Source organism: Pseudooceanicola sp., assembly GCF_041987405.1.
Classification (GTDB): domain Bacteria; phylum Pseudomonadota; class Alphaproteobacteria; order Rhodobacterales; family Rhodobacteraceae; genus Pseudooceanicola.
In genome coordinates this window covers 108,775-331,002 of sequence record NZ_JBHIWR010000002.1, presented here as the reverse complement: position 1 = coordinate 331,002, position 222,228 = coordinate 108,775, and the positions used below count along the sequence as shown (strand labels likewise).

The window sequence follows — 222,228 nt, the reverse complement described above, 5'->3', positions numbered from 1 at the left end:
CGAAGATCGGGATGACGATCTGCTATGACCTGCGGTTTCCCAAGCTCTACCGCACGCTGGCCCATGCCGGTGCGACCATCCTGACGGTTCCCGCGGCGTTTTCGCCGGTGACCGGTGCCGCCCATTGGGAACCGATCCTGCGGTCCCGCGCGATCGAGACCGGCTGTTTCGTCATAGCGCCCGCGCAATGCGGCACCCATGCGGCGGTGAAGGGCAAGGCGCGCAGCACCCATGGGCATTCGCTGGTCGTGGCGCCCTGGGGCGAGGTGCTGCTGGATGCGGGGACGGAGCCGGGGGTCTATCTTGTCGATATCGACCTCGGCGCGGTGGAGGAGGCGCGACGCCGTGTCCCCTCGCTCAGCCATGACCGGGAGTTCACGCTGGACGTATGACTGACCCGACCAACGCCCTTGCCATTGCGCTCTTCAGCGAAATTCTCACGGCCGATCAACTGGTTCGCAACCGTCTGTCCAGGGTGATGCCCAAGGGGATGGAGATTTCGCATTTCTCCGTGCTCAACCATCTGGCGCATGTGGCGGAGGAGCGGACCCCGGCGCAGCTGGCGCAGGCGTTCCACGTGACGCGCGGGGCGATGACCAACACGCTGTCGCGGCTGGAATGGGCGGGATATGTGCATATCCGCCCGGACTGGGACGATGCGCGGCGCAAGCTGGTGGGGATCTCCAAGGCCGGTCGTCTGGCCCGGGACACGACGCTGGAAGCGATTTCCCCGATGGTGGAGGAGCTGATCGGCGATCTCGGCCCGGACAAGGTGCGCGCCGTGCTGCCGATCCTGCGTGAATTGCGCGGCAAGCTGGAGTAGGTCTTACCTGACGGCCTGAATGGCGATCGCGCCCAGATAGATCAGGATCAGCGTCAGGGAATCGACCCCCATCCTTGCGGGTCCATGCCGTTCCCGCACGATCAGCCCGGCGAGCAGGGCGGTCGTCATCATAATGCCGGTCGCGATCCAGAAGTAATCCTCGCCGGTGGCGGCGTGGTAGAGGCTGCCGTCCCGATAGGCCGCGTCGGACAGCGTCAGGAAGAGCGTGTCGAACATGTTGCCGCCGATGATGCCGCCGACGGCCAGCTGGAGCGCCCCGCGACGCACGGCGGCGAGGGTTGTCACCAGTTCCGGCAGGGAGGTCGCCACCGCCGTCATCAGCGCCCCGACCAGCGAAGCGGACAGGCCGATCTGGTCGATCAGGGCCGAGCCGCTTTGCGCGATGAGCCAGCCGGCGAACCCCATAACCGCCATGAGGGCGGCAAATTCCGCCCCGATCCGCAGGGTGGACTGGCGCTTTGTCTCCTGCTCTTCCTCCTCCGGCGTGTCGGCGCGGGTGTCGGAGGTTTCGACCGGGCGCCACATCGGCGTTTGTCGTACCTGCCGCGACACCGCCATGCCGCCGAGATAGACAAGCGGGATGGCATAAGACACCGGATGCATGGCCCAGAGCGTCACCTCCGGCGCCGTCAGCGCAACGAGGGGCAGCGAGAGCAGGGCGATCAGGAGGACGCCCTGGATCAGGTTCGTCGCCTCCGCCGCCGCATGTTCAAGGTTGGCGCGGCGGAAACTCATGTCCGCGATGGCCAGGAAGGCGGTCTGCGCCGCGATGCCGCCGATGGAGTTCGAAAAGGCGAGGGAGGCCCGGCCGTCCAGCGCCGCCGTGACCGACACGACCGTGCCCGATAGGGAGGTGGCCGCACCCAGGATCAACGCCCCGACCAATGCCTCGCCCAGGCCGGTACGGTCGGCCAGCGTGTCGGCCCGGCCGGTCATCATCACGCCGCAGATGGCGATGACTGTCGCACAGCCGAGGAAAAGCGCCAGGACAGCGGGAACGGAGAGCGCCGCGATCATCCCCGGTCGCCGCCCTGCCGTGGCCGGGAGGTCCGCGCAGGTTTAGGCGGGGCGCAGCGCGGCAGTGACATAGTTCACCGAAAGATCCCGGTCGGACAGGCGCCATTGCCAGGAGACCGGGTTGAAGACAAAACCCTTGCGATCCACCGGGTCCAGCCCGGCATGACGCATCAGATCGAACAGCTCATCTGGGGTGATGAACTTTTTCCAGTCATGGGTGCCGCGCGGCAGCCAGCGCATGATGACCTCCGCCCCGACGATGGCCATGGCAAAGCTCTTGGGATTGCGGTTGATGGTGGAGCAAATGTGCAGCCCGCCGGGTTTCAGCAGATCGTAGCAGGCGGTGAGATAGGAGAGCGGATCGGCCACATGTTCCACCACCTCCATGTTGAGCACGACATCGAACCGTTCACCCGCGGCCGCCAGATCCTCGGCCGTGGTGTGGCGATAGTCGATCTCCAGCCCGGATTGTTCGGCATGGATGCGGGCGACGGGGATATTCCCCGCAGCGGCATCGGCACCGATCACCGTTGCGCCAAGCCGCGCCATGGGTTCGCACAGCAGCCCGCCGCCGCACCCGATGTCCAGCAGGCGCAGCCCTTCGAAGGGGCGATCCGTCTTGAGGTCACGCCCGAACTCCGCCGCGATCTGGCTGGTGATGTAATCCAGCCGACAGGGGTTGAGCATATGCAGCGGCTTGAACTTGCCGTCCGGGTTCCACCAATCGGCGGCCATGGCTTCGAACTTGGCCACCTCGGCGGGGTCGATCGTGCCCTGGGCGGTTGATTGCATTTCCGGCTCCCTGAGGTCATGCTGCGTTTCGTTCTATATAGGGCAGGTAATGGACAAGTCCTCGGGCCAAAAGAGCGCAGTGTCGTATCTCTATCCGCCGATCGACCCTTTCGATCAGCGGATGATGGACGTGGGCGATGGCCATACGATCTATCTCGAACAATGCGGCAACCCTGATGGGGTGCCTGTGGTGGTTCTGCATGGCGGGCCCGGTGGCGGCTGCAGCCCGGCGATGCGGCGCTATTTCGACCCCAACCATTATCGCGTGATCCTCTTCGATCAGCGCGGCTGTGGCCGGTCGCGGCCCCATGCCAGTGTCACTGACAACACCACCTGGCACCTTGTCGCGGACATTGAAAAGATCCGGGCGGAGCTGGGGATCGACAGCTGGATCGTCTTTGGCGGAAGCTGGGGCGCGACCCTGTCGCTGATCTATGCCCAGACCCATCCAGAACATGTGCGCAACATCATCCTGCGCGGCGTCTTCCTGATGACCCGGTCGGAACTGGACTGGTTCTACCAGGGCGGGGCGGGGCGGTTCTGGCCCGAGGCCTGGGCCCGGTTCCAGGACCCGATCCCGGAGGAGGAGCGGGGCGACATGATCGCCGCCTATCACCGGCGGCTTTTCTCCGGCAATCTGCGGGAGGAAGTGAAATATGCCCGCGTCTGGTCGGCCTGGGAAAACGCTTTGGCGACGATCGGCTCCTCCGGCCACGGGGGCGAGGCGCCGGGGGATTACGCACGGGCCTTCGCGCGGCTGGAGAATCACTATTTCACCCACAACGGCTGGCTGGATGCGGATCACCAGATCCTCGACCGGCTGGATCGGATCGCCCATATCCCGGGCGTGATCGTGCAGGGCCGCTACGACATGATCTGTCCGCCGCACATGGCCCATGAGCTGGCCTCGCGCTGGCCCAGGGCCGAGTTGCATATCGTTCGCGATGCGGGACACGCCCTGTCGGAGCCGGGGATTTCTGCCGAACTGGTCCGGGCGATGAACCGGATCGCCGCGGGCAGCTTCGACCAATGACCATGGGTGCGGCGGATGTGCCCGTGCCCTACATGCAGCGCACGCGCGACTGGTATCTCGCCCTGGGTTTCGACAACCCCTATGTCTGGGCGCATCATGTGGACGTGCCCTTCGCCCGGCTGAAAAAGCCCGTATCAGAGACGAAACTGGCCCTGATCACCACCGCGGCGCCCTATCAGGCCGACAAGGGCGATCAGGGGCCGGGCGCGCCCTACAACGCGGCAGCGAAATTCTATTCGGTCTATTCCGGGGATGTGCGGACGGATCACGATCTGCGGATTTCCCATGTGGCAATCGATCGGGATCACACCACGATGGAGGATCCTGCCAGCTGGTTTCCCCTGTCTGCCCTGCGCGCGGTCGAAGGACGGCTGTTCGGCGCGCTGACTCCCCGGTTCCACGGGCTGCCCACCAACCGCTCGATCCGCCACACGATGGAGGTCGACGCGCCCGAGATCCTGCGCCGGTGTCAGGAGGACGGGGCGGAGGCCGCGCTGCTGGTGCCGAATTGTCCGGTCTGCCATCAGTCGGTCACGTTGATCGCCCGGCATCTGGAGGCCAATGGCATTCCCACGGTGATTATGGGCTGCGCCAAGGACATCGTGGAACATGTGGGCGCGCCGCGGTTCCTGTTTTCCGACTTCCCGCTCGGGAATTCCGCCGGAAAACCGCATGATCCGCAGTCCCAGGCCGAAACGCTGTCGCTGGCCCTGCGGGTTCTGGAGGGTGCGCCGGGTGGCCGGACAACCGTGCAGTCACCGCAGCGATGGTCGGACGATCCTTCGTGGAAACGCGACTACTCCAACCCCGCCACCCGCTCTGCCGACGAAATGGCCGCGCATCGCGCCAAGGCCCATGCGGATCGCGAGGTGGCGCGGAACATCCGAAACGCGACCTGACCTTCTTCTGGTTCCAAATGCTTTGGGGGAGCCGCTGACAGCGGCGGGGCAAAGCCCCTTTCAGACCGGCTTCTGTTTCAGCTTCTTCCACAGCCCATGGGCACGGCCGATCAGCTCTCCGTCCGCCATGACCTCGCCCTCCATGAACACCAGGCTGCGGGTTTCCCGGATTACCCGGGGGCGGATTTCGACAAAACGCCCGATCCGCGCGGCGTCGAGGAAATCGTAGTTGAAAGTCACCGTCGCCACCGGGTTGCCGCCGTGCCGCGCCCGGGCGACACGGCCGAGGCCACGGTCCGCCAGGGTCATCAGCATGCCGCCCTGGACGACACCGTTGAGGTTGCGGTGATGTTCGCCCGCGCGAAACCCGATCCACTGCGGATCCTCGCCGTTCTCGCGGTAGAAGATCGGGCCGACGTGGTGGATGAACCCCTCGTCCTCGACCGGGTGCCAGGAATTGTCGGGGGGAAGCAGGGGGTTGTCAGGGGTCACAGGTCGGTCCTTTCGCGTCGGGCGCTGATAGCATGCGTGCGCGGCAAGGGGGAGGGGTCAGAATGCGCTTGCGATTCGCCCCGGGCGGGCCTATATGCCCCTCAACAGCGGCGTGTTGAGGCTCTGGCCGAAACGCTCCACCGGATGCATCAACGGGCCGCGCGCCCGTTTTTTTGTGCCCGGAGATCCCGTCCGCATGGACCTTATCGCCAAAACCGCCATCGACCGCCGCCTGGCAGAGATCGTCGAACCCGTCATCACCGACATGGGGTTCGAACTGGTCCGCCTGCGGCTGATGGGTGGTCAGACCAAGACGTTGCAGATCATGGCCGAACGCCCCGGTGGCGGGATCGAGGTCGATGAATGTGCCGAGATTTCGACGGCCGTCAGCGCCGTGCTGGATGTCGAGGATCCGGTGTCGGATGCCTATACGCTGGAAGTGTCCTCGCCCGGGATCGACCGGCCGTTGACCCGGCTGAAGGATTTCGATGCCTATGAAGGCTACGAGGCCAAGGTGGAAACCTCGGAACTGATCGACGGGCGCAAACGCTTCAAGGGCGTTCTTGCGGGGGTCGAGGGGGACGAGGTGCTGATCAATATCAGCGAAGGCACCGTTGGGCTGCATTTCGACTGGCTGGCAGATGCCAAGCTGGTTCTCACCGACGAGCTTATCAAAGAGATGCTCAAGGCGCGGAAGGCCGAAGGCAATCTGGATGAAAGCCAGTTTGACGATATCGAGACAGAGACAGGTTCCGAGGAGGACTGAGAATGGCGATTACCTCTGCAAATCAGCTTGAGCTGCTGCAAACCGCCGAGGCCGTTGCGCGCGAAAAGATGATCGACCCGGGTCTCGTGGTCGAGGCGATGGAAGAATCGCTCGCCCGCGCGGCAAAGAGCCGCTACGGCGCCGAGATGGACATCCGCGTCTCCATCGACCGGAAGACCGGCCGCGCGACCTTTACCCGCGTCCGCACCGTGGTCGACGAGGAAGAGCTGGAGAACTACCAGGCCGAGATGACCGTGGAGCAGGCCAAGCAGTACATGGCCGATCCGCAGATCGGGGACACCTTTGTCGAGGAAGTGCCGCCGGTCGAACTGGGCCGCATCGCCGCGCAGAGCGCCAAGCAGGTGATCCTGCAGAAGGTCCGCGAAGCCGAGCGGGATCGTCAGTACGAGGAATTCAAGGACCGCGTCGGCACGATCATCAACGGTCAGGTCAAGCGCGAGGAATACGGCAACATCATCGTCGACGTGGGGGCCGGTGAGGCGATCCTGCGCCGGAACGAGAAGATCGGCCGCGAAAGCTATCGCCCGAACGACCGGATCCGCTGCTACGTCAAGGATGTGCGCCGCGAACAGCGCGGGCCGCAGATCTTCCTCAGCCGCACCGATCCGCAGTTCATGGCCGAGCTCTTCAAGATGGAAGTGCCGGAAATCTACGACGGCATCATCGAGATCAAGGCCGTGGCCCGTGACCCCGGATCGCGCGCGAAGATCGCCGTGATCTCCTACGATGGCTCGATCGACCCGGTCGGCGCCTGCGTGGGTATGCGCGGCAGCCGTGTGCAGGCGGTCGTGAACGAGCTTCAGGGCGAAAAGATCGACATCATCCCGTGGAACGAGGATCAGCCGACCTTCCTGGTGAACGCGCTGCAGCCGGCCGAAGTGTCGAAAGTGGTTCTGGACGAGGAAGCCGGGAAGATCGAGGTTGTCGTGCCCGAGGAACAGCTGTCGCTGGCCATTGGTCGCCGCGGTCAGAACGTGCGCTTGGCGTCGCAGCTGACCAACCTCGACATCGACATCATGACCGAGGAAGAAGAATCGGCCCGTCGCCAGAAGGAATTCGAAGAGCGCACCCAGCTCTTCATGGATACGCTGGACCTGGACGAATTCTTCGCTCAGCTGCTGGTCTCCGAAGGGTTCACCAACCTCGAAGAGGTGGCCTATGTCGAGATCGACGAACTGCTGGTCATCGACGGGGTGGACGAGGACACGGCGAACGAGCTGCAGGCCCGTGCGCGTGACGTGCTGGAAGCCCAGGCCAAGGCGGCGCTGGATCGTGCCCGTGAACTGGGTGCCGAGGACAGCCTTATTGATTTCGAAGGTCTGACACCCCAAATGGTGCAGGCACTGGCCGAAGATGGTGTGAAAACGCTGGAGGACTTTGCGACCTGTGCTGACTGGGAACTCGCCGGTGGCTGGACCACTGTCGACGGTGAGCGGGTCAAGGATGACGGTCTTCTCGAACCTTTCGACGTCTCGCTGGAAGAGGCGCAGCACATGGTCATGAACGCACGCGTCATGCTGGGCTGGGTCGATCCGGCGGAGCTGGAAGCCGAAGAGGCCTCTGAAGAGGTTGAGGTTCAGGCGGACGCCTGAACCGGAAAGGGCCCGCAATGACGCGAGGCGGCAAAGACAAGGACCGGTCCGACGGTCCCGAACGCAAGTGCATCGTCACTGGCGAGGTTCAGCCCGCGAGCGGTCTGATCCGTTTCGTTGTCGGGCCGGAGGATGTGATCGTCCCGGATGTGCTGGAAAAGCTTCCGGGGCGCGGTATGTGGGTTTCTGCGGACCGCAAGGTGCTGGACGAGGCGTCCAGGAAACACTTTGCAAGGGCCGCGCGCAAAGCGGTAACGGTGCCCGATGATCTGCTGACACAGGTCGAGACGGCGCTGGTCGGGCGGGTGACGAGCCTGCTGGCGATGGCGCGCAAGTCCGGGGATGCGGTTGCGGGATATGAAAAGGTGAAGGACTGGCTCGGCAAGGACTATGCCGATGTTCTGGTCCAGGCCAGTGACGGATCGGAACGCGGGAAGAACAAGCTTTCCACCCCTTACGGGGGCAAATTCATCGGCTGGCTGACGGCGGATGAGCTGGGCTTGGCCTTCGGACGGGAAACTGTCATACACGCCGCCTTAGGAACTGGCGGTCTGAGCAAAAGAGTTGTAGAGGAGGCCGCAAGGCTGAAAGGCCTGCGCGGCTGAAGGTGGCGGGAGGGTCCCGCCCGGAAGGATGAATGAGCCATATGAGCGATAGCGACGGAAAGAAAACCCTTGGTGTACGCGGCGGCGGTCCCCGGTCGGGGAACGTGAAGCAGAGCTTCAGCCACGGCCGTACCAAGAACGTCGTGGTGGAGACCAAGCGCAAGCGCGTGGTGGTGCCGAAACCCGGTGCCGCAGGCAAGGGCGGCGCTGGCGGTGCCACGGGGGGCGACCCCTCCAAGAGGCCCGCGGGGATCACCGATGCGGAAATGGATCGCCGCCTGAAGGCCGTCCAGGCCGCCAAGGCGCGCGAGGCGGAAGAAGCCGCGCAACGCGCTGCCGAGGAAAAGGCGCGCGAAGAAGAGCGTGAGCGCCGCCGCGAGGAAGCCGAACAAAAGGCCCGCGAGGAGCGCGAGCGCGAAGAGGCGCTGAAAGCCAAGGCCGAGGAAGAGGAACGCCAGAAGCGCGAGGCCGAAGAGGCCGCCAAGCGCGCAGCTGCGGCCCCCGCCCCGTCCGAAGAGCCGGCCAACCGTGCCGCCAAGGGCCCGTCCAGCCGCGGTGCCCCGGCCCGCCCCGAACGCACGACCCGCGAAGATGATCGCGGCGGGCGTGGCAAGGGCGCCCGCGACGATGGCCGCCGGTCCGGCAAGCTGACCCTGAACCAGGCGCTGTCGGGTGGCGAAGGTGGCCGCCAGAAATCCCTCGCCGCGATGAAGCGGAAGCAGGAACGCGCGCGCCAGAAAGCCATGGGCGGCCCCGTCCAGCGCGAGAAGGTCGTGCGCGACGTTCAGGTCCCCGAGGCGATTACCGTTGGCGAACTGGCCAACCGGATGGCCGAACGTGTGGCTGACGTCGTGAAGGCGCTGATGCAGAACGGCATGATGGTGACGCAGAACCAGACCATCGACGCCGACACCGCGGAACTGATCATCGAGGAATTCGGCCACCGGATCGTCCGCGTGTCGGATTCGGACGTGGAACAGGTCATCGAGCAGAAGGAAGATGCTGCCGAGGATCTGAAACCGCGCGCGCCGGTCGTGACCATCATGGGTCACGTCGACCACGGCAAGACCTCGCTTCTGGATGCGATCCGGAACGCCAAGGTCGTCGCGGGCGAGGCTGGCGGGATCACCCAGCACATCGGTGCCTACCAGGTGAAGACGGACGGCGGTCAGACGCTGACATTCCTCGATACGCCGGGCCACGCTGCGTTTACCTCCATGCGGTCGCGTGGGGCGCAGGTGACGGATATCGTCGTGCTGGTGGTTGCGGCGGATGACGCCGTGATGCCGCAGACGATCGAGGCGATCAACCACGCCAAGGCGGCCGAAGTGCCGATGATCGTGGCGATCAACAAGGTCGACAAGCCCGAGGCGAACCCGACCAAGGTCCGCACCGATCTGCTTCAGCACGAAGTGATCGTGGAGGAAATGTCGGGTGAGGTTCAGGACGTCGAAGTCTCTGCCCACACCGGTCAGGGTCTGGACGAACTGCTGGAGGCCATCGCGCTGCAGGCGGAACTTCTGGAGCTGAAAGCCAACCCCGACCGTGCCGCACAGGGTGCCGTCATCGAAGCACAGCTGGACGTGGGCCGTGGCCCCGTCGCCACCGTTCTGGTTCAGAACGGCACGCTGCGTCAGGGCGATATCTTTGTCGTGGGCGAGCAGTACGGTAAAGTCCGTGCGCTGGTGAACGACAAGGGCGAGCGCGTGAAAGAGGCCGGGCCGTCGGTGCCGGTCGAGGTGCTGGGTCTGAACGGCACGCCCGAGGCCGGTGACGTCCTCAACGTGACCGAGACCGAGGCGCAGGCCCGCGAGATCGCGGAATACCGTGCCCAGGTCGCCAAGGACAAACGTGCCGCTGCCGGTGCTGCGACGACGCTGGAACAGCTGATGCAGCGCGCGAAAGAGGACGAGAATGTCACCGAACTGCCGATCGTCGTGAAGGCGGACGTGCAGGGTTCGGCCGAAGCCATCGTTCAGGCGATGGAGAAGATCGGCAACGACGAGGTCCGCGTGCGGGTCCTGCACTCCGGTGTGGGCGCGATCACGGAATCGGACATCGGCCTGGCGGAAGCCTCCGGCGCGCCGGTCTTCGGCTTCAACGTCCGGGCCAATGCACCGGCGCGGAACGCGGCCAACCAGAAGGGCCTGGAGATCCGGTATTATTCGGTGATCTACGACCTGGTGGACGATGTGAAGGCGGCGGCCTCCGGCCTGTTGTCGGCCGAGATCCGCGAGAAGTTCATCGGTTATGCGACGATCAAGGAGGTCTTCAAGGTCTCCGGCGTCGGCAAGGTTGCCGGCTGTCTCGTCACCGAGGGCGTGGCCCGCCGGTCCGCCGGTGTGCGCCTGCTGCGCGACGACGTGGTGATCCACGAAGGCACTCTGAAGACGCTCAAGCGGTTCAAGGACGAGGTGGCGGAGGTCATTTCCGGCCAGGAATGCGGTATGGCCTTCGAGAACTACGAAGACATCCGTCCTGACGACGTGATCGAGATCTTCGAACGGGAAGAGGTCGAGCGGACGCTCTGACCTCAACCCAGACACAAAGAAAAACGCGCCTTCATTCGAGGGCGCGTTTTTTCTTTGGCGGGGGGTATTCGGCGCGGGCCTGCGGCAAGCAACAGAAAACGGACGGGACCCGGTGATCCCGTCCGTTATTCAGTGTGAACATCGTTGGTTCGCAGCCTCAGGCGGCTGCGGCACCGGATACCGGATGGCCACGGAAAATCTGATTACCGACGCGTACCTCGATACGGCCGTCAGAGGTTGTCCCGACATATGTGCCTTGCACAGAAACACAGGACCCAACTGTGATCGTTCTCAACATAGTCATATTCTCCCCACAAGAATTGTTTCCATTTTAGAGGAAACCAAGACATCGAGCTACTATAAGTTGTGCACATAGCGCGGGCATTGTGAAGGTTTTCTGAATCTTTTTTGAGCATATGGCAAATTTGCACGCCTCGATTCGCGCTGCATTGCAGAATTCAGCAGCGCAGCGAATCGGCCTGTGAGATTATAGCCAATCCCGCAAAATCGGGATCAGGGGAATGTCCGCCGGGGGCATCGGGTAATCCCTAAGGGCTTGCGGTCGCACCCATTTCAGCACCTGACCCTCTTTCGGTTGCGGCGTGCCCTGCCATTTGCGGCAGGCGAACAGCGGCATCAGCAGGTGAAAATCTTCATAACTGTGCGAGGCAAAGGTCAGCGGGGCGAGGCAGGAATTCCAGGTTTCGATGCCCAGTTCTTCGTGCAGCTCTCGAATCAACGCGTGTTCGGGCGTCTCGCCGGGTTCGACCTTTCCACCGGGAAATTCCCACAGGCCCGCCATGGACTTGCCTTCGGGACGTTGCGCCAGCAGCACACGACCGTCCACGTCGATCAGCGCGACGGCAGAGACGAGAATGACCCGTGTCACGACCGGTAGTCGGCGTTGATCGAGATGTAGCCATGCGTCAGGTCGCAGGTCCAGACGGTCGCGGTGCCCCCGCCAAGGCCCAGATCGACGCGGATGTCGATGGACTCGCCCTTCATATGGGCGGCGCAGGCCTCTTCGCTGTAGCCGGGTGCGCGCCAGCCCTTGTCGGCCACCAGTTCCTCGCCGAACCAGATCGACAGTTGGTCACGATCCGCAGCCGCACCGGATTTACCGACCGCCATGACGATGCGGCCCCAGTTGGCGTCTTCGCCCGCGATGGCGGTCTTGACGAGGGGGGAGTTCGCGATGGACATGGCGTGGGTCCGGGCATCCGCGTCGGATTTCGCGCCGGAGACGTGGATCTGGACGAATTTCGTCGCCCCTTCGCCGTCGCGCACGACCTGATGCGCCAAGTCCAGCATGACGCCGCGCAGGGCGTCGATGAACCCGGTGTTGCGTTCCGTGACCCGCACCCCGGAGGCGCCCGTCGCCGCGCAGAGCAGTGTGTCGGAGGTGGAGGTGTCGCTGTCAACGGTGATGCAGTTGAAGGTCAGATCCGCATTGGCGGAGACCATGGATTGCAGGACCTCGCGGTCGATTGCCGCGTCGGTGAAGATATAGACCAGCATGGTCGCCATATCAGGCGCGATCATGCCGGAGCCCTTGGCGATCCCGGCGATCTTCACCGTCTGCCCGTCGATCTGCACCTCGGCCGAGGCGCCCTTGGGGTAGGTGTCGGTGGTCATGATCGCCTTGGCCGCATCCGCGATCGTGTCGGGGGAGAGTCCGGAGGCCAGCTCCCCCATCTTGGCGGTGATACGGTCGGAGGGCAGCGGTTCGCCAATCACCCCGGTGGAGGAGGTGAAGACGCGGTTTTCCTCGATCCCGAGAGCCTGGGCGGCTGCGGTGGTGACATTGCGCGTCGCCGCGACCCCGTTGCGCCCGGTGAAGGCGTTCGCATTGCCGGAGTTGACGACGATGGCCGCCGCGCCGGTGTCCTCGCCGCCGATCTTCTGCTGGCAGTCCAGCACCGGTGCCGACCGGGTGGCCGACCGGGTGAACACCCCCGCGACCGCTGTTCCCTCGGCCAGACGAACCAACAGGACATCGGTTCGCCCGGCATATTTCACGCCGGCGGCGGCCGTCGCGAACTCTACGCCCTTGATGACAGGCAGGTCGGGAAAGGCCGCAGGGGCCAGCGGAGACAGAGGGGGGGTGCCACCCATGGGATCACTCCAGCAGGTCGATGTTGTTCAGCAGCGCCGGGTCGATGCCTTCGGAGGCGCTGGTATCGACATTCGCCTTTTCGACGAGCGCGTCAATATGTGCCTTCACAACGTCCTGTTCGACCTGGCGGCGCAGTTCATCGCGGACGGCGTCCAGGGCGGGGGCTTCTTTGATCCGGGTTTCTTCCAGCTTGATGACATGCCAGCCGAACTGGGTCTGAACCGGGGCAGAGATCGCGCCGGGCTCCAGCGTCATGACGGCCTGTTCGAATTCGGGCACCATCATGCCTTCGCTGAACCAGCCCAGTTCGCCGCCGTTCGGGCCGGAGGGGCCGGTGGATTTTTCCTGCGCCGTGGCGGCGAAATCCGCCCCGCCTTCCAGGTCGGTCACGATGGCCTTCGCCTCATCCTCGGTTTCGACAAGGATATGCGCGGCCTTGTATTCGGTTTCCTCTTCGGCGTTGGCGTAGGTGTCCTTGTAGGCCTGTTCGATGGCCTCTTCGGTCACGGCGGTTTCCAGAACCTTGCCGACTTCCTCCGCCGCGGTGAGCGAGCGTTTCTCGTTCTCCAGAGCCATCTTGACCCGGTTCGGCGTCTCACCCTCGTAGGCATCGGCCAGGGCGGTCTGTTGCACCAGCTGGTCCAGGATGCCCTGGAACAGGACGTTCGCGGGAACCTGCGCGTATTGCTGCGGCAGCGCCTGGCGGATCAGGATCATGTGGCCAAGGGTGATTTCCGTGCCGTCAACCGTCGCGACCACGGTGTCTGCGGTCGGGGTGTCATCGGCCAGGATCGGGGTTGCGGTACCGAGGGCGATGGCAAAAGCGGCCATGGCGGTGAATCGTTGCGTCATGTCTGGACCTTTGTTGGGCTGCGTCGGGACGCAGCGTTGACAGGGTAGGAGTGCCCCCTTACATCGCACTATGGCTTTGCGGGGCCCCCGCTTCGCGCCTGTTCTATGGGTTGCAATTCGGGGGTACAAGCACACCCGCCAACACATCGACGTCAATAGCGGAACGGATTGCATCATGCTGGGAATGGGGACACTCGCCAAAAAGGTGTTCGGCACGCCGAACGACCGGAAAATCAAGGCGACGCGGCCCGTCATCCAGAAGATCAACGATCTGGAGCCGGAATTCGAGAAGCTGACCGATGAGCAGCTGAAGGAAAAGACCGAGGAGCTGGCGACCCGGGCGATGAAGGGCGAAAGCCTGGATGACCTGCTGCCCGAAGCCTTCGCCAACTGCCGCGAGGCCGCGAAGCGCGCGCTCGGCCTGCGGGCCTTCGATGTGCAGCTGATGGGCGGGGTCTTCCTGCATCAGGGCAATATCTCGGAGATGAAGACGGGCGAGGGCAAGACGCTGGTCGCCACCTTCCCGGCCTATCTGAACGCGCTGACCGGCAAGGGCGTGCATATCGTCACGGTGAACGATTACCTCGCCAAGCGGGACGCCGAATGGATGTCGAACGTCTTTGGCGCGCTTGGCCTGACCACCGGCGTTGTCTATCCGCAGCAGCCCGAGGCCGAGAAGAAGGCGGCCTACGCCTGCGACGTGACCTATGCGACGAACAACGAGCTGGGTTTCGACTATCTGCGCGACAACATGAAATCCGAGCTGTCGGACATGTACCAGCGCAAGCACAATTTCGCGATCGTGGACGAGGTCGACAGCATCCTGATCGACGAGGCGCGGACGCCGCTGATCATCTCCGGTCCCGCGCAGGACCGCTCGGACCTCTACGTCGCCATCGACCGGATTATTCCGGACCTCACCGAAGAGCATTACACCAAGGACGAAAAGCAGCGTCAGGTGACCTTCACCGACGCCGGCAACGAATACCTTGAAGAACAGCTGCACCTGCGCGACCTGCTGCCCGACGGCCAGTCGCTGTATGATCCGGAGTCCACCACTGTCGTCCACCATGTGAACCAGGCGCTGCGGGCGCATGTGCTGTTCCAGAAGGACAAGGATTACATCGTCCGCGACGGCGAGGTCGTGCTGATCGACGAATTCACCGGCCGGATGATGGCCGGGCGTCGACTGTCCGAAGGGCTGCACCAGGCCATCGAGGCGAAAGAGGGCGTGAAGATCCAGCCGGAGAACGTGACCCTCGCCCAGGTGACCTTCCAGAACTACTTCCGCCTCTACGACAAGCTGGGCGGGATGACCGGCACGGCGACGACCGAGGCCGAGGAATTCATGGAAATCTACAAGCTGGGCGTGGTCGAGGTGCCGACCAACAAGCCGATTGCCCGTCAGGACGATGACGATGCCGTCTATCGGACCGTGCAGGAGAAATACGCCGCCATCGTGGAGGTGATCCGCGAGGCGCATGAAAAGGGCCAGCCGACGCTGGTCGGTACGACCTCCATCGAGAAGTCGGAGATCCTGTCCGATCTGCTGACCAAGGCGGGGCTTAAGCACAACGTTCTGAACGCGCGCCAGCATGAGCAGGAGGCGCAGATCGTCGCCGATGCGGGCAAGCTGGGCGCGATCACCATCGCGACGAACATGGCGGGCCGCGGGACGGACATCAAACTGGGCGGCAATGTCGAATTCAAGATCATGGAGGCCATCGCCGCCGATCCCGAAGCCGACCCCGAGGCGATCCGCGAGAAGATCGAAAAGGATCACGCCGCGGATGAGCAGGCCGTCAAGGAGGCCGGGGGCCTGTTCGTTCTGGCTACCGAACGCCACGAATCCCGCCGCATCGACAATCAGTTGCGCGGTCGGTCGGGCCGTCAGGGTGACCCGGGGCGGTCGGCCTTCTTCCTGTCGCTGGAAGACGACCTGATGCGCATCTTCGGGTCCGAGCGGCTGGACAAGGTTCTGTCGTCGCTCGGCATGAAGGAAGGCGAGGCGATCATTCACCCATGGGTGAACAAGTCGCTGGAACGCGCCCAGGCCAAGGTCGAGGGGCGCAACTTCGACATGCGCAAGCAGGTGCTGAAGTTCGACGATGTGATGAACGACCAGCGGAAACTGATCTTCAAGCAGCGCATGGAGATCATGGAGGCGCAGGACCTGTCGGAGATCGTCGCCGATATGCGCGGTCAGGTCATCGACGAGATCGTCGAACGCTACATCCCGCCGAAAACCTACGCCGATCAATGGGATGGCGAGGGGCTTTATGCTGCGGTGATCGAACATCTGAACATCGACGTGCCGATCATCGACTGGGTTGCCGAAGAAGGCGTCGATGACGAGGTGATCGCGGAGCGGCTGGAAGAGAAATCCGAAGAGTACATGGCCGAGAAGGCCGAGGCCTTCGGGCCGGAGGCGATGCGTTCGATCGAGAAGCAGGTGCTGCTGCAGACGATCGACAGCAAATGGCGCGAACATCTGCTGACGCTGGAACACCTTCGCTCTGTCGTCGGGTTCCGTGGTTATGCGCAGCGCGATCCGCTGAACGAATACAAGACCGAAGCCTTCCAGCTTTTCCAATCGATGCTGGACAGCCTGCGTGAGGAGGTCACCCAGACCCTGTCGCGCATCCGTCCGATGACCGAGGAAGAGCAGCGGCGGCAGTTGGAACTGTTGCAGCAGCAGGCCAATATCGCGCCGCCTGCCGCTACCCCGGCCCCCGCGGCCGAGCCCGCCCCTGCGGCTGGCCCCGAGGCTGGTACGGCGAAAGAGGGCTTTGACGAGAACGACCCGTCGACCTGGGGCAATCCCGGGCGCAACACGCCCTGTCCCTGCGGATCGGGCAAGAAGTTCAAACATTGCCACGGGGCCTATGTCTGACAAGGTTTCGGCAAAGGTCGGGTGAAAATCCGGCCTTTGCCACAAGAATGCCCCTTTCTCCGATCATAATTCGTTAACGAATTGGTCGGAGAGACTCATGATCAAAGTCAGCACACTTGCGATTGCGGGTGGGTCGGTGCTCATGGCTGTGGGCGCCGGCATCTACATGCAGATGAGCGGTAGCGGGTCCGAGACGGCCCAGATCGCCGCCCTGGGTCCCGTGCCCGGCGCGGTTGGCGACTCCATGACGCAGGAGGCAGTGGACCCCGGCCAGACCCCGCTAGATCTGGACCGGATCACGCTGACTTCCCTCGACCTGCCGCCGGTCGCGGCCCCGGCCTGGGTTGGCGAAGACCTGTCTTTCCTCGCGAGATCCGATTTGGACAATCCGGCTGCCCCGCCGGATCCGATGGCCCCGATGCTGGCTTCGATCGAGGAGGACGCCCTGATGATCGGCCCCGCTCCGGCCCCCGCGCCGGAGACGGATCAGGTGCTGGTGGTCGACAGCTGTACCGTCGATCTGACCGGTGAAAATCGCGCCGCCGCGATGGTCGCGTTGCGCCTGGTGGCGCCCTGTCAGCCTGACGCCCGGGTCACGTTCCGGCATGAGGGGATGATCTTCAGCGCCCTGACCGATGCGGAGGGCAAGGTCGAGGTGACCGTGCCCGCCCTGTCGATGATGGCGAGCTTTCTGGCCATGCTCGAGGATGGCAATGGCGCCGCGGTGGAGCTGGAGGTGGACACCCTCGGGTTCTACGACCGCTCTGTCGTGCAGTGGCAGGGCAACGCGGGGATCGAGCTTCACGCCTTTGAATACGGTGCCGCCTGGGAAGAGGACGGCCATGTCTGGTCCGGTGCCCCGCGTGACGCGGTCATCGCGGCGCGTGGCGAGGGCGGGTTCCTGACCCGGCTGGGCGATGCGACGCTTGAGGACGGGCACGTCGCGGAGGTCTATACCTTCCCCACGGGCACGGCGAAGACGGCTGGCGACATTTCGCTGAGTGTCGAGATAGAGGTGACGGACCTCAATTGCGGCCAGGCGCTGAAGGCCGATGTGATCGAAGTCACGGATGCCTTGCCGGGCAAACCTGCGGAGCTGACGCTGACCGTTCCGGGTTGTGACGCCGTTGGCGACTTTATCCAGTTGAAAAACCTCGTTCAGGACCTGAAGATCGCCGCCAGATAATTGGCGATTTCGAGGTCGGCATGGCGATTTTGCGTGCGGCGTTCTGCGCCGCACTCCTCTTTCTGACGGCAGCAGCGGCGGCGGCACAGGACGTCACCCTGTCGTCGCGGGATGGCAGCGTGGTCATCCGTGGCATGCTGCTGAGTTTCGACGGCGAATACTACCGGGTCGACACCGAGTATGGCGAGCTGACCGTGGATGGCTCCGGCGTCACCTGCGAGGGGCCCGCCTGCCCGAACCTCCAGGCCTATGTGGCCGAACTGGTCATCTCCGGTGCGGCAACGACCGGCGAGGTTCTGTTGCCCGCGCTGATCGAAGCCTTCGGGATGCGCCATGGCTATGCGGTGTCGCGCCAGCCGGTCACGCCGGGCGAGATCGTCTTTGTCCTGACCGAACGGGCGGGTCAGCAGGTGGCGGGGCGGTTCACCATCCGGTCGACCAATACGGACGAGGGCTTTGCCGATCTTCTGGCGAACGAGGCCGATATCGTCATGGCTCTGCGCGAGATCCGGCCGGGAGAGCTGCGCCGCGCCATCGAGGCGGGCATGGGTAACCTGCGGGCGGCGGGGCGGAACCGCGTTCTGGCACTGGATGCGCTGGTGCCTGTCGTGGCGCCGGGTAATCCTCTGGACGAACTGACGGTGCCGCAGCTGTCTGCCGTCTATGCCGGGGCGATCGACAACTGGCAGGCCCTTGGCGGGCCGGATGCGCCGATCGTGCCGCATCTGCTGACCCCCGGTGCGGGGCTGGGTCAGGCGGTGGAGGACCGGCTGCTGGTCCCGGTCGGGGCGGATCTGGCCGAGGGGGCGGTGCGGCATGAAACCGACCGTGCGCTGGTGCAGGCGGTGCTGGAGGACCCCTTTGCCATCGGGCTGACCACGGCGTCGGAAATCGGGATCACGAAACAGGTGGCGCTGAGCGGGGATTGCGGCTTTGCCCTGGGCGCCACACGGCGCAATGCCAAGACCGAGGATTACCCGCTGACCGCGCCTGTGTTCCTCTATATGCCCGCGCGGCGCATGCCCAAGCTGGTGCGGGAGTTTCTGGCCTATACGCGCACGCCGGGGGCGCAGATGGTTATCCGGCGCGCGGGTTTTGTCGATCAGCTGCCCGAAGAGGTGCCGATCGACGATCAGGGCGCGCGTTTTGCCAATGCCATAGCCCGCGCCGGGACGGAGGTGAGCCTGGGTGATCTGCAGCATATGGTGTCGGTCCTCACACCCTACCGGCGGCTGACGACCTCCTTCCGGTTCGAGGCAGGGTCGAGCCTGCTGGACGCGCAGTCGCGGTCGAATGTCGAACAGCTGGCGGCGGCCTTCGAGAGCGGGCTGTACGACGGGCGTGAGGTGATGTTCGTCGGGTTTTCCGACGGGGACGGCGCGGCGCGGGTCAACACGCAGATCGCGATGAAGCGGGCCAAGGCGGTGGAACGGGCGGTGATTGCGGCGGCCCGGGCGGCGGACATGGACCGGATCGCCCTGCGGGTGGAGGCCTTTGGCGAGGCGATGCCGATGGCCTGTGACGACAGCGCCTGGGGCCGTCAGGTGAACCGGCGGGTCGAGGTCTGGCTGCGCTAGCGGTCAGAGGGTCATCCGACCGGACAGATCGCGGGCGGTGGCGGTGACCAACTCGGCGCAGCGAGTGACCTTTTCAGGTGTCATCCGCGCGGCGAGCCCGGAGATGGAGAGGGCCGCCAGCGCCTCCCCGTCCGGATTCATGATAACGGCGGCGACACAGCGCAGGCCGATCACGTATTCCTCGTCGTCCAGGGCATAGCCCTGATCCCGGATTCGGGCGATTTCGGCATGAATCGTCTCTCTTTTCGTCAGGCTGTGCGCGGTCGCGGCGGTCAGCCCGTAGAGATCGATCAGGTGGTCGATCTGGTCGTCGCGCCAGGTGGCGACGATGGCCTTGCCCATACCGGAACAGAACACCGGCGTACGCCCGCCGGGCGAAGAGATGGCGCGCATGATCTCGCGGCTTTCGGCCTGGGCGATGGTGATGACATGGCCGTCCTCGATCACCCCCATGTTGGCCGTCTCGCGGGAGGCATCGCGCAGGCGGCGCAGCTGCGGAATGGCCGGAATGCGCAGGCTGCGCGCGGTGCCCCATGCGGCCCCGACGACATGGGCGCGGCGGCCGATGTGCCACCGGCCGGTGGTCGCGTCCGACAGGGCAAAGCCGCGCTGTTCCAGCGCGGTAAGCAGCCGGTGCGTGGTCGAAGGCGCCAGCGCGGCGGCGCGGGCCAGATCGGACAGGCGGCTGCCCTCGGGATCGGCTGCGATCAACTCCAGCAGGGTAAGAGCACGGTCTACGGATTGGACGGCGGTGGACATGGGCGACTCCTGTTCTTTCCACGATACGGAAAAGTTTCGATGGGGTCACGCCAGAGCGGGCTCTGTGGCGTAGTCTGGTGCCAAGAAAAGGAGTCGTGACATGACGCAATACGTCGACCGTGCCGGCCTTCAGGTGGCCGAAGTTCTTGCCGATCTGGTGGAAAACAAGGTTCTGCCGGGGCTGGATATCACCCCGGACGCCTTCTGGACCGGCTATGCAAGGATGCTGGCCGATCTGGTGCCGGAGAACCTGCGCCTGCTGAACAAGCGGGAGGACCTGCAGACGCAGATCGACAGCTGGCTGGAGGCGCGCAAGGGCCAGGATTGGGACGCCGACGCCTATCGCGCCTTTCTGGAGGAAATCGGCTATCTCGTGCCCGAGGGGCCGGATTTCAAGATCGGCACCGAAAATGTCGATCCCGAGATTGCCAGCGTGGCCGGGCCGCAGCTGGTCGTGCCGGTGATGAACGCGCGCTTTGCGCTGAACGCGGCGAATGCGCGTTGGGGGTCGCTCTATGATGCGCTTTACGGCACCGACGCGCTGCCCGGCGCGCCGGAGGGCAAGGGGTACGATCCCAAGCGCGGCGCGCAGGCGGTGGCCTGGGCGGCGGATTTCCTGGACGGGGCCGTGCCGCTGTCTGGTGCGTCGCACAAGGATGTGACGGCCTATCTGCGCGACGGCGGCAAGCTGCTGGCGATGGTCGGTGAGACCGCGCATGACCTTGCCGATCCCGCTGCCTTCGTCGGCTCGGTCGAGGAGGGCGATACGGCCTCCTTCATGCTGCGGCACAACGGGCTTCATATCGAACTGGTGATTGATCCGTCGCATCAGGTCGGGGCGGCCTCGCCCTCCGGTTTGCGCGATGTCGTGCTGGAATCGGCTCTGACTGCGATTCAGGACTGCGAGGATTCCGTCGCCGCCGTGGATGCGGCCGACAAGACGGAGGTCTATGCCAACTGGCTGGGCCTGATGACCGGTGATCTGTCGGAGACCTTCGAGAAGGGTGGCCAGCAGATGACCCGGCGGCTCAACCCCGACAAGGTGCTGACCGGGCCGGACGGGTCAGAGGTGACCCTGCCGGGCCGCGCGCTGCTGCTGGTGCGGAACGTGGGCCATCTGATGACCACCGATGCGGTGCTGTTCGACGGCGAGGAGACGCCGGAGGGAATGCTGGACGCGCTGGTCACCGTGGCCGCCGCCATGCATGATCTGAAAAAGACCGAAGGGCCGCGCAACTCCCGCGCCGGGTCGGTCTATGTGGTGAAGCCCAAGATGCACGGGCCGGAGGAAGTGGCCTTTGCCGACCGGCTTTTCTCCGATGTCGAAGAGGTGCTGGGCCTGCCGCAGAACACCGTCAAGCTGGGCGTCATGGACGAAGAGCGCCGCACCTCCGCCAACCTGCGCGAATGCATGCGGGCGGTGAAGGACCGGCTGGTCTTCATCAACACGGGCTTCCTCGACCGGACGGGGGATGAGATCCACACTTCCATGCGGCTTGGTCCCTTTGTGCCCAAGGGCGAGATGGCGGGCTCCGTCTGGCTCTCGGCCTATGAGAACGGGAACGTGGATGCGGGCTTGGCGCTTGGCCTGCGCGGCCGGGGGCAGATCGGCAAGGGCATGTGGGCCAAGCCCGACATGATGGCGGAGATGCTGGAGGCCAAGACCAACCATCCGATGGCCGGGGCGAATACCGCCTGGGTGCCTTCCCCGACCGCCGCCACGCTGCACGCCACGCATTACCATCAGATCAGTGTCGCGGACCGGCAGGATGAGCTGACCGGACGCGCGCGGGCCGCGCTGGACGATCTGCTGACGCCGCCGGTTCTGGGCGGGCGCAACCTGACCGAGGAGGAGGTGCGCCGCGATCTGGACAACAACTGCCAGGGCATCCTGGGCTATGTGGTGCGTTGGGTTGATCAGGGTGTCGGCTGTTCCAAGGTGCCGGACATCAACGACGTCGGCCTGATGGAGGATCGCGCGACGCTGCGGATTTCCTCGCAATACCTGGCGAACTGGCTGGCGCATGGTCTGATCACCGAGGAGGAGGTCGACGCGGCGCTGATGCGGATGGCGGCCAAGGTCGATGCGCAGAATGCGGGCGACCCGGCCTATATCTCGCTGGTCGACAATCCCGAGGGGCCGGCCTTTCAGGCGGCGCGGGATCTGATCTACAAGGGCGCAAAGCAACCTTCGGGCTATACAGAGCCGCTTTTGCATGCCTGGCGCCGCCGGGCCAAGGAGAACCAAGCATGATTACAGTGACGAGACTGGACCTGACCGACGCGCGTCTGATGATCGCCGCGGCGAAGGAGAAGGCGGCGGAGATCGGCGTGCCGATGTGCATCGCCATCACCGATGACGCGGGCAACCTGATCGCCTTCGAACGGATGGACGGGGGCAAGGTCACCTCGACCACCATCGCCATCGACAAAAGCTACACGGCCTCCGGAGCCAAGAAGGCGACGCATGAATATGGCGCGGCGAGCCAGCCGGGCAGCCCGGCCTACGGGATCTCCTCTGCCATCGGGGGCCGGTTGATGGTGGTCGGTGGCGGCCTGCCGGTCATGGTCGACGGGGCCTGTGTCGGGGGGATCGGTGTGTCTTCGGGCACGCCCGCGCAGGACATGGAGGTCGCGCAGGCGGGGCTGGATGCCTTGATGGCGACGCTCTGAATGCTGGCGCTGGATCATATCGTGGTGGCTGCGCCCTCCCTTGCGGAGGGGGTGGCCCATGTGCGGGATGCGACGGGGATCGACATGCCCAAGGGCGGTGAACACCCCCTGATGGGCACGCACAACCATCTGCTGCGCCTCGGCACGGATGAGTTTCTGGAGGTGATTGCCGTAAACCCCGGGGCGCCCTCGCCCTCCCGCCCGCGCTGGTTCGGGCTGGACCATCCGGTCCAGGCACCACGCCTGTCCCATTGGGTGCTGCGGTGCGACGATATGGCGGCGATGCGGCCCCAGATGCCAGAGCTGCTGGGCCCCGCGATCGAGGTGACGCGCGGCGACCTCAGCTGGCATCTGACGGTGCCGGAGGACGGCAGCCTGCCGATGGCGGGGGTGATGCCCAGCCTGCTGGAATGGCATGTCAGCCCGCTGCCGCCGACCCGGATGCAGGGGGCGGGGGTGGAGCTGCGCGCCCTCACCCTGTGCCATCCGGAGGTGCATCGGATCGAGGCGGCGCTGGCCCCGCATCTGCGGGATGATCGTATCCGATACGAGAGCGGTCCCGTGGCGCTTGTTGCCGAATTGTCGGCAGGGGGTCGCAACTTCACGTTGCGCTGAGGCTGAACCCTAGACAGTGACGCGAAAGCGATTCATCTTTCCGCCAGGGAAGAGGGATGAGCATGTCACAATCACGGGAATACGCAGGGCATCTACGCTTTGCCACCGAGGTGCTGTCGCGTGATGAGGCGCGCGGCACGATGCCGGTGCAGGAGGGGGTGATGAACCCCTTCGGAACAGTCCATGCCGGGGCGCTGATCTGGTTTGCGGATGTGGTGGCCACACGGCTGGCCTTGCAGGGGGCGGATGTGCAGAGCGGCGGGTCCGGCTTTCCCTTGGCGATCAGTATCACCGCGCAGCTCTTGTCCAACGTCACCTCCGGCACGCTGACAGCGCGGGCGCGCTATGTGAAGCGGGGCCGGACGATGCAGGTGGTGCGGACAGAGGTGACATCGCAGGACGGCAAGGTCCTGCTGGACCTCACGTCGAGCCATATCACCTCGCGTTAGGGCATTTTAGCGGCAGTTCCCGGGGTTTTCACCCGGGAAGAGACGACACCGGCTTGCGGAACCGGCGCAAAGCGGGCAGCAGATGCGGGCGTCGTCCTGCGGCGCGTTTCCTAACCCCTGATATCTGGCACCCCCATGAACACCTATTGCCTGACCGTAGCCTGCCCGACCTCCCGCGGGATTGTCGCGGCGATTGCGACCTTCCTCTCCGACAGGGGGTGCAATATCGTCGACAGCTCGCAGTTCGACGACCTGGAGACCGGGCAGTTCTTCATGCGGGTCAGCTTCCTGTCGGAGACGGGGGAGAGCCTGGAGGCGCTGGACGAGGGGTTCGCCAAGGTCGCCGAGGCGTTCGAGATGACCTTCGGCTTCCATGACGAGGCGGTGAAGATGAAGGTCGTTGTGATGGTCAGCCGTTTCGGCCATTGCCTGAACGATCTGCTCTACCGCTGGCGGATCGGGGCGCTGCCGATTGATATCGTCGCCGTCATCTCCAACCACATGGATTATCAGAAGGTGGTGGTGAACCACGATATCCCCTTCCACTGTATCCGCGTCACGCCGCAGAACAAGCCGCAGGCCGAGGCGCAGATCATGCAGGTGGTGGAGGATGCGGGCGCAGAGCTGATCGTGCTGGCGCGCTACATGCAGATCCTTAGCGACGAGATGTGCCAGAAGATGTCGGGCCGGATCATCAACATCCACCACTCCTTCCTGCCGTCCTTCAAGGGGGCGAACCCCTACAAACAGGCGTTCGAGCGTGGGGTGAAGCTGATCGGGGCGACCTCGCACTACGTGACGGCCGACCTCGACGAGGGGCCGATCATCGAACAGGACACGGTGCGCGTGACCCATGCGCAATCACCGGAGGATTATGTCTCGCTCGGCCGCGATGTGGAGGCCTCGGTTCTGGCGCGGGCGATCCATGCCCATGCGCATCGGCGGGTGTTCCTCAACGGCAACAAGACCGTCGTCTTCCACGCCTCGCCCGGGGCCTATGCGTCCGAGCGGATGGGCTGAACGCCGCATCGGCCCCGGACGATACCCGGGGCCGACTACGATCTGCGCGTTCTGACCGCCTCAGACCCGGGCGAGGACGATGTGGGACGCGTGCGGAAAGGCCATGCCGGCGCCATCGAAACATTCGTCCAGGGTTTCGACAAAGACGTCCACCGCCCGGTCGATCCGGTCGATCTGCAGGCCGGACATGATGCCTTCGGTCCCGATCGCCTGTGCCGCGAAGACGCGGGCGTCGGGGTGGCGCAGGAACAGGGTGAAGGGTTCTATTTCGATCTCCCGGAACCCGGCGGCGCGGAAGCAGCCGTACAGCTCTCCGGCGTCATGCATCGAACAGGTCTCGCGCACGGCATCCCCCGCTTCGGGGCCGCCGAGCGTATCCAGCGCCTTGGCCTGTGCGTTCAGCATCGGGTTCGCCTCTATCTCGCGCTGGACACAGACCAGAACGGTTCCGCCGGGGGCGAGTACACGCCGGACTTCTTTCAGGGCGGCGACACGATCCGGGAAGTACTGCAGTGCCTGCTGGCAGTAGATCCGGTCAAAGCTGTCGTCTTCGAAGGGCAGCTGTCCGGCATCGGCCTTCACCCATTCGATCCCCGGCGTCGTATCTGCCGAGGCATGGCGGGCGACGCTCAGCATCGCCTCACTGTGGTCCAGCGCCGCAAGGCGGGCCGGGCGATAGTTGCCGCGGGCCAGCTGGCGGGCCACCGCGCCGGTCCCGCAGGCCAGATCCAGGAGCCTGTCACCGACCCGGGGCGGTGCCTGGGCGATGAGGGCTTCGGCCCAGGGTTCGAAGATCACGGGGACCAGTACCGACTGGTATCGGTCCGCGAAACTCATCGGCATATCGTGTAAAGTCGGCATCTGTCATACTCCGCTCGCTGTTGATGCAGTCTTTGTTATTTGCTCTGACGTGCCCCCGGATCGCGCCAGTGACCAAGGATAGCTCCCGATGAATGGCCGGAATGTGGCAGGAATTGGCATCGGCAAATTGATGCCGTTCAGATACGTCTTTCGGGATTCAGAGGCGGATTTCAGCCGACAGGCACCTATTCCGAACGACAAACGGAAAAAGGGCCCGGCAACCGCCGGGCCCAGTGAAATCGAGGGGTAATCTTGGGTTCTGGTTGACCCGCCCTTGATCAGGCGGTTTCCGTGGCTTCAAGCGCGGTGGCCTCGACCGTGTCACCTTTGGTGATCTCGATCCGGCGCGGCTTGAGCGCCTCTGGAACCTCGCGCACGAGGTCGATGTTCAGCATCCCGTCCGCATGGGTCGCGCCGGTGACCTTCACATGATCGGCCAAGTGGAACCGGCGTTCGAAGGCGCGGGTTGCAATGCCGCGGTGCAGATAGGTGCGGTTTTCCTCTTCGGCCTTGCGGGCCGAAACGATCAGGGCGTGGTCCTTCACTTCGATCGCCAGGTCGTCATCGGAAAATCCGGCGACGGCGATGGTGATGCGATAGGCGTCCTGATCCAGTTTTTCGATGTTGTAGGGCGGGTAGGTCGGCGTGGCGCCGTCCGTGGTGAGGACCCGGTCCATCATGTCGGCCAGCTGGTCGAAGCCGACGGTTGCACGGTAGAGCGGGGCGAGATCAAAGTTACGCATGGTCATCCTCTTTGAGCGATAACGTTGGTGGTGCGCCTTCCCATCATGGGACAGGCAGTTGATATCAGGACCCGTCCTGGCGTCCTGACATCCCCGATCTGGGAAGCTTGGGGGGAATTTTCAAGAGGCGGGGATCAGCCCCCGGGGCGGACGAACTTTGCGCCGATATCGGACCGTGTTGTCCCCTGGGTGAGGACCGGGCGCTTGACCGTGACCCTGTTGGTGCGCGGCGCGGTCGGCAGGTCGTGACCGCCACCGTTTTCCAGCACTGCGATCAGGTCCTCGATCTGCGACAGATCGGTGCCGAGGGACACGCGCTGGCCATCGACCTCCGCCTTGGCGGAGACAACGGAGACGATGCGGGGAATGCCGCCCTGCATCGAAAAGACCGGCGCCCCGGAGGAACCGAAATCGACGTCGCAGGACATGATCAGCACGCCATCCTGTTTTGTGATCACGCCGCAGAGCTCCTGCAGGCTGGGCGCTTCGGCGCGGTCATGCGCGTAGGAGACCACGGCTAGCGGATCGCCCCCGCGCGGTTTGTCCGAGGTGGCGAAGGGGACGACGTTGGACATGCGTACAGGTCGGTAAAGCTCCAGCAGGGCGATGTCGTTGCGCACGCGGTCGGGCGTCACTGGGGCGCGGAAATCGTAGCTGTCGGGGATCACGGCGCGGCGGATATCGCGATAGGCGGAGGCCCGGCCATTGCGCCAACCCGCGAGGAACTCGATCCGGTTGGTGTCGAACCGGACGCCCTTTTGCTTGTCGAACAGGCAATGCGCGGCGGTCAGGACCAGGGTTTCGCTGATCAGCGCCCCCGTACAGAAGCCGCGCCCATCCAGATCGAGGCGACCGACGGCCTCCCACCCCTTGGTGTCATCCCCGGTGTCGAGGCGGCGCAGATCGGTTTCCTGCGCCAGCGCCGCGCGGGTGAGGGACAAGAGGAGAGTGAGGACCAGGGCGAGCCCCGGAATAACGCGATACAACATACCATCTACCCTGGATGTGATTTGCCACATGCTAGGGGTCGGTTGGGGCGAAAGTAGGGCGCGTCACGGGTTTTGCAGGGACGGTGGCTTCGGCCCCCCGGTGGCCCAGTCCAGCAGTTCGACGGTATGGACCACGGGCACCCCGGTGCCCGATCCGATCTGCATCATGCAGCCGATGTTGCCCGCGGCGATGACGTCGGGTTTCACGGCCTCCAGCGTCCGCACCTTGCGGTCCTTCAGCTTGCCGGAGATTTCGGGCTGCATCAGGTTGTAGGTCCCGGCGGAGCCGCAGCAGAGGTGGGGATCGGCGGGGGTGGCGACCTCGAACCCCGCGGCCTTGAGCAGATCCTTAGGCGTTTCGCGGATCTTCTGCCCGTGCTGCAGGGAGCAGGCGGAGTGGTAGCCGATACGCAGGGGTTCCGGCGCCTGGGCGGGCAGGTCGAGCTCGGCCAGCACCTCGGTGATGTCTTTGGCGATCTTCGATACGCGGGCGGCGTCTTCGGCCAGCGGGTCGGTGCGGAACATATGGCCGTAGTCCTTCACCGTCGTGCCGCAGCCGGAGGTGTTGATGACAATGGCATCCAGCCCCTCGCCGTCCATTTCGCGCGTCCAGGCGCGGATGTTGCGGGCGGCGGAGGTGTGGGCCAAGTCCTCCTTCCCCATGTGGTGGGTGAGGGAGCCGCAGCAGCCCTCTCCCTCGGGGATCACCACCTCGACCCCGTGGCGGGTCAGCAGCCGAATGGTCGCGTCGTTGATATCGGTGTTCAGCGCCTTTTGCGCACAGCCGGTCATCAGGGCGACGCGTTTGATCCGGGGTCCGCTGGCCGCGTGGGTCTGTGGATCGTCGTTGCGCGAGGGCGTGGGCAGGCGGCGCGGGGCCATGCCGATCATGGCGCGCAGACGGGGGTCGGGCATCAGCCGCGCGAAGGGGCGGGCGAGGCCGGCGGCAAACAGCGCGAGGCGAAAGCGCGTGGGATAGGGAATGATCCGGGCCAGGATCCAGCGCAGGGCCCGGTCATCCCATCTGCGTTTGTAGTGCTGGTCGATATAGGCGCGGGCATGATCGACAAGATGCATGTAATGCACACCGGAGGGGCAGGTCGTCATGCAGGCGAGGCACGACAGGCAGCGGTCGATATGCTGGACGGTCTTTTCGTCCGGCACGCGCTCGTTCTCCAGCATGTCCTTGATCAGATAGATGCGGCCACGGGGGCTGTCCAATTCGTCGCCCAGGACCTGATAGGTCGGGCAGGTGGCGGTGCAGAAGCCGCAATGCACACAGGCGCGCAGGATTTCATTGGCCCGGGCGGTGCCGGGGTCCTTCAACTGGTCCGGGGTGAATTCGGTACGCATCAGGTCAAGCCCATTGCTATCAGAAAGCCGATGACCGGCGCGGTGGTGGTGGCCGCGCCGAAAAGGGCGGGGGCGGGGGCCAGATCGGGCATCCGGCGGTCCATCATCTGGGTCAGCAGCGCCGCCAGGCCGATCCAGCCGACCCAGAGCATGCCGAGGGCCGTGTAGGTGCGCACGGAATGTTCCGCTGCATCGGTCGGCAGAAGGCGCAGCATGCCGATGCCCGCAATCGCCAGCAGGATGACACCCGGACCAAGCAGCGACAGGCCGGACCGGTCCGGGGCCCGGCGGATCAGCCCGGCGTAGAGGCCGAGGCCGATCAGCACCACGAGAACAAGTGAGAGGATCAGGATCATGCGGTAGGCCCCATAAGCCCGGGGTTGAGAATGCTCCGGGGGTCGAATTTCTGGCGCAGGCCCCGGGCGATCCGCTCCAGCGGTGCGCTTTGGGGCTGGAAGGTCGGGATCGTGGCGCGGATGGCGGGATTTGCCCGGATCAGGGTCGCATGGCCGCCGATTGTGGCGACCTCCTGCCGGATCAGGGCAGCCCCGGCATCACCGGTCTCCGGCGTCAGCAGCCAGAGCAGCCCGCCGCTCCAGTCCGCGATCGTGGTCAGATCCTGCCCGGCCTGACGCAGCCGGTCGCAAAGGTCCGCAGCCCCGGTCGGGCGGGTGGAGATGCGCCAGACCGCACCATCGCGCCCGGCAAAGGGGGTGACATCGCGCAGCTCGCGCCACAGTGCGGCGCTCTCCGGCCCCTCGGCGATCTCATCCGCGCCCAGCAGATCGGCCAGCTTGCCCGCCCTATATTTGACGCTGCCTGCCATCCCCTCGATCCGGATGCGCCGTTCGGAGGTCTTGCCGGTGGCATCGTCGGACAGCCAGGCTGCGCCGCTGACGTCAAAGGGGGTTGCCATGGCGCGGGTCAGGTCGGCGATGGCGTCCCCCTGGGTCTGGCCGCGCAGGATCAGGGTCGCCTCGGCCTCCGGTATGGCCTGAAGCTTGAGGCTGACCTCGGTCAGGACGCCAAGAGTGCCGCAGGCCCCGGACATCAGCTTCACTAGGTCATAGCCGGTCACGTTTTTCATCACGCGGCCGCCGTTCTTGACGACCTCGCCGCTGCCCGAGACGAAGCGGACGCCGAGCATGTGATCGCGCGCCGCGCCGACCTGAATGCGTCTGGGGCCGGAGATATTGGCGGCGGAAACTCCGCCGATTGTGGGCACTCCGTCCGTGCCGAGAAGGGGCCGGTGATCCATCGGTTCAAAGGCCAGCCGCTGGTCCTTTTCCGCAAGAATAGTCTCTATTTCCTCCACCGGCGTCCCGGCCCCGGCGACCAGCGTCAGCGCACCGGGTTCATAGAGGTGCACGCCGCTCAGCCCGGAGGTTTCCACCCTCTCGCCTTCTACGGCCAGCCCCCGTGTTCCCCCGCCCCGGATCGACAGCGGGCCCCCGGCGTCGCGGATCAGCTGGCTCAGTTCGGCCTCTGTCTTCGGCTGCACCATGATCAGCCCCGCCGCGCGTCGGTCGTGGCCAACGGAAAGACCTTGGCGGGGTTAAGCAGCCATTTCGGATCGAAGACATCCTTGACCGCCATCTGGGCCTCCAGATCTGCAGGGTCGTACTGGTGACTCATCAGATCGCGCTTCTCGACGCCGACGCCGTGTTCGCCGGTCAGGCAGCCGCCGACCTCGACGCAGAGCTTGAGGATCTCGGCACCCATGGCCTCGCAGGTTTCCAGCTGACCGTCGCCATTGGCGTTGAACAGGATCAGCGGGTGCAGGTTGCCGTCGCCGGCGTGAAAGACATTGGCGACCTTCAGACCGTATTCGTCGGACAGCTCTCCCATCCGTTTCAAAACGGCGGGCAGTTCGCTGATCGGGATGGTGCCGTCGAGGCACATGTAGTCGTTGATCTGCCCCATGGCCCCGAAGGCGGATTTGCGGCCCAGCCAGATGCGCGCGCTTTCGTCGGCCGATCCGCTTTCGCGGAGTTCCACCGGGTTGTGGCGTTCGGCGATTGCCGTGATCACGGCGAGCTGTTCGTCAATCTCGGCGGGACTGCCTTCGACCTCGACGATCAGAAGGGCCTCGCAATCGGGGTAACCGGCCCCGGCAAAGGCTTCTGTAGCCTCGATACAGGGTCGATCCATGAATTCAATGGCGACGGGCAGAACCCCCGCCTCGATGATGTCGCGGACGCAGGCGCCGGCCACCTCGTTGCTGTCGTAGCCGATGAGGACGGGCCGGGCCCCTTCGGGTTTGGGCAGGATACGCAGGGTCGCCTCGGTCACCACGCCAAGCTGCCCTTCGGAGCCGCAGATGACGCCAAGCAGGTCCAGCCCGCCACTGTCGAGCCAGGGTCCGCCGATTTCCGCCACCTCGCCATCCATCATGACCATGGTCACGCCAAGCAGGTTGTTCGTGGTCACTCCGTATTTCAGGCAATGTGCCCCGCCGGAGTTCATCGCGATATTCCCCGCAATGGCACAGGCGAGCTGAGACGAGGGATCGGGGGCGTAGAAGAACCCGTCGCCCTCGACCTCGCCGGTCACGCGCAGGTTGGTCATGCCGGTCTGCACGCGGATGAACCGGTCGTCATAGTTCCGCTCCAGCACCTCGGTCATGCGGGCCACGCCCAGGATCACCGCATCCGCCGTCGGCAGCGCGCCCCCGGCCAGCGAGGTGCCCGACCCGCGCGGCACCACCGGAACGCCGAACCGATGGCAGGTGCGCAGGACGTGCGACACTTCTTCGGTCGTGGCGGGCAGGACGGCCAGCAGGGGCGGGCAGCGATAGGCCGTCAGGGCATCGCATTCGTAAGCGCGCGTTTCGACCGGGTCCGTGATGATGGCATCACGCGGCAGCCCCTCCGCCAGGGCGGCGACAAGCGCATCCTTCTGCGCCAGGATCCGGGGATCGGGGACAGGCATCTGCATGGCGGACCTCGCAAATTGCGGGAATGCCCCAGACCTAGCCCCGAACGGGACAGATTGGCAAGCGACGGGTGTATAGGCTAACTGGTCGCATGACATGGATGGATCGGCTTAGCCTCTTCTCACATCTGGATTTTGCGGCGATCGGTTTGATCTACGCAACCTGGGCCTTCATCGGCTGGCGGATCGAGAATCCGGGCAGCAAAAGGCCCTCCGTCTCCATGCTGATGGCGGAATACCGGCGCGAGTGGATGCGCCAGATGGTGACGCGCAATCCCCGTATCTTCGACAGTCAGACTCTGGCCACGCTGCGCGAAAGCACCAGCTTCTTTGCCTCGGCCACGATGATCGCCATCGGCGGGGTGCTGGCCAGTGTTGCCAATGGCGAGCGTTTGATGGGGCTGGCGAACCAGATCACGCTGGAAACCGATCCGGCAATCGTCTGGGAAATCAAGATGCTGGTGGTGCTGACCTTTCTGATCAACGCCTTCCTGAAGTTCGTCTGGTCGAACCGGTTGTTCGGCTATTGCGCGGTGCTGATGGCGGCGGTGCCCAACGATCCGGAGGACGGGCGCTGCCAGCCGCGGGCGGCCAAGGCCGCGACGATCAACATCACCGCGGCGCGCAGTTTCAACCGGGGCCTGCGGTCGATCTATTTCGCCATGGGCGCATCGGCCTGGCTGCTGGGGCCCGAGGCGCTGATCGCGGCGACGGTGATCACCTTTGCGGTGCTCTGGCGGCGGGAATTCACCTCACAATCCCGGGCGGCTCTGCTGGACACGACGGACCGCACGTCAGTGTGAAGGCGCTTGTTCCGCCATATGCTTCCATTGCGCGCCGGGCCGCGTATAACCACCGCATGATCCGAGCCGCTCTCTTCCTTCTTCTCTCCAGTGCCCTGCCCGTGATGGCGGGCGGTCCCGAAATTCTCGGGGCAACGGCGGAACGCTCCGGCATGGGGTGGAAGATCAGCGTGACGCTGGTGCATGACGACGAGAGCTGGGAGAATTTTGCCGACGGTTGGGAAGTGCGCGACATGGCGGGCAATGTGCTGGGTCATCGCGAGTTGATGCATCCTCATACGCCGGATCGCCCGTTCACCCGGTCGCTGTCCTCGGTGATGATCCCGGACGGCACGCGCAAGGTCCAGATCCGCGCTCGCAGCAAGGCCGAGGGCTGGGGCGACCAGATCTATATCCTCAAGCTGAAGTAACCCGGTCTTTCGGCACGCTCAGCGTTGCGACTCGCGCCAGTTCGGGTTGATCCAGGGCGCGGCGTTTTCCGGCGGCAGGGGGGTCTTGCCCAGGATGTGATCCGCCGCCTTTTCGCCCACCATGATCGAGGGCGCGTTGAGGTTGCCATTGGGGATCAGCGGAAAGACGGAACTGTCCGCCAGGCGCAGGTTGTCGACGCCGATCACCCGTGCCTCCGGGTCGACGACGGCCATGGGATCATCGCGGCGTCCCATGCGGGCGGTGCCGCAGGGGTGATAGGCCGATTCGACGTGCTCGCGGATGAACCCATCCAGTTCATCATCGCTCTGCAGCTCCGCGCCCGGCTGTATCTCCTTCTTGTAGAAGGGGGCGAAGGCCTCCTGCCCGAAAATTTCGCGGGTGAGGCGGATGCATTTGCGGAAATCCGACCAGTCCTTGTCGTGGGACATGTAATTGAAGCGGATCACCGGCGCATCCTGCGGATCGGCGGACCGCAGGGTGACGGACCCGCGCGACGGGCTGCGCATCGGGCCGACATGAGCCTGAAAACCGTGACCCTCTGGCGCGGCCTGCCCGTCGTAGCGCACGGCGATCGGAAGAAAGTGGTACTGGATATCCGGGTAATCGACCCCGGCCTGCGACCGGATGAAACCGCAGCTTTCGAACTGGTTCGACGCGCCGGGGCCGGTTTTCGTCAGCAGCCAGCGGGCACCAACGTAGGCCTTTCCAAGCAGATTCCAGTAGGAATAGAGACTGATTGGCTGGCTCGCCGCGGCCTGGATGTAAAGTTCCAGATGGTCTTGCAGGTTTTGGCCGACGCCCGCGCGGTCGGCCACGACCTCGATCCCGTGATCGGCCAGATGGGCAGCGGGGCCGATGCCCGACAGCATGAGCAGCTTGGGCGAGTTGAGCGAGGAGGCGGCGATGATGACCTCGGCCTCGGCGCGGATGACCTCGACCTTGCCGCCGCGTTCGATCTCCACCCCCGTGGCGCGGCCGTCCTCGATCACGATCCGGCGGGCGAAGGCGCGGATCAGGTCACAATTCGGACGGTTCAGAGCCGGTTTGAGATAGGCGGAAGCGGCGGACCAACGACGCCCCTTCCAGACTGTCATGTCGAAGGGGCCGAAGCCCTCCTGCTGTTCGCCGTTGTAATCATCGGTCACCGGGTAGCCTGCCTGCCGTCCGGCCTCGACAAAGGCGCGGGTCAGCGGGTTGACCCGGCTGCCGCGCGTTACATGCAGCGGCCCCTTGGTCCCACGCCACGCCGGATCGCCGCCGTGGCCGCCGTCGTGCCAGTTCTCCAGCCGCTTGTAGTAGGGCAGGACGTCGGCGTAGCCCCAGCCCTCGGCCCCCATGTCGCGCCAGGTGTCGAAATCGCGCGCATGGCCGCGGACGTAGATCATGCCGTTGATCGACGACGACCCCCCGATCACCTTGCCCCGTGGCGTCACCAGGGTGCGCCCGCCCAGATGCGGTTCGGGTTCGGTTTTCAGGCCCCAGTCATACCGCTTCATGTTCATCGGGTAGGAGAGCGCGCCAGGCATCTGGATGAAGGGCCCCGCATCGGTGCCGCCATGTTCGATGACCAGCACGCGTTTGCCGGCCTCCGCCAGGCGGTATGCCATGGCGCATCCCGCGCTGCCCGCGCCGACAATGACGTACTCCGCCTGCATCAGAAGGGGGCCTCGACATCACCCATGCGGACGTAGACGGTTTTGAGCTGGCTGTAGTGTTCGATCGCCGCCTTTGAATTCTCGCGGCCGACGCCGGAGGCCTTCACCCCGCCGAAGGGTGCCTCGACCGGCGCGTCGTTGTAGGAGTTGATGAAGCAGGTGCCCGCCTGCAGCCGCCCGATCACGCGATGCGCGCGGGACAGGTCGCGCGTGAAGACCCCGGCGGAGAGGCCGAATTCGGTCGCATTGGCGCGGGCGATCACCTCCTCCTCGTCGTCATAATCGAGGACGGACAGGACGGGGCCAAAGATCTCTTCGCGTGCGATGGTCATGTCATCTCGGACATCGGCAAAGACCGTGGGTTCGATGTAGAATCCGTCGCGGTCGATGCGCTTGCCGCCGGTGACCAGGCGGGCGCCTTCGGTCAAACCAGTCTCTATATAAGCCAAAACGATATCCATCTGGCGCTGGCTGACCATGGGACCGAAGGAGGTTTCCTCCTCCATCGGGTCGCCGATGACGGCGGTGGACAAGCGCTCGGTGAGGCGGGTCAAAAACCGTTCCTTGATCGCACTGTGCACGAAGACGCGGGTGCCGTTGGAGCAGACCTGGCCGGAAGAATAGAAGTTGCCAAGGATCGCGCCGCCCACGGCGTTTTCGATGTCCGCGTCGTCGAAGACGATCATGGGCGATTTGCCGCCCAGCTCCATCGTGACGTGCTTCATCTCGGCGGCGGCGGCGGCATAGACGCGCTTGCCCGTGGGCACCGAGCCGGTGAGGGAGACCTTGGCAACGCGCGGGTCGGTGACCAGTTGCGCCCCGGTGTCGCCCATGCCCTGCACCACGTTGAAGACGCCCGGAGGCGCGCCCGCCTCGATCATGATCTCGGCGATCTTCAGGGCGCAAAGGGGGGTCATTTCCGAGGGTTTGAACACCATCGTGTTGCCGCAGGCCAGCGCGGGCGCGGCCTTCCAGCAGGCGATCTGGGTGGGATAGTTCCAGGCGCCGATGCCGACGCAGACGCCAAGCGCCTCGCGCACGGTATAGACCCAGTCTTCGCCCAGGGGGATGTGTTCGCCGGTCAGGGTGCCTGCGAGACCGCCGAAATATTCCAATGCGTCTGCGGCCGAGGTCGCGTCGGCGACCAGCGTTTCCTGCAGCGGTTTGCCGGTGTCATGCGTCTCTAACACGGACAGATCGTGGTTTTTCTCGCGGATGATTTGGGCGGCGCGGGTCAGGATGCGGCCCCGTTCGCGGGGCGCGAGCGCCGCCCAGGCGGGCTGCGCGGCCTGTGCGGCGGCGAGGGCCTGATCGACCACCGCCGGTGTGCCCGCATGAACCTGCGCAATCTGCGCACCGGTGGCGGGGTAGATCACCGGAATCGGGGTACCGGCGGTATCCTCGACATACTCACCGTTGATAAAATGGCTGGCGGTCGGTTGGGTGGCGTAGGGCATCTTACTCTCCGCGCGGGAAGCGTTGGTTTTCCTCGACGACGTTCAGGTCCATGTGATTGCGCATGTACCGGTCGGAGGCTTTCTGGAGCGGCTGGTAATCCCAGGGGTAATAGGCGCCGTTGCGCAGCGCCTCGTAGACGATCCAACGCCGCGCCTGGCTGCGGCGCACTTCGTCATCGAAGCGGTCAAGGTCCCATCTGGTATCCGCCTCGGTGCGGAAGCGGGCCAGCGTGTCGGCATGGGCCGGGTCGGTGGCGAGGTTCGACAGTTCATGCGGGTCGGCGGCCAGATCGAACAGCTGTTCGGGATCGAGGGTGCAGCGGGTGTATTTGTACTGACCCTGCACGAGGGCGACCATCGGGGCATAGGAGGCCTCGGCGGCGTATTCCATGCGCACGGGCGTTTCGCGTGTGACCCCGTTCGCATAGGGCACCAGCGTTTCACCGGCGGTCCAAGGCGCGACCTCCTCCATCGAGATGCCGGCGAGGTCGCAGAGGGTCGGGCAGACGTCGATGTTGGAGACAGGATCAGAGACTAAACCGGGCGAAATGCCCTCACCGGCGATCATCATGGGCACGCGGGAGGAGCCTTCGAAGAAGCTCATCTTGAACCAGAGACCGCGCGCGCCCAGCATGTCGCCGTGATCGGAGACAAAGAGGATCGTGGCCTCCTGCCGGGTGCGTTCCAGCACGTCGAGGATCTCGCCCACCTTCCGGTCGAGGTAGGAGATATTGGCGAAATAGGCGCGGCGGGAGCGGCGGATGTCTTCGGTCGTGATGTCAAAGCTGCGCCAGTCGTTTGCGTCGAAGATGCGCTTGGAATGGGCGTCCTGATCTTCATATGGGATTGCGCCGACCTCCGGCTCCAGGTGCTCGCAATCCTCGTAGAGGTCCCAGAATTCCTTGCGCGCAACATAGGGATCATGGGGATGGGTGAAGCTGACGGTCAGGCACCAGGGGCGGTCGTCATGACCGCGGGCGAGGTCATAGAGCTTGCGGGTCGCGTTGTATGCGACCTCGTCATCATACTCCATCTGGTTGGAGATTTCGGCGACGCCCGCGCCGGTGACGGACCCCATGTTGTGATACCACCAGTCGATCCGCTCGCCCGGTTTGCGATAGTCCGGGGTCCAGCCGAAATCGGCGGGGTAGATGTCGGTGGTCAGCCGTTCCTCGAACCCGTGCATCTGATCGGGGCCGACGAAATGCATCTTGCCGCTGAGGCAGGTCTGATAGCCCGCACGGCGCAGGTGGTGGGCATAGGTCGGCAGGTCTGAGGGAAACTCGGCGGCGTTGTCATAGACCCCGGTGACCGAGGGCAGTTGGCCGGACATGAAGGAGGCCCGGCCCGGCGCGCAGAGCGGACTTGCGGTGTAACAGTGACTGAATCGGGCGGATTTCGCCGCCAACCTCTTCAGGTTCGGGGCGTGCAGCCAATCGGCGGGACCGTCGGGAAAGAGCGTCCCGTTCAACTGGTCGACCATGAGGATCAGGATGTTCGGTTTCGTCATGTTTCGGGCTTTCGATCAGGCCAGGAGTTCGGCATCGAGCGTGGCAAGGACAAGGGCGGCAGCATCAACGCCGGTGGTGTCATTCGGATTGACGGCGAAGCGCAGATAGATGCCGTCGATCAGCCCGCCGAGGCGTTGCGCGATCAGCGGGGCACGGTCCCCGGAGAGGGGGCGCAGATCACGAGTCAGGTTGGAGTGCAGACGACGGTGATAGATCGACAGCAGGCGCCGCGCTTCCTGCGATGTCTGGGCGAGGACGTAGAAATTCAGCCAGGCGGCGATCGTGTCGCGCCGGAAGTTCGAGGCGCTGAAACTGGCGCGGATCACCCCCTCGACCCGGGCACGCGGGGTGGTGGCGACGGAGAGCGCGCCCCGGACCTCGGCCCCGTAGATGGTCAGCACGTAACGCATGGAGGAGAGGAACAGCTGCTCCTTGTCGCCGAAGTAGTGGAAGGCCAGGGCGGAGGAGACACCTGCGCGTTTCGCGATCTGGCCCACGGTGACATTCAGCGTGCCGGAAGCGCCGATTTCATGGATCGTGGCTTCGACCAGTTGCTGCTTTCGCTCTGCCGTGGTGGCCATCTGGCGGCTCCGAATGTAAAAGAAACATGTTGCAATCATCTCGTAACCGTGGATTGATTGACTGGTCAATCAAAAACACGAACATAACCAAAAGGGAGTAATCATGCGCCTACTGACAACTGTATCCGCCCTGTCCCTCTGCCTTGCCGGAGCGGCGTTGGCGGACTGTGACGAGGTCTCCATGTCCGATGTGGGCTGGACCGATATCACCACCACGACCTCCGCCGCCAAGCATGTGCTTGAGGCGCTCGGCTATGATGTGGATGTGAAGATCCTGTCGGTGCCGGTGACCTTTGCCTCGCTCGAATCCGATGATGTGGACGTGTTTCTGGGCAACTGGATGCCCGCACAGTCCGGCGCCATCGGCCCCTATTTGGAGAGCGGCGAGATCGAACAGATCAACGTCAACCTGGAAGGCACCAAGTACACGCTGGCTGTGCCGACCTACCTGTATGACGCGGGTCTGAAGACCTACGGCGACATCCACAAGTTCAAGGACGAGCTGGATGGCAAGATCTACGGCATCGAGCCGGGCAACGAGGGCAACGCTTATCTCGTATCGCTGACCGAGGAGAACAAGTTCGACCTGAGCGGCTTCGAAGTGGTCGAATCCTCTGAACAGGGGATGCTGGCGCAGGTCGCCCGCCACTACAAGAAAGAGGAAGCGGTGGTGTTCCTGGGCTGGGAACCCCATCCGATGAACGCCAACTTCTCGCTCAAGTATCTGCCGGGCGGCGAAGATTTCTTTGGCGGTGAGGGTGTCGTGCATACCGTGACCCGCAAGGGCTTCTCCGAAGAATGCCCGAACCTGGGCAAGCTCTTCGGCCAGATGGATTTCACGCTGGAGATGGAAAACGGTATCATGGGTCAGATCCTGGATGACGGGGCCGATCCGGATGAGGCCACGATGGAGTGGATCAAGGCCAATGGCGACACGGTCCTGGGCTGGGTCGAGGGTGTGACGACCGAGGATGGCGGCGATGGGACCGCGGCGGTCAAAGACGCCTTCGGTCTCTGATGCGATAACCAGATGCCCCGCCGCCCGAAAGGTCGGCGGGGTTTGCTTTTCCGGCCCGCGCGGCCGACAAGAGAGTCAGGAGACCCCGCAAGAGGGTCGGCAAACGGGGGATAACGCCAGTGGATTGGCTGACAGACAACAAGATACCCGTCGGCAAGGCGTCGGCGGCGGTCTTTGAATGGGTGCGTGACAACGGGGAGTGGTTTCTGAACTTCCTGTCGATGGTGATGGAGGCGCTGATTGACGGCATCCTCTTCGTCCTGCAGGAGCCGCATCCGCTGATCGTTGTGGTCGTCTTCGTGGCGATCACATACTACCTGCAACGCAGCTGGAAGGTGGCGCTTTTCGTCTTCCTCGGCTTCCTCTTCATCCTGAACCAAGGCTATTGGGACGAAACGACCGAGAGCCTGACGCTGGTGCTTTCGGCCTGTGTGGTCTGCATGGCCATCGGGGTGCCCATAGGCATCGCCACGGCGCATCGGCCACGGCTGTATACCTATGTCCGGCCGATCCTCGACCTGATGCAGACTCTGCCGACCTTTGTCTATCTGATCCCCGCCATCGTCTTTTTCGGCATCGGCATGGTGCCGGGCCTGATCGCGACGGTGATCTTCGTCCTGCCTGCGCCGATCCGGTTGACGCACCTCGGCGTGTCGTCGACCCCGCAGGCGCTGCTGGAGGCCGCGCGGGCCTTTGGCGCGACGCCCAGACAGACCCTCTACAAGGTGGAACTGCCCTATGCGCTGCCGCAGATCATGGCGGGGCTGAACCAGACGATCATGCTGTCGCTGTCGATGGTGGTGGTCGCCGCGCTGGTCGGGGCGAACGGGCTAGGCGTGCCGGTGGTCCGGGCACTGAACCAGGTGAATACCGCGCTCGGCTTCGAATCGGGCTTCGTCATCGTGGTGGTCGCCATCATGCTGGACCGCATCCTAAACCTCGGAGGCCGGAAATGAGCGTCGCTGTCGATATTGATAACGTCTCCATCGTCTTCGGGAAGGAACCGGACAAGGCGCTGCCGCTGATGGACAAGGGGCAGGAGCGGGGCGAGATCCAGCAGGCCACGGGCCAGGTGCTGGGCGTTCACAATTGCACTCTGCAGGTCGAGGAGGGCGAGATCCTTGTCCTCATGGGCCTGTCCGGATCGGGGAAATCGACCCTGCTTCGGGCTGTTAACGGGCTGAACCCGGTGGTGCGCGGCGCGGTGAAGGTCCACGACGGGTCGGGGATGGTCGATGTGACCCACTCCGATCCCGCGACGCTGCGGCGGCTGCGGATGAACCATATCGCCATGGTGTTTCAGCAGTTTGGTCTGCTGCCTTGGCGGACCGTGCGGGAAAACGTCGGCCTGCCGCTGGAACTGGCCGGGATGGGCACGAAGGAAGCGATCGGCAAGGTCGATGAACAGCTGGCGCTGGTCGGCCTGTCGGATTGGGCGGAGCGGAAGGTCGGCGAGTTGTCGGGCGGGATGCAGCAGCGGGTCGGGCTGGCGCGGGCCTTTGTAACGCAAGCGCCGATCCTGCTGATGGACGAGCCCTTCTCGGCGCTCGACCCGCTGATCCGGACGAAGTTGCAGGATGAGTTGCTGGAGCTGCAGCAGAAGCTGAAGCGGACGCTGATCTTCGTCTCTCACGACCTGGACGAGGCCTTCAAGCTGGGCAACAAGATCGCCATCATGGAAGGCGGGCGTATCGTGCAGATGGGCACGCCGCAGGACATCTTCCGCGATCCCAAGAACGATTACGTCGCCGATTTCGTGCAGCATATGAACCCGCTTGGCGTGCTGCGCGCGCGGGATCTGATGCGGCCTGCCACGGGGAGTCCGGCGATGACGATCGACGCGGACGGGCTGATCCGGGACAGCATGGAGCAGATGATCGGCTCCGACGGACCGATCGGCGTTGTCGAGGATGGCGCGGTGATTGGCGAGCTGTCGAAGGACGATCTGCTGCGCGGTTTGGCGAATCCGTCGGGGGCGTGATTCAGGCGGTTTAGGGTCGAAATGACGTGCCCCGGACGTGCTCCGGGGCCGTTCGCCGTTAATGACTGACCGTCGAGGCCCCGGACCTGCTCCGGGGCATGACAGATATCAGTTCAACAGGCCCGCGTGGCGCAGCCCGGCGCGCAGTTTTTCCTTGGTCGGGTCGCTGACCGGCAGCAGCGGCAGGCGGACCTCCTCGGCGCACAGGCCGAGTTCCGACATGGCGAACTTCACACCGCAGAGACCCGGTTCGATGAAGATGGCCTCGTGCAGGGGCATCAGTCGGTCCTGATAGTCGAGTGCGGTCTTGTAGTCGCCCGCGGCACAGGCGGCCTGCATTTCGGCGCAGAGCTTCGGTGCGACATTCGCGGTGACGGAGATACAGCCGACCCCACCCATGGCATTGAAGCCGACGGCAGTGCCGTCCTCGCCCGACAGCTGGATGAACTCCTTGCCGCAGGTGATCCGTTGGAGTGCGACCCGGTCCAGTTTTGCCGTGGCGTCCTTGACCCCGACGATGCGGGGCAGTTTGGCCAGTTCGCCCATGGTGTCGGGCGTCATGTCGATGACCGAGCGGGGCGGGATGTTGTAGATGATGATCGGAATATCCGCGGCATCATGCATCGCGGTGAAATGCGCGATCAGGCCTGCCTGCGTCGGTTTGTTGTAATAGGGCGTCACGACCAGCGCGCCATCGGCGCCGACCTCGGCCGCGTGCTTGATCAGGCGCACGCCTTCGGCGGTGTTGTTGGCCCCGGCCCCGGCGATGACGGGGAGGCGGCCGGCAGCGAATTCGACGACCTTTTCCACGACGATTTCGTGCTCGCGCATGGACAGCGTGGGGGATTCACCCGTGGTGCCGACGGGAACAAGGCCGTTGGAGCCCTGATCGACATGCCAGTCCACGAGTTTCTTGAGGCACTCAAGATCCAACTCGCCGTCCTTGAACGGCGTGACGAGGGCGGGAATTGACCCGTGAAACATGACACGCTCCTTTCGTGTGGCGGGTGGCAGAGGCCGTCCCGGTTGCGGATCCCCGCTACTGACGCCGATGTGTCTTGAGCGCGCGCAGGGCTTGTTTACAGTCGTTCCGTGTCTATTCCGGTTTGGCAGGGGAAATGCAAGCGATAGTGCGACTTGGACGGTTGGTTCCGGCCCTGATCCTTTCCGGGTTTCTGCTGCCCTCCGGGGTCGAGGCAACGGCCCGTGACCGCCCCCTGGCAGAGATCGCGCCGCGCCCGCTGGCCTCGGCCCTTGAGGCGGCGCGGGAGGACCGCTGGACGCAGGCGATGGCATTGGCCGACCGCGACGGACCGGTTGCGGTAGATATCCTGCGCTGGATGCGGCTGCGTAGCGCGGCCGGTAACGCGCAGGAGGTTCTGGATTTCCTCGACACCAATGCGCATTGGCCCGGGCTCGATTACCTCAAGCGCCGCAGCGAGGGGGCCTTCGCCTCCGCCAGCGAGGCGCAGGTGCGGGCCTTCTTTGCCGATCACACGCCGACCACGGGCGAGGGCGCGCTGCAATATGCCCGCGCGCTGGAGGCCTCAGGGCAGGTCGGCGAGGCCGAGGCGACCATCGTGCTGGCCTGGCGCACGCTGGATCTGGACGAGGCGACGCATGAGGCCTTTGTCGCGCGTTATGGCAAGCTGCTGGCGCCGCATCACGAAGCCCGGCTGTCGCAGTCGATCTGGTCCGGGCGGGAGGGCGACACCGAACGGATGATCGCGCTGGTCAGTTCGGACCATGCCCGGCTGGCGCGGGCGCGGCTGGCGCTGAAAAACCAGGACGAGGGCGTCAATGCGTTGATCGACGCCGTGCCACAGGCGCTGCGCGCCGATCCCGGTCTGGCGCATGACCGGTTCATCTGGAGGATCAAGGCCGGTCTGCGGGATGAGGCGGTGGAACTTCTGCTGGAACAGAGCCTGATTCCGGGCGGTCTGGGGTATCCGGACAAATGGGCGCACTACCGGCGCGCCTTCGCGCGGGAGGAGATGCGGACCGGCAGCGCGGAGCGGGCCTATAAGATTGCCTCGCGCCACCAGCTGACCGAGGGGGGCGACTATGCCGATCTGGAATGGCTGTCCGGCTACCTCGCCCTGCGCTACCTGAAGGACCCGGAGCTGGCGTTGCACCACTTTGACCGGTTGCAGGAGGGGGTGCAGACCCCGATCTCCCTAGGCCGGGCGGGCTATTGGCGCGGTCGCGCGCTGGAGGCCATGGGCCAGACCGACGCCGCGCAGGTGGCCTATCGGGAGGGGGGCACGCAGCAGTCGTCCTTCTACGGGTTGCTGGCGGCGGAGAAAGCCGGGATGCCCTTTGACACGGATCTTGCCGGTCAGGCCCAGGGCGCGCCATGGCAGGAAACGGCGCTGGCCGATAGCGATCTGCGCGCGGCGGTGATGCTGTTCCGCTCTGCCGGGGTCAATTACGAGGCGGAGCGGTTCCTGCGCCACATGGCAGAGACCGCCGATCCGGCAACCCTGATGAGCCTTGGACGCATGGTGGAGGAGGCGGGCGATCCGCATCTGGAGGTCATGCTGGGCAAGGAGGCGGCGCAGCGTGGCATCGTCCTGCCCCGGCACTACTACGCCCTGCACCCGCTGATGGAGATGGAGCTGCCGGTCGCACCTGAACTGGCCCTCGCCATCGCGCGGCGGGAGAGCGAGTTCGACCCTTCGGTCACCTCGCATGTCGGGGCGCGGGGGCTGATGCAGCTGATGCCGCGCACGGCGGCGGCCATGGGCAAGGTCGTGGGCGATACAGAGAACTTGACCGAACGTCTGGGCTATTGGGCCTATAACGCCCGGCTCGGCTCCGCCTATCTGGCAGAGCTGGCGGAGGACTACCGCGGCAATATCATGCTGGTGTCGGTCGGATATAACGCCGGGCCAAAGCGTGCCTCGGACTGGTCGGCGATCAATGGCGACCCGAGTTTGGGCGGAATAGACCCTGTTGACTGGGTCGAACTGATCCCGTTCCGGGAGACGCGCAACTATGTCCAGCGCGTGGCCGAGAGCCTGCCGATCTACCGCGCCCGCCTTGGGAAGGCACCCTTGCCGATCCCCTTCAGCGCGGAGCTGACAGGTTCAACCCTGGCGCCGTTCGCGCCACAGGGTGAATAGGCCGGCCAGGATTACAATGGCGGCGCCGATGGCAACATTGGCACGGATGGTTTCGCCAAAGAAGATCATCCCGATGAGCGCGGCAAAGACCAGCTGGAAATAGGCGAAGGGCTGCACCGCGCTGGCCTCTGCCACCTCGTAGGTGCGGATCAGCAGGTAATGCCCGGTCGCGCCGGTCAGGCAAAGCAGCCCCATCCAGAGAGAGGCGGTCGGCGTCATGGGCGTCCAGCTCCAGATGCCGACGGCGGTCATCAGGATGCCGCCGGTCACCCCCGTCCAGAAGAACGACGTGGCAGAGCTGTCCTGACGCGAGACATAGCGCGTCATCAGCCCGTAGATCGCGAACATCAGCGCGGCGGCGAAGGGCAGCAGCGCGTCGGGGGAAAACACACCGGCCCCGGGCCGCAGAACGATCATCACACCAAGGAAGCCGACGCCGATCGCGGACCAGCGCCGCCAGCCGACCTTTTCGCCCAGGATCGGGCCGGAGAAGGCGGCGACCAGCAGCGGGTAACTGACAAAGACGGCGTGGGTTTCCACCAGCCCGAGACGGTCGAAGGCGAGGACCATCACGCAGATCTCTGCCGCCAGCAGCGCGCCACGAAAGATCTGCAATGGCAGCTGCCGGGTGCGTGCGGCGCTGGCCAGCCCCCCGGCCTTGCGGGCGGCCAGGGCCATGACAAAAAGTGCGAAGAACCAGTAGCGGATCATCACGATCATCAGGACGGGGTAATCGGCGGCCAGCAGACGGGAAATACCGTCCTGCGCCGCAAAGACCAGCGTCGTCGCGATCATCAGCAGGATGCCAAGGCGGGTGTTCTGTTCGGTCATGGGCGGGTCGCCCGGGTCATGTGGCGCTTGCGGCCAAAGCCGGGCAGGCGCGTCACCTCGAACCCCGCGGTTGCGAGGGCGCGTCGAACGTGGCCCGCGGCGGTATAGGTGGCGGCGGTGCCACCCGGGGCGGTGTGATCATGCACCGCCTGCATCAGGTCGTCGTTCCAGAGTTCGGGGTTCTTGGCGGGGGCGAATCCGTCGAGGAACCAGGCATTGGCCCGACCCTGCCATTGGGGCAGGGTGGTGCGCGCATCGCCGGTGATGATGGTCAGGTGAAGGTCCGGCAAGGTGATCTCCTCCGCCCCCCAATAGGGGCCCAGTTCAGTCACTAAATTAGCCATTTCGGGAAATTCGCTCTGTGCACGGATCATGTCGTCGGGGGCCATGGGGTAGGCCTCGAATGTGGTGAACCGCAGGGGGCCGTCGATGCCAGTGCCGCGCCAGGCGCGCAGTGTGGCCAGCAGGTTGAGGCCGGTGCCAAACCCCAGTTCGGCGACATGGAAACCGGGGGCAAAGCGGGCGGGCAGGTCGTTGCCGGTGAGAAAGACGTATTCGGTTTCCGCCAACCCGTTCTCGAGACTGAAATAGGGGTCGTCAAAACGGGTCGACACGGGGGTCTTGCCCTCGCGCCAGGTCAGCTCGGGTTGATGGGGGCCGTCGCTCTGGCCGGACATGGTGGAAACCTCTAGATACCGCTCAGGCGGGTCAGGGCAGAATGCAGTGGGGGCCAGGGGATGACAAGGATCGACGTGACCGTGCGCGGGGCCGGGGCCTTTGGTCTGGGCATCGCCTGGGCCTGTGCGCGGCGGGGGGCGAAAGTGCGGGTGATCGACCCGTTTGGCCCCGGTGCCGGGTCCTCCGGCGGGCTGGTCGGGGCGCTGGCGCCGCATGTGCCGGAGAACTGGACCGCGAAGAAACAGTTCCAGCTGGACAGCCTTTTGATGGCAGCGGATTGGTGGGCCGATATAGAGACTGAATCAGGGCTTTCTGCCGGATATGGTCGTCTGGGCCGGGTGCAGCCGCTGGCCGATGAGCGTGCCGTGGCTCTGGCCCGGGGGCGGGAAATCACGGCGGCGGAGCTGTGGGGGGACAAGGCCGAGTGGCGCGTTGTGGAGGATGGTGGAGAGTTCGCCCCGCTCTCGCCAACCGGGCTTTACGTCCACGATACACTCAGCGCACGGATGCATCCGCGCAAAGCCTGTCTTGCGCTGGCGGCGGCGGTGCGGGCCCTGGGTGGCGAGATTGTCACGGAGGGTTCCGAGGAGGGGGTGATCCTCCATGCCACCGGCATCGCCGGGCTGGAGGAGATGAGTGCAGAGGTCGGGTGCATGATCGGTGTCGGCGTGAAGGGTCAGGCCGCGCTATTGGACTATGACGCCGGGCCGGTGCCGCAGGTCTTTGCCGATGGTGTGCATGTGGTGCCCCATGCGGATAGCACTGTCGCCATCGGGTCAACCAGCGAGCGGGAGTATGGCGACCCGACCTCGACCGATGCGGCGCTGGACGAGGTGATCGCCGCCGCCCGCGCCGCCGTGCCCGCCCTGGCAGATGCCCCGGTGATCGAGAGATGGGCCGGTGTGCGCCCCCGGTCCCGGTCGCGTGCGCCGATGCTGGGGGCCTGGCCCGGGCGGCCGGGGCATTTCATTGCAAACGGCGGATTCAAGATCGGCTTCGGCATGGCCCCCAAGGTGGCGGAGGTCATGGCCGATCTGATGCTGGAGGGGCGCGATATAGTGCCGGAGGATTTCCGCGCGGAGGCTCTTTGGCCAAAATAGGGTCTATTTGAGCCAGGCGAAGGCGCCGCGCAGAAACTCCCGCGCATGTTCGGTGACGGGCGTCCCATGGGCCATCAGGACACGCTGCGCGGGCCAGTCGAGGATCTGGTCCAGCCGCGCACGCACGATCGCCTTGGGGCGCAGGGCCATGCGGAATTTGCGGGGGACGCGCGGGAGATCGCCGGTCATCAGATCCATGCGGGCAACCAGCCGCCGCCAGCCGGTGAACCAGGTTGCGGGCAGGTTCTGCAGCAGGTCGGTGAAGATCACCGTGCCGCTGTTGCGGTGAAAGAAGACCGCCTCGTCCGCGATGGAATTGGGCAGGATGACCTGGTCAATCTCTCCGGCCCAGGCCAGATGCGGCGTCTCGCCCAGGTCGGAGGCGAAGCGCACCTCGGGCCGTTTCTCGGCGACACCCGGCATGGCATGGACCAGCGCCTCGGGATAAGCGGTGTGCCAGTCGGGCAGGGACATGTGATGCAAGACATTCGGCGCGATGATGTGGCGCACCGGGCCGAGGGCCTCGATCTCCCCGCGCAGATCATTGGTCAGCGCAGTCGGGGACCAGAGGATGAGGTCGCCGGTGGACAGGCGGATGACCGCCATGCGCGTGGGATAGTGAAACCCCGCCATGCCATCGACCACGGGGCCGTCATTGATCCAGATCTCGGGTCCGAAGGATTGCAGCATGGGGGGCCTCCTGTTCGCCCGAAGCCTAGACCGAAACGCAAAATGCGCGCCAGAGTAGACGCGCATTTCGCTGGTTCAGAGACTGTTTTTTGATCAGCCAGGGTTCTTGGCAAAGCGCAGGTAGGGCAGCTTCTTGTCCAGCGTGCCGTATTTCGCCTCCGCCGCGGCGTCGTCCAGGGCGAGGGCCACGATCACGTCCTGCCCGGTTTCCCAGTTGGCGGGCGTGGCGAGGGGCTGTTCATAGGTGCGCTGCAGTCCGTCGAGGGCGCGCAGCACCTCGGCAAAGTTGCGGCCGACCGTCATCGGATAGGTCATCATCAGCTGCACCTTCTTGTTCGGCGCGATGATAAAGACGGAGCGGACGGTCGCGCTGTCCGCCGGCGTGCGGCCATCGGGCAGGTAGGCATCGGCGGGCAGCATGTCGAGCGCCTTGGCGACCTTGAGGTCATTGTCCGCGATGATGGGAAAGCCCGCCGTCGCGCCGCCAAAGGCCTCGATATCGCCTTTCCATTTCTTGTGATCCTCGACACCGTCGACGGAAATGCCCATCACCTTGGCGCCCCGCTTGGCCCATTCGTCGGACAGTTGTGCCACGGCGCCGAATTCGGTCGTGCAGACCGGGGTGAAGTCCTTGGGGTGGGAAAACAGGATCGCCCAGCTGTCGCCGATCCAGTCATGCAGGTTGAGGGTCCCCTGATCGGTTTCGACGGTCAGATCGGGAATGGTATCATTGATGCGCAGGGCCATCTGTGCCTCCTTGGTAAATGAGCGTTGCGACTTATCTAGATACCGCACATCGGTTTTGCACCCCCTCGTCTTGCCACGACATGGGCGGAGTGACAGAGTGGCGCGGATTCTGCGGGACTGGTATCCGCATCGCGGAAAACCAACCGCATCAAACGGGAGAGAAAGATGATCGAGAAACGCCAATTCTATATCAACGGAGAGTGGGTCGACCCGGTGACGCCGAATGACCTGAACGTCATCGACCCTTCCACCGAAGAGCCCTGCGCGGTGATTTCCCTCGGCTCCGCCGCCGATGTGGACAAGGCCGTCGCGGCTGCCAAGGCCGCCTTCCCGGCCTGGATGAAGAAGGACCCGTCCGAGCGGATCGCGCTGTGCGAGAAGTTTCTGGAAATCTACGCCTCCCGTCAGGACGACATGGGCGCCGCGATTTCCATGGAGATGGGCGCGCCGATCGACATGGCGAAGACGCAGCAGTGGGGGGCTGGTTTCGCCCACACCAAGAATTTCATCAAGGCGGCCAAGAATTTTGAATTTGTCCGCCCGCTTGGCGATCACGCCCCGAACGACCGGATCGTCTATGAGGGCTTCGGCGTCTGCGCGATGATCACGCCCTGGAACTGGCCGATGAACCAGGTCACGCTCAAGGTGATCGCGGGCCTGATCGCCGGCTGCACCATGGTGCTGAAACCGTCGGAGGAAAGCCCGCTCAACGCCCTGCTCTTTGCCGAGATGATGGACGAGGCGGGTGTTCCGGCCGGTGTCTTCAACCTCGTCAACGGCGACGGCATGGGTGTGGGCACGGCGCTGACCGGGCATCCGGATGTGGACATGGTCTCCTTCACCGGGTCGACCCGCGCCGGGATCGCAATCACCAAGAATGCGGCGGACAGCCTCAAGAAGGTGCATCTGGAGCTGGGCGGCAAGGGCGCCAACGTGATCTTCGCCGATGCGGACGACAAGGCGGTCAAGCGCGGCGTCATGCATATGATGAACAACTCCGGGCAAAGCTGTAACGCCCCCTCGCGTATGCTGGTCCAGCGCGACCGTTACGATGCGGCGGTCGAAGAGGCGGCGGCGGTGGCCAGCGCGATCACCGTGGGATCGGCGCATGAGTCCGGTCGCCACATCGGCCCGGTCGTCAATGAATCGCAGTTCAACAAGATCCAGGACCTGATCCAGAAGGGGATCGACGAAGGCGCGCGGCTGGTGGCCGGCGGCACCGGTCGTCCGGAGGGGATGAACCGCGGGTTCTTTGTCAAACCCACGGTCTTTGCCGATGCGAACAACCAGATGACCATCGCGCGCGAGGAGATCTTTGGCCCGGTGCTGACGATCATGCCCTTCGACACAATGGAAGAGGCGATCGAGATTGCCAATGACACGCCCTATGGCCTGACCAACTATGTCCAGACCACCGATGGCGAAAAGGCCAATACCATGGCCCTGTCGCTCCGCTCCGGCATGGTGGAGATGAACGGCCAGCCGCGCGGGGCCGGGTCGCCCTTTGGCGGGATGAAGATGTCGGGCCGGGGCCGCGAAGGCGGCGTCTGGGGCCTCGAGGACTTCATGGAAGTGAAGGCCGTGTCGGGCTGGGATGCCAAGACGGCCTGATCGAGCCCTTCTCAGATCGGGACCAAAGAACGGGAAAGGCGCGGTACCCTCCGCGCCTTTTTCTTTTCCGCCCGGGCGGGGCCTGCTACATCCCGCGGGACCGCCGCAACCAGAGGCCCCTCGGTGAGTGATCCGCTGCCCCCTTTCGTGCCCGTGACCGTCCTGAAGCGCGATGCGTTTTCAGAGACTGTTTCAGGCCATCTTGAAGGTCAGCCGGATCGTCGGGTCGCCTATCGTCGGCTGGAGGATCTGCCGCTCTGGTCGCGGCCGATTGCCCAGTTTCTCGCCCGGCGGGAGGCCCGCGCGCTGCGGGCGGTGCAGGGGATCGCGGGCTGCCCGGTGCTGTTGCGCGCGGATCGGCGTGGCATCCTTCGCGACTGGTCCGAAGGCACGCCGCTGCAGCTGGCGAAGCCTGCCGATCCAACCTTCTACCGCGGCGCCAAGCGGCTGCTGCGCGAGATGCGGCGGCGGGGCGTGACCCATAACGACATCGCCAAGCCGCAGAACTGGCTGATGACCCCCGACGGGCGGGCCGAAGTGATCGACTTCCAGCTCGCCTCCGTCCATCGGTTTCGCGGGGTTCTTTTCCGCACCATGGCGCGCGAGGATCTGCGCCACCTGCTGAAACAGAAACGCGCCTATGCGCCGGATCTGCTGACCCCTGCCGAACACAGAATGCTGAACCGCAAGGCCCTGCCCGCGCGGATCTGGATGGCGACGGCCAAGCCGCTGTATAATTTCGTGACGCGGCGGCTGATGAACTGGTCGGATGGCGAAGGCACCGAGGATAGGGTGGAGCGTGACGGACCCGCGATTGCCCGGGCGCTGGATCGGCCCGATGTGACGGGCCATTTCACCTGCGCCTTTTCCCTGCCCGGCAAGGGGGTCGGCCTTTACACCTTTGTCGAAACGCAGGTGGACGAAGCCACGCTGCGCGCCGATCTGCCAGAGGGACTGCCGGATCACCTGCACCCGGTGGCCGCGCTGCCGCGCGATGCGACGGGGCAGGTGGACGAGGCTCTGCTGTCGCTCATCGCCGCCAATCGCATGGATGAGGTGGAGGCGCATCTCTCGGCCCATCCGGACCAGCGCGCCATAACAACACCGATCCTCTCCACGCGTCGTAACCTGACGGACCGCTACCTGCGGCCCTAACGTCTTCGGGGGGGGCGCCGCGGGCGCGGGACAGAGCCTCAGTCCCCCCGCCTCAGAAGGGCGCAGGGGCCTTGAAGCTCATACCGACCCCGCCATCGGGATGCAGCAGGCGCAGTTCTTCGGAATGCAGCATCAGCCGGGGATGGTCCCGCGCTTCTCCCTCCGCATAGAAGGGATCCCCCAGGATCGGGTGGCCCAGGGCCAGCATGTGCACCCTCAATTGATGCGACCGGCCCGTGCGGGGCATCAGCCGAACCCGCGTTTCCCCCTCGCCATAGCGCTGGACGCGCCAGTCGGTCTGGGCGGGTTTGCCGTTTTCATGATCCACCATCTGCTTCGGCCGGTTCGGCCAGTCGACGATCAGCGGCAGATCGACCGTGCCCTTGCGCGGTTCCAGATGCCCGGCGACACGGGCGACATAGGTCTTCTTGGTGCGGCGGTGTTCGAACTGCAGGCCAAGGTGGCGCTGCGCATGGGGGGTAAGGGCAAAGACCATCACGCCGGAGGTGTCGCGATCCAGTCGGTGCACCAGCAGCGCGGTCGGAAAGGCCGCCTGCACCCGGGTCAGCAGGCAATCCGCCAGATGCTCGCCCTTGCCCGGCACCGACAGCAGGCCGGCGGGTTTGTCGACCAGCAGGATCTCGTGATCCTCGTGGATCACCGCAAGGGGCGTGTCGGGGGGGCAATAATCGCTCATGCCCCGCCATACCGCGCTGTGACGCGGAACGGAATGGTCAGGGTTTTTGCGGCAACCCGTCTTTGATCTCGTAATAATCGCCCTTGTCGGCGGTGAAGATATGTTTCTCCAGCGTGATCCCGGTCGCCCCGTCCAGCGCGCCCAGGGCAAAGCTCATTGTGTCCTCGTCATGCGCCTTCCAGAACAGCGAGGACCCGCAGGTCGGGCAGAAGCCGCGTTTCGCCGTGGCGGAAGCCTCGAACCATGCGACCGGGCCGTCGATCGCGATCCGGCTCTCCGGTGCATAGGCGGAGGACCAGCAGTGGCCCGACATCTTGCGGCACTGGCTGCAATGGCAGACGGAGGGGCCCTGGACCGGGCCTTCGACGGTGAAGCGGCAGGCGCCGCAGAGGCAGCTTCCCTTGTGCATCATGACCTCTCTTTCTGGTGGTGATGGGCGGTGCGGGTCACGTCCCGAGGCGCTGACGGAGCCATGTGGCGCAGCGAGCGATGGCCTCCCGCCCCTGCGGAATCGCCTTGGTTAGAGACAGAAATGCGTGAACCTGCCCCTCGTATTCGATCAGCTGTACCTCGACCCCGGCCTCGCGCAGCGCCGCGGCATAGCTGACCCCGTCGTCATAGAGCGGATCATGCCCGCCCGCGAGGATCAACGCCGGGGGCTGGCCCGCCAGGTGATCGGAGAAGAGCGGGGAAAAGCGCGGGTCCTGCCGATCCTGCCCCTCCGGCAGATAGAGATCCAGGAACCAGCCGATCCGGCTTTTCGGTAGCAGAGGCTGTTGCGCCAGCGCCTGAATGGAGCGGGAGGTCATGCGCCCATCCACCGCCGGATAGATCAGCAATTGTCCCGCAGGCAGCGGCAGACCCGCGCCGGAGAGGTCATGCATCAGCGCGGCGGTCAGATTGCCGCCCGCGCTGTCGCCCCCGACGATCAGGCTGTCGGGCTGAACGCCCAGCCCCCCGGTACCGTCCAGCAGCGCCTTGTAGACCATCAGTATGTCATCCGACGCGGCGGGGAACTTATGTTCGGGCGCCAGGACGTAATCGTAGGAGATCACGCGGAGATTGCCCTGTTTCGCCAGTTTGCCGCACAGGGAATGGTGGCTGGTCAAGCTGCCCTGAACCCAGCCCCCGCCATGCAAGTACAGCAGCGTTGGCTGGCCAGCCATCGGATCCCCCCCGGCCGGAACATAGAGGCGGGCGGCGCGACCCCCGGTCAGGCCGGGGAGGGTGATGTCGCGTGTGATCACATCCGCCGGGCAGGGCTGGTCGAACTTGGTCGCCATCATGTCGAGCTGGGCGCGGCTTTCCTCCAACGGGGGCATGACGTTGATGTCACGCAGCATGTTGACCAGATCGCCCGCCGCCTTGGCCTTGGGGTCGATGGCGCGTCCGTCCACCACGTCCAGCTTTCCGCGATAGGTTGCACGCGCAATCCAGGTCGGACCCAGGACGCGGAGGAGCCCCCCGATCAGCGCCAGTTTCCCCATCACCATCCCTTCCGAACCCGAGTGTCTTGCGGGCAGGTTAGGTGGGGAAAGGGGCCGGGACTAGGGGAAATTCCCCAGTCAGACCCGTTCTATCGCGATGGCCGTCCCTTCGCCGCCGCCGATGCAGATCGCCGCGACGCCGCGTTTCAACCCGCGCTTTTCCAGCGCGTTCAGCAGGGTGACCATGATCCGCGCGCCGGAGGCCCCGATCGGATGGCCCAGGGCACAGGCGCCGCCGTTGACGTTCACCACGTCGCGGCTGAGGCCCATTTCATGCATGAAGGCCATGGGGACGACGGCGAAGGCCTCGTTCACCTCCCAGAGGTCCACGTCGTCCTTCGTCCAGCCGAGGCGGTCGAGCAGCTTTTGCGCCGCGGGCACCGGGGCCGTGGGGAAGAGCGCGGGGGCCTGGGCATGGCTGGCGTGGCCCAGGATGCGGGCGCGGACGGGCAGGCCCTGGGCCTCCGCCGCCGTGCCGGAGGCGAGGATCAGCGCCGCCGCCCCGTCGGAGATCGAGGAGGAGTTGGCGGGCGTGACCGTGCCGTCCTTGCGGAAGGCGGGCTTGAGGTGCGGGATCTTTTCGGGCCGGGCGGTGCCGGGCTGTTCATCCTCGCCAATGATGACCTCGCCCTTGCGGGTCTGCAGCGTCACCGGCGTGATCTCGCCGTCGAAAGCCCCGGATTTCTGCGCCTCCAGCGCGTTGGACAGCGATTTCAGGGCGTAGTCGTCCTGGGCCTCCCGGGTGAACTGAAAGGCCTCGGCGCAGTCCTCGGCGAAGGTGCCCATAAGGCGGCCCTTGTCATAGGCATCTTCCAGCCCGTCGAGGAACATGTGATCCTTGACCTCCGCATGACCCAGACGCGCGCCGCCGCGCATCTTGGGCAGCATGTAGGGGGCGTTGGACATGCTCTCCATCCCGCCGGCGACCATGACATCGGCCTGACCGAGGGCAAGGCGATCCCAGGCCATCATCGCGGCCTTCATGCCCGACCCGCACATCTTGTTGAGCGTTGTGGCCGGGACCTCTTCGCCCAGGCCCGCGGCGAACCCGGCCTGGCGCGCGGGGGCCTGACCCTGTCCTGCCGGCAGGACGCAGCCCATCAGGACCTCGTCCACCTTGGGATTGCCGGCATTTTCCAGCGCGGCGCGGATGGCGGTGCCGCCCAGGGTCGCGGCCTCGACCCCGTCGAAAGCCCCCTGGAATCCCCCCATGGCGGTGCGCGATGCACCCACGATAACGACGTCTTGCATAGTATTCTCCATTCTTTGCGCCTGAATACCGGATGGTAAGGATTGGCGTCTAGGCTTTCCGCGATGTGACCGGAGTGGAGGCTTTCATGAACCTCACGGCAGAGCAGGTGCAGGATACGTCGGCGGGGCCGGATCCCTGCCTCGTGATTCATGTGCGCGAACCCCGGATCGACGCGGCGGTCGCGATCCGGTTCAAGGATCGGATGCGGGAATTGACGGATCAGGCGCGGGGCCGCGTGGTGCTGGACCTGGGCGAGGTCGAATTTATCGATTCCAGCGGGCTGGGTGCCATCGTCAGCGCGATGAAACAGCTGCCGGAGGGGGCGAAACTGGAGCTGGCCGATCTGATGCCGAATGTCGACCGCGTCTTTCGGCTGACCCGGATGGATACAGTCTTTGCCATTCACGGTTCTGTCGAAACGGCCTGTCATCATGGCTGCTAGCGGAATGGCGACCTCCGGCGCGCCGATGGGGCAGGGTCGCCTGGCCGTGCGAGGTGAACCACCTGCGCTGGTCCTGCGGGCGGACTCGATCGCCGTGCGGCAGGCCCTGGCGCAGGTGGTCGCGCAACTGGCGGATCAGGGGCTGACGATCGAGGAGCTGGGGTCGGTCGAACTGGTCCTGGCGGAGGCGCTGAACAATATCGTCGAACATGCCTATGCGGGTGAGCCGGGGGGTGAGATCCAGCTGTGGTGGACGTTGAGCCCCAGGGGTCTGCACGTGCGGATCGCTGATTCCGGACGGGAAATGCCGGATGGGCGGATGCCGCTGAACTTGGGCAAGTGCGCGGCGGACCATGCCGCCATCGTGCCAGAGGGGGGATTCGGCTGGTTCCTGATCGCCGGACTGGCCCGAAATATCGTCTATCGACGCGAAGGTGGGGTGAATATCCTGACCTTCCGCATGATCGTCGGAGAGCCGGTCGAAAACTTTTTTGCCGCAAGTGAGGGCGATGCGTAGCCGTTCTGGAAACGATCCGCGCCCACTCTAGGATTTGTGCGGAAATTCGCACCAATTGTCCCGGATTTACCCCCGATCCCGGTAATTGTGGCGCAGTGTTTCCATCCGAACCGTCATAAACCCAGAAAAAGCCTGAAACACTCCCAACCAGCGCCTGAAACCGAAGCGATACAGTGTCTCGTAGCTGCATGGCTTCCCTCGGCGTCGCGTCAATTCAGCCCCCACCCAGTGCGCGGCGCCGAGGTCTACTCCCCCCAAAATCAGATGCGGCCTGCCGATAAACGGCGGAGAATGTGCGCCAGTGTCTGCGCACTTTCCGGTCATCGTCCGTCGTGCCCTCATGGGGCAGTCGGGCGGGCAGTGCGTTAATGCAAGGGCGTCGTGCCGATCGGTCCAAGTCTTTCATTTTGGTCACTTAAGCTATTGAAGAATATGCCTTACCAGTGAATGTCGACTGCTTGGCACGTCCAACTCTGCCCGAACGAAGGCTGTTCATTCTCCTGCTCCCGGTTCTAGGATGCCCGGACCAGGACAGGGGGAGCTATCATGCGTGATTTTCATGTGCCGGGCCGGTCGTCCGTCTGGGCGGAACAGGGGGCCTGTGCCACCTCTCATCCTCTGGCGGCGCAGATCGCCGTGCGGACCTTGCAGGAGGGCGGCAATGCCATGGACGCGGCGATTGCCGGGGCGGCGGTCATGGGGCTGTGCGAGCCGCCGATGACAGGGCTCGGCGGCGATTGCTTTGCCCTGGTCAAACCGGCCGGGAGCGAGGAGATCGCTGGCTACAACGGCTCCGGCCGTGCGCCTGCGGGGGCCGATCCGCAGGTGCTGCGCGACCGTGGGCTGACTGCCGTGCCGCCCGAAGATCCGCTGGCCGTGACCATCCCCGGCGCGGTGGAGGGGTTCTGCCGGATGCATGAGCTTTGGGGACGGCGCGATCTGGACGCGGTTCTGGCCCCGGCGATCCACCATATGGAGACAGGCGTGCCGATGGCGGCCCGCGTCGTCTGGGACTATGGCGTCAAGGCCTTCGCCCTGGGGGAAACCGCGCGACGCCATTACCTGCCCTGGGGGCGGATACCCCGGGCGGGTGACGTGTTGCGCCTGCCGGGTCAGGCGGAAATCCTCCGCCGTGTGTCGCGGGACGGGGCCAGGGCCTTTTACGAGGGGGAGGTGGCGGAGGATATCGTCGACACGCTTCAGAACCTTGGCGGCCCGCATCAGCTGGACGATCTCGCGCGGCACGAGGGGACGCAGACAACCCCCGTCAGTGGCAGTTATCGCGGGACGGAGCTATGGGAGCATCCGCCGAACGGGCAGGGGGCCACGGCGATTCTGCTGTCGCATATCCTCGCGCAGTTCGACATTGCCGGGATGGACCCCTTCGCGGCGGAGCGTGCCCATATCGAGGCGGAAGCGACCCGGCTGGCCTATGATGCACGCAACCGGTTCCTCTCCGATCCCGATCACATGACCCGGCTGGATCACATGCTGGACCCGCAAACCGGTATCAGGCTGGCCGCGCTGATCAATCCGAAGGCCGCCACAGCGACCCTCGGCACGCTGGCCGAACAGGTGCACAGGGACACGATCTATATCACCGTCGTGGACCGCGACCGCATGGCGGTGTCGCTGATCTATTCGATCTTCCGCGGCTTCGGCTCCGGCATCGCGACGGAGAAATTCGGGACTCTGCTGCAGAACCGCGGGTCGGGGTTCTCGCTGGTTCTGGGACATGCGAACGAGATGGGGCCGGGCAAGAGGCCGATGCACACGATCATCCCGGGCATGTTGAAGCAGGGGGGGCGGGTCGTGATGCCCTTCGGCGTGATGGGCGGGGCCTATCAGGCCAATGGCCACGCGCGATTCATGTCCAATATCGTGGATTTCGACATGGACCCGCAGGCCGCCATCGACGCACCGCGCAGCTTTGCCCTAGCGGATCAGCTGAACGTCGAACGAGGCTACGCGCCGGAGGTCCTGCAGCAGCTGTCCGATATGGGGCACAGGGTCGAAGTGCCGGAGGAGGCGATCGGCGGGGCCCAGGCGATCCGCATTCACGACAACGGGTTCCTTGAGGCCGGGTCGGACCCGCGCAAGGACGGTTGTGCAATCGGGTATTAGGGGCAGAGCCCCGGGGGCGGGCGTCAGTTCAGCTGGAAATGCAGCGGATAGGCGCCGTCCTGGAACGGACCGAAGAGATCGGGGATGTCAGGATGGTCGACCGGTTCGCCGGAATAATCCGCCATCAGGTTCTGTTCGGAGACATAGGCCACGTAGTAGCTTTTGTCGTTTTCGGCCAGAAGATGGTAGAACGGCTGCTCGCGCGAGGGGCGGGCTTCTTCCGGGATGGCGGCGTACCATTCCTCGGTGTTGTTGAATTCCGGGTCCACATCAAAGACGACACCCCGGAACGGGTGTTTCCGGTGGCGCACCACCTGACCCAAATGATATTTGGCGCGTGTCTTCAGCATCGGTCTTCAGCCCCTTTGAGGAACTATTACCAATATGATCATGCAGATGTCCAATAAAGTAACGGGAAATTAAGGAAACACTCTGTGGAACTTGCCTTTACAGTGCTTGAAATCGTGGCACCCGTCTTCCTGCTGGCCGCCGTGGGCTTTGTCTGGGTCAAGGCGGGGTTCGAATACCGGGTGGAGTTCGTCACGCGCCTCGCCATGACGCTCTCCGTGCCCTGCCTGATTTTCGTGGCGCTGATGAAGGCGCAGATTGATCCGGCGGCGCTGACGGCGTTGTCGCTGGCCTCCGTCGTGGCCTATGGGGGGCTGACCCTGGTGGTGGCGGCGATCCTCTGGGTCGCGGGCAGGAGCCAGCGGACCTACCAGGCGCCGCTGGTCTTCGGCAACACCGGCAACCTGGGTCTGCCGCTGGCGCTGTTCGCCTTTGGCGAGACGGGGCTGAGCTATGCGGTGGTCGTCTTTGCGGTCATGGCGATCTGGTCCTTCACCTACGGCATCTGGATCGTGTCGGGCGGAGGATCGGCCTTGAAGGCGCTGAAGGAGCCTCTGGTCTGGGGCACGGTGCTGGGCGGCGTCTTCCTGTGGCAGGACTGGCAGACCCCGGTCTTTCTGACGAATACACTGGAGCTGATTGGACAGCTGGCGATCCCGCTGATGCTGATCACCCTCGGCGTGGCGGTGGCGCGGCTCTCGCCCGGCAGCATCGCCATGGCGACGGTGATGTCGGTGGCCAAGGTGGTGCTCTGCGTTGCGGTGGCCTGGGGCGTGGGGCGGCTTTTCAATCTGGATGATACGGCCTTTGCGGTGCTGGTCCTGCAGGTCGCGACGCCGGTGGCGGTGACCTCCTATTTGCTGGCGGAGAAATACGGGGCGGAGTCGCAGGCGGTGGCCGGGCTTGTCGTCGTCTCGACGCTTTTGTCGGTAGTTGTTCTGCCGGTTCTGCTGGCTGTCCTGCTCTGATCACGCCAATTTGTGAGTTCACCCGGGAGGGCGAATTTGCTATGGTCCGGCAAAACGTGCGTCAGACACATTGATACGAGGCTAGAGCAGATGAAACGAGCGCTTGGCGCCGTGTTGATCTTTTTGATCGTGGCATCCTGTGGCGGACCGAGAGGGACGCCGAGAAATCTTGACAACGCATGCCTGCTGCTGGCGGAGCGCAAGCCCTATGCGCGCGCCTTCCGCAAGGTGGAGCGCAAGTGGGGCGTGCCGACCCATGTCATGATGGCGATGATCCATCAGGAGAGCAAATTCGACGGGCGCGCCCGGACCCCGCATCGCTATGCGCTGGGCGTCATTCCGATGGGGCGCCAGTCCTCGGCTTACGGGTACAGTCAGGCGCTGGACGGAACCTGGGGGGATTACCTCAAGGAGACGGGCAATCGCGGGGCGCGGCGGACGAATATCAATGACGCCACGGATTTCATGGGCTGGTACATGACCAAAACCCGCGACAAGCTGGGGATCCCGCTGTCAGATACCTACAACCAGTATCTTGCCTATCACGATGGTCACACCGGCTATGCCCGGGGCACCTGGAAGGCTAAGTCCTGGCTGGTCGCCGTGGCGGGCCGTGTCGCCGCGCGGGCAGAAGTGTACCGGGTCCAGCTGCAGAACTGCCGTCACCGCTGATCAACTGGCGCTGGTCGCCGGGCGCTGAACATCGGGCGCCTGGCACTGGGCGCTGATCACTTCTCCCGGATGCGTCCATCGTTGAAGTCGAACAGGCGGCTGGCCAGGCTGATCCCGGTCCGCATGTCGCCCAGTACGACGGTGGTGGTCCCGCCGCCATCGTCATGCACCACCCATTGGCGCAACTCGACCGGGTCGGGAGTGAAAACCAGTTCGATAAACCCGTACTCGGGGTTTTTCGGATCCTGCGCGCGCACGATGGTCGAGGGGCCGTCTTCGCGGTGGTCGGTCACCATGTTGGCCTGACCGAGGTTCACGTTGTCGGCCAGAATGATGCTGAGCGGGGTCTTGTTGAGGGGGTATTGCTCCGGCTCGGCGTCGCCCTTGTGATCGAAAATACCGACCGCGCCGTGATCGGCGATCACCAGCGACTTGTTGGGCGGGTCATATTCGAACCGCATCTTGCCCGGCCGCTGGAGGTACAGCGTGCCGGTCGAAACAGTGCCATCGCCCGAGATCTGGGTGAACTTGGCCTGCGCGGTCCGCATGTTGTTGAGATAGCCGGACAGGGTGTCCAGCGACAGTTTGTCGGCCCAGGCCGCAGGCGCGGCGAGGGTGACAGTCAGGGCCGTGGCGGCCAGGAGGCGAAGCGGTTTCATGTGGACAGAGTTAGGGCTTTGCACCGCGCTGTTCCAGTAGCGCCTGCTCACAACTCGCTCATCGTTTCGGGGCGGATCGAAACATTTGCCCTCGCAACACCCTTTGATGCGGCCCTATTGGGCCGACACCGTAGTGTGTTCGTTGGACCGGACCGTGGTAGCAATGTCCTGCCCGCCGATGCGGACGGTGTAGTCGCCCGGCATCAGGGTCAGGGGCGGATCGCCCGCGATGCCGGAACCGACGGGTTGGCCGGTGCTGTCGAGGACGCGGAAGGGCGGGGCGGTTGCGGCGACCATTGCCGCCCCCAGGGCCTGGGCGTCGGCGGCGTCGAAATAGGACCCGCCCCCCGCGGCGGCCCAGCTTTCGAAGGTCCGGGCGAGGTTGGCATCCTCGATCGCGTAGCCGACGATATTGACGCGGATGTCATGGCCCGCAGCCCGCAGCGCCTGAATCGCGGCGGCGGGGTCGCCATCGCAGGTTTCTTCGCCATCGGTGATCAGGATCAGCACGCGGTTGCCGGTGACGGCAGACATATCCTGGGCCGACAGGGCGACGGATTGCGCGATCGGTGTCCGGGCGAGGTTCACGGCGGTCAGGCCGGAGATGATTCCGGCGGCGCGCGCCGGGTCTGCGTCCGAGGTCGGCGGAGCGTCCAACGTGGCGGTGACCATTTCGACCGTCAGCGGCGTGCTGGCCTTGGTTTCCCTGTCGAAGATCAGGCGGAGTTCGTAATTGCCCGGCTCTTCCGGCGCCTCGACGGTCTGGGGCGACTGTTTGATGTAGGCATAGCCGACGCGGCGGGTGTTCTCGCCCAGGGGGTGGATCTCGATGATGCCGCCCTTGGCGTCGGGGGCTGTCCAGGTCACCTCGATGCCTTGCCGGATGCCCGCAGTGTCCGGTCCGGAGATGGAATACTCCTGTGAAACTGCCGTTGATGTAAGACTGATCAGCCAGAATACGGCTGCGAGAAATCGTGCCATGGAAACCTCCACCCTGAAATACCATCGTCAAAATTGACGCAACGGTAGGCAAGCGGGGCCATCAAATCAAATACGAAGGGCGCGGCCTGTCTGCCGCGCCCTGTTCGAAGGTGCATCCGGTGTGGTGCCTTATTGCTCCGGCACCAGGATCTCGCGCTTGCCGACATGGTTGGCCGGGGTGACGAGGCCGTTCTCTTCCATCTGTTCGACCAATCGGGCGGCCTTGTTGTAACCGATGCCCAGTTTCCGCTGGATGTAGGAGGTGGAGCATTTGCGATCCTTGGCGACAATCGCCACCGCCTGATCATACAGCGCATCCTGCCCGTCCGTATTGCCGCCGGTGTTGAGGCCCAGGACAAGGTCGATATCATCGGCCTTCTCGTCGTCCGGTCCTTCGACGACGCCGCCGACGTAATCGGGCGGGCCAAAGGCCTTGAGGTGGTTCACGACCTCCTCGACCTCTTCATCGCTGACAAAGGGGCCGTGGCAGCGGGTGATCTTGGACCCGCCGGCCATATAGAGCATGTCGCCCATGCCAAGCAGCTGTTCGGCCCCCATTTCGCCCAGGATCGTCCGGCTGTCGATCTTCGACGTCACCTGGAAGGAAATCCGGGTCGGGAAGTTCGCCTTGATCGTGCCGGTGATCACGTCGACGGAGGGGCGCTGCGTCGCCATGACGAGGTGGATGCCCGACGCCCGCGCCATTTGCGCCAGACGCTGGATGCAGGCCTCGATCTCCTTGCCCGCGACCATCATCAGGTCGGCCATCTCGTCGACGATGACGACGATATAGGGCATCTTCCGGGGCGCGAATTCCTCGGTCTCGAAGACCGGCTCGCCGGTGTCGTCGTCAAACCCGGTCTGGACGGTGCGGCTGAACATCTCGTTCCGGGACAGCGCATCGGCCACGCGGGAGTTGTAGCCGTCGATGTTGCGGACGCCCATCTTGGACATCTTGCGATAGCGCTCTTCCATCTCGCCAACGACCCATTTCAGGGCCACAACGGCCTTTTTAGGGTCTGTTACGACCGGCGACAGCAGGTGCGGGATGCCGTCGTAGACCGACAGTTCCAGCATTTTCGGGTCGATCATCACAAGGCGCAGGTCATCCGGTGTCAGCTTGTAGAGCAGCGACAGGATCATCGTGTTGATCGCCACGGACTTCCCCGAGCCGGTGGTCCCCGCGATCAGCAGGTGGGGCATCTTGGCCAGGTTGGCGACCACCGGGTCGCCGCCGATGTCCTTGCCCAGGGCCAGGGGCAGCTTCTGGTTGCCGTCGCCATAGTCGCGGGTCGAGAGGATCTCGCGGAACGACACCATCTCGCGCTTTTCGTTCGGCAGTTCGATGCCGATCACGGACCGGCCCGGCACGGTCGACACACGGGCCGAGAGGGCCGACATCGACCGCGCGATGTCATCGGCGAGGCCGATCACGCGCGAGGCCTTCAAGCCCGGGGCGGGTTCCAGCTCGTACATGGTGACGACGGGGCCGGGGCGGACGCTGACAATCTCGCCCTTCACGCCGTAGTCGTCGAGGACGTTCTCCAGCATCCGCGCGTTTTCTTCCAACGCCTCGTCGCTGAGGATGTGACGTTCCACATGCTTGGGATCGGCCAGCAGGCTCAGCGGCGGCAGTTCATAGTCGATCTGGGGATCTTCGAACTGCAGGCTGGGCTGGGATTCAAGCTTGGCGCGGGTGGAGGGGACGATGGCCTTGCGCGGGCTGTGCTGCACCACGCTGCGGCGCTGTTCGGGGGCCGGTTGGGGGGCGGCGGTCTGCATATAGCCCTCCGTCTCGTCCTCCAGGAACATGTTCTCGTTGTCGTAGCCGGGGTCATAGTCGGCGTCGTGGTCCGCCTCCTGCCAGTCCGTGTGCTGTGGCTGCGGCGGGGCAGGGGGGATCGCGGGTTGTGTCGCGGCAACGGGGGCGGCGGTGCGGGCGGCCGTCAAGGGCGGTTCCGCGGGCATGGCGGGGGCCGGGGCGGTCAGCGGCGGTTCGCTGCGCGCCGGGGTGCCTGCGATCAGCGGACGGGGGCCGTGGCCACGGCCACGGGTCAGCGGTTTGTCCTGTGCGGGGACAGGGGCCGGGTCGGCGGCCTGCGCGGGGGTGCCCCCGCGCGAGCGGACGACTTCGGCGATGCGGGCGCGGATGCGGTCGTTGCCGGGGGCGGAGGGTTCCGCGCCCCTGTAGGCGAGGGGCTCCTGCTCCACCAGTTCCGGTTCGGGCATCTGGGCCGGTTCGGGATCGGCGCGGCGGATCAGCGAGGGGATCTGCCCAAGCATGGAGGGTCGCGACGCGGTGAGCGTCGGTTCCGGGGCGGCCCAGTGTTCCTCGTCCGCGTCGGTCCATCGCTGCTGCGGGTCCTCGGTGCCATAGGCGGGGGCGGCCGCCGCGTCGCGGCGGCGGTCGATCCGGGCCCGGTTCATCGCCTTGAGGTTGGCGGCGCCATGCAGGGCTCCGACCGCGCCCTTGCCGATGGCGCGGGCCGCCAGGACATAAAGCATGATGATGCCGACCAGCAGATACCGCCCGATGCGGCGCAGTTCGAGGAAGGAGAAGCCGGTGACATAAAGGCCAAGCGCGAGGACCGGACCGGCCAGCGCCAGGGCGATCAGCTTCAGCGTCAGGCTGGGGCCGACGGGGACAACGCCCAGGACGGTGCCCAGAACCGTATCGCCGAAGAGGCCCCCCATGCCGAACCGATGCGACCAGTCCTGATCGGGGACCATGGTGGAGGCATATACGGCCAGCAGGGCGATCCAGATCGGCGCGAAGATCAGCCGCCCGACGGCGCGGTCGGCGCCCATGTGCAGGGTCAGGCGCAGGCCCCAGGCAAGGATCACGATGGCAACGCCCCAGCTTCCGCCGCCGATGACCATGAACATGGGCGCGGCGATAGCAGCCCCGATCCGGCCCATCCAGTTCTGAACCGGCGCATCATGGGCGGACAGCCAGGAGGGGTCGTCGGGCGTGTAGGAGGCGATCAGCAGGACGGCCATGACGCCAGCCAGCATGAGGATCAGCCCGGCCAATTCCTTGCCGCGTCGTTCTATCGTCGCCTGCATATCACTGTCGAACAGGGGGTCACCGCCTCTTGTCTGGAATGCCATGTTGCCTCGTCCTCACTGGTAAAGATGGTTTCGCAGGGTGATCAATGCCTGCGCCATCTCTTCTTTTGGGGTCACCATTGCGACCCTGATAAAGGGTTTTCCAGGGTTTTCGCCTGCCACGTCACGGGCGAGGTAAGCGCCGGGCAGAACCCGGATCCCGGTCTTTGTCCAGAGGTCCAGCGCAGCCTGTTCACCGTCCTCCACGGGCAGCCAGAGGAAAAATCCCCCCTCCGGCCCCTGATAGCCGGGCACGCCGTCGAGAATGCGGTCGGCCTCGGCGAATTTCTCCTGATAGAGGGTGCGGTTGGTCACCACGTGGTCCTCGTCCGCCCAGAGCTTTTCGGCCACCCGTTGCAGCGGCAGGGGCAGCGGTGCGCCGGAATAGGCGCGGTGCTGGCGCAGACGCTTGGTGCTTTCGGGGCCCGCGGCGACAAAGCCGGAGCGCAGGCCGGGCATGTTGGAACGCTTGGAGAGCGATTGGAAGATCACGACCCGCTCAGGATCGGCGCCCATCTCCTCGGCCACCTCCAACACCCCGGTCGGGGGTGTGTCGCGGTAGATCTCCGAATAGCATTCGTCACTGAATATGGTGAAATCGTGCTTTTCGGCGAGGGTGATCAGCTCCTTCCAATAGGCGCGGTCGGCGACCGACCCCTGCGGATTGGCCGGGGAACAGATGTAGGCGGCGGTGGCGCGATCCAGCTTTTCCGCCGGAACAGAGCCGAAATCGGGCAGGAACCCGGTCTGGCGCAGGGCGGGGACAAAGACCGGCTCCGCCCCGGCCGACAGCGCGCCGATCATGTAGACCTGATAGAAGGGATTGGGGATCAGCACCGTCGGCTGTTTGCCCGCCTTGCTCTCCGGCAGCAGCGCGACAGCGGCGTTATAAAGCCCCTCGCGCGATCCGTTCAGCGTCATGATCCGCTCCGGCCCGACGGTGGCGCCATAGCGGCGGCCGATCCAGGCGGAAATGGCGTCCAGCAGTTCGGGCGAGCCGTCATTCGGGGGATAGACGGCAAACCCGTCGACATTCTCGGCCAGCACCTGCGGCACCCACTCCGGAAAAGGGTGCTTGGGTTCGCCGATTGTCATGTTGACGACGGAACCGCCGGGCGCATGGCTATCCAACAGCGCACGAAGGCGCGGGAACGCATAGGCCGGAAGGTTCGAAAACCGCTCGGGAAACATCTGGACTGCCTCTGGATCGGGATCATTCACGCCCCGTTTGGGATAAGCCTATCCAAATGTGGTGTCTGCGTCCAGAGGTGAACCCATCCGGCAGGGGGTATGTGGCATTTACGCCAAAGCTTTTTCCGCCGCCGCGCCAACCCGCAAAAGGGCTTCCTCGCCAAGGGGTTTCCCCATGAGCATCAGGCCGCAGGAGGGGGTGCCGGTCGGCAATGTCAGGGCAGAGAGGCCCATCATGTTTCCGACCCGGGTGTTCTGCAGCGCCAGCAGGTTTTCCGCCTTGTAATAGTCTTGATCCGCCAGCATCCGCTCGGCGTTCGGGGGCAGGATGGGGGCGGTCGGGGACAGCACGGCGTCGAACCCGGCGGCCCGTTCGGCCCAGATGGCGCGGGCCTTGTGGATCTTCTGCCAGGCGGCGGCGAATTCGGGGGCGGAGAAATCGCGCCCGCCCCGGAAGCGGTCGCGGATCTCGGAAAACATCTTGTCCGGGGCGCCCTCGATCTGGTCGCGCCACAGGCCATAGGCCTCTCCCGCAAAGACAACCGGCGCGGTGGAGAGCGCCTCCTTGATCTCGGGCACGGCTAGTTTCTCGATCGTGGCCCCGGCGGCGCGGAGCCGATCCAGCGCCGCGAGATAGGCGGCGCGCGGCGCGTCGCGCAGGTTGTCCAGCACGGCGGTTTCCAGCGCGGCAAGGCGGCACCCCTTGAGGTCTGCATGACGCAGGTCTGGGGCAGTGCCATCCTCCATCAGGGCGGTCAGCAGGGCGGCGTCCTCCACCGTGCGGCAGAGGGGGCCGATGGTGTCGAAGCTGGGGCAGAGGGGCACAACCCCGTCCAGCGACAGGCGACCCGAGGTGGTTTTGAGCCCGACAAGGTCATTCCAGGCGGAGGGGAGGCGGACGGAGCCGCCGGTATCGCTGCCGATCCCCGCCGCTGCCAGGCCAAAGGCGACGGAGGCCGCCGCGCCGGACGACGATCCGCCGGGGACCAGCGCTGGGTCATGGCGGTTCGGCGGCGTGGCGGTGACTGGGTTGATGCCGATGCCGGAGAAGGCCAATTCCGACATATGCGTCTTGCCCAGGCAGACCAGGCCAAAGGCGGTAGCGGTGGCGAGGACACGGGCATCCCGATCCGGTGTGCGCCCGGCAAGAAGGGCAGAGCCCGATTCGGTTGCCACACCGGCCGTGTCGAAAAGATCCTTCCAGGAAATCGGCACGCCATCCAGCAGCGATTTTCGCGTCCCGGCCCTGGCGCGGTCCGAGGCTGCCCTGGCCTCGGCCCGGGCGCGTTTGGCGGTGACGCGGGCATAGATCCGGTCGCGGTACTTATGGCTGTCGATGGCGTCGAGATAGACCTCGGTCAGCTCCACCGGGTCGATGCCGCCCGCGCCGATCCCGCGACCCAGGTCCGCCGCGCTCATCCATCGCCATTCATCCATGATCCGCCCTCCGTTTTCGTGACGGTAGCGGCAGCGGGGCGCATGGACAATCCTGTGACTTCGACCATATTTCCCCCATGGAGCATGACAGCGATATCCTGATCGTCGGCGGCGGGCTGAACGGCCCGGCCACGGCGCTTGCCCTGGCCCTGTCGGGGCTGCGCGTGACCGTGATCGACGCCCTGCCTGCGGCGACTCGGGTGGAGGAAGATTTCGACGGGCGGGGCTATGCGCTGGCTCTGGCCTCCGTCCGGCTGTTGCGCCGGATCGGGGTCTGGGACCGGGTGTCCGACCACAGCCAGCCGATGCTGGAGATCAAGGTGACGGACGGGCGCGCGGGCGAGGCGCCGTCGCCCTTCTTCCTGCATTTCGACCACGCCGAGATCGAGGAAGGCCCCATGGGCCACATGATCGAGGATCGCTACCTGCGTCGCGGCCTGATGGAGGCGATGGAGCAGAGCGACCGGATCACCCTGATCAATGGCGAGACAGTCGTCGCCCAGACGGCGGAGCCGGGCGGGGTGCGGATCACCCTGGCGTCGGGGCGAGAGATGACCGGGGCGGTGCTGATCGGCTGCGACGGGCGGCGCAGTGGCACGGCAGAGCGGGCCGGGATCAAGCGGACGGGATGGGACTACGGCCAGACCGCGCTGGTCTGCGCAATCGAACATGAGAGGCCCCATGGCGGCGTCGCGCATCAGTTCTTCATGCCGCCCGGGCCGCTGGCCATCCTGCCCCTGCCGGGCAACCGCAGTTCGATCGTCTGGACGGAATCCACCACGCGCGCGGCGGAGATACAGGGGCTGGATGACGCGGGATACCTCGAGGTGCTGCGCCCCCGGTTCGGGGATTTCCTGGGCGAGATCAGCCTGGCCGGGAAACGGTTCTCCTATCCGCTGAACCTGACCGTCGCGACTGAGTTCGTGGCGGAGCGGCTGGCACTGGTCGGGGATGCGGCGCACGGCATGCACCCGATCGCCGGACAGGGTCTGAACGCCGGGCTGCGCGACATCGGCGCACTGGCGCAGGTGCTGGGCGAGGCGCGGGCGCGGGGCGAAGATATCGGCGCCCTGCCGGTGCTGCGACGCTACCAGGAATGGCGGCGCTTCGACACGGCCTCGCTGGCGCTGGCGACGGATATGTCGAACAAGCTCTTTTCGTCCGACAACCCGCTGCTGCGCGCGGCGCGGGACATCGGCATGGGGGCGATCAACGCGATGCCCGGGCTGCGGCGCGGCTTCATCCGCGAGGCGGCCGGACTGACCGGCGAATTGCCGGACCTGATGAGATAAATTCGGCGGGCAGGCGGGCGGCGGGGTGAAACCCCGCCCTATGCCCATCCACTTCAGTCCAGCGCCCGCGCCTCGTCGACCAGCATCACCGGGATGCCGTTGCGGATCGGGAAGGCCAGCCGGGCGCTTTCCGAAATCAGTTCATGCGCCTCGGCGTCATAGCGCAGGGTGGTCTGAGTGCGGGGGCAGATCAGGGCCTCCAGCATGTGGCGGTCGAAGAGCGGCTCTGTCTGTTCGGTCATTGCATGATCCCCGTGTCATCGCCCCCCCGTAGGGCATATTCGATCAGCGTGACAAGGGTTTCCCGCCGCGTCGACAGCGAGGGGGCCTCCAGCAGCGCCTGCTTGTCCTCCGGTTCGAAAGCCAGAAGCATGGAGAGCGAGTTGATCAGCATCTCGTCCTCGGCCTCCTTCAGGCTGTCCCAGTCGGTATCCAGCGATTTCGCGACGAGATAGCGGGACAGCAGGTCGAGGAAGGCTTCGCGGTCGAACCCTGGGTCCTGTTCCGTCTGGCCCAGATCGCCCTCGAACCCGGTCCAGGAGACGGCGGCGCGGCGATAGGGGGTGAAGCCGCGGACCTCCTCGGTGATGCGGAACCGCGCGGCCCCGGCAAGGGTGACGAAATAGCGCCCGTCCTCGGTTTCGGAGAACTGGGTCAGCCGCCCGGCGCAGCCGATGCGATGCAGGGCGGGGCCGTCCACCGGGGCCTGCGCCTTGGGGTTGGGATCGGGCTGCACCATGCCGATCATGCGATCCGGCGTCTTGAGCACATCATCCAGCAGCGCCAGGTAGCGCGGCTCGAAGATATGCAGGGGCAATCGCGCCCGGGGCAGCAGAAGCGCCCCGGGAAGCGGGAAGACGGGGATAACGTCAGGGAGATCGGAGGCGCGGATCATGAGCGACATCTAGCGCCGCCGACCGGTCAGGCAAATATCATCGAGCTGAGTTTTCTGCGCCCGGTCAGGGCGATCGGATCCTTGGCGTCAAGCGCGTCGAAAATGGTCAGAAGCTGCGTCTTCGCCGCGGCATCGTTCCACTCGCGATCCCGGCGGAAAAGGTCCAGAAGCTGATCGACCGCGCCCGCCGTATCGCCGCTGGCCTGCAGCGCCTGCGCCAGGTCGAAACGCGCCTGATGATTGTCGGGCTCCGCCTCCACCTGCGCCTGAAGTTCGGCCACGGGGCCCGCGTTCGCGGCCTGCCGGGCCAGCTGGATCTGGGCATGGGCCGCGTCCAGTTCGGGCGTCTTGCTGATCTCGGCGGGGGCGCCGTTCAGCACCGCCTCGGCCTGATCGACCTGATCGAGGGCGATGTAGCTCTTGACCAGCCCGGCATAGGCGCGGGCGTGGTTGGGCTCTTCCTGCAGGATGGCGGCAAAGGTTTCGGCCGCGTCGGCGGCGGCACCCTGTTCCAGCATCTCCTCGGCGGCCTCGACCGCTTCGTCCAGCCCGCCGGAGGCATCGCCGCCGCTCGCCTCGATCGCGCGCTTGATGAAGGCGTCGATTTCGGAGGCGGGCACGGCCCCCTGGAACAGATCCACCGGACGCCCCTTCACGAAGGCGACGACCGTGGGAATGGATTGCAGCGGCAGGCCCTGCTGTGCCAGCGCCTGGGCCAGCCGCTGGTTCTGATCAACGTCGATCTTGGCCATCTTCACCGCGCCCTTGGCTGCGGTCACGGCCTTCTCCAGCATCGGCCCGAGCGTCTTGCAGGGACCGCACCAGGTGGCCCAGAAGTCGACGATCACCGGCACCTCGTTGGAGGCGTCGACCACGTCGGCCATGAAGGTTTCCTCGGTGACGTCCTTGATCAGGTCGCCTGCGGGGGATTGCTGTGCGCCGCCCAGTTCGATCATGGTATCCTCGTTCGTCGGTCCGCAGAAGGGTCTCTGCTATGGCTGGCCCCTATATGGACTTCGGCGCGCGTGATTCCAAGCGGTCAGCTATTGGACTCGTCCCGACCCTCGCGCCGAGGCGCGCTAAGACCCTTCGCTTGCCCGAGATCGGCCAGAGCGCCTGCGAACCACTGATAGAACTCTGCGCCATATAGCATTCCGACCGTGTGAAGCAGATCCCAGTTGGTCAGGATGAACTGCCAGATCGGTGGCGCGAGTTCTTGGGAGCTAACGGCAGCGCCCGCAACAAATCCTACTTGCTTGGCCGATGTCCGCACCACCGGTTGTTTAGCCAAGACCCTCACCACCGTCGCTATCCGCCAAAGTACATTGCGGTTCACGGCTTTACGGACTTCGCGGGCTTCCGCAGTCCGCCCCTCGGCCACCGTTTCCTCTACAGCCTGAAGATTGGGGCCAATGGCCGGTCCGCCCTTCGATATCACGGTACTGAGGTCTTCCTGCTCCGGTGCGTCCTCAGGCGGCGGCTCTCCTCGCTGGCGATTGATCCGCTCGACCAACAGATCAACCGCATCATTGCCGAGCGTCAGGCCCGGGCCGTCCTTGATGACATCTTCCAGCGGCACGATCACTTCGGGCGGAAAACCCTCTCCGTCCTCTTCCTCCTTGCCCAAACGAGCCATGGCTCTGAGGTCTTCGACCGCAAGGTGAAGCGTCAGCATGTCCAGATCAGCGAAATCGCGGTCAACCTGCGTCACAAGTGATCTCGACCGTGCGGCGAGGCGAAAGAACCGGTTGCCCGCAGCTTGGGACAGCGCAGCGGCATTGGTGCGCAACCTCTCGTGCAGCACCTGTTTCAACTGTTCTTCCCGCTCCGCCTCCGCGGGGGAGGAGCGCGCGACCTCAAGGCGGTCGTCGATCAGGTCGACCGGGGCAAGGGGGTCAGGGTCGAAATTTCCGGATTTGGGTGGTTCCCAATCCTTGAGATAGCCAAAGAGCGTTCGGGCCCGTTCGGCGTTGTCCTCGATCTCGGCGATCTCGGCAAGTTTTGGGTCATGACGGGTGGCAGCAATGCCTTTGAAGGTGAGCCCGCCGTGATCTGGCGCATCGGCAAGTCTGACAATACCCTTCAGCGGCCTTAGATCGGAAACTGGCGTATTGTCGAGATCGAGGTATTCCAGTGCGGTTAACCCCCGGATGGGGTCGATGTCGGAGACTTGCGTGTTGTCGAGGGCAAGGTATTCCAGCGCAGTCAGCCCACGGATGGGCTCAATGTCGGAGACCTGCGAGATTCTGAAGGTGAGAGTTTCCAGCTTAGTCAACCCCCGGAGGGGGTCAAGGTCGGAGACCTGCGTCATGCTGAGGAATAGTGATCTCAGTGAGATTAAGTTGCGGATGGGGTCGATGTCGGAGACCTGTGTGTTGTCGAGGTAAAGGGCTTCTAGCGCAGTCAGCCCCCGGATGGGGTCGATGTCGAAGATCGGTGTTTGGTCGAGGGTCAGGATTGCCAGTGCAGTCAACGCCCGGATGGGGTTGATGTCGGAGACCTGCGTATTGCTGAGGCCAAGGTACGCCAGCGAGCTCATCTGCCGAACGGGGTCGATGTCGAAGACCTGTGTGTTGTCGAGGGTGAGGGATTCCAGCGCGGTCAGCCCCCTGATGGGGCCGATGTCTGAGACCTGCGTGTCGTCCAGGCGGAGGGATCGCAGCGCGGTCAGCTCACCGATTTCGGGAGGAATCGCCTCCAGATCAAAAAATTCTTGCCGATCAAAGCTCAGGTTAGTAGCCCCGGTCTCGGCCGCCTCTTCAATCGCTCGCTTGGCCCGTTCATAGGCCTCTTCCGCTGCCGTCATCCCGCTGCGTCCCCTGTTCCTCTCCCAAGAAGACGCGACAAAGCGTCAGGCAGCAACCCCTCACAAATCAAACGTCGCAAACACCGGCGCGTGGTCCGACGGCTGCTCATACCCCCGCACATGCCGCAATACGCGCGATCCGTGGCCGGCGTTGGAGATATCCGGCGTTGCCCAGACGTGATCCAGGCGCCGCCCCTTGTCCGCCGCGTCCCAGTCGGGGGAGCGGTAGGACCACCAGGAATAGAGGTTGCCCTGGGGAATGTCCTGCCGGGTAATGTCGACCCATTGGCCCGCGTCCTGCACCGCGCCCAGGTGATCGACCTCCACCGGGGTGTGCGAGACGATCTTGAGCAGTTTCTTGTGATCCCAGACGTCATCCTCCCGCGGGGCGATGTTCAGGTCGCCGACGAGGATCGCCTTTTCCGGTTTCTCGCCATGGAACCAATCGCGCATCTCCGTCAGATAGTCGAGCTTCTGGCCGAACTTCACATTGATCTCGCGGTCGGGTTTGTCGCCGCCGGCCGGGACGTAGAAATTGTGGATGGTCACGCCGTTCTCCAGCCGCCCGGCGATATGACGGGCATGGCCGAGGGCGGCGAAATCCTTGTCGCCGACATCCTCGATGGGCAGTTTCGACAGGATCGCGACACCGTTGTAGCCCTTCTGACCGCGCGCGATCATGTGCGTGTAGCCAAGGGCGCGGAAGCCCTCCACCGGGATCTTGTCCACGGGCGACTTGCACTCCTGAAGGCAGAGGATATCGGGGCTCTCCTCCTCCAGCAGGCGCAGAACCAGCGGTTCGCGCAGGCGGACGGAGTTGATGTTCCAGGTAGCAAGGGTGAAGGGCATGAGGGTCTCCTCTGTGATCGGCCCCTGCCTAACACGGTGCGGCGCGGGGGTAAGCCCCGATTTGGCCCGGCGCCTTAACTGGGTGGAAAGTTTCGGCCGCTAAGGCGGGGGGATGAACGACTGGCGCGTCATACTGGCCTGGGTCATGGGATCCGCCCTCGTCCTGGCGGGGCCGGTGCTGCCGCTGGTGTCTGCGCGCGGGTCGGCGGGGGACCTGCTGTTGGTCGTCGTGCCGCCCTGGCGGGACGCGCAGGATGTCATCGCCGCGGCGGGCGGTCGGCCGGTCGGCCCGGTGCGGGGGATACTGGGGCATCTCGCAATGTCCGGGGGCGCGGACTTTCACGCCAGGCTGGGGTCCGCAGGGGCTTGGCTGGTTCTGGACGGGGCGGCCGTTTCGGCCCTCTGCGGATGGGAGGTCACATGACGGAAACATCATTCAAGGCGGCGCAGGTCCAGGCCAAGAAACGGATCGTCCTGGCCAGTTGGGCGCTGGTGCCGCTCGCCCCGCTCACGGCGTTGCTGGTCAGCGCACCGGTGCTGCCGGTCCTGATCTTCGGCACGGTCGCAGCCGCTGTCGGGCATGTCGGATCGCTTGGCGCCGGTGTCGGCGCGCGGATCCTTGCCGCCTTCGGCCTGATCGCGCAGGCCATGGCTTTTACCGCCGCGCTTTCTGGGCATGGCTGGCAGATCGACAGTCACATGCTCTTCTTCGCGCTTCTGGCGGTCACCATGACGATGGCGGATCGGCAGGTCATCCTCGCCTGCGCCGGGATCATCGCCCTGCACCACGCGATCCTGTCGCTGGTCCTGCCCGGGCTGATCTACCCTACGGCCGATCTGCTGGGCAATCTGCAACGGACGGCGCTGCACGGCGTGATCCTGATGGTCGAGGCCGGGGTGCTCTATGCCGCCATACGCCAGCGCAGGGTGCTGGATGGTGAAATCGCCCGAACCCATGCGGTCGCCCACCAGGATGCGGAGGCCGAAGCGGCGCAGCGGCGGCAGATCCTCGAGGCGCAGCAGGCGATCGTCCACCAAATGCAGGCGGCCGCGCGGCGGTTGGCGGCGCGCGACCTGACCGTCCAGATCGAGGACAGCCTGGGGCCGGAGAACGAACAGCTGCGCGCCGATTTCAACACGGCAATTGAGGAATTGCGCAGCACCGTGGCCATCGTAACCGAAAACGCCGCCCTCGTCTCATCCGAAAGTCAGTCGATCTCGGCTGCCTCCAACGATCTGGCCACCCGGACCGAACGCCAGGCTGCCAGCCTGGAGGAGGCCGTGGCGGCCATGCATGAAATCTCGGCCGCCGTGCGCGCCTCCGCCGATGCGGCGGTAGACGCCAAGCGCGTGGTCGCCGAGGCGGGAACCCATGCGAGCGAATCCGGCGCCGTGGTCAGCCGCGCGACCGAGGCGATGACGGCGATCGAGCAGTCCTCGCAGGCGATTTCGCGGATCACCGAAGTGATCGACGAGATTGCCTTTCAGACCAATCTGCTGGCCTTGAACGCCGGGGTGGAGGCCGCCCGCGCGGGCGAGAATGGGCGCGGTTTTTCCGTTGTCGCTACGGAAGTGCGGGCACTGGCCGCGCGATCCTCGGACTCCGCCCGCGAGATCAAGGAGCTGATCGAGGCCAGCAACAGCCATGTCGGAAACGGCGTGGCACTGGTCCGCGATACCGGCGCGGCGCTGACCAAGATCACCGGATCAGTCTCCGAAGTTGCCTCCCATATCGCGGCCATCGCCGGCTCCGCCGAAGAGCAGGCGACGACGATCTCCGCCATCGAGGGCACAATGCAGGAGCTGGACATGGTCACGCAGCAGAACGCCGCCATGTTCGAAGAAACCTCCGCCGCCAGTGTCTCGCTCTCGAACGAGGCCACGGCGCTCAACAGCGCGGTCAGCCGGTTTCACATCGGCAACGCGCGCCCGCGGACCCAGCCAGAGCACCCCGTGCCCATCCCACAAGTGCGCCAGGTGGCCAACGGACCCGCAGTCACAGAGGATCGGGGCGGCAGCTGGACGGAATTCTGAGGTGCGGCGACGGGCGCCAGGGTAGACGCCACGCCAGACATCAGACGGGGCGCAATGTCTCGCGCCAAAGGCGGCACCAGACCCGGCATCCGGCCTGGCTACCTACCCGGAGTGCGTAAAGCGAGGCGCGGTACAGCACTGTCTGGCGTCTGACCCCCGGCCTTACTCCGCCGCCCGGCGGGGCAGGACCCAGTCGGGACGGGGGAAGTGGCAGGTATAGCCGTTCGGAATACGCTCCAGATAGTCCTGATGCTCCGGCTCGGCCTCCCAGAAATCACCAACGGGCTCCAGCTCCGTCACAGCCGGCCCGGGCCAGAGGCCCGAGGCGTTCACATCGGCGATGGTGTCCTCGGCAATCCGCCGCTGCTCCTCGTCGACATAATAGATCGCCGAGCGATAGCTGAGGCCGATGTCATTTCCCTGGCGGTTCAGCGTGGTCGGATCGTGGATCTGGAAGAAGACCTCAAGCAGGCTGCGATAGGAGATCTTCTCCGGATCGAAGAAGATTTCGATCCCCTCCGCATGGGTGCCGTGATTGCGATAGGTGGCGTTCGGCACGTCGCCGCCGGTGTATCCCACACGGGTGCGGGTGACGCCGGGAAGTTTGCGGATCAGGTCCTGCATGCCCCAGAAACACCCCCCGGCCAGAACAGCGCGCTCTTCTGTCATCTGATATCCTCCACTTGGTCGAGATAGGCGCCATAGCCCTCGGCCTCCATCTCCTCCTTCGGGATGAAGCGGAGCGAGGCGGAATTGATGCAATAGCGCAGCCCGCCGCGATCAGTCGGGCCATCGGGAAAGACATGGCCCAGATGGCTGTCCCCATGGGTCGAGCGGACCTCGACCCGGACCATCCCGTGAGACGTGTCGCGCAATTCGGTGATATGGGTCTGGTCGATCGGCTTGGTAAAGCTGGGCCAGCCGCAGCCGCTGTCATATTTGTCCGCCGAGGCGAATAGCGGCTCGCCGGAAACGATGTCGACAAACAGGCCCGCGCGCTTTTCGTTCAGCAGCGCCCCGGTGCCCGGCCGTTCCGTACCGCTTTCCTGCGTCACCCAGTATTCTTCGGGGCTGAGGCGCGCGATGGCGTCGGGATCCTTGTGATAGCTGGGCATGTCACTCTCCACTTGTGTCACGTCAAATATGAAGCGCGGCGCCTACGTTACAACCACATATCCGGATCACGATATGACGATTATTTGAGAAAATGGAACGACTTCGGCTCGGGCGGCGTTCATCCCTCAGTCACCAGCGACGCCAAGACGGCCAAGCTGAAGAAACGAGAGGAGCATAACAATGCGTACCGAAACCAAACTTATCAGCATCGCCGCCCTGATCGCAGGGATGTCCACAGCCGCGATCGCCGAGACCAAGACAACAGAGTCTGTCCCGCAGTCGCTCGAAACGTCCCGCGCGGTGGAATCTGATTCCGTGAATTCCGTCGAAACCTATACCGAGGAAGTTCCGCGCGCCGAATCTGCAGAAACCACGAACTCGGCTGAGGCAGGCGACAATTCCGCGACCGCCGTGGACTCGACCCTCGATACCGCCGGTGTTCCGACCAGCTTCGAAACCACCGATGTGGCCGAAGCCCTGGACATCAACGAAATGAATGATCCGCAGCAGATCATCTTCGCGCCTATGAACGACACGGTCGTCGCATGGGAAGACGATGAAGCCGCCGAAATGCGTGCAGCCATTGTCGCCAACACCATGGTGAGCACCGCGCTCACCGACGAAGGCTACAGCGAGGAAGACGTCGTCGCGGCCTACACCCGTGCGGATGGCGGTCTGACCCTCGTGGTTGACGCCGACTCGTAACCCCCCTTCCACGGTCTGCTTAATAGACCGTTGAAGATTGAAACCCAGGGCGCCCCCTCCCCACGCGCCCTGGGTTTTTTTTATTTCATTCAATCCAATTGCTTCAGCGCCCAGGCTGCGGCCTCCGCCACCACAGGGTCAGGATCGCCCAGATGCGGAGCGGCCACCTCGCGCAGCGTCGGATCGGCGCTGTTGCCGATGGCATACAAGACATTGCGCAGGAACCGGTTCCGCCCGATCCGCTTGATCGGCGAGCCGCTGAACATCTGACGAAACCCCGTATCGTCCAGCGTCGCCAGTTCCGCCAGCCGGGGGGCGGTCAGGTCCTCGCGCGCGTGATATTTCGCCTCCCGTGCGACACCGGCAAACTTGTTCCAGGGGCAGACGGCCAAGCAATCGTCACAGCCGTAGATCCGATTGCCCAGCCCGGGGCGCAACGCCTCGTCCACCGGCCCGTCATGTTCGATCGTCAGGTAGGAGATGCAGCGCCGCGCATCCAGCTGATAGGGCGCGGGAAAGGCATTGGTCGGGCAGATATCCAGGCACCGGCGGCAGGAGCCGCAGTGATCCACCTCCGACGCGTCCGGGGCCAGATCGAGGGTGGTAAAGATCGCGCCCAGGAAAAACCAGCTGCCCAGCTCGCGGTTGACAAGATTGGTGTGTTTGCCCTGCCAGCCCAGACCGGCCGCATGGCCCAGGGGTTTCTCCATCACCGGCGCGGTATCCACAAAGACCTTCACCTCGCCATCGCCCGCCTCCGCCAGCAACCAGCGCGCCAGCCGCTTGAGGCGCTTCTTGACCACATCGTGATAGTCGCGATTGCGCGCATAGACGGAAATCGCCCCGCGATCCGGCCGGTCGAGCAGGGCGAGGGGGTCTTCCTCCGGCCCGTAGTTTTCCGCCAGCATGATCACCGACCGCGCCTCGGGCCAGAGGGCGGCGGGATCGGCGCGCCACGTGGCACGGCTTTCCATCCAGCCCATCTGCCCGTGATAGCCCGCCTCGAGAAAATGCTTCAGCCGCTCCGGGGCTTGGGGGATGTCCCAGGGGCGGCAGATGCGCGCGGCATCGAACCCCTCTGCCAGGGCCTGGTCGACAAGTCTGTTTTTCAGATCGGTCATGTTCTTTTTGCCCCAAATATCCCGGGGGAGGCGCGACCGCGCCCCGGGGGCAGCGCCCCCGTCTGAGGCTATCAGAAATCCAGGTCCGCGTAATGGCTGGGCGGCGGGAAGCCCGGCACCACATCGGCCAGAACCGACCGGAAGGCCGGGCGGGACTTGATCTTGGCGTACCAGTCCCGGACATTCTGCGACCGGTTCCAGTCCACGTCCGAGATATAGTCGAGGCAGGACAGATGCGCGGCGGCGGCGAAATCGGCGAGGCTCAGGCTGTTGCCGGCCAGCCAGCGGCGATGATCCAGCAGCCAGGTCATGTAGTCGAGGTGAAACTTGACCTTCTGCGCCCCGGTCTTGATGTTCCGGCTTTCCGGGTAGCCCTGTTTCATCAGCTTCTTGTTGACCCGCTCATACAGCAGGTTCGAGGTGACCTCGCGGTGGAACTTGTCATCGAACCAGCCGACCAGACGGCGGACCTCGGCCCGTTCCTCGGGGCGCTGGGGCATCAGCGGCGGGTCGGGATAGACCTCCTCGATCCATTCGCAAATAGCGGCGCTTTCCGACAGGAAGCGCCCCTCGACCTTGAGCACGGGGACCTTGCCGGCCGGGTTGCGGCGCAGGAAATCGGTCTCGCGTTCCCAGTATCGTTCCTCCACCAGCTGGCATTCCAGCCGCTTCTCGCCTAGCGAGAGTCGCACCTTGCGACAAAAGGGGGACAGGGGAACGTGGTACAGGGTCAGCATGATCAATCTTTAAAAGGGACTCTGCTGACTTAGCCTCTTGCGCGGGGGAAGTTCAATCCTCGAAGCAGGCTGCGCGGCCATCCGCGCGGATCGTCGCGGCCCCATCCATGATGGCATTTGCGCGGCGGCGGACAAACTCGTTCGGCCTGCTGGCCGACCTCTGCTTGGGCGAGGGCAGGACGGCGGCCAGCAGCGCGGCCTGCCGATCGGAAAGCTGATCCGGCCCGATGCCGAAATAGTGATGGGCCGCCGCATCCACACCAAAGACGCCTTCGTCGAATTCGGCCATGTTCAGGTAGACCTCAAGAATGCGCTGCTTGGACCAGACCAGTTCGACAACCGGGGTCATCAGCGCCTCCAACGCCTTCCGGGTCCAGGTGCGTCCGTGCCAGAGGTAGGTGTTCTTGACCACCTGCTGCGTCAGGGTGGAGGCCCCGCGATTGCCGCCCGCCTCGATCGCGGTGCGGATGGCTGCCATGTCGAACCCCCAGTGCGTGCAGAAATTCGCATCCTCGGCCGCCACGACCGACCGCGCCATGACCGGGGCGATGGCGTCGAAATCCACCCATTCCTGGTCGATGGAGCCGAGGCGCAGCTCCTCGCTCTTCATGTAGATGCCGGTGATCGGATTGACGATCGTGTAGATGCCGGTGGCGAACAGGATGATCCCCGCGCTCAGCAGGATCAGGCGGAACAGCCACCGGCGCAGCCAGCGCAGCGGCTGCGGGCGCGAACTGGCCGCGCGCCGTCTGGTTGGTTTTCTGCTCGTCCGACGTGCCATCGCACCCCTGCTATCTGCCGCCCTGCCTCGCCGCGCCGCAATGTTAATCTTTTTCACATACCCTCTTGAAAGGGCGGCTGGCCCTTTCCACATACCTAACAGAACGCGCGCGGTCGACTTGAGACTGTCCCGGAACCCGACCCGAGGGTCGGCCAATGAGGTGAGTGACAATGACCGACTCGAAGACGAATACCAAGACGGAAGACTTCCACATCAGTGGCGCGGCCCTGATCGACAAGATCAAGGAGCTGATCCATGAGGGCAATGTGCGCCATCTGACCCTGACGGACGAGGACGGCGATTTCCGGCTGGAAATGCCCCTGACCGTCGGCGTCGTGGCGGGCGGTGCGGTGACGCTCGTGGCGCCCTGGCTGGCGATCATCGGTGTGGTGGCCGGGCTGGTGACCAAGGTGAAGATCGTGGTCGAACGCGAGGAGGACGCGCCGTCAGAGGCCCCCGTTGCCGCCGATGATCCGGAGAGCCCCACGGCCTGAACCCCCGACCCCGAGACTGCCAAGGCCCGGCCCCGTGCCGGTCCTTATGCGTCGCGCCGTGCCACGCCAAGTTGGGCGAGCAGGGCCATGACCTCCGGCACATTGTCCGTCCAGTCTGACAGGTCCAGCTCTTCGCCATTGCGCAGATGCAGGGTCAGGACCGGGTCTTCCTCCGTACCGGACAGCTCCATGTCGTGGATATGCTGAATGGGAAGGCGCCGGACCGGGCCTGTCGGGTGAATGATGATCTCCCGCCGCGTGATCCAGAGGTGGATGACCGGCGGCAGGGCCAGCAGCCCGACCCCGGCCAGCTGCAGCGCACAGGCCAACGCCCAAAGCGACCAGGTGGTGACCAGCCCCTCCGGCGGAAAGATCAGCAGGGCGACGACCATCAGGGCCCCGGTGATGATCAGGGCAACCTTGCGCCCTGTCCGCGGGGGGGATCGGTGTTCATATAGCAGCTGCATGATCGGTCCGTGGCGCCGTCTGGTCTGCCACAGGTAACGCGAAATCGGGGGTGGGCGCGAGGTGGTAACGGAAAAGCCCCACCGAGGCGGGGCTTCTCAAGGTTCCGGGTCCGATCACTCCGCCGGGACGGCCTTGTCCTCGATCGTCAGCGGATGCGGGATGTGGACCAGCATCTCCTTCGGGCAGATCTGAAGGAAATTGCCCTTCTCGATATCCCAGTTCTGGAGGATGTCGACGGCCTTGCGGCTGCCAGTTTCCTCGACGTGGCGCTGGATCAGGCCCTTGAGCTGATCGACCCAGTGCTCGACCGTGACCGGGCAGGTGACCAGCGTTTCCATGTTCATCATATCATGCGCCTTGCCCTCGGGATCGTAAAGGTACGCCATCCCGCCGGTCATGCCCGCGCCAAAGTTCGGCCCGATGGAGCCGAGGATCACCGCGACGCCGCCGGTCATGTATTCGCAACCGTTCGAGCCGCAGCCCTCGATCACCACCTTCGCGCCGGAGTTGCGGACGGCAAACCGCTCGCCCGCGCGGCCGGCGGCAAAGAGGTAGCCGTCGGTGGCCCCATACAGCACCGTGTTGCCGATGATCGTGTTTTCCGACGCGACCAGCGGGCTTTCCATCGGCGGGCGCACCACCACGGTGCCGCCCGACAGCCCCTTGCCAACATAGTCGTTGGCCTCGCCCATGACCTCGATCTTCAGGCCCGGGGCGGCAAAGGCACCCAGGGACTGACCGGCGGAGCCCGACAGTTTGACCGTCAGGTGGTCCGGCTGGAAGGCGTTGCGCATGCCGAAGTTCTGCACGATGTGCGACGCTGTCCGCGTGCCGACCGAACGGTGCGTGTTCTGCACCGCGTAGCTCAGCTGCATCTTCTCGCCATCCTTCAGGAACCGGGCGGCGTCGCGCACGATTTCAACGTCCAGCGTATCCGGCACCGGGTTGCGCGGCTTGTCGCGGTTGTAGACGATGTTCTTCGATCCATCGACCGTGATCAGCAGCGGGTTGAGGTCCAGATCATCCAGGTGATCCGCGCCACGGCTGACCTGGCTCAGCAGGTCGGCGCGGCCGATGACCTCGTCCAGCGACCGCGCGCCGATGGAGGCGAGGATTTCCCGCACTTCCTGCGCATAGAAGGTGATCAGGTTCACAACCTTGTCGGCCGTGCCGGTGAACTTTTCACGCAGCGCAGGGTCCTGAGTACAGACGCCGACGGGGCAGGTGTTCGACTGGCACTGACGCACCATGATACAGCCCATGGCGATCAGAGCCGCTGTCCCGATGCCGTATTCCTCGGCCCCCATCATCGCGGCCATGACGATGTCACGCCCGGTGCGCAATCCGCCGTCGGTGCGCAGGGTGACGCGGTCGCGCAGGTGGTTCATCGCCAAGACCTGATGCGCCTCGGTCAGGCCCATCTCCCACGGGAGACCTGCGAACTTGATGGACGTGCCCGGGGAGGCACCCGTGCCGCCGTTGTGACCCGAAATCAGGATGATGTCCGCCTTCGCCTTTGCCACGCCCGCCGCAATCGTGCCGACGCCAGAGGAGGCCACCAGTTTGACGGTCACCTTCACGGTCGGGTTGATCTGCTTCAGGTCGTAGATCAGCTGCGCCAGATCCTCGATCGAGTAGATGTCGTGGTGCGGCGGAGGGGAGATCAGCGTCACGCCCTTGGTCGAGTGACGCAGACGGGCGATCAGGTCGGTGACCTTCATGCCGGGCAGCTGGCCGCCCTCGCCGGGCTTGGCGCCCTGGGCGACCTTGATCTCCAGCTCTTCGCACTGGTTCAGGTATTCGGCTGTCACGCCGAACCGGCCCGAGGCCACCTGCTTGATCTTTGCCGAGGGGTTGTCGCCGTTGGGTTCGGGCACGAAATGTGCCGGATCCTCACCGCCCTCGCCCGAGTCGGACTTCGCCCCGATGCGGTTCATCGCGACGTTCAGAAGCTTGTGCGCTTCGGGGCTGAGAGCACCAAGCGACATGCCCGGCGTCACGAACCGTTTGCGGATCGAGGTGATGGATTCGACCTCTTCCAGCGGGACCGGGTTGCCAAGCGGCTTGATCGCCAGCAGGTCGCGCAGGTGGATCGGCGGGTTCGCCTGCATCCGGGCGCTGTACTGCTTCCAGATCTCATACGAGGCGCGGTTACAGGCCGTCTGCATCATATGCATCGTCTGCGCTTCCCAGGCGTGGGTTTCGCCGGATTTCCGCGCCTTGTAGAAACCACCGATCGGGAGGACGTCGAGACCCGACAGCCAGCCCTTCTGGTGAATGTCCGCGACTTTCTTCTGGATGCCCCAGACCCCGATGCCGGAGATGCGCGAGGTCATGCCGGGGAAGAATTCCGCAACCATCGCGCGGCTGAGGCCCACGGCCTCGAAGTTCAACCCGCCGCGATAGGAGGACACCACCGAAATGCCCATCTTGGACATGATCTTGAGCATGCCCTGGTCGATGGCCTCGCGGTAGGCGGCGACGGCCTCTGTCAGGGTCATGTCCAGCAGGCCGCGCGCGATGCGGTCGGCCAGCGTGTCCTCGGCGAGGTAGGGGTTCACGATGGTCGCGCCACAGCCGATCAGAACCGCGAAATAATGCGGGTCGATACATTCGGCCGACCGGACCCCAAGCGAACAGAACGTCCGCAGGCCCTTCTGCGTCAGCCAGGAATGCACCGCCGAGGTCGCGAGGATCATCGGCATCGGCACCTTGTCCGGCCCCTGCTGGTGATCCGTCAGTATGATGTGACCCCCGCCGGAGCGCACGGCCTCCTCGGCCTCCGCCCGGATGCGGTTCAGCGCGGCGCGCAGGGCGTCCGGCCCGCCGTCAACGGGGAAGGTACAGTCGATCTCCGACAGACCGGCGTTGAAATGGGTCCGCAGCTCCTCGAACTGCGCATTGCCGACAAAGGGGCTGTCCAGCACGAAGATCTCCGTCTGGGCGGAGCTTTCGTCGAGCACGTTCTTCAGGTTCCCGAACCGCGTCTTCAGCGACATGACGCGGAATTCGCGCAGGCTGTCGATCGGCGGGTTCGTCACCTGCGAGAAGTTCTGACGGAAGAAATGCGACAGCGGCCGGTACTTGTTCGACAGCACCGCAGAGGGCGTGTCGTCGCCCATGGAGGCCAGCGCCTCCTTCCCGTCCTCGGCCATGGGCATGAGGACGCCCTCGATCTCCTCGATCGTGTAGCCCGCCGCGATCTGACGCTTGCGCAGTTCATCGCCTTCGAAAAGGGGTGTCTCTTCGACGCGCGACAGCTCCTCCTCCAGGTCGGTGATCTTGCCGACCCATTCGCCGAATGGTTGGGAGGCGGCGAGTTTGTCCTTGATGTCAACGTCGTGGTAAAGCTTGCCCTCTTTCATATCGACGGCAATCATCTGGCCCGGGCCAAGCGCGCCCTTTTCGCGCACCGTGCCTTCGTTGGTCGGGACCATGCCGGCCTCCGACCCCGCGATCAGCAGGTTGTCCCCGGTCACGACATAGCGCATGGGGCGCAGCCCGTTGCGGTCCAGACCGCCGCAGACCCAACGACCGTCGGTCATGGCCAGGGCGGCCGGGCCATCCCAGGGTTCCATCACGCCGTTGCAGTAGGAATACATGTCGCGCCAGGCCTGCGGCAGTTCGATGGCCTGCTTGGACCAGGACTCCGGCACCAGCATGGTCTTCGCCATGGGGGCAGAGCGACCGGCGCGCACCAGAACCTCGAACACCGCATCCAGCGCGGCACTGTCCGACGAGCCCGACGGGATGATCGGCTTGATGTCTTCGGCAAGGTCCCCGAACGTGCCGCTGGCCATGCGGATCTCGTGGCTTTTCATCCAGTTGATGTTGCCCTTGATCGTGTTGATCTCGCCGTTATGCGCCAGCATGCGGAAGGGCTGCGCCAGCCACCACTGCGGGAAGGTGTTGGTGGAATAGCGCTGGTGATAGACGGCAAAGGCGCTCTCGAACCGGTCGTCCTGCAGATCGGGGTAGAAGACCGCGACCTGCTCGGCCAGCATCATGCCCTTGTAGATGATCGAGCGGCAGGACAGCGACGCGATATAGAGCCCTTCGACATGGGCGGCGGCGGCGGCCTTCTCGATCCGGCGGCGGATGACGTAAAGCTCGCGTTCAAAGGTCTCCTCGTCCACGCCCTTGGAGTTGGAGATGAGGATTTGCTCGATCTCCGGCCGGGTGGCGTTGGCCTTCTCGCCCAGGCAGGTCACATCGACGGGCACATGACGCCAGCCGTAGATGTAATAGCCCATGCGCAGCACTTCGGATTCCACGATGGTCCGGCAGACCTCCTGCGCGCCGAAATCGGTGCGCGGCAGGAAGACCTGGCCAACGGCCATCAGTTCCTTCTCGCGCGGCTCATGGCCGGTGCGCTTGATCTGGTCGTAGAAGAAGGGCACCGGGATCTGCACATGGATGCCCGCGCCGTCGCCCGTCTTGCCGTCGGCATCCACAGCACCCCGGTGCCAGATCGCCTTCAGCGCCTTGATCCCCGCCTCGACCACCTTGCGGCTCTTCTTGCCGTCAATCGACACGACGAGGCCGACCCCGCAGGAGGAATGCTCCTCGGTTTCGGAATACATGCCGTTCTCGGCCATCCACTTGCGCTTCGCCTCTTCGGCGGCGACCCATGCGGCATCGTATTTGGTCATGTGCGGTTCCTTTCGAAACGGGGCCCCGGGGGGCGGAATTGGGGGTGGCTCAGGAGTCCAGAGCGGGGAATTTCTTGACGCACTCGGCCCGGGTCATTTGCTTGCGCCGGTCGGCGCCCTCGAAGGCAAAGCTGTGCGGCTTTTCATCGATGTAGATTTCGCTGGTGATCTCGAAGGCCGAGGGATCGTCGAAGAGACCGATGGGAACTTCGGTCCAGGCGGCCATGTCTTCGTTCAGCGTGAAATGGAAGTAGAGCGCGGAGCCGCAGCGTCGGCACCAGGCGCGTTCAGCCCAGTCGGAGGATTGCAGCGTGGCGATCTGCGCCTCGTTGTGCCAAGTCAGGCCGGCCGTCGGCAGGTCGACCCCGATCAGCGCCGATCCCGTCCAGCGGCGGCACATTTCGCAATGACAGATCGAAGCGGTCGACGGAACGTCGGTCGCGGTGAATGTCACTGCGCCACACATGCATTGTCCTGTCTTATCTGTCATCTCCGCCTCCAAAAGGTCAGGTCTGCTTACGGTCTTTCCGGGTGGCTCCGGGGCCGTCGGTCCCGACACCGATAAAATACCGACGCAATACCGACGTGATACCGACGTTGCGTTCGGGGCCTATTCCGCCGCCACGGCCTTGGCCGCGGTAAGGTCCTCCAGCAGGGCGGCGACGCAATCGCGCCCGTCCCGGATCGCCCAGACAACAAGCGAGGCACCGCGCACGATGTCGCCAATCGCATAGACGCCATCGAGGCTGGTCTTGCCGGTGCCAAACTCCGCCCGGATGGTGCCCCAGCGGGTCACGGCCAGGTCCGGCTGGTCCCAGAGCGTCGGCAGATCCTCGGGCTCGAAGCCGAGCGCCTTGATGACGAGGTCGGCCTCCTCCGCATAGTCGGAGCCTTCGATCAGTTCGGGCGACTGGCGGCCGGAGGCGTCCGGCGCGCCCAGGCGCATCTTCTGAATCGTCATCGACGACACGGCATCGCCCGAGAAATCCAGCGGGTTGGAGAGCCAGACGAATTCCACGCCCTCTTCCTCCGCATTGGCGACCTCGCGCTGGCTGCCCGGCATGTTGGCCCGGTCGCGGCGGTACAGGCATTTGACCGACTCCGCGCCCTGACGGATCGCCGTGCGCACACAGTCCATCGCGGTGTCGCCGCCGCCGACCACGACGACCTTCTTGCCCTTGGCGTTCAGCTCTCCGCTTTCATACTCCGGCACGGAGTCGCCAAAGTTCGACACCTTGTTGGAGGCGGTGAGGTAGTCAATTGCACGCACGATCCCGCCCGCGTCGGAGCCGGGCTGAGTCAACTCGCGGGTCTTGTAAACCCCTGTTGCGATGATGACTTTGTCGTGTTTGCCGCGGATCTCCTCAAAGGAGATGTCCTGGCCGACGGTGCAATTCATGACGAATTCGACACCGGATTGCTCCAGCTGATCCATCCGCCGCATGACGACGTCCTTCTCCAGCTTGAAGCCGGGGATGCCGTAGGTCAGCAGCCCGCCGCCACGGTCATAACGGTCATAGACGGTCACCTGAACGCCCGCGCGGCGTAGCATGTCGGCGGCGGCCAGGCCACCGGGGCCCGCGCCGATGATGCCGACGCTTTCCTCGCGCTCGACCGCCGGGGTCACCGGTTTGACCCAGCCCTGTTCCCAGGCCGTGTCGGTGATATATTTCTCCACAGCGCCGATGGTCACGGTGCCATGGCCCGACTGTTCGATAACGCAGTTGCCTTCGCACAGGCGATCCTGCGGGCAGATGCGGCCGCAGATCTCGGGAAAGGTGTTGGTGGCCTGGCTGACCTGATAGGCCTCTTCCAGGCGTCCGGTCGCGGTCAGGCGCAGCCAGTCGGGGATGTTGTTGTGCAGCGGGCAATGGCTCTGACAATAGGGCACGCCGCACTGGGAACAGCGGGCGGCCTGTTCTTCGGCCTTGGCTGCGGCGTACTCCGCATAAATCTCGTCGAAATCCGTATTCCGTACCTTGGCGTCACGCTTCTCCGGCATGTCGCGCTCAACGGTGACGAATTTCAGCATCGGTTGCTTGGCCACGCGGCAGTCCTCGCTCTTGCTTGCGTCTCGCTGGTGCTTGCTTCCGGTCTCATAAGCGATGGCCGCGGAAAAGAAAAGTCATACGTGCTGACCTTTATTTCCGACCACCTGCCGCCCGGGGCCGAAAACACGGCCGGTTCCTGCGAATAAAGGTCCGATCCGTACCTTACTGGGCTCTTCCCTTATCCGATCAATGGCTTAAACACAGGCTCAGGCCAATCGAGGTGAGAAATGCCCCTGTTTCAACTGATCCTGCTTGCAGTCATCCAGGGGATCACGGAATTCCTTCCGATTTCGTCGTCCGGGCACCTGATTCTCCTGCCAGAGCTTACTTCATTGGCAGATCAGGGTCAGGCCCTGGATGTCGCGGTGCACGTCGGCACGCTTGGCGCGGTGATTCTCTATTTCTGGCGCGACGTGGCCGAGGCCGTCGTCGGCCTGCCGCGCCTGATCCGGGGTAAGTTGGACACGCCGGGTGCGCGTCTGGCCTTCCTGCTGATCGTGGCGACGATCCCGGCTGTGGTGGTCGGTTTTGCGCTGAAAGCCACCGGCGCGATCGACATGATGCGCTCTGCCTTCGTGATCGGCTGGACCATGCTGATCTTCGGTCTGGTGCTGTGGTGGGCGGATCAGCGCGGGGCGGAGGTCAAACAGGCGCAGGACTGGACCCTGCGCGAGGCTTGGCTGCTCGGGCTCTGGCAGGCGGTGGCGTTGATCCCGGGCACGTCGCGGTCGGGGATCACCATCACCGGCGCGCGCTTCCTGGGCTATGCGCGGGCGGATGCGGCCAAGGTCGCGATGCTGATGTCGATCCCGGTGATCCTGGCCAGTGCGGCGCTGCTCGGCCTCGACGTGGTGCAGGAGGGCGACCTGGGCCAGCTGAGCGACCTGGCGATTGCCACGGCGCTGGCCTTCCTGTCGGCCCTGCTGGCGCTGGCGCTGATGATGCGCCTGCTGCGCAGCGTCAGCTTCACGCCCTACGTCATCTACCGGGTCGTTCTGGGGGTCGGGCTGATCTGGTGGGCCTGGCCGTAACCGCCGCGCTCAGACCTTGAGGTTCTTCGCCGAGTCCTTGATCGCGGCGTACTGGCCCGATGGGCGGAACCGCCAGAGGTAGCTTTCCAGGATCGCCTCGGGCGCCAGCGGCGTCAGGCCCAGATCGGCAAACCCCTTGTGATCGCCGGACACGACATTGTCCTTGCGCAGGTTCACGATCTGATCGGCGGTCAGGACGTTGTTGTGGAAAATCCCGACGGTCACGGTCTGGATCGCGGTGAGGCCAAAGGCCATCAGCCGGGCCATCCAGAATGGCAGGTTCACCAGCACGCGACGGCGCTGGATCACGTCCAGCATCTCGGCCATCAGCTCGCGGAAGGTGCTGACCTCGGGTCCGCCCAGCTCGTAGATGCCACCCTCGGCCGTGCCGTTGACGCCCATCTCGGCCACCGCAGCCACGTCATCGACATAAACCGGCTGGAACCGGCTGTTGCCGCCGACCATCGGCAGGACGGGGCCGAAGCGGGTCATCCCGGCGAAACGGTTGAAGAATTCATCCTCGGGCCCGAACATGATCGACGGGCGCAGGATCATCGCGCCGGGCATATGCTCCAGCACCTTGGCCTCGCCCTCCGCCTTGGTGCGGGAATAGGCGCTGTCGCTGTCCGCATCCGCCCCGATGGCAGAGATCTGGACCATCCGGCTGATTCCGGCCGCGGCGGCAAGGCGGGCAATGCGGCCCGCGCCTTCGGCCTGAACCGCGTCAAAGCCGTTCTTGCCCTTTTCCGACAGGATGCCGACGCAGTTCACCACGGCCTCCGCCCCGGTCAGGGCGGCCCGGACCGAGGCGTCGTCGCGGATGTTGCAGAAGATTGGTTCTACCTGGCCGACCGCGCCATAGGTGCGCACGAACATGGAGTCGTTCGGGTGCCGCGTGGCAACGCGCACGCGCCAGCCGTCCTTGGCCAGTCGGCGCGCGACATAGCGCCCGAGGAAGCCCGATCCGCCGAAGATGGTGACAAGTTTGGACATGCGCAAACCCCTGCGATCCTTCGTCTCTTGTCCCTGTTCCTATCGCCCCCGACCGGACCGGGCAAGGCGATATGGCGAACAGCGTCAAAAACCCGCAAATCGCCGTTGACACCACGCCCCTTGGGGTCTAAATCGCGGCCTCACGCAGTTTCGTGCCCAGATGGCGGAATTGGTAGACGCGCTGGCTTCAGGTGCCAGTGGCCGCAAGGCCGTGGAGGTTCGAGTCCTCTTCTGGGCACCAACTGTGGATAGAAAAGCCTCCGAACCCATTGGGATCGGAGGCTTTCTTGTTTCCAGGGCCCGTGAGGGATCAGACGGTGGCGCCCTTGCGTCGGATGGCGCAGCCGACGAGGCTGGCCATGACACCGATCACGATGGCGATCGCGGCGTCATAGACGTTTGTTCCGGCCAGGTTGAAGTCGTTGAAGAGCAGCGTTTCGATGATCCCGATCAGCACGCCCAGGATCACGGCGAGCGTCCACTTCCGTGTCATCATCCCCAGGCCGACACCGACAATCCCGGGCAGGCTGAGGATATTGCCGCCAACGGTTCCGAGGAAATCTAGGAAACCAAGCATGGTAGGACCTTCTTTCTGGTTGGCACTCTTTTCGGGTGCGGCGGGTCCCGGCAGGCGGGGACCGCCGGGGTGTCAGTCCCGCTCCGCCGCGAGGTAGGAGCGGATTGCGGCGAGATCGACGGGCTTTGTCCTCTGCGCGGGCGAATTGGCGGCCAGTTCGTCGGACACGCGCTTGTATTCCTCCAGATAGCCGGGGGCCAGTTCATGCGCGATGCCCTGGTGACAGTCGATGCAGGTCATGCCCTCGTCGATGGCCTTCTGGTGGCTGTCCGCCGCCCGGGTCTCCTGGATGGTGAAATCCATGTATTCGAAGGCGTGGCAGTTGCGGCATTCACGGCTGTCGGAGGCCTTCATCTTCTTCCAGACCGCGGAGGCCATGGCCAGCCGATGTTCCTCGTATTTCTCGGGGGTGGAGATCGTGCCCAGAACCTCGTGATAGACGTCCTTCACCGCCATGATCTTGGCCTTCACCTTGTGCTGCCATTCATGCGGCACGTGGCAATCCGGGCAGGTGGCACGGACGCCGGAGTGGTTGTTGTAGTGAATGGTCTCGCGGTATTCGCCCATGTTCGTCTCCATCGTGTGGCAGGAGACGCAGAATTCCTCGTTGTTGGTGAGTTCCAGCGACCAGTTGAACCCGCCCCAGAAGAGGATGCCGGCGATGAAGCCCGCGATCAGGATAAAGCCCACGCTGAGGACGGAAATCGGGCTCCAGAACCAGGTCCACAGTCTGCGAATCGGGCCCTTCTTGGTGTCGTTTGGATCCGCCATGGTCTTGCCTCCCCGGCCTTAGTTGGATGCGTTCGACGGGGCGAACGTGTTGTCGACCAGCGCGGGCGCATTGGCCTGCGGGACGTGGCACTGGTTGCAGAACCAGCGGGTGCCGGCGACGGTGTCCAGCTGGTTGCCCTCTCGGTCCAGGTAGTGGGTCATCGACAGGGTCGGCGCCCCGCGATCGCCCGCGACGGTCCAGTCATGGCAACTGAGGCATTGGTTGGTGCGCAGGTCCATCTGGTACTGGTCGATGGAATGCGGAACCAGGGGGGGTTGCTGGCGATAGTTGCGCACGAACCGCCCCTCCATCTGCTTGTGGATATCGTCCACCACATTGGTGCTGCCGATGTCGGGGCCGCGAAGGCTTCGGACCTCGCCGGAGGACTGGGCGAGTGCCAGCCCACCCACGAAGGTCGTGATGGCCAGGGCGGTTATTCCTGCAAGGACCGGAGTTTTCATCTGCGCTCTCCCTTCTTGATTCAGTGTTCAGGCGGCGCTCAGGCCCGTTCGACCTTGCAGGCGCATTTTTTGAAGTCCGTCTCCTTGGAGATCGGGCAGGTCGCGTCGAGCGTCAGCTTGTTGATCAGCTGCCCCTCGTCGAACCACGGCACGAAGACCAGGCCCTTCGGCGGCTTGTTCCGGCCCCGGGTTTCCACGCGGCTCAGCATTTCGCCCCGCCGGGTGGAGATCATGATCTCCTGCCCGCGGCGCAGCCCGCGCGCGCTGGCATCGTCGGGATGCATGAAGACCACGGCGGCGGGGAAGGCGCGGTGCAGTTCCGGCACGCGGCGGGTCATCGAGCCGGAGTGCCAATGCTCCAGCACGCGGCCGGTGGAGAGCCAGAGGTCGTATTCCTCGTCCGGTTCTTCGGCGGGCGGCTCGTAGGGGGCCGAGATGATCTTGGCCTTGCCGTCGCCGTGGCCGTAGAATTCGACCTCCGCGCCTTCCTTGACATAGGGGTCATAGCCTTCGCGGAAGCGGTAGAGGGTTTCCTTGCCGTCGACCACGGGCCAGCGCAGACCGCGGGCCTGGTGGTAGGTGTCGAAATCCGCCAGGTCGTGACCGTGGCCGCGGCCGAATTCGGCGTATTCCTCGAAAAGGCCCTTCTGCACGTAGAAGCCGAAGTGATTGGATTCGTCGTTGGCGAACCCTTCGTAGGTGTCCTCCAGCGGGAATTTGTTCACCTGGCCGTTCTCATAGAGCACTTCATAGAGCGTCTTTCCGGCCAGTTCCGGCATCTTGGCGATCAGCTCCTCCCCCCAGGTTTCCTCGACCGTGAAACGTTTGGAGAATTCCATCAGCTGCCAGAGGTCGGACTTGGCCTCGCCCGGAGCATCGACCTGCTGACGCCAGAACTGGGTCCGACGCTCGGCGTTGCCGTAGGCCCCTTCCTTTTCGACCCACATGGCCGTGGGCAGGATCAGGTCGGCGGCCATGGCGGTGACCGTCGGATAGGGGTCGGAGACGGCGACGAAGTTTTCGGGGTTGCGATACCCGGGCAGACCTTCTTCGTTGATGTTGGCCGCAGCCTGCATGTTGTTGTTGCACTGCACCCAGTAGGCGTTGAGCGTGCCGTCCTTGAGGGCGCGGTTCTGGGCCACGGCGTGCAGGCCCGGCTTTTCGGGAATGGTGCCCTCCGGGATCTTCCACATCTTTTCGGAGAATGCGCGGTGTTCGGGGTTCATCACCACGAGGTCGGCGGGCAGGCGGTGCGCAAAGGTCCCGACCTCGCGCGCCGTGCCGCAGGCGGAGGGCTGGCCGGTGAGAGAGAAGGGCGAGTTGCCCGGCTCGGAGATCTTGCCGGTCAGCAGGTGGACATTGTACATCAGCGAGTTGACCCAGGACCCGCGGGTATGCTGGTTGAACCCCATGGTCCAAAGCGACATGACCTTGCGGTTCGGGTCGGCGTACTGCTGCGCCAGGCGTTCCAGCTTATCGACTGGAACACCGGAGAGCGCGGAGACCATTTCAGCCGTGTATCCGGCGACGGAGGCCTTGTATTCCTCGAAATCAATCGGGGTGAGCTTGCCGGAATTGGGGTTCTCGGCGTCCTCCTGCAGCCTGTGTTCGTCGCGCAGGCCATAGCCGATATCGGTGTCGGTCTTGGTGATGTTGACGTGTTTCTCCATGAACTCCCAGTTCACGGCGTCGTTCTGGATGATGTAGTTGGCGATGTAGTTCAGGATCGCCAGATCGGTCTGCGGTTTGAAGATGATGTCGTTGTCGGCCAGCTCGTACGAGCGGTGCTCGAAGGTCGACAGCACATGGACCTCGCAGCCCGGTTTGGTCAGGCGGGTGTCGGTCAGGCGGGACCAGAGGATCGGGTGCATTTCAGCCATGTTGGAGCCCCAGAGGACGAAGGTGTCCGCCGCCTCCAGATCGTCGTAGCAGCCCATGGGTTCGTCGATGCCGAAGGTCCGCATGAAGCCCGCCACGGCCGAGGCCATGCAATGACGCGCGTTCGGGTCGATGTTGTTGGAGCGGAAGCCGGCCTTCATCATCTTGGCGGCGGCATAGCCTTCCCAGACGGTCCACTGGCCGGAGCCGAACATGCCGACGGAGGTCGGGCCCTTGGCCTTCAGCGCCTCCTTCCACTTCTCGGCCATGACGTCGAAGGCTTCGTCCCAGCTGACAGGTTCGAATTCGCCGTTCTTGTCATAGACGCCGTTGGTCTTGCGCAGCAGCGGGGTGGTCAGGCGGTCCTTGCCGTACATGATCTTGGACAGGAAGTAGCCCTTGATGCAGTTCAGGCCGCGGTTGACCGGCGCGTCGGGGTCGCCCTGCGTGGCGACGACGCGGCCTTCCTTGGTGCCGACGAGGACAGAACAGCCGGTGCCGCAGAACCGGCAGGGGGCCTTGTCCCAACGGATGTCAGGCGTCCGGACCTGCGCGGCGACCTGACCGGTTGCGAGCGGGATACCGGCGGCGGCGGCGGTGCTGGCCGCGGCGGTCGCCTTGAGAAAAGTGCGGCGTGACTCCGAATGTGTCATGCATCGGTCCTCCGGATTGGGGGGATGGTGGGGGTGTCGAACGGGGCCGCCGCCTGGGCGGGGTCCTCGAAATGGTGGAAATTCAGGGTGACAGAGAGCACGCCGGGCACCTGGTGCATGGCCATGATCTGATCGGAGGCATAGGAGTCCTCGGTATCCTCGACCACGACGACGAGGCGACCGTCGTCGCCCTCGGCATGGATTTCGGCGCCGGCGATGGCGTTGATGCCCTCCCGGGCCTGGTCCAGGGCATGTGTCGCGACATGCACGAGGCAACCGCAGATATTCATTCGACCCCCTCCGGGCTGGCTGGCTGTTTTCGTTGGAACGAAACGGCTTGCGCTGGACATGTATGAGCACAGGCGCCGCACCCGGTGCATTGACCAAGATCAATAACAGGTTGTGACCTTCCGCCGAGCTGGAGACGGAATTTGATGGCCTGCGGGTCGCAGACATCCTCACAAGCGCGGCAGGAAATGCCCTGTTGCGCGAGGCAGGCTTCGCTGATCTGTGCCTGCCAGGGCCAGTCCAACGGCAAGTCGGGATCAAGGGCGCCGGTCGGGCAGGCCTCCGCGCAGGCGCCGCAAAAAGTACATTCTCCCAGCCGGAGATCGACCACCGGACGGCGATCCTCATCGCGGATGATGATGGCTTCGGGGCAGGCGCTTACGCAGTCAGAACATTGATTGCAAAGGGATTCGAACTGATCAGACGCATGCGGGGGACGCATGATCGCCTTGTCGAGGCGGTTGAACTTGCCTCGCAAGAAGTTCCGTCGGCTGGATGCGGTGGCTCGCAAGCTGCCCTCCTCCGAATGACCGGTGACCCTGTCGCATGAGATCATATCCATGTGACAGTTCGATCACGTACTGGTTACCATGACGTTATCGAAGGACGGCTTCTCTTTTCAACAGAATGCTCCGACCAAATCGGCGAGATCTCTCTTACAGTTCGAAAAATGTAGACGGGCGATCAACTTAAGGTGGTGAAGTTTGAGCTGCCGCAAGTGGCGATTTGCGCTGGCGCAAGGCAGCGTCCAATCTGCCTTGCGTCTGGCGTCCAGACGGGCGAATCGTGCATCAGGTCTCCGGAATGCTGAGGGCGGACATGTTGGGATATATCCATAGCGCGGATCGGGGCGTGCCGAACGCAGTGCTGGGCGAGGTGGCCGATGTGCTGCGGTCGCAAGGCTTGCGTGTCACCGGGCTGATCCAGGAACGGGCGCCGGACGACGGCGCGCATCCCTGCGACATGGATCTGAAATGCCTGCCCGACGGCCCGAGTTTCCCGATCGCGCAGCATCTGGGGCGCGGGTCGCGCGGATGCCGGATGGATGTCGGCGCATTGGAAGGCGGTGTCAGCTATGTGGCCGAACAGGTCGCGGGCGGGGCGGATATCTTCATCCTCAACAAGTTCGGCGCGCAGGAGGCACAGGGCCGCGGGTTCCGTGAAACGATCGCGGCGGCGCTGGCGCGTGGGATCCCGGTGCTGACGGTGGTCAACCCGTTGAATATCGACGCCTTCCGCGACTTCGCCGCCGGGTCGGAGCAGGAGGTCGAGGGTGAGGTTGCCGCAATCCTGTCCTGGGTCGCGGCGCAGCGGGTCGGCGATCAACAGGCCAGATAGGCGTCGTAAAGCGCTGTCAGCTTCGCGGTCATCGGGCCGGGGACACCTGCCCCGACCGGGCGGCCGTCGATCATGCCGACCGGGGTGATGCCGCCCAGGGTGCCGGTGACAAAGGCCTCCTCCGCGCCATAGGTTTCCGCCAGGGTGTAGTCCGTTTCGCGCACCGTGAACCCGGCCTCGCGCCAGAGGTGGATGGCCTTTTTCCGGGTGATCCCGTTGAAGCAGGCAGCGCCGGTGGAGGTCCAGAGCTCCTCACCGCGGAAGATGAAGAAATTGGTTGAGTTGCAGGAAGCGACAAAGCCCCGGTCATCCAGCATCAGCGCCTCGTCAGCGCCCATGTTGATTGCCTGGATCAGGGCCTGGATGAAGTTCAGGCGGGAGTGGGAATTCAGCCGCAGATCAAAGACATCCGGCGTGGAACAGCGGATGGTGGAGGTCATCAGTTTCAACCCCTTTGCCTTGAGCTCCGGATTGGGCTGCTTGTATTCCGCCACGATGACGATGGTCGCGCCGCCGACGATGAACCGGGGGTCCTGGTTCACCGTGGACTTGAGACCCCGGGTGATCATCAGGCGGATGTGTCCGCCGTCGGTCATGCGGTTGTGGTCGAGGGTCTTGCGGATTTCCCCGACCAGCGCGTCGCGGTCCATGCCGATATCCAGCTGGATCGCGTTCGCCCCCTCGTAAAGCCGGTCCATGTGGTCGTCGATGGCAAGCAGCTTGCCGTCGATCAGGCGCAGACCTTCCCACACACCGTCGCCAAGGACGAAGCCGGAATCGAAGATCGAGACCTTGGCGGCGTCGCGCGGGTAGAACTCTCCGTCGACATAGATCTCCACCGCCTCGTTGCGGGGGTCGGCGACGTAGCTTTGGGAGGAGGAGGCGGAGAGCGGGGTCATGGGGCGGATTCCTGAACGGGTTCGGTTCAGACCTAACCTGAGCGGCAAACCCCTGCCAAGCCATGGTTGGGACGACGCGGTGAGGCGCGGAGTCAAGGGCCGCAGGCCCGCCGCGCCATCGCCGGGCCGCCCCTTCGGCCCGGCGATTGGGCACCATTTGCGCGGTGCTCGGGCAGAGAGCTGCCACGGCTGGCATAAAGTGCTGCTGATCGGAGGTCGGATCGCCGCGCCGCGGCCCGTCGATGGCTCGGCTCCTCTCGGGAACGAAAAACGCCGCCCCGGAGGGCGGCGTTCATGTCTCAGGCCCGAAACCGGATCAGATGTCGAACCGGTCCGCGTTCATCACCTTGGTCCAGGCGGCGACGAAGTCCTTCACGAACTTCTCGCCGTTGTCGGCCTGGGCATAGACCTCGGCCAGGGCGCGCAGCTGCGAGTTCGAGCCGAAGACCAGATCGACACGGGTGCCGGTCCACTTCTTGTCGCCCGTCTTGCGGTCGGTGCCCTCAAAGGTCTTTCCATCGCCGGTGTCGGCCCAGGCGGTGCCCATATCCAGCAGATTGACGAAGAAATCGTTCGTCAGCTGACCGGGGCGGTCCGTCAGCACGCCGTATTTGGCGCCGTCGAAGTTGGCATCCAGCGCGCGCATCCCGCCGACGAGAACGGTCATTTCCGGCGCGGTGAGGGCCAGAAGCTGTGCCCGGTCGACCAGCAGGGCTTCGGCCGGGACAAGGTGATCGGCGTGAACGTAGTTGCGGAAGCCGTCCGCCAGCGGCTCGAGCGGGTCGAAGCTTTCGGCGTCGGTCAGCTCGTCCGTGGTGTCGCCGCGACCCGGGGTGAAGGGCACCTCAATATCGTGACCGGCGGCCTTGGCCGCGGCTTCGATCCCTGCGGAGCCACCCAGGACGATCAAGTCGGCGATGGAGACCTTCTTGTCGCCCTTGGCATCGAACTTCGCCTTGATCGCCTCGATCGTGTTGAGGGTCTTGGCCAGGGTCTCCGGTTCGTTGACCTCCCAGTCCTTCTGCGGGGCAAGGCGGATTCGGGCACCATTCGCACCGCCGCGCTTGTCCGAGTTGCGGAAGGTCGCGGCCGAGGACCAGGCGGTGTAGATCAGGTCGCGCTGCGAGATCGCGCCCAGCAGTTCGCCCTTCAGGTCCGCGATGTCGGCGGCGTCGACCAGCGGGTGATCGACGGCAGGCACCGGATCCTGCCAGATCAAATCCTCCGACGGCACTTCCTTGCCCAGGTACCGCACCTTCGGCCCCATGTCCCGGTGCGTCAGCTTGAACCAGGCGCGGGCAAAGGCATCGGCGAACTCTTCGGGGTTTTCATAGAAGCGGCGGGAGATTTTCTCGTACTCCGGATCGAACCGCAGGGCGAGGTCAGTGGTCAGCATGTTGGGCACGCGGCGCTTGCCTTCGACGTGCGGGTCTTCGACCGTTTCCACCGACTCTTCGTTCTTGGGCTTCCACTGGTGCGCCCCGGCGGGGGATTTCGTCAGCTCCCACTCGTATTCGAAGAGGTTCTTGAAGAACAGGTTGCTCCACTCGGTCGGCTTGGTGGTCCAGATCACCTCAAGCCCGGAGGTGAAGGTGTCATCGCCGTGCAGACCGTGTTTGTGCCGCCAGCCGAAACCCTGCTCGACGATGTCGGCGCCTTCGGGTTCGTGCGAAATGTCGTCCGGGCTCCCCTTGCCGTGGGTCTTGCCGAAGGTGTGGCCGCCGGCGATCAGCGCGACGGTTTCCTCGTCATTCATCGCCATCCGTCCAAAGGTGTCGCGGATGTCGAAGGCGGCCTTGAGCGGATCGGGATTGCCGTCGGGGCCTTCGGGGTTCACGTAAATCAGGCCCATCTGCACGGCGGCGAGGGGGTTTTCCAGGGCGCGCCCTTCGGAGTAGCGCGAATTGGGGTTGTCGGAGGGGGCGAGCCACTCCTCCTCGGTGCCCCAGTAGACGTCTTCCTCGGGTTCCCACACATCGGCACGGCCACCCGCGAAACCGAAGGTCTTGAAGCCCATGGTTTCCAGCGCGACGTTCCCGGCGAGAATCATAAGGTCCGCCCAGCTGAGGTTGTTGCCGTACTTCGCCTTGACCGGCCAGAGCAGGCGGCGGGCCTTGTCGAGGTTGGCGTTGTCCGGCCAGGAATTCAGCGGGGCAAAGCGCTGCTGACCGGCGCTTGCGCCGCCGCGGCCGTCGCCGATCCGGTAGGTGCCGGCGGAATGCCAGGCCATGCGGATCATGAAGGGGCCGTAGTGCCCCCAGTCGGCGGGCCACCAGTCCTGGCTGTCGGTCATCAGGGCGGCGATGTCGGCCTTGACGGCGTCGAGGTCGAGCTTCTTGAACGCCTCGGCGTAGTCGAAATCGGGGTCCATCGGGTTTCCGGCCGGGCCGTTCTGGTGCAGCATCTTCAGGTTCAGCTGGTTCGGCCACCAGTCCTTGTTCGACCGGCCCTGACCGCCGGTATGCACGACCGGGCAGCCGCCGGTTTGGGTATCGTTGCCGTCCATGATGAGATCTCCCTTCGCTAGGAATTTTGCTAGGTCAGGCCGGTGACTCGGCCGTTGCGCGGACCATATCAGGGGAGGTGCATCAGGGACACCCGCAGTTGCCTGATCGTATTGATAAGTCGATCTTATGATATGGCCCGCTCAACCGGGCCCGGTGGCCCAGTGACACCAGGGTGAATTGCAAGTGTCGCCCTTCGACGCTATCTCCGCCGAAGGTCGAGAGGGAGTGCCGCGTGACAAATCATCTGTATCAGGGCGATCTGCCGGACGGGCTGGACCTTGGGCCGGTTGTTGCGATCGACTGCGAGACCATGGGGCTGAACCCGCATCGCGACCGTTTGTGCGTGGTGCAGATGTCGGGCGGCGACGGCGACAGCCATATCGTGCAGATTGCCCTCGGCCAGACCGCGGCGCCGAACCTCTGCCGCATGCTGGAGGACTCGCAGGTGCTGAAGCTGTTCCATTTCGGCCGGTTCGACATCGCCGCGCTGTACAATGCCTTTGGCGCGCTCGCCGCGCCGGTCTATTGCACCAAGATCGCCTCGCGCCTCGTGCGGACCTACACGGATCGCCACGGGTTGAAGAACCTGACGCAGGAGCTGATCGGCGTGGATCTGTCGAAGGTCCAGCAATCCTCCGACTGGGGGGCGGAGGAGCTGACGGCGGCGCAGCTGGAATATGCGGCCTCTGACGTTCTCTATCTGCATCGCCTGCGGGACGAACTGGACACGCGGCTAGCCCGCGAGGGCCGGTCCGAGGTGGCGCAGGCCTGTTTCGAGTTTCTGCCGATGCGGGCGAAGCTGGATCTGATGGGCTGGCCCGACACGGATATCTTCGCGCATTCATGAACCACCGGGCCGCATATCGCCCGGACGAGGCATGAGCGGGCCATGGCGGGCGATGGATATTCACGCCTTGTCAGCGGACTCAAGATCCTCCTGCCGCTGACAGCGCTCGGCCTGCTGTCGACCGTCTTCATGCTGTCGGAAACGCGGGAGGTGCGCGAAGACCTGCCATTTGCCGACGTCCGTCTGGGCGAAAACGGGCTGAGCGAGGGGGTGTTGCGCCCGACCTTCGCCGGAGCGTCGGAAGATGGCGATATGATCGCCTTTGTCGCCCAGACCGCCCGACCCGTGGGCGAGGGGCTGGGGTCGGTCATCGCCGAAGATGTTCGGGCGCGTATCGATATAGTGACGGGCGGCACCATCACCTTCCGCTCCGACACGGCGACAATGGCGGAACCCGAGGGACAGGCGCACCTGGAGGGCGGGGTGGTCATCGTCTCCTCCTCTGGCTATCGGGTGGAGACGGAGAAACTGACCGCGGGGATGGACCGTATCTATGCGGAGACACCCGGAGAGGTCCGCGGCGAGGGGCCGCCGGGGCGTTTCGTCGCCGGGCGCATGGTCCTGCAGGCGGAGGAGCCGGAGGGCGATGTGCGTTTACGCTTCACCGACGGCGTCAAGCTGATATACCTCCCCGCATCCGACTGAGGTAATTTGACATGAGTCTTTTCCGTTTGTTTGCGATTGGCCTTCTGGCCGTCTTCCCCCTTGTGGTGGCGGCGCAGCAGACGGCGTTCGGCTCCGGCAATGTCGACCCGCAGGCGCCGGTGGAGGTCGAGAGCGACGATCTGCGCGTGAGCGAGGCGGACGGCACGGCGGAGTTTCTGGGCAATGTTGTAATCATCCAGGGGACGATGCGCCTGGCCGCGCCGCGGGTTCTGGTCGTCTATGACGAGGACGGCGAGCGGATCAGCAAGATGCAGGCGACCGGCGGTGTCACCCTTGTCAGCGGTGATGACGCGGCCGAGGCCGAGCGGGCGGATTACGATATCGACCAGGGCCAGATCGTGATGGAGGGTAGCGTCCTCGTGGCGCAGGGGACCTCCACCCTGTCGGGGCAACGCATGGTCGTGAACCTCGATACCGGCAATGCGCAGATGTCCGGACGTGTGCGCACGATCCTCAACCCCAGGGAAGACTGATCTTTGGCGACCCCCGACCTTCAGATCCACAGTGGCGACCAGGGCCTGCGCATCGACAATCTGCGCAAGTCCTACAAGAAACGTGTGGTGATCCGGGATGTGACCATGAAGGTCGACCAGGGCGAGGTCGCGGGATTGCTGGGCCCGAACGGATCGGGCAAGACGACCACCTTTTATGCAATCGCCGGGCTGGTCACCCCCGAAGGGGGACGCGTCACCATCGACGGACGGGACGTGACGGGCCTCCCGATGTACCGCCGGGCGCGGCTTGGCATCGGGTATCTGCCGCAGGAGATGTCGATCTTTCGCGGCCTGTCGGTCGAGGACAACATCTCGGCCATTCTCGACATCACGCATCGCGACCGCCACAAGCGGCGCGAGCGGCTGGAAGAGCTGCTGTCGGAGTTTTCGATCGAGCACCTGCGCCGCGCGCCTGCCATGGCCCTGTCCGGCGGGGAACGGCGCCGGGTGGAAATCGCCCGCTGTCTGGCCGCCGATCCGAAGTACCTGCTGCTGGACGAACCTTTTGCCGGGGTCGATCCGATTTCGGTCGCGGATATCCGCCACCTCGTCGCGGATCTGAAAAAGCGTGGCATCGGGGTTCTGATCACCGATCACAACGTGCGCGAGACGCTGGAGATCGTGGACCGCGCCTATATCCTGCATGACGGCAAGGTTTTGATGTCCGGCACACCAGATGATGTGGTGCGGAACGAAAACGTGCGGCGTGTCTATCTGGGCGACAGTTTCCGGATCTCCTGAAAAGGCGGGTCTCAGGCAAGCCTTTGGCAACCACCGGCTCAGCGCAGCCATTGACAGCAGGCCCCGCCGTCCTTTCATATATAGTATGACAGTTGCCAAGCTTCTGATCCGGCCTGAAACTTCCTTGCCTATCTTGCGCGAGATCAAAGAGTTTCAACTGTCTTTCCTATGCATTCGACCTTAGGCGCCGTGGCACTCACATGCCCCGAGGCGAACGCGCGAAATGTCATGAAAGGAGATGGAATGCGTTACGAAGTTACCGGCAAGCACATTGATGTCGGCGAGTCGCTCCAGACACATGTCAGAACCGAACTTGGCTCGGTCATGGAGAAATACTCGCAGCGCCCGACGGATGCCTCCGTCGTTTTCTCCAAGTCCGGGCATGAGTTCGTCTGCGAGGCGACGGTGCATCTCAGCTCGGGTCTGAATGCGTCGGCCAAGGCGCATGCCAATGAAATCTATGCAGCTTTTGACGATGCCTGCGAGAAGATGGACAAGCAACTGCGGCGCTACAAACGCCGTCTGAAAGACCATCACAAGCAGCGCGCAGAGCCGGTTGAACATTTCGGAGCGTCCTCTTATATCCTCGCGGCTGAGAAGGAAGACGAGGAATCGGAAGCCGAAACGCTTCAGCCGATCATCGTGGCCGAGATGGAGGCGAAAATTCCGTCTCTTTCCGTTGGCGAGGCGGTGATGCAGATGGAACTGGCCGGTGCGCCGGTTCTCGTGTTCCGAAACGAGGGTAAGGAGGGGGTGAACGTCGTGTATCGCCGCGAAGACGGCAATATCGGCTGGATCGACCCCAGAAACTGAGGCAGCGGGCCATCCCGCGCCGAGCGTAAGGACAAGATGACCCTAACCGAGATCCTCAAGCCCGAGGCGATAAAAGTTATTGCCTCGGCGTCTTCGAAAAAGCGTCTCCTGCATGATGTGGGTGAGCTGGCGCATGCCGCCTATGGCTACGACACATCTGCCGTGATCGAGGCGCTGATGGAGCGGGAAACGCTTGGCCCCACGGGTGTGGGCCATGGCGTGGCGCTGCCGCATGCGCGCCTATCCAGCGTGACGGATATGACCGCGGCCTTCATCCTGCTGGAAAAGCCGGTGGATTTCGACGCGGTGGATCGGCAGCCGGTCGATGTGGTCATGGCGCTATTCGCACCGCAGGAGGCCGGGGTGGAGCACCTGAAGGCCCTGGCGCTGGTGGCACGGACCCTGCGCAATGCGAACCTGTGCAAGAAGCTGCGGGCGAACCACGATGTGGCGACGCTTTATGCGCTGCTGACCTCCGACCAGGACAGCCAGGCGGCCTGAGGCGTCAGCGCCAGGCGCCGAAGCCAAACACCAGATAATCCCTCTGATAGGCCGAGGCGGCCTTTTGTTCGATCTCGTCATCATAGATGGCGGAGAGCGGGTGCGGCGTGTCCTCCGGCGTCGGTCCGGGACGGGGTGGCGCGGGATGGCCGACTTCGGCGGCGAGGCGGGGCAGGGCGTCGGCCAATTCGTCCTCGCGCAGAATGTGATCTGGCAGACAGAAGCCCGCCATCCCCTCCAGCACGCTGCTTTGTGTCGCCCAGCTTTGATCGACGCGGATCGAGGTCTGGCCGGTCAGGTTGGCTTTGAGGAAATCCAGGAACATGGCAAAGGCCTGCCGGTGATCCTGCACCGGGTAGGGGCCATCGGAGTTGCGGCCCGGGATCGGCAGTTTGTATTTCTGGCGCAGAGTCTGGCGGATCTCGCCATAGGCGCCGCGCCCGGTTTTGACGATACGATTGCAAAAGACGGAATGCGCCCGGGCGACAGGATGGCGGATCGCGGCAAAGCTGCGGAACCCCTTGTTGGCCCGCATCCATTGCCGTAGGTGCTTTTGCGTGAACTTCCCGGGCAGATCGGCGCGGTCCACACTGTCGAGCGCGGCCAGCCAGTCGGAAATCTGGCGGTCGATCTCGCCCCGGATCGGCATGTAGAGCAGCGGAGTCTTCACCGCGGCCTGATAGGAGGGCACATTCGGCCCTCGGCGCGGTTCGAAATTCGGCGTGCGCGAGAGGTTGAACCGGTCCAGCCGGGCAAGCGCCTGCTCCATCTCTTCGAAGTTTTCAACTTTTTCAGAAATTGGCGATGGATTTTGCCGTTTCAACTTGTCATCCAGCTTGGCCAGTTCGTCCTGCTGGCCCAGCCAGCGGGCAAGGCCGTTCATCACAGCCACGTCTTGCAGGTCCTCGTAAGCGACGTAGAACGCGGTCTGGCCGGTGGTCTGCAGCGCGTGGGTCAGCCGGATCTGGAACTGCTGCAGCTGCGCCATGTGGGTTTCGAATTCCTCGCCGTCGAAGGTAATGGCGGTGGCCTCCTTGCGGCGACGCACATCGGTCAGCTTCCACTGCCCGGTCTCCTGCGCGATCTTCCAGCTGACATAGCTGTCCACCGGGTTGCGGGTCAGGATGATCTTGGCACAACGCGGATCGTTCAAGACCGTGTCGAGTACGCGTTCGTCATGGTCGTGGAAAAAGCGGAAGCCGGTCAGACTGTCCTGTGCCTTCACAGCCGCGATCAGGCTGTAGGGGTCGGCATCCCGCGCCTCCTGCGTGATGCCAAGGCAGTCGGTCTTGTTCGGATAGCCGGGGAAATGCGGGTTAAAGGCCTCTCCCACGCAGGAGAGGCCGGGAAAGGCGTTGAGGTTCGCTTCCAGAAAATTGGAGCCGGTGCGCATTTCAGCGAAGACCACGAAGTACTCGAACTCGACCATCTATTTCTTCACCAGATAGGGTTTGCGTTGGCGGTGATGCGCCGGGCGGTTGGTGGCGGCCTCGGTCGGGAAATCGCCCATGAGATGGGGATGCATCCCCTGGTTCTTCAAATTCTGAAGGAATTGACCAAAGCCTGTCAGATCCATCATCTTCGGCGCTTCGGTCAGGCGGCGGGCATTCTTGGCGCCCAGCTCGTCGATGATCAGTTGCAGCGGCTCCATCGGGTTTTCCACGAATTCCGCCATGGTCCAGACCCGCACCCGCGCCTTGGCAGCGGACGAGCGGAGCTTGTCCAGAAATTCGCTTTCGATCTTCTGAAGCCGGGCGGCTTCGGCCCGCAGTTCGGAAAAATCGCGGTTCGCCCGGAACAGGGGGACGGCCCAGGCGCCGGAGATGACCGAGATCTGGGCGTTTGAATCCTTGGCCATGGCCCAGGCTGCCCCCTGATTGTCCATCGGGCCCAATTGAAAGCACTGCCGTTCGCCCCGGGTGTTCCACAGCAGGTTGGTGAGAAAGGCGCGGGGGCGATAATCGCGGATCGCGGCGCTGTCGGACAGGGCGCCGTTGATGACCCGCTGGCCGGAGGAGAAATGCGCGCGGTCCGGGGCGAAGAGATGGCCGTGAACCTTGCAGCCGGTGCTGCGCGCCAGCCAGGTTTCGAAATCGTCGAAGAGTTCGGCAAAACCCTGGAAGACAGAATATTTCGCGCCGGTCAAACCGTTCTCCCAATTCCGGTTGGGAAAGCGGCTTTGCATGTAGAGGCCGGGGCGACCACGGGTCCGCCGTTCGACCGCGCGGGAGAAGATCCGGTCGATCTTGCCCGGGTTCGGTTCGGTCCGCTTCATCGCATGGGCTTCGTCGGTCAGGAAGGCCTCGTAAAGGCGGTCGGCGCGGGGCCAGATCTTGCGCGCGACAAAGCAATCGGACCGGCGCAGCAATTGCAGGTGATCGTCGTAGAAGATATGCGGTTTGCCCTGAAAATCGAACTTCGACAGGGTGAGCGAGCGGCTTTCGATATGGCTGGAATAGAGCCTGACGAGGGTCTGGAAATAGCTTTCGTCCGGGATCCAGACGCGTTTGAAAAACCTGTCGTAAGTCTCCCGCTCCGGGTCCTGCAGGATGGCTGAAAGGGTCTGCCGCGTCAGACACCACCATTGCGATCCCATATGCGGCACGATGCCGTTCGGCATCCTGCGTTTCAGGCGCAGACGACGTTGCAGGCGGACGTAGCCGTCAAAGAGGACGCGGTGTTTCTTCCAGGCGAAGGGAAAGCGCAGGGTAAAGCGTTCGCTGTCGAGCCCGCCCACTGTCCAGGGGACATCGGCGGTCGTCGCGCTTTCGATGAAATCGGTGCGCGGCCGGTCGGCGAGGTAGTCGATCAGCTCCTGCACCGGTCGCAGCGGCAGGCAGGAGCCGGAAGCGAGGTAGACGTGCCGGACCTCCGGAAAGGATTTGAGCATCGTCTCGGCGGCCGCCTGCGTTGCGGCAACAATGCCCCAGGTGCCCCATTCGCAGCGATGCCTGCGGGTGAAGCGGATCGCGTCGGTATCCGACAGGGATTTGACAAAGGCCTTGTAGGTTTTGGGGGGGACGGAGACATCGGCATGAATGACGACAGGGCAGCCCGCCGCCGCCCAATGCCGGGCCACCTGTTCAGCACGGTCCAGTGCGGTGTGCACCAGCATGATGATCCCGACGCTCACGCCCAGTTCCCCTTGGACATGAGGCCGAGGATCTCCAACTGACGCCAGTTGATGTATTTCTCCGACCACTTGCACCAAAGCTCGGGGTCGTCGCGCATCAGCTCCGCATAGGCCTTGTACTCGACAGAGGCGCTGTAGTGTTGGCCGCGCGTCAATTCCTCCCTAGCCTTGTCGGAGAAGGTGTCGAGGAACTTGGTATGCAGCAGCAGGCCGGAGGCCTTTTCGCCCCCCCATTCGTCGTAAGTCAGGTTCAGCCCGCGCGGGAGCAACATATGGGTGGACGACGCATAGGCGTTCTTCCGTTCCCATTTCACCAGCGGGATCTTGTTGAGCGCGGGCGCCAGTTCGGGCTGATCGGGAAAAAAGACGCGCTGGCGCGGGCCGCCCTGTATCCAGAGGTTGCCGTAGCGCTTGTTCTTTTTGATCACGTAGTTGCCGCTGTCGAACCACGATGCGATTTCCAGCGGGTTCTGCCCTTCGCGATAGGGTTCGTCGTCGATCCGGCCCTTGGGATACATGTCCAGGATCATGGACGAGAAGCTCTTGATCGAGGAGGCGTCGAGCCAATCGGTCAGTGCCTGGATCGGCCGCGTGTCGCAGAAGGGGTAGATGAAGAATTCGTCCGGATCGACTGTAAGGCACCAGTGGCCGTGCCCATAGCGCAGCAGCAGCCAGTTGATCCAATCCATGCCAAATCGTGCGCGTTTGTAGCTGCGGCGGGTCTGCCAGACCGAACAATCCGGCTGATCCGCCAGATAGTCGGCGGAGCCATCGGTGCTGTCATTGTCGACGAAAAGGAAATGTCCGATGCCGAGCTGGCGGTAGTAGTCCAGAAAATAGGGCAGGCGGATGCGTTCGTTGCGGGCGGTGCAATAGAGCAGGACATCGGATTTGCGGATCGCCCGGGTGCGGTTGGCAACAGGCTGCAATTCCCGCCGCTTGCGCACGGCGCGGATCAGCCAGCGTCGCCGCTGGAGCCTCAGGCGATATGACGAAACGATGCTCAACGCCCGCCCTTCCAGACCACGACCGCCGGGTCCTTCGGGGTGCCACATATCAGGTCATCTTTAAGACGACCTTGAAGTGTTCTTCCCAGAAAGGAGGTGCAAAGCCCCTCATCCCCTCGGTCACCGACCGTCCAACCTCAACACGGCTCTTGATGGCCTTTTTCCAAGAATAGCTATCCCCGGCATCCAGGTAAACTGGGAAATCCCCCAGGCTTTCCTTCACCGAGGGCAGATCGGCACTGATCACAGGGGTCTGGAGCGCGGCGGCCTCCACCGGGGGGAGGCCGTACCCTTCGGCGAAACTGGGGAAGAGCAGGGCATTGGCCCGGGCCAGAACGGCAGCGACGGCCTTGTCCGGTAGCCCCTGCCATTCGAAAAGGTCCCGTCCCCGCAGCGGCGTGCGGTTGAGCCTGTCGAACAGGTCCTCGTTGCGCCAGCCGCGGGCGCCGATGATACCGAGGACCGGGCGCGGGCCGTCCTCCTTCTCGTCCCATTTCTCCCATATCTCGACCAGCATTTTGTGGTTCTTGCGCGGTTCTATCGTGCCCAGGACGACGAACAGCGGCCGGTCCTCGGGCAGGTCGACCGGCAGGGCGGCGGGATCGGGGCGTGGCATCGTGATCCCCAGGGGGGTGATGACCATACGGGGCAGGGCGGCGGTGATGGTCTCTTCCGACGGCTCGGCCTCGGTGCTTTCTTCCTTGGCGAATTCCGCCATATGGCGCTGCACGTCTTCGCGGGTCTTGATGCTGTTGCACAGGATCAGATCGGCATGGTGCATCACACGGCGCAGCAGGCCGCGGAATCTGTCGACCGCCTCGGGCTGGGAATACTCCGGATGGTCCAGCGGAATCGTATCGTGGATCATCACCGTGATCCGGGTGTCGGGGTGGTTGTCCAGGGCGTTGAGCGTGTGTTCGGTCAGGTTGGAATGGCCGACGTTGAGATAGCCGATGCCCGTGGGCAGATGCGTCAGCAGCCGGGGCAGCCTGCGGCCCAGAACCCGGAAGGCGGCCAGCCGCCAAAGGTCGCTTTGCACCTGTCGCTGAAGCGGGGTCAGGCGTCGGGCGAGGCGCAGCAGCAGGCGGGGTTTGCCCCAGGCCGTCTGACCCTGGACCCGGTGCAGAAAGGACGTCAGCCCGCCGCGATCGAGGAGAACATATCCGACGGAAAGCCGCACAAGCCCCCAGATCGGCGCGTCCAGATCCAGCAGATGCTGCAGGTAGGCCATTTCGACCCGGTCGATCCCCGTGGGCTGCCGCCCCGGTCGGCTGGCCAGCCGTGTCAGGTCGAGAAGTCGGGTCGGAGGGGGGTTATTTGTCGTAGTGGCCAGTCTGATGCCACCGCCAGGCATCGGCGATCATCTGGTCAAGCGTCGACCGTGTCGGGCGCCAGCCCAGTTCGGTCTCGGCGCGGGTCGAGCCCGACACCAGCTTGGTACAGTCACCGGGTCTGCGCGGTCCTTCCTTGTAGGGCACGGCCTTGTTCGTCACCGCGCGGGAATGGTCGATCACTTCGCGAACGGAAAAACCGGACCCGGTGCCCAGGTTGAACACGCGGCTCCGCTTGCCGTCCATAAGCCACCTTAGCCCGAGAATATGCGCGTCGACCAGATCGCAAACGTGCACATAATCGCGGATGCAGGTGCCATCCGGCGTCTCATAGTCCGTCCCGAAGATCGTAAGCGCGTCACGTTTGCCGTCGATCGCATCCAGCATCAGCGGGATCAGATGCGTCTCGGGCCGGTGGAATTCGCCCACCTCGCCTTCGGGATCGCCGCCCGCGACGTTGAAGTAGCGAAAGATCACATGGCGCAGCCCATAGGCATTGCCGAAGTCGGTGAGGATATCCTCGATGGCGCGCTTGGAGGCGCCGTAGGCGTTGATCGGGTGCTGTTCGCTGTCTTCGTTCAGCACAACATTGTCCTGGTCGCCGTAGGTGGCGCAGGTCGAGGAGAAGACAAAATTCATGCAACCCGCGTCGCAGGCGGCCTCGATCAGGTTGAGCGACCCCTGCACATTGTTGCGCCAGTAGAGCCCCGGTTCCTTCATGCTCTCGCCGACCTGGCTAAGGGCGGCGAAATGCATCACGGCCACAGGATCGTGGGTGGCAAAGACTTCGTCCAGGCGGGCGCGGTCCAGCAGGTCGCCTTTCTCGAAGGGGCCGAATTTGACCGCCTCTTCCCAGCCTGTCACGAGGTTGTCGAAGGTCACCGGCTCGAATCCGGCGGCGCGAAGGGCTTTGCAGGCATGCGAGCCGATATAGCCCGCACCGCCTGTCACCAGTACCTTGTCCATCGGAACGCCGTCTTACTGCGCCGCCTTGTCGACGCTGACGACTTCCTGGAGGAAGTTCATCAGATCGTCCCGCAGATCGGGGCGGGCCAAGGCGAAGGACACGGTGGCCTGAAGGAAGCCGGACTTGGACCCGCAGTCATATCGCTGCCCCTGGAAGCGGTAGCCGTAGACGGGCCGATCCTCGTTGATTTCCTGCGCGATGGCATCGGTCAGCTGGATTTCACCGCCCGCGCCGGTCTGCTTGGAGTTCAGGTTCTTGAAGACTTGCGGCGTCAGCAGGTAGCGCCCGATCACGGCGAGGTTGGAGGGTTCTTCGCCCGGTGCGGGCTTCTCAACCATGCCTTTGACCGAGACGAGGGCGCCGTGGTCCTCCTTGACGTCGAGAACCCCGTAGGAGCTGACCTTGCTTTTCGGGACTTCCATGGCCGCGACCATGCAGCCGGGATTCTCGGCAAAGGCTTCAACCATCTGTTTCAGGCAGGGTTTCTCGGCGGCGATGATATCGTCGGGCAGGATGACCGCGAAGGGTTCATTCCCCACCAGACGCCGCGCACACCAGACCGCATGACCCAGGCCCAGGGGCTTGTGCTGGCGGATGTAGGCGATGGCGCCGCTGTCCATGTTGGTGTTCTTGACCTCGTTCAGGAGGTCGGTCTTGCCCTTGCGCTTGAGTTCGGATTCCAGCTGTGGGGCGTGGTCGAAGTAGTCCTCCAGCGCGGCCTTGCCGCGCGAGGTCACGAAGATGAATTCCTTGATGCCTGCCGCGCGGGCTTCGTCGATCGCGTATTGGATCAGCGGTCGATCGACCAGCGACATGATCTCTTTCGGCACCGACTTGGTCGCGGGAAGGAATCGCGTTCCCATGCCTGCAACGGGAAAGATGGCCTTGGTGATCTTGTTTTTCATATCCACTCACTTTGTTCCAATACCGACTGTAGGGATTGGCCTAGCCAATGTCAGTCGATTGCAACGGTTTCTACCGCAACCCACGAAAAACTTCTTTCCGGCGCCGAAGAAGACCGCATTGACCGCGATTCTCAACTGTTTTGCGGGTCGATACCACGTTGTGCCGCGATTTTGCCGATTTCTGCGCGTTTCCGTTTCCGTTTCGTGGTCAATTGCACAATTTTTCCTGCTCTGTCGCTGCGGCCCCAGGTCCCGCCGCGGTGTTCCCAAACGCCGTCACGCCGCATCCGCACCCGGTGGTACAGCGCTGTCGAGCTGAACAGGAAGAGCGTTACAGAGCAGCCCTTCGCAGCCATTTCAGCGGCTTGCCGACGTAGTTTGCGACGAGACCGGAACGATCCGGACAGCACTATACCTGGTTTACGTGTAAGGCTTGTAAAGGGCAGAAACGCGGTTTTTGCATGTCCGATCGCGGCGAGCGGGCCGAGGGGCCGTTCTTTGCCGACGCGCAGCCCGTCGGAGAGGCGGCGGCGCAGGCGCAGTACGTCGCGCGGCTCCAGCCGACCGGCGACCATATGATCGATAAGAGACCTGTGTCGTGCACGGGTGAAAGCTTCCACCACGGTGCGGCGTTCGGCGTCGGGACAGTGGCGGCGCAGGTAGACCGACAGGCTCGCCCCTATTTCGAACAGATCGCGCGGGGCGCGGGAGGGCGCGCGCCGGGGGGAGGGGGCGAAGGCATGATGCACGCGGGCCAAGGGGGCGATTGCGGTGGCATGTCCGGCCTTGGCCAGGCGCATGTTCAGATCGGTTTCATCCAAGAAGAAGCGGTAGGCCGGGTCAAAGCCCCCCAGACCGGCCAGAACCGAGCGGCGGAAGGCCATGTTGGTGCCTTCGGTCTTGATTGCGCGCCCGGCGGGCGGGGTCAGCACCGTGGGGCGGGTTTCATCGACGGGCAGGGGGTCGGAGTGGCCCGTGTAATCCACGGCCGAAGCCTTCCATTGAAAGCTGATGCCGTTGCGCCCGATGACGAACCCGCCTGTCGCGGCAACCTCCGGGTCGGCGAAAGGTTCGGTCAGATAGCGCAGCCAGGTGGGTTCCGGGACGGCATCATCGTCGATGAAAGCGAGGATTTCCCCCGCTGCGGCGGCGATGCCCCGATTGCGCGCTTCGGATATGTTGGGATCGGCGAAGGGGATGATCTTGACCTGCTCCGCCAGCCCTGCGCGGCGGACAGCGGCCTGTCCTTCGGTATCGGCGACGATGACAATCTCGTAATTGTCGTGGATCAGGCGGCTCAGCCCGACAAGCGTGAGGCCGAGGCTTTCGCCCCGGCCCCGGCTGACAACGATCACGCTGACGGGTGTGCTGGCCATGAGCGGCGCGCCCCGATCAGCCCTTCTTCAGCTCGACCGTGGGCGAGCAGACGATGAAGAAGGGGTTGGCATAATCGGGCTTGCCATAGGCCAGCGGTTCCAGCGTCTCGAAGTTGAGCACCTTGCCGCCCGCGCCGGTGACAACCGCATGACCCGCCGCCGTGTCCCATTCCATGGTGCGGCCCAGACGGGGGTAGAGGTCGGCCTCGCCGGTGGCGATCAGGCAGAACTTGAGCGAGGAACCGGCGCTTTTCATGTCCTTGGTGGCGTATTGGTTGATGTAATCGTCCGTGGCCTGGTCGCGGTGCGATTTGGAGGCGACGACCATCAGGGCGGCGTTGTCCGCCTGCGAGACCGTGATCGGGGTCAGGGTGCCGACCGTCTCCTTGTCAAAGGGCGCGGCCTCCTCGACGGAGGAGCCGTCGGCGCGGGTGAAGAACATGCGCTCCTTGGCCGGCGCATAGACCACGCCGCGCAGGGGCACGCCGTTTTCCACCCAGGCAATGTTGACGGTGAAGTCGCCCCGGCGGTTCACGAATTCCTTGGTGCCGTCCAGCGGATCGACGATCAGGAAGCTCTTGGCCTTTTCGCTGTGGGTGGCGGCCTGTTCCTCGGTGATCAGGGTCACGCCCGGGAAGGCATCGCGCAGACCGGCGGAGATCAGGGCGTCGGCGGCTTCGTCGGCCTCGGTCACGGGGCTCTGATCCGATTTCGATTTTACCTCGAAGTCGTCGGAGTTGTAGATCTCCATGATCTTGTCGCCCGCTTCGAGGGCCAGCCGCCGCATGACGGTTTCCAGTTTCGCGTAGTCCAAATCGCTGCTCCTGCCGGGTCGGGCCCGGTTTGTCCGAATTGCCATATCTGTCGCGGCCCGTTATGCTGAAGCGGAGAGGGATCGGCAAGAATTCCCTGCAATTCTCGGGCAATCGTCACGAAGGCATCGGAATGTTTGAGCAGAGGGTTCATCGGTCGCGCCTGTCATCGGCCGTCGGCATTGCCGAGCTGATCTATCACGCCTCTGTCCATTCGATCCGGAAAACGCACCGCAATGCGCTGGCCTCCATCGCGATCAACATGATCCAGGCGGTGGTCTTCGTGATGACCTTCTACATCATGTTCGAAATCCTCGGGCTGCGCGGCAATACGATCCGGGGCGATTTCCTGCTCTACATCATGTCGGGCGTGTTCCTCTTCATGACGCATGTGAAAACGCTCGGGGCGGTGGCGGGGGCGGAAAACTCGACCTCGGCCATGATGAAACACGCGCCGATGAATACCGCCGTCTCGATCGGCGCGGCGGCGCTGTCGACCCTGTATATCCAGGTGCTGACCCTGGTGCTGATCCTGTTCATCTACGATGTGACGGTGACGCCGATCACCATCGACCAGCCGGTCTATGCCTTCGGAACGCTGATGCTGGCCTGGTTTACGGGGCTGGCGATCGGGCTGGTCCTGCTGGCCGCGAAGCCCTGGGCGCCGCAGTTCGTGGGGATTTTTACCCAGGTTTACCAGCGCGCCAACATGATCGCCTCGGGCAAGATGTTCGTGGCCAACATGTTGCCCGCCTATATGGTCAACATGTTCGACTGGAACCCGCTGTTCCATGCCATTGATCAGTGCCGGGGGTATGTCTTCCTCAATTACACGCCGCACAATTCCTCGCTCGAATATCCGCTGTTCATCGGGATCGGCTTCGTCATGCTGGGCCTGATGGGCGAATTCTTCACGCGGCGCCACGCCTCGCTCAGCTGGAATGCAAAACAATGAGACTGGTCCTCGCTCTGCTTCTCCTCCTGCCGGGTTTGGCGCTGGCACAGTCCTCTCCCTATCCGGCGCTCTATGACGTGGCGCGGGTGGCTGCGGATGACGTGCTGAACGTGCGGGAAAAGCCGGATGCGGGGTCGCGGATTATCGGGACGCTTGCGCCGGATCAGACCGGGATCGAGGTCGCGGAAACCAATGACGACAGGACGTGGGCGCAGATCAACGCGGGCGAGCAGAGGGGTTGGGTTTCGCTGGCGTATCTTGAGCGGCAGCCCGGTCAGGAGGGGTTTCCGGCGATCCGCGCCTGTTTTGGGGCGGAACCGTTCTGGGCCCTGCGCAGGGAGGGGGCTGGCTGGCTCTATTCGGCGGTGGATCAGGCGGACCTGCTGTTCGACGAGACATGGAGCGCGCCTGCCCTGGGTCGGCTGGAACCCTACGGGATGACACTGTCGAACGATGGCGGGACGGCGCAGGCGGTGATCCGGCGTGAGCTTTGTTCCGATGGCATGTCCGACCGGATCGCGGGCCTGACGATCGAGATGATCCTGACGTCCGGGCGGGCTTCGCGGTTGGTCACCGGTTGCTGCAGCCTGACCGCGCCCTAATCCACGACCCTGCAGGTCAGGTTAATCCGGCCGCCCTTCGGCATCAGCCGGGAGGAGCCGAAGCGGATGCGGTCCACCCCGTGGTGGGTCAGCCGCGCCTCGCCGCCCATCAGCACGACATCGCCCGACTCCAGCCAGATCGACTCGGTCTTGCCGCCGCGTTCCTCATTGCCGATGCGGAAGAGGCCGTCGTCACCGAGGGAAACCGACAGGACGGGCCAGGTGAAATCCGCCTCGTCCCGGTCCTGGTGCATCCCCATCCGCGCACCTTCGCCGTAGAAGTTGATCAGGCAGCAATCGGGCTGCCGGTCATGGCCGGTCACATCGCGCCAGATTGCCAGCACCTCCTCCGGGATCGGGGGCCAGGGTGTGCCGTTCGGGTGGCGGGGTTCATACCGATAGCCGCGCCCGTCGGAGTACCAACCGTATTTCCCCGCAGAGGTCATGCGAACCGACATCTTCTTGCCAAAGCGCGTCGTCGGCGAGAACAGCGGCGCGGCCTTCAGCACGCCGCGCAGGGCCTCGACCAACGCCTGCTGGTCGGTGGCGGAGAGGTACCCCTTGTGGATGTCGAAACCGCGCAGGCGGAGGGTCGGTGCAGGCATGGGGCGCAGGCTTTCGTCAACTGATCCGGGCCGTCGATATCACGCCGACCGGCCTATCCGAAAGAGGAGCCAGATCCGGTTTGCTGCCGAAAAAGCGGATAAAAACCCGCTTTGGCTGTTGTTTGGTGTACTCACGTCGCGATTTTTACGGATTAGCGGGTAATAGGCCGCTTGCAGCCCTTCCGACCCCTACCTATATACCCCGAGAAGCGCGGCGGACAGGTTGCTGGCCGCCGTCCCTCAGACGGTGGCGGATGCCGTTCCCGGGTCCGTCAACGACAGTATCGCCTTAAGTGAAAGGGATTGAAAACATGTCCAAAGTGATCGGTATCGACCTTGGCACCACCAACTCCTGCGTCGCCATCATGGACGGCTCGCAGCCCAAGGTCATCGAAAACTCCGAAGGGGCGCGGACGACTCCGTCGATCGTTGCCTTCACCGACGAGGAACGCCTTGTCGGCCAGTCTGCCAAGCGGCAGGCCGTTACCAACTCCACCAACACCATCTTCGGCGTCAAACGCCTGATCGGTCGCCGCTCCGACGACAGCGATCTGGCCAAGGACAAGAAGAACCTGCCGTTCAACGTGATCGACGGCGGCAACGGTGACGCATGGGTGGAAGCCAAGGGCGAGAAGTACTCTCCCTCCCAGATTTCCGCCTTCATCCTCGGCAAGATGAAGGAAACCGCTGAATCCTATCTCGGTGAGGAAGTGACCCAGGCCGTCATCACGGTGCCTGCGTACTTCAACGACGCACAGCGTCAGGCCACCAAGGATGCCGGCAAGATCGCGGGCCTCGAGGTTCTGCGGATCATCAACGAACCGACGGCCGCCGCGCTGGCCTATGGTCTCGACAAGCAGGAAAGCCACACCATCGCGGTCTATGACCTTGGTGGCGGTACGTTCGACGTCACGATCCTTGAAATCGACGATGGTCTCTTCGAAGTGAAATCCACCAACGGTGACACGTTCCTTGGTGGTGAAGACTTCGACATGCGGATCGTCAACTACCTGGCGGACGAGTTCAAGAAAGAGCACCAGGTCGACCTGACTCAGGACAAGATGGCGCTGCAGCGTCTCAAGGAAGCGGCGGAGAAGGCGAAGATCGAACTGTCGTCCTCCCAGTCGACCGAGATCAACCAGCCGTTCATCTCCATGGGCTCCAACGGCCAGCCGCTGCACATGGTGATGAAGCTGACCCGTGCCAAGTTGGAAAGCCTGGTCGGTGACCTGATCAAATCCTCGATGAAGCCGTGCCAGGCCGCGCTGAAAGACGCCGGGCTGTCGACCTCCGACATTGACGAGGTGGTTCTGGTCGGCGGTATGACCCGGATGCCGAAGGTCATCGAAGAGGTGACCAAGTTCTTCGGGAAAGAGCCGCACAAGGGTGTGAACCCGGACGAAGTGGTTGCGCTTGGCGCCGCCATCCAGGCCGGTGTTCTGCAGGGTGACGTGAAGGACGTGGTCCTTCTGGACGTGACCCCGCTGTCGCTTGGTATCGAAACGCTCGGGGGTGTCTTCACCCGCCTGATCGACCGCAACACGACGATCCCGACCAAGAAGTCCCAGGTCTTCTCGACCGCCGAGGACAACCAGAACGCCGTGACCATCCGGGTCTTCCAGGGTGAGCGGGAGATGGCGGCCGACAACAAGATGCTCGGTCAGTTCAACCTCGAAGACATCCCGCCGGCCCCGCGCGGTCTGCCGCAGATCGAAGTGACCTTCGACATCGACGCCAACGGCATCGTGTCCGTCTCCGCCAAGGACAAGGGGACGAACAAGGAACAGAAGATCACGATCCAGGCCTCCGGCGGTCTGTCCGACGAGGACATCGAGAAGATGGTCAAGGACGCCGAAGAGAACGCAGAGGCCGACAAAGGCCGCCGCGAGCTTGTCGAGGCGAAGAACCAGGCCGAGAGCCTCATCCACTCGACCGAGAAGTCGATGGAAGAGCATTCGGACAAGGTGGATCCGTCGACCATCGAAGCGATCGAACTGGCCATTGCCGCCCTCAAGGACGAGCTTGAGAAGGACGATGCCGACAAGATCAAATCGGGTATCCAGAACGTGACCGAAGCGGCCATGAAACTGGGCGAGGCGATCTACAAGGCGAGCCAGGACGACGGCGATGATGAGCCGACGCCTGCGGATGGTCCTTCGGATGACGACGATATCGTCGACGCCGATTTCGAGGATCTGGATGACAACAAGCGTGCGTAACTGCGCATGCGGGAACCTCTGGGGCCGGTCCACCTCCGGGCGGGCCGGCCCTACACGTTCCTGAGGGGAGACCACCCATATGGCAAAACGTGACTATTACGAGGTCCTCGGGGTCGCCAAGGGCGCCAGCGAGGACGAGATCAAGAAGGCCTATCGCAAGAAGGCGAAGGAACTGCACCCCGACCGGAATTCGGACAATCCGAATGCCGAGGAGCAGTTCAAGGAAGCCAATGAAGCCTACGACTGCCTGAAAGACCCGGAGCGTAAGGCGGCCTATGACCGCTTTGGCCATGCGGCCTTTGAGGGCGGGATGGGCGGCGGCGGTCCGCGTGGCGGGCAGCAGGGCGACTTCGCGTCTGCCTTCTCGGATGTCTTCGACGATCTCTTCGGCGATTTCATGGGGCAGCGCGGGGGCGGCGGTGGCCGTCGGCGTGCGACGCGCGGCTCCGACCTGCGCTACAATCTGCGCGTGACGCTCGAAGAGGCGCATGAGGGTCTGCAGAAGACGATCCAGGTCCCGACCTCGGTCGCCTGCGGCGAGTGCAATGGCTCCGGCGCCGAAGGCGGGTCCGAACCGGCGACCTGTCCGACCTGTTCCGGTATGGGCAAGGTGCGGGCGCAGCAGGGTTTCTTCACTGTCGAACGGACCTGCCCGACCTGCTCCGGCGCGGGCCAGATCATCAAGAATCCCTGCAAGGCCTGTGGCGGCATGGGGCGTGTCGAACGTGACCGGTCGTTGTCGGTGAATATCCCGGCAGGTGTCGAAACCGGCACCCGCATCCGCCTTGGCGGAGAGGGCGAGGCCGGGATGCGCGGCGGGCCCGCGGGCGATCTCTACATCTTTATCGAGGTGGAGCCGCACAAGATCTTCGAGCGTGACGGGCCAAACCTCTACTGCCGCGTGCCGGTGTCGATGACGACCGCCGCCATGGGCGGGGATATCGAGGTGCCAACGATCGACGGCGGCCGCTCCCGGGTGAAGATCCCCGAGGGGTCGCAATCGGGTCGGCAGATGCGTCTTCGCGGCAAAGGCATGCCCGCGCTGCGCGGTGGCGGTGCCGGGGACATGATGATCGAACTGGCGGTGGAAACGCCGGTGAACCTGACCGCGCGGCAGAAGGAACTGCTGCGCGAGTTCGAGGAGCTGTCGTCGGAGAACAGCCCGGAGAACAAGGATTTCCTCAAATCCGTCCGTGGCTTCTGGGATTCGATGAAGGGCTGACCCTTCAATTGCGTGCCCCGGCCCTGCGCCGAGGCCTCGCGCTTTATGCGAACGACCTCGGGGTCCCGGCGCAGGGCCGGGACGCGTTTTGCAGGTTAACCCGGCTTTAACCTCTCTAACTGCAGTCTGGTGGCATGTCCCGCCAGAACTCCCTCAACGAACCGCCCTTGCCGTTGTTCGCGACGGGCGGCGCGACGCCGGTCAAGGCGGCAAAGGCCCCCTCCTACATCGCCGATCATCGCGCCCGGCTGCGGGACCGGTTTCTCACCGGCGGGGCGGAGGCGATGCCGGATTACGAACTGCTGGAGATGGTCCTTTTCCGCGCCAATGCGCGGCGCGACATGAAACCCGTTGGCCGCGCCTTGATGGAACGGTTCGGATCGTTCAACGGCGTGATCACCGCCCCGGAGGCGGAGTTGCGCAAGGTGACGGGCGTCGGCCCCTCGCTGGTGGCGGAGCTGAAGCTGATCGAGGCGGCGGCGCAGCGGATGCTGCGGGATCGGGTGATTGGCAGGACGGTGCTGTCCTCCTGGCAGGCATTGCTGGACTATTGCCGCACCGCCATGGCGCATCGCGAGACGGAGCAGTTTCGCATCCTCTTCCTAGACCGCAAGAATGCGCTGGTCGCGGATGAGGCGCAGGCGAAGGGCACGGTGGATCACGTCCCGGTCTATCCGCGCGAGGTGGTGAAGCGGACGCTGGAGCTGAATGCCTCGGCGCTCATCCTGGTGCACAACCATCCGTCGGGTGATCCGACCCCGTCGCAGGCGGATGTGGAGATGACGCGCCAGATTGTCGAGGCCGCGGGGGTTATGGGCGTGACGGTGCATGACCATCTTGTGGTCGGGAAGGGGTGCGAGTTCAGCTTCCGGGCCGAGGGGTATCTGTGAGGGCTGGGGGCTGGGTGAATCCCGGACCAAACCCACCATTTTTGGGTGGGATACTGATCATATGTTCCGCCCGGCGGCACCGCCGGGCAGCGCCGACCCGCCCCCCTTGGGGCGGCGCTTATGCGCTCCCCCGCGGGTCGGCGCTGCCCTCGGCAAGGACCGGATCCCATCAATAGTCACGCGAAAGAAAATGGCTGGGGTGGAGTGAACCCCATCCCAAGAGGCCGGCTGACATGGCCAACCCGATGATGAGAGCGTCGGGCTACCCGAACAGCTTCGCGTGCGCCTCCCTCAGCGCCTTTTTCTGGACCTTGCCCATGGTGTTGCGCGGCAGTTCGTCGACAATGAAGATCGTCTTCGGCTGTTTGAACTTGGCCAGCGTCTCGGACAGGGCGGTCGCAATCGCTTCGGCCGTGGTGTCGCCGACGACAACGGCGACCACGCCCTCTCCGAAATCCGGGTGAGGGACACCGATCACCGCGCTTTCCACCACGCCGGGCAGGTCGTCGATGATCTCCTCGATTTCCTTGGGATAGACGTTGAACCCGCCGGAGATGATTAGATCCTTGGCGCGGCCGACGATGGTGACGTAGCCGTCGGCGTCGCGTGTGGCGAGGTCGCCGGTGATGAACCAGCCGTCTTCCTTCAGCTCTTCCGCCGTCTTCTCAGGCATCTGCCAGTAACCCTGAAAGACATTCGGGCCGCGCACTTCGATCACGCCGATCTCGCCATCTGGCACCTCTTCGCCGTTCTCCATGATCCGCAGTTCCACCCCGGGCAGGGGGAAGCCGACCGTGCCCATCCGCCGTTCCCCGTCATAGGGGTTGGAGGTGGACATGTTGGTTTCGGTCATGCCGTAGCGTTCCAGAACGCGGTGGCCCGTGCGCTCCAGCCATTTCTCATGCGTGTCCACCAGCATCGGCGCGGAGCCGGAGATGAAGAGGCGCATGTTGGCGGCCCGCTCCGGCGTCAGGCGCGCATCCTGCAGCAGGCGGGTGTAGAATGTCGGTACGCCCATCATCGCGGTCGCGCGCGGCATGGCCTCCAGTATGGCATCGGGGTCGAACCTGGGCAGGAAGATCGTGGAGGCACCGGAGAAGAGCGCGACGTTGGTGGCCACGAAAAGCCCGTGGGTGTGAAAGATCGGCAGGGCGTGGATCAGCACGTCCTCGCGGGTGAAGCGCCAGTAGCTGCGAAGAACATCCGAATTGGACGCGAGGTTGGCGTGCGACAGCATCGCCCCCTTGGACCGCCCGGTCGTGCCGGAGGTGTAAAGGATCGCGGCCAGATCATCTTCGCCTCGCGGCACCGGGTCGAACCCGGGCTCGGCGGGCAGGGCATCGGTCAGCGTGCCGCTGCCATCACCCGCCAGCGTCAGGCAGGTGGCGGGGCTGAGCGGGGCGATTTCCGCCTGCCGATCCGGGGCGCAGACCACGATCCGTGGTGTGGCGTCGCCCAGGAAGTAGCCGATCTCCGACGCGGTATAGGCGGTGTTGAGCGGCAGGAAGATGCCCCCGGCCAGGACAGTGCCGATATAGAGCTGGATCGCCTCGATCGACTTGTCGACCTGAACGGCGACGCGATCACCGGGTTGCAGACCCTGGGCGACGAGGGCGCTGGCGGTGCGTTCGGCACCGTCGAAAAGCGCGCGATAGGTGACGTCCGGCAGGCCGGGACGGTAGGCAAAGATGTGGTCCGGGGTCAGCACCGCATGGCGGGCCAGCAGGCTGCAAAGGTGGTTGTCCTGGTACATCTCGATCTCCCTCCCCGTGGTCGCGGGCATACTCGGGGCATAAATGCGCCCCGGGTGCTGGAATGCAAGGCCGCAGTCGCGATTGACCTTGGCCCGTCGCGGGGACAGTGTCGTGGCAATCTGGACATGAGGCGCCATGCAACCCCTACGCGGTATCGCATATAAACTGATCGCCGTGATGTGCTTCATCACCATGCAATCCCTGGTGAAATGGGTGTCCACGGACGTTCCCGCCGGGGAGTCGGTCTTTTTCCGCTCGCTCTTTGCCCTGCCGATCATCATCGGCTGGCTGGCCATGCGCGGGGATCTGCGCACCGGGCTGAAGGTGGCGCGACCGATGGCCCATGTCTGGCGCGGTTTTATCGGGACCTGCGCCATGGGGTCGATGTTCGCAGGTCTGGCCTTCCTGCCGCTGCCGGAGGTCACGGCGCTGACCTATGCGATGCCGCTGCTAGTGGTGATCTTCGCGGCGATGTTCCTGGATGAACGCGTCGGGGTGTTCCGTCTGGGGGCGGTGGCCCTGGGTTTGATAGGTGTCTTGATCGTGCTGGCCCCACGGGTGACGGCGCTGGAAGGCGACACGGTGCGCACGATGGAGGCCGTCGGGGCGGTCATCGTCCTGCTGGGCGCTGTCTGCGGGGCGCTGGCGCAGATCTTCATCCGCAAGATGGTGCAGACGGAGGAGGTATCGGCGATCGTCTTCTGGTTCAGCTGCACCTCGACGGGGATGGCGTTGCTGACGCTGCCCTTTGGCTGGGTCATGCCCACGCCGATGCAATTTGTTGCGTTGGTGATCACGGGTGTTATCGGGGGGATCGGGCAGATCTTCCTGACGTCCAGCTACCGGTTTGCAGATGCCAGTCTGGTGGCGCCCTTCGACTATGCCTCGATGCTCTTCGCCATCGTGATCGGTTATTTCATCTTTGCCGAGGTGCCGACCGGGCAGATGCTCTTTGGTGCGAGCCTGATCATCTTGGCGGGGATCATAATCATCCTGCGGGAGCGGCAGTTGGGGATACAGCGGGAAAAGGCGCGTCAGGCGAAACTGCCGGGGGGGTAGGGCAGCCAACCCCCTGCCCCAACTGAGTCCGGTCATTCCATTCCGAGTACTAAGGGCAGCGCCTGACCCGCGGGTGGGAAGCGAAGCGCCCGCCCTGGGGGCGGGTCGGGCGCTGCCCGGCGTTGCCGCCGGGCGGGACACATAAAAAGCGCCGTCCAAATTGCGCGTAGGGTGGTGTGGCGCGGCAGCCTCTGGCCCCTCACCACACCACCGGATGCACCTCCCCCGTCTGCACCTGTACCAGCCCCTGCGGCGCGTGGTCCGACGGGGCGACGAGGTTCCAGCGCCAGGGCGAACAGGTCAGCGTGGCAAAGGCCAGGCGCTCGGGGAAGCCTTCGGACCAGCGGGGGTGGAAGCTGGGTTCATACATCCAGTCAATCCGCGCCCCCGCGTCATAGAGGGCCTGCATATCGGCGGCCAGGTCCTGCGCCGGGCGGGCGGTCATCAGACCGGCGATCTCGTAGGGGACGGTGGCCACGACTTCCCCGCCATGGACGAGGACCCACCCCCCCTGCATCTCTGCGCAGGTGTTGACGGCCAGCGCCATGGCAGCGTCGGAGGAGCCGACGCACCAGATGTTGTGCTTGTCATGCGCCATGGAGCAGCAGAGCGCGGTCTCGGGATCGCGCGGGCCGCAGCCGAGCCAGAACATTTTCGACACGGCGGCCTGGCCGGAGAAGCGGTCGACAATGGAGAACTTGGTGATATTGCGCCCCGGGTCGCGCTGCACCGTTCCGTCCAGGACGGGCAGGTCGGCGGTGAGGAAATCGTCGGTCCAGTGGAAGGGACGCAACAGGGCGGCGGTCATGGTCTCGCGACCCTCGGCGGCGGGAATGGCGAAGTCCGCAGCGGCCAGGGGGCGGCCGATATTGACGGTCTGACGCGCCCAGTCGGGCCAGTCGATCCGGGGGATGTCCAACAGGTACGTCTCGCCGGTCGCGGCGTGCTGACCATTGGCCCAGACCTCCGCGATTTCGAAGGTTTCGATATCGGACAACAGGACGATATCGGCAAAACGCCCGGGTGTGACGGAGCCGACCCATTGGCTCAGCCGCATGTGGCGCGCCGGGTTGATCGTGGCCAGTTGGATCGCGGTTTCCGGGGGCAGGCCCGCCTCTATCGCCATGCGAACATTGCGGTCGGTCGCGCCGGTGGCGAGGACTTCCTGCGCGGGGCGGTCGTCGGTGGCCAGTGCAACCTGGGACCAGTCGGTCAGGCCCCGGTCGATCAGGCCCTTGATGATCTCCGCCCCGGTATGGATGCGGATTTCGAGGAAGAGGCCGGATTGCAGCTTGTCAAAGGCCTCCTCCGCCGTCCAGGCCTCGTGATCGGAGGCGGCGAAGGCGGCGAAGGCGTTGATATTGGGCAGGTCGCGGATCCCGGCGGCATGGCCTTCGACAACGGCGCGGGCCTCGTAGGTGGCCTCGATCATCGACCAGAGGCGGTTATGGGCAGGGTTGTCGCGGTCGCGGACGGCGGGCCAGTCCATGACCTCGTCCAGTCCGGTGGTCATCAGGCTTTCGCGCAGGAAACGGGTCTGGTCGCTGCCGTCCAGATGCGCCCCATGTTCCCAGGCGGTCGGCGGCACGGCGGAGCCGGGCAGGGGGAAGATCTTCAGCGGTGATCCGGCGCGTCCGGGGGGCAGCCAGAACTCCAGCGTGCGGTCGGGCAGGACGTTGGACAGTTCGTGGCTGGCCTCGCAGGTCCAGGTGTTGCCATGGGGGATGACGAGGGCGGCCTCGTACTCCGGGGTGACGTGCGAGCTTTCGATATGCTTGTGCACTTCGCCCAGTCCGGGGACGGCGGACAGACCTGGCTTAGAGACCGTTTCGCGCGCCTTGCCGGGGTAGCTGCCCTGCGGGCCGACATAGGCGATGCGGGTGCCGTGGATGGCGACCTCGATGTTGTCGCGCCAGAGGCCGGTGTTGGTGTCGAGCAGGCGGTCGAGCCGCAGCAGCGTGTCGGCGGGGGTCCGGCCGAGGGCGACGTCGATCAGGGTCTGGCGGATCGCTGTTTCGGTGGCGGCGGTCAGGTCGGTCATGTCCAGCCCTCGGCGGTCTTGGTGAGGATCGGGGTGGCAAAGGCGCCTTCGACGGGGGTGTCGCCGGTTCTGTCGCGCCAGCCCTCGCCCTGCAGCATGGCGGCGCCGATGGCGACCGGCTCAACCTCGATCAGCGAAAGCAGGCGCAGGGTGGAGGCGATGGAGGCCCCGGTGGAGAGCACGTCGTCAACCACGGCGACACGGGCTCTGTTCAGCAGGGGGAGCATCCGGGGATCGACGTAGAGCCGCTTGCCGCCGCCCGGTGTGGTGATGGATTTCAGATCGACGGAGAGGGCGTCGTCGTACCAGAACTTGCGCGAAGTCCCGAGGGGCACCATGCGCGGATGTCCCAGGCGGCGGGCCACGGCCTCGGCGAGCGTCAGACCGAGGGTTGGGATGCCGATGATGATGTCGGGTTTGAAGGGCCTTAGCTTCTCGGTCAGCGCATCGGCCAGTGCATCGAGCACGGCAAAGCTGGCCTGGTTGACGATGAGGGAGGCGACGCGGCGCCCGTCGGCCAGCTGCCGGATCGGCAGGAGCAATTGATGCGCGCCGAAGGGCACCGCGTAGGTTTCCTGGTCCTGTTGCACGCCGGGGGTCAGATCGGTGTGAAGCTGTTGCCAGACATCGGTTCTCATGCGCGGGGGGCCTTGTCTTCGGGGCTGTGGGGCGTAGCGTTGCAGGAAAAAGAGGTGCCCGAATGACCGAGATGACCCCTGAAACACTGGCCGATCTGACCGCCCTGCGCCGCGACCTGCATGCCCATCCCGAGTTGGGGTTCGAGGAGAAGCGCACGGCCGGGATCGTGGCCGACCGGCTGGCCGCGGCGGGGATCGAGGTGACGCGGGGGCTGGGTGGCACCGGTGTCGTTGGCACGCTGCGGCGCGGATCGGGGAACCGGGCGGTGATGCTGCGGGCGGATATGGATGCGCTGGCGATGCCGGAGGAGACGGGTCTGCCCTATGCCTCGACCGTGCCGGGGAAGATGCATGCCTGCGGGCATGACGGGCACACCACCATGCTGCTGGGCGCGGCGGAGGTGCTGGCGCGCGACGGCGCGTTCTCCGGCACGGTGCATTTCGTCTTTCAGCCCGCCGAGGAGGGGCGCGGCGGGGGTGCGGCCATGGTGGCGGACGGATTCTTTGACCGGTTCCCCGTGGATGCGGCCTATGGGCTGCACAATATGCCGGGGCTGGAACTGGGCGTCGTCGCGGCGGTGGAGGGGCCGCAACTGGCCAGTTCCGACAGTTGGGAGGTCACGTTTTACGGGATCGGGTCGCATGGGGCGAAGCCGCATCAGGGCCGCGATGCGGTGACAGCGGCGGGGGTTTTTCTGGCGCAGGTCCATGGCATCGTCGCGCGGGAGGTCGATCCGCTGGAGCCGGCGGTCGTCTCGGCCTGTGCGCTGGAGGCCGGGTCGTTCGACGCGCTGAACGTGATCCCGGAGGTGGTGCGCGTTGGCGGCACGGCGCGGGCCTATTCCATGACAGTACGCGACCAGCTGGAGGAGGCGATCGGCCGTCATGCGCGGGGCGTCGCGGCTGGTTATGGGATCGAGGTGGAGTATACCTTTCGCCGTCGCATCCCGCCGGTGGTCAACGAGGCGGGGCCGGTGGCCGTGGCGCGGCAGGCCGTACGGGGGCGTATGGGCGAGGCGCTGCTGCGCGAAAGCTTTCCGCCGTCGACCGCCGGGGATGACTTTGCCGAGTTCGGGACACGGGTGCCCGGCTGCTACGTTTGGCTGGGCATGGGCGAGACGCGGAAGAACGGGCAGCATCACAACACCAATTACGATTTCAACGATGCCTGCATTCCCTATGGCGTCGCCTTCTGGCGCGCCGTGGTGGAGGAGGAACTCGCCTAGCACGCCAGACCTTCGCAAAGGCGCGCGCGCAGGGCGTCGGCATCGACCCCCATGGCGACGCGGATCGGGTGCGGGCCTGCGATAAGCGCGCCGTCGTGGTCCACTTGCAGGTGGCGGGTCTCGATCCGGAAGAGGTCGGGGTGCAGGGCGTAGAGCGGCACGCAGGGGTCATGCAGCGGGCGGCTTTCGCTGCCCTTCGCCTGATGTTCCGTCTGCACGAAATAGGCGTCGATCAGATCGGCGGAGGCCACGGCGGGCGGTTTGCCGGTGGCGCGCAGGGTGTGGAGATAGGCGGCATCGGCGCGGAACTGGCGGGTGGCGTCCAGCGGGATCAGGGTCAGGTCCAGACCGGCGTGCAGCACGATGGCTGCGGCCTCCGGATCATGGGCGAGGTTGAATTCGCCCCGCCCCATGTTGCCGGGTTCGTCCACGGCGCCGCCCATGGCGATGATGCGACGGATGCGTTTTGCGGTGTCGGGGGCGCGGGTGATCAGTTGTGCGATATTGGTCAGCGGGGCGAGGCAGAAGAGGTCGATTGTCTGAGGGTCCGCCTGGTTCAGTATCGAAATCAGGTAGCCCACTGCATCCTCGCTGGCCGGGCGGGTCGCCGGATCGGGGAAGGTGACACCGCCAAGGCCGTCGTTGCCATGGATGCCAAGCTCCGGGCGCGGGTCGCGGCCCAAGGGGGCGGGGGCCCCGGCGTGCACCGGGGCATGGACGTCGGCGAGGGTGGCGATCTTCAGCGCGTTGGCGGTCGTGACCGAGAGGCCGATATTGCCGGCGACGGTCGTCATGGCGGCGATGTCGAGATCGGGGTGGCGCAGGGCGTAGAGGATGGCGATGGCGTCGTCGATGCCGGGGTCGGTGTCGATGATGGCGGGCATCTCAGCCTCCCATGTCGAGTTTGGCCATGTTGATCTTGAGCATGCGGGCGGTCTGGAGGAAGTCGGCCATGGTCTTCTCCGTGTCGATTGTCTGGACCTGGCGGTCCTGCATCAACCATTTACCGGCCACCATGGTGGAGATGACATCCGTCGGCATGGTCGCATAGACCAGCATCGAATAGATGTCGTAGATCGGGTGCAGGCGCGGGTCCTTGAGAGAGACGCGTATCAGGTCGGCCTGTTTGCCGGGTTCGAGCGAGCCGATCTTGTCCGCCATCCGCAGGGTGGCGGCGCCCTCGATGGTGGCCATCTTGATGACCTCGACTGAGGGAAGGGCGCTGCGGGTGCCCTGGGCGATGTTCTGGAACATTACCGCCGGAGCGAACTGGCTGAAGAGGTCGAGCGTGTTGCCGGACATCGGGCCGTCGGTGGCTATGCCGACCTGCACACCACGGGCCCGCAGGGCCGTGATCGGGGCAACACCGCGCCCGGCCTTGCCGTTGGAGCGCGCGTTATAGGCGACATGGGTGCCAGACTCGGCGATCAGGTCCATGTCCTCCTCGGTCGGGTACATGACATGGGCGGCGATCAGGCGGTCGGTCAGCAGGCCCGCGCGGTCGGTGAGTTCGACGGTCGTCGCGCCCTGGTCAGCGGCCCAGTCGAGTTCCGCCTTCGTTTCCGCCAGGTGCATCTGCACGGGCAGGTCGGGATGGGCGTCGGACCATGCGGCGATGCGCTCCATCACCTCGACCCCGGTCGAATAGGGCGCATGCGGCGCGGCGGAGGCGGTGAGCAGGGGGTGGCCGTCGCAGAGGTCGGCGAGCTTGTCGAGCAGGGCAAAGCCCTCGTCCATGCTCTTGTGGTCGGGGGCGTCGAAATTGGCCAGCGTCTGGCCCAGCACGCCACGCATTCCCGCGCGATGCAGGACGCCGCCGATGTGGTCCTCGAAATAATACATGTCCGCCACGGTGGTCACGCCGCCACGGATCATCTCCAGCGCGGCGAGGGTGGCGCCCACGGTCACCAGTTCGGCGGTCATCAGCGCGCGTTCCAGCGGCAGGATGTAACGGAAAAGGCGGTCGTCCACGTCTTCGCCAAGGCCCCGGAAAAGGGTCATGGGCATGTGGCAGTGCGGGTTGACCATGCCGGGCATGATCAGATCACCGTCCATGTCCTGCTGCGGCCCCTCGGGCGGGGTGCCCATGCCGAGGCGGGTGATCCTGTCGCCCTCCATCTCGATCCAGCCGCCGGAGAAATCCGTCAGGTCGGCATCCATGGTCAGGATGCGGGCGTTGTAGAGGATCAGGCGCTCAGGAGGCAGCATTGTTCTGGCTGTGGGATGAGGACGGCGGGGTTGCCGCTGTCATAGGGTTGGGCGAGGGGGCCGTTGGCCTTCACCTCTCCGGCGGGGGTGTCGCATTGGTATTGGTAGGCGCGGCCCAGGTAGGTGCGCAACCCCAGAGTTGTGGGGATGCCCTCGCCCTCCGGCGCGACCAGCAGACCCTCGGGCCGGGTGGCGAGGATGAAATCCCTGGCGGGGACGGTGAACTGCGATTTCGGCAGGGTCAGGATCGCGCCTCCCGGCATTTCGGCGCGGACGGCATCGCCCGCCTCGGCCACGGCGCGCAGGGGGATCATGTTTTCGAAACCGACGAAATCCGCGACGAAGGCGTTGGCGGGGCGGGAATAAAGCACCTCGGGCGTGTCGAGCTGCATGATCCGGCCCGCGTTCATGATCGCGACGCGGTCGGAGATGCTGAACGCCTCCTCCTGGTCGTGGGTGACATAGAGCGCGGTGGTGCCGTTGGCCTTCTGCAAGCGGCGGATTTCGACCCGCATGTCGACGCGCAGCTTGGCGTCGAGGTTTGACAACGGCTCGTCGAACATCAAGAGCGGCGGTTCGATCACGAGGGCACGAGCCAGGGCGACCCGCTGACGCTGCCCGCCGGAGAGGTTGGCGGGGTGGCGGTCGGCAAAGTCGGTCAGGCCGACACGGTCGATCATCGTATCGGCGCGTTTGCGGCGCTCCGCCGCGCCCAGCCCGCGCTGTTTCAGCCCGAAGGCCACGTTGTCGCGCACGGTGAGGTGGGGGAAGAGCGCGTAGGTCTGGAACACCAGCCCGATGTTGCGGGCATGGGCGGGCAGTCGGGTGAGATCCCGGTCGCCCAGCTGGATCGACCCCGTGGTCGGTTCGAGGAAGCCCGCCACCAGCCGCAGCGTCGTCGTCTTGCCGCAGCCGGAGGAGCCGAGGAGCGAGACCAGCTCGCCCTCGCCGACATGCAGGTCGAGGTCTTCGAGCACCTTGGTCGTGCCGTAATGGGCGGTGATGCCCGAGAGGGTGAGGGATACTGTCATGGCTATTTCGTCAGGAAGGTGAGGCCCAGGGTGCGTTCGACGATGGCCATGACGCCGACGGTCACGAACATCAGCAGCACCGAGACAGAGGCGATGGTGGGGTCGAAGAACTGCTCCATATGGGCCAGAAGCTGGATCGGCAGGGTGGAGATGCCCGGCCCGGTTAGGAAGATGGAGATGGAGACATCGTTGAGCGAGGTGATGAAGGCGAGGATGAAGCCCGCGATGATGCCCGCGCGCACGTTCGGCAGGACCACGGTGAAGAAGGCCTTCCACCGCGGGCAGCCGAGGGAGACCGCGGCCTCCTCGATCGAGAAGTCGAAGGCGTTGAGCGAGGCACCGACAACACGCACGCAATAGGGCAGGACCAGCAGCGCGTGGCCGACCAGCAGGGCCGCCATGATCGGGAAGCCCGCGCCGACCGCGACGGATTTCATCAACGAAAAGCCCAGGACGATTTCGGGGATCAGGATCGGCAGGACGTAGACATTGCCGAGGATCGCGGGGAGTTCGTAGCGGTAGCGCGCCATGGCATAGGCGGCGGGAATGCCGATCAGCATCGACAGGGCGGTGCCCCCGACGGCCAGGATGAAGGAGGTGACCATTGTGCGGCGGAAGGCGCTGATCTCGAATATGTTCTCATACCACTTCAGCGACAGGCCCTGCGGCGGGAAGGTCAGGAAGGAGGTTTCGGAGAGCGACGTGCCGATGATGATCACCAGCGGGCCGATCAGGAAGGCGAAGGTCAGGACCGCAAAGGCGATGAGGAGGGGATGCGTCTTCATCAGCCGGCCACCGGGTTCAGTTTGCGGGCGAGTTTGGACATCGCCAAGACCGTGCTCAGCGTGACGACGACCATCACGGCGGCGATGGTCGAGGCGCCGACCCAGTCGAAGGTGACCATGGCGCGCTGATACAGGAAGGTGCCCATCATCATCTGACGTTCCCCGCCCAGAAGCTGCGGCGTGGCGTAGGAGGTGAAGGAGCCGGTGAAGACCAGAACCGAGCCGACGATCAGCCCCGGCACGGCCATCGGCAGGATCACCTGCCGGAAGGCAGCGGCGGGCGTTGCGCCCAGTGACGCGGCGGCCTCCGTCAGGTCCTGCGGGATGCCTTCGAGGACACCGACGAGGGTCAGTATCATCAGCGGCACGAAGAGATAGACCATGGCGATGGTCACGGAAAACTGGGTGTAGAGCATCGACAGGGGCTCGGCGATGACGCCGAGCCAGATGAGCGTGTCGTTCAGGATGCCGTTCTTGCCCAGGATGATCAGCCAGGCGAAGGAGCGGACGACCACGCCGGTCAGCAGCGGGAAGACCGCGGCGATGATCAGCAGCGATTTCATTCGCGAGGGGGCCTTGGCGACAACCCATGCGGTGAGAAAGCCGACGATGAGCGAAATGGTGGTCGTGATCACCGCGACCTCCATCGTGCGCCACAGGACGGTCATCCGGAAGCGCGAGTTGAAGAAGGCGGCATATTGCGCAAACGGGCCCTTGGGATCGCCGAAGGTGGTGGCCAGGGTCGACAAGACCGGCAGGCCCAGGAAGAGCAGGACCAGCAGGAGAGCGGGGGCAGACAGGGCCCAGGCGCGGAGGCGGGGGGACATTATTCTTTGTGCCGGTCTTTGGTGGCGGCTGTCGGGCCGATGAGTATTTGGGGAAAGATGAAGCCGGGATGGGCGCGCGGGAAGGCCGCGCGCCCCGCGTTGATTACATGCCGAAGATTTCGTTCCAGCGGTCGATCCAGTCGGATTTGGCCGCGTTCATCTTGGCATAGTCCATGGTGTTGAGGGCGTCGATCTCCTCCTGCCCGTAGGTCCAGTTGGCAGCCTGTTCCGGCGTCAGTTCGACACGCGTGTTGATCGGCGCGTCCACGCCCTGTTCCGCTTCGAGTTGCTGAACTTCCTTGGAGAGGACGAAGTCGATGAATTGGTAGGCCAGCTCGACGTTTTCGGCGCCCGTGGGGATGTTGAGCGTGTTCAGAACTGCAATATCGCCATCTTCGAGCTCCGCCCAGGTCATGGTCGGGATCGCCTCTTTCAACGAGCGCAGGGTGAAGTCCTGGGTCATGGTGACGGTGATTTCGCCGGTAGACGCGAGGTTCACCATTTCGGAGCCGGTGTTGTAGTTCTTGACCACGTTCGGCTTGATTTCCTCGATCTTGGCGAAGGTGGCGTCGGCATCCTCGTAAGCATCGACGCCCGCCTGTTTGCCGGCCTGAACCACGAACATCGGGCCCGCGGTCGTGGTGATGTTGGGAAGCGAGATCTGGCCCGCCAGATCCTCGCGCCAGAGGTCGCCCCAGGAGGTGATCTGATCAACCTTGGCGCTGTCGTAGACGATGCCAATGCGGCCGACCGTATAAGCCGGACCATAGCCGCCCTGCGGGTCCTGGGCGATCTCGTAAAGCTCGCCGATGTTCGACAGTTTGGAACGGTCGATCTTCTGGAAGATGCCCGACTCGATGCCGACCTGGCTATAGCTGTCGGTCAGGAAGATGACATCGACACCCTTGCCGCCGCGGGCGGTCAGCTTGCCCAGACGGTCGGAGTTGTTGCCGGTTTCGAAGATGACGTCGCAGCCGCATTTTTCCTTGAAGGGTTCGATGATATTGGCGTTGAGCTTTTCACCGTTGTAGCCCCACCAGGAGACAACCAGGGTTTCGGCCCGGGCCGCGGCGGTGGTCGCCAACAGGGCGATTGCGGACAATTTGAGTGATTTCTTCATGACGCGTGACCTGTCCTTCTGCGTGAGTCGGTTGTCCCCGACCGGATCATAGGCGTTCAGTGGGAACCGGGAGGCCCCCGCCTGTCAAGGCAGGGGCGTGGTTGCCGCAGTGGGGACGGAAAGTTTGTGTCAGCGCGGGCGGGTGCTGAAGAATTGGGCGGTGGCAGGACCGGCGCGGCCTTTGGTGGGCGGTTTTCTCAGTAGGTGAGGCCGGTTAGCGCGACCAATCCGCCGGCGAAGATCCCGGCCAGGACCGGCAGGATCAGGCTGGCCCCCAGGCGCAGGGCGATGAATTTCCAGCCCATGATCGGCGCTTCGTAGGCCAGCATCCGGTGCAGCGCAAAGACCGACCAACCCGCCACGAGGGCGACCATCTGTGGCGCGCCCGCCCCGCTTTGCAGAAAGACGATGGCGATCGGAAAGGAGGTCATCGGCCCGCCCGGCAGCAGCCCGCCGACGAGCGAGGCGGTGATGATCCCGGCCATGCCGGAGGCGGGGCCGAGCAGGCGGGTCATGGCCTCCACCGGGATGATGTGGATCAGGAAGGAAGCGGTGATCAGCGCCAGCGGCAGGCGCAGCACCAGGGTCTTGGCGATGCCCATGGCGGACTGTCCGCCGGCCTTCAGGCCCGGTGTGCCTTCGCGCCGCCAGACCAGCACGGCCAAGACGATCACCGCCAGCCAGACGAAGATCAGCGGGCCGTTCACCTCTGCTCCTCCTCGGGGTCCTTCAGCTGAAACAGGGGCCAGCGGCCCAGCCAGCGGGCGATCAGCCCGGCGACCAACGGCAGTGGCAGGCAGGCGAGGTAGCGCAGCGTGGTGAATTCGACGCCGAGCAGGGGCAGTTCCCAGACGATCAGCCGGTTGAAGCCCAGAAGCGACCAGGCGGAGATGAAGGCGATCAGCGCGCCCGCATCCGCCCCGGCGATCCACAGGGCATAGACCATGGGAAAGGAGGTGAAGGGCCCGCCCGGTGTCAGCAATCCGGCGAGGGAGGCCAGAAGCAGCCCGGTCATGCCGGAACTGCCGCCGAGCCAGCGCGCGACCTTTTCCCGGCTGACCAGTCGTGTGACGAGGCCGCCGATCAGCAGGCCGGCGGCCAGTTGCGGCAGGATCTGCACGAACAGGATACCGGCCCGTTCCAGCGACTCGGTCACCGCGCCACTTCCGAACCGGGAATAGGCGATGCCCCCGGTGACGATGGCAAGCAGCAGAAAGACGATATCGGTCTTGGGGATTTTCACGGGCGGGCGCCCGGTCTCTCGTCCAAAATCATGCGCTGTGCCAGAGGCCCGCCTCCTTGGCCGCTGCCATGCCCTGATCTAGGGAGGTCCAGGCGCGGTCGATCAGCAGGTCGATCTCGGCGCGGGTGATCACGAGGGGCGGAGAGATGATCATCCGGTCCCCTACATGGCGCATCACGAGGTTGTTGGCGAAGCAGCGTTCGCGGGTCATGTAGCCGATGGTCCCGGCCTCCGCCGCGAAGGCCGCCCGCGCGCTCTTGTCCGGCGTCAGGGCAAGGGAGCCCATCATGCCGGTGATCTTGGCCTCGCCGACCATCGGGTGGTCTGTCAGGCTCTCGAACTTCTCTTTCAGATAGGGGCCGGTGTCCTCGCGCACCCGGTCGACGATCCCCTCCTCTTCGAGGATGCGCAGATTTTCGAGGGCAACGGCGCAGGCCACCGGGTGACCGGAGTAGGTGTAGCCGTGGTTGAATTCCGTGGCTCCGATCACTGCGGCGACTTCATCCGACACGATGGACCCGCCGATCGGCTGATAGCCGGAGCTGAGGCCCTTGGCGATGGTCACGATATCTGGTTTCAGGTCGAGCGTCTGGGAGCCGAACCAGTTCCCGGTGCGGCCGAAGCCGCAGATGACCTCGTCCGCGATGAAGAGGATCTCGCGTTCGCGGCAGATGCGCATGACCTCGGGCCAGTAAGTCTCGGGCGCGATGATGACACCGCCTGCCCCCTGAACCGGTTCCGCGATGAAGGCGGCGACGTTGTCCTCGCCCAGCTCGTCGATTTTGGCTTCCAGCTGGCGGGCGCGTTCTAGGCCGAATTCCTCGGGCGACAGGTCGCCGCCTTCGGCCCACCAGTTGGGCTGGTCGATATGTTCGATGCCGGGGATCGGCAGGCCGCCCTGGGCGTGGATCCCCTTCATTCCGCCAAGCGAGCCGGACCCGACGGAGGAGCCGTGATAGGCGTTCCAGCGGGAAATGATGATCTGCTTGGAGGGCTTGCCCTTTTCCGCCCAGTAGGTGCGGACCATGCGCAGATTGGTGTCGTTCGCCTCGGATCCCGAGGAGGAATAGAAAACCTTGTTCAGCCCCTCCGGCGCCAGCTGGGCCAGTTTGGCCGACAGGGCGATGACCGGGGTATGGGAGGTCTTGAAGAAGGTGTTGTAGTACGGGAGCTCGCGTATCTGGCGCGCCGCGACCTCGGCCAGTTCCTCGCGCCCGTAGCCGACATTCACGCACCACAGGCCGGCCATGGCATCCAGGATTTCCTCGCCCTCGCTGTCGGTCAGCATCACGCCCTTGGCGGCAGTGATGACCCGCACGCCCGACTCGGCCAGATCGTCCTGGGTGGAGAAGGGATGCATGTGATGTGCTGCGTCCAGGGCCTGAAGCTCGGCGGTCGGCAGGTGGTTGGTGATCTGCTGCATGAAATTCTCCCGTTTCGCGGTTTGAGGCGACGCTACGCCCGCAATCCGGAAAACGCCATATTGCCAGATGCGGAAATTGTTGATTGGATCATCCCCCGAGGACGCTACCTGTATGACGTCCAAGGGAGTCTCAAATGTCTAAAACACTTATCGCACTCACCGCAGCCCTCACTGTCGCCTCCGGCGCCATCGCCGAAGAGGTGCGGGTCTACAACTGGTCCGACTATATCGACGAGGAGCTCCTCGCGAAATTCGAGGAAGAAACCGGGATCGATCTGATCTACGACGTCTTTGACAGCAACGAGTTGCTGGAAACCAAGATGCTGGCCGGCGGGTCGGGCTATGACGTCGTGGTGCCGACCGGCACATTCCTGCAGCGCCAGATCATGGCCGGGTCGTTCCAGCCGCTGGACAAGTCCAAGCTGTCGAACATCGACAACCTCTGGGACGTGATCCAGAAGCGGACCGATGTCTATGACCCGAATGGCGAATATTCGATCAACTACATGTGGGGCACCACCGGGATCGGCGCCAACGTCAACAAGGTGAAGGAAGTTCTGGGCGAGGATGCGCCCCTGAATTCGCTGTCGCTGATTTTTGATCCGGCCAATGCGGAGAAGCTATCCTCCTGCGGCATTCACATGCTGGATGCCCCGACGGAGATGATCCCCGCCGCGCTGACCTATGCGGGTTGGGAAGGCGGCCCGGACGACCACAGCGAAGAAGCCCTGGCCAAGGCCGAAGAGGTGCTGATGGCGATCCGGCCCTATGTGCAGAAGTTCCATTCCTCCGAATACATCAATGCGCTGGCCAATGGTGACATCTGTGTCGCCTTCGGCTGGTCCGGCGACATCCTGCAGGCCCGCGACCGTGCGGCCGAGGCCGACAACGGTGTCGAGGTGACCTACGAGGTGCCGACGGAAGGCGCGCTGATGTGGTTCGACCAGATGGCGATCCCGGTGGATGCGCCGAACCCGGAGGGGGCGCACAAGTTCCTGAACTTCATCATGGATGCGCAGAACATGGCAGCCGCGTCGAACTACGTCTACTACGCGAACGGCAACAAGGCCTCGCAGGAGTACCTGGTGGAAGACGTCATCGGCGACACGGCGATCTATCCGGACGAGGCCACGCTGGACAATCTTTACACCGTCACGCCCTTTGACGTGAAGGATCAGCGTAACCTCACCCGGACCTGGACCAAGATCAAATCCGGTACCTGATCCGCAAGACCGGCCCGCGCGACATCCCGCGCGGGCCTTTTCAAAGACCGAGGCCCCATGCCCCAGACTGTCTTCGCCCCTTGGGACGATCCGACCCAGAAGCCACTGATCCAGTTCAAGGGCGTGACCAAGCGGTTCGGTGATTTCACCGCCATCGATTCCATCGACCTTGATATCTACACGCGGGAGTTCTTTGCCCTGCTCGGTCCGTCCGGCTGTGGCAAGACCACGCTGATGCGGATGCTGGCCGGGTTCGAGACCCCGACCGAGGGGTCCATTCTGCTGTCCGGTCAGGACATCGGCCCGGTGCCGCCCAATCAGCGGGCGGTGAACATGATGTTCCAGAGCTATGCGCTTTTTCCCCATCTGACGATCTGGGAAAACATCGCCTTCGGGCTGAAGCGCGAGGGCAAGGACAAGGTGACGATCGAGGCCCGCGTGGCGGAGATGCTGAAGCTGACCCGGCTGGAGAAATTCGCCAAACGCAAGCCGCATCAGATTTCGGGCGGTCAACGGCAACGGGTTGCCCTGGCGCGGTCTCTGGCCAAGGCGCCGGAGCTGCTGCTTCTGGATGAACCGCTTGGCGCGCTGGACAAAAAGCTGCGCGAGGAAACGCAGTTCGAACTGATGGATATTCAGGAGAAAACCGGCACCACCTTTGTCATCGTCACCCACGACCAGGAAGAGGCGATGACGGTCGCCTCCCGCGTGGCGGTGATGGACGAGGGGCGGTTGATGCAGGTCTCCACCCCCGATGCGATCTACGAGGCGCCGAATTCGGTCTATGTGGCGGATTTCATCGGTGACGTGAACATCATCGAAGGTCGGGCGCAACAGGCGGAGGACCGGTTGCAGATCGACTGGGCCGAGGGCCAGCCCGCCCTGACGGCGAAGACGGACAAGGCGTTCGACCCCGGTCAGACCTGCTACCTTGCGATCCGGCCGGAGAAGATCGCGATCTCCGCCGACCGGCCGACCGGGGCCAATGTGCTGCAGGGGGATGTGCTGGATATCGCCTATCTCGGCAATATCTCGACCTATCACGTCAAACTGCCGACTGGTCATGTGATCAAGGCGCAGCAGGCGAACACGCGGCGGATTTCCCGGCGGGAGTTCACCTGGGAGGACAAGGTCTGGGTCAGCTGGTCGGAGACCGCGGCCGTGGTGCTGGACCGGTGAGGGGCTTCGCTTCATACGATTGGCGTGGCGTCGGCGGGGTGATCACCGCAACGACCGCAATCAGAGGTGCCCCATGCGCCGTCTGATCCTCATCGCCATCCCTTACCTCTGGCTCTTTGCCCTGTTCCTGATCCCGTTCCTGATTGTGCTGAAGATCAGCCTCAGCGACGCTGCGCTGGCGCGGCCGCCTTACTTTCCGCAGCTGGACCTTTCGCAGGGCTGGCAGGGCATCAAGGATTTCTTCTCCGAGCTCGATTTCGAAAATTTCGTCTTCCTCACGACCGACAGCCTTTACTGGAAGGCCTATCTCTCGTCCCTCCAGATCGCGTTGATCTCGACCCTGCTGACCCTGCTGGTCGGTTTCCCGATCGCCTATGCCATGGCGCGCGCGCCGGAGGAGTGGCGCCCGACCCTGATGATGCTGGTGATCCTGCCCTTCTGGACGTCGTTCCTGATCCGGGTCTACTCCTGGATGGGTATCCTCAGCCAGAACGGGCTGCTGAACGGGTTTCTGCTGTGGACGGGGGTGATCAGCGAACCGCTAACGATCCTGAACACCGATATCGCCGTCTATATCGGCATCACCTATACCTATCTGCCCTTCATGATCCTGCCGGTCTATGCAGCGCTGGAGAAGCTGGATGGCTCGCTGCTGGAAGCGGCGGAGGATCTGGGCTGTTCGCGCCTCACGGCCTTCTGGCTGATAACCATCCCGCTGTCCAAACAGGGGGTGATCGCGGGCTGTTTCCTCGTCTTCATCCCGGCCATGGGCGAATTCGTGATCCCTTCGCTTCTGGGCGGATCGGAGACGCTGATGATCGGCAAGGTGCTCTATGAGGAGTTCTTCTCCAACCGCGATTGGCCGGTGGCCTCGGCGGTGGCGGTGGTGCTGCTGCTGATCCTGATCGTGCCGATCGTAATGTTCCAGCGCAACGAACAGAAACAGCGGGAGGCAGAGGGATGAGACGCCTGTCGTCGTTCAACGTGGTCTCGCTGACCCTTGGCTTTGCCTTCCTCTACCTGCCGATGGTGATTCTGGTGATCTACTCGTTCAACGAGTCGAAACTGGTCACTGTCTGGGCCGGGTTCTCCACCAAGTGGTATGGCGAGTTGATGCGGAACGAGGCCTTTCTGGATGCGGCCCTGGTGACGCTGAAGGTGGCGGTGATGACCTCGACCCTGGCCACGGTTCTGGGCACCTGCGCAGCCTATGTTCTGGTGCGGATCCACCGGTTTCCGGGGCGGACGCTTTTTGCCGGGATGACCTATGCGCCGCTGGTTATGCCAGATGTGATCCTCGGGCTGTCGCTGCTGCTGCTCTTCATCGGCCTGAACATCGACCGAGGGGTTCTGACCATTGTGCTGGCGCATACGACCTTTGCCATGTGCTATGTCTCGGTCGTGGTGTCCTCTCGCCTCGTCGCCTTCGATGCCTCGCTGGAGGAGGCGGCGCTGGATCTGGGCGCGACGCCCTGGCAGTGCTTTCGCCTGATCACCCTGCCGATCATCGCGCCTGCGGTGATCTCCGGCTGGTTGCTGGCCTTTACGCTGTCGCTGGACGATCTGGTGATCGCGTCCTTCACCGCGGGGCCATCATCGACCACGCTGCCGATGAAGATCTTTTCGGCCGTCCGTCTGGGGGTCTCGCCCGAGATCAACGCACTGTCGACGATCATGATCGCGCTGGTGACCATCGGGGTCATCACAGCCTCCCTGATGTCGAAAAGCGCGGCGGTGCGGCGGGCGAAGGAAGAGAAGGCCGCGGACCGGGCGTGAGTGCCTGTCAGACGGTCAGCTGATCGGCCAGCTTGTCCAGCATCGACAGGCACTGCGCCAACTGGTCCAGCGCGACGAATTCGTCGGGCTTGTGCGCCTGGGCGATGGAGCCGGGGCCGCAGATGACCGCCGACATGCCCAGTTGCTGGAACAACCCGGCCTCGGTGCCGAAGGAGACAAGCTCCGTCCCGTTGGCGCCGGTCAGCTGTGCGACCAGATCGCGGACGGCGTTGTCCTCCATCGGGTCCAGCCCGGCGACCTCGCCTATCACCTCGGTCACGATCTCGGCCTCCGGATCGACGCGGCGCATGGCGGGCAGAAGCGTGTTGCGGACGTAGTCGTCGATCTCTGCGCGGACAAAGGCCTGGTCGCTGTCCTGCACCGGGCGCATTTCCCAGTCGACCTCGGCCAGGCCGGGGATGACGTTATGGACGTGTCCACCGCTGAGCCGCCCGATATTGATCGTGGTCCAGGGCGGCTCGAACTTCGAGTCCGGCGGGGCGAGGTTGTGCAGCTGTTCACGCAGGTCCAACAGTCGCGCAACATAGCGCGCGGCATATTCCACCGCATTTACGCCCATTTCCGGGCGGCTGCCGTGCCCCTCCAGCCCGGTGAAGCGGGTGGTGTATTCGCAGCAGCCCTTGTGCCCCTCAATGATCCGCATCTCCGTTGGTTCGCCGATGATGGCGAGTGCGGGGCGGGTTTCACTGTCGCGCAGAATCCCTTGCAGATTGCGCGCGCCGAGGCAGCCGACCTCCTCGTCATGGGTGAAGGCAAAGGTCACCGGGTGGCGCAGGTCCCGTGCCGCAAAACGGGGGGCCATGGCCACGGCGGCGGCGATGAAGCCTTTCATGTCGCAGGTGCCGCGACCGAAGAGCAGACCGTCAGTCTCGCGCATCTGAAAGGGGTCGGAGGTCCAGTCCTGATCCTCGACCGGGACGACGTCTGTGTGACCGGACAGCATGATCCCGCCCGGTTCTTCCGGCCCGATCCGGGCCAGGAGGTTGGCCTTGGTGCCCGTGGTATCCTTCTGGATCTCAATCTCCGCGCCCAGATCGCCAAGGCGGTTGGCGAGCAGGTGGATCATCTCCATGTTGCTGTCAGCGGACACAGTCGGCAGCGCGATCAGCTCGCCCAGCAGGTCGGTAGTGGTCTTCAGATCGGTCATGTCTATCCAAAATCTCGCGCGGGCGGTCAGGGGAACAGGTCGCGGCGTCCTTTGCTGTCCCGTCCGGTTTGCCAGGTTTGCCTGTCGTGGGACTGTCCAGAAGCGAACATCAATGGCCTGCAGCGTCAAGCCTTGCAACCCGGGTTGACGGGTCGGGGGCGCGCGCTGTTGGGTGGGGTCTGATGACTCGGCAGGGGGTGGCATGGACCAGGTGACGATCGAAGACGTGCAGGCCGCGGCGGCGGTGTTGCGCGGGCGGGCGGATGCCACGCCGCTGGTCCCCTCGGTCTGGGCGGGGGCGGATCTGTGGCTGAAGCTGGAGATCTGCCAGCCGATCGGCGCCTTCAAACTGCGCGGTGCGCTCAATGCGGTGGCCGGGATCGACGGGCCGGGGGTGGTCTGCTGTTCCACCGGCAATCACGGGCGCGGCGTGGCCTGGGCCGCGCGGGATCTGGGCAAGCGTGCGGTGGTCTGCATGTCGTCGCTGGTGCCGGAGGCCAAGGTGGCGGGCATCCGTGCCCTCGGGGCCGACGTTCGTATTGTCGGACGGTCGCAGGACGATGCCCTGGCGGAGGCGCAGCGGCTTGTCGAGGCCGAGGGGCTGGTGGAGATCTCGCCCTTTGACGACGCGCGGGTGATCGCCGGGCAGGGCACAATCGGGGCGGAACTGGTGACGGAGAAGCCCGATCTGGACGCGATCCTTGTGCCGCTGTCGGGCGGCGGGCTGGCGGCGGGCGTGGCCCTGGCGGTGAAGGCGCTACACCCGTCTGTCCGGGTGATCGGCGTCAGCATGGACCGTGGCGCCGCGATGGCGGAGAGCCTGCGCGCCGGGCGGCCGGTGGAGGTGGAAGAGCTGCCCAGCCTGGCGGATAGCCTGGGCGGCGGCATCGGCATGGCGAACCGGCTGAGCTTTCCGATGTGCCGTGATCTGCTGGACGATGTAGTGCAGGTGACCGAGGCGGAGGTTTATCGCGCCATGCAGGTGCATTACTGGGAGGACCGGCTGGTGACCGAGGGGGCCTCCTGCGTAGGGCTGGCGGCGCTGATGACGGGCAAGGTCCGGGTCGACGGGCCGGTGGCCACGATCCTGACCGGGCGCAACCTGGACATGGCGCAGTTCACCCGCGTCGTGTCAGGGCACGATGTGAATCTGGGTGATATGACGGTGGAGGGGGTGGCCTATGGCACATGACGTGAGAGTGGTGACGGAGGCGGAGCTGCGGGGCGTGCTGACGCTGGACCGGGCGCTGACCGATGTGATCGAGAAAGCCTTTGCGACGCTGGCGGGCGAGGGGGTGGTGATGCCGCCCGTCCTGTCGATGGCGCTGGAGGCGGCGCATGGCGAGGTCGATGTGAAGACCGCCTATCTGCCGGGGTTCGACGGGTTCGCGATCAAGGTCTCGCCCGGGTTCTTCGACAATCCCAAGATCGGATTGCCGTCGCTGAACGGGCTGATGATCCTGTTTTCGGCCAAGACCGGGCTGGTGCAGTCGCTGTTCCTCGACAACGGCTATCTGACCGATCTGCGCACCGCTGCGGCGGGCGGCGTCGCGGCGCGGCATCTGGCCCCGGCGCAGGTGGACACCGCGGCGGTTCTTGGCACCGGCGTTCAGGCCCGGCTGCAGATGGAGGCCGCCCATCAGGAGCGTCCGTTCCGGCGGCTGCTGGTCTGGGGACGCGATCCCGCGAAGGCCGCGAGATATGCGGAGGATATGGGCGCGCGGCTTGGTATTCCGGTCGAGCCGGTCGCGGAAATCGGGGCGGCAGTGGCGCAGAGCCAGCTGGTCGTCACCACGACGCCGTCGCGGAGCCCGCTGATCACCCGGGACATGTTGCACCCCGGGCTGCACATCACCGCCATGGGATCGGATCAGGAGGGCAAGACAGAGATCGCGCCGGAGGTTCTCGCCGCGGTCGATCTCTACATCGCGGACCGACGAGCGCAATGCGAAGTGATGGGGGAACTGGCCCCAGCCATCGCTGCCGGCGCGATTCCCGGGCGTAGCGTCGAACTGGGCGATGTGATTGCCGGTGCCGCGCAGGGACGGGGGGCGGACAGCGATGTCACGCTCTGCGATCTGACCGGCACGGGGGCGCAGGATACCGCAATTGCCTCGCACGTCGCCGGGCTGCTGGATCAGACCGCGGTCGGGTCGGTGATCCGGGCCTGAATACGGTAGAACGTGGTCGTTGCGCCGGTTTGACCTATTTTTACTGGAAAGGGTGATATCCTTGGTTTTGTTTCGCCTTTCCGCCTGACCGACTCGGAGCTTCGCGGAATCACGCGAAAATCCGCTTACGTCGGGGAAGCTGATCCGCGGTCACGCGTCTGGCCGCCGCTCGGACCCTGTAGATGTCGCAAAACATGCGGAAATAAGTCGCAAAAAGTCAAAAAAGCGGCGTCTTCCGGTTGCAAGGGGGGGGTCGCAGGGTCTTTACTGATCTCAGAACAGCGGCAAAAGCCGCGGCACGACAACGGGGAGCCAGTTTTGGCTGAGACAACAAACAGCGACGCGTTCGTTGAGTTCGAACGCGTCCAGAAAAGCTATGATGGCGAGATTCTTGTCGTCAAAGACTTGAACCTGACCCTTCCGAAGGGCGAATTCCTGACCATGCTCGGGCCGTCAGGCTCCGGCAAGACGACCTGCCTGATGATGCTTGCCGGGTTCGAGACTGCGACCCACGGCGAGATCAAGCTGGACGGCAAGCCGATCAACAATATCCCGCCGCACAAGCGCGGGATCGGCATGGTGTTCCAGAACTACGCCCTCTTCCCGCATATGACGGTGGCTGAAAATCTGGCCTTCCCGCTGGAAGTCCGGCGGATCGGCAAGGCGGACCGCGAGGCCAAGGTCAAACGCGCGCTGGACATGGTCCAGATGGGTGAATTTGGCGGGCGTCGTCCGGCACAGCTTTCGGGGGGTCAGCAGCAGCGGATCGCCCTGGCCCGTGCGCTGGTGTTCGAGCCGGAGCTGGTTCTGATGGACGAACCGCTCGGCGCGCTGGACAAGCAGCTGCGCGAACACATGCAGTTCGAGATCACCCGCATCGCGCATGACCTGGGCATCACCACGGTCTATGTGACGCACGATCAGACCGAGGCGCTGACCATGTCGGACCGGGTCGCCGTCTTCAACGACGGGCGCATCCAGCAACTTGCCCCGCCGGATCAGCTTTATGAAAGCCCGCAGAACAGCTTCGTGGCGCAGTTCATCGGCGAGAACAACACGCTTGATGGCGTGGTGCAGGAGATCAAGGGCGACCATTGCACGGTGAAGCTGGACGACGGTTCCATCATTGATGCCAAGCCAGTGAACGTGGAGAAGCCAGGCGACCGGACATTGATTTCGATCCGGCCCGAGCGGGTGGAGACCAACCGCGACCGCCTGAGCCCGGATGCGCATACGCTGAAGGCTGAAGTACTTGAATTCATTTACATGGGCGACATTTTCAGGACACGTCTGCGTGTCGCGGGCCGGGATGACTTTGTCATCAAGACCCGGAACGCCCCCGATCAGCGCCGGATGACACCCGGCGAACAGATCGAGATCGGCTGGTTGGCCGAGGATTGCCGGGCGCTCGACGCCTGACGACGACATTCGGTGCGCCACGCGCGCCGATCTCAGTAGCCTGCGCGTCCGACCCGTGGCGCGGGGCTGAACAAACCCGAAAACGGGAAAACTAGGGAGACCAGTATGAAACTGACCAAAACCCTCCTGGCATCGACGGCCCTGACCGTTGCCGCTGGCGCGGTCGCTGCGCAGGACATGGCCAACGACATGACCCTCGTGTCCTGGGGCGGTGCCTACCAGGCGTCGCAGCAGAAAGCCTATGTCGAGCCTTACCAGGAAGCCAATCCGGACGTGAACGTCGTGTGGGACGAATCCTCGGCCGAGGCCGTGGCGAAGCTGCGCGCGATGAACGAAGCCGGCAACATCACCTGGGACCTCGTCGACGTTGTCGCGTCGGACGCCATTCGTCTTTGCGACGAAGGTCTGGCAATGGAGTACGATCCGGACGAGCTTCTGGCCGAAGGCGATGACGGCACTGCCGCATCCGACGACTTTGGCGATCTGATCGTCTCCGACTGCTTCATCCCGCAGATCGTGTATTCCACGACCTTCGGCTACCGCACCGACATGGTCGGTGACACGCCGCCGACCTCGGTCTGCGCCGTGTTCGACACCGAAGCCTATCCGGGCAAGCGTGCGCTGGAGAAGCGTCCGATCAACAACATGGAATGGGCCCTGCTGTGTGACGGTGTGGCCAAGGACGAAGTTTATGACGTTCTGGCAACCCCGGAAGGTCAGGATCAGGCTCTGGCCAAGCTCGACACCATCAAGGATGACGTGATCTGGTGGTCTGCCGGTGCCGACACGCCGCAGCTGCTGGCCGATGGCGAAATCGTCATGGGCTCCACCTACAACGGGCGTCTGTTCTCGGTCATCGAGGAGCAGGATCAGCCGGTTGCCATGCTGTGGGACGCGCAGGTGTTCGACCTGGACGGCTGGATCATTCCCGCCGGTCTGAGCGATGAGCGTCTGGCCCGCGTGAAGGATTTCGTGAAGTTCGCGACCGACACGCAGCGTCTGGCGGATCAGGCGAAATACATCTCCTACGGTCCGGCACGTGCATCCTCCGCACCGCTGGTCGGCCAGCATGCCGAGCTGGGGATCGAGATGGCGCCGCATATGCCGACCGATCCGAACAACGCGCAGAACACGTTCCTCTACAACTACGAGTTCTGGGCTGACTATCGCGACGACATCGACGCGAAGTTCCAGTCCTGGCTGGCGCAGTAAGCTGACCGGGATGGGTGGGACGCACCCATCCCGCGTCCAAGACACCGGGGTGGACGGGAAATCGTCCACCTCCTCCCCCGGGCAATCGGGGCAAATGTAGGATGGGTGGTGTCCACCCATGACTGCAAAACACAACGGGGACGACCATATGCCGAAAGGCTATATTATCGGCCATATCACGGTGAAAAACCCTGAGGCCTACAAGGAATACGTGGAGCGGGATACGCCGATCCTGGAAGGCTACGGCGGACGGTTCATCGTTCGTGGCGGCGCCTCGGAAGCGCCCGAAGGTCCGATGAAGGACCGCCACGTCGTGATTGAATTCCCCAGCTTTGATGACGCCAAACGCGCCTATCATTCCCCCGAATATCAGGAGGTGGTGGCCATCCGCCATGCCACCGCCGACAGTGACATTATCCTCGTGGAGGGCGTCTGATGACCGACAGCACGACTGAAAACTCCGGGCCGATGCTGGCGGCCGACGGCACCCCACTCAAGAAATCCCTGGCGCGGGCGCTGCGGCAGCAGAAACTGCGGGCGCTGGCCCTGATCGCGCCGCTGCTAATCTTTGTCCTCGTGACCTTCGTCGTGCCGATCGGCGACATGTTGCTGCGGTCGATCAAGAACGACATCGTGGCCGATACGCTTCCCTCCACAGTGGAGGCGCTGGCCGACTGGGATTACGAGGCGGAGGAACTGCCGGGCGAAAACGTCTGGGTGGCCTTCTACGTCGACATGTGGTTCGCGTCCGAGCGCAAGGAACATACCCGCCTCGGTTCACGGCTGAACTATGAAAAGACCGGGGTTTCCTCGCTATTCCGCAAGACGGGGCGTCGGGTGGACCGGTTTGACACGGATGTCTACACCGACCAGTTCGTTGCGCTGGACCCTGAATGGGAAGCGCCGCAGACCTGGGCCGCGATGATGGGCGGGGATGCCGCCGAGGCGCTGCCCGTCACAGCCAACGCCTGGGAAAGGTGGGTCGACTTCAACGAAGAAGAAGGCGATGCAGTCCTCGAAGAGGACGTGCCGGATTTCCTCTACACGACACTTTACTATGAACTGACCAATGGGGCGGAGGTCTCTGGCGAGAGGTTGACCGCGGCGCAGGCGGCGGTTGGCGACTTCGAGACGGTTTCGCTGCAGGCGCAGTTCGAGGATGCGGACGAGGACTGGCTCGACCCCGAGGTCTGGAAGACCATTCAGCTCTATTCGCCGCGCATCACCCCGGGCTATTTCGCCAACGCCGCGGATATGCAGGTGACACCGGATGGCATCGAATCCCGCCCGGAGAACCAGCAGATCTACGGCGTGCTTTTCAAGCGGACGCTCTTCATGTCGCTGGTCATCACCGGGTCCTGCATCCTGCTGGGCTATCCGGTGGCCTGGCTGCTGTCGAACCTGCCGATGCGCAGTGCGAACATGCTGATGATCCTGGTTCTGCTGCCCTTCTGGACCTCGCTTCTGGTGCGGACCTCGGCCTGGAAGGTGATGCTGCAGCAACAGGGGGTGATCAACGATACACTGGTCTGGTTGGGGCTGGTCGCGGATGACGCGCGATTGACCATGATCAACAACCAGTTCGGTACGATCGTAGCGATGACGCATATCCTGCTGCCCTTCATGATCCTGCCGATGTACTCGGTGATGTCGACGATCCCGCCGACCTATCTGCGCGCGGCCAAATCGCTAGGAGCGACGAACTGGACGGCCTTCTGGCGGGTCTATTTCCCGCAGTCGGTGCCGGGGATCGGTGCGGGAAGTATCCTCGTCTTTATCCTTGCCATCGGCTACTACATCACGCCGGAAATCGTGGGCGGCAACACGGGGACATTCATCTCCAACCGGATCGCCTATCACATCTCGTCGTCGCTCAACTGGGGTCTGGCAGCCGCACTTGGCACCATCCTCCTGGTGGTCGTCCTGGTGCTCTACTGGGCCTATGACAAGATCGTCGGCATCGACAACGTGAAGCTGGGGTAATCGACATGGCTGAAGAACTCGTCATCAAAACCGGTCGACCCGACCTCATGACATTCACCCTCCCGATGGTCGGGGGCATGGGGCTGCTTCTTGGGTTCCTGACCGGGAACGTGGTCGGCTCGCCCTGGCTCGGGTTGCTCCTTGGCGTCGTGATCGGGGTTGCCCTGGGCTATGTGCTCAACACCATGGTGCCGAAGCGGAGCATGGGACGTTGGGCGGTGATCCTCGCCTTTGCCGTGATCGGGTTGCTGTCCGGCGGACTGGGCGGGGCGCTTGGCGGTGCGATCATCGGGTCGATCATCTCCTGGTTCGCCTACTGGATCGGGCGGGGGACCTATCGCGACGATGTGCCGATCTATTCGACGCCGGGTCAGACCCTGTGGTGGAATGCGTTCCTCTTCATCTGCGGGGCGATCTTCATCTTCCTAATTACGCCGATCCTGGTGGTGCTGCCGCTGTCGTTCAACGCGGAGGACTTCTTTACCTTCACACCGGAAATGCTGCGGCTGGATCCGGAGGGGTATTCGCTGAAGCATTACCGCGACTTCTTCCAGACCTCCGACTGGCAGCTGGCGCTGAAGAACTCCCTCGTCATTGCGCCGATCGCGACGATCATCTCTGTCTCGCTCGGCACACTGGCGGCCATCGGCCTGAGCCAGAGCCATGTGCCCGGGCGACGCGCCATCATGGCGATCCTGATTTCGCCGATGATCGTGCCGCTGATCATCTCGGCCACGGGCATGTTCTTCTTCTACTCCACCCTCGGGAACTTCCTCGAAGAATCCATCGGCATGTCGAAAAGCATCGTCGGCTACATAAAGGTGATCCTGGCACATGCGGTGTTGGGCATCCCCTTCGTCATCATCACGGTGACGGCGACGCTGGTCGGATTTGACCGGTCGCTGACCCGCGCGGCGGCGAACATGGGGGCGGATCCGGTGACGACCTTCTTCCGGGTGCAGATGCCGCTGATCCTGCCGGGCGTGATCTCGGGCGGGCTATTTGCCTTCATCACCTCGTTCGACGAGGTGGTCGTGGTGCTCTTCGTCGGTTCGGCCGCGCAGAAGACGCTTCCCTGGCAGATGTTCATCGGCCTGCGGGAGCAGATTTCGCCGACAATCCTCGCCGTCGCGACGATCCTCGTATGTATCTCCATCGCGCTGCTGGCGACGCTTGAGATCCTGCGACGGCGGTCGGAGCGGTTGCGGGGGATGTCGCCGGGCTGAGGCCCGGGCGGGGGCGCTGCCCCCGCACCCCCGGAGTATTTCCGGCAAGATGAAGAAAAAGGCCGCATCCCCGGAATGCGGCTTTTTCTATGGATGACGCGTTGATTATTCCCGCACCAGCTTCTCGTAGCTCTCCACCATGTCCTTCGCCAGGGCGCCGACCTCGAAGGTGAAGTCGCCGATCTGACCGACCGGGGTGACCTCCGCCGCGGTGCCGGTGAGCCAGCACTGTTCGAAGCCTTCCATCTCCTCGGGCATGATGTGGCGTTCGTGGACCTTGATCTGCTTGTCCTTGAGCATGCCGATCACGGTCTGACGGGTCAGGCCGTTGAGGAAGCAGTCGGGCAGGGGCGTGTGGACCTCTCCGTCCTTGACGAAGAAGATGTTGGCGCCGGTCGCCTCGGCCACGTAGCCGCGGTAATCCATGAAGAGCGCGTCGGAGCAGCCTTTGTTCTCGGCCTCGTGCTTGGACATGGTGCAGATCATGTAGAGACCGGCGGCCTTGGCGTGCACGGGGATCGTCTCGGGCGAGGGGCGCTTCCACTTGGCGATGTCGAGTTTGGCGCCCTTCATCTTGGCGTCGCCGTAGTAGTTGCCCCACTCCCAGCCCGCGATGGCCAGGCGGACGGGGTTGCGGCGGGCGCTGACACCCATGTCTTCGCCGACACCGCGCCAGGCGACCGCGCGGACATAGGCGTCGGTCCAGCCGTTGGCCTCCAGCATGGCGTATTTCGCGGCTTCGATTTCCTCGACCGTGTAGGGGATTTCGAAGTCCAGCCACTGGGCGGATGTCTTCAGGCGCTCGGAATGTTCCACGCCCTTGAAGATCTTGCCGTTGTAGCAGCGCTCGCCCTCGAAAACAGAAGAGGCGTAGTGCAGGCCATGGGTCAGCAGATGGACATTGGCAGAGCGCCAGTCGACCAGTTTGCCGTCCATCCAGATTTTGCCGTCGCGATCGTCGTAGGCGCCGTCCATCTCATTCACCTTTCCATTTATTGCGCAATAAAGGTCCGTATCGGATATTTTGTTGCGCCGAAATCAGAGAATCGCTAACAGTTGGACCTTGGAATGTCAACAAGGCTGACTTAATGTGAGGCAAAGACCATCCAGACGATCGGGGGGAGAATGAGCGAGAACCACACGGGTGAGAGCCTGCTTTTCCTGACAGATGAACAGCTTCGGCAAGGGATCGAGGCGGTGTTCTTTGCCTATCGAGGGTTTACGGCCGCGCCGGACCAGATCCTGGAGGGGATCTCCTATGGCCGGGCGCATCACCGGGCGCTGCACTTCATCGGGCGGTCGCCGGGGATGAATGTGAACCGGCTGCTGGCCATCCTGGGGGTGACGAAGCAATCGCTGAACCGCGTGTTGCGGACGCTGATTGCAGACGGATTGGTGGAAAGCAGGATCGGCAAGGCCGACAAGCGCGAGCGGCACCTCTACCTGACGGAGGAGGGCGCGGCGCTGGAGTCGCGGCTGTCGGAGGCGCAGCGGGCCCAGATGCGCGCGGCCTATCGCAAGGCGGGACCGGAAGCGGTGGCCGGGTTCCGGCAGGTCCTGGAAGCGATGATGGACCCGGAGTTGCGGCGGCTATATACCGCGCTGAGGGAGGGGTGAGTTTGTCTGACCCGATGCCGCATCTGCTGATTGTCGACGACGACGAACGGATACGCGAGCTGCTGGCGCGCTATCTGAAGAAGAGCGGTTTCCTTGTCTCCGCCGCCCGCGATGCGGGCCATGCCCGGCGGCTTCTGGCAGGGCTAGAGTTCGACCTGATCGTGCTGGACGTGATGATGCCGGGCGAGGATGGCCTGGCGCTGACGCAGGCCCTGCGCAAGGTGATGACGACGCCGATCCTGCTGCTGACCGCGCGGGACGAGACCAGCGACCGCATCGCAGGTCTGGAGGCGGGGGCGGATGACTACCTGGCCAAGCCGTTTGAACCCAAGGAGCTGCTGCTGCGGATCAATGCGATCCTGCGGCGGATGCCCGACCCGCCGCAGATGCAGGCCGCGCCCAAGGTGCTGACCATGGGCGAGGTGCGCTATGACATGGACAGCGGCGAGTTGTCGGACAAGGGCGACCCGATCCGTCTCACCGGGACCGAGGTGCAGCTGATGCGGATCTTCTCCGCCCACCCCGGGGAGCCGCTGTCGCGGACCCGGCTGGTGGAGGAGTTGGGTCGCGGCGCGGGCAAGGACGGCCAGGCGCAGGAACGGGCCGTGGACGTGCAGATCACCCGGCTTCGCCGAAAGATCGAGGCTGATCCGAAACAGCCCCGTTACCTGCAGACGGTGCGGGGCGAAGGCTACATGCTGGTGCATGACTGAGGGGGAAAAATGACAACCGCGCTGATTACCCATGACGCCTGCCATGGCCATGTGACACCGGACGGCCACCCCGAACAGGTGGCCCGCCTGCCGGAGGTCCTACGCGCGCTGGAGGGCAAGGACCTGCTGCGGGAAGAGGCGCCGATGGCCGAGGACGCGCATATCCTGCGGTGCCATCCGCAGGCGCATATGGATGCGATCCATGCCGCCGCGCCGGAGACAGGGGTCGTCCAGCTGGACGCGGATACATGGATGTCACCGGGGTCGCTGGACGCGGCCTATCGCGCGGCTGGCGGGGCGGTGCGGGCCGTAGAGATGGTGATGGCGGGGGATGCGGGCAATGCCTTTGTCGCGACGCGGCCGCCGGGGCATCACGCGGAAAAGACGTCGCCTATGGGTTTCTGCCTGTTCGGCAATGTCGCCATCGCCGCGAAACACGCGCTGGAGGCGCATGGCCTGACCCGCGTCGCCATCGTGGATTTCGACGTGCATCACGGCAATGGCACCCAGGACCTGCTGTGGGACGAGGGCCGCGCGCTCTTTGTCTCGACGCATCAGATGCCGCTCTACCCCGGGACGGGGGCGCAGGGCGAGCGCGGTGCGCATGGGCAGATCACCAATATCCCGCTCTCGGCGGGCACCGACGGGGGCCTTTATCGCAAGATCCTGGCCAACCGCATCATTCCGCTGGTCGAGGCCTTTGAGCCGGAGATGCTGTTCCTGTCCGCTGGCTTCGATGCGCACAAGGATGATCCGCTGGCCTCGATCGAGCTGTCGACCGAAGATTTCGGCTGGATCACCAGCGAGTTGGCGGCATTGGCCGGGCGGGTGTGCGAGGGGCGGGTCGTCTCCTGCCTTGAAGGGGGATACAACCTTCCGGCGCTTGGGGCCTCGGCCGCGGCGCATGTCGACGCGCTGATCGCCGCGGCGCGTTGAACCCCGCGCGGGTTGCCCCTATGGTGCGCGCGACCCGAGCCAGAGGAGCCGCCCGATGAGTGAGCCGAGACCCGTCGAAGAGATGACCTTTGAGGAGGCCATGCGCGAGTTGGAGCAGGTGGTCGGCCAGCTTGAACGGGGCGATGTGCCGCTGGAAGAGTCGATCAAGCTCTATGAGCGTGGCGCGGTGCTGAAAAAGCGTTGCGAGGATCGGCTCAAGGCAGCCGAAGAGAAGGTCGAGGCGATCACGGCGGATGCCGAGGGCAACGTTTCGGGGACGCAGCCAGCAACAGGGCTCTGACATGTTCGAACGGCGAATCGCCGAGGTGGCCGCCGCCGTGACGGCACGGCTGGACGCCGCCATGGCCCCGATGCAGGGCGAGATCGGCGCCGCGATGCGCCACGCCTGTTCCGGTGGAAAACGGCTGCGCGCCTTTCTGGTGAGCGAGAGCGCGGCGCTGCACGGGGTCGACCCGGCCCCGGCGCTGGATGCCGCCGCTGCGATCGAGGCGATGCATGCCTATTCGCTGGTGCATGATGATCTGCCCTGCATGGATGACGACGACCTGCGCCGCGGGCTGCCGACCGTGCATGTGAAATGGGACGAGGCGACGGCGGTGCTGGTCGGCGATGCGTTGCAGGCGCTGTCCTTTGACCTGCTGACCCATATGCCGCTGGCCGCGGATCGGGTTGTGACGCTGACCGCCGGTCTGGCGCGGGCATCTGGCGGGCAGGGCATGGTGCAGGGGCAGGCGCTGGATATTGCCGCCGAAACCGCACCGGTGCCGCTGGATCTGGCGCAGATCACCGAATTGCAGGCCAAGAAGACCGGGGCGCTGATCGAGTGGTCCGCCCAGGCCGGGCCGGTGATGGCGGGCGCGGATGCGGGGCCCATGGGCGCATATGCCCGGGCGCTTGGTCTTGCCTTTCAGATCGCCGACGACATCTTGGATGTAGAGGGCGACGAAGCCGAGACCGGCAAACGCCTGCGCAAGGATGGCGAGGCGGGCAAGGCGACCTTCGTGTCGCTGCTTGGTCTCGACGGCGCGAAATCGGAGGCGGCGCGCCTGGTCGAGACGGCCTGTGACGCGCTGTCGGCCTATGGAAATGACGCCGACTGCTTGCGAGAGGCGGCGCGCTTCGTTATTTCGCGCGAAAGCTAAAGTGCCCGGGAGGGCTGGATGAGCCAAAGACCCGAGACCCCGCTGCTTGATACGGTCCATTCGCCTGCGGATCTGAAACGCTTTTCGGATGCCGAATTGCGGCAAGTCGCGCATGAACTCCGGACGGAGACGATTTCGGCTGTGTCCGAAACCGGAGGCCACCTTGGCGCGGGTCTGGGCGTGATCGAGTTGACCGTGGCGCTGCATGCGCTGTGGGATGCGCCGCGCGACCGGATCATTTGGGACGTGTCGCACCAAAGCTATCCGCACAAGATCCTTACCGGACGGCGCGACCGCATCCGCACCATCCGTCAGAAGGGCGGGCTGTCGGGCTTCACCAAGCGGTCGGAAAGCCCGTATGACCCGTTCGGCGCGGCACATAGCTCCACCTCCATCTCCGCCGCCCTGGGCTTTGCCGTGGCGCGCGATCTGGGCGGCGCCCCGGATCATGGGCTGGGCGATGCGATTGCCGTGATCGGCGATGGCGCGATGAGCGGTGGCATGGCCTATGAGGCGATGAACAACGCCGGGCACCTACGGAAGCGCCTGATCGTCATCCTGAACGACAACGAGATGTCGATTGCTCCGCCGGTCGGGGCCATGTCTTCCTACCTGTCGCGGCTCTATGCCGGAGAACCCTTCCAGGAGTTCAAGGCCGCCGCCAAGGGCGCGGTCAGCCTGCTGCCACCGCCCTTCCAGGAGGGTGCGAAGCGGGCCAAGGAAATGCTCAAGGGCATGACCATTGGCGGGACGCTGTTCGAAGAGCTGGGCTTTTCCTACGTCGGGCCTGTCGACGGGCATGACCTGAGCCAGCTTCTGCCGCTGCTGCGTACGGTGAAGGCGCGGGCGCAGGGGCCGGTGCTGCTGCATATCACGACGAAGAAGGGCAAGGGCTATGCCCCCGCCGAAAAGGCGCGGGATGGTGGCCATGCCACGGCCAAGTTCGATGTCGTCTCCGGCGAGCAGAAGAAAGCCCCGTCCAACGCGCCCTCTTATACCTCCGTCTTCGGCAAGGAGTTGGTGCGGCTGGCCGAGGCGGATTCCAAGGTTGTCGCGGTGACCGCCGCCATGCCGGACGGCACGGGCCTTAACCTGATGGCGGAACGCTACCCCTCGCGGTGCTTCGACGTGGGGATTGCCGAACAGCATGGGGTCACCTTCTCTGCCGCGCTGGCGGCCGGGGGGATGAAACCCTTTTGCGCGATCTATTCGACCTTCCTGCAGCGCGGCTATGACCAGGTGGTGCATGATGTGGCGATCCAGCGCCTGCCGGTGCGGTTCGCGATTGACCGCGCCGGGCTGGTTGGCGCCGACGGCGCGACCCATGCGGGCAGCTATGACATCGGCTATATGTCCAACCTGCCCGGCATGGTCGTGATGGCCGCTGCGGATGAGGCAGAGCTGAAGCATATGGTTGCCACGGCGCATGCCTATGACGAGGGGCCGATTGCCTTCCGCTACCCCCGTGGCGAAGGCGTCGGGGTGGAACTGCCGGAAAAGGGCGTGCCACTGGAAATCGGCAAGGGCCGCATGATCCAGGAGGGCGCGCGGGTCGCGATCCTGTCCTTCGGCACGCGTCTGGCCGAGGTCATGAAGGCCGCAGAGGCGCTGGAGGCGCGGGGCGTTCGCCCGACCGTCGCGGATGCCCGGTTTGCCAAGCCGCTGGACCGCGAGTTGATCCTCGACCTGGCCGCGCGTCACGAGGCGCTCATTACCATCGAGGAAGGCGCGGTTGGGGGCTTCGGGTCCCATGTCGCGCAGCTGTTGGCAGACGAAGGCGTGTTCGACCGTGGGCTGAAGTACCGCTCCATGGTGCTGCCGGATGTCTTTATCGACCAGGCCAGTCCCGAGGACATGTATGCGGTGGCGCGGATGAATGCCCCGGATATCGAAGCCAAGGTCCTTGAGGTTCTGGGCGTTGCGCAGGTTGCTCAGCGCAAGGCCTGAGGGCGTCATACGGTCTTGATATGCCTTGGGGACGGGTCAGCGTCCCTTTTCCCTATCCGCCCGTCCCGGACGAGATGAGCCAGATCACCAATGAAGCGCTGAGCGCGACCTGCGTATACCCGAGCAGGGTGAACAAGCCGTCCCTCGCCAGCAGCCCGACCGAGAAAAGCGAGATCGCCAACGCAAAGATCGACGTCACCATCGGCAGAACCTCGAGGAAGGGGATGACGATACAAATGGCCACGATCATCAGCAAGGTGACCAGATTTGCAGGCCTGGATACCAGAAAGGTCAGGCGTGTGTGGGTCCTACGGTCGATCCATCCGGTCGGGCGGCGCAGCCAATCAACGGCGGTCTTGAGGCGAGATGACTTGATTTTCCGGCGTTTCAGGAATTTCGGAAACCAAACATGACGTCGCCCCAGAAGCTTTTGCAGCGTTACGAGCAGCATGAAGATTGCGCCGATCGTCGGCAGGCCGAATATCCCCGACAGTGGCGAGATGAGGATCAGCGCAGGGACGAGGATCATGGGCGCAAAACTACGATCCCCGATCTCTTCCAGAATGTCGCTGACGGTGACCGTGTCCTGCGATGCGGCCTCCTCCAGCGCGTTCAGGATGTCTGACAGGCTGCGGGGAGGCGCACCTTCGGAGGGCTGGGTCTGACTCATGACGGCTGTGCTCATACCGGGTTAACGCGTTATGGGGGCCGGGTTCACGACCCGGTGTGGTTTTCCTGTTCCCGGGCGAGCAGATCCGCCAACCCGTCGCGATAGGTAGGGTATTTCAACTTCACGCCAAGTTCCTCCTTGATGCGATTGTTCCGCACCCGCTTGCTTTCGGCGTAGAAGCTGCGCGCCATCGGGGTCATCTCGGCCGTGGCGAAGTCTTCGGCCGGGGGGAGAGGGAGGTTCAACAGTTCGGCGGCATGGGTCAGCACGTCCTGCGGCGGGGCCGGATCATCGTCGCAGAGGTTGTAGACGGCCCCCGGGTCTGGCCGCGCGATGGAGGCGGCGAGGATCCGGGCAATGTCATCAACATGGATGCGGGAAAAGACCTGGCCGGGCTTGATGATGCGGCGGGCGGTGCCTGCGCGGACCTTGGCAAAGGGGCCGCGCCCGGGCCCGTAGATGCCCGCCAGACGAAAGATATGCAGCGGCAGGCCGGGGATGGCCTGCCACTCTGCCTCTGCCGCGACGCGCCATTTGCCGCGCCGGGTGGAGGGGGTGAGCGGGGTGCTTTCGTCGACCCAGCCCCCGTCGTGGTTGCCATAGACACCGGTGGTGGAGAGATAGCCGGCCCATTTCAGACGGGGGGCGATTTGCGTGATCTCTGCCCGCAGGTGACGCAGCATCGGGTCACCCTCCGCATCCGGACCGGCGGAGATCAGCAGGTGCGTCGCCTGAGACAGCGCGTCGGAAAGGGCATCGGTTATGTCGCCGGGGAAGAGATGCGGGGTGATGCCCTCCCGCGCCAGATCTGCGGCCTTTTCTTCTGACCTGGTGGTCCCATGGATGACCCAGCCCTGCGGGATCAGCAGGCGGGCGAGCGCGCGGGCGGAGTAGCCGTGGCCAAGCGATAGAAGCGTTCCGGACATGCGGGCACAGTTGGCCAGAGCGGCCCGGCGGTCAAGCGGAGAAGAGCCGGTCCAGCGCGTGCTCCAGTGCCTCCGGGTTTTCCATACGCAGGCGTACGGGAAGGGTCAGGACCTTCTGCCGGAAGGCGGGGGGCAGGCGGGTTGCGTCCTTCTCCGTGGTGACCAGCTGTGCGCCGAGGCGCGTGGCGTCTGTTTCCAGCCGGGCCATCAGCGCGGGGGTCAGCGGTTGGTGGTCGGTCAGCGGTTCGGCATGCAGCAAATCGGCGCCCAGCCCGCGCAGCGTGGCAAAGAATTTCTCCGGATGGCCGATGCCGGCGAAAGCCAGAAACGGCGTCGCTGTCCAGTCCATCCCGGTTTCCAGGGGCAGGAGTTCGCCCCTGATGTGGGGCAAGGGTAAAGTGGGGTTGGCGTCTCTAAAGCTCTGTTGTACTGCGGTATTTCCGATGGACAGCAGCAGATCGGCGCGTGCCAGCCCGGTGTCGACCGGTTCGCGCAGCGGCCCCGCGGGCAGGCAGAGCCGATTGCCGAATCCCTTGGCCGCATCAACGGTGACAATCGACAGATCCTTGGACAGTGCGGGGTTCTGAAACCCGTCGTCCAGCAGGATGGCCTGCGCCCCCTGGGCGACGGCGGCGCGGGCCCCGGCCAAGCGATCCCGGGCGATCCAGGTTGGCCCGAAGGCCGAAAGGAGCAGGGGCTCATCCCCAACATCCGCTGCCGTATGGTTGCGCTCGTCGACCCGCAGCGGGCCGGGCAGACGCCCCCCGTAGCCGCGCGAGACGACATGCGCCTCGACCCCGCGCGCGCCGAGGCGCTGGATCAGGTCGATGACGGTCGGGGTCTTGCCGGTCCCCCCGGCATTGAGGTTGCCGACGCAGATCACCGGCACGCCGACGCCTTGCGAAGGAATGTTGGCAAGTCGGCGCGCGGTCGCGGCCGCATAGAGGCGCCCGAGGGGGGAGAGGAGCCGCGCGCGCAGGCCGGGGCTGGTCGCCGGGCGATACCAGAAGTCAGGGGCCTGCATGTGTCTTGGCCCTCCGATCCAGAATTTCCTCAAGCCGTTCGAGTACCATGTCCGTCACCTCCGCCCCTTCGGTCGCGACCTCCCAGGCGGCCTGGGCCATGATCGCGGCCTGATCCGGCGCGTTGAGGCGCAGCACGGCGGCGGAGAGGGTCGAGGCATCGCGCACGATCCGCGCCGCGCCCGCGCGGGCAAATCGGGAATAGGCCTGAAGGTGACGGCTGACGTTCGGACCGTAAAGGATGGCGGAGCCAAGGGCCGCCGGTTCGAACGGATCGCGCCCGCCGTGGCCGGAAGTGAGGGACGAGCCCATGAAAGTGACGGGCGAGAGCCGATACCACAGGCCCATTTCGCCATAGGTATCCGCAACGAGAACCTGCGTCGTTTCTTCGGGATAGCCGCCATCGGACCAGCGGATGAAGCGCATGCCCTGTTCGCGCAGCGAAGCGGCCATGTCGTCGCCATCCTCCGGCCTGCGCGGTACAAGGATCAGCATCAGACGGTGCGCGGCGCGGATCGCCTGGCGGTGCGCCTCGATCACGGTCGGGAATTCGTCCGGTTCAACCATCGCCGCCAGCCAGAGCGGCCGGGTGGCGAGGGTTTCGGCCATGTCCGTGCGGGTTTCCTCGTTGCACGGCAGGGCGGCCCCGCCCTCCTGCAGGCGGCCGGTGACCTCGATCTGTGCCGGGTCCGCCCCGATCCGGGCGAGGCGACGCCCAGTGTTGGCAGAGTTGACGCAGATGGTTTCAAAGGTCGTGATCGCCGCGCGCTCGGTCCGGCGGTGCCAGGGCAGGCGGGGTTCGGCAAAGGCCTCCTCTACGGCGTCGACCAGAATCATGGGGACCTGGGCCTGTCGGGCGGCCGCCAGCAGCGCGGGGCGCAGATGGCCGGTGTGCCAGATCCCGACATCGGGGCGCCAGTGGGCCAGAAACTCATGGCTCTCTGCCGGGGTGTCACGGGGAATGACCAGCGGGATGACGTGACCCGGCAGGTGATCGGGCGTGTCCCTCGGATCGACGTGGGTCAGCAGCATATGCAGACCGGGGCGTTGTGCTTCCGCACGGTAGGCAATCTGGACAAGGGCCGGAATACGATCGGGATCGGCGGCATGCGCCCAGATCAGCTGACCCTGCGGGCGGGGCGGAAAGACCCCGGTGTCAGACCCGGCCTTGCGCGCCATGGCAGGCATGATGCGTTATCCCAGTTCCTCGGTGGAGGAGGCGGCGGCCTCTTCATCACGCAGGCGGTGGATATGCGCGATGTAGTAGCGCATATGGGCATTGTCGACGGTGCGCTGCGCCTCCGCCTTCCAAGCGTCATAGGCGCTGGCGTAGTCGGGGAACATGCCGACGATGTGGATGTCATCGACGTCCTTGAAAACGTTCTTCGTGGGGTCCACGAGCTCTCCGCCGAAGACGAGATGCAGGCGTTGCGTCATGAAAAGTCTCCTTTTTCGGGCGGTGGCGGGTTGCGGGCAACCTGCGGAATTTGGCCCGGCCCGTCAAGTTCGGCCGGGGATCGTGGTTAGGTCAGGTTCATCGGCTGGCCAAGCGCGCCGAGGATTTCACCATGCAGGGCGGGGCCCGCGGCGACCACGCCCATGACCTGCGGATGCGGGTTGTTGAAGCGCAGCTTGCCACCGCTGCGGTCGGAGGTGGCGGCACCGGCCTCGCGCAGGATCAGATCGCCGGCGGCGATGTCCCATTCCCAACTGTCGCGGAAGGTCAGCATCGCGTCATAGCGCCCCTCGGCCACCAGAGACAGCCGGTAGGCGAGAGAGGGGCGAAAGTGGCGCGAGACCTCCGGAACGCCATCGGGCCAGTGTCGCGCGTCATAGCTGGGTTTGGAGGCGATCACCCGGGCCCCGGGCAGGCTGTCGCGCAGGGAGGCGCGGATCGGGCGGCCGTTCAGCTGCGCGCCGCGCCCCTTGGCGGCGGCGTAAAGCTTGCCCTTGAGCGGCAGGTAGACGACGGCGGCGGTGACCTCTCCCCTTTCGGCGATGGCCAGGGAATGCGCCCAGGTGTCGTTACCCTCGATAAAGCTGCGCGTGCCGTCGATCGGATCGACGATGAAGACGCGGTCATGGGACAAGCGGACGGGATCGTCGGGGGTTTCCTCGCTCAGCCAGCCGTAGTCGGGGCGCGCGGCGATGAGCGCGCTGCGCAGCTGCCTGTCCACAGCGAGATCAGCCTCGGTCACGGGGCCCAGATCATCGGGCTTGTCCCATCTTTGTGCTGTGGTTCCGGTGAAGCCCAAGGCGGTCCGGCCTGCGTCCCGCGCCGCTTCGGTCAGAAGGGCGAGGTCTTCGGCAGGATCACTGACCTGCAACGGACATGTCCTCGATGAGGATCGACGGGACGACCTGGCTCAGATAGGGCCGCGCGTCATTGGCGGGGATGATCCGGGCCAGCATCTCGATCAGGTTGCCGGCGATGGTCGCCTCGGCAATCGGGTGCGAAATCTGCCCGTTCTCGACCCAGAAGCCCGAGGCCCCGCGGGAATAGTCGCCGGTGTTGGGGTTGATGGTGGAGCCGATCAGCGAGGTGACGAGAACGCCGGTGCCCATCTGCGCGATCAGGTCCTCGCGGCTGGCCTCGCCTTCCGTCAGGGCGATGTTCCAATGGGCGGGCGAAGGCGGGGAGGTCAACCCGCGCGCGGCGTTGCCGGTCGGGGTCATGCCCAGCTTGCGCGCCGTGGCGAGGTCGAGGGTCCAGCCAGTCAGGCGGCCCTGGTCGATGATGGCGCGGCGGGTGGTTGGCAGGCCTTCGGCGTCGAAGGGGCGGGAGCCCATGGCGCGTTTGCGATGCGGGGTCTCGATCACGCATAGCGCCTCGGGCAGGACCGGTTTGCCCAGATGATCGCGCAGGAAGGAGGCGCCGCGCGCGATGGCGGCGCCGTTCACCGCGCCCAGCAAATGGCCGATCAGGCTGCTGCTGATGCGTTCGTCGAAGAGGACGGGATAGCGGCCGGTCTTGGGCTGCACCGCGCCCAGTCGGGCGATGGCGCGTTCGCCGGCGCTTTGGCCGATCTCCTCGGGCGTACGGAGGTCGGATTGATGCAGTCGCGTGTCGCCGTCGCTGTCGCGTTCCATACGGGTGCCTGTGCCCGCGATTGCGGTGCAATAGGTCTGACGGTGTGTGCGGGTGTAGCCCCCGGAAAAGCCATTGCTGGCCGCCAGCCAGATCCGGCTGGAGCCATAGGAGGCCCCGGCGCTTTGCACCTGTGTGACCCCGTCGACCGCGCGGGCGGCGGCCTCGGCGGTCAGGGCGTCCTGCATCAGCGCATCGGGAGTGGGGGCCTCTGCGGGATCGCACAGCTCCAGCGCGTCGGCGTCGCGCAGATCCGACAGGGCTTCTGGATCGGCCAATCCGATGTAGGGGTCGTCGGGGGCCTCGCGGGCCATGGCGACGGCACGATCCGCCATCTCCGCCAAAGCCGCATCGCGCAGGTCGGAGGAAGAGACACAGGCCTGCCGCTTGCCCAGGATGACCCGCAGGCCGACCTCCGCCCCTTCGGAACGCTCGGCCTCTTCCAGCTTGCCGTCCCGCACCCCGATGGAGGTGGAGGCGCCATCGCGGGCCAAGGCATCTGCCTGATCCGCCCCGGCCTTGCGGGCGATATCTATCAGGCGGGCTGTCAGGTCGGCGAGGGACTCGGTCATATGCGCTCCTTCCGGGGGTCCCAAGGGAGGTAGCGACGAACGGCGCAGGGTACAAGAGCAACGGGCCGCCCCGAAGGACGGCCCGCGCTGCAATCAGAGGTGCGGATTACTGCAGCGGCAGCGGCGCGCCGTTGACCGTCAGCTGTGCATCCTTGGTGATCTCGATCAGGGCGGAGACGTCATCCGGGCCGCTTTCCGGCTTGCCCAATTGCTGGATCATGCCGGTGGCCATCATCGCCTGCGGCATCGGGATCAGCCCCATCTGGCCAAGCGTGCCGAGCAGGGTGGTCACCCCGGTCAGCCGCAGATCCACCTTGCCGGAAAAGGCCGGGAGGTCGGGGTTGATAAGGCTCTGGGCCGAATTGTCGATGTCGAAGGCCCCTGTTGCGGCGATGGTTGCCCCGCCGGCCTTCAAAAGCAGGCTGTCAAGCGAGAAATACGTGACCTCGCCCGGTTTCTCGCCCGAGGCGGCCAGCGAGGTCATCGCCTTTTCGTCAAAGACATCGACGGAGAGCCGGGCCTTGCCGCTGGTTTCAATTTCCGCGGTCAGCGGATCATGCGGCAGCGCCCCTGCGGCGTCGATCATCATCCACAGCGGTTCAGGCACCGCGACGTCCGTCAGCTTGATCTTGGCATTGAAGTCCTGCAGCTCGTCGCCCTTGAGGACCGGGACGCTTAGCGCCAGGCCGAAGGCGCCCATGGTCGAGGCGATCGGGAAGGGAATGTCGCTGCCTTCGATATTGAAGGCGATGCCGCGGGATTCGACATCGTAGAGCAGACCGTCGGCCCCGATTCCGACGGAAAAGTCACCGCCGGTGCTGGCGGAGCCATAGCGGAAGGTCTGTTCGTCCTCTGCGAAATCGAGGTTGGTCTGGCCCTTGGCATAGGACATCGTCGCGGACATGGCATAGCCATCGACCAGTGCCTGCGGCACGGCGAGGGGGTCGAAGTTCTGCGGGATCGTGCCTTCGGCCTGCGAGGTCAGGCCCTCGAAACCGCCCTCCGCCTTCAAGTAGCCGGATTTGGCCGGGTCGGGGTCGGTGACATCCACGACGTAGGACATCCGCGCCATGGTGAAGGATTGTTCCATCCGGGTCGCGCCGCTGGTGTCGTCGACGCGGCTGCTTCCGGCCATCCCCGCCAGGATGAATTCCACCGTGCCCGGGGTCACGGTCTTGCCTTCGTCATTCGTCAACTCGTCGATGCTGACGCTGATTTCCGCAGCTTCGTAGTCATAGGTGATGTCACCGGGGTTGCCCGAGGCAATGGTGCTGTAGCCGCTCGAGGCCATGGTTCCCTTGACCTCGAAATTCTCGCCGCCCAGGCTTTCGCCGGTGACCCGGAAGGGTGTTTCAGCCGGGATTTCTATGGACACGGTGCCGTCCCCCCGGTCGATCAGCGCGATATCGCCCACGCTGAAGCGGACCGTTCCACCCTCCTGACCGCTGGCAGGGTCTGTCGGCACCGGCATGGCCATGGTAAAATCAGGAAGGCGCAGGTTGTTGCCGTCGGTTTCGGGCTGGATGGACAAGTCATAGCCAAAGGAGGCCATGTAGCTTTGCCATTGAGACCAGACGTCCTGCGGGGTCACATCCGCGCGGGCCGCGCCGGACAGGGAAACGAAGGTTGCGGTGGCTGCCAGTGCGCCTAGGCGAAATGTCTTTGTCATCTGGAAATGCTCCTCAAAGGATGTTGCGCTTAGAATCGAAGCAAGTGAGCCTCACGTCAAGGGCGGGACGTCCTTACCTTTACATTGCGGCTGCTTTGCGGCGTGGCTACCAACAGGCGAAGACAACAGGGAAGGGTCCGGTATGACCGATCTAAGCGGAAAAGTGGCAATGATAACGGGGGCCAGCCGCGGTATCGGCGCGGCGACCGCGCGGGTTTTCGCGGCGGCCGGAGCCCGGGTTGTCCTGCTGGCACGGGATGGCGATTCGATTGCGGAACTGGCGGGCGAGATCGGCGAGGCTGCGGTGGCCGTGCCCTGCGATATCTCACGCTACTGGGAGGTGGCGGCGGCTGTCGATGTGGCGGTGCGGACCTTCGGGCAGCTGGATGTCCTGATCGGCAATGCGGGGATCCTGAAACCCATCACACCGCTGGCAGAAGCCGATCCGGAGGAATGGGGCCAGGTCATCGACGTCAATATCAAGGGCGTCTTCAACGGGATGCGGGCGGCCCTGCCGGTCATGGCGTCGCAGGGCGGCGGCACGATCATCACCGTGTCCTCCGGCGCGGCGCACAGCCCTCTGGAGGGGTGGAGCGCCTACTGCACCTCCAAGGCGGGGGCGGCGATGCTGACCCGCGCCGCGCATCTGGAGAATGGCGACAAGGGGGTGCGGATCATGGGTCTGTCCCCCGGCACCGTGGCGACGCAGATGCAGCGCGACATCAAGGCCAGCGGCGTCAACCCGGTGAGCGAACTGGCCTGGGAGGATCACATTCCTCCGGAATGGCCCGCGAAATGCCTGCTGTGGATGTGCGGCCCCGGCGGCGATGCGCATCTGGGCAAGGAAATCTCGCTGCGGGACGAGGGTATTCGCCGCGCCGCGGGCCTGATCGCATGATCGAGGTTGCGCGTGACGGGGACCTCTGGACCATCACGATCGACCGGCAGGACAAGGCCAATTCGCTGACCGGCAAGATGCTGGAAGAGCTGGCGGAGGCCTTCGAGGCCGCGCAGGAGGCGCGCTGCGTGATCCTGACGGGACGGGGCAAGGTCTTCTCTGCCGGTGCCGATCTGGAAGAGGCGCGGGCCGGTTTGGCCACCTCGCCCCTGTGGGAACGGCTCTCGGCGGCGGTGGCGGCCCTGCCGGGGCTGTCGGTTGCCGCGCTGAACGGGACTTTGGCGGGGGGTGCCATGGGCATGGCGCTGGCCTGTGATATCCGGCTGGCGGTGCCGGGGGCGAAGGTCTTCTACCCCGTGATGAAGCTGGGCTTCCTGCCGCAGCCCTCCGATCCGGGGCGGATGGCGGCGTTGATCGGTCCGGCGCGGACCAAGCTGATCCTGATGGGTGGGCAGAAGATCCCGGTGGAGGAGGCGCTGTCCTACGGGCTGGTCGATCGGATCGTGTCGCCCGAGGTTCTGCTGGAGACGGCGCGGGAGATCTGCGCCGATACCCTGGCCGCAAAGCCGGAGATCGCGGCGGGCATCAAGGGGATGTGCCGGTAGGGTGGCAGGGTCACCGCAACCGGCGTCGACCGGGCGTCTTTGACTGGAATGTGGGCGGGCGTTTCGCGACCCAGGCGGCAAATTTGGCCAGTCGCGGGTGGCTGCGCAGTTTGTCCGGCGTGTCGTAGTCGCGGGCCAGCTCCGCCTCCGTCAGGGTCGCGTGGATTTCATTGTGACAGATCTGATGCAGGCGCACGGTCGGTCCATGTTTGCCGCCCTTGAGCTTCGGCACGAGGTGGTGGAGCGATGACTTTGCCTCCGCCGGGATGGGGCGCAGGCAGAGGGGGCAGATAGGATCGTCGGTCATGGTCGGTCTGACCCTAGCCCAATTCCTGATCGTTTGCAGGGGCGCTGGCCCTTGGCGTCGGCACAAACGACCCCGGGCCGCGACCGGCCCTTGTCATTCCCGGCAGCCCGGCGCAGGAAGTGCGCGATGACGACAGGTTTGGTGATCGGCGGTGGCCCGGCGGGGCTCATGGCGGCGGAGGCGATGGCCTCCGCGGGGCTGGATGTCATCGTGGCAGAGGCCAAGCCGAGCGTGGGGCGAAAGCTGCTCATGGCCGGGAAATCCGGGCTGAACCTCACCAAGGCGGAGGAGGACGCACCGTTTATCGCGGCTTTCGAGGAGGCCGCGCCGGAGCTGGAACCGATGCTCACCGCCTTTGGTCCGCGCGCGGTGCAGGACTGGGCCGAGGGGCTGGGGCAGGAGATCTTCACCGGCACGACCGGCCGCGTGTTTCCCAAGGTGATGAAGGCCTCACCACTCCTGCGCGCCTGGCTGACCCGGTTGCGCGCGGCGGGGGTGGAGTTTCGCACCCTCTGGCGCTGGACCGGATGGCAGGGGGTGGATGCGGTCTTCATGACGCCGGAGGGGGAGCAGGTGCTGACCCCGGATGTCACCGTTCTGGCCATGGGCGGGGCAAGTTGGGCGCGGCTCGGTTCCGACGGGGCCTGGGCCGATCACTTCGAAACCGAGCCATTCCAGCCCTCCAACATCGGTATCGAGATCGGCTGGAGCGAGAAGATGGCGGATCAGTTCGGCCAGCCGCTCAAGGCCGTGGCGCTGCGGGCCGGTGACCGGGTTTCGCGCGGGGAATGCGTGATTTCGCGGCGCGGGCTGGAAGGGGCCGGGGTCTATGCCCTGTCGCGTGCCCTGCGCGAGGGCGCGCCGCTGGAGATCGACCTGATTCCCGATGTGCCATTGGATCGGCTGCGGGAAAAATTGGGGCGCAGGCGGCGCGGCGACAGCCTGTCGTCGCATCTGCGCCGGTCGATTCGACTGGACCCGGTGAAGCGGGCGCTGCTGATGGAATTCGGGCGGCCGCTGCCGGATGACCTGGCCCCGCTGCTGAAGGCGCTGCCGGTCAGCTATGCGGGGGTTCTGCCGATGGATCAGGCAATCTCGACCGCCGGGGGGCTGCCGTTTGCGGCGTTGGACGCGCAACTGATGCTGCGCGACCGGCCCGGCACCTTCGCCGCCGGTGAAATGCTGGACTGGGAGGCGCCGACGGGCGGTTACCTCCTGACGGCCAGTCTTGCGACCGGGCTCTGGGCCGGGCGGGCTGCGGCGGCTTACGCGGCGGCCAACCCGTCTTCGGAGGCCATGGCGCGCAGGTAGGCGTCGCGCTGGCGCATCCGCTTGACGTAGTCCTGCAGCACCTCGCTTTCGACAGGGAACTTCGCCCCGATGCCCCAGCCAAGGGTGTGGGTCAGCAGGATATCCGTGATGGTCATCTCGTCACCCATGACGAAAGGCCCCTTGAAGCGTTTCTCCAGCCCCTTGATGTTCTTGGCCCATTCCCATTTCGCACTGTTCTTGAGGTCAGGACAACGCTGCTCTTCCGGCAATAGAAACCCATGACGCGTGGCAATCCAGATAATGCTTTCCAGATCGTCGAGGACCTGAAAGGTCACCGCGTCCTGCTTGGCTCGCTCGATCGTGCCGGCGGGGGCGGTCAGGCGGCCGTGCTTGTCGGCCAGGTAGGTCAGGATCGCGGCGCTGTCGGAAATGCCGTGGCCCTGATCGACCAGGACCGGCAGCTTGCCGATGATCGAATGCTCCAGGACATCCGGGGTGTGCTGTTTGGCGGCGTTGCGTTCGTAGGGTTCGCCCAGCTCCTCCAGCATCCAGATGACGCGGAGGGTGCGGTTACGGGGGCTGCCGATGACGGTGTACATTCTCTCTCTCCCTGATGGGTCCGCACACCTCGGGTTGGGCTGCGGACCTTTGGGGGGAGACAACAGTAAACCCCGGGGAAAATCCACCGTGATGTGGCGGCATGGTCCAAGAGGCGGCGTCGCGGGGCTGCAATTCCGCCCGCGCGTTAACGCCGTGCCATCATGGCGAGTCGGATCAGCGACCGTTCGACCAGGGCCATGGCCGGGGCCGTCTGGGCGGCGGACCGCAGGGCCAGGTCGGTTTCGGTGATCACACTCAGCGCCTGCTGCAGCTTGAGAACGCCCCAGGTCTGGGCCTGCCGGGCGATGCGGTCACGGCGCGGGCCGTAGACCGGGGGGCGGACCCGGTTGATGCCCTCGGCCACGCCACCGGGGGCGGCGGCCACGGCGTAGAGCGTCCGGAAATGGCGCAGCAAGCCGATGCAAATCGTGACCGGCGCGATCCCCTGGCCGCGCAGGCGTTGCATCAGGGGGCCGATTTCGCCGGTCTTGGCCTCGGCCACGATGTCCAGGATGTCATCGACCTCCGCCTCCGTCGTCACTGGGGCGACGGCGGCCACGTCCTCGGGGGTGGCGGGGGTGTCGTCGCCGTGTTTGTAAAGCACGAGCTTTTCCAGGATCTGACGGAAATCACCGGGATCGACCGTGGTGGCCAGGGCGGTGAGGTCGCGCAGGGCCTCCGGTCCGAGGCGCTGTAAACCAGCGCGTTTCAGCTCTGCCTCGATCTCGTCCCGCGTGGGCGGGTTGTCGTAGATAGCGGCGGCATAGGCATTCTTGTGGTCCTCGAAGGTCTTGCGCAGTTTCGAGGTCTTTTTCAGGTTTCCGGCCGTGATCACGACCTGGGCGTCGCCCTCGCGCCAGTCCTCCAGCGCAGGCAGGATCGCCGGCGTGTGCGTTTCGTTCGCATCCTCGACAAAGACGACGCGCGGTCCGGGGAAGAAGCCGACCGCCTTGATCGCATCGGTCAGCAGGGCCGGGTCGCGGCGCACATCGGCGGCGGGCAGGCGGGTGAGGCGCATTTCCTCCTCGCCCTGGGGGCCGACGAGGGCGGCGATGACCTCCTGCCGTTTGAGGGCGATGCGCATGGCGTCCATGCCGTAGATCAGCAGGCCCATCCTGTCGGGATCGGGCCGGGCGAAATAGCCGTTGGCGTCGCGGGGCGAGAGTTTCATGTGCCCGGGGTCGCGGACCGCAGCGCCGGGGCGGCGGCGATCAGGCGGGTGACGATGCGGTCTGCAAGGATCGTGGTCAGCCGTTCCTCCGCATCGCTGCGCGCGGCGCGGGTGGCGACGGTCGAGCCGGTGGCGGAATAGCCGGTGAAGGTATCGACCGCGCCCTTGGTGATCAGGGTGCCGCCCGGCGCGGTCAGCCGGTATTCCGCCGTGCCGATCAGGTTGAACCGGCGGGTGATGTTGTTGGCGGTGATGGCGATCCGCTCTTCCTCGATCTTCAGCGTGTAGTCGAGGCGGTAGTCCGCAGCGTTTGAGCGGCCCAGACGCTCCTCCAGGTGGCGGGTCATCAGGTAATCCGTCCGGGTGACCGGCGCGCGCACCTCGATATTCCGCAGCAGAGCCTGCGCCCCGCCCTGTGGTCCATAGGCGGGTGTAAAGCCGCAGGCCGCCAGCGGGGTGGCGGCCAGCAGGGTCAAGACTTTGCGTCGGTCACATGACGACATTCACGATCCGCCCGGGGACAACGATGACCTTCTTGGGCTGGGCCCCGTCCAGCGTCCTGAGAACACCTTCATCCGCCAGCGCCAGCTTTTCAACCTCGGCCTTGTCCATGTCCTTGGGCACCGTGATCTCGCCACGCCGCTTGCCATTGACCTGGATCGGCAGGGTGACAGTGTCGTCCACCAGCATGGCATCGTCCGCGACGGGCCAGGCGGCCTGGGCGATCAGACCCTCACCACCGAGCAGCGTCCAGATCTCTTCTGCCAGGTGCGGGGTCATCGGCGACATCAGCTGCGCCAGGGTCTTCAGGGCGGTGCGCTTGGCCTCCGCCCCGGCCTTGGATTTGGCGATGGTGTTGGTGAAACCGTAGAGTTTCGCGATGGAGGCGTTGAAGCCAAAGCTGTCGATGCCGCCGGTCACGTCATGGATGGTCTTGTGCATCTCGCGCAGGAGGGCGGTATCCTCCGCCTCGCTCGCCGGGGCGTCGCCCAGTTCGGCGGCCAGGCGATAGACGCGGGCGAGGTGTTTCGACGCGGCCTCGGCGCCGGCTGCGGTCCATTCGACGTCCCGCTCCGGCGGGCTGTCGGACAGGACGAACCAGCGGGCGGTGTCGGCGCCGTATTGGCTGATGATGGCGACCGGGTCGACGACGTTGTTCTTCGACTTGGACATCTTGGCGGAGGGGATGATTTCGACCTCCGTCCCGTCCTTGAGGAAGCCCTTGCCGTCCTTCAGTTCCACATCCTCGGGATAGTGATAGACTGGGCGGCCGTCCTTTTTGGTCTGGTAGATCGCATGGGTCACCATGCCCTGCGTGAACAGCGCGTCAAATGGTTCCTTCGCGGTTTCGGGCAGGTGGCCGCAGACATGCATCGCGCGGGCGAAGAAGCGGGAATAGAGCAGGTGCAGGATCGCGTGTTCGATGCCGCCGATATACTGGTCGACGTTCATCCAATACTCGGCGTCTTCCATGATCGTCGGCGTTTCAGCGCGCGGCGCGGTGAAGCGGGCGAAGTACCAGGACGAATCGACGAAAGTATCCATCGTATCGGTTTCGCGCCTGGCCGGTTTGCCACAAGCGGGGCATTCGCAATCGCGCCAGGTCGGGTGGCGGTCCAGCGGGTTGCCGGGGATGGAGAAGTCGATCGGCTTGTCGCCCTCGTCATAGGGCAACTGGATGGGGAGGTTCTCTTTCTTCTCGGGCACGACGCCGCAGTCGCCGCAATGAACCACCGGGATCGGGCAGCCCCAATAGCGTTGGCGCGACAGGCCCCAGTCGCGCAAGCGGAACTTGGTCACGCCATGGCCGACGCCGTTCTTTTCGCAAAAGTCGACGGCGGCGTTGACAGCGTCTTCACCGGTCTGGACCGCCTCACCCGCGACGAGGCGGGTGTAGCGGACCTTTTCGGTCTTGGCGGGGACGAAGGGGGCCTGCTGGATATCATGCTCGCCATCCACGGGAAGGAAGGTGTCGATGATCGGCAGACCGTATTTCCGGGCAAACTCATGGTCGCGCTCGTCATGGCCGGGGCAGCCAAAGATCGCGCCGGTGCCGTAGTCCATCAGGATGAAGTTGGCGATATAGACGGGCAGTTCCCACGCGGTATCAAAGGGATGGCGCACGGTCAGGCCGGTGTCGTATCCCAGCTTTTCCGCCTTTTCGATCGCTTCTTCGGTGGTGCCGCCCTTGCGTGCGTTGACGCAGAATTCGGCCACCTTGGGATCGTGACGCTCCAGCTCTTTCGCCAGCGGGTGGTCGGGGGAGATGCCGACAAAGGACGCGCCAAGCAGGGTGTCGGGGCGGGTCGTGTAGACCTCCACCCGGTCATAGCCGTGCGAGGTGTCGGTGAGGCCGAAGGCGAATTGCAGCCCGCGCGACTTGCCGATCCAGTTGGCCTGCATGGTCTTCACCTTGGCGGGCCAGTTGTCGAGGGTATCCAAAGCGCTCAGGAGCTCGTCGGAGTACTCGGAGATCTTGAAGAACCACTGCGTCAGCTCGCGCCGTTCGACCAGCGCGCCGGAGCGCCAGCCGCGCCCGTCCTCGACCTGTTCGTTGGCCAGCACGGTCATGTCGACCGGGTCCCAGTTCACCACGGCGTTCTTGCGGTAGACGAGGCCCTTTTCCAGGAAGTCGAGGAACAGCGCCTGCTGCTGGCCGTAATATTCCGGGTCGCAGGTCGCGAACATCCGCGTCCAGTCGAGAGAGAAGCCAAGCGGCTTCATCTGGCCGACCATCGTGTCGATGTTGGAATAGGTCCAGTCCTTGGGGTGGCCGCCATTGGCCATCGCGGCGTTCTCGGCGGGCATCCCGAAAGCGTCAAAGCCCATGGGGTGCAGCACGTTGTGGCCCGTGGCGCGTTTGTAGCGCGCGACCACGTCGCCCATGGTGTAGTTCCGCACGTGGCCGATGTGGATGCGGCCCGAGGGGTAGGGGAACATCTCCAGCACGTAGTATTTGGGCTTTCCGCCCTCGCGACGGGCCTGGAAAATCCCGGCCTCATCCCAGGCCTTCTGCCATTTCGGTTCGATCTCGGCGGCGGTGTAGCGCGACATGCCGGTCCTCTCGTGTATCTCTGCGGGTCATCCCTTTGGGCGTGGGTGATATTCGGGTGGCGTCCTAGGGTCCAGAGGGTAGCGCGCGGTCCGTGATTGTCGCTGTTTCGCGTCCGTGGTTATAGTGATCCCCAAACAGGCAAGCCGACCTTATGAAAATACTCTTCATCCACCAGAATTTCCCGGGCCAATTCAAGCATTTGTCCGTGGCGCTTGCCGCTGCGGGGCATTCCGTCACGGCGCTGACCCTGCGGGTCAAGGAACGGCGCAGCTGGAACGGGGTCGATCTGGTGCCTTACGGGATCATCAAGCGGGCGGAACAGAAGACCCACCCCTGGGTGCTGGATTTCGACAGCAAGGTGACGCGGGCCGAATCCTGTTACCGTGCCGCGCGCGAGATGCGGGATGCGGGCTATTCGCCGGACATCATCATCGCGCATCATGGCTGGGGGGAATCGATGTTCCTGCGCGATGTCTGGCCGGAGGCGCGTCTGGGCATCTATTGCGAGTTCTTCCACCTCACCGACTACCCGCATATCAACTTCGATCCGGAGTTTCCCGCCAAAGATCCCGAGGCGGATGCGCTGCGGATCCGGATGAAGAACATCAACAATTTCCTGCATTTCGACGTGGCTCACCTGGGCCTGTCGCCGACGCGGTTCCAGGCGGATACCTTTCCGCAGCCGTTCCGCGACAAGATCAGCGTGATTCATGACGGGATCGACACCAACGTGCTGATGCCGAACGAGGATGCGGCCTTTGCCCTGCCGGACGGACGGGTCGTGACGCGGCAGGATGAGGTCGTGACCTTCGTCAACCGCAACCTCGAACCCTATCGGGGGTATCACATCTTCATGCGGGCCCTGCCGCGTCTGCTGCGCGAACGGCCCCAGGCGCAGGTTCTGGTCGTGGGGGGCGATGGTGTCAGCTATGGTGCGCAACCGCCCAAGGGCAAGACCTGGAAACAGATCTACCTCGACGAGGTGCGCGGCCAGATCCCGGACGAGGACTGGGCGCGGGTGCATTTCCTGGGCCGGATCCCCTATTCGCAGTTCGTGTCGCTGCTGCAGGTGTCGCGGGTGCACCTGTATCTGACCTATCCCTTTGTTCTGTCGTGGTCTTTGTTCGAAGCCATGTCGTGTCAGGCGGCGATCGTGGCCTCGTCGACCGCGCCGGTGGTCGATGCGCTGGAACATGATGCAACGGCCAGGCTGGTGGATTTCTTCGATGCGGAGGCGCTGGTCGATGAAACCATCACCTTGCTGGAGGACAAGGCGCTGCGGGCGCGTCTGGGCGCGGCGGCGCGGGAGTGCATCGTGCAGAACTACGACCTCTCCACCGTCTGTCTGCCACGGCAGATGGACTGGGTGGAGCGCCTGTCGACAGCGCCGCTCTGACCGGGCTCAGAGGTTGCGGTCGGCGGAGCGGAGCTGGCGGGCGCGGGTCAGGATCGCGTCTTCGACGGCCCGTTGCGTGCCGACGGCAACAGGGCCGCTGCGCGTCAGGATCGAGACGTTGAGCGACCGGGCATCAAGCGCGGGGTCGGTCACGTAGATCGTGGCGCGATAGGCGCGGCCGCCGCCGGGCGGGGTGCCATAGCCTGTGACGATCACGCCGGTAAAGGGATCGACCGATTGCACGGGGAGGAAATCAAGAACCTGCAGCGAGGCATTCCAGAGGTAGCGGTTGACCGCGACCTTGTCGCCCGAATCACGTTGCAGGCGCAGGGCTTCCCAGATCGTGGTGACCTGGCGGCCCTGTTCGTCCACGCGTCGCTGCTCCGCAATCTCGCGCGCTGCGCCGGGTTCTGTCCCTACGAAACGAGGCAGGCGCCCACAATCCGCGAGGGAGAAAGCGGCAACGCATAGAATTGTGGTTCGTGCTATGGCCTTGAGCGTCATAAGTGCAGTTCCATATCGGCAGTCTCGACCACTCCTAATGAACGCGCGAGGTAGAAACAAGATTTATCCCGCCCGCAGAAGGGGGGCGGGCCGGGCGGGCCAGGGGGCGGCGCGACTGTGGCAAAGCTGCACCATTTAAGTGCTGAAACCCCCGCGCCAACTTCGACCACTTGCAAAGACAGGGTGAAAAGAGCGAAACGACTGTCATACCCAGACGGGCAACCGGGCTGGGCTGACTTGTGAAATCGAGGGAAAACCCATGAAAAAGATTCTCTTCGCGACGACGGCACTGGTTGCCACCGCAGGCGTCGCAGCCGCGGACGTGTCCATTTCGGGCCGTGCCGGCTTTGGTGTCATCCAAACTCAGGCAGGTGCAGCTGCAAAAGTCACCAACCTGATCAACAACTTCGACCTGTACTTCACCGGTACGACCGAAACCGACGGCGGCGTGTCCCTGTCGGCCACCGTCGAAATGGAAGGCATGGGCGGCGCCGTTTCCGCGTTCTCCCACGGTAACGCCATCCTGGGCAACAACAACTACGCCAAATCGGCCGCTGTTGCACCGACCGCCGTGTTCTCCGCCAAAGCTGGCGCACTGTCCTTCACCTTCGGTAACACCGATGGCGCGTTCGACCGCTCCATGACCGAAGTTCATCGTATCGCCGGTATCGGCTACGAAAACTGGGCAATGGACAGCTTCATCGACAACAACGATGGCGGCAACATCGCTCGCCTCGAGTACGCAGCTGGCGGCATCACCGCATCGCTGTCCTACGCGGGTCTCGATGACTCCACCGGCGTCGGCATCAAATACTCCGGCGACCTCGGCGGTGCAAACGTCACCATCGGTGCAGCGTTCGAATCCCAGACCGGTTCCGACTACTGGGGTATCTCCGGTCGCGCAGCATTCGGCGCGTTCTCGGTTGGCGCAGGCTACGCAGACGGCGACGCAGCTGGTCCGTTCAACGGCACCTGGAACATCTCCGCTGGCTACTCCGCCAACGGCGTGATGGTTGCTGCAATGTACGGCGACTCCGACACCGCAGGTACCGAAATGTGGAACCTGATGGGCACCTACGATCTGGGCGGTGGCGCAACTGCATTCGCTCAGTACGGCGAGCGTCAGAACGGCACCAACTCGATCGCCTCCATGGGCGTTTCGTTCTCCTTCTAAGTTTCGCACTTAGATCGGATTGTGTGGGCAGGCCTCCGGGCCTGCCCATTTCGTTTCTGGACGCCGGTCATGCGCCGTGGCATCCCTTGGGCCATGTCCCTGACCGAAATCACCACCCGCATGACCAAGGCCGCCACCGACGCCGGGCGCGACCCCGCCGACGTGACCCTGATCGCCGTCTCCAAGATGCAGCCCGACGACCGCGTGCGCGCGGTGCTGGAGGAAGGGCATCGGGTGTTCGGTGAGAACCGGGTGCAGGAGGCCGCCGGAAAGTGGCCCGCATTCCGCGAGGATTTCGACGGGATCGACCTGCACATCATCGGACCGCTACAATCCAACAAGGTGCGCCAGGCCATGGAGCTGGCCCAGGCGATCCATTCCGTCGACCGCCCGAAGCTCGCCACCGCCATTGCCCGGATCGCGGATGAGACGGGCACCTGTCCGGAGCTGTTCATTCAGGTGAACACCGGTGAGGAACCGCAAAAGGCCGGGGTCCTGCCGCAGGAGGCGGATGCGTTCATCAAGGAGGTCCGGGCGCTTGGCCTGCCGCTGACAGGGCTGATGTGTATCCCTCCGGTGGAGGAGGCGCCGTCGCTGCATTTCGCCCTGCTGGCCAAGATTGCCGCGCGGAATGGGCTGACTGGCCTCTCGATGGGAATGAGCGGCGATTTCGAACAGGCGATTGCGCTTGGTGCGACGCATGTGCGTGTCGGGTCAGCTATTTTCGGCGCGCGGGACTGACACCGATCGCGCCTGCGCGTCCTTGATGGTGGCGCTGTCATCGTGATCTATGGAACCTCTACTTTTCCGAGTTGTTGAGGTGGTGGCCCGTCGTGCTGGCGGGCGAAGACCTCACAATCGACGAAAGGAGAGCGTGATGAACGTTCAAAGCCCAACACTGCGATCAGTCCGGGAGGACGATGCCTATCCGACGCGTCAGCGGGCTGAGGAGAAGCTGCTGTCCCGCGAGGATCCGGTGCTATGGTCCGAGTGGACCGAGGAGGCCCCGATCAGCCGGGACGAAGCGGAAAGCTATGCCGAAAAGGGGTATCTGGTCCGACATGGCATGTTCGACGAAGCCGAGGTGCGGCACCTGATCGACGTCAGCCAGGATCTGCGTGAAAATGGTCGGAAAATCCGTGCCGAGGACCTCGTGACCGAGCCCGAGTCGCAGGCCGTGCGGACGATCTTCCGGCTGGACGAGCACAGCACCCTGTTCGACCGCGTGTCCCGTGATGAACGGATGGCCGGAGTGGCATCCTTTCTTCTGGGCGACAACGTGTACCTTCATCAAAGCCGCCTGAACTACAAACCGGGCTTTTCCGGGAAAGAATTCTACTGGCATTCGGATTTCGAAACCTGGCATGCGGAGGACGGAATGCCGCGCATGCGGGCCGTGTCGGCATCGCTGTTGCTGACCGACAATACGTCGCTCAACGGGCCGTTGATGCTGATTCCCGGGTCGCAGGACGTCTATGTCTCGACCCAGGGTGAAACGCCCGAGGACAACCACGAATCCAGTCTCAAGCGGCAGGAGGTGGGCGTGCCGTCCCGTGCTACCCTGAAAAAACTGGCCGCTGAGGCAGGGATCGACCACGCGACCGGCCCGGCGGGGACGGTGATCTTTTTTGATTGCAACACGCTGCATGGATCGAACGGCAACATCACACCGATGCCGCGTTCCAACGCCTTCTTCGTCTACAACGCGGTGTCCAACGCGCTCACAGATCCCTTCGCTGCACCGCGACCGCGGCCGCCGTATCTGGCGAACCGGGGCGCGCCGGTGCCGATCCGGTCGATCCGGGGCGATCTTCGCAAAGGCTGACGTCAGGCGATCAGGAGCGGTGTGCCGGGCGCTGCGCGGGCCGCGATCCAGCGGATCGACACCCGGCTGAAGGCAAGGCAGCCTTCGGTCGGAAAACCCGGCCGCCGCCACTGATGCAGGAAGATGGCGGAGCCTGCGCCGGGAACCGCATTCGGCCAGTTCCAGTCGGTGGTCAGTACGATGTCATAGAGTGGATCGGCGCGGCGCAAGGCTTCGTGGCTGGCGGGGTAGGGCGCGTGCACGAGGTGATTGTAGGCGTCATCCTGTGGCGCGTCGGACCAGAGCATGCCCGGCAGGATCGGCTGCGCCCAAGGGGCCGGGGGCGGAACCCGGTCGGGTCTGTAAAAGCACCCTGTGATCTGATGAACCCCGCGCGGTGTGGCGCCGTCGCCCTCCTGTTTGTCCTGACGCAGACCGCCACGGCCCAGGGTGCAGGGCAACGTCCGGCCCGCAATGCGCAGTCCCTGCGGGGTCAGTCGCATCACAACAAGTGGCCCGATTTCTTCGCCTTCGTGGCGAGGTACTGGGCGTTCAACGGGTTTTCCCCAACCTTCAGCGGCACGCGTTCGGTGACGCCAACCCCGGCTTTCTCCATCATCGCGATCTTCCTGGGATTGTTGGTGAGCAGCCGGACGGAAGAGAACCCCATTTCCTTGAGCAAAGCCGCCCCGATGCGGAAATCGCGTTCGTCATCCTCGAAGCCGAGCCGGTGGTTGGCCTCGACCGTGTCAAACCCCTGATCTTGCAGCGAATAGGCCCGCATCTTGTTGGCCAGACCGATCCCGCGTCCCTCCTGATTGAGGTAGAGCAGCACGCCCGCGCCTTCCTCTCCCATCTGGGCGAGGGCACCGCGAAGCTGCGGCCCGCAGTCGCACTTCAGCGAGCCGAGGATATCCCCGGTGAAACAGGCAGAATGCAGGCGTGCCAGCACCGGTTTGTCGCGCGGGGGGCGGCCGATCTCGATCGCGTAGTGATCCTCGCCGCCGTCCTCCGGGCGGAAGACATGCACGCGGCTGTTTTCCGACGTGGCCAGGGGCACACGGGCGGAGATTGCCGGATGCAGCGGGCTGGCCTCGCCCAGGATGGCCCGGGTCGCGGCGGCGTTCAGTACCGTCAGATCGGCGGGCACCTCCGTCACCGGCAGGTTGAGGGCGGCGGGCAGCAGATGGGCGCTTTTGAGGATGCGCAGGGACAGCCTGTCCATATCCGACGGCCCTTCGCGCAGAGCGTTCAGCGGGCCTTTCATCGGCGTCCTCAGGTCATCCGCCGGATCGGCCACGGATGTGAGCCAGGTCAGGCCGACATCCGGGGGGAGTTGGATCCGCGCAAGATCGCCGTCATAGGCGCGCGCCTTGAGCGTCCCGGCGCGCCGGTCGGTGATGGCCAGATGCGGGGTGCCACCGAGGGTGGCAAGGGCCGCCAGCCGGTCCTGGGACAGGGTTTCCACGGCCAGCATCAGCATCAGCCGATCCTGATCGCGCAGCACCACGGGCAGGCCGATGCGCAGATCGGCCCGGGCGCGGGACAGGCGTTCGGTATCGTCGGGAATCAGCGACATGGCGCTTCCTTTTCAGAACAACCTCTATGTAAGGCACCGAATTACAAAGTTGAAACAAAACCATGTTCAGGGACACGAGGGCGTGAGAGCACCGTTGCAATTCTTGCCGGGATCGTGAGGCAGACACATGTGATCACCACCGGACGCCGAACCGGAGAAAGGACGCCCCATGCCACAGTTGAAACGAATTCTGCTGGTCGATGACGATGATGATCTGCGCGAGGCGCTGAGTGAGCAGCTGGTCATGACCGAGGATTTCGATGTCCTGGAAGCGGACAGCGGCAGCTGCGCGACCCAGAAGGTCAAGGAGAGCCTGTTCGATCTGGTCATCCTGGACGTCGGCTTGCCCGATACCGACGGGCGGGAGCTGTGCCGCGTGCTGCGCAAGCAGGGTCTGAAGGCGCCGGTGATCATGCTGACCGGGCATGACAGCGATGCCGACACGATCCTCGGCCTAGACGCCGGGGCGAATGATTACGTCACCAAGCCGTTCAAATTCCCTGTTCTGCTGGCCCGTATCCGCGCGCAATTGCGGCAGCATGAGCAAAGCGAGGACGCGGTATTCCAGCTTGGCCCCTACACCTTCCGCCCATCGATGAAGATGCTCATCACCGAGGACGAGAAGAAGATCCGGTTGACGGAGAAAGAGACCAATATCCTCAAGTTCCTCTACCGTTCCAACGACGGCGTGGTGGCGCGGGATGTGCTGCTGCACGAGGTCTGGGGTTATAACGCGGGGGTCACGACCCATACGCTGGAAACCCATATCTACCGGCTGCGGCAAAAGATCGAACCCGATCCGTCGAACGCCCGTCTTCTGGTGACCGAAAGCGGGGGTTATCGTCTGGTGGCATAAAAGCCACAACCCAAAGGAGATTCAGGGTAAGGAATTCCTGCCTTATTCTTGCTCATTGAATGATGATAACATGCTTTCAGGTTTCAGTTAGAACCATACCGCGCATATCCGGGTAAGATATGCACCTCCCTGTTGGACTAGCCCGGGCTTCGGCCCGGGTTTCTTTTTTCTGCGATTGCAAATGCATGGCGCTGCGTTGCGGCTGCAACAACGTCGCTGCACCGGCGCTTTGTCCTCGCGGGCGGCGGGGGAATCAGTAGTCTGTTGCCAGGGACGGGACAGGCCTTTGGACTACGTGATCTTACTTCTGTCGGTCGGCGCGGCGATCTTTCTGGCGCTCGGGCTGGTGCTGACGACATTCGGGCTGCGATGGCTGTCGCCGCTGGTCGGGGCGTCGTTCAGCGTGCCCACCTCTTTCCTGCTGTTTCTGCTGCTTACGCCGGTGGCGGTGGATTTCACCACGCTGGACTGGCGGGCGGTGGCGATCTTTGCGGTGGCGGGGGTGTTCTATCCGGCCTTCGTGTCGATCCTGAATTTCGTGTCGAACCGGGCGCTCGGGCCGAACCTGACCGGGGGGCTAGGGAACCTGTCGCCGATCTTTGCCATCGGGCTGGCGATCCTGCTGCTGGGCGAATTGCCCTCGGCGCTGCAATGGGTGGGCATCCTGGCGGTCTGTGCCGGGTTGGTCTTCCTCGCGCTGGACCGGGCGCGGCGCATCCCCTCGACCAACCTGCGGCTCCTGGTGCTGCCGCTGGCGGGGGCCTTCCTGCGCGGGGCGGTGCAGCCGGTGGTCAAGCTGGGGCTTCTGATGTGGCCCTCGGCCTTTGGCGCGGCGCTGCTGGCCTATTCCATGTCCTCGGTGGTGATCTGGGCGGCGCGCCTTGCCTCGGGGCAGAAGACGCCGCCGGGCGCGCGCGCTGGCATCCTGTGGTTCATGGCGATCGGGTTCTGCAATGGCACGGCGCTGGTGATGATGTACCTCGCCCTCGGGATGGGTGAGGTGGTGCAGGTGTCGCCGGTGGTGGCGACCTATCCGCTGATCACCATCGGGCTGAACCGGCTGATCCACGGCGACCGCAGCATGGGGCCGCGGGGGCTGATCGGCTCGCTGATCTCCGTCGCCGGGGTGGTGGCGGTGATCCTGGGCTGATCACTGCAGGTCGGCGAAGGCCTTCTGCATCCGCTCCACCGCCTCCTCCACGCGGGAGCGTTGCGTCGCCAGATTGAAGCGCTGGAATGTCTCGCCACCCAGGCCAAAGGTCTCGCCCTGGTTCACGGCGATCTTCGCGTCCTTCAGGATGCGGCGCTGCACCTCGGTCGAGGTCATACCGGTGTTGGCGAAATCCACCCAGGAAAGGTAGGTGCCCTCCAGCGGCATCGACGTGATGCCGGGGATCGCCGCCATGCCTTCGTCGAAAATCTTCCGGTTGCCGTCGACATAGTCCATCAGCGCATCGACCCAGGCGGCCCCCTCCGGCGAATAGGCGGCGGGGACCATGTGTTTGCCAAAGGCGTTTGGCGAGATGCCAAGGGCACTCATCCTCGCGTCAAACGCCTGGCGCAAATCGGGGTCGGAGATGATGACATTGCCGGTGTGCATGCCCGCCAGGTTGAAGGTCTTGGTCGCGGCGGTCATCATCACCAGTCGCTCTGCCGCGCCGGGGATCGTGGCCATGGGGATATGCTTGTGCCCTGGCAGGACGAGGTCGTGGTGGATTTCGTCGGAGACGATGATCAGATCGTGGCGCCGGGCGAAATCGAGCACGCCCTCCAGCTCCTCCCGCGACCAGACGCGGCCGCCGGGGTTGTGAGGGGAACAGAGGATCAGCAGTTTTTCCTTGCCGGTCATCTGCGCGTCGTAGCTGTCGAAATCCAGCTCATACCGTCCGCCGTTCAGCGCCATGGCCAGCTGCGTCACATCCCGACCGGCGGCGCGGATGACGCGGAAGAAGGCGTGGTAGATCGGGGTGAACATCACCACCGCATCGCCCGGCTGCGTGAAGGCATCGACGCAGAGGCCGGCCCCGTTCACCAGCCCATGGGTCGAAAAGATATGGCCCGGGTCCACGGTCCAACCATGGCGGTTTTCCATCCACCAGCAGGTCGCGTCGAGATAGGCGGTGTCATCACCGAAATAGCCGAAGATCCCGTGATCGGAGAGGTTGCGCACCGCGTCGATCACGCCCTGCGGCGGGCGGAAATCCATATCCGCCACCCACATGGCCAGCCCGTCGTCGGCGGAAACGCCGCAGAAAGCCTCCATCTTGTCCCACTTGGCGGAATGGGTGCCGCGGCGTTCAATGATGGTATCGAAATCGGGTGTCGTCATAGTGGGTCCAGGGGTTGTTCGATGCGGCAGGCTAGTGATTGTGGCGCCGGGGGCAAGGCGTGCAAATCACAGCCGTATGTGCAGGAATTGACAGGCGGGCAGAGAGATTGCGCGCGCGCCGGGCATCGCTTACATGAAGCGCATGAAAAGACCCATCCTGATCCATCCCGATCCGCGCCTGAAAAAGGTGGTCGATCCCGTCACGGACGTCACAGACGAGCTGCGCAAGGTCGCGGATGACATGCTGGAAACCATGTATGACGCCCCCGGGATCGGGCTGGCCGGGCCGCAGATCGGGTTGATGTCGCGTCTGATTGTTCTGGATTGCGTCAAGGATGAGAATGAATCCCCCCGTCCTCTGGTGATGTTCAATCCGAAGGTTATCGCCGCCTCGGATGAAAAATCCGTCTACGAGGAAGGCTGCCTGTCGATCCCCGAGCAATATGCGGAGGTCGAGCGCCCGGCAGAGGTCACCGTTGAATGGATGGACCGGGACGGCAATCCGCAGTCGGAAACCTTCGACAAGCTCTGGGCGACCTGCGTGCAGCACGAGATCGACCACCTGGATGGCAAGCTCTTCATCGATTACCTGTCGCCAATGAAGCGGCAGATGATGACGCGGAAATCCCAGAAGCTGAAGCGCGAGCGGGCAAGGGCGTGACCGTTCTGCCGATCCTGCGCTGGCCCGATCCCCGCCTGTCGGCGGTTTGCGATCCTGTGACGGAGGGGGAGGACCTTTCTGCCCTGATCGCAGATATGTTCGACACGATGTATGCTGCGCCGGGTCGCGGGCTGGCCGGGCCTCAGGTCGGGGTCATGAAGCGTCTCTTCATCATGGATGTGACGTGGAAAGAAGGGGGGCGCAGCCCGGTGGCCTGCATTAACCCCGAAATCCTGTCGCGGTCGGAGGCTCTGGCGGAGAACGAGGAGGCCTGCCTGTCCATCCCCGGGGTTGCCGCACGGGTCGCGCGCCCCTCGGTCATCCGGATGCGCTGGTTCGATGCGGCTTGGCAGAGACAGGAGGCAGAGCTGACCGGCTTTCATGCGGTCTGCGCGCAGCATGAATCCGACCATCTAGACGGTCGGGTGATCTTTGACCGGGTCGATCCGCCCACGCGCGGGGCGCTGGTTGACGCCTACGAGGCGCAGACATGACCGCCCGCGCCATCCTCAGGTGGCCGGACAAGCGGCTGCGGACCCCGGCTTCGGATGTCGCGGCGGTGACGGATGAGGTGCGGGCGATCTGGGGCGACATGATCGACACGATGGAGGCGATGCCTGGTGTCGGTCTGGCTGCGGTGCAGATCGGCGTGATGAAGCGGCTGGCGGTGGTCGATGCCTCCTCCGAGCGGGGGCAGGCGGTGCGGATGGCCAATCCGGAGGTGCTGCATGCCAGCGTGCAGCCGCGTGAGCATGAGGAGGCCTCGCCCTGCCTGCCCGGGGTGTCGGCGAAGATCGCGCGGCCGCGGGCGGTGACCGTGCGGTTCCTGAACGAGGCCGGAGAGATCGAGGAGCGGGATTTCGTCGGGCTCTGGTCGACCTCTGTGCAGCATCAGATCGACCATCTGGCGGGGAAGATGTATTTCGACCGGCTGAGCAAGATGAAACGGGACATGCTGCTGCGCAAGGCGAAGAAGCTCGGCTGAGGCGTTGCTGCGGGGGCGCTGCCCCCGGACCCCCGGAGTATTTCGGGCAAGATGAAGCAGGAGAGTGGTCGGATGCGCGTGATTTTCATGGGAACGCCGGAGTTTTCCGTGCCGGTGCTGGATGCGCTGGTCGAGGCCGGGCACGAGATTGCCTGTGTCTATTGCCAGCCGCCGCGCCCCGCTGGACGTGGCAAGAAGGACCGGCCGACACCGGTACATGCGCGGGCCACTGAGCTGGGGCTGGAGGTGCGCCATCCCGCCTCGCTGAAAGGGGCGGAGGCGCAGGCGGAATTTGCGGCGCTGAAGGCGGATGTGGCGGTGGTGGTGGCCTATGGGCTGATCCTGCCGCAGGCCATTCTGGATGCGCCCGTGCGGGGGTGCCTGAACATCCATGCCTCGCTCCTGCCGCGTTGGCGCGGGGCGGCGCCGATCCACCGGGCGATCATGGCGGGCGATGCGGAAACCGGCGTTTGCATCATGCAGATGGAGGCGGGGCTGGACACCGGCCCGGTCCTGCTGCGCGAGGCGCTGGCGATCGCGGCGGAGGAGACCACGGCGGAGCTGCATGACCGGCTGTCCGTGCTTGGCGCGCGGCTGATCGTCGAGGCGCTGGCGCGGCTGGACGAGTTGGAACCGGAGGTGCAGCCGGACGCGGGGGTGAGCTATGCCAGCAAGATCGACAAGTCCGAAGCACGGGTCGACTGGACCCGCCCGGCGGCGGAGGTCGACCGGCTGATCCGGGGTCTGTCGCCCTTTCCCGGGGCTTGGTGCGAGGTCGGGGGGCAGCGGGTGAAGCTGCTGGCCTCGCGATTGGTCGCGGGGCAGGGCGCGCCGGGGGAGGTTCTGGACGATGCGTTGCGTGTCGCCTGCGGCACCGGAGCGGTACAGCTGCTGCGGTTGCAGCGGGCCGGCAAGGGTGCGCAGGAGGCGGCGGAGTTCCTGCGGGGCAATCCGATCCCGAGGGGCGCACGTTTGTAACAAGCCTGCGGTGTCGCCACCTATTGCTGCGGCACAGGCTGCGTCGCACTTGAAAGGCCGGGGGTCGCCCCCCATTGTGAAAGGGTAACGGAGGGTTCTTCATGGGTGTGATCTGGCTATTGATCGTGGGGGCGGCGGCAGGGTTTCTGGCGACGCGGATGATGCGGATCGAGGCCTCGATCCCCGTGACCGTCGCCATCGGCATGGGCGGCGCGCTGATCGGCGGGTTGATCCTGCGGGCGCTGCTGTCGGTCATGGGGCTTTTCGCCGGGCTGATCGGGGCGGTTCTGGGTGCGCTTCTGTTGATCTGGCTATGGCAGACCTACGGGCCCAAATAAGCGATCCTTCGATGGATGTTGCCGCGCGGCGCGATGCTGAACTGCGCGGCTTCGTGGCCCGGGTCTTTGGCCTGCGCGGCACGTTGCGCCTGCATCGGGCGGCATTTGGGCTGGATCTGCTGCGCGCGCCGCTGAACCTTTGTCTTGCGCCGGTGTTTCTGCTGTCCCGTCTGTTGGCCGTGCTGACCCGCTGGCTGCGGATGCCGCGAGTTTCAGCCTGGCTGAAGACGCGACGGGTGTTTTTCGACACCGCCGTCTCCGCGCGTGTGGCGGCGGAGGTGCGCGGGTTGCTGTACCGGATGGAGGGGCAGGGCCTTGTCACTGCCCCGCCGGAATTGCGGGAGGCCGCGGTCAAGGACTATGTCGCGACGCGCAGCGCGGTGGCGGAGATGGTCACGACGCTGTTTGTCCTGCTGGCCGGGCTGGTGCTGTTCCGGGCGGCGACGCCGGGGATGATTTCCCTGGCCGGGCCGCTGGCCGAAATGCGGGCGCAGGCAGAACTGATTGCGGGCTTTCCGCTCGGCTCCGGTCTGGGGCGGGCCTATTACGCGGTGTTTCCGGTTTCCCTGCCGGTCTGGCAGGTGGCTTTGACAGGGGTGGTCCTGGCCTCCCTCGGGGCGCTGGTGACCAGCTTTGCCGGGGTGTTGGCCGATCCGGTGCAGGTGGCGACGGGGACGCATCGGCGGCGTTTGACACGGTTGTTGACACGGCTGGACCGGGCCGAGGCCGAGGGGGTCGCGCGCGAGCATGTCCTGGCGCGGGCCGGGGATCTTTCCGACGTGGCTCTCAGCCTTTGGCGGGGTCTGACCGGGTAGAACGAGCGTGGTCGGCCTGCGACCTGTCGCCCGGGGTGGGCTATTTGAACGGCGCCATGCCCTCGCGCGCCAGTTCATCCGCGCGTTCGTTTTCCGGGTGGCCTGCATGGCCCTTGACCCATTGCCAGGTGACCTGATGGCGCTGCTGCGCCTCGTCCAGTCGCTGCCAGAGATCGACGTTCTTCACCGGCTTCTTGTTGGAGGTCCGCCAGCCGTTGCGCTTCCATCCGTGGATCCAGCCGGTGACGCCGTTCTTGACGTAGGCGCTGTCGGTCACGATCGTGATGGCCGTCGCTTTGCCCAGTGTTTCCAGGGCGTTGATGGCGGCGAGCAGTTCCATCCGGTTGTTGGTGGTCTCCGCCTCGCCGCCTTTCAGGTCACGCTCCTTCAGGACGGTCTCGCCATCCTTTGCCTGCAACAGAACGCCCCAGCCCCCGGGGCCGGGATTGCCGGAGCAGGCTCCGTCGGTGAATGCGAAATAGTCAGCCATGGGGCGGAGTGACCATGCGCGGCCCGTGGGGTCAAGCCCGTTTGGCGCGGGTCGGGCCTGTCCCTTTACTGGTGCGCCTCGGGGCTGTCCGGGTGATCACATTTCTTTGCGGCCGCAGAAAAAATGCTGCGAAGCAGCGAGACTCAGGTAAGCTAGGCGCATGAGTCGGAAACAACGCCTTACCGCCGATGACTGGCTTCAGGCCGGTCTGCAGGCCCTCGCTGCCTCGGGTCCCGAGGCGCTGAAGGCCGAACCACTGGCACGGGCGCTGGATACGACCAAGGGCTCCTTCTACTGGCATTTCGAGGATGTGCCGCGTTACCGCGAGGCGCTGCTGTCCTTCTGGCGCGATCTGACGACGAAACTGCCCGCCGCGCCCAGGGAGAAATCCGAAGCGGTGGCGCAGCTGCACGCCATGATGCGCGACGGCTTCGGCGGCGATCCTGCGACCGAGGCGGCGATGCGCAGCTGGGCTGCCAGCGATGCCGCCGCCCGGGCCACGCTGGCAGAGCTGGACGAGGCGCGTCTGGCGCATCTTTCGGCCGTCTTGACCAAGCTCGGCGTGACCAACCCGGACATCGCCCGCACTCTCTATGCCGCCAAGGTCGGGATGGGGCTGCTGTCGGACGATGTAGCGGATGAAACGGCCCTCACCACCTTGGTCGATTTGGTGTTGGCGCTGCGCTGAGCCGCTACAATTGCTTTGCAAACAGGTCGAGGAAGCGTTGCCGGGCCTCAGGCAGCGGTCTGCTGCCCAGCTCCGGCGCGAGGTGGGAATGAAGGAAATGCCCGGTGACGCGAAAGCCTTCGGCAATCTCCGCGTCCGGCGCTTCGCCCTGGCCGATCAGGCAAGGCGGCAGTGGCAGCAGGCGGTCGGCAAACTCGCCCGCCCCCTCCGCCGTGACGGCCCGGCCGGTGCGGGGGGAGATATAGCGCAGACCCTCCGTCGCGCCGGTCACCGCGCAGCCGCTCAGGTCGAGGCCGAAGCCAAGATCCTCCAGCAGGGCCATTTCCCAGTGCAGATAGGCCAGCGGCCATAGATCGGTCTGCTCCAGCAGGTCCAGCAGCGCCTCGGTCCGGGCGTAGAGGCGGGCGTGGGGTTCGCGTTCGGGCAGGGTAAAGCACAACAGCGCGGTGACTGCGTTCAGCCCGGTGAGGGCCATTCGGTTGCTCATAATCGTCGCCGAGCGCGAGCGGAGCGGTTCGAGGGCAAAATTCCCCAGGTGTTCCTGAAGCCGCGCCTTCCAGGCGATGTCCATCTGGGCACCGGGCTGCAGGATCGGCGCCATCCGGCGCGAGGCCCCGCCGCGGACCACCCCCGCGTGTCGGCCATGGGTCGGGGTGAAGACCTCGGCGATGATCGCCGATTCCCCATGCCGTTTCACCGACAGCAATATGCCTTCGTCACGCCATTCCATGCCCCCGTTATCCGCGCCCTTGCGCGGTTCGGCAAGTTGGCGCAATCCTGACGCCATGACCCTGACGCCCCTGTCTCGCGCCCTGGCTGCCCTGATCGCCGTTCTGGCCTTTGCCGCGCTATATCTGCAGGTTCTGTCAAGCCAGCAGAGCAACCCGGACGAGGCGGTTCTGGCCACGCTCTGGCGGCTTGGCCGGTTCTTCACCATCCTGACCAATCTGCTGGTGGCGCTGACCTATGCGACAATCGCGCTCCGGGGGCGGGTGTCGCTGCCGGTCTGGACCGGGGGCGTGACACTCTGGATCGCGATCACTGGGGTGGTCTATCATCTGCTGCTGGCCTCGCCTGACGGGGCCATGGCGGGGCTGGCGTGGTGGGCGAACGTCGGTCTGCATACCGCCGTTCCGCTGGCCGTAGTGATCTGGTGGCTGGCCTTTGCGCCGCGGACCGGGCTGGGGACGCGGGCGGCGCTTCTGTGGATGCTCTGGCCGCTGATCTACGTGCTTTATGCGCTGGGCCGTGGGCAGTTTGACGGGACCTATCCCTATTTCTTCACCAACCCGGACAGGCTGGGCTGGATCGGCGTGGCGCAATGGACGGTGATCCTGGCGGTCTCTTTCTTCGTGGCGGGGCTGGTTCTGATCGCGGTGGCGCGGCTGCTGCGGCGCTAGTCCGACAACCCCGGCTCATCCAGCAGGTGACGGCCCTGCCGGTCCTCCACCTCCACCACCCAGAGATCGGGGTCATAGCCACGCTGGCGGGTGATGGCCGCGTCGACCTCCGCCTCCGCCCCTTCGGCCAGGGTCATCCACTGGCGTTCGCCGGTCATGATGTCGAAACTGCGCTGAAAGGCCCGGGCCCGCCCGTCGAGGGTCGAGAGCTTGACCAGAACCGCGCCGCCGGTGTCATCGCCATGGGCGACGATGAAGGCGGGAATATCCTGCAGTCGCAGCCGGGTGAGATAGGCGTCGATCCAGATCCGGGCGGTCAGGCGCAAGTGTCAGTTTCCGTCCTTGAAATCCAGGCCCATCTCGGAATACCGCTCCTTCTCCTCCAGCCAGTTCTGGCGGACCTTCACCTGGATGAAGAGGTGGACGCGGCGGCCCAGGAACTCCTCCAGCTCCTCGCGCGCGGCTTTTCCCACGGCCTTGATCGTCTCGCCCTTGTTGCCCAGCACGATGCCCTTGTGGCCGTCGCGGGCGACATAGACGATCTGGTCGATCCGGGCGGAGCCGTCCTTGCGCTCTTCCCAGGCCTCGGTTTCCACAGTCAGCTGATAGGGCAGCTCCTGATGCAGGCGCAGGGTGAGCTTCTCGCGCGTCATCTCCGCCGCGATCATGCGCAGGGGCAGGTCGGCGATCTGGTCCTCGGGGTAGAGCCAGGGGCTTTCCGGCATCTCGCCCGCCAGCCATTTCTTCATGTCCTGCACGCCGTGGCCCTTCTCGGCCGAGATCATGAAGGTCTTTTCAAAATCATAGGCCGCGTTCAGCTGCTCCGTCAGGTCCAGCAGCTGCGGCGCCTCGACCCGGTCGATCTTGTTGATGGCCAGGGCGATGCGGCGGCCCTTGGGCATCTCTGCCAGGCCCTCCAGGATACGCTTCACCCCGTCGGTGATGCCGCGATGCGCCTCCACCAGCAGGACTGTGATATCCGCATCCGCCGCCCCGCCCCAGGCCGCCGCCACCATGGCGCGGTCCAGCCGTCGGCGCGGCTGAAAGAGGCCCGGGGTGTCGACAAAGACGATCTGCGTCTCGCCCTCCAGCGCCACGCCCCGGATGCGCGCGCGCGTCGTCTGCACCTTGTGCGTGACGATGGAGACCTTGGCCCCGACCATGCGGTTGGTCAGGGTGGATTTGCCCGCATTGGGCTCTCCGATCAGGGCAACGAATCCGGCGCGGGTGGTCATGGGGGGAATCCTGGCATGGTTTCGTGCGACATAGAGCATTTGTTTCACTCCGGCCAGTCGCGAAAGGGCGAGGGTGAGGTTGAAACCCTCTGTTTCCAATGCATTTCGTTGACTCTCATTGCGGCGCTCCGAAAATGAAACTGGGAGAATCGCCGTGGAAATTATTATTATTCTTGTTTGTGTGTGCGTCGCCGCCATTGCTGTTCCACAGCGCCGAAAGAGAAAGCGTGATTTTAAGTCATTCGATCTGCCGAAGGAAATATCTCGCCCGGCCGGGCCGCGGCCAGCACCTCCAACCCTCCCGATCAGGCCTGCCGCGCCTAGCCCGTCCAACAGAATGGAGCAGGCACGGGAAGTATCTGCTTTCTCGGGGAAATGCATGGTGATCGACGGTGATACGATCATCGTCAAGAAGCAGAGAATTCGCCTCTTCGGGATCGATGCGCCGGAATTGGAACACCCTTGGGGCCAGAAATCCAAGTGGACGTTGATAGGATTGTGTAAAGGCAAATTGATCCGCATCGAGCCCCAGGGTCGATTGTCGTATGATCGCATTGTGGCGAAATGCCTGCTGCCGGATGGCACAGATCTTTCAGCCGAGATGGTGCGGAGAGGTATGGCAATTGATTGGCAAAAGTTCTCCGGCGGTCTTTATCGGCAGTATGAACCGGCGGGTGTTCGGAAGCGGCTGTGGCGCGCGGATGCCCGGCAAAAGGGGCGGCAGGATCTCTGGTCTACACCCTACGAGACGTCCAAAGCAGCCGGGCCGAGCCGCCGACAGTAACAGGCGCGCAGCTCCACCCACTTCATCTTTCCCGCAAATACTCCGGGGGAGCCCGCAGGGCGGGGGCAGCGCCCCTAGGCCGTCTGCAAGACCAGCGGGCAGTGGTCGGAGATTTCGGGGTTGCTCACGACCGCGAATGGGGCGTCCTTCAGGGGGCCGTTCACCAGCATGTAGTCCGCCCATTTCTCCGGTTTCGGATAGTGGGAGGTCCGGGTGCCGTCAAAGCCGCGCATGGTGACCAGGTTGTAGGGTGCGACGCGGGTCATGACGCGGAAGGTTTCGGAGCCGGGCAGGACGTTGAAATCGCCGCAGGCGATCACCGGGTCGCCGGGTTGCAGCACGTTCTGAATCATCGTCGCGAATTTACGCGCCTGTTCGCCGCGGACGGGCGTGTCCATCTTGCCGTTCGGGTCGCGCAGCCCATGCATATGGCCGACGGTGACGCCGCCTTCTTCGGGGTGGAAGACGCGGACGACATGGGCGGTGCGGGACCGGGGATGTGGGCCGAACCCGGTCGGGGAGAAGTCGCCGTGGACAAAACCCTGGTGCTGGCCGACGACGGTCAGCTCCGGCCCCAGAAAGGTCGCCAGGCCCCAGAGCGCGGGCACCGGCCGCTCGCCCAACCAGAGGGTGCCGCAGGCGGCGGGGCAGAAGGTCACCCCATGGTTCGGCAGCACGCGCAGGATGTCGCGCAGCATGTCGGCGCGTTGCGGCAGGTTCTGGCCGTCGTCGCGATAATCCAGCCAGGCGGAGGGGCTGCCGGGGGCATAGACCACTTCCTGCAGGCACAGGACATCGGGCTGTTGCTGGGCCAGCCAGTCGCTCAGCTCCTCGAAGAGGCGGCCGCCCCAGGCATTCAGGCTGATAATCTTCATCAGGCGTCCAGCCTCCGGAGGAGGGCCTGCGCGGCGGCCTGTTCGGCGGCGCGTTTCGATCCGGCCTTGGCGGTGGCGGTCTCGCCGGATTTCAACCGGGCCTCGATGCGGAACTCGGGCGCGTGATCGGGTCCTTCGCGGCCAAGCTCCGTATAGGCGGGGGGCGGAAAGCCGCGGGCCTGGGCCCATTCCTGCAAAGCGGTCTTGGCGTCGCGGGCGTCTTCCTCGACCGCGTCGATCCGGTCGCCCCAGAGGCGCAGGATCAGCTCTTTCGCCGCGTCGAACCCGGCATCGCGGTAGACGGCGGCGATCACCGCCTCCATCGCATCGCCCAGAAGCGCCATCTTGCGCCGTCCGCCCGACAGCTGTTCGGACCGGCCCAGTTTCAGCACCGCGCCCAGCTCGACTTGGCGGGCAACATCGGCGCAGGTTTCCTTGCGCACCAGCGCGTTGAAGCGGGGGGCGAGCTGTCCTTCGCTGGCGTCGCGATCCTTGGCAAAGAGCGCCTCGGCCATGACCAGCCCGAGCACCCGGTCGCCGAGGAATTCCAGCCGCTGGTTGTCGCCCCGGGTGGGCGAGGAGACGGAGGAATGGGTGACCGCCCGGACAAGCAGTTCGGGCCGGGCAAAAACATGCCCGATCCGTTGCTGAAAATCCTGAAGCTCGGCGGAGAGTTTCACCGCATCCTCCCGATGACGTCGGGCCATCCTATCACCCTGCCGGACCCTGCCAACAGTGTGCCGTGACCGGAGGGCTACTCGATTCCCTTGAAGAAACGATCGCTGCGCCAGGTCCAGAAGAACAGCATCGAACGCCCGGCGGAAGAGAACATGATCCGGTCCGCGCGGCCGATCAGGTTTTCGTAGGGCACCATGCCGACACCGAAGGAGGTCTGCGCGACGCGGCTGTCGGTGGAATTGTCGCGGTTGTCACCCATGAAGAAATACTGCCCCTCGGGCACGGTGAAGGCCTTGGTGTCGTCCAGGTCCAGCCCGTCGCGGATGTTCAGCGTGGAATGGCTGACGCCGTTCGGCAGCGTTTCGATGTGACGTTCCTTGACGCACTGGCCGCCCTCGCCGACCGGATCGTTGGAACAGCGCGGATAGCGGCGTTCGGGCCCCTGCTGTTCCTTGGTCTCGGTAAAGGTGCCGCCGTCCTCGACCTTCACCGGTTCGTCGTTGATGTGGATGACGCCGGCCTTCACCTGCACCCTGTCGCCCGGCATGCCGATCAGCCGCTTGATGTAGTCCTGATGGGTGACGGGGTGGCGGAAGACGACCACGTCGCCACGTTCCGGATCACCGCCCAGGATGCGACTGTTGGCGCCGTCGAGGAAGCCGCAGATATCTTCGGCGTCGATGTCTATGCCAAACCGCTGGATCTTGATGTTGGGGCAGGAGGCGTAGGAATAGCCGTAGGCCATCTTGTTGACGAAGAGGAAGTCGCCGATCAGCAGCGTGTCCTTCATCGAAGAGGACGGGATCCAGAAGGGCTGGAAGAAGATCGTGCGGAAGATCCCGGCGATGATCAGCGCCCAGAAGATCGTCTTGATGGTTTCCCAGATGGCCCCCAAGAAGCCCTGGTTTTCGTCAGCCATTGCGCATGTCCTTCTGCTCGACGCTTGCAGGCTACATGCGGCTCTGCCAGCGGGGTGTCAAGCTTGGGCCGGGGGCGGGGCGCTGTCACGGTTGTGTGTCGAGAGCTACTTCGCCGGCCGGGGTGCGGGTCGCGATGCGGGAGCGGACGGTGGGGGATCAGCTGGCGGGGCTGTCGACCGGCCGCGCCTCGATCACCACGAAGGCCTGCGCCCAGGGGTGATCGTCGGTCAGGGTCACGTGGATGATGGCCTCATGGCCCGGCGGGGTCATTTCCGCCAGACGCTCCGCGGCCCATCCGGTGACGGCCATCACGGGCTGGCCCGTGCGCAGGTTGCTGACCGCCATGTCCTTCCAGGAAATACCCATGCGCAGCCCGGTGCCGAGTGCCTTGGAGCAGGCCTCCTTGGCGGCCCATCTCTTGGCGTAGGTGCCGGCGACGTCCTTGCGGCGTTCGGCCTTGCGCTGTTCGACCTCGGTAAAAACGCGGTTGCGGAACCGGTCCCCGAACCGGTCTAGCGTTCCCTGAATCCGGTCGATATTGGCCAGATCGGTGCCGATGCCGAGGATCATGTGTTGCGTCCCTTGCTGCGCGTCCCGGTCTGTCTAGCGGGTCCGGGCGGGACTGTCAGGTGGTGTCAGACCACCGCGCGCCGGGTCAGCGGTGCGGCCACCCTGCGGGCATTGCGCGCTGCCGGGGTGGGCGGGGGTGTCAGGGGCAGGTCTGCAAGTTCCCGCATGGACATCCGCGCAATGTCGGGATGGTCGAAGGGATCGCCGGGGGCAGGGGCCGGGACCGGCGTGATGAGGGTTTTGAACCAGTTTCTCATGGTTTTCTCCTTGTTATAGATAATCTGCTATATCGGGCCTCAGACGACCCTTTTAAACTGCACAAGACCTGAATGAGTGTTTATAAAATCTGAATGGATAGCCTGAACAAAGCGCCCCTGAACGGATTGCGTGCGGCCGAGGCGGTGCATCGACTCGGCTCCCTCTCGGCGGCGGGGCGGGAGCTGGATGTCTCGCCCGGCGCGGTCAGCCAACAAATCGCCAGGCTGGAGGAGGCGCTGGACCTGCGTCTGTTCGACCGCCGCCCGGGCGGCATGGTCGCGGCGGAGGGCACGGAGGAGGTGTTTCGTCTGCTGGGTCAGGGGTTCGAGCGGCTGAAGGCCGCGGTGGATGAGACCCGGACCGACCGGCAGAGCGCGCTGACCGTTTCCTGCGCGCCGATCTTTGCGGCGCGCTGGCTGATCTGGCGGCTGCGCGACTTCACCCGCGCCCATCCCGATATCCGCATCCGCATCGACAGCGACACGGAGCTAATCGACCCGAACGACGGCACGGCGGATTTTGCCATCCGCATCGGGCGCGGCCCCTACCCGGGCACGACGGCGGAGCAGTTGTTTCCGCAGCGCATTGTTCCGGTCTGCAGTGCGGAGGTGGCGGAACGGCTGACGAGCCCCGCCGATCTGATGCATGTGCCGATCATTCGTGATGTGAAGGCGATGTACGACTGGGATGATTGGCTGGGAACGGGTGCTTTGAACCCGCACCAACTGCCCGGCGGGCCGGAGTTCGGGGAGGGATCGCTCTGTCTGGATTCGGCGATGACCGGGGCGGGGGTCTTCCTGGGGTTCGAAACGCTTTGCGTCGATGCGCTGCGCCGGGGGCAGGTGGTCGCGCCGTTCCCCGTCTGGCGCGAAACCGGGGCGTCATATTGGCTGGTGTCCGCGCAGGACCGGTCATTGAGCCAACCGCAAAGGCGGTTCCGCGCCTGGTTGAAAGAGGCCATCGCGGCAGAGGGGCTGGGTGTGGCGGAGGTGCCGGGGGGCGTCTGACCGGTGATCCCCTTTCGCACGGAATCACGGCGAAGCCGCCGTGCGAGCGCCGACCCGCCCCCTCGGGGCGGCGCTTGGGTGACGTTTGTGCTGACCGGCGAAAGCGCCCCAGGGCGTCACCATAAATCGCAATTGCCAAGCCGCGCAGCGCCACCCCGCGGGTCGGCGCCCGCACGGCTGAGCGTCAGTTCGTCTTGGCTGTCGGGTGCGGTGGCCGCCTGTCAGGCGCGCGCCGCGTCCATCAGGCGGCGCATTTCGCGGATGGCCGGGTCGAGGCCGAGGAAGATCGCCTCGCCGATCAGGAAATGACCGATGTTCAGCTCCATCACCTCGGGCAGGGCCGCGACGGGCTGCACCGTGTCGTAGGTCAGGCCGTGACCCGCGTGCACCTCCAGCCCCAGGGAATGGGCGAAGGTGGCCATCTCCGTCAGGCGGGCGAGCTCCTCGTCCCGTTTGGCAAATTCCCCCTCGGCATGGAAATCGCAATAGGCGCCGGTGTGCAGTTCAATCACCTCGGCGCCGATGCGATGCGCGGCCTCGATCTGGCGGCGGTCGGCGGCGATGAAGATCGACACGCGGCACCCGGCTTCGCGCAGGGGCGCGATGAAATGGGCCAGCTTATTTTCCTCCCGCGCGACCTCCAGCCCGCCTTCGGTCGTCCGTTCCTCGCGCTTTTCCGGTACGATGCAGACGGCGTGCGGCTTGTGACGCAGAGCAATGGCCTGCATTTCGTCCGTCGCGGCCATTTCGAAGTTGAGCGGCAGGGACAGCCCCTCCATCAGCGCCTCGATGTCGGTGTCGGAGATATGGCGGCGATCCTCGCGCAGGTGTGCGGTGATGCCGTCGGCCCCGGCCTCCTCGGCGATCTTGGCGGCGCGCAGTGGGTCGGGATAGGCCGATCCGCGGGCGTTTCGCACGGTGGCCACATGGTCGATGTTCACGCCAAGTCGGAGTTTGCCGGTCATGTGTTCGTCCCCTGTTCCGCGTCGGATTTCTTTTCTTTTTTCTGCCGCTTGGCCGCGTCGGCCTTGGCCCTGATGGCGGCCAGCTTCTTTTTCAGCGCGCCGCGTCGTCTGTGCTGGTAGGCGCGGATCAGCGGCACGGACAGATAATAGGCCACCAGACCGGCGACGATACCAGGGATGATGCCGCCGATCATGTAGGGATAGAAGATGTCGTGGTAGAAAATTTTCAGCGCGGTCCAATCGGCATCGACATCGGTGAAGAGCGCGATGAGGTTTTCCTTCAGGTCCGCGGCGGCAGAGAGGAATTTCTGTGCGAAATTGTCCTCGTCCCCGGCGGCATTGGGGTGACGTCCCAGGATGAAGAGGCCGGTCTGGACCGAGACCAGGGCGATCGGCACGAAGGTGAGCGGGTTGCCGACAAAGGTGGCCAGAAGCGCTGCCAGGATATTGCCCCGAACGATGAAGGCGATCAGGGCGGCGGTGAGGAAATGCAGCCCGTAGAAGGGGGTGAAGATCGTGACCATGCCCGCAAAGATACCCCGGGCGATTTTCTCCGGGCTGTCGGGCAGGCGCCGCATCCGGTGTTTGACGTAGTGGAACGCGCGGGTCCAGCCGCCGCGCGGCCAGAAGAACTCGAAAGCGATCAGCCAGAGAGGACGTCTATCGCGACGTTTGAAGACCAACGGTCTCTCCCATCTCTGCCGGGGCGGGCGCAGGGGGCCGGGCCGCCGACGGGTTGCGGTAGCGCGACAGCGCCGCCACGTCCGATTCCGCTTCGAGGGCGGAGGTCACGTTGTGCAAATGCTCTGCGTCGCGCAATTCGATGTCGAACAGGATCCTGTAGAAATCTGGTTTCCTGTCGATGAACTCGAGATCGGAGATATTGGCCTTCTGTTCCCCGATCAATGTGCAAATTCGCCCCAGCACCCCTGCGTCATTGCCCAGGGTCAGGGCCAGGGTCACAGGGTTGACCGCCGCGTGCTTGCCGGAATGCCAGTGCAGGTCAAGCCAGCGTTCGGGCTGATCCTCGTAATCGCTGAGGACGGGGCAGTCGATGGCATGGACGACCACGCCGCGCCCCTTCCAGGTGATGCCGACAATCCGCTCGCCCGGCAGGGGCTGGCAGCAGGCGGCGCGTTCGAATTTCTGACCGGGGGCGAGGCCGATCACCGCGCGTTCGCTGCGGATGCCTTCGCCATCGTCGGGCACCAGTGTCGGATAGAGCGTCTGCACGACCTGGCTGGCGCTGAGTTCAGCCGAGCCGAGGCGCGCGAGCAGGGTGTCGCGGCTGTCCAGGCGCAGCTTTTCGGCGGCGGTTTCCAGAGCTTTGTCGGTGGCCTTCTTGCCTATGTGTTCAAAGGCAGACCGCGCGAGTTCCCAACCCAGCTTGATGAAGCGTTCGCGGTCGACCTCGCGCAGGGCGCGGCGGATCGCGGTCTTGGCCTTGCCAGTGGTCGCGATGTCCAGCCAGGTCGCCTGGGGTTCCTGCCCTTCGGCGGTGATGATCTCGATCGACTGGCCGTTCTTGACCCGGGTCCAGAGCGGCACGCGCATCCCGTCGATCTTGGCCCCGACGCAGGCCGAGCCGATCCGGGTGTGGATGGCATAGGCAAAGTCAATGGGCGTGGCGCCCTTGGGCAGTTTGACGACCTCGCCCTTGGGCGTGAAGCAAAAGACTTTGTCCGAATACATCTCCAGCTTGACCGCTTCGAGGAAATCCTCGTGGTCGTCTTCGTTCTGGAACTGTTCGGACAGGGTGGTGATCCAGCGGGCGGGGTCTACGGCAAATGGGTTTTCGGAGGGAACGCCGTCGCGGTAGGACCAGTGGGCGGCAACGCCGGATTCGGCGACCTCGTGCATTGCCTGGGTGCGGATCTGCACCTCCACCCGCTTGCCGTCGCGGCCCGAGACGGTGGTGTGGATCGAGCGGTAGCCGTTGGTCTTTGGCTGGCTGATGTAATCCTTGAACCGCCCGGGGACGGAGCGCCAGCGCCGGTGGATCACGCCCAGGATGCGGTAGCAGTCGTCCTCGGTCCCGGTGGTGATCCGGAAACCGTAGATGTCGGACAGGCGAGAGAAGCTCTGATCCTTCTCCTCCATCTTGCGCCAGATGGAGTAGGGCCGTTTGGCCCGGCCGGAGACGCTGCCAATGATCCCGGCCTTCTCCAGTTCGGACCGCATGTCGGTGGTGATCCGTTCGATCACATCGCCGCTTTCCTGTTGCAGCATGATGAAGCGGCGGATGATGGAATTGCGGGCCTCGGGGTTGAGAACCTTGAAGGAGAGATCCTCCAACTCCTCGCGCATCCACTGCATGCCCATGCGCCCGGCGAGGGGGGCAAAGATATCCATCGTCTCACGCGCCTTCTGCACCTGCTTTTCGGCGCGCATCGACTTGATCGTGCGCATGTTGTGAAGGCGGTCGGCAAGTTTCACCAGCAGGACGCGCAGGTCGCGCGACATGGCCATGAAGAGCTTGCGGAAGTTTTCGGCCTGCTTGGTCTCCGTCGAGGTGAGCTGCAGGTTGGTCAGCTTCGTCACGCCGTTCACCAGTTCGGCGATGTCGGAGCCGAAGCGTTCGGAGACGGTCTGATAGCTGGCCTTGGTGTCCTCGATCGTGTCGTGCAGCAGGGCCGTCACGATGGTGGCGTCGTCCAGATGTTGCTGGGCGAGGATCGAGGCGACTTCGATCGGGTGGGAGAAGTAGGGTTCCCCGGATTTCCGGAACTGCCCTTCGTGCATGTCGCGGCCAAAATCATAGGCGGCGCGAATCAGGGCTTCGTTCGTCCGGGGGTTATAGGCGCGGACCAGCGTGATAAGATCGTCAGCGGGCTTCAGCTCCACGTCGGTCGCGCCTTTCTGAGCCCCTTAGCCCTGATTAACCTTGGCCGCCCTGCGCCTCCATCAGCGCACGGAGGAGCTTTTCTTCGCTCATGTCGTCGTCGGCGGGCTTGTCGGCCGTTTCGGCCCCCATGAGCAGCGCCATGCTGTCTTCTTCGGGTTCGTCGACTTCGATCTGGTTCTGGTTGGCTTCGATCAGACGCTCGCGCAGCTCATCAGCCGACTGGGTTTCTTCGGCGATTTCACGCAGGCTGACGACCGGGTTCTTGTCGTTGTCACGATCAACAGTGATCGGGCCACCTGCAGAGATTTCGCGCGCACGATGCGCGGCGAGCAGGACAAGCTCGAACCGGTTCGGGACTTTATCGACGCAATCTTCAACGGTCACACGGGCCATAGGGCACTCCGGGTTATCGGGGATGAAGGGCTCTCTTACGCCCGAGGGCGCTTATTGACAAGCCGAATCCGCCAGTATTCTTACGCCTTCGAGGTCTTCGGCGGTCAAATCGGCGTGCATTTCGGCAATACTGCGCCTCAGGGCGGGATGAACCCAGTCCGGGGCGATATCCATCAGGGGGACAAGAACAAAGGCGCGGTCCTGCAGGCGGGGGTGGGGCAGGATCAGTTGTTCCGGTGTGTCAGCGCTCTGCCGGTCGGCGGGCAGGTCGTGCCAGTGCCGCCATGTCGTCAGGTCCGGCAGGATCATATCATCGGCGGCAATCAGATCGAGGTCCAGCGTCCTGGGTCCCCATCTCAGCGTCCGTTCACGACCGAACATTCGTTCGATCCGATGCAAGTGCGACAGAACCTCGATCGGGGGGGCGTCGTTTTGCAGGGCGATCGCCGCATTGATGAAATCCGGACCGCTGCCAACCGGAAAGGCTGGCGTCGCGTACCAGCGGGACATTTTGGCGCCCATATCGAGGGTATGTTTGATTTTTGCAACTGCAGATTGTAGCAAATTCATGCCGCTCAATCGCTCTGTCGGCAAATTTCCTCCGATTGCAACGAGATAGCGTCGGGTCATGCTGACACAAACCTATTCTTTTGGGTGGGGGTAAAACCTTGAAAGATACCCAGGATGCATCTATTCTGATGCGGATTGCGCCTAATCAATTTTTCACACTCACGGTTCCGGGCGCAAGACTCGGAAAGGTTTTTGATGTTCTATAAAGACGAGCGGCTGGCGCTGTTCATCGATGGATCGAATCTTTACGCGGCCGCCAAGGCGCTTGGTTTCGATATCGATTACAAGCTTTTGCGCCAGGAATTCATGCGTCGGGGGAAACTGGTACGTGCGTTTTATTATACCGCACTGCTGGAAAACGACGAATACTCACCGATCAGGCCCCTTGTGGACTGGCTCCATTACAACGGCTTCTCCATGGTGACGAAGCCCGCGAAGGAGTACACGGACAGCCAGGGACGCCGTAAGGTCAAAGGCAACATGGATATCGAGCTGACGGTCGATGCCATGGAGCTGGCCCCGCGGGTTGATCACATCGTCCTCTTCTCCGGCGATGGCGATTTCCGTCCGCTGGCGGAAAGCCTTCAACGTCAAGGGGTTCGGGTGTCTGTGGTCTCTACCATCCGCAGCCAGCCGCCGATGATCGCTGACGAGCTGCGCCGCCAGGCCGATAATTTTATCGAGTTGGAGGATCTGCGGGACGTGATCGGTCGGCCGCCGCGCGAAACGCCCGCGGAGCCGAAGATGCGCGAATCGGCTTCGAACGACTGAATTCCAGAAAAAGACACTGCGCGCGGGCCGGGATTTTCCCGGCCCGTTTGCTTTTGTCAGCCTCGCATCAGCGCGACATCGGTGAGGATCCGCGTCACGCCGCGTCCGCTAAGTCTTTTCTCAGGCCCTGCGGTGCAGGTGATCTGGACGCGGGCGCATCGGGGCCTTAGGTCTGCGGGGAAGGAGAGCCCCATGACCCGACCGCCCCTCACCATCCATCTGGCTGCGCCGCGCGGCTTCTGCGCGGGCGTCGACCGTGCGATCAAGATCGTCGAGATGGCGCTGAAGAAATGGGGCGCCCCGGTCTATGTGCGGCACGAGATCGTTCACAACAAGTTCGTCGTGGATGCGTTGCGCGAACAGGGCGCGGTCTTCGTCGAGGAGCTGGAAGACTGCCCTGACGATCGCCCGGTGATCTTTTCCGCCCATGGCGTGCCCAAGGCCGTCCCGGCCGAGGCCGCGCGGCGCGAGATGGTCTATGTGGATGCGACCTGCCCGCTGGTCTCCAAGGTGCATATCGAGGCGGAGCGGCACCATGAGAACGGGTTGCAGATCGTCATGATCGGCCATGCGGGGCACCCGGAAACCATCGGCACCATGGGGCAATTGCCCGAGGGCGAGGTGCTGCTGGTGGAGACGGAGGCGGATGTCGCCGCGCTGGCGGTGCGGGATCCGTCGCAGCTGGCCTTTGTGACCCAGACGACCCTGTCGGTGGATGACACAAAGGGGATCGTCGCGGCGCTGCAGGCGCGGTTCCCGGCGATCATCGGGCCGCACAAGGAAGACATCTGCTATGCCACGACCAACCGGCAGGAAGCCGTGAAGGCCATGGCCGGAAAGATCGACGCGATGCTGGTCGTGGGGGCGCCGAACTCCTCGAACTCCCGTCGGTTGGTGGAGGTCGCGGCGAAGAACGGCTGCGGCTATGCGCAGCTGGTGCAGCGCGCGACCGAAATCGACTGGCGCGCGCTGGAGGGGGTCGGATCCATCGGGATCACCGCAGGGGCCTCGGCCCCTGAGGTTTTGGTCAACGAGGTGATCGACGCCCTGCGGGACCGGTACGATGTGACCGTAGAGCTGGTTGAAACCGCGCAGGAAAACGTCGAATTCAAGGTGCCGCGCGTGCTGCGGGTGCCTGCCTGATCATTCCTTCGGACCAATGGTGAGGTCGAGCGGGGTGAGCCCGTCAATCTCGCCATGCAGCTTGTCGCCCACGGCCACGGGGCCAACGCCCGCCGGGGTGCCGGTGTAGATCAGATCACCCGGGCCGAGGTGGTAGTAGTGCGACAGATAGGCGATCACCGCCGGAATGTCGTGCAGCAGCTGGTCGAGCGTGGCCTCCTGACGCAGCTTTCCGTTCACGGTGAGGGTGATGCGCTGATCCGCGACTGGCCCGAAATCGCTGGCTTTTGTCAGCGGGGCGATGACGGCGGCATCTTCGAAATCTTTGCCGAAATCCCAGGGGCGGCGCTTGTCCTTGCCGTCCTGCTGCCGGTCGCGCCGGGTCATGTCGAGGCCGGTGGCGTAGGCATAGACGGCTTCAGCGGCCTCCTCGCGCGTGGCGCGGAAGGCGGGGCGGCCCAGGGCGACGACCAGTTCCATCTCGTGATGCAGGTCCTCGGTGCCTAAGGCATAGGGCGTGGTCGCGGGCGACAGACAGATGGCGGAGGGCGTCTTGCAGAAGAAGAACGGCGCCTCAAGGTCCGGCTGGTGGCCCATTTCCTTGGCGTGGTCGGCGTAGTTGCGCCCGACGCAGAAGATGCGGCGGACGGGGTAGGTTTCGTCTTCGCCCAGGACGGGGATTTGGGGAAAGGGCGGGATGTCGAAGAGGGGCATGGCGATCTCCTTTACGCGGGTTATGGGCCTGGTGCGTGGCGCCGTAAAGGGGCAGCAGGCGGCTCGCGTCCCGGCCTTGCGCCGGGACCTCGTGGATTTGGGTTTTGACCGGAGGAGGCCCCGGCGCAGGGCCGGGGCATGCGATGACGGTTCAGGGGGCTGGACAATCGGGGTGTGGTGCGGTCCGATTTCTCCAGTCGTCAAGCGAGGCCCATCATGACCCAACCCCTGACCAATCTCATCTCTCAAGGGCGCGGGGATGCGCCTGCAGATCTGGTTCTGCGGGGCGGGAAGGTCTGGGACATGGTGACCGGCGATCTGATCGAGGGCGACGTGGCGATCTGCGGTGACACGATCGTCGGGATCGGGGCGGCGTATGAGGCCAGGCGGGTGATTGACGTCAGCGGGCTGACGCTGGTGCCGGGGTTCATCGACACGCATCTGCATATCGAAAGCTCTCTCGTCACGCCGCATGAGTTCGATCGCTGCGTCGGGCCACGGGGGGTGACGACGGCGATTTGTGATCCGCATGAAATAGCGAATGTGATCGGGGTCGACGGGATTCAGTACTTTCTGAAATCTGCGACGGAAACCGTAATGGATATTCGGGTGAACCTCAGCTCCTGCGTGCCGTCCTCGCACATGGAGACGGCGGGCGCGCGGATCGATGCGGCGGATCTGGTGCCGATGATGGATCATCCCCAAGTCATAGGGCTGGCGGAATTCATGAATTATCCGGGGGTTATCTTTCAGGACCCGGGCTGCATGGCCAAGCTGGAGGCGTTCCGGGGGCGGCACATCGACGGCCATTGTCCGCAGCTTATCGGCAAGGATCTGAATGCCTATGTCAGCGCGGGCATCCGGACGGAGCATGAGGCGACGACAGCCGAAGAGGCGCGGGAGAAGCTGCAGAAGGGGATGCGCGTGTTGATCCGGGAGGGGTCGGTATCAAAGGATATGCATGCGCTTCAGGAATTACTGACAGATGTGACATCCGCCTATATGTGCCTGTGTACCGACGACCGGAACCCGCTGGATATCGCGGAGCACGGGCACCTGGATTACATGATCCGCGAGATGATCGCGCTTGGCCGGTCGCCATTGGCGGTCTATCGCGCGGCCTCGCTCTCGGCGGCGGAGGCCTTCGGGTTGAAGGACCGGGGGCAGATCGCGCCGGGCAAGCGGGCGGATATCGTCTGCCTGCGGGATGTGGCGGATTGCCGGGCGGAGATGGTTCTGGCCGGGGGCGTGGTGATGGACGAGACGGCCTTTGCCGAAAGATCAGTGACGCCGCCGGTCGGGCGCGGGTCCGTCAAAATCGGGACAATAACCGCGGATCAGTTTCGCACCGGGGGGAACCGGCCGGAGACGGATGTGATCGGGATCCTCCCCGGCAAGATCATCACCGAACATCTGCGCGAAGAGATCGCGATCGTGGATGGCGACAAGAGGCCCGATCTGGCGCGGGATCTGGTGAAGATCGCAGTGGTGGAACGACATGGGGTCAACGGCAATATCGCGACGGGTTTCGTCAAGGGGTTCGGGCTGGCCTCCGGTGCCATCGCATCCACCGTCTGTCACGATCACCACAATATCGCGGTGGTGGGGGCGGATTACGACGATATGGCCTTTGCCGCGAACCGACTGGCCGAGTTGCAGGGCGGCTTTGTCGTGGTGCAGGGGGGCAGGGTACTGGCCGAACTGGCGCTTCCGGTTGCGGGGCTGATGTCGGACCGGCCCTTCGAGGAGGTGCACGAGGGGCTGATCGAGCTGCGGAGCGCGGCGAAGAGCCTGGGCGTGACGCTGGACGAGCCCTTCCTGCAGCTGGCGTTTCTGGCGCTGCCGGTCATTCCGGCGTTGAAGATCACCGACCGGGGGATGGTCGACGTGGTGAAGTTCGAGATCATTCCGGGGTAGAGGGCGACTGATTGTCGGTGAGGGCCCGGGTGGCATGAATTCCTCGGCTCCGGTCTGGGGAGGCCGCTTCGTGCGCCGAAATTCTGCATTGCAAAATCCAGTTCCGCAATGTTGACGCCCCGGTCCGGTCGGAATAGGTTCACGCGCAATGAGGGAGGAGACCCGACCGTCGGCAGATGCCGCGCGGCCTTCTCCCGTTGACGTCAACCCGGACAGCAAGGGGACCGAAATGGCCGAATCCACCTCAACCAGTGAAGCCGTCAGCTATGGATACGAGGGCGATGTCGCGCTTGTCTGCGTCGACAACCCGCCCGTCAACGCGACGGGGATCGCGGTGCGCAAGGGTCTGGTCGATGCCTTCCAGGCGATCAATGACGAAGGCAAGGCCAAGGCCATCGCGCTGTATTGCGCGGGTCGGACCTTTATCGCCGGGGCGGATATCCGCGAATTCGGCGGGCCTAGGCTGGAGCCGTCGCTGACCGACGTCTGCAATTCGCTTGAGCAGAGCGAGATCCCGAGCGTGTCCATCATGCATGGGACGACCCTGGGCGGCGGGTATGAAACCGCACTGGCCACCCATGCCCGGGTTGCGCTGAAGGGGTCGAAATTCGGCCTGCCGGAAGTGCTGTTGGGGATCATCCCCGGCGCGGGCGGCACGCAGCGCCTGCCGCGCCTGTCGGGCATTCCGTTCACGCTGGATATTGCCGTCTCCGGCCGTCATGCGACCGTTGAGGAAGGCGTCGAGAAAGGCGCCATCGACCGCGTGGTCGAGCCGGGCGATCCGCGCGAGATCGCGATTGCCATGGGCAAGGAAGTGATCGCGGGTACCCTGCCGACCCGCCGCACCGGCGAGATCGACGTGACGCCTGACGATGCGGCGATCGAGGGTGCGCTGGCGATGGTTCAGAAGAAGAACCCGCATCTGATCAACCTGGCGGCATGCGTCAATTCGATCGCGGCCTCGACCAAGCCCCTGAAGGAGGGACTGGCTGTCGAACGCGAGAACATCATGCGCTGCATGGAATCCCCGCAGCGCTCCGGCCTGATCCATGCCTTCTTTGGCGAACGGGCCGTGTCGAACATTCCGGAGGCCAAGGGCGACACCCGTCCGCTGGACAAGATCGGCGTGATCGGCGGCGGCACCATGGGGTCGGGCATCACGACCTCCTGTCTGATGGCAGGCATTCCCGTTCGCTTGATCGAGGTGCAGCAGGAGGGGCTGGATCGCGGCGTTGCGACGATCACCAAGAACCTCGACGGGGCCGTGTCGCGCGGCAAGATGAGCCAGGATAAACGGGACGCCGCCCTGGCCATGCTGGAGCCGTCGCTGGAGATGGGCGATCTGGCCGACGTGGACCTCGTGATCGAGGCGGTGTTCGAGAAGATGGAGATCAAGAAGGAGATCTTCGGCAAGCTCGACACGATCTGCAAGCCGGGGGCGATCCTGGCGTCGAACACCTCCTACCTGGATATCAACGCGATTGCAGATATGACCAACCGTCCGCAGGACGTGCTGGGCCTGCACTTCTTCAGCCCCGCGCATGTGATGCGCCTGCTGGAGATCGTGCAGGGAGCCAAGACCGCGCCGGATGCGCTGGCCACCGGGTTCGCCCTGGCGAAAAAGCTCAAGAAGGTCGGCGTTCTGGCACAGGTCTGCGACGGCTTCATCGGCAACCGTATCCTGGGCCATTATGGCAAGGTCATCTCCTATCTGGTGCTCGACGGCGCTTCGCCCGCGCAGGTGGACCAGGCGTTGGAGAACTTCGGCATGGCCATGGGTCCGCACAAGGTGGGCGATCTGGCCGGGCTCGACATCGGCTATATGACCCGTCAGCGCCGCAAGGAAGAGGGGCTGCCCGCGAACGAACGCTATGGTGGCGACATAGCCGACCTGATCTGCGAGCGCGAAGGCTATGGCCGCAAGACCGGCAAGGGCTATTACCTCTACGAGACCGGCGCGCCCGTGCCGAACCCGGCGGTGGAGGAGATCATCAACGAGGTCCGCGCCGACAAGGGCATCACGCCAAAGGACTTCTCCGAACAGGACATCATTGACCGCTACATGACCGCCTTCATTTCCGAGGCGGCGCGCGTGGTCGAGGACGGCACGGCCAAGCGGCCTGTCGATGTCGATATGGTTTTCCTTTTCGGCTATGGTTTCCCGCGTCACCGCGGCGGCCCGCTGCACTATGCGGACACGATTGGCGCAGCGGAACTGGTGCGCCGGATCGAAACCTATGCCAAGGAAGATCCGAACTACTGGCAGGTGCCCCCGCTGTTGCGCAAGATGGCCGAGGATGGCACCAAATTCGCAGATATGAATTCCTGAGGAGACCCCGATATGGATCTGAACTTCACACCCGAAGAAGAGGCCTTCCGCCAGGAAGTCCGGGATTTCTTCAAGGAGAACCTGCCTGACGATATCCGCGACGCGGTGCGCCAGGGTGGCGAGCTGACCAAGGAGACCATGGAGCGCTACCATGCGATCCTGAACAAGAAGGGCTGGCTGGCGACGACCTGGCCCAAGGAATACGGCGGACCGGGCTGGGGCCCGGTGGAACGGCATATCTTCGACGAGGAAAGCTGCGCCGCCTATGCGCCGCGGATCGTGCCCTTTGGCCTGTCGATGCTGGGTCCGGTGCTGCAGAAATTCGGCTCGCAGGAGCAGAAGGACTATTACCTGCCGCGCATCCTGAACGGTGACGACTGGTGGTGTCAGGGCTATTCCGAACCCGGCGCCGGGTCCGACCTCGCCTCGCTCAAGACCCGCGCGGTGCGTGACGGGGACGAATGGGTGATCAACGGCCAGAAGACCTGGACGACGCTTGGTCAGCATGCCGACTGGATCTTCTGCCTCGTCCGCACCGATCCCGATGTGAAGCAGCAGGAGGGCATTTCCTTCATCCTCGTCGACATGTCGACGCCGGGTGTCGAAGTGCGCCCGATCAAGCTGATCGAGGGCGGTCACGAGGTGAACGAGGTGTTCTTCACCGACGTGCGCGTGCCCTACAAGAACCTCGTCGGCGAGGAAAACAAGGGCTGGACCATCGCGAAATACCTGCTAACGCATGAGCGGACGGGGATCGCGGGGGTCGGCTTCTCCATGCTGGAGCTGGAGGAAGTGAAGGCGCTGGCCAAGAAGGTGATCCGCAACGGCAAGCCGCTGTCCGAGGATCCGCTGTTCGCCGCCCGTGTGGCGCAGGCGGAGATCGACCTGGAGGCGATGAAGCTGACCAACCTGCGGATGCTCTTCACCGCGCAGAAGAACGGCGCGCCGGGGCCGGAGACCTCGATCCTCAAGATCAAGGGCACGGTCATCAACCAGGAGCTCAAGGATCTGGGTCGCCGGGCGCTTGGGCCCAATGCGGCGCCCTTCCCGAAATCGCTGGCGGGAACCAATCTGGATGTCGCGCCGGATGGCCATGCCAACAATGCCGCGCGCTATTTCAACAACCGCAAGACCTCGATTTTCGGTGGATCGAACGAGATCCAGCGGAACATCCTGACCAAGACCATGCTGGGGCTGTGATCACATGAATTTCGATCTGACCGAAGACCGCCAGATGCTGCAGGACAGCCTGCGGCGCTACCTGGGCGACAAATACACGGTAGAGCACCGCAACAAGGTCGCCTACGAGGCGCCGTTCCACGACGATGCCAAATGGGGCGAGTTGACGGAACTGGGTGCGCTCTTTGCCCTGGCGCCGGAAGAGGCCGGTGGCATGGGCGGCGCGGGTTTCGACATCTCCGTCGTGTTCGAGGAGCTGGGCCGGGTGATCTGTCCGGAGCCGGTGCTGGGCGCGCTGATGGCGTCGCGGCTGATGACCGCCGCCGGGGCCGACCAGGAAGAACTGCTGGCCGGGTCCACCAAATACGCCGTCGGCCTGGGCGAGCTGGATGCGCCCTACGACATGTCCGGCATCGCCACCACCGCCTCGGGCGGGAAGGTCACGGGCCGCAAGTCCATTGTCTACGGTGGCCAGGCGGCGGACGTCTTCCTCGTCGCGGCGAAGGATGGCGACAGCCTGAACGTCTACGAGGTGAAGGCGGCAGACGCCTCGGTGACGGGCTATGCGCTGATGGACGGCGGCGGCGCGGCGGAGGTCGTGCTGGAGGACGCCCCGGCGACCCTGCTGATCGAGGGCGCGGATGCTGCCATCGAGGATGCGATCAACGCGGGTATCGTCGCGCTCTGCGCCGAGGCCGTGGGCGCGATGGATGTGCTGCACAAGATGACCGTCGAATACCTGGGTCAGCGCAAGCAGTTTGGCCGTCCGATCGGCACCTTCCAGGTGCTGCAGCACCGCGCGGTCGACATGCTGACCGAAATCGAACAGTCCCGCTCCATCGTCATCAAGGCGGCGGCGGAACTGGGCGGGCCGGATGCGTCGCGCTACTGCTCGATGGCGAAGAACCTGATCGGTCGTGCGGGCCGTCTGGTGGCCGAAGAGGCGATCCAGATGCACGGCGGCATCGCGATGACCTGGGAATACCCCGGTTCGCATTACGCCAAGCGGATCATCATGCTGGATGCGCAACTGGGCGATACGGACTATCACCTGATGCGCGTTGCGCAGGCGGCCTGACAGGGTCGGCTGACCGACAGCAGGAACAGATCGGGCCGGGGCAACCCGGCCCTTTTGCATGGAGAGGGAAATGCACGACGATAACTCAGACGGGCACAAGCCAAGCCTTGCGGACATGGTGAACAGCCTTCACGGCGAACCAGGGCGCCTGACCGGGCATCTCTCACCCTGGTGGATGCAGGGGCGGACGGCCTTTGGTGGGATCACCGCGGCGCTGGCCCTGGCGGCGACACGGCAGAGCCTGCCGGACCTGCCGCAGCTGCGCTCGATGCAGGTCACCTTCCTGCGGCCGATCCTGGACGAGGTGATCTTCGAGGTCACGCTGATCCGCTCGGGTCGGACCGCCAGTTTCGTCCAGGTGGATTGCATGTCGGACGGCGCGCTCGGCGCGCGCTGCACCTTCACCTTCGGCGCGGCGCGGCCCAGCAAGATCGTACATGACTATTCGCCGGTCCCGGCCACCCCCGACCCCGCCACCTGCGAGGAGCTTCTGCGCCGCTCCTCCCGCCCGACCTTCTTTGCCAATTTCGATGCGGTGATCATCGAGGGGGATCAACTGGTCTCCGGCTCCGACCGGCCGGAGCTGATCGTCTGGTCGCGGCTGACCGACAGTGTGGGCGTCAGCCCTGAGGTCGCGCTGGTCTGCAATGCCGACAGCATGCCGCCTGCCGCCATGCCCTGCTTCACCGAACGGGCCCCGATTTCGACCATCACATGGTCGGTGGATTTCGCCCGCATCCCCGAGACGACAGACTGGGTCTGGACGCGCACGACGTCGAAACAGGCGGCAGAGGGCTATTCGGTGCAGGACATGGAGCTCCGGGATACGGACGGCAGCCTGTTGGCCTCGGCACAGCAGATGGTCGCGCTGTTCACCTGAGGTTCTTTTTGCCGAAAATATCTCGGGGTAGGGCCGACCGGCAGGTCGGCCCCAGGGGCAGCGCCCCTGATCGGCTCAGCCGACCTTGACGACGAGCTTGCCCAGGTTCTTGCCCTTGAGCAGCCCCATGAAGGCCTGCGGGGCGTTTTCCAGACCCTCGGCCACGTCTTCGGCATAAGCAATCTCGCCCGAACCGACCTTGGGACCGACCTCCTTGAGGAATTCGCCGAAGCGGCTGACGTGGTCGGTTTGCAACAGGCCCTGGATCGTCAGGCGCTTCACCAGCGAGTAGCGCCACAGCTTTTGCAACGGCATCGACCCGGTTTCGTCCGACTCGCCCGAATACCAGGCGATCATGCCGCAGATGATGACGCGGGCATGCAGGTTGAGCAGGGGAATCACACCGCCCAGGGTGGGGCCGCCGACGTTTTCGAAGTAGATGTCGATGCCGTCCGGGCATTCCGCCGCCAGTGCGTCGCGCATGGCGCGGGCGTCCTTGCCGCGGTGGTCGATGCAGGCGTCGAAGCCGAACTTTTCGACCGCCATGGTGCATTTTTCCTCGCCACCGGCGACGCCGATGACGCGCAGGCCGGCCTGTTTGGCCAGTTGGCCGACCATCGACCCGACCGGGCCGGTGGCAGCGCCGACGACCAGGGTCTCGCCCGCCTTCATCTTGGAATAGGCGGTCATGCCGGCCCAGGCGGTGAAGCCGGGCATGCCCAACACGCCGAGCGAGGTCTGGATGGGCGCCTGATCGGGATCGACCTTGCGCAGATTGTCGCCGGAGACACAGCCGTGTGTGGCCCATCCAAACATGCCGAAGGCGTGGTCGCCGACACTGAACTTCGGGTGGTTCGAGGCGATGACCTCGCCCACGGCGCCGGCCTCCATCGTGCCGTCGATCGGCACCGGGGCGGCGTAGGAGGGGCCGTCATCCATCCGCCCGCGCATATAGGGATCGAGCGACATGTATTTCACGGCGACCAGCACCTCGCCCTCGCCGGGCGTGGGCAGGGGCTGCTCTTCGAGGCGAAAGTTCTCGTCCTTGGGAAAGCCCTCGGGGCGCGCAGCCAGTACGATACGCTTCATGGTGTCTGACATCTCGGTGTCCTCCCTGTCATTTGGCGGAAAATATATCCGTTGTGCAGAATATCCGCCGTGCACTTGAATCCAAGCCACAATCGCACAGATGGACTCGACGTTACACCGGCGCTAGGAAGGCCCGATCATGGCCAAGGCAAAGACAGACGAGAATTACAAGGTGATCGCCGAAAACCGGCGGGCGCGGTACGATTACGCCATCGAAGAAGACCTCGAGGTGGGCATCGTGCTGGAAGGGTCCGAGGTTAAGTCGCTGCGTCAGGGCGGGGCGAATATCGCCGAAAGCTATGCCTCGGTCGAGGACGGCGAGCTGTGGCTGGTGAACAGCTATATCGCGCCCTACGAACAGGCCAAGATGTTCAAGCATGACGAGCGGCGGCGCCGGAAACTTCTGGTCAACCGCAAGGAGCTGTCGCGGCTGTGGAACGCCACGGCGCGCAAGGGCATGACGATCGTGCCGCTGGTGCTGTATTTCAATCATCGCGGGATGGCGAAGATGAAAATCGGCATCGCCAAGGGCAAGAAGATCCACGACAAGCGCGATACCTCGGCCAAGCGGGACTGGAATCGTCAGAAACAGCGCCTGTTGAAACAGGCCGGTTAGGCCGCCAGTCGCGTCTTTGCCTTGCCTGTATGGGCCTGTCCCTGTAGGGATTTTCCCAGACCCGAGAGGAGAGGACGCGATGCAGGACGATCCGAAGACGCTGGTTTCAACGCAGTGGCTGGCCGCCCATCTGGACGACCCGGATTTGCGCGTGCTGGATGCCAGCATGTACCTGCCGAACGCCGGACGCGATGCGAAGGCCGAATATGACGCGGCGCATATTCCCGGCGCGCGGTTCTTCGATATCGACGACGTTTCCGATCTGCGCTCCGACCTGCCGCATATGGTGCCGCCGGTCGAGAAATTCATGTCGCGGATGCGGGCCATGGGGGTCGGCGACGGCCATCAGGTGGTGGTCTATGACGGGGCCGGGATCTATTCTGCGGCACGTGTCTGGTGGCTGTTCCGGCTGATGGGCCAGGACGATATCGCGGTGTTGGACGGCGGCTTCCCCAAATGGCAGGCCGAGGGCCGTCCGGTCGAGGATCTGCCGCCTGTCGTGCGTGATCGGCATATGACCGTGCGGCGTCAGAACCATCTGGTGAAGGATGTGACCCAGGTCTCAGCCGCGTCGAAGTTGGCGGATACGGTGATCCTGGATGCCCGCGCGGCAGAGCGGTTCCGGGGCGAGGTGGACGAGCCGCGCGCCGGGCTGCGCAAAGGCCATATCCCCGGGTCGAAAAACCTGCCCTTCACCGAGCTCCTGAACGAGGACGGCACGATGAAGGACCCCGAGGCGCTGCGCGAACTCTTTGCCGCGCGGGGGGTCGAGGCGAAAACGCCCGTCATCACCTCCTGCGGGTCCGGTGTCACCGCGGCGGTTCTGAACCTGGCTCTGGAACGGACCGGGCATCGTATTCATGCGCTCTATGACGGCTCCTGGGCCGAATGGGGCGCCTTTCCAACCCTGCCCGTTGCCACGGGCGCATAAGGCCCCTGACCGTGTTTGAACATCTGCGCGAGCAACCCGAAGATCCGATCCTGGCCCTGATGGACCGCTATCGCAGCGATCCGCGCCCTGGGAAGATCGACCTGGGCGTCGGGGTCTATCGCAACAGCCAGGGGGTGACCCCGGTGATGCTGGCGGTCAAATCCGCCGAGCGGCAACTGGTCGAGGCGCAGGACAGCAAGAGCTACACCGCGCTCACCGGCGATCCGGATTTTGTCCGGCAGATGGCCCTGCTGGTTCTGTCGGACAGTGTCGAACAGGAGAGAGTCGCCGGGGCGGCGACCGTTGGCGGCACCGGGGCGGTCCGGCAGGGGCTGGAGCTGATCCGCCTGGCACGGCCGGATGCGGTTGTGCATATCCCCGATCCGACCTGGCCGAACCACCGCGCCATCCTGGGCGCGATGGACATGGAGGTGCAGACCTACCGCTATTTCGATGCCGAGGCGAATGGCGTCGACATGACGGGGATGCTGGAAGACCTGGGCCAGGTTGCCGAGGGCGATGTGGTGCTGCTGCATGGCTGTTGCCACAACCCGACCGGGGCCGACCCGTCGGAGGCGCAGTGGAAGGACATCGTGAAGGTCCTGAAAGCGCGGGGGGCGACGGTTCTGGTCGACCTGGCCTATCTGGGCTTTGGCGACGGGATCGAGGCGGATGCCTTTGCCACCCGCCTGCTGGCGCAACAGCTGCCTGAGGTCGTGATCGCGGTCAGCTGTTCCAAAAACTTCGGGCTCTACCGGGATCGCGCCGGTGTCGTCCTGGTGGCCGGGCCTGCCTCGCAGGCGCGGGTGGTGCAGGGGAACCTCGCGACGCTGAACCGGCTGGCCTATTCCTTTCCGGCCGATCACGGCGCCAAGGTGGTGGAGATGATCCTGTCGAACACCGCACTGCGGGCGGAATGGGAAGAAGAGCTGTCAGAGATGCGCAGCCGGATCAACGACTTGCGCGAAAGCCTGGCGGAGGCCCTGCGGGTCGAAACGGGATCGGATCGCTATGGTTTCCTGGCGGCGCATCGCGGCATGTTTTCCCGCATGGGCGCCACGCCGGAACAGATCGCCTCTCTGCGGGAAGATCACGGGATTTACATGGTCGGCGATGGCCGGATGAACCTCGCCGGGCTGTCGCGGGAGGATATTCCCCGGCTGGCCAAGGCGATTGCTCTGGTCTGCGGGTAAGGGCTTGGCGGGACACCCCCGCGCGACAGGTGTGCGCAGGGGCCATGGGGTCGCACGATCAGATCAGGACGGCGGCACGATCGTCATCCCGGATTTCTCTGCCATGGCGAGGACCGCAGGCAGATCCGGTTCGACCGGGTCGGGCAGGCTGGTCTGGTCTTCGGGCAGGGGGGTGCCGATGCCGGTAAAGAACTCCTCATGCATGTTCCCCGGGGCATTGATGATCAGGATGCGCGCGGGCGCGTCGCCAACGGCCTGGAAGGCGTGAACAGCCCCGTCGGGGATGGCGACGTAGTCGCCCGGCCCGGCCAGAATTTCCTTTCCGTCCAGCATGAACCCGACCTGCCCCTCGATCACGAAGAAAGATTCGGTTTCCCCCGCATGGTGATTGGGTGGGGCGCCTGCGCCAACCGGGACAAGGCATTCGACCATGCAGAACTTGCCCATCACGTCATCAGGGAAGGCGTGAAATTTCATCAGAATATTTAGAACGTTGAAGGTGCGTTGACGGTCCGACATGAGAATCGCTTTCCATTTGCTCAATTAACTCCTTTGATGATACATATGTCTCGTCGTGAGACAATAGTATCATGAAGGGCGAAGCCGAATGAGCGAGAGTCGCGAACGCAAGGGGCAGAAACTCCGGACACGGGAAGCCATCTTGCGCGCCGCGCGGGAGCTGCTGTCGGAGGGTCAGGCCATCACCGTTATTGCGGCGGCGGAACGTGCAGGTGTTTCGAAGGCCACCGCCTATCGCTACTACTCCGACCCGGCTCTACTGGCTGCGGAGGCCGGGCTGGATGTCAGCGTGCTGCCTTACGACAAAGTTGTTGCAGGCGCAGAGGACGTTCGGGCCAAACTGCTGGCAATTTCGCTCTATTTCTTCGACCTGGCGATTGCGCATGAAGCGGAATTCCGGACGTTCCTCGGGCTGACGTTGGCGGCGGAGATTTCGGCCAGCACAGCGCCCGGAGCCCGTCGGGGCGGACGGCGCGTGTCGATGTATTTCAAGGCGTTGGAAGGGGTCGGTGATCGGCTGGACGAGGTGCAGAAGGCTGCATTGGTCCGGGCCCTCTCCATGGCGACGGGGGCGGAGGCGATGATCGGGCTTTACGATGTTGTCGGGGTTGAACACGACCCGGCTCGCGCCACGGTCGCAGAGGTTGCCGAAGCGATCATCGACAGGTTCCTGCCAGGGGCCTGATGGGCCTCAGCGCCGCCCTTCTCTCAGCCAGCCAGCCAACACCAGGGCGGAGGCGACGAGCAGCACCAGCCATTCCGGCAGGAGCGGGATCTGGCGGACATCCCGGGTTTCGAAAGCGTCGCGGGGGGTCAGACCAAGCCAGCCGCGCCCGGCGGCAGGGCGGCCCGCCCGGACATCGCGCAGCGTGGGCAGCCCGTCGGAGAGGTTGCGTATGCCGCCGCGGGTGCTGTCCACCAGCGGGTCGAGGGCCGTGCCGTCCGCGATGGTCTGTTCAAATTCGCGCGGGGCGGCGGGTCCGAGGCCGATGACCGAGTTGAGATCGCCTTCGCTGAGGCGATAGAGACCGATGTCGGGGCCGGTGTATTCGCCGGTCCACATGCCCGGACGCGTTTCGGTCAGGCTCATCTCCTCCGTCTCGCCATCGGGGCGGGTGATGGTGAGGGTGCCGATGCTGTCCTCCAGCGTGCGCCGGGTGATCTGCATCGTCTGGCCGGTGGCCTGGGCGGTCAGGGCCTCTTCCTCCAGTTCCGGCTCCTTCATCATCCAGTGGGCGAGGCGGCGCAGCAGTTCTAGCTGCGGCCCGCCGCCCTCGTACCCCCGGCTCCACAGCCAGGCGTGGTCGGAGGCCAGCAGCGCGACGCGACCCTCCCCGACCCGGTCGAGGATCAAAAGGGGGCGGTCCTCCACCCCGGACATGACAATCTCGCCGGTCGTATCGGTGGCATCCACGTCGATCTGCCGCATCCAGCGCCCCCAGTCGCCGGTCCATTCCTGCGCTAGGCCCGCGGTGACCGGGTGACGGTCGCCCAGATCGGTAACTTGCGGGCTGAAGGGCTCTTCGATCACCCGGGCGGAGATCGGTTCGGCGGGGAGGATTTCGCTGAGCGGAGAGCGGTAGATGCTGTCTGCGGAGGCAAAGTCGGGCCCGGCGGCAACAAGTACCGCGCCGCCGCGGTTGACGTAATCCGCCACGTTCTGGAGGTAGAGCGAGGGCAGGATGCCGCGCCGCTTGTACCGGTCGAAGATGATCAGGTCGAAGTCATCGACCTTGTCCATGAACAGCTCCCGCGTGGGGAAGGCGATCAGGGAAAGCTCGGAGACCGGGACACCGTCCTGTTTCGCGGGCGGGCGCAGGATGGTGAAGTGCACCAGATCGACGGAGCTGTCGGATTTAAGCAGGTTGCGCCAAGTACGGCCGCCCGCATGGGGTTCGCCGGAGACGAGCAGGACGCGCAGCCGGTCGCGCACCCCGTTCATCTGGACGATGGCACTGTTGTTGCGGTTGGTCAGCTCGCCCTCGGCTTCGGGGGTGGAGAACTGGATCACGTTGCGCCCGCCATGGGGCAGGGTAATCGGCAGGTCCAGATCGCGGCCGGTGGCGACCATGAAGCGCTGCGGTTCCGCCCCGTCGATGGAGATGTCCAGCGGCACCTGGCCGTCGCTCGCCGGTGCGGCGCCGCTGTCCTCGATCCGCAGGGTGAGGGTGACCTCCTCGTCTAGGATGGCAAAGGCGGGGGCGTTCTGGACGATCAGGCGGCGGTCCCAGTCCTCCGGCGCGCCGGTCAGCAGCAGATGCAGCGGGGCGGGCAGATCGGGGGCCTGATCGAGATCGTGCAGGCGCCCGTCCGACAGCAGGATCATCCCGGCAATGCGGGCGCGGGGTTCTTCGGCTAGGGCGTCCGACAGGGCGGTCATCAGGCGTGTGCCGGTGTCGTCCTCGCCATCGGCGAGGGTGACGCGGCGCAGCTCTGTGTTGGGTCGGGCCGCGATGCGGGCGGCGAGGGTTTCGGCGGCCTGTTCCGTCTGTTCAGCGCGGTCCGACAGGCGTTGCGAGGCGGTGCGATCCTCCACCAGCAGGACGATGTCGCTTAGGGGGGTACGGTCTTCCTCCCGCCACGAGGGACCGGCGAGGGCGGCGACCACCACGGCGGCGGCCAGGCCGCGCAGGGCCCAGCCCGCCAGGCCGCGCCAGACGGCAAAGGCGATCCCGGCCACGGCCAGGGCGGCCAGGGCGGCGACCAGGGGCCAGGGCAGCAGGGGCGAGAAGATCACGGTTCCGGTCATTGGCCCAGCCTGTCGAGAAGTGCGGGCACGTGGACCTGGTCGGACTTATAGTTGCCGGTCAGCACATGCATGATGAGGTTGACGCCGAAGCGATAGGCGATTTCCCTCTGACGTTCGCCGGCATAGCCGCGCCCGACGGGCACCAGGGGGTTGCCGCTGTTGTCGACGGCCCAGGCGGCGGCCCAGTCGTTGCCACCGATTACCACCGGCGTCACCCCGTCGTTGAGGTTGCGGAAGGGCATCCCCTCGATCAGTTCGGCATCGGGCGGGGCGGCTTCGACCCAGACGTCGCGGGCGGCGTGGCGGCCGGGGAAATCGCGCAACAGGTAGAAGGTGCGGGTGAGGACATGATCCTCCGGCACCGGCTCAAGCGCGGGGATGTCCAGCGGGGCGGCCAGCGCCTGAAGCTTGCGCCCATTCGGGCTGGAGGCGCCGAAGGCCGCGATATCGGCGTCGCGGGTGTCGAACAGGATCATCCCGCCGGTGCGCAGGTAACTGTTGAGCTTTTGGTAGGCCTCGGCGGAGGGGACAGGCTGATCCGGTGTGACCGGCCAGTAGAGGAAGGGGTAGAAGGCCAGCGCGTCGGTTTCGAGATCGACCGACATCGGCTCGTCCGGTTCGACGGAGGTGCGGAAGTTCAGGATCTGTCCCAATCCGCGCAGCCCGGCGAGGGCGAGGTCATCCACCTGCGGGTTGCCGGTGACTACATGGGCCAGAACGACCTCTGTCGTGGCAGCGAGGGCGCGGGTCGTGGCCTCGGACTCCGGCTGTGCCTGGGCAGTGGCCTCGCCCGCAGGGCCGAGGGTCAGGGCCAGCAACAGAGCGGCGGAGCCGACGCCCGCGCGCTGTCCGATCAAGCGGCCCGAGAGGGCGAGTGTGGCGAGGATATCCGCTGTGAGCAGCAGCAGCGACAAGGCCAGAAGCCATCCGCCGAGGGGTTGCTCCTCGACCCGGGTCAGCCCCTCGATCCGCAGGCGCGCGGGCCATTGCGTCGGGCGCAGCGTATCGTCGGCGGACAGGACATTGCGCGCAAGGGTGCGATCCGGCCCCTGATAGAGGCCCGGTTGCAGATCGGGGCCAAGCGGGGCCTCGATCAGCCGTTCACCGGGCACACCGGGCAGGGTGCCCGCCGGTTCGATCCGCCCCGTCGCTGTCAGCAATTGGACCGGCTGCCAGGTGGTGCCTGCCAGGTCCTCCGCCTCGGGTCGTGCGGTAGATGAGGAGACGGAGAGCCGTTCCAGCATCTGCACGAAGAGGCCGGAGAGCGGCAAGGTGGACCATTCGGCATTGGCGGTGATGTGGAAGAGGACGACCTGACCCTGACGAATTTCTTTCCGGGTGACCAGCGGGGTGCCGTCGGACAGGCGCGCAATCACCCGGTCGGCGAGGGAAGGATCAGGCTGCGCCATGACCTGTGAGGAGATCGTGACATCCCCGGGGATGTCCAGGCCGTTGAACGGGCTGGTGGTGTCGAACTCCGCTAGCGTCTTGGGTTCACCCCAGCTCATCGCGCCGCCGACGTTGCGGCCCCCGGCGCGCAGGCGGACCGGCAGGAAGGGATCCTCGACCTCGCGGCTGACATCGCTGGCGGCCAGGCGCGGCCCGGCAAAGCGCAGGAGCATCCCGCCGGTGTCGATCCACTCGATCAGCGCCTCTTCCTCGGCCTCCGACAGGGTGGCGACATCGGCCAGCACGATCACGTCCGGGTTGGCCGGGATCATGTCCATCAGCGGACCTTCCAGCAGATCCACAGTGGGGGCCAGCGCCTTGCGCAGGTAATGCATGGGCGACAGCAGGTCGAGGGTCTCGCCCTCCTGCCGGGTGCCGATCAGGGCGACCTCGCGGCGGCGGAAGCTGTCGTCGGACAGGGTTGTGGCCCCGGCCGTGCGGGCGCCGGCGATGGTCAGATGCGTGACCCGGGCGCGCAGTTCGGCGGGGAGGGAGAGGGCGGCGGTTGCCTCCGTCTCGCCATCGCCGAAGGTGAGCGGCAGGTTGGCCAGGGTGCGCAGCGTGCCGGAGGGATCGCGGCCGATCGCCTGCGCGGTGATCTCCTGCGGGCCGAGGGCGAGGGGGCGGATCGCCGTGACCTCCAGCGCGCCGTCGACGATCTGCACCGGCTTCAGGCCAAGCGCGGGGCGGGGGCTTTCGTAGATGGTGACAGTGCCGCGGCTTTCCAGGGCCTCCAGCAGGTCGTCGCGCCCGTCATGGTCCAGCCCGTCGGACAGCCAGTAGGTGTCGAACCCGGTGTCGGGCAGGGCTGCGGCCACGGTCGCCATGTCGGTTTCGGTCGGGGTCCAGGGCCGCGGCATGTAACCGGGCAGGCGCGCGCGCAGGGTGTCGGCGGCGCGAAACACCGGCTCTTCCGGCGTAGTCAGGCGCAGGACGGCGGCGGTGCGGCCCTGGCGTCCGGCCTCTGCCAGGACACCGTCGACAAGGTCGGCGGTGCGGTCCCAGTCGCGCGCGGCAGCCCAGGAGCCGTCCATCACGATCAACAGGGGGCCACTGCCCGTCTCGGCCTCATCCTGGGGGTTCAGGACAGGACCGGCTAGGCCGATGATGATCGCAGCGACCGCCAGCATGCGGAGGAGCAGGAGCCACCAGGGCGTACGGTCGGAGACCGATTCCTCGTCCTTCAGGCCAAGCAGCAGCGCCACGCCGGGGAAGCGGCGGCGGATCGGCGCGGGGGGCACGGCGCGCAGGATGATCCAGAGGATCGGCAGCGCGGCCAGGGCCACTAGCAGCCAGGGCGCGGCGAAGCCTATGGGGCCAAGCGTCATTAGGTCGTCCCCCGGTCAAGCGCACGGTAGATCGTCAGCAGGGCGGACTGGGCCGAGGCGTCGGTGTGGTGAATGTGAAACTGCCAGCCGGTGGCGCGGCAGAGCGTATCCAGCCGGTCCTTGCGTTCGGCCAGCCGGGTCAGATAGCGGCTCCGCAGGTCGTCGGCCTTGAGAGTTTCATGCTCCATCGTGCCGCCAACGGACTGAAAGACAGTGCGACCACGGAAGGGGAAGCTTTCCTCCGACGGGTCGAGCACCTGCAGCAGCACGCCACGCACGCCACGGTCGGCGGCCTTGGTCAGGGCGGTTTCGACCTCGTCCAGCTGGCCCAGGAAATCGGAGATGAAGAGCGCACGGGCATTGGGGATCATGGCGCGGTGTTCCGGCACGCCATAGTCGCCCTCGCCCGGGAGGGCAAAGAATTCGGCAAGGCGATAGATCTGGTTGTTGGCGCGGCGTGGCGGCAGCAGGGTTCCGGTCAGGCCGACCCGTTCGCCACCCCGGATAAGCAGGATCGCAGTGGCCAGCGCAAGCAGGCGGGCGCGTTCGCTCTTCTCCGGAAAGCGTTTATCGGAGGTGAAGCGCATCGAAGCCGCCTGATCGACCCAGAGCATGACCGACTGGGCGATCTGCCATTCCCGTTCGCGGACATAGCGGTCGTCGCTGCGGGCGGACCGGCGCCAGTCGATCCAGCGGGCCGGGTCGCCCTGCTGGGCAGGGCGGTATTGCCAGAAGTCATCGCCCAGACCGGACCGGCGGCGACCGTGGTCACCCAGAAGAACCGTCCCGGCGAGGTGTTCGGCGCGCGCAAGCAGGGGCGGCAGGCTTTCGGCCTGTCGCTCTGCCCGTTCACGAAGCGCTCGTGGGTCCTGTAGCTGGGCGGCCTTATCGCTCACGCGGCGGCCTCGGTCCGGGTCACGGCGGCGGCGGTTTCCTCGATCAGGCTGGCCAGGTTGTCACCCCGGGCGCGGGCGGCGAAGTTGAGGCCCATACGGTGCGACAGGACCGGGCGGGCCATGGCGATCACATCCTCGGTCGAGGGGGCAAGGCGGCCGTGCAGCATGGCGCGGGCGCGGACGGTCATCATCAGGGCCTGCGCGGCGCGGGGGCCCGGGCCCCAGTTGACGGTTTCGCGCACGCGGGCAGAGGCGGCGGGATCGTCGGGGCGGCAGGCGCGGACGAGATCGAGGATCTGTTCCATCACCGTTTCCCCCACGGGCATCCGGCGCAGCAGTGTCTGGGCGTCGATCAGTTCGGCGGCGGTGAAGACCTCATGCGCCTCCTCTTCCTCGATCCCTGTGGTGGCCAGCAGAATCGCCTTTTCCGTCTCGCGGTCGGGGTATTCGACGTCGATCTGGACCAGGAAGCGGTCAAGCTGTGCCTCGGGCAGGGGGTAGGTGCCCTCCTGCTCGATCGGGTTCTGGGTGGCGAGGACGTGGAAGGGCTGACCGAGGGGGCGATCCTCGCCCGCGACGGTCACCTGTTTTTCCTGCATCGCCTGCAGCAGCGCCGATTGGGTCCGGGGCGAGGCGCGGTTGATCTCATCCGCCATCAGAAGCTGGCAGAAGACCGGGCCGGGCAGGAAGCGGAAGGCGCGGGAGCCATCGGCGGCGGTTTCCAGCACCTCGGATCCGAGGATATCGGCGGGCATCAGATCGGGGGTGAACTGGATGCGGTTGCCGTTCAGGCCCATCACGGTCGACAGCGCCTCCACCAGGCGGGTCTTGCCAAGGCCGGGCAGGCCGATCAGCAACCCGTGGCCACCGCAAAGCAGGGCCGAGAGGGTCAGTTCGACAACGCGTTCCTGCCCGATGAAGCGGCGTTCGATGGATTTGCGGGCCTGGGCCAGTTTCTCCTCAACGGCTTCGATCTGGGCGACGAGGTCGTCGTCGTGGGTCGTGGTCATGGCAAAGGCTCCGTCCGGGACTATAGTCAGGGTGAGTGTATCGCGGGCATCAGGACATACAAAAGCAATGAGTTCACAAAATAGCGTGAAACCGAGCGCGGAAACCATCGCGGCCTCGGCACAAGCGGCCTCCAAGGGGCGGGGCCTGCCGCCCGTGCACAAGTGGAACCCCGCCTATAGCGGCGATCTGGACATGCGGATCGCGCGCGACGGGACGTGGTTCTACCTTGGCACACCGATCAACCGGGCGGCGCTGGTGCGGTTGTTTTCCACGATTTTGCGGCGGGATGACGAGGGGTATGTTCTTGTCACCCCCGTGGAAAGATGGGGAATCACCGTGGAGGACGCCCCCTTTGTCGCGGTGGATTTCACCGCGGAGGGTGCGGGCGAGGATCAGGTTCTGCGCTTTGAAACCAATGTGGGCGACTTTGCCGAGGCCGGGGCGGATCGTCCGATCCGGGTCGTGATGGACCCGGAGACGGGCGAACCCTCGCCATATGTGCTGGTGCGGGACCGTCTGGAGGCATTGATCGACCGGAAGAGTTTCTACCGCCTGGTCGATCTGGCGGTCACGCGGCCGCATGAGGGGGAAGACTGGCTCGGGATCTGGTCCGGCGGTGTCTTCTTTCCGATACAAAGGGCAGATGAGTTGACTTGAGGGGCAAAGCCGCGCCCATTTGTCCGGAGTGATCCCCGGAGGCCGGTTTGCCCAAATTATGTGCCAATATCTCGTTCCTGTGGAAGGATCTGCCGGTTCCGAACCGCATCAAGGCCGCTGCGGCGGCCGGGTTCGACGGGGTGGAGATCCTGTTTCCCTACGATACCCCCGTGCCGGAACTGAAGCGCGCGCTGGACCAGACCGGGTTGCAGCTTGCGCTGATCAATTGCCCGCCGCCGAACTACACCGGGGGCGAGCGCGGGTTTGCTGCCGTGCCTGGCTTGGAGGACCGCTTCCGCACCGATTTCCGGCGTGCCCTGCGCTATGCTCAGGCGCTTGGCGCGCGGCGCATCCATATCATGGCGGGACCGGGTGAGGGGCCGGAGGCGGAGGCGTGTTTTGTCCGCAACCTGCAATGGGCCTGCGATTTTGCGCCGGACCAGCTGCTGACAATCGAACCTATCAATCCCCACGACATGCCCGGGTATTACCTGAACGATTTCGACCTCGCGGATCGGGTTCTGCGCGCGGTCCGTCGTGCCAACCTCGGGCTGCAATATGATGCCTATCACGCGCAGAGGATCACTGGCGACGCGTTGGCCTGCTGGGAGGCGCATGGCGCCTTCGTTCATCACATCCAGATCGGCGATCACCCCGGCCGTCATGAGCCCGGCAGCGGCGACATCGACTATCGCGCCTTGTTCGCCGCGTTTGAGGCGGGTGGATACCAGGACTGGGTGAGTGCCGAATACATTCCCTCGGGCGAGGTCGAGATGGGGTTGGGATGGATGGACTGGGTGTCGCGGGACTGACCGGACCGCAAATCTCATTCGGTGAAATCCTCCTGACAGGATGCTGTCAGGAGGGGTATGTCAGAGAGGAGCCATCGCAACATGATGGAGACTGACATGAACACCCAACCGACCGCCGTCTGGACCGAAATCCCGGTGCGGGATCTGGATAAGGCCACGGCCTTCTATGCCGATGTATTCGGCTGGACCTTGGTGAAGAACGAGGACGGGCCGAACCCGATCGTCAACTATACCGCCGATATGGAGGGTATCCACGGGCATCTCTATCCCGGAACCCCTGCGGCTTCGGGCTCCGGGCCGACCGTCCATCTGCAGGTGCCCGATACGCTGGCCGCGGCGTCCGACCGTCTGAAGGTCGGGGGCGGCAAGGTGGTGATGGGGCCGATCAGCATTCCGGTCGGTGACTTCCTTTACTGCGAAGACCCCGACGGCAATTCCATCGGCCTGTTCGAACCGAAGGCCGCCTGATGCGCCGCGCCGACCGCCTGTTTCAGATCGTCCAGTATCTCAGGGGCGGTCGGCTGACCACGGCGGCGCAGCTGGCCGAGAAGCTCGAAGTGTCCGAGCGCACGGTTTATCGCGATATCGCCGACCTGATCGGCTCCGGCGTGCCCGTGGAGGGGGAGGCCGGGGTCGGTTACGTGATGCGGGCGGGCTATGACCTGCCACCCCTGATGTTCACCCAGGAGGAGATCGTGGCCCTGGTCGCGGGGGCGCGGCTGATCCGGGCCTGGGGCGGGCTGGACATGGCGGCGGCGGCGGAAGAGGCGCTGGTCAAGATCAACGCGGTCCTGCCCGATGCCGCCCGGGCGCAATCCGAACGGGTGCAGATCCACGCGATGCATTTCGGCGAACTGTCGGAGGAGACGCGCCGCGCGCTGGACCGGATCGAGGCGGCGGTGAACGGGCGGGTCATGCTGGAGGTCGACTACGCGGACGAGGCGGGCGTGGCGACGACACGGCACATGCGGCCTCTGGGCCTATTCTTCTGGGGCAAGGTCTGGACGCTGGTGGCCTGGTGCGAGTTGCGGCAGGACTTTCGCAGTTTTCGCGTCGACCGGATGGCGGCGATCCGGGAGGGGGAAGTTTATCGTGAAGACCGGGACAAGAGCCTGCGGGCCTTCTACGACGAACAGAACCGGCGCGGGTTCCGACGGCCGGACAATGCTTTGTGAGCAAAGGCGATATGTGGTCCCGGGGTGTAGCCAGATGGCCGTGAATCGCGTATAGGCCGGGCTTCGCCGCAGGAAACAGAGCCATGACCGAAGCGCCGCAAACGCCGATCACGCAGGACGTGATGACCATCCCTCGTAAAGCAGCGGAGGGGAAACCCAATATCGTGGGGCTCACCCGCGATGCGCTGCGCGACGCGCTGATCGACATGGGCACCAAGGAAAAACAGGCGAAGATGCGCGTGAACCAGGTGTGGCAGTGGCTCTATCACTGGGGCGTGCGCGACTTTGCCGAGATGACGAACCTCGCCAAGGATTACCGTGCCAAGCTGGCCGAAACCTTCGTGATCGAGGTGCCGGAGGTCGTGTCGAAGCAGGTCTCTGCCGATGGTACGCGGAAATACCTGATGCGGATTGCGGGCGGGCATGAGGTTGAGGTCGTCTATATCCCCGAAGCGGATCGCGGGACGCTGTGCATTTCCTCGCAGGTCGGCTGCACGCTGACCTGTTCCTTCTGCCATACCGGTACGCAGAAGCTGGTGCGGAACCTGACAGCGGGTGAAATCGTCGGTCAGATCATGGTGGCGCGCGACGATCTGGACGAATGGCCGGTGCCGGGCGCGCCGAAGGACGAAACGCGGCTGCTGTCCAACATCGTTCTTATGGGCATGGGCGAGCCGCTGTATAACTTCGACAACGTGCGCGACGCGATGAAGATCGCCATGGATGGCGAGGGGATTTCGCTGTCGCGCCGCCGGATCACCCTGTCGACCTCCGGGGTCGTGCCCGAGATCGCGAAGTGCGCGGAGGAAATCGGCTGCCTGATGGCCGTGTCCTTCCATGCGACGACGGACGAGGTGCGCGACAAGCTGGTGCCGATCAACAAACGCTGGAACATCGAGACGCTGCTGAACGCGCTGCGCGAATATCCCCGTTTGTCCAATTCGGAACGGATCACCTTTGAATATGTGATGCTGAAGGATGTGAACGACAGCGACGCGGATGCGCGGCGGCTGGTCAAGCTGATCTCGGGCATTCCTGCCAAGATCAACCTGATCCCCTTCAACGAATGGCCCGGCGCGCCTTATGAGCGGTCGGACTGGTCCCGGATCGAGAGTTTTGCCGACATCGTGCACAAGGCTGGCTATGCCTCGCCGATCCGCACCCCGCGGGGCGAGGACATCATGGCGGCCTGTGGTCAGCTGAAGTCCGCGACCGAACGCGCCCGCAAGTCGCGGCGGGAGATCGCGGCGGAAGCCGGGCTGGGCTGATTTGGTCTCCCCGGGGCGCCGGGACGGCGGGCTGTACCCGTGACCTGAGCGCCTGTTACCCTAGTTCCTAGACCACGACGAAATCCTGCGGGATTGATCTGGACCTGTTTCCGCGCGGCGGGGGCGATCCGGGCAAGTGAGAGGGACCGAT

General features: G+C 64.7%; 220 protein-coding genes and 1 tRNA gene (2 of these 221 cut by a window edge). 104 read left to right on the top strand and 117 right to left on the bottom strand.

Annotated elements, in window-relative coordinates:
- Window positions 1-392, top strand: the 3' end of a protein-coding gene (locus ACFC2Y_RS06350) for a carbon-nitrogen hydrolase family protein (RefSeq protein ID WP_375174091.1). Its footprint begins 442 nt before the window's first position; 392 of the gene's 834 nt are visible here — the last part of the coding sequence; its start codon lies off the left edge, out of view; its stop codon occupies window positions 390-392.
- On the top strand, window positions 389-823 hold the full coding sequence (locus tag ACFC2Y_RS06345; protein WP_375174092.1) for a MarR family winged helix-turn-helix transcriptional regulator: 435 nt from the start codon (window positions 389-391) through the stop codon (window positions 821-823). Before ACFC2Y_RS06350 ends, ACFC2Y_RS06345 begins: the two co-directional genes overlap by 4 nt.
- A gap of 3 nt (window positions 824-826) precedes the next feature.
- On the opposite strand, the gene ACFC2Y_RS06340 is transcribed toward ACFC2Y_RS06345, so the two are convergent.
- Both ACFC2Y_RS06340 and ubiG read right to left on the bottom strand, forming a co-directional pair.
- Window positions 827-1,861: a sodium:calcium antiporter gene (locus ACFC2Y_RS06340; protein ID WP_375174093.1), complete on the bottom strand. Its 1,035-nt coding sequence runs from the start codon at window positions 1,859-1,861 to the stop codon at window positions 827-829.
- A gap of 42 nt (window positions 1,862-1,903) precedes the next feature.
- Window positions 1,904-2,653: a bifunctional 2-polyprenyl-6-hydroxyphenol methylase/3-demethylubiquinol 3-O-methyltransferase UbiG gene (gene ubiG / locus ACFC2Y_RS06335; RefSeq protein WP_375174094.1), complete on the bottom strand. Its 750-nt coding sequence runs from the start codon at window positions 2,651-2,653 to the stop codon at window positions 1,904-1,906.
- A gap of 49 nt (window positions 2,654-2,702) precedes the next feature.
- Here ubiG and pip point away from each other — a divergent pair, with 49 nt between their 5' ends.
- Both pip and ACFC2Y_RS06325 read left to right on the top strand, forming a co-directional pair.
- Window positions 2,703-3,686, top strand: coding sequence for a prolyl aminopeptidase (gene pip, locus ACFC2Y_RS06330; protein WP_375174095.1), 984 nt, complete (start codon window positions 2,703-2,705; stop codon window positions 3,684-3,686).
- The gene (locus ACFC2Y_RS06325; protein ID WP_375174096.1) at window positions 3,683-4,585 is read left to right on the top strand and encodes a glycine reductase; all 903 of its coding nucleotides are present in this window, start codon (window positions 3,683-3,685) and stop codon (window positions 4,583-4,585) included. The genes pip and ACFC2Y_RS06325 overlap by 4 nt, the downstream gene beginning before the upstream one ends.
- A 60-nt stretch (window positions 4,586-4,645) precedes the next feature.
- Here the strand turns inward: ACFC2Y_RS06325 and ACFC2Y_RS06320 are convergent, their stop codons facing one another.
- Window positions 4,646-5,077: a PaaI family thioesterase gene (locus ACFC2Y_RS06320; RefSeq protein ID WP_375174097.1), complete on the bottom strand. Its 432-nt coding sequence runs from the start codon at window positions 5,075-5,077 to the stop codon at window positions 4,646-4,648.
- A gap of 196 nt (window positions 5,078-5,273) precedes the next feature.
- Between ACFC2Y_RS06320 and rimP the strand changes: the two genes are divergently transcribed.
- The 4 genes from rimP to infB are packed head-to-tail and all read left to right on the top strand — an operon-like array spanning window position 5,274 to window position 10,592.
- Window positions 5,274-5,843 (top strand): ribosome maturation factor RimP, encoded by a 570-nt coding sequence (gene rimP, locus ACFC2Y_RS06315; protein ID WP_375174098.1) that lies wholly within the window; start codon window positions 5,274-5,276, stop codon window positions 5,841-5,843.
- A 2-nt stretch (window positions 5,844-5,845) separates the two neighbouring features.
- Entirely contained in the window at window positions 5,846-7,456 is a 1,611-nt protein-coding gene (gene nusA / locus ACFC2Y_RS06310; protein WP_375174099.1) for a transcription termination factor NusA, read from the top strand.
- A 17-nt stretch (window positions 7,457-7,473) separates the two neighbouring features.
- The gene (locus tag ACFC2Y_RS06305) at window positions 7,474-8,061 is read left to right on the top strand and encodes an RNA-binding protein (protein ID WP_375174100.1); all 588 of its coding nucleotides are present in this window, start codon (window positions 7,474-7,476) and stop codon (window positions 8,059-8,061) included.
- A gap of 41 nt (window positions 8,062-8,102) precedes the next feature.
- A complete protein-coding gene (infB, locus tag ACFC2Y_RS06300) occupies window positions 8,103-10,592 on the top strand; it encodes a translation initiation factor IF-2 (protein WP_375174421.1) in 2,490 nt (829 codons plus the stop codon).
- 487 nt (window positions 10,593-11,079) lie between these two features.
- Here the strand turns inward: infB and mutT are convergent, their stop codons facing one another.
- The 3 genes from mutT to ACFC2Y_RS06285 are packed head-to-tail and all read right to left on the bottom strand — an operon-like array spanning window position 11,080 to window position 13,560.
- On the bottom strand, window positions 11,080-11,481 hold the full coding sequence (mutT, locus tag ACFC2Y_RS06295; RefSeq protein WP_375174101.1) for an 8-oxo-dGTP diphosphatase MutT: 402 nt from the start codon (window positions 11,479-11,481) through the stop codon (window positions 11,080-11,082).
- The gene (argJ, locus tag ACFC2Y_RS06290) at window positions 11,478-12,707 is read right to left on the bottom strand and encodes a bifunctional glutamate N-acetyltransferase/amino-acid acetyltransferase ArgJ (protein ID WP_375174102.1); all 1,230 of its coding nucleotides are present in this window, start codon (window positions 12,705-12,707) and stop codon (window positions 11,478-11,480) included. Before argJ ends, mutT begins: the two co-directional genes overlap by 4 nt.
- A 4-nt stretch (window positions 12,708-12,711) precedes the next feature.
- Entirely contained in the window at window positions 12,712-13,560 is an 849-nt protein-coding gene (locus ACFC2Y_RS06285) for a peptidylprolyl isomerase (RefSeq protein WP_375174103.1), read from the bottom strand.
- A 175-nt stretch (window positions 13,561-13,735) separates the two neighbouring features.
- On the opposite strand from ACFC2Y_RS06285, the gene secA reads away from it, so the two are divergent.
- The 3 genes from secA (at window position 13,736) to ACFC2Y_RS06270 (ending at window position 19,216) form a co-directional block, all read left to right on the top strand.
- The gene (secA, locus tag ACFC2Y_RS06280) at window positions 13,736-16,453 is read left to right on the top strand and encodes a preprotein translocase subunit SecA (RefSeq protein WP_375174104.1); all 2,718 of its coding nucleotides are present in this window, start codon (window positions 13,736-13,738) and stop codon (window positions 16,451-16,453) included.
- Window positions 16,454-16,550: 97 nt separating this feature from the next.
- Complete coding sequence (locus tag ACFC2Y_RS06275) at window positions 16,551-17,639, top strand: hypothetical protein (protein WP_375174105.1); 1,089 nt, start codon at window positions 16,551-16,553, stop codon at window positions 17,637-17,639.
- Window positions 17,640-17,659: 20 nt separating this feature from the next.
- Window positions 17,660-19,216, top strand: coding sequence for a substrate-binding domain-containing protein (locus ACFC2Y_RS06270; RefSeq protein ID WP_375174106.1), 1,557 nt, complete (start codon window positions 17,660-17,662; stop codon window positions 19,214-19,216).
- A 3-nt stretch (window positions 19,217-19,219) separates the two neighbouring features.
- Here the strand turns inward: ACFC2Y_RS06270 and ACFC2Y_RS06265 are convergent, their stop codons facing one another.
- Window positions 19,220-19,975 carry an IclR family transcriptional regulator gene (locus ACFC2Y_RS06265; protein ID WP_375174107.1) on the bottom strand — a complete coding sequence of 252 codons (756 nt, stop codon included), beginning with the start codon at window positions 19,973-19,975 and terminating at the stop codon, window positions 19,220-19,222.
- A gap of 100 nt (window positions 19,976-20,075) precedes the next feature.
- Between ACFC2Y_RS06265 and ACFC2Y_RS06260 the strand changes: the two genes are divergently transcribed.
- The 5 genes from ACFC2Y_RS06260 to purU all read left to right on the top strand — a co-directional run bounded on the left by ACFC2Y_RS06260 (window position 20,076) and on the right by purU (window position 24,732).
- The gene (locus tag ACFC2Y_RS06260) at window positions 20,076-22,229 is read left to right on the top strand and encodes a malate synthase G (RefSeq protein ID WP_375174108.1); all 2,154 of its coding nucleotides are present in this window, start codon (window positions 20,076-20,078) and stop codon (window positions 22,227-22,229) included.
- Window positions 22,226-22,648, top strand: a complete 423-nt coding sequence (locus tag ACFC2Y_RS06255; RefSeq protein WP_375174109.1) for a heme-binding protein — start codon at window positions 22,226-22,228, stop codon at window positions 22,646-22,648. Before ACFC2Y_RS06260 ends, ACFC2Y_RS06255 begins: the two co-directional genes overlap by 4 nt.
- Window positions 22,649-23,263 carry a VOC family protein gene (locus ACFC2Y_RS06250; RefSeq protein ID WP_375174110.1) on the top strand — a complete coding sequence of 205 codons (615 nt, stop codon included), beginning with the start codon at window positions 22,649-22,651 and terminating at the stop codon, window positions 23,261-23,263.
- Window positions 23,264-23,325: 62 nt separating this feature from the next.
- Window positions 23,326-23,712, top strand: coding sequence for a PaaI family thioesterase (locus ACFC2Y_RS06245; RefSeq protein WP_375174111.1), 387 nt, complete (start codon window positions 23,326-23,328; stop codon window positions 23,710-23,712).
- 135 nt (window positions 23,713-23,847) lie between these two features.
- Window positions 23,848-24,732: a formyltetrahydrofolate deformylase gene (gene purU / locus ACFC2Y_RS06240; protein ID WP_375174112.1), complete on the top strand. Its 885-nt coding sequence runs from the start codon at window positions 23,848-23,850 to the stop codon at window positions 24,730-24,732.
- A 60-nt stretch (window positions 24,733-24,792) separates the two neighbouring features.
- Here purU and ACFC2Y_RS06235 read toward each other — a convergent pair whose 3' ends face one another.
- The 7 genes from ACFC2Y_RS06235 to ACFC2Y_RS06205 all read right to left on the bottom strand — a co-directional run bounded on the left by ACFC2Y_RS06235 (window position 24,793) and on the right by ACFC2Y_RS06205 (window position 31,615).
- Window positions 24,793-25,593 (bottom strand): class I SAM-dependent methyltransferase, encoded by an 801-nt coding sequence (locus ACFC2Y_RS06235; RefSeq protein ID WP_375174113.1) that lies wholly within the window; start codon window positions 25,591-25,593, stop codon window positions 24,793-24,795.
- A gap of 278 nt (window positions 25,594-25,871) precedes the next feature.
- A complete protein-coding gene (locus tag ACFC2Y_RS06230; protein WP_375174114.1) occupies window positions 25,872-26,336 on the bottom strand; it encodes an Hsp20 family protein in 465 nt (154 codons plus the stop codon).
- Window positions 26,337-26,470: 134 nt separating this feature from the next.
- Window positions 26,471-27,325 (bottom strand): trypsin-like serine peptidase, encoded by an 855-nt coding sequence (locus ACFC2Y_RS06225; protein ID WP_375174115.1) that lies wholly within the window; start codon window positions 27,323-27,325, stop codon window positions 26,471-26,473.
- 63 nt (window positions 27,326-27,388) lie between these two features.
- Window positions 27,389-28,678 (bottom strand): glycolate oxidase subunit GlcF, encoded by a 1,290-nt coding sequence (glcF, locus tag ACFC2Y_RS06220; protein ID WP_375174116.1) that lies wholly within the window; start codon window positions 28,676-28,678, stop codon window positions 27,389-27,391.
- Window positions 28,678-29,034 carry a hypothetical protein gene (locus ACFC2Y_RS06215; protein ID WP_375174117.1) on the bottom strand — a complete coding sequence of 119 codons (357 nt, stop codon included), beginning with the start codon at window positions 29,032-29,034 and terminating at the stop codon, window positions 28,678-28,680. Before ACFC2Y_RS06215 ends, glcF begins: the two co-directional genes overlap by 1 nt.
- Window positions 29,031-30,182, bottom strand: coding sequence for an FAD-binding protein (locus tag ACFC2Y_RS06210; RefSeq protein ID WP_375174118.1), 1,152 nt, complete (start codon window positions 30,180-30,182; stop codon window positions 29,031-29,033). The genes ACFC2Y_RS06215 and ACFC2Y_RS06210 overlap by 4 nt, the downstream gene beginning before the upstream one ends.
- A gap of 2 nt (window positions 30,183-30,184) precedes the next feature.
- Window positions 30,185-31,615 carry an FAD-linked oxidase C-terminal domain-containing protein gene (locus ACFC2Y_RS06205; RefSeq protein WP_375174119.1) on the bottom strand — a complete coding sequence of 477 codons (1,431 nt, stop codon included), beginning with the start codon at window positions 31,613-31,615 and terminating at the stop codon, window positions 30,185-30,187.
- A gap of 89 nt (window positions 31,616-31,704) precedes the next feature.
- Between ACFC2Y_RS06205 and ACFC2Y_RS06200 the strand changes: the two genes are divergently transcribed.
- Both ACFC2Y_RS06200 and ACFC2Y_RS06195 read left to right on the top strand, forming a co-directional pair.
- On the top strand, window positions 31,705-32,415 hold the full coding sequence (locus tag ACFC2Y_RS06200) for a DUF599 domain-containing protein (RefSeq protein ID WP_375174120.1): 711 nt from the start codon (window positions 31,705-31,707) through the stop codon (window positions 32,413-32,415).
- A 56-nt stretch (window positions 32,416-32,471) separates the two neighbouring features.
- Window positions 32,472-32,825 (top strand): hypothetical protein, encoded by a 354-nt coding sequence (locus ACFC2Y_RS06195; protein ID WP_375174121.1) that lies wholly within the window; start codon window positions 32,472-32,474, stop codon window positions 32,823-32,825.
- Between the two features lie 18 nt (window positions 32,826-32,843).
- On the opposite strand, the gene betA is transcribed toward ACFC2Y_RS06195, so the two are convergent.
- Genes betA through betI form a run of 4 tightly spaced genes read right to left on the bottom strand, consistent with a single transcriptional unit; the run spans window position 32,844 to window position 38,051 of the window.
- Entirely contained in the window at window positions 32,844-34,502 is a 1,659-nt protein-coding gene (betA, locus tag ACFC2Y_RS06190) for a choline dehydrogenase (RefSeq protein WP_375174122.1), read from the bottom strand.
- On the bottom strand, window positions 34,502-35,959 hold the full coding sequence (gene betB, locus ACFC2Y_RS06185) for a betaine-aldehyde dehydrogenase (RefSeq protein ID WP_375174123.1): 1,458 nt from the start codon (window positions 35,957-35,959) through the stop codon (window positions 34,502-34,504). The genes betA and betB overlap by 1 nt, the downstream gene beginning before the upstream one ends.
- Window position 35,960: 1 nt before the next feature.
- Window positions 35,961-37,469, bottom strand: a complete 1,509-nt coding sequence (gene betC / locus ACFC2Y_RS06180; protein WP_375174124.1) for a choline-sulfatase — start codon at window positions 37,467-37,469, stop codon at window positions 35,961-35,963.
- A 15-nt stretch (window positions 37,470-37,484) separates the two neighbouring features.
- The gene (gene betI, locus ACFC2Y_RS06175) at window positions 37,485-38,051 is read right to left on the bottom strand and encodes a transcriptional regulator BetI (protein ID WP_375174125.1); all 567 of its coding nucleotides are present in this window, start codon (window positions 38,049-38,051) and stop codon (window positions 37,485-37,487) included.
- A 103-nt stretch (window positions 38,052-38,154) separates the two neighbouring features.
- Between betI and choX the strand changes: the two genes are divergently transcribed.
- From choX to choV, 3 genes are all read left to right on the top strand, one after another.
- A complete protein-coding gene (gene choX / locus ACFC2Y_RS06170; RefSeq protein WP_375174126.1) occupies window positions 38,155-39,069 on the top strand; it encodes a choline ABC transporter substrate-binding protein in 915 nt (304 codons plus the stop codon).
- A gap of 119 nt (window positions 39,070-39,188) precedes the next feature.
- The gene (choW, locus tag ACFC2Y_RS06165; RefSeq protein ID WP_375174127.1) at window positions 39,189-40,025 is read left to right on the top strand and encodes a choline ABC transporter permease subunit; all 837 of its coding nucleotides are present in this window, start codon (window positions 39,189-39,191) and stop codon (window positions 40,023-40,025) included.
- On the top strand, window positions 40,022-41,050 hold the full coding sequence (gene choV / locus ACFC2Y_RS06160) for a choline ABC transporter ATP-binding protein (protein WP_375174128.1): 1,029 nt from the start codon (window positions 40,022-40,024) through the stop codon (window positions 41,048-41,050). Before choW ends, choV begins: the two co-directional genes overlap by 4 nt.
- A gap of 108 nt (window positions 41,051-41,158) precedes the next feature.
- Here choV and dapA read toward each other — a convergent pair whose 3' ends face one another.
- Entirely contained in the window at window positions 41,159-42,034 is an 876-nt protein-coding gene (gene dapA, locus ACFC2Y_RS06155; RefSeq protein ID WP_375174129.1) for a 4-hydroxy-tetrahydrodipicolinate synthase, read from the bottom strand.
- Window positions 42,035-42,168: 134 nt separating this feature from the next.
- Between dapA and ACFC2Y_RS06150 the strand changes: the two genes are divergently transcribed.
- The gene (locus tag ACFC2Y_RS06150; RefSeq protein ID WP_375174130.1) at window positions 42,169-44,175 is read left to right on the top strand and encodes a lytic transglycosylase domain-containing protein; all 2,007 of its coding nucleotides are present in this window, start codon (window positions 42,169-42,171) and stop codon (window positions 44,173-44,175) included.
- Here ACFC2Y_RS06150 and ACFC2Y_RS06145 read toward each other — a convergent pair.
- Window positions 44,140-45,006 (bottom strand): DMT family transporter, encoded by an 867-nt coding sequence (locus ACFC2Y_RS06145; RefSeq protein WP_375174131.1) that lies wholly within the window; start codon window positions 45,004-45,006, stop codon window positions 44,140-44,142. The two genes, ACFC2Y_RS06150 and ACFC2Y_RS06145, sit on opposite strands and share 36 nt — an antisense overlap.
- Window positions 45,003-45,683: a tRNA (5-methylaminomethyl-2-thiouridine)(34)-methyltransferase MnmD gene (mnmD, locus tag ACFC2Y_RS06140; RefSeq protein WP_375174132.1), complete on the bottom strand. Its 681-nt coding sequence runs from the start codon at window positions 45,681-45,683 to the stop codon at window positions 45,003-45,005. The genes ACFC2Y_RS06145 and mnmD overlap by 4 nt, the downstream gene beginning before the upstream one ends.
- Window positions 45,684-45,743: 60 nt before the next feature.
- Here mnmD and ACFC2Y_RS06135 point away from each other — a divergent pair, with 60 nt between their 5' ends.
- The gene (locus ACFC2Y_RS06135; protein WP_375174133.1) at window positions 45,744-46,784 is read left to right on the top strand and encodes an NAD(P)/FAD-dependent oxidoreductase; all 1,041 of its coding nucleotides are present in this window, start codon (window positions 45,744-45,746) and stop codon (window positions 46,782-46,784) included.
- Window positions 46,785-46,787: 3 nt separating this feature from the next.
- On the opposite strand, the gene ACFC2Y_RS06130 is transcribed toward ACFC2Y_RS06135, so the two are convergent.
- Window positions 46,788-47,474, bottom strand: a complete 687-nt coding sequence (locus tag ACFC2Y_RS06130) for a DUF4336 domain-containing protein (protein ID WP_375174134.1) — start codon at window positions 47,472-47,474, stop codon at window positions 46,788-46,790.
- A gap of 93 nt (window positions 47,475-47,567) precedes the next feature.
- On the bottom strand, window positions 47,568-48,221 hold the full coding sequence (locus ACFC2Y_RS06125) for a peroxiredoxin (RefSeq protein ID WP_375174135.1): 654 nt from the start codon (window positions 48,219-48,221) through the stop codon (window positions 47,568-47,570).
- Between the two features lie 165 nt (window positions 48,222-48,386).
- Here ACFC2Y_RS06125 and ACFC2Y_RS06120 point away from each other — a divergent pair, with 165 nt between their 5' ends.
- Entirely contained in the window at window positions 48,387-49,832 is a 1,446-nt protein-coding gene (locus ACFC2Y_RS06120) for an aldehyde dehydrogenase family protein (protein WP_375174136.1), read from the top strand.
- Window positions 49,833-49,955: 123 nt separating this feature from the next.
- The gene (locus ACFC2Y_RS06115; protein WP_375174137.1) at window positions 49,956-50,987 is read left to right on the top strand and encodes a serine/threonine protein kinase; all 1,032 of its coding nucleotides are present in this window, start codon (window positions 49,956-49,958) and stop codon (window positions 50,985-50,987) included.
- Between the two features lie 52 nt (window positions 50,988-51,039).
- On the opposite strand, the gene ACFC2Y_RS06110 is transcribed toward ACFC2Y_RS06115, so the two are convergent.
- The 4 genes from ACFC2Y_RS06110 to ACFC2Y_RS06095 form a co-directional block, all read right to left on the bottom strand.
- On the bottom strand, window positions 51,040-51,684 hold the full coding sequence (locus ACFC2Y_RS06110) for an RluA family pseudouridine synthase (protein ID WP_375174138.1): 645 nt from the start codon (window positions 51,682-51,684) through the stop codon (window positions 51,040-51,042).
- Window positions 51,685-51,721: 37 nt separating this feature from the next.
- Window positions 51,722-52,093 carry a GFA family protein gene (locus ACFC2Y_RS06105; RefSeq protein ID WP_375174422.1) on the bottom strand — a complete coding sequence of 124 codons (372 nt, stop codon included), beginning with the start codon at window positions 52,091-52,093 and terminating at the stop codon, window positions 51,722-51,724.
- A gap of 37 nt (window positions 52,094-52,130) precedes the next feature.
- Complete coding sequence (locus ACFC2Y_RS06100; protein WP_375186123.1) at window positions 52,131-53,171, bottom strand: alpha/beta hydrolase; 1,041 nt, start codon at window positions 53,169-53,171, stop codon at window positions 52,131-52,133.
- Between the two features lie 78 nt (window positions 53,172-53,249).
- The gene (locus ACFC2Y_RS06095) at window positions 53,250-54,422 is read right to left on the bottom strand and encodes a thiolase family protein (RefSeq protein WP_375174140.1); all 1,173 of its coding nucleotides are present in this window, start codon (window positions 54,420-54,422) and stop codon (window positions 53,250-53,252) included.
- Between the two features lie 86 nt (window positions 54,423-54,508).
- On the opposite strand from ACFC2Y_RS06095, the gene ACFC2Y_RS06090 reads away from it, so the two are divergent.
- The 3 genes from ACFC2Y_RS06090 (at window position 54,509) to ACFC2Y_RS06080 (ending at window position 57,506) form a co-directional block, all read left to right on the top strand.
- A complete protein-coding gene (locus ACFC2Y_RS06090) occupies window positions 54,509-54,865 on the top strand; it encodes an STAS domain-containing protein (protein WP_375174141.1) in 357 nt (118 codons plus the stop codon).
- Window positions 54,855-55,382 carry an ATP-binding protein gene (locus ACFC2Y_RS06085; RefSeq protein ID WP_375174142.1) on the top strand — a complete coding sequence of 176 codons (528 nt, stop codon included), beginning with the start codon at window positions 54,855-54,857 and terminating at the stop codon, window positions 55,380-55,382. Before ACFC2Y_RS06090 ends, ACFC2Y_RS06085 begins: the two co-directional genes overlap by 11 nt.
- A 546-nt stretch (window positions 55,383-55,928) precedes the next feature.
- Complete coding sequence (locus tag ACFC2Y_RS06080) at window positions 55,929-57,506, top strand: gamma-glutamyltransferase family protein (RefSeq protein WP_375174143.1); 1,578 nt, start codon at window positions 55,929-55,931, stop codon at window positions 57,504-57,506.
- A gap of 23 nt (window positions 57,507-57,529) precedes the next feature.
- Here the strand turns inward: ACFC2Y_RS06080 and hspQ are convergent, their stop codons facing one another.
- Window positions 57,530-57,856: a heat shock protein HspQ gene (gene hspQ, locus ACFC2Y_RS06075; protein ID WP_375174144.1), complete on the bottom strand. Its 327-nt coding sequence runs from the start codon at window positions 57,854-57,856 to the stop codon at window positions 57,530-57,532.
- Between the two features lie 84 nt (window positions 57,857-57,940).
- Here hspQ and ACFC2Y_RS06070 point away from each other — a divergent pair, with 84 nt between their 5' ends.
- On the top strand, window positions 57,941-58,822 hold the full coding sequence (locus tag ACFC2Y_RS06070; protein WP_375174145.1) for an AEC family transporter: 882 nt from the start codon (window positions 57,941-57,943) through the stop codon (window positions 58,820-58,822).
- 90 nt (window positions 58,823-58,912) lie between these two features.
- Complete coding sequence (locus ACFC2Y_RS06065) at window positions 58,913-59,494, top strand: transglycosylase SLT domain-containing protein (protein WP_375174146.1); 582 nt, start codon at window positions 58,913-58,915, stop codon at window positions 59,492-59,494.
- A 56-nt stretch (window positions 59,495-59,550) separates the two neighbouring features.
- Here the strand turns inward: ACFC2Y_RS06065 and ACFC2Y_RS06060 are convergent, their stop codons facing one another.
- From ACFC2Y_RS06060 to ACFC2Y_RS06040, 5 genes are all read right to left on the bottom strand, one after another.
- On the bottom strand, window positions 59,551-60,153 hold the full coding sequence (locus ACFC2Y_RS06060) for an outer membrane lipoprotein carrier protein LolA (protein ID WP_375174147.1): 603 nt from the start codon (window positions 60,151-60,153) through the stop codon (window positions 59,551-59,553).
- 114 nt (window positions 60,154-60,267) lie between these two features.
- Entirely contained in the window at window positions 60,268-61,134 is an 867-nt protein-coding gene (locus ACFC2Y_RS06055; RefSeq protein WP_375174148.1) for a hypothetical protein, read from the bottom strand.
- 129 nt (window positions 61,135-61,263) lie between these two features.
- Window positions 61,264-64,245, bottom strand: coding sequence for a DNA translocase FtsK 4TM domain-containing protein (locus ACFC2Y_RS06050; protein WP_375174149.1), 2,982 nt, complete (start codon window positions 64,243-64,245; stop codon window positions 61,264-61,266).
- Between the two features lie 12 nt (window positions 64,246-64,257).
- Window positions 64,258-65,433, bottom strand: a complete 1,176-nt coding sequence (locus ACFC2Y_RS06045; RefSeq protein ID WP_375174423.1) for an aminotransferase class I/II-fold pyridoxal phosphate-dependent enzyme — start codon at window positions 65,431-65,433, stop codon at window positions 64,258-64,260.
- A gap of 108 nt (window positions 65,434-65,541) precedes the next feature.
- Window positions 65,542-66,870, bottom strand: coding sequence for an amidase (locus ACFC2Y_RS06040; protein ID WP_375174150.1), 1,329 nt, complete (start codon window positions 66,868-66,870; stop codon window positions 65,542-65,544).
- 77 nt (window positions 66,871-66,947) lie between these two features.
- Between ACFC2Y_RS06040 and ACFC2Y_RS06035 the strand changes: the two genes are divergently transcribed.
- Complete coding sequence (locus tag ACFC2Y_RS06035; RefSeq protein WP_375174151.1) at window positions 66,948-68,162, top strand: UbiH/UbiF/VisC/COQ6 family ubiquinone biosynthesis hydroxylase; 1,215 nt, start codon at window positions 66,948-66,950, stop codon at window positions 68,160-68,162.
- A 53-nt stretch (window positions 68,163-68,215) separates the two neighbouring features.
- Here the strand turns inward: ACFC2Y_RS06035 and ACFC2Y_RS06030 are convergent, their stop codons facing one another.
- The 5 genes from ACFC2Y_RS06030 to ACFC2Y_RS06010 all read right to left on the bottom strand — a co-directional run bounded on the left by ACFC2Y_RS06030 (window position 68,216) and on the right by ACFC2Y_RS06010 (window position 72,712).
- A complete protein-coding gene (locus tag ACFC2Y_RS06030; RefSeq protein ID WP_375174152.1) occupies window positions 68,216-68,404 on the bottom strand; it encodes a Trm112 family protein in 189 nt (62 codons plus the stop codon).
- On the bottom strand, window positions 68,401-69,057 hold the full coding sequence (locus ACFC2Y_RS06025; protein ID WP_375174424.1) for an LON peptidase substrate-binding domain-containing protein: 657 nt from the start codon (window positions 69,055-69,057) through the stop codon (window positions 68,401-68,403). Before ACFC2Y_RS06025 ends, ACFC2Y_RS06030 begins: the two co-directional genes overlap by 4 nt.
- A gap of 26 nt (window positions 69,058-69,083) precedes the next feature.
- Complete coding sequence (locus tag ACFC2Y_RS06020) at window positions 69,084-70,013, bottom strand: tetratricopeptide repeat protein (RefSeq protein WP_375174153.1); 930 nt, start codon at window positions 70,011-70,013, stop codon at window positions 69,084-69,086.
- Window positions 70,014-70,096: 83 nt separating this feature from the next.
- Complete coding sequence (locus ACFC2Y_RS06015) at window positions 70,097-71,863, bottom strand: leucine-rich repeat domain-containing protein (protein ID WP_375174154.1); 1,767 nt, start codon at window positions 71,861-71,863, stop codon at window positions 70,097-70,099.
- A gap of 60 nt (window positions 71,864-71,923) precedes the next feature.
- On the bottom strand, window positions 71,924-72,712 hold the full coding sequence (locus ACFC2Y_RS06010; protein WP_375174155.1) for an exodeoxyribonuclease III: 789 nt from the start codon (window positions 72,710-72,712) through the stop codon (window positions 71,924-71,926).
- A 112-nt stretch (window positions 72,713-72,824) separates the two neighbouring features.
- Here ACFC2Y_RS06010 and ACFC2Y_RS06005 point away from each other — a divergent pair, with 112 nt between their 5' ends.
- Together ACFC2Y_RS06005 and ACFC2Y_RS06000 are read left to right on the top strand one after the other, a co-directional pair.
- On the top strand, window positions 72,825-73,136 hold the full coding sequence (locus ACFC2Y_RS06005; RefSeq protein ID WP_375174156.1) for a hypothetical protein: 312 nt from the start codon (window positions 72,825-72,827) through the stop codon (window positions 73,134-73,136).
- The gene (locus tag ACFC2Y_RS06000) at window positions 73,133-74,746 is read left to right on the top strand and encodes a methyl-accepting chemotaxis protein (protein WP_375174157.1); all 1,614 of its coding nucleotides are present in this window, start codon (window positions 73,133-73,135) and stop codon (window positions 74,744-74,746) included. Before ACFC2Y_RS06005 ends, ACFC2Y_RS06000 begins: the two co-directional genes overlap by 4 nt.
- 162 nt (window positions 74,747-74,908) lie before the next feature.
- On the opposite strand, the gene msrA is transcribed toward ACFC2Y_RS06000, so the two are convergent.
- Window positions 74,909-75,415, bottom strand: a complete 507-nt coding sequence (gene msrA, locus ACFC2Y_RS05995; RefSeq protein WP_375174158.1) for a peptide-methionine (S)-S-oxide reductase MsrA — start codon at window positions 75,413-75,415, stop codon at window positions 74,909-74,911.
- Window positions 75,412-75,861, bottom strand: a complete 450-nt coding sequence (msrB, locus tag ACFC2Y_RS05990; RefSeq protein ID WP_375174159.1) for a peptide-methionine (R)-S-oxide reductase MsrB — start codon at window positions 75,859-75,861, stop codon at window positions 75,412-75,414. Before msrB ends, msrA begins: the two co-directional genes overlap by 4 nt.
- A 181-nt stretch (window positions 75,862-76,042) precedes the next feature.
- On the opposite strand from msrB, the gene ACFC2Y_RS05985 reads away from it, so the two are divergent.
- Window positions 76,043-76,567: a hypothetical protein gene (locus ACFC2Y_RS05985; protein WP_375174160.1), complete on the top strand. Its 525-nt coding sequence runs from the start codon at window positions 76,043-76,045 to the stop codon at window positions 76,565-76,567.
- Window positions 76,568-76,656: 89 nt separating this feature from the next.
- Here the strand turns inward: ACFC2Y_RS05985 and queG are convergent, their stop codons facing one another.
- The 3 genes from queG to mtgA all read right to left on the bottom strand — a co-directional run bounded on the left by queG (window position 76,657) and on the right by mtgA (window position 79,206).
- Entirely contained in the window at window positions 76,657-77,688 is a 1,032-nt protein-coding gene (gene queG / locus ACFC2Y_RS05980; RefSeq protein WP_375174161.1) for a tRNA epoxyqueuosine(34) reductase QueG, read from the bottom strand.
- A gap of 71 nt (window positions 77,689-77,759) precedes the next feature.
- Window positions 77,760-78,425, bottom strand: a complete 666-nt coding sequence (locus tag ACFC2Y_RS05975; protein ID WP_375174162.1) for a glutathione S-transferase family protein — start codon at window positions 78,423-78,425, stop codon at window positions 77,760-77,762.
- A gap of 52 nt (window positions 78,426-78,477) precedes the next feature.
- Window positions 78,478-79,206 carry a monofunctional biosynthetic peptidoglycan transglycosylase gene (gene mtgA, locus ACFC2Y_RS05970; protein WP_375174163.1) on the bottom strand — a complete coding sequence of 243 codons (729 nt, stop codon included), beginning with the start codon at window positions 79,204-79,206 and terminating at the stop codon, window positions 78,478-78,480.
- A 170-nt stretch (window positions 79,207-79,376) separates the two neighbouring features.
- On the opposite strand from mtgA, the gene ACFC2Y_RS05965 reads away from it, so the two are divergent.
- Window positions 79,377-79,700: a DUF4342 domain-containing protein gene (locus ACFC2Y_RS05965; protein ID WP_375174164.1), complete on the top strand. Its 324-nt coding sequence runs from the start codon at window positions 79,377-79,379 to the stop codon at window positions 79,698-79,700.
- 44 nt (window positions 79,701-79,744) lie between these two features.
- On the opposite strand, the gene ACFC2Y_RS05960 is transcribed toward ACFC2Y_RS05965, so the two are convergent.
- From ACFC2Y_RS05960 to ACFC2Y_RS05945, 4 genes are all read right to left on the bottom strand, one after another.
- Entirely contained in the window at window positions 79,745-80,167 is a 423-nt protein-coding gene (locus ACFC2Y_RS05960) for a hypothetical protein (protein ID WP_375174165.1), read from the bottom strand.
- A gap of 114 nt (window positions 80,168-80,281) precedes the next feature.
- Window positions 80,282-84,820, bottom strand: a complete 4,539-nt coding sequence (gltB, locus tag ACFC2Y_RS05955; protein ID WP_375174166.1) for a glutamate synthase large subunit — start codon at window positions 84,818-84,820, stop codon at window positions 80,282-80,284.
- 49 nt (window positions 84,821-84,869) lie between these two features.
- Window positions 84,870-85,310 carry a GFA family protein gene (locus tag ACFC2Y_RS05950; protein ID WP_375174167.1) on the bottom strand — a complete coding sequence of 147 codons (441 nt, stop codon included), beginning with the start codon at window positions 85,308-85,310 and terminating at the stop codon, window positions 84,870-84,872.
- 120 nt (window positions 85,311-85,430) lie between these two features.
- On the bottom strand, window positions 85,431-86,867 hold the full coding sequence (locus ACFC2Y_RS05945; protein WP_375174168.1) for an NAD(P)-dependent oxidoreductase: 1,437 nt from the start codon (window positions 86,865-86,867) through the stop codon (window positions 85,431-85,433).
- A 231-nt stretch (window positions 86,868-87,098) separates the two neighbouring features.
- On the opposite strand from ACFC2Y_RS05945, the gene ACFC2Y_RS05940 reads away from it, so the two are divergent.
- Window positions 87,099-87,902: an undecaprenyl-diphosphate phosphatase gene (locus ACFC2Y_RS05940; RefSeq protein ID WP_375174169.1), complete on the top strand. Its 804-nt coding sequence runs from the start codon at window positions 87,099-87,101 to the stop codon at window positions 87,900-87,902.
- 9 nt (window positions 87,903-87,911) lie between these two features.
- On the opposite strand, the gene ACFC2Y_RS05935 is transcribed toward ACFC2Y_RS05940, so the two are convergent.
- A complete protein-coding gene (locus ACFC2Y_RS05935; protein ID WP_375174170.1) occupies window positions 87,912-88,895 on the bottom strand; it encodes a complex I NDUFA9 subunit family protein in 984 nt (327 codons plus the stop codon).
- Window positions 88,896-89,049: 154 nt separating this feature from the next.
- On the opposite strand from ACFC2Y_RS05935, the gene ACFC2Y_RS05930 reads away from it, so the two are divergent.
- A tRNA-Leu gene (locus tag ACFC2Y_RS05930) sits at window positions 89,050-89,136 on the top strand.
- Between the two features lie 69 nt (window positions 89,137-89,205).
- Here the strand turns inward: ACFC2Y_RS05930 and ACFC2Y_RS05925 are convergent.
- From ACFC2Y_RS05925 to napF, 6 genes are all read right to left on the bottom strand, one after another.
- Window positions 89,206-89,472 carry a hypothetical protein gene (locus ACFC2Y_RS05925; RefSeq protein ID WP_375174171.1) on the bottom strand — a complete coding sequence of 89 codons (267 nt, stop codon included), beginning with the start codon at window positions 89,470-89,472 and terminating at the stop codon, window positions 89,206-89,208.
- Between the two features lie 72 nt (window positions 89,473-89,544).
- Entirely contained in the window at window positions 89,545-90,243 is a 699-nt protein-coding gene (locus tag ACFC2Y_RS05920) for a NapC/NirT family cytochrome c (protein WP_375174172.1), read from the bottom strand.
- Between the two features lie 18 nt (window positions 90,244-90,261).
- Entirely contained in the window at window positions 90,262-90,705 is a 444-nt protein-coding gene (locus tag ACFC2Y_RS05915) for a nitrate reductase cytochrome c-type subunit (protein ID WP_375174173.1), read from the bottom strand.
- Between the two features lie 38 nt (window positions 90,706-90,743).
- Window positions 90,744-93,236 carry a nitrate reductase catalytic subunit NapA gene (napA, locus tag ACFC2Y_RS05910; protein WP_375174174.1) on the bottom strand — a complete coding sequence of 831 codons (2,493 nt, stop codon included), beginning with the start codon at window positions 93,234-93,236 and terminating at the stop codon, window positions 90,744-90,746.
- A complete protein-coding gene (locus ACFC2Y_RS05905; RefSeq protein ID WP_375174175.1) occupies window positions 93,233-93,526 on the bottom strand; it encodes a chaperone NapD in 294 nt (97 codons plus the stop codon). Before ACFC2Y_RS05905 ends, napA begins: the two co-directional genes overlap by 4 nt.
- A complete protein-coding gene (gene napF / locus ACFC2Y_RS05900) occupies window positions 93,523-94,086 on the bottom strand; it encodes a ferredoxin-type protein NapF (RefSeq protein ID WP_375186124.1) in 564 nt (187 codons plus the stop codon). Before napF ends, ACFC2Y_RS05905 begins: the two co-directional genes overlap by 4 nt.
- Before the next feature lie 257 nt (window positions 94,087-94,343).
- Between napF and ACFC2Y_RS05895 the strand changes: the two genes are divergently transcribed.
- The gene (locus ACFC2Y_RS05895) at window positions 94,344-94,862 is read left to right on the top strand and encodes a DUF2478 domain-containing protein (protein ID WP_375174177.1); all 519 of its coding nucleotides are present in this window, start codon (window positions 94,344-94,346) and stop codon (window positions 94,860-94,862) included.
- Here the strand turns inward: ACFC2Y_RS05895 and ACFC2Y_RS05890 are convergent.
- Together ACFC2Y_RS05890 and katG are read right to left on the bottom strand one after the other, a co-directional pair.
- Complete coding sequence (locus tag ACFC2Y_RS05890) at window positions 94,847-95,761, bottom strand: aminotransferase class IV (RefSeq protein ID WP_375174178.1); 915 nt, start codon at window positions 95,759-95,761, stop codon at window positions 94,847-94,849. The genes ACFC2Y_RS05895 and ACFC2Y_RS05890 overlap by 16 nt on opposite strands.
- A 316-nt stretch (window positions 95,762-96,077) precedes the next feature.
- Window positions 96,078-98,267 (bottom strand): catalase/peroxidase HPI, encoded by a 2,190-nt coding sequence (gene katG, locus ACFC2Y_RS05885; protein ID WP_375174179.1) that lies wholly within the window; start codon window positions 98,265-98,267, stop codon window positions 96,078-96,080.
- 233 nt (window positions 98,268-98,500) lie between these two features.
- Between katG and ACFC2Y_RS05880 the strand changes: the two genes are divergently transcribed.
- From ACFC2Y_RS05880 to ACFC2Y_RS05855, 6 genes are all read left to right on the top strand, one after another.
- Window positions 98,501-99,115 carry a ribonuclease D gene (locus tag ACFC2Y_RS05880; protein ID WP_375174180.1) on the top strand — a complete coding sequence of 205 codons (615 nt, stop codon included), beginning with the start codon at window positions 98,501-98,503 and terminating at the stop codon, window positions 99,113-99,115.
- 42 nt (window positions 99,116-99,157) lie between these two features.
- On the top strand, window positions 99,158-99,760 hold the full coding sequence (gene lptC / locus ACFC2Y_RS05875; RefSeq protein ID WP_375174181.1) for an LPS export ABC transporter periplasmic protein LptC: 603 nt from the start codon (window positions 99,158-99,160) through the stop codon (window positions 99,758-99,760).
- 11 nt (window positions 99,761-99,771) lie between these two features.
- A complete protein-coding gene (gene lptA / locus ACFC2Y_RS05870) occupies window positions 99,772-100,254 on the top strand; it encodes a lipopolysaccharide transport periplasmic protein LptA (RefSeq protein ID WP_375174182.1) in 483 nt (160 codons plus the stop codon).
- A 3-nt stretch (window positions 100,255-100,257) separates the two neighbouring features.
- Window positions 100,258-101,016: an LPS export ABC transporter ATP-binding protein gene (gene lptB, locus ACFC2Y_RS05865; RefSeq protein ID WP_375174183.1), complete on the top strand. Its 759-nt coding sequence runs from the start codon at window positions 100,258-100,260 to the stop codon at window positions 101,014-101,016.
- Between the two features lie 243 nt (window positions 101,017-101,259).
- Window positions 101,260-101,829, top strand: a complete 570-nt coding sequence (gene hpf, locus ACFC2Y_RS05860; RefSeq protein ID WP_375174184.1) for a ribosome hibernation-promoting factor, HPF/YfiA family — start codon at window positions 101,260-101,262, stop codon at window positions 101,827-101,829.
- Between the two features lie 36 nt (window positions 101,830-101,865).
- Entirely contained in the window at window positions 101,866-102,330 is a 465-nt protein-coding gene (locus tag ACFC2Y_RS05855) for a PTS sugar transporter subunit IIA (RefSeq protein ID WP_375174185.1), read from the top strand.
- 4 nt (window positions 102,331-102,334) lie between these two features.
- On the opposite strand, the gene ACFC2Y_RS05850 is transcribed toward ACFC2Y_RS05855, so the two are convergent.
- From ACFC2Y_RS05850 to cysQ, 8 genes are all read right to left on the bottom strand, one after another.
- Window positions 102,335-103,759, bottom strand: coding sequence for a sulfotransferase family 2 domain-containing protein (locus ACFC2Y_RS05850; protein WP_375174186.1), 1,425 nt, complete (start codon window positions 103,757-103,759; stop codon window positions 102,335-102,337).
- Entirely contained in the window at window positions 103,760-105,463 is a 1,704-nt protein-coding gene (locus ACFC2Y_RS05845; RefSeq protein WP_375174187.1) for a beta-1,6-N-acetylglucosaminyltransferase, read from the bottom strand.
- Window positions 105,460-106,446: a glycosyltransferase family 2 protein gene (locus ACFC2Y_RS05840; protein WP_375174425.1), complete on the bottom strand. Its 987-nt coding sequence runs from the start codon at window positions 106,444-106,446 to the stop codon at window positions 105,460-105,462. Before ACFC2Y_RS05840 ends, ACFC2Y_RS05845 begins: the two co-directional genes overlap by 4 nt.
- Before the next feature lie 73 nt (window positions 106,447-106,519).
- Window positions 106,520-107,824 carry a glycosyltransferase family 4 protein gene (locus tag ACFC2Y_RS05835; RefSeq protein WP_375174188.1) on the bottom strand — a complete coding sequence of 435 codons (1,305 nt, stop codon included), beginning with the start codon at window positions 107,822-107,824 and terminating at the stop codon, window positions 106,520-106,522.
- Entirely contained in the window at window positions 107,784-108,767 is a 984-nt protein-coding gene (galE, locus tag ACFC2Y_RS05830; protein ID WP_375174189.1) for a UDP-glucose 4-epimerase GalE, read from the bottom strand. The genes ACFC2Y_RS05835 and galE overlap by 41 nt, the downstream gene beginning before the upstream one ends.
- 12 nt (window positions 108,768-108,779) lie before the next feature.
- The gene (gene galU, locus ACFC2Y_RS05825; RefSeq protein WP_375174190.1) at window positions 108,780-109,673 is read right to left on the bottom strand and encodes a UTP--glucose-1-phosphate uridylyltransferase GalU; all 894 of its coding nucleotides are present in this window, start codon (window positions 109,671-109,673) and stop codon (window positions 108,780-108,782) included.
- A gap of 131 nt (window positions 109,674-109,804) precedes the next feature.
- Window positions 109,805-111,049, bottom strand: a complete 1,245-nt coding sequence (locus tag ACFC2Y_RS05820) for a glycosyltransferase family 2 protein (RefSeq protein WP_375174191.1) — start codon at window positions 111,047-111,049, stop codon at window positions 109,805-109,807.
- Window positions 111,050-111,065: 16 nt separating this feature from the next.
- Window positions 111,066-111,863 carry a 3'(2'),5'-bisphosphate nucleotidase CysQ gene (gene cysQ, locus ACFC2Y_RS05815; protein WP_375174192.1) on the bottom strand — a complete coding sequence of 266 codons (798 nt, stop codon included), beginning with the start codon at window positions 111,861-111,863 and terminating at the stop codon, window positions 111,066-111,068.
- Between the two features lie 131 nt (window positions 111,864-111,994).
- On the opposite strand from cysQ, the gene ACFC2Y_RS05810 reads away from it, so the two are divergent.
- Together ACFC2Y_RS05810 and ACFC2Y_RS05805 are read left to right on the top strand one after the other, a co-directional pair.
- Window positions 111,995-112,816 carry an ABC transporter permease gene (locus tag ACFC2Y_RS05810; RefSeq protein WP_375174193.1) on the top strand — a complete coding sequence of 274 codons (822 nt, stop codon included), beginning with the start codon at window positions 111,995-111,997 and terminating at the stop codon, window positions 112,814-112,816.
- Window positions 112,813-113,418 (top strand): SH3 domain-containing protein, encoded by a 606-nt coding sequence (locus ACFC2Y_RS05805; RefSeq protein ID WP_375174194.1) that lies wholly within the window; start codon window positions 112,813-112,815, stop codon window positions 113,416-113,418. The genes ACFC2Y_RS05810 and ACFC2Y_RS05805 overlap by 4 nt, the downstream gene beginning before the upstream one ends.
- Here ACFC2Y_RS05805 and ACFC2Y_RS05800 read toward each other — a convergent pair.
- On the bottom strand, window positions 113,415-114,023 hold the full coding sequence (locus ACFC2Y_RS05800) for an alpha-ketoglutarate-dependent dioxygenase AlkB (RefSeq protein WP_375174195.1): 609 nt from the start codon (window positions 114,021-114,023) through the stop codon (window positions 113,415-113,417). The genes ACFC2Y_RS05805 and ACFC2Y_RS05800 overlap by 4 nt on opposite strands.
- 311 nt (window positions 114,024-114,334) lie before the next feature.
- Between ACFC2Y_RS05800 and dnaK the strand changes: the two genes are divergently transcribed.
- The 3 genes from dnaK to radC all read left to right on the top strand — a co-directional run bounded on the left by dnaK (window position 114,335) and on the right by radC (window position 118,354).
- The gene (gene dnaK, locus ACFC2Y_RS05795; RefSeq protein ID WP_375174196.1) at window positions 114,335-116,242 is read left to right on the top strand and encodes a molecular chaperone DnaK; all 1,908 of its coding nucleotides are present in this window, start codon (window positions 114,335-114,337) and stop codon (window positions 116,240-116,242) included.
- A gap of 79 nt (window positions 116,243-116,321) precedes the next feature.
- Complete coding sequence (gene dnaJ / locus ACFC2Y_RS05790) at window positions 116,322-117,464, top strand: molecular chaperone DnaJ (protein WP_375174197.1); 1,143 nt, start codon at window positions 116,322-116,324, stop codon at window positions 117,462-117,464.
- Window positions 117,465-117,598: 134 nt separating this feature from the next.
- Complete coding sequence (gene radC / locus ACFC2Y_RS05785; protein WP_375174198.1) at window positions 117,599-118,354, top strand: DNA repair protein RadC; 756 nt, start codon at window positions 117,599-117,601, stop codon at window positions 118,352-118,354.
- A gap of 262 nt (window positions 118,355-118,616) precedes the next feature.
- Here radC and ACFC2Y_RS05780 read toward each other — a convergent pair whose 3' ends face one another.
- Window positions 118,617-120,107 (bottom strand): malonyl-CoA synthase, encoded by a 1,491-nt coding sequence (locus ACFC2Y_RS05780; protein WP_375174199.1) that lies wholly within the window; start codon window positions 120,105-120,107, stop codon window positions 118,617-118,619.
- A 136-nt stretch (window positions 120,108-120,243) separates the two neighbouring features.
- On the opposite strand from ACFC2Y_RS05780, the gene ACFC2Y_RS05775 reads away from it, so the two are divergent.
- Complete coding sequence (locus ACFC2Y_RS05775; protein ID WP_375174200.1) at window positions 120,244-121,167, top strand: DMT family transporter; 924 nt, start codon at window positions 120,244-120,246, stop codon at window positions 121,165-121,167.
- A 199-nt stretch (window positions 121,168-121,366) separates the two neighbouring features.
- Here ACFC2Y_RS05775 and ACFC2Y_RS05770 read toward each other — a convergent pair whose 3' ends face one another.
- Window positions 121,367-123,208 (bottom strand): adenine deaminase C-terminal domain-containing protein, encoded by a 1,842-nt coding sequence (locus ACFC2Y_RS05770; protein ID WP_375174201.1) that lies wholly within the window; start codon window positions 123,206-123,208, stop codon window positions 121,367-121,369.
- A complete protein-coding gene (locus ACFC2Y_RS05765; protein ID WP_375174202.1) occupies window positions 123,205-123,846 on the bottom strand; it encodes a phosphoribosyltransferase in 642 nt (213 codons plus the stop codon). Before ACFC2Y_RS05765 ends, ACFC2Y_RS05770 begins: the two co-directional genes overlap by 4 nt.
- Window positions 123,847-123,908: 62 nt before the next feature.
- Here ACFC2Y_RS05765 and ACFC2Y_RS05760 point away from each other — a divergent pair, with 62 nt between their 5' ends.
- Window positions 123,909-125,072, top strand: coding sequence for an amidohydrolase (locus ACFC2Y_RS05760; RefSeq protein WP_375174203.1), 1,164 nt, complete (start codon window positions 123,909-123,911; stop codon window positions 125,070-125,072).
- On the opposite strand, the gene ACFC2Y_RS05755 is transcribed toward ACFC2Y_RS05760, so the two are convergent.
- From ACFC2Y_RS05755 to ACFC2Y_RS05715, 9 genes are all read right to left on the bottom strand, one after another.
- Complete coding sequence (locus tag ACFC2Y_RS05755) at window positions 125,069-125,956, bottom strand: nucleoside hydrolase (RefSeq protein WP_375174204.1); 888 nt, start codon at window positions 125,954-125,956, stop codon at window positions 125,069-125,071. The two genes, ACFC2Y_RS05760 and ACFC2Y_RS05755, sit on opposite strands and share 4 nt — an antisense overlap.
- Window position 125,957: 1 nt before the next feature.
- Entirely contained in the window at window positions 125,958-127,280 is a 1,323-nt protein-coding gene (locus ACFC2Y_RS05750; RefSeq protein WP_375174205.1) for an amidohydrolase family protein, read from the bottom strand.
- On the bottom strand, window positions 127,259-128,311 hold the full coding sequence (locus ACFC2Y_RS05745) for an ABC transporter ATP-binding protein (RefSeq protein WP_375174206.1): 1,053 nt from the start codon (window positions 128,309-128,311) through the stop codon (window positions 127,259-127,261). Before ACFC2Y_RS05745 ends, ACFC2Y_RS05750 begins: the two co-directional genes overlap by 22 nt.
- A gap of 2 nt (window positions 128,312-128,313) precedes the next feature.
- Window positions 128,314-129,096: an ABC transporter permease gene (locus ACFC2Y_RS05740; RefSeq protein WP_375174207.1), complete on the bottom strand. Its 783-nt coding sequence runs from the start codon at window positions 129,094-129,096 to the stop codon at window positions 128,314-128,316.
- Window positions 129,096-129,923 (bottom strand): ABC transporter permease, encoded by an 828-nt coding sequence (locus tag ACFC2Y_RS05735; protein ID WP_375174208.1) that lies wholly within the window; start codon window positions 129,921-129,923, stop codon window positions 129,096-129,098. The genes ACFC2Y_RS05740 and ACFC2Y_RS05735 overlap by 1 nt, the downstream gene beginning before the upstream one ends.
- A 103-nt stretch (window positions 129,924-130,026) precedes the next feature.
- Complete coding sequence (locus ACFC2Y_RS05730) at window positions 130,027-131,043, bottom strand: polyamine ABC transporter substrate-binding protein (RefSeq protein WP_375174209.1); 1,017 nt, start codon at window positions 131,041-131,043, stop codon at window positions 130,027-130,029.
- A gap of 197 nt (window positions 131,044-131,240) precedes the next feature.
- The gene (locus ACFC2Y_RS05725) at window positions 131,241-131,750 is read right to left on the bottom strand and encodes a hypothetical protein (protein ID WP_375174210.1); all 510 of its coding nucleotides are present in this window, start codon (window positions 131,748-131,750) and stop codon (window positions 131,241-131,243) included.
- The gene (locus ACFC2Y_RS05720) at window positions 131,747-132,286 is read right to left on the bottom strand and encodes a permease (RefSeq protein ID WP_375174211.1); all 540 of its coding nucleotides are present in this window, start codon (window positions 132,284-132,286) and stop codon (window positions 131,747-131,749) included. Before ACFC2Y_RS05720 ends, ACFC2Y_RS05725 begins: the two co-directional genes overlap by 4 nt.
- Before the next feature lie 28 nt (window positions 132,287-132,314).
- Entirely contained in the window at window positions 132,315-133,709 is a 1,395-nt protein-coding gene (locus ACFC2Y_RS05715) for an aspartate aminotransferase family protein (protein ID WP_375174212.1), read from the bottom strand.
- A gap of 134 nt (window positions 133,710-133,843) precedes the next feature.
- Between ACFC2Y_RS05715 and ACFC2Y_RS05710 the strand changes: the two genes are divergently transcribed.
- The 4 genes from ACFC2Y_RS05710 (at window position 133,844) to ACFC2Y_RS05695 (ending at window position 137,887) form a co-directional block, all read left to right on the top strand.
- The gene (locus ACFC2Y_RS05710) at window positions 133,844-134,932 is read left to right on the top strand and encodes a polyamine ABC transporter substrate-binding protein (RefSeq protein WP_375174213.1); all 1,089 of its coding nucleotides are present in this window, start codon (window positions 133,844-133,846) and stop codon (window positions 134,930-134,932) included.
- 57 nt (window positions 134,933-134,989) lie between these two features.
- Entirely contained in the window at window positions 134,990-136,111 is a 1,122-nt protein-coding gene (locus tag ACFC2Y_RS05705; RefSeq protein ID WP_375174214.1) for an ABC transporter ATP-binding protein, read from the top strand.
- Between the two features lie 73 nt (window positions 136,112-136,184).
- Entirely contained in the window at window positions 136,185-137,075 is an 891-nt protein-coding gene (locus tag ACFC2Y_RS05700; RefSeq protein ID WP_375174215.1) for an ABC transporter permease subunit, read from the top strand.
- Window positions 137,072-137,887, top strand: coding sequence for an ABC transporter permease (locus ACFC2Y_RS05695; protein ID WP_375174216.1), 816 nt, complete (start codon window positions 137,072-137,074; stop codon window positions 137,885-137,887). The genes ACFC2Y_RS05700 and ACFC2Y_RS05695 overlap by 4 nt, the downstream gene beginning before the upstream one ends.
- A gap of 7 nt (window positions 137,888-137,894) precedes the next feature.
- On the opposite strand, the gene argE is transcribed toward ACFC2Y_RS05695, so the two are convergent.
- Window positions 137,895-139,055, bottom strand: a complete 1,161-nt coding sequence (gene argE, locus ACFC2Y_RS05690) for an acetylornithine deacetylase (protein ID WP_375174217.1) — start codon at window positions 139,053-139,055, stop codon at window positions 137,895-137,897.
- Window positions 139,056-139,257: 202 nt separating this feature from the next.
- Between argE and eutB the strand changes: the two genes are divergently transcribed.
- From eutB to ACFC2Y_RS05655, 7 genes are all read left to right on the top strand, one after another.
- Entirely contained in the window at window positions 139,258-140,247 is a 990-nt protein-coding gene (gene eutB / locus ACFC2Y_RS05685; RefSeq protein ID WP_375174218.1) for a hydroxyectoine utilization dehydratase EutB, read from the top strand.
- Window positions 140,237-141,226: a cyclodeaminase gene (locus ACFC2Y_RS05680; protein ID WP_375174219.1), complete on the top strand. Its 990-nt coding sequence runs from the start codon at window positions 140,237-140,239 to the stop codon at window positions 141,224-141,226. Before eutB ends, ACFC2Y_RS05680 begins: the two co-directional genes overlap by 11 nt.
- A gap of 318 nt (window positions 141,227-141,544) precedes the next feature.
- Window positions 141,545-142,645 (top strand): ABC transporter ATP-binding protein, encoded by a 1,101-nt coding sequence (locus ACFC2Y_RS05675; RefSeq protein WP_375174220.1) that lies wholly within the window; start codon window positions 141,545-141,547, stop codon window positions 142,643-142,645.
- Between the two features lie 105 nt (window positions 142,646-142,750).
- Window positions 142,751-143,857 carry an extracellular solute-binding protein gene (locus ACFC2Y_RS05670; protein ID WP_375174221.1) on the top strand — a complete coding sequence of 369 codons (1,107 nt, stop codon included), beginning with the start codon at window positions 142,751-142,753 and terminating at the stop codon, window positions 143,855-143,857.
- Window positions 143,858-144,005: 148 nt separating this feature from the next.
- A complete protein-coding gene (locus ACFC2Y_RS05665) occupies window positions 144,006-144,293 on the top strand; it encodes a DUF1330 domain-containing protein (RefSeq protein ID WP_375174426.1) in 288 nt (95 codons plus the stop codon).
- On the top strand, window positions 144,293-145,840 hold the full coding sequence (locus ACFC2Y_RS05660) for an ABC transporter permease (protein WP_375174222.1): 1,548 nt from the start codon (window positions 144,293-144,295) through the stop codon (window positions 145,838-145,840). The genes ACFC2Y_RS05665 and ACFC2Y_RS05660 overlap by 1 nt, the downstream gene beginning before the upstream one ends.
- Window positions 145,841-145,845: 5 nt before the next feature.
- A complete protein-coding gene (locus tag ACFC2Y_RS05655) occupies window positions 145,846-147,066 on the top strand; it encodes an ABC transporter permease (RefSeq protein ID WP_375186415.1) in 1,221 nt (406 codons plus the stop codon).
- 105 nt (window positions 147,067-147,171) lie between these two features.
- Here ACFC2Y_RS05655 and ACFC2Y_RS05650 read toward each other — a convergent pair whose 3' ends face one another.
- On the bottom strand, window positions 147,172-148,041 hold the full coding sequence (locus ACFC2Y_RS05650) for a branched-chain amino acid aminotransferase (RefSeq protein ID WP_375174224.1): 870 nt from the start codon (window positions 148,039-148,041) through the stop codon (window positions 147,172-147,174).
- Between the two features lie 150 nt (window positions 148,042-148,191).
- Here ACFC2Y_RS05650 and ACFC2Y_RS05645 point away from each other — a divergent pair, with 150 nt between their 5' ends.
- The 6 genes from ACFC2Y_RS05645 to dxs are packed head-to-tail and all read left to right on the top strand — an operon-like array spanning window position 148,192 to window position 153,442.
- A complete protein-coding gene (locus tag ACFC2Y_RS05645; protein WP_375174225.1) occupies window positions 148,192-148,683 on the top strand; it encodes a MarR family winged helix-turn-helix transcriptional regulator in 492 nt (163 codons plus the stop codon).
- Between the two features lie 2 nt (window positions 148,684-148,685).
- The gene (locus tag ACFC2Y_RS05640) at window positions 148,686-149,396 is read left to right on the top strand and encodes a response regulator (protein WP_375174226.1); all 711 of its coding nucleotides are present in this window, start codon (window positions 148,686-148,688) and stop codon (window positions 149,394-149,396) included.
- Window positions 149,397-149,405: 9 nt separating this feature from the next.
- Entirely contained in the window at window positions 149,406-150,332 is a 927-nt protein-coding gene (locus ACFC2Y_RS05635; protein WP_375174227.1) for a histone deacetylase family protein, read from the top strand.
- 55 nt (window positions 150,333-150,387) lie between these two features.
- The gene (locus tag ACFC2Y_RS05630; RefSeq protein WP_375174228.1) at window positions 150,388-150,633 is read left to right on the top strand and encodes an exodeoxyribonuclease VII small subunit; all 246 of its coding nucleotides are present in this window, start codon (window positions 150,388-150,390) and stop codon (window positions 150,631-150,633) included.
- Between the two features lies 1 nt (window position 150,634).
- On the top strand, window positions 150,635-151,495 hold the full coding sequence (locus tag ACFC2Y_RS05625) for a polyprenyl synthetase family protein (protein ID WP_375174229.1): 861 nt from the start codon (window positions 150,635-150,637) through the stop codon (window positions 151,493-151,495).
- A gap of 18 nt (window positions 151,496-151,513) precedes the next feature.
- On the top strand, window positions 151,514-153,442 hold the full coding sequence (gene dxs / locus ACFC2Y_RS05620; protein ID WP_375174230.1) for a 1-deoxy-D-xylulose-5-phosphate synthase: 1,929 nt from the start codon (window positions 151,514-151,516) through the stop codon (window positions 153,440-153,442).
- Window positions 153,443-153,494: 52 nt separating this feature from the next.
- On the opposite strand, the gene ACFC2Y_RS05615 is transcribed toward dxs, so the two are convergent.
- The 8 genes from ACFC2Y_RS05615 to ACFC2Y_RS05580 all read right to left on the bottom strand — a co-directional run bounded on the left by ACFC2Y_RS05615 (window position 153,495) and on the right by ACFC2Y_RS05580 (window position 161,389).
- Complete coding sequence (locus ACFC2Y_RS05615) at window positions 153,495-154,112, bottom strand: exopolysaccharide biosynthesis protein (RefSeq protein ID WP_375186126.1); 618 nt, start codon at window positions 154,110-154,112, stop codon at window positions 153,495-153,497.
- Between the two features lie 44 nt (window positions 154,113-154,156).
- Window positions 154,157-155,038 carry an SDR family oxidoreductase gene (locus tag ACFC2Y_RS05610; RefSeq protein WP_375174232.1) on the bottom strand — a complete coding sequence of 294 codons (882 nt, stop codon included), beginning with the start codon at window positions 155,036-155,038 and terminating at the stop codon, window positions 154,157-154,159.
- 31 nt (window positions 155,039-155,069) lie between these two features.
- On the bottom strand, window positions 155,070-156,062 hold the full coding sequence (gene lpxK, locus ACFC2Y_RS05605) for a tetraacyldisaccharide 4'-kinase (protein ID WP_375174233.1): 993 nt from the start codon (window positions 156,060-156,062) through the stop codon (window positions 155,070-155,072).
- Window positions 156,049-157,248, bottom strand: a complete 1,200-nt coding sequence (locus tag ACFC2Y_RS05600) for a 3-deoxy-D-manno-octulosonic acid transferase (protein ID WP_375174234.1) — start codon at window positions 157,246-157,248, stop codon at window positions 156,049-156,051. Before ACFC2Y_RS05600 ends, lpxK begins: the two co-directional genes overlap by 14 nt.
- Before the next feature lie 6 nt (window positions 157,249-157,254).
- Window positions 157,255-157,497, bottom strand: coding sequence for a DUF4170 domain-containing protein (locus ACFC2Y_RS05595; protein ID WP_375174235.1), 243 nt, complete (start codon window positions 157,495-157,497; stop codon window positions 157,255-157,257).
- A gap of 86 nt (window positions 157,498-157,583) precedes the next feature.
- Window positions 157,584-158,387, bottom strand: coding sequence for a 3'(2'),5'-bisphosphate nucleotidase CysQ (locus ACFC2Y_RS05590; RefSeq protein ID WP_375174236.1), 804 nt, complete (start codon window positions 158,385-158,387; stop codon window positions 157,584-157,586).
- On the bottom strand, window positions 158,374-159,720 hold the full coding sequence (locus ACFC2Y_RS05585; RefSeq protein WP_375174237.1) for a TldD/PmbA family protein: 1,347 nt from the start codon (window positions 159,718-159,720) through the stop codon (window positions 158,374-158,376). The genes ACFC2Y_RS05590 and ACFC2Y_RS05585 overlap by 14 nt, the downstream gene beginning before the upstream one ends.
- 106 nt (window positions 159,721-159,826) lie before the next feature.
- Complete coding sequence (locus ACFC2Y_RS05580; RefSeq protein ID WP_375174238.1) at window positions 159,827-161,389, bottom strand: DUF2125 domain-containing protein; 1,563 nt, start codon at window positions 161,387-161,389, stop codon at window positions 159,827-159,829.
- A gap of 142 nt (window positions 161,390-161,531) precedes the next feature.
- Here ACFC2Y_RS05580 and ACFC2Y_RS05575 point away from each other — a divergent pair, with 142 nt between their 5' ends.
- Window positions 161,532-162,287 (top strand): SDR family oxidoreductase, encoded by a 756-nt coding sequence (locus ACFC2Y_RS05575; RefSeq protein ID WP_375174239.1) that lies wholly within the window; start codon window positions 161,532-161,534, stop codon window positions 162,285-162,287.
- Window positions 162,284-162,892 (top strand): enoyl-CoA hydratase/isomerase family protein, encoded by a 609-nt coding sequence (locus ACFC2Y_RS05570; protein WP_375174240.1) that lies wholly within the window; start codon window positions 162,284-162,286, stop codon window positions 162,890-162,892. Before ACFC2Y_RS05575 ends, ACFC2Y_RS05570 begins: the two co-directional genes overlap by 4 nt.
- 10 nt (window positions 162,893-162,902) lie before the next feature.
- On the opposite strand, the gene ACFC2Y_RS05565 is transcribed toward ACFC2Y_RS05570, so the two are convergent.
- Entirely contained in the window at window positions 162,903-163,199 is a 297-nt protein-coding gene (locus ACFC2Y_RS05565) for an HNH endonuclease (protein ID WP_375174241.1), read from the bottom strand.
- A 126-nt stretch (window positions 163,200-163,325) separates the two neighbouring features.
- Here ACFC2Y_RS05565 and ACFC2Y_RS05560 point away from each other — a divergent pair, with 126 nt between their 5' ends.
- On the top strand, window positions 163,326-164,510 hold the full coding sequence (locus ACFC2Y_RS05560) for a TIGR03862 family flavoprotein (RefSeq protein ID WP_375174242.1): 1,185 nt from the start codon (window positions 163,326-163,328) through the stop codon (window positions 164,508-164,510).
- Here ACFC2Y_RS05560 and ACFC2Y_RS05555 read toward each other — a convergent pair.
- The 4 genes from ACFC2Y_RS05555 to leuS form a co-directional block, all read right to left on the bottom strand.
- Complete coding sequence (locus ACFC2Y_RS05555; protein WP_375174243.1) at window positions 164,465-165,070, bottom strand: glutathione S-transferase family protein; 606 nt, start codon at window positions 165,068-165,070, stop codon at window positions 164,465-164,467. The genes ACFC2Y_RS05560 and ACFC2Y_RS05555 overlap by 46 nt on opposite strands.
- A 146-nt stretch (window positions 165,071-165,216) precedes the next feature.
- Window positions 165,217-166,242, bottom strand: coding sequence for a DNA polymerase III subunit delta (gene holA, locus ACFC2Y_RS05550; protein WP_375174244.1), 1,026 nt, complete (start codon window positions 166,240-166,242; stop codon window positions 165,217-165,219).
- On the bottom strand, window positions 166,239-166,718 hold the full coding sequence (lptE, locus tag ACFC2Y_RS05545) for an LPS assembly lipoprotein LptE (RefSeq protein WP_375174245.1): 480 nt from the start codon (window positions 166,716-166,718) through the stop codon (window positions 166,239-166,241). The genes holA and lptE overlap by 4 nt, the downstream gene beginning before the upstream one ends.
- A 13-nt stretch (window positions 166,719-166,731) precedes the next feature.
- On the bottom strand, window positions 166,732-169,296 hold the full coding sequence (leuS, locus tag ACFC2Y_RS05540; RefSeq protein WP_375174246.1) for a leucine--tRNA ligase: 2,565 nt from the start codon (window positions 169,294-169,296) through the stop codon (window positions 166,732-166,734).
- Window positions 169,297-169,448: 152 nt separating this feature from the next.
- Between leuS and ACFC2Y_RS05535 the strand changes: the two genes are divergently transcribed.
- Window positions 169,449-170,693, top strand: coding sequence for a glycosyltransferase (locus ACFC2Y_RS05535; RefSeq protein ID WP_375174247.1), 1,245 nt, complete (start codon window positions 169,449-169,451; stop codon window positions 170,691-170,693).
- Window positions 170,694-170,699: 6 nt separating this feature from the next.
- Here ACFC2Y_RS05535 and ACFC2Y_RS05530 read toward each other — a convergent pair whose 3' ends face one another.
- Window positions 170,700-171,197 (bottom strand): DUF3576 domain-containing protein, encoded by a 498-nt coding sequence (locus tag ACFC2Y_RS05530; RefSeq protein WP_375174248.1) that lies wholly within the window; start codon window positions 171,195-171,197, stop codon window positions 170,700-170,702.
- Window positions 171,198-171,456: 259 nt separating this feature from the next.
- On the opposite strand from ACFC2Y_RS05530, the gene ACFC2Y_RS05525 reads away from it, so the two are divergent.
- The 3 genes from ACFC2Y_RS05525 (at window position 171,457) to thpD (ending at window position 174,196) form a co-directional block, all read left to right on the top strand.
- A complete protein-coding gene (locus ACFC2Y_RS05525) occupies window positions 171,457-172,371 on the top strand; it encodes a porin (RefSeq protein ID WP_375174249.1) in 915 nt (304 codons plus the stop codon).
- Window positions 172,372-172,464: 93 nt separating this feature from the next.
- On the top strand, window positions 172,465-173,112 hold the full coding sequence (locus ACFC2Y_RS05520) for a YggS family pyridoxal phosphate-dependent enzyme (RefSeq protein WP_375174250.1): 648 nt from the start codon (window positions 172,465-172,467) through the stop codon (window positions 173,110-173,112).
- A 136-nt stretch (window positions 173,113-173,248) separates the two neighbouring features.
- Window positions 173,249-174,196: an ectoine hydroxylase gene (gene thpD / locus ACFC2Y_RS05515; RefSeq protein WP_375174251.1), complete on the top strand. Its 948-nt coding sequence runs from the start codon at window positions 173,249-173,251 to the stop codon at window positions 174,194-174,196.
- Window positions 174,197-174,198: 2 nt separating this feature from the next.
- Here the strand turns inward: thpD and ACFC2Y_RS05510 are convergent, their stop codons facing one another.
- Window positions 174,199-174,678, bottom strand: coding sequence for a L,D-transpeptidase (locus tag ACFC2Y_RS05510; protein ID WP_375174252.1), 480 nt, complete (start codon window positions 174,676-174,678; stop codon window positions 174,199-174,201).
- Window positions 174,678-175,754 carry a GTP cyclohydrolase II gene (ribA, locus tag ACFC2Y_RS05505; protein WP_375174253.1) on the bottom strand — a complete coding sequence of 359 codons (1,077 nt, stop codon included), beginning with the start codon at window positions 175,752-175,754 and terminating at the stop codon, window positions 174,678-174,680. Before ribA ends, ACFC2Y_RS05510 begins: the two co-directional genes overlap by 1 nt.
- A 169-nt stretch (window positions 175,755-175,923) precedes the next feature.
- On the opposite strand from ribA, the gene ACFC2Y_RS05500 reads away from it, so the two are divergent.
- Entirely contained in the window at window positions 175,924-176,610 is a 687-nt protein-coding gene (locus tag ACFC2Y_RS05500) for a response regulator transcription factor (RefSeq protein ID WP_375174254.1), read from the top strand.
- Window positions 176,611-176,905: 295 nt separating this feature from the next.
- The gene (locus ACFC2Y_RS05495) at window positions 176,906-177,760 is read left to right on the top strand and encodes an EamA family transporter (protein WP_375174427.1); all 855 of its coding nucleotides are present in this window, start codon (window positions 176,906-176,908) and stop codon (window positions 177,758-177,760) included.
- On the opposite strand, the gene ACFC2Y_RS05490 is transcribed toward ACFC2Y_RS05495, so the two are convergent.
- Entirely contained in the window at window positions 177,761-178,939 is a 1,179-nt protein-coding gene (locus ACFC2Y_RS05490) for a MalY/PatB family protein (RefSeq protein ID WP_375174255.1), read from the bottom strand.
- A gap of 142 nt (window positions 178,940-179,081) precedes the next feature.
- Here ACFC2Y_RS05490 and def (ACFC2Y_RS05485) point away from each other — a divergent pair, with 142 nt between their 5' ends.
- The 6 genes from def (ACFC2Y_RS05485) (at window position 179,082) to ACFC2Y_RS05460 (ending at window position 182,716) form a co-directional block, all read left to right on the top strand.
- Complete coding sequence (gene def, locus ACFC2Y_RS05485; RefSeq protein WP_375174256.1) at window positions 179,082-179,600, top strand: peptide deformylase; 519 nt, start codon at window positions 179,082-179,084, stop codon at window positions 179,598-179,600.
- A complete protein-coding gene (gene def / locus ACFC2Y_RS05480) occupies window positions 179,597-180,094 on the top strand; it encodes a peptide deformylase (RefSeq protein WP_375174257.1) in 498 nt (165 codons plus the stop codon). Before def (ACFC2Y_RS05485) ends, def (ACFC2Y_RS05480) begins: the two co-directional genes overlap by 4 nt.
- On the top strand, window positions 180,091-180,585 hold the full coding sequence (def, locus tag ACFC2Y_RS05475) for a peptide deformylase (RefSeq protein WP_375174258.1): 495 nt from the start codon (window positions 180,091-180,093) through the stop codon (window positions 180,583-180,585). Before def (ACFC2Y_RS05480) ends, def (ACFC2Y_RS05475) begins: the two co-directional genes overlap by 4 nt.
- Window positions 180,586-180,657: 72 nt before the next feature.
- Entirely contained in the window at window positions 180,658-181,563 is a 906-nt protein-coding gene (fmt, locus tag ACFC2Y_RS05470) for a methionyl-tRNA formyltransferase (protein ID WP_375174259.1), read from the top strand.
- A 101-nt stretch (window positions 181,564-181,664) separates the two neighbouring features.
- On the top strand, window positions 181,665-181,901 hold the full coding sequence (locus ACFC2Y_RS05465; RefSeq protein WP_375174260.1) for a GlsB/YeaQ/YmgE family stress response membrane protein: 237 nt from the start codon (window positions 181,665-181,667) through the stop codon (window positions 181,899-181,901).
- A complete protein-coding gene (locus ACFC2Y_RS05460; protein WP_375186414.1) occupies window positions 181,877-182,716 on the top strand; it encodes a DUF6635 family protein in 840 nt (279 codons plus the stop codon). Before ACFC2Y_RS05465 ends, ACFC2Y_RS05460 begins: the two co-directional genes overlap by 25 nt.
- Before the next feature lie 40 nt (window positions 182,717-182,756).
- Here the strand turns inward: ACFC2Y_RS05460 and rnhA are convergent, their stop codons facing one another.
- Window positions 182,757-183,206, bottom strand: coding sequence for a ribonuclease HI (rnhA, locus tag ACFC2Y_RS05455; protein WP_375174262.1), 450 nt, complete (start codon window positions 183,204-183,206; stop codon window positions 182,757-182,759).
- A gap of 160 nt (window positions 183,207-183,366) precedes the next feature.
- Between rnhA and ACFC2Y_RS05450 the strand changes: the two genes are divergently transcribed.
- A complete protein-coding gene (locus tag ACFC2Y_RS05450) occupies window positions 183,367-183,894 on the top strand; it encodes a TetR/AcrR family transcriptional regulator (protein ID WP_375174263.1) in 528 nt (175 codons plus the stop codon).
- Window positions 183,895-183,898: 4 nt separating this feature from the next.
- Here the strand turns inward: ACFC2Y_RS05450 and recO are convergent, their stop codons facing one another.
- Entirely contained in the window at window positions 183,899-184,624 is a 726-nt protein-coding gene (recO, locus tag ACFC2Y_RS05445; RefSeq protein WP_375174264.1) for a DNA repair protein RecO, read from the bottom strand.
- Window positions 184,625-184,679: 55 nt separating this feature from the next.
- Between recO and ACFC2Y_RS05440 the strand changes: the two genes are divergently transcribed.
- Entirely contained in the window at window positions 184,680-185,294 is a 615-nt protein-coding gene (locus ACFC2Y_RS05440) for a Pr6Pr family membrane protein (RefSeq protein WP_375174265.1), read from the top strand.
- On the opposite strand, the gene ACFC2Y_RS05435 is transcribed toward ACFC2Y_RS05440, so the two are convergent.
- A complete protein-coding gene (locus ACFC2Y_RS05435; protein ID WP_375174266.1) occupies window positions 185,291-185,620 on the bottom strand; it encodes a DUF1491 family protein in 330 nt (109 codons plus the stop codon). The two genes, ACFC2Y_RS05440 and ACFC2Y_RS05435, sit on opposite strands and share 4 nt — an antisense overlap.
- Window positions 185,621-185,623: 3 nt before the next feature.
- Complete coding sequence (gene era, locus ACFC2Y_RS05430; protein ID WP_375174267.1) at window positions 185,624-186,529, bottom strand: GTPase Era; 906 nt, start codon at window positions 186,527-186,529, stop codon at window positions 185,624-185,626.
- 154 nt (window positions 186,530-186,683) lie between these two features.
- Between era and ACFC2Y_RS05425 the strand changes: the two genes are divergently transcribed.
- On the top strand, window positions 186,684-187,313 hold the full coding sequence (locus ACFC2Y_RS05425; RefSeq protein ID WP_375174268.1) for a thermonuclease family protein: 630 nt from the start codon (window positions 186,684-186,686) through the stop codon (window positions 187,311-187,313).
- A 74-nt stretch (window positions 187,314-187,387) separates the two neighbouring features.
- Here the strand turns inward: ACFC2Y_RS05425 and ACFC2Y_RS05420 are convergent, their stop codons facing one another.
- From ACFC2Y_RS05420 to ACFC2Y_RS05400, 5 genes are all read right to left on the bottom strand, one after another.
- The gene (locus ACFC2Y_RS05420) at window positions 187,388-188,188 is read right to left on the bottom strand and encodes an endonuclease/exonuclease/phosphatase family protein (RefSeq protein WP_375174269.1); all 801 of its coding nucleotides are present in this window, start codon (window positions 188,186-188,188) and stop codon (window positions 187,388-187,390) included.
- Entirely contained in the window at window positions 188,188-188,868 is a 681-nt protein-coding gene (rnc, locus tag ACFC2Y_RS05415) for a ribonuclease III (RefSeq protein ID WP_375174428.1), read from the bottom strand. Before rnc ends, ACFC2Y_RS05420 begins: the two co-directional genes overlap by 1 nt.
- Window positions 188,869-188,942: 74 nt before the next feature.
- Window positions 188,943-189,785, bottom strand: a complete 843-nt coding sequence (gene lepB, locus ACFC2Y_RS05410) for a signal peptidase I (RefSeq protein ID WP_375174270.1) — start codon at window positions 189,783-189,785, stop codon at window positions 188,943-188,945.
- A 157-nt stretch (window positions 189,786-189,942) separates the two neighbouring features.
- Entirely contained in the window at window positions 189,943-190,356 is a 414-nt protein-coding gene (gene acpS / locus ACFC2Y_RS05405) for a holo-ACP synthase (protein WP_375174271.1), read from the bottom strand.
- Between the two features lie 65 nt (window positions 190,357-190,421).
- A complete protein-coding gene (locus ACFC2Y_RS05400; protein ID WP_375174272.1) occupies window positions 190,422-190,613 on the bottom strand; it encodes a hypothetical protein in 192 nt (63 codons plus the stop codon).
- A gap of 93 nt (window positions 190,614-190,706) precedes the next feature.
- Here ACFC2Y_RS05400 and ACFC2Y_RS05395 point away from each other — a divergent pair, with 93 nt between their 5' ends.
- Window positions 190,707-191,621 (top strand): LysR substrate-binding domain-containing protein, encoded by a 915-nt coding sequence (locus ACFC2Y_RS05395; protein WP_375174273.1) that lies wholly within the window; start codon window positions 190,707-190,709, stop codon window positions 191,619-191,621.
- A gap of 221 nt (window positions 191,622-191,842) precedes the next feature.
- Here ACFC2Y_RS05395 and ACFC2Y_RS05390 read toward each other — a convergent pair whose 3' ends face one another.
- From ACFC2Y_RS05390 to folK, 5 genes are read right to left on the bottom strand one after another with little or no spacing between them, the layout of a single operon-like run.
- Window positions 191,843-192,586 carry a pyridoxine 5'-phosphate synthase gene (locus ACFC2Y_RS05390; protein ID WP_375174274.1) on the bottom strand — a complete coding sequence of 248 codons (744 nt, stop codon included), beginning with the start codon at window positions 192,584-192,586 and terminating at the stop codon, window positions 191,843-191,845.
- On the bottom strand, window positions 192,583-193,269 hold the full coding sequence (locus ACFC2Y_RS05385) for a DUF2062 domain-containing protein (protein ID WP_375174275.1): 687 nt from the start codon (window positions 193,267-193,269) through the stop codon (window positions 192,583-192,585). The genes ACFC2Y_RS05390 and ACFC2Y_RS05385 overlap by 4 nt, the downstream gene beginning before the upstream one ends.
- Entirely contained in the window at window positions 193,247-195,424 is a 2,178-nt protein-coding gene (locus ACFC2Y_RS05380; RefSeq protein WP_375174429.1) for a RelA/SpoT family protein, read from the bottom strand. Before ACFC2Y_RS05380 ends, ACFC2Y_RS05385 begins: the two co-directional genes overlap by 23 nt.
- A 40-nt stretch (window positions 195,425-195,464) precedes the next feature.
- The gene (gene rpoZ, locus ACFC2Y_RS05375) at window positions 195,465-195,824 is read right to left on the bottom strand and encodes a DNA-directed RNA polymerase subunit omega (RefSeq protein ID WP_375174276.1); all 360 of its coding nucleotides are present in this window, start codon (window positions 195,822-195,824) and stop codon (window positions 195,465-195,467) included.
- A gap of 51 nt (window positions 195,825-195,875) precedes the next feature.
- A complete protein-coding gene (gene folK / locus ACFC2Y_RS05370) occupies window positions 195,876-196,454 on the bottom strand; it encodes a 2-amino-4-hydroxy-6-hydroxymethyldihydropteridine diphosphokinase (protein WP_375174277.1) in 579 nt (192 codons plus the stop codon).
- A 135-nt stretch (window positions 196,455-196,589) separates the two neighbouring features.
- Here folK and ACFC2Y_RS05365 point away from each other — a divergent pair, with 135 nt between their 5' ends.
- Together ACFC2Y_RS05365 and ispH are read left to right on the top strand one after the other, a co-directional pair.
- Window positions 196,590-197,165 (top strand): NYN domain-containing protein, encoded by a 576-nt coding sequence (locus ACFC2Y_RS05365; protein WP_375174278.1) that lies wholly within the window; start codon window positions 196,590-196,592, stop codon window positions 197,163-197,165.
- Window positions 197,166-197,357: 192 nt separating this feature from the next.
- Window positions 197,358-198,308 carry a 4-hydroxy-3-methylbut-2-enyl diphosphate reductase gene (gene ispH / locus ACFC2Y_RS05360; RefSeq protein WP_375174279.1) on the top strand — a complete coding sequence of 317 codons (951 nt, stop codon included), beginning with the start codon at window positions 197,358-197,360 and terminating at the stop codon, window positions 198,306-198,308.
- Here ispH and ACFC2Y_RS05355 read toward each other — a convergent pair whose 3' ends face one another.
- Window positions 198,309-199,001 (bottom strand): fumarylacetoacetate hydrolase family protein, encoded by a 693-nt coding sequence (locus tag ACFC2Y_RS05355; protein ID WP_375174280.1) that lies wholly within the window; start codon window positions 198,999-199,001, stop codon window positions 198,309-198,311.
- Window positions 199,002-199,217: 216 nt separating this feature from the next.
- On the opposite strand from ACFC2Y_RS05355, the gene ade reads away from it, so the two are divergent.
- The 5 genes from ade (at window position 199,218) to ACFC2Y_RS05330 (ending at window position 206,384) form a co-directional block, all read left to right on the top strand.
- A complete protein-coding gene (gene ade, locus ACFC2Y_RS05350; RefSeq protein WP_375174281.1) occupies window positions 199,218-200,918 on the top strand; it encodes an adenine deaminase in 1,701 nt (566 codons plus the stop codon).
- A gap of 229 nt (window positions 200,919-201,147) precedes the next feature.
- Window positions 201,148-203,247, top strand: a complete 2,100-nt coding sequence (locus ACFC2Y_RS05345) for a 3-hydroxyacyl-CoA dehydrogenase NAD-binding domain-containing protein (RefSeq protein ID WP_375174282.1) — start codon at window positions 201,148-201,150, stop codon at window positions 203,245-203,247.
- Window positions 203,248-203,259: 12 nt separating this feature from the next.
- Window positions 203,260-204,447: an acyl-CoA dehydrogenase family protein gene (locus ACFC2Y_RS05340; protein WP_375174283.1), complete on the top strand. Its 1,188-nt coding sequence runs from the start codon at window positions 203,260-203,262 to the stop codon at window positions 204,445-204,447.
- A gap of 4 nt (window positions 204,448-204,451) precedes the next feature.
- A complete protein-coding gene (locus ACFC2Y_RS05335; RefSeq protein WP_375174284.1) occupies window positions 204,452-205,504 on the top strand; it encodes an acyl-CoA dehydrogenase family protein in 1,053 nt (350 codons plus the stop codon).
- 70 nt (window positions 205,505-205,574) lie between these two features.
- Window positions 205,575-206,384 (top strand): thioesterase family protein, encoded by an 810-nt coding sequence (locus tag ACFC2Y_RS05330; protein ID WP_375174285.1) that lies wholly within the window; start codon window positions 205,575-205,577, stop codon window positions 206,382-206,384.
- Between the two features lie 75 nt (window positions 206,385-206,459).
- On the opposite strand, the gene ACFC2Y_RS05325 is transcribed toward ACFC2Y_RS05330, so the two are convergent.
- Complete coding sequence (locus ACFC2Y_RS05325; RefSeq protein WP_375174286.1) at window positions 206,460-207,485, bottom strand: NADP-dependent oxidoreductase; 1,026 nt, start codon at window positions 207,483-207,485, stop codon at window positions 206,460-206,462.
- A 127-nt stretch (window positions 207,486-207,612) separates the two neighbouring features.
- Here ACFC2Y_RS05325 and smpB point away from each other — a divergent pair, with 127 nt between their 5' ends.
- The 3 genes from smpB to ACFC2Y_RS05310 all read left to right on the top strand — a co-directional run bounded on the left by smpB (window position 207,613) and on the right by ACFC2Y_RS05310 (window position 210,213).
- The gene (gene smpB, locus ACFC2Y_RS05320) at window positions 207,613-208,089 is read left to right on the top strand and encodes an SsrA-binding protein SmpB (protein WP_375174287.1); all 477 of its coding nucleotides are present in this window, start codon (window positions 207,613-207,615) and stop codon (window positions 208,087-208,089) included.
- A gap of 79 nt (window positions 208,090-208,168) precedes the next feature.
- A complete protein-coding gene (sseA, locus tag ACFC2Y_RS05315; RefSeq protein WP_375174288.1) occupies window positions 208,169-209,020 on the top strand; it encodes a 3-mercaptopyruvate sulfurtransferase in 852 nt (283 codons plus the stop codon).
- Between the two features lie 11 nt (window positions 209,021-209,031).
- Window positions 209,032-210,213: an aromatic amino acid transaminase gene (locus ACFC2Y_RS05310; protein WP_375174289.1), complete on the top strand. Its 1,182-nt coding sequence runs from the start codon at window positions 209,032-209,034 to the stop codon at window positions 210,211-210,213.
- A gap of 63 nt (window positions 210,214-210,276) precedes the next feature.
- Here ACFC2Y_RS05310 and ACFC2Y_RS05305 read toward each other — a convergent pair whose 3' ends face one another.
- Complete coding sequence (locus ACFC2Y_RS05305) at window positions 210,277-210,732, bottom strand: cupin domain-containing protein (RefSeq protein ID WP_375174290.1); 456 nt, start codon at window positions 210,730-210,732, stop codon at window positions 210,277-210,279.
- A gap of 88 nt (window positions 210,733-210,820) precedes the next feature.
- Here ACFC2Y_RS05305 and ACFC2Y_RS05300 point away from each other — a divergent pair, with 88 nt between their 5' ends.
- Window positions 210,821-211,417: a TetR/AcrR family transcriptional regulator gene (locus tag ACFC2Y_RS05300; RefSeq protein ID WP_375174291.1), complete on the top strand. Its 597-nt coding sequence runs from the start codon at window positions 210,821-210,823 to the stop codon at window positions 211,415-211,417.
- Window positions 211,418-211,423: 6 nt separating this feature from the next.
- On the opposite strand, the gene ACFC2Y_RS05295 is transcribed toward ACFC2Y_RS05300, so the two are convergent.
- Genes ACFC2Y_RS05295 through ACFC2Y_RS05280 form a run of 4 tightly spaced genes read right to left on the bottom strand, consistent with a single transcriptional unit; the run spans window position 211,424 to window position 218,164 of the window.
- The gene (locus ACFC2Y_RS05295; protein WP_375174292.1) at window positions 211,424-213,481 is read right to left on the bottom strand and encodes a glutamine amidotransferase; all 2,058 of its coding nucleotides are present in this window, start codon (window positions 213,479-213,481) and stop codon (window positions 211,424-211,426) included.
- Window positions 213,478-216,258, bottom strand: a complete 2,781-nt coding sequence (locus ACFC2Y_RS05290; RefSeq protein ID WP_375174293.1) for a DUF4159 domain-containing protein — start codon at window positions 216,256-216,258, stop codon at window positions 213,478-213,480. Before ACFC2Y_RS05290 ends, ACFC2Y_RS05295 begins: the two co-directional genes overlap by 4 nt.
- The gene (locus ACFC2Y_RS05285) at window positions 216,258-217,154 is read right to left on the bottom strand and encodes a DUF58 domain-containing protein (protein WP_375174294.1); all 897 of its coding nucleotides are present in this window, start codon (window positions 217,152-217,154) and stop codon (window positions 216,258-216,260) included. Before ACFC2Y_RS05285 ends, ACFC2Y_RS05290 begins: the two co-directional genes overlap by 1 nt.
- The gene (locus ACFC2Y_RS05280) at window positions 217,151-218,164 is read right to left on the bottom strand and encodes an AAA family ATPase (RefSeq protein ID WP_375174295.1); all 1,014 of its coding nucleotides are present in this window, start codon (window positions 218,162-218,164) and stop codon (window positions 217,151-217,153) included. The genes ACFC2Y_RS05285 and ACFC2Y_RS05280 overlap by 4 nt, the downstream gene beginning before the upstream one ends.
- Before the next feature lie 67 nt (window positions 218,165-218,231).
- Between ACFC2Y_RS05280 and ACFC2Y_RS05275 the strand changes: the two genes are divergently transcribed.
- From ACFC2Y_RS05275 to ACFC2Y_RS05250, 6 genes are all read left to right on the top strand, one after another.
- A complete protein-coding gene (locus tag ACFC2Y_RS05275; protein ID WP_375174296.1) occupies window positions 218,232-218,822 on the top strand; it encodes a DUF1285 domain-containing protein in 591 nt (196 codons plus the stop codon).
- Between the two features lie 47 nt (window positions 218,823-218,869).
- The gene (locus ACFC2Y_RS05270; RefSeq protein ID WP_375174297.1) at window positions 218,870-219,634 is read left to right on the top strand and encodes a hydroxypyruvate isomerase family protein; all 765 of its coding nucleotides are present in this window, start codon (window positions 218,870-218,872) and stop codon (window positions 219,632-219,634) included.
- A 96-nt stretch (window positions 219,635-219,730) separates the two neighbouring features.
- Complete coding sequence (locus ACFC2Y_RS05265) at window positions 219,731-220,102, top strand: VOC family protein (RefSeq protein ID WP_375174298.1); 372 nt, start codon at window positions 219,731-219,733, stop codon at window positions 220,100-220,102.
- On the top strand, window positions 220,102-220,809 hold the full coding sequence (locus ACFC2Y_RS05260) for a helix-turn-helix transcriptional regulator (protein WP_375174299.1): 708 nt from the start codon (window positions 220,102-220,104) through the stop codon (window positions 220,807-220,809). The genes ACFC2Y_RS05265 and ACFC2Y_RS05260 overlap by 1 nt, the downstream gene beginning before the upstream one ends.
- Before the next feature lie 83 nt (window positions 220,810-220,892).
- On the top strand, window positions 220,893-222,077 hold the full coding sequence (rlmN, locus tag ACFC2Y_RS05255) for a 23S rRNA (adenine(2503)-C(2))-methyltransferase RlmN (protein ID WP_375174300.1): 1,185 nt from the start codon (window positions 220,893-220,895) through the stop codon (window positions 222,075-222,077).
- Between the two features lie 149 nt (window positions 222,078-222,226).
- Window positions 222,227-222,228: a 2-nt sliver of an amidoligase family protein gene (locus ACFC2Y_RS05250; RefSeq protein WP_375174301.1), read on the top strand. Its footprint extends 970 nt past the window's final position; just 2 of its 972 coding nucleotides fall inside the window; its start codon straddles the right edge of the window (only 2 of its three bases are visible, at window positions 222,227-222,228); the stop codon falls past the right edge of the window.

Coding starts and splice junctions, on each gene's coding strand:
- ACFC2Y_RS05565 (WP_375174241.1), bottom strand. CDS start 163,199: ATGACCGACGATCCTATCTGCCCCCTCTGCCTGCGCCCCATCCCGGCG.
- ACFC2Y_RS05755 (WP_375174204.1), bottom strand. CDS start 125,956: ATGCCCGCCATCATCGACACCGACCCCGGCATCGACGACGCCATCGCC.
- ACFC2Y_RS06040 (WP_375174150.1), bottom strand. CDS start 66,870: ATGGATGAATGGCGATGGATGAGCGCGGCGGACCTGGGTCGCGGGATC.
- ACFC2Y_RS05555 (WP_375174243.1), bottom strand. CDS start 165,070: ATGTACACCGTCATCGGCAGCCCCCGTAACCGCACCCTCCGCGTCATC.
- dxs (WP_375174230.1), top strand. CDS start 151,514: ATGAGCCAAAGACCCGAGACCCCGCTGCTTGATACGGTCCATTCGCCT.
- rlmN (WP_375174300.1), top strand. CDS start 220,893: ATGACCGAAGCGCCGCAAACGCCGATCACGCAGGACGTGATGACCATC.
- hspQ (WP_375174144.1), bottom strand. CDS start 57,856: ATGCTGAAGACACGCGCCAAATATCATTTGGGTCAGGTGGTGCGCCAC.
- ACFC2Y_RS05940 (WP_375174169.1), top strand. CDS start 87,099: ATGCCCCTGTTTCAACTGATCCTGCTTGCAGTCATCCAGGGGATCACG.
- betI (WP_375174125.1), bottom strand. CDS start 38,051: ATGGCCACCACGGCAGAGCGAAAGCAGCAACTGGTCGAAGCCACGATC.
- ACFC2Y_RS05800 (WP_375174195.1), bottom strand. CDS start 114,023: ATGCCTGCACCGACCCTCCGCCTGCGCGGTTTCGACATCCACAAGGGG.
- ACFC2Y_RS05985 (WP_375174160.1), top strand. CDS start 76,043: ATGCGTACCGAAACCAAACTTATCAGCATCGCCGCCCTGATCGCAGGG.
- ACFC2Y_RS06250 (WP_375174110.1), top strand. CDS start 22,649: ATGCTGGCGCTGGATCATATCGTGGTGGCTGCGCCCTCCCTTGCGGAG.
- ACFC2Y_RS06065 (WP_375174146.1), top strand. CDS start 58,913: ATGAAACGAGCGCTTGGCGCCGTGTTGATCTTTTTGATCGTGGCATCC.
- rimP (WP_375174098.1), top strand. CDS start 5,274: ATGGACCTTATCGCCAAAACCGCCATCGACCGCCGCCTGGCAGAGATC.
- ACFC2Y_RS05265 (WP_375174298.1), top strand. CDS start 219,731: ATGAACACCCAACCGACCGCCGTCTGGACCGAAATCCCGGTGCGGGAT.
- ispH (WP_375174279.1), top strand. CDS start 197,358: ATGACCCGACCGCCCCTCACCATCCATCTGGCTGCGCCGCGCGGCTTC.
- ACFC2Y_RS05580 (WP_375174238.1), bottom strand. CDS start 161,389: ATGACAAAGACATTTCGCCTAGGCGCACTGGCAGCCACCGCAACCTTC.
- ribA (WP_375174253.1), bottom strand. CDS start 175,754: ATGTCGCTGATTCCCGACGATACCGAACGCCTGTCCCGCGCCCGGGCC.
- ACFC2Y_RS06305 (WP_375174100.1), top strand. CDS start 7,474: ATGACGCGAGGCGGCAAAGACAAGGACCGGTCCGACGGTCCCGAACGC.
- lpxK (WP_375174233.1), bottom strand. CDS start 156,062: ATGCAGGCCCCTGACTTCTGGTATCGCCCGGCGACCAGCCCCGGCCTG.
- rpoZ (WP_375174276.1), bottom strand. CDS start 195,824: ATGGCCCGTGTGACCGTTGAAGATTGCGTCGATAAAGTCCCGAACCGG.
- hpf (WP_375174184.1), top strand. CDS start 101,260: ATGCGTTACGAAGTTACCGGCAAGCACATTGATGTCGGCGAGTCGCTC.
- ACFC2Y_RS05460 (WP_375186414.1), top strand. CDS start 181,877: ATGGCAGACCTACGGGCCCAAATAAGCGATCCTTCGATGGATGTTGCC.
- ACFC2Y_RS05750 (WP_375174205.1), bottom strand. CDS start 127,280: ATGCTGCCTCCTGAGCGCCTGATCCTCTACAACGCCCGCATCCTGACC.
- ACFC2Y_RS05295 (WP_375174292.1), bottom strand. CDS start 213,481: ATGACCGGAACCGTGATCTTCTCGCCCCTGCTGCCCTGGCCCCTGGTC.
- ACFC2Y_RS05775 (WP_375174200.1), top strand. CDS start 120,244: ATGCAACCCCTACGCGGTATCGCATATAAACTGATCGCCGTGATGTGC.
- ACFC2Y_RS05760 (WP_375174203.1), top strand. CDS start 123,909: ATGACCGAGATGACCCCTGAAACACTGGCCGATCTGACCGCCCTGCGC.
- ACFC2Y_RS05400 (WP_375174272.1), bottom strand. CDS start 190,613: ATGAGAAACTGGTTCAAAACCCTCATCACGCCGGTCCCGGCCCCTGCC.
- lptC (WP_375174181.1), top strand. CDS start 99,158: ATGGCGGGCGATGGATATTCACGCCTTGTCAGCGGACTCAAGATCCTC.
- rnhA (WP_375174262.1), bottom strand. CDS start 183,206: ATGGCTGACTATTTCGCATTCACCGACGGAGCCTGCTCCGGCAATCCC.
- ACFC2Y_RS06080 (WP_375174143.1), top strand. CDS start 55,929: ATGCGTGATTTTCATGTGCCGGGCCGGTCGTCCGTCTGGGCGGAACAG.
- ACFC2Y_RS05440 (WP_375174265.1), top strand. CDS start 184,680: ATGACCCTGACGCCCCTGTCTCGCGCCCTGGCTGCCCTGATCGCCGTT.
- ACFC2Y_RS05395 (WP_375174273.1), top strand. CDS start 190,707: ATGGATAGCCTGAACAAAGCGCCCCTGAACGGATTGCGTGCGGCCGAG.
- dnaK (WP_375174196.1), top strand. CDS start 114,335: ATGTCCAAAGTGATCGGTATCGACCTTGGCACCACCAACTCCTGCGTC.
- mtgA (WP_375174163.1), bottom strand. CDS start 79,206: ATGGCACGTCGGACGAGCAGAAAACCAACCAGACGGCGCGCGGCCAGT.
- ACFC2Y_RS05700 (WP_375174215.1), top strand. CDS start 136,185: ATGCGCCGTCTGATCCTCATCGCCATCCCTTACCTCTGGCTCTTTGCC.
- ACFC2Y_RS05670 (WP_375174221.1), top strand. CDS start 142,751: ATGAAACTGACCAAAACCCTCCTGGCATCGACGGCCCTGACCGTTGCC.
- ACFC2Y_RS06060 (WP_375174147.1), bottom strand. CDS start 60,153: ATGAAACCGCTTCGCCTCCTGGCCGCCACGGCCCTGACTGTCACCCTC.
- ACFC2Y_RS05695 (WP_375174216.1), top strand. CDS start 137,072: ATGAGACGCCTGTCGTCGTTCAACGTGGTCTCGCTGACCCTTGGCTTT.
- ACFC2Y_RS05600 (WP_375174234.1), bottom strand. CDS start 157,248: ATGCCTGCCATGGCGCGCAAGGCCGGGTCTGACACCGGGGTCTTTCCG.
- ACFC2Y_RS05290 (WP_375174293.1), bottom strand. CDS start 216,258: ATGACGCTTGGCCCCATAGGCTTCGCCGCGCCCTGGCTGCTAGTGGCC.
- ACFC2Y_RS06265 (WP_375174107.1), bottom strand. CDS start 19,975: ATGTCCACCGCCGTCCAATCCGTAGACCGTGCTCTTACCCTGCTGGAG.
- ACFC2Y_RS05925 (WP_375174171.1), bottom strand. CDS start 89,472: ATGCTTGGTTTCCTAGATTTCCTCGGAACCGTTGGCGGCAATATCCTC.
- ACFC2Y_RS05615 (WP_375186126.1), bottom strand. CDS start 154,112: ATGAGTCAGACCCAGCCCTCCGAAGGTGCGCCTCCCCGCAGCCTGTCA.
- nusA (WP_375174099.1), top strand. CDS start 5,846: ATGGCGATTACCTCTGCAAATCAGCTTGAGCTGCTGCAAACCGCCGAG.
- ACFC2Y_RS05680 (WP_375174219.1), top strand. CDS start 140,237: ATGGCACATGACGTGAGAGTGGTGACGGAGGCGGAGCTGCGGGGCGTG.
- ACFC2Y_RS06130 (WP_375174134.1), bottom strand. CDS start 47,474: ATGCTGCAATCCTTCGGACCCGAGATCTGGATCAATGACGGCCCCGTG.
- smpB (WP_375174287.1), top strand. CDS start 207,613: ATGGCCAAGGCAAAGACAGACGAGAATTACAAGGTGATCGCCGAAAAC.
- ACFC2Y_RS06025 (WP_375174424.1), bottom strand. CDS start 69,057: ATGATCCGCGCCTCCGATCTCCCTGACGTTATCCCCGTCTTCCCGCTT.
- ACFC2Y_RS05765 (WP_375174202.1), bottom strand. CDS start 123,846: ATGAGAACCGATGTCTGGCAACAGCTTCACACCGATCTGACCCCCGGC.
- secA (WP_375174104.1), top strand. CDS start 13,736: ATGCTGGGAATGGGGACACTCGCCAAAAAGGTGTTCGGCACGCCGAAC.
- ACFC2Y_RS05595 (WP_375174235.1), bottom strand. CDS start 157,497: ATGACGCAACGCCTGCATCTCGTCTTCGGCGGAGAGCTCGTGGACCCC.
- ACFC2Y_RS05500 (WP_375174254.1), top strand. CDS start 175,924: ATGCCACAGTTGAAACGAATTCTGCTGGTCGATGACGATGATGATCTG.
- ACFC2Y_RS05300 (WP_375174291.1), top strand. CDS start 210,821: ATGAGCGAGAGTCGCGAACGCAAGGGGCAGAAACTCCGGACACGGGAA.
- ACFC2Y_RS06095 (WP_375174140.1), bottom strand. CDS start 54,422: ATGCAAGACGTCGTTATCGTGGGTGCATCGCGCACCGCCATGGGGGGA.
- ACFC2Y_RS05710 (WP_375174213.1), top strand. CDS start 133,844: ATGTCTAAAACACTTATCGCACTCACCGCAGCCCTCACTGTCGCCTCC.
- lepB (WP_375174270.1), bottom strand. CDS start 189,785: ATGGCTGACGAAAACCAGGGCTTCTTGGGGGCCATCTGGGAAACCATC.
- ACFC2Y_RS06000 (WP_375174157.1), top strand. CDS start 73,133: ATGACGGAAACATCATTCAAGGCGGCGCAGGTCCAGGCCAAGAAACGG.
- ACFC2Y_RS06135 (WP_375174133.1), top strand. CDS start 45,744: ATGACAAGGATCGACGTGACCGTGCGCGGGGCCGGGGCCTTTGGTCTG.
- ACFC2Y_RS06260 (WP_375174108.1), top strand. CDS start 20,076: ATGACGCAATACGTCGACCGTGCCGGCCTTCAGGTGGCCGAAGTTCTT.
- ACFC2Y_RS06035 (WP_375174151.1), top strand. CDS start 66,948: ATGGAGCATGACAGCGATATCCTGATCGTCGGCGGCGGGCTGAACGGC.
- napF (WP_375186124.1), bottom strand. CDS start 94,086: ATGGATATGATCTCATGCGACAGGGTCACCGGTCATTCGGAGGAGGGC.
- ACFC2Y_RS06205 (WP_375174119.1), bottom strand. CDS start 31,615: ATGCAGATGCCTGTCCCCGATCCCCGGATCCTGGCGCAGAAGGATGCG.
- ACFC2Y_RS06045 (WP_375174423.1), bottom strand. CDS start 65,433: ATGTTTCCCGAGCGGTTTTCGAACCTTCCGGCCTATGCGTTCCCGCGC.
- dnaJ (WP_375174197.1), top strand. CDS start 116,322: ATGGCAAAACGTGACTATTACGAGGTCCTCGGGGTCGCCAAGGGCGCC.
- ACFC2Y_RS06225 (WP_375174115.1), bottom strand. CDS start 27,325: ATGTTGTATCGCGTTATTCCGGGGCTCGCCCTGGTCCTCACTCTCCTC.
- ACFC2Y_RS05510 (WP_375174252.1), bottom strand. CDS start 174,678: ATGCGACTGACCCCGCAGGGACTGCGCATTGCGGGCCGGACGTTGCCC.
- ACFC2Y_RS06125 (WP_375174135.1), bottom strand. CDS start 48,221: ATGGCCCTGCGCATCAATGATACCATTCCCGATCTGACCGTCGAAACC.
- ACFC2Y_RS05275 (WP_375174296.1), top strand. CDS start 218,232: ATGAGTTCACAAAATAGCGTGAAACCGAGCGCGGAAACCATCGCGGCC.
- ACFC2Y_RS06090 (WP_375174141.1), top strand. CDS start 54,509: ATGAACCTCACGGCAGAGCAGGTGCAGGATACGTCGGCGGGGCCGGAT.
- ACFC2Y_RS05465 (WP_375174260.1), top strand. CDS start 181,665: ATGGGTGTGATCTGGCTATTGATCGTGGGGGCGGCGGCAGGGTTTCTG.
- ACFC2Y_RS05960 (WP_375174165.1), bottom strand. CDS start 80,167: ATGCAGCTGCTATATGAACACCGATCCCCCCCGCGGACAGGGCGCAAG.
- ACFC2Y_RS05355 (WP_375174280.1), bottom strand. CDS start 199,001: ATGCCCCTCTTCGACATCCCGCCCTTTCCCCAAATCCCCGTCCTGGGC.
- holA (WP_375174244.1), bottom strand. CDS start 166,242: ATGAAACTCTCGCCCCGCGACGCCAACGGCTATTTCGCCCGGCCCGAT.
- ACFC2Y_RS05575 (WP_375174239.1), top strand. CDS start 161,532: ATGACCGATCTAAGCGGAAAAGTGGCAATGATAACGGGGGCCAGCCGC.
- ACFC2Y_RS06230 (WP_375174114.1), bottom strand. CDS start 26,336: ATGCGTAACTTTGATCTCGCCCCGCTCTACCGTGCAACCGTCGGCTTC.
- ACFC2Y_RS06235 (WP_375174113.1), bottom strand. CDS start 25,593: ATGCCGACTTTACACGATATGCCGATGAGTTTCGCGGACCGATACCAG.
- ACFC2Y_RS05450 (WP_375174263.1), top strand. CDS start 183,367: ATGAGTCGGAAACAACGCCTTACCGCCGATGACTGGCTTCAGGCCGGT.
- ade (WP_375174281.1), top strand. CDS start 199,218: ATGACCCAACCCCTGACCAATCTCATCTCTCAAGGGCGCGGGGATGCG.
- ACFC2Y_RS05645 (WP_375174225.1), top strand. CDS start 148,192: ATGAGCGAGAACCACACGGGTGAGAGCCTGCTTTTCCTGACAGATGAA.
- fmt (WP_375174259.1), top strand. CDS start 180,658: ATGCGCGTGATTTTCATGGGAACGCCGGAGTTTTCCGTGCCGGTGCTG.
- ACFC2Y_RS05420 (WP_375174269.1), bottom strand. CDS start 188,188: ATGAAGATTATCAGCCTGAATGCCTGGGGCGGCCGCCTCTTCGAGGAG.
- ubiG (WP_375174094.1), bottom strand. CDS start 2,653: ATGCAATCAACCGCCCAGGGCACGATCGACCCCGCCGAGGTGGCCAAG.
- ACFC2Y_RS05535 (WP_375174247.1), top strand. CDS start 169,449: ATGAAAATACTCTTCATCCACCAGAATTTCCCGGGCCAATTCAAGCAT.
- queG (WP_375174161.1), bottom strand. CDS start 77,688: ATGACCGATCTGAAAAACAGACTTGTCGACCAGGCCCTGGCAGAGGGG.
- ACFC2Y_RS05850 (WP_375174186.1), bottom strand. CDS start 103,759: ATGGTCGAGTTCGAGTACTTCGTGGTCTTCGCTGAAATGCGCACCGGC.
- ACFC2Y_RS06030 (WP_375174152.1), bottom strand. CDS start 68,404: ATGACCGAACAGACAGAGCCGCTCTTCGACCGCCACATGCTGGAGGCC.
- sseA (WP_375174288.1), top strand. CDS start 208,169: ATGCAGGACGATCCGAAGACGCTGGTTTCAACGCAGTGGCTGGCCGCC.
- ACFC2Y_RS06150 (WP_375174130.1), top strand. CDS start 42,169: ATGCAAGCGATAGTGCGACTTGGACGGTTGGTTCCGGCCCTGATCCTT.
- ACFC2Y_RS06005 (WP_375174156.1), top strand. CDS start 72,825: ATGAACGACTGGCGCGTCATACTGGCCTGGGTCATGGGATCCGCCCTC.
- ACFC2Y_RS05965 (WP_375174164.1), top strand. CDS start 79,377: ATGACCGACTCGAAGACGAATACCAAGACGGAAGACTTCCACATCAGT.
- ACFC2Y_RS05625 (WP_375174229.1), top strand. CDS start 150,635: ATGTTCGAACGGCGAATCGCCGAGGTGGCCGCCGCCGTGACGGCACGG.
- ACFC2Y_RS05390 (WP_375174274.1), bottom strand. CDS start 192,586: ATGACCGGCAAACTCCGACTTGGCGTGAACATCGACCATGTGGCCACC.
- ACFC2Y_RS05780 (WP_375174199.1), bottom strand. CDS start 120,107: ATGTACCAGGACAACCACCTTTGCAGCCTGCTGGCCCGCCATGCGGTG.
- ACFC2Y_RS05810 (WP_375174193.1), top strand. CDS start 111,995: ATGTTTGAGCAGAGGGTTCATCGGTCGCGCCTGTCATCGGCCGTCGGC.
- ACFC2Y_RS05635 (WP_375174227.1), top strand. CDS start 149,406: ATGACAACCGCGCTGATTACCCATGACGCCTGCCATGGCCATGTGACA.
- ACFC2Y_RS06085 (WP_375174142.1), top strand. CDS start 54,855: ATGGCTGCTAGCGGAATGGCGACCTCCGGCGCGCCGATGGGGCAGGGT.
- ACFC2Y_RS05745 (WP_375174206.1), bottom strand. CDS start 128,311: ATGACAGTATCCCTCACCCTCTCGGGCATCACCGCCCATTACGGCACG.
- ACFC2Y_RS06245 (WP_375174111.1), top strand. CDS start 23,326: ATGTCACAATCACGGGAATACGCAGGGCATCTACGCTTTGCCACCGAG.
- ACFC2Y_RS05260 (WP_375174299.1), top strand. CDS start 220,102: ATGCGCCGCGCCGACCGCCTGTTTCAGATCGTCCAGTATCTCAGGGGC.
- ACFC2Y_RS05325 (WP_375174286.1), bottom strand. CDS start 207,485: ATGTCAGACACCATGAAGCGTATCGTACTGGCTGCGCGCCCCGAGGGC.
- folK (WP_375174277.1), bottom strand. CDS start 196,454: ATGACCCGACGCTATCTCGTTGCAATCGGAGGAAATTTGCCGACAGAG.
- ACFC2Y_RS05560 (WP_375174242.1), top strand. CDS start 163,326: ATGACGACAGGTTTGGTGATCGGCGGTGGCCCGGCGGGGCTCATGGCG.
- ACFC2Y_RS06215 (WP_375174117.1), bottom strand. CDS start 29,034: ATGATCCTGATCCTCTCACTTGTTCTCGTGGTGCTGATCGGCCTCGGC.
- ACFC2Y_RS05705 (WP_375174214.1), top strand. CDS start 134,990: ATGCCCCAGACTGTCTTCGCCCCTTGGGACGATCCGACCCAGAAGCCA.
- ACFC2Y_RS05920 (WP_375174172.1), bottom strand. CDS start 90,243: ATGGCGGATCCAAACGACACCAAGAAGGGCCCGATTCGCAGACTGTGG.
- ACFC2Y_RS05835 (WP_375174188.1), bottom strand. CDS start 107,824: ATGCCTGGCGGTGGCATCAGACTGGCCACTACGACAAATAACCCCCCT.
- ACFC2Y_RS05895 (WP_375174177.1), top strand. CDS start 94,344: ATGTTGGGATATATCCATAGCGCGGATCGGGGCGTGCCGAACGCAGTG.
- ACFC2Y_RS05490 (WP_375174255.1), bottom strand. CDS start 178,939: ATGACGACACCCGATTTCGATACCATCATTGAACGCCGCGGCACCCAT.
- ACFC2Y_RS06255 (WP_375174109.1), top strand. CDS start 22,226: ATGATTACAGTGACGAGACTGGACCTGACCGACGCGCGTCTGATGATC.
- purU (WP_375174112.1), top strand. CDS start 23,848: ATGAACACCTATTGCCTGACCGTAGCCTGCCCGACCTCCCGCGGGATT.
- ACFC2Y_RS06110 (WP_375174138.1), bottom strand. CDS start 51,684: ATGAGCGATTATTGCCCCCCCGACACGCCCCTTGCGGTGATCCACGAG.
- ACFC2Y_RS05520 (WP_375174250.1), top strand. CDS start 172,465: ATGTCCCTGACCGAAATCACCACCCGCATGACCAAGGCCGCCACCGAC.
- ACFC2Y_RS05650 (WP_375174224.1), bottom strand. CDS start 148,041: ATGGACGGCGCCTACGACGATCGCGACGGCAAAATCTGGATGGACGGC.
- gltB (WP_375174166.1), bottom strand. CDS start 84,820: ATGACCAAATACGATGCCGCATGGGTCGCCGCCGAAGAGGCGAAGCGC.
- katG (WP_375174179.1), bottom strand. CDS start 98,267: ATGGACGGCAACGATACCCAAACCGGCGGCTGCCCGGTCGTGCATACC.
- ACFC2Y_RS05335 (WP_375174284.1), top strand. CDS start 204,452: ATGAATTTCGATCTGACCGAAGACCGCCAGATGCTGCAGGACAGCCTG.
- ACFC2Y_RS05525 (WP_375174249.1), top strand. CDS start 171,457: ATGAAAAAGATTCTCTTCGCGACGACGGCACTGGTTGCCACCGCAGGC.
- ACFC2Y_RS05340 (WP_375174283.1), top strand. CDS start 203,260: ATGGATCTGAACTTCACACCCGAAGAAGAGGCCTTCCGCCAGGAAGTC.
- ACFC2Y_RS05655 (WP_375186415.1), top strand. CDS start 145,846: ATGGCTGAAGAACTCGTCATCAAAACCGGTCGACCCGACCTCATGACA.
- ACFC2Y_RS05855 (WP_375174185.1), top strand. CDS start 101,866: ATGACCCTAACCGAGATCCTCAAGCCCGAGGCGATAAAAGTTATTGCC.
- betB (WP_375174123.1), bottom strand. CDS start 35,959: ATGCCCTACGCCACCCAACCGACCGCCAGCCATTTTATCAACGGTGAG.
- ACFC2Y_RS05660 (WP_375174222.1), top strand. CDS start 144,293: ATGACCGACAGCACGACTGAAAACTCCGGGCCGATGCTGGCGGCCGAC.
- eutB (WP_375174218.1), top strand. CDS start 139,258: ATGGACCAGGTGACGATCGAAGACGTGCAGGCCGCGGCGGCGGTGTTG.
- ACFC2Y_RS05330 (WP_375174285.1), top strand. CDS start 205,575: ATGCACGACGATAACTCAGACGGGCACAAGCCAAGCCTTGCGGACATG.
- ACFC2Y_RS05975 (WP_375174162.1), bottom strand. CDS start 78,425: ATGCTGACCCTGTACCACGTTCCCCTGTCCCCCTTTTGTCGCAAGGTG.
- radC (WP_375174198.1), top strand. CDS start 117,599: ATGTCCCGCCAGAACTCCCTCAACGAACCGCCCTTGCCGTTGTTCGCG.
- pip (WP_375174095.1), top strand. CDS start 2,703: ATGGACAAGTCCTCGGGCCAAAAGAGCGCAGTGTCGTATCTCTATCCG.
- msrB (WP_375174159.1), bottom strand. CDS start 75,861: ATGCCCAGCTATCACAAGGATCCCGACGCCATCGCGCGCCTCAGCCCC.
- ACFC2Y_RS05345 (WP_375174282.1), top strand. CDS start 201,148: ATGGCCGAATCCACCTCAACCAGTGAAGCCGTCAGCTATGGATACGAG.
- ACFC2Y_RS06195 (WP_375174121.1), top strand. CDS start 32,472: ATGATCCGAGCCGCTCTCTTCCTTCTTCTCTCCAGTGCCCTGCCCGTG.
- ACFC2Y_RS05820 (WP_375174191.1), bottom strand. CDS start 111,049: ATGGCCAGCACACCCGTCAGCGTGATCGTTGTCAGCCGGGGCCGGGGC.
- mnmD (WP_375174132.1), bottom strand. CDS start 45,683: ATGTCCGGCCAGAGCGACGGCCCCCATCAACCCGAGCTGACCTGGCGC.
- ACFC2Y_RS05770 (WP_375174201.1), bottom strand. CDS start 123,208: ATGACCGACCTGACCGCCGCCACCGAAACAGCGATCCGCCAGACCCTG.
- ACFC2Y_RS06210 (WP_375174118.1), bottom strand. CDS start 30,182: ATGGTGCAGCCGAAGACAGAGGCCGAACTGAGCCAGCTGATCCGCGAC.
- ACFC2Y_RS05805 (WP_375174194.1), top strand. CDS start 112,813: ATGAGACTGGTCCTCGCTCTGCTTCTCCTCCTGCCGGGTTTGGCGCTG.
- ACFC2Y_RS05570 (WP_375174240.1), top strand. CDS start 162,284: ATGATCGAGGTTGCGCGTGACGGGGACCTCTGGACCATCACGATCGAC.
- ACFC2Y_RS06345 (WP_375174092.1), top strand. CDS start 389: ATGACTGACCCGACCAACGCCCTTGCCATTGCGCTCTTCAGCGAAATT.
- ACFC2Y_RS05915 (WP_375174173.1), bottom strand. CDS start 90,705: ATGAAAACTCCGGTCCTTGCAGGAATAACCGCCCTGGCCATCACGACC.
- ACFC2Y_RS05665 (WP_375174426.1), top strand. CDS start 144,006: ATGCCGAAAGGCTATATTATCGGCCATATCACGGTGAAAAACCCTGAG.
- leuS (WP_375174246.1), bottom strand. CDS start 169,296: ATGTCGCGCTACACCGCCGCCGAGATCGAACCGAAATGGCAGAAGGCC.
- ACFC2Y_RS06145 (WP_375174131.1), bottom strand. CDS start 45,006: ATGACCGAACAGAACACCCGCCTTGGCATCCTGCTGATGATCGCGACG.
- choV (WP_375174128.1), top strand. CDS start 40,022: ATGAGCGTCGCTGTCGATATTGATAACGTCTCCATCGTCTTCGGGAAG.
- argE (WP_375174217.1), bottom strand. CDS start 139,055: ATGACCGATCTGAAGACCACTACCGACCTGCTGGGCGAGCTGATCGCG.
- recO (WP_375174264.1), bottom strand. CDS start 184,624: ATGGAATGGCGTGACGAAGGCATATTGCTGTCGGTGAAACGGCATGGG.
- ACFC2Y_RS05585 (WP_375174237.1), bottom strand. CDS start 159,720: ATGACCGAGTCCCTCGCCGACCTGACAGCCCGCCTGATAGATATCGCC.
- ACFC2Y_RS06010 (WP_375174155.1), bottom strand. CDS start 72,712: ATGCCCTTCACCCTTGCTACCTGGAACATCAACTCCGTCCGCCTGCGC.
- def (WP_375174256.1), top strand. CDS start 179,082: ATGAAAAGACCCATCCTGATCCATCCCGATCCGCGCCTGAAAAAGGTG.
- ACFC2Y_RS06325 (WP_375174096.1), top strand. CDS start 3,683: ATGACCATGGGTGCGGCGGATGTGCCCGTGCCCTACATGCAGCGCACG.
- betA (WP_375174122.1), bottom strand. CDS start 34,502: ATGCAGGCGGAGTACGTCATTGTCGGCGCGGGCAGCGCGGGATGCGCC.
- ACFC2Y_RS06200 (WP_375174120.1), top strand. CDS start 31,705: ATGACATGGATGGATCGGCTTAGCCTCTTCTCACATCTGGATTTTGCG.
- ACFC2Y_RS06270 (WP_375174106.1), top strand. CDS start 17,660: ATGGCGATTTTGCGTGCGGCGTTCTGCGCCGCACTCCTCTTTCTGACG.
- ACFC2Y_RS05630 (WP_375174228.1), top strand. CDS start 150,388: ATGAGTGAGCCGAGACCCGTCGAAGAGATGACCTTTGAGGAGGCCATG.
- ACFC2Y_RS05905 (WP_375174175.1), bottom strand. CDS start 93,526: ATGAATATCTGCGGTTGCCTCGTGCATGTCGCGACACATGCCCTGGAC.
- glcF (WP_375174116.1), bottom strand. CDS start 28,678: ATGCGTACCGAATTCACCCCGGACCAGTTGAAGGACCCCGGCACCGCC.
- acpS (WP_375174271.1), bottom strand. CDS start 190,356: ATGATCCTCGGCATCGGCACCGATCTGGCCAATATCGACCGGATTCAG.
- ACFC2Y_RS05890 (WP_375174178.1), bottom strand. CDS start 95,761: ATGACCCCGCTCTCCGCCTCCTCCTCCCAAAGCTACGTCGCCGACCCC.
- ACFC2Y_RS06275 (WP_375174105.1), top strand. CDS start 16,551: ATGATCAAAGTCAGCACACTTGCGATTGCGGGTGGGTCGGTGCTCATG.
- ACFC2Y_RS05935 (WP_375174170.1), bottom strand. CDS start 88,895: ATGTCCAAACTTGTCACCATCTTCGGCGGATCGGGCTTCCTCGGGCGC.
- ACFC2Y_RS06285 (WP_375174103.1), bottom strand. CDS start 13,560: ATGACGCAACGATTCACCGCCATGGCCGCTTTTGCCATCGCCCTCGGT.
- def (WP_375174258.1), top strand. CDS start 180,091: ATGACCGCCCGCGCCATCCTCAGGTGGCCGGACAAGCGGCTGCGGACC.
- era (WP_375174267.1), bottom strand. CDS start 186,529: ATGACCACCCGCGCCGGATTCGTTGCCCTGATCGGAGAGCCCAATGCG.
- ACFC2Y_RS05305 (WP_375174290.1), bottom strand. CDS start 210,732: ATGTCGGACCGTCAACGCACCTTCAACGTTCTAAATATTCTGATGAAA.
- galU (WP_375174190.1), bottom strand. CDS start 109,673: ATGAAAAACAAGATCACCAAGGCCATCTTTCCCGTTGCAGGCATGGGA.
- argJ (WP_375174102.1), bottom strand. CDS start 12,707: ATGGGTGGCACCCCCCCTCTGTCTCCGCTGGCCCCTGCGGCCTTTCCC.
- ACFC2Y_RS06020 (WP_375174153.1), bottom strand. CDS start 70,013: ATGATCGAACTGGGCGGCGCACAGCAATCCCCCGCAGGCGACCTGATC.
- lptA (WP_375174182.1), top strand. CDS start 99,772: ATGAGTCTTTTCCGTTTGTTTGCGATTGGCCTTCTGGCCGTCTTCCCC.
- ACFC2Y_RS05740 (WP_375174207.1), bottom strand. CDS start 129,096: ATGAAGACGCATCCCCTCCTCATCGCCTTTGCGGTCCTGACCTTCGCC.
- ACFC2Y_RS05950 (WP_375174167.1), bottom strand. CDS start 85,310: ATGACAGATAAGACAGGACAATGCATGTGTGGCGCAGTGACATTCACC.
- ACFC2Y_RS05610 (WP_375174232.1), bottom strand. CDS start 155,038: ATGTCCGGAACGCTTCTATCGCTTGGCCACGGCTACTCCGCCCGCGCG.
- ACFC2Y_RS06105 (WP_375174422.1), bottom strand. CDS start 52,093: ATGCACAAGGGAAGCTGCCTCTGCGGCGCCTGCCGCTTCACCGTCGAA.
- dapA (WP_375174129.1), bottom strand. CDS start 42,034: ATGTTTCACGGGTCAATTCCCGCCCTCGTCACGCCGTTCAAGGACGGC.
- msrA (WP_375174158.1), bottom strand. CDS start 75,415: ATGACAGAAGAGCGCGCTGTTCTGGCCGGGGGGTGTTTCTGGGGCATG.
- ACFC2Y_RS06120 (WP_375174136.1), top strand. CDS start 48,387: ATGATCGAGAAACGCCAATTCTATATCAACGGAGAGTGGGTCGACCCG.
- ACFC2Y_RS05735 (WP_375174208.1), bottom strand. CDS start 129,923: ATGTCCCCCCGCCTCCGCGCCTGGGCCCTGTCTGCCCCCGCTCTCCTG.
- ACFC2Y_RS06340 (WP_375174093.1), bottom strand. CDS start 1,861: ATGATCGCGGCGCTCTCCGTTCCCGCTGTCCTGGCGCTTTTCCTCGGC.
- ACFC2Y_RS05730 (WP_375174209.1), bottom strand. CDS start 131,043: ATGAAGAAATCACTCAAATTGTCCGCAATCGCCCTGTTGGCGACCACC.
- betC (WP_375174124.1), bottom strand. CDS start 37,469: ATGACGAAACCGAACATCCTGATCCTCATGGTCGACCAGTTGAACGGG.
- thpD (WP_375174251.1), top strand. CDS start 173,249: ATGAACGTTCAAAGCCCAACACTGCGATCAGTCCGGGAGGACGATGCC.
- ACFC2Y_RS06015 (WP_375174154.1), bottom strand. CDS start 71,863: ATGACGGCAGCGGAAGAGGCCTATGAACGGGCCAAGCGAGCGATTGAA.
- ACFC2Y_RS05280 (WP_375174295.1), bottom strand. CDS start 218,164: ATGACCACGACCCACGACGACGACCTCGTCGCCCAGATCGAAGCCGTT.
- napA (WP_375174174.1), bottom strand. CDS start 93,236: ATGACACATTCGGAGTCACGCCGCACTTTTCTCAAGGCGACCGCCGCG.
- infB (WP_375174421.1), top strand. CDS start 8,103: ATGAGCGATAGCGACGGAAAGAAAACCCTTGGTGTACGCGGCGGCGGT.
- ACFC2Y_RS06100 (WP_375186123.1), bottom strand. CDS start 53,171: ATGGGGAAACTGGCGCTGATCGGGGGGCTCCTCCGCGTCCTGGGTCCG.
- ACFC2Y_RS05715 (WP_375174212.1), bottom strand. CDS start 133,709: ATGCAGCAGATCACCAACCACCTGCCGACCGCCGAGCTTCAGGCCCTG.
- ACFC2Y_RS05530 (WP_375174248.1), bottom strand. CDS start 171,197: ATGACGCTCAAGGCCATAGCACGAACCACAATTCTATGCGTTGCCGCT.
- ACFC2Y_RS06055 (WP_375174148.1), bottom strand. CDS start 61,134: ATGGCACGATTTCTCGCAGCCGTATTCTGGCTGATCAGTCTTACATCA.
- choX (WP_375174126.1), top strand. CDS start 38,155: ATGCGCCTACTGACAACTGTATCCGCCCTGTCCCTCTGCCTTGCCGGA.
- galE (WP_375174189.1), bottom strand. CDS start 108,767: ATGGACAAGGTACTGGTGACAGGCGGTGCGGGCTATATCGGCTCGCAT.
- ACFC2Y_RS05365 (WP_375174278.1), top strand. CDS start 196,590: ATGTTCTATAAAGACGAGCGGCTGGCGCTGTTCATCGATGGATCGAAT.
- ACFC2Y_RS06050 (WP_375174149.1), bottom strand. CDS start 64,245: ATGGCATTCCAGACAAGAGGCGGTGACCCCCTGTTCGACAGTGATATG.